The sequence below is a fragment of the Providencia sp. 2024EL-00732 genome, from assembly GCF_044006275.1.
GTDB classification, from domain to species: domain Bacteria; phylum Pseudomonadota; class Gammaproteobacteria; order Enterobacterales; family Enterobacteriaceae; genus Providencia; species Providencia huashanensis.
This window is the reverse complement of sequence record NZ_JBIPDG010000005.1, coordinates 1-230,686: the sequence shown is the minus strand read 5'-3', so window position 1 is coordinate 230,686 and position 230,686 is coordinate 1. Positions and strand designations below refer to the sequence as shown.

Annotated in this window: 193 protein-coding genes, 12 tRNA genes and 1 pseudogene (1 of these 206 cut by a window edge); 127 read left to right on the top strand and 79 right to left on the bottom strand. The window is 39.8% G+C overall.

Annotated elements, in window-relative coordinates; all coding sequences use genetic code 11:
- Both ACHB7C_RS11105 and hemF read right to left on the bottom strand, forming a co-directional pair.
- Positions 1 to 212: the start of a M4 family metallopeptidase gene (locus ACHB7C_RS11105; protein ID WP_071548205.1), read on the bottom strand. The gene continues 925 nt to the left of window position 1, outside the view; only the first 212 of its 1,137 coding nucleotides appear in the window; the start codon lies at positions 210 to 212; its stop codon lies beyond the left edge, outside the window.
- A gap of 158 nt (positions 213 to 370) precedes the next feature.
- Positions 371 to 1,288 carry an oxygen-dependent coproporphyrinogen oxidase gene (hemF, locus tag ACHB7C_RS11100; RefSeq protein ID WP_042844613.1) on the bottom strand — a complete coding sequence of 306 codons (918 nt, stop codon included), beginning with the start codon at positions 1,286 to 1,288 and terminating at the stop codon, positions 371 to 373.
- A gap of 136 nt (positions 1,289 to 1,424) precedes the next feature.
- Between hemF and ACHB7C_RS11095 the strand changes: the two genes are divergently transcribed.
- From ACHB7C_RS11095 to cysM, 8 genes are all read left to right on the top strand, one after another.
- Entirely contained in the window at positions 1,425 to 1,856 is a 432-nt protein-coding gene (locus ACHB7C_RS11095) for a GNAT family acetyltransferase (protein ID WP_042844611.1), read from the top strand.
- A gap of 91 nt (positions 1,857 to 1,947) precedes the next feature.
- Entirely contained in the window at positions 1,948 to 2,553 is a 606-nt protein-coding gene (locus ACHB7C_RS11090) for an RpoE-regulated lipoprotein (protein WP_129466124.1), read from the top strand.
- A 240-nt stretch (positions 2,554 to 2,793) separates the two neighbouring features.
- Positions 2,794 to 3,693 (top strand): Dyp-type peroxidase, encoded by a 900-nt coding sequence (locus ACHB7C_RS11085; protein WP_042844608.1) that lies wholly within the window; start codon positions 2,794 to 2,796, stop codon positions 3,691 to 3,693.
- A gap of 334 nt (positions 3,694 to 4,027) precedes the next feature.
- Positions 4,028 to 5,050 carry a sulfate ABC transporter substrate-binding protein gene (locus ACHB7C_RS11080; RefSeq protein WP_042844607.1) on the top strand — a complete coding sequence of 341 codons (1,023 nt, stop codon included), beginning with the start codon at positions 4,028 to 4,030 and terminating at the stop codon, positions 5,048 to 5,050.
- Complete coding sequence (cysT, locus tag ACHB7C_RS11075) at positions 5,050 to 5,880, top strand: sulfate/thiosulfate ABC transporter permease CysT (protein ID WP_042844606.1); 831 nt, start codon at positions 5,050 to 5,052, stop codon at positions 5,878 to 5,880. The genes ACHB7C_RS11080 and cysT overlap by 1 nt, the downstream gene beginning before the upstream one ends.
- Positions 5,880 to 6,740, top strand: a complete 861-nt coding sequence (cysW, locus tag ACHB7C_RS11070) for a sulfate/thiosulfate ABC transporter permease CysW (RefSeq protein ID WP_042844605.1) — start codon at positions 5,880 to 5,882, stop codon at positions 6,738 to 6,740. The genes cysT and cysW overlap by 1 nt, the downstream gene beginning before the upstream one ends.
- A 2-nt stretch (positions 6,741 to 6,742) precedes the next feature.
- Positions 6,743 to 7,831: a sulfate/thiosulfate ABC transporter ATP-binding protein CysA gene (gene cysA / locus ACHB7C_RS11065; protein WP_042844604.1), complete on the top strand. Its 1,089-nt coding sequence runs from the start codon at positions 6,743 to 6,745 to the stop codon at positions 7,829 to 7,831.
- 378 nt (positions 7,832 to 8,209) lie between these two features.
- Complete coding sequence (gene cysM, locus ACHB7C_RS11060; RefSeq protein ID WP_042844602.1) at positions 8,210 to 9,094, top strand: cysteine synthase CysM; 885 nt, start codon at positions 8,210 to 8,212, stop codon at positions 9,092 to 9,094.
- An 81-nt stretch (positions 9,095 to 9,175) separates the two neighbouring features.
- On the opposite strand, the gene crr is transcribed toward cysM, so the two are convergent.
- The 5 genes from crr to cysZ form a co-directional block, all read right to left on the bottom strand.
- Positions 9,176 to 9,685: a PTS glucose transporter subunit IIA gene (gene crr, locus ACHB7C_RS11055; RefSeq protein WP_004264878.1), complete on the bottom strand. Its 510-nt coding sequence runs from the start codon at positions 9,683 to 9,685 to the stop codon at positions 9,176 to 9,178.
- A 48-nt stretch (positions 9,686 to 9,733) separates the two neighbouring features.
- The gene (ptsI, locus tag ACHB7C_RS11050; protein ID WP_042844601.1) at positions 9,734 to 11,461 is read right to left on the bottom strand and encodes a phosphoenolpyruvate-protein phosphotransferase PtsI; all 1,728 of its coding nucleotides are present in this window, start codon (positions 11,459 to 11,461) and stop codon (positions 9,734 to 9,736) included.
- 142 nt (positions 11,462 to 11,603) lie between these two features.
- The gene (gene ptsH, locus ACHB7C_RS11045; protein WP_004264876.1) at positions 11,604 to 11,861 is read right to left on the bottom strand and encodes a phosphocarrier protein Hpr; all 258 of its coding nucleotides are present in this window, start codon (positions 11,859 to 11,861) and stop codon (positions 11,604 to 11,606) included.
- Between the two features lie 353 nt (positions 11,862 to 12,214).
- Positions 12,215 to 13,168, bottom strand: coding sequence for a cysteine synthase A (gene cysK / locus ACHB7C_RS11040; protein WP_048607831.1), 954 nt, complete (start codon positions 13,166 to 13,168; stop codon positions 12,215 to 12,217).
- A gap of 244 nt (positions 13,169 to 13,412) precedes the next feature.
- Positions 13,413 to 14,177 carry a sulfate transporter CysZ gene (gene cysZ, locus ACHB7C_RS11035; RefSeq protein ID WP_042844599.1) on the bottom strand — a complete coding sequence of 255 codons (765 nt, stop codon included), beginning with the start codon at positions 14,175 to 14,177 and terminating at the stop codon, positions 13,413 to 13,415.
- A gap of 218 nt (positions 14,178 to 14,395) precedes the next feature.
- On the opposite strand from cysZ, the gene zipA reads away from it, so the two are divergent.
- The 4 genes from zipA to ACHB7C_RS11015 all read left to right on the top strand — a co-directional run bounded on the left by zipA (position 14,396) and on the right by ACHB7C_RS11015 (position 19,277).
- On the top strand, positions 14,396 to 15,391 hold the full coding sequence (gene zipA / locus ACHB7C_RS11030; protein ID WP_048607828.1) for a cell division protein ZipA: 996 nt from the start codon (positions 14,396 to 14,398) through the stop codon (positions 15,389 to 15,391).
- Positions 15,392 to 15,450: 59 nt separating this feature from the next.
- On the top strand, positions 15,451 to 17,466 hold the full coding sequence (gene ligA / locus ACHB7C_RS11025; RefSeq protein ID WP_048607826.1) for an NAD-dependent DNA ligase LigA: 2,016 nt from the start codon (positions 15,451 to 15,453) through the stop codon (positions 17,464 to 17,466).
- Positions 17,467 to 17,743: 277 nt separating this feature from the next.
- A complete protein-coding gene (locus ACHB7C_RS11020; protein WP_042844596.1) occupies positions 17,744 to 18,928 on the top strand; it encodes a NupC/NupG family nucleoside CNT transporter in 1,185 nt (394 codons plus the stop codon).
- Positions 18,929 to 19,061: 133 nt separating this feature from the next.
- A complete protein-coding gene (locus ACHB7C_RS11015) occupies positions 19,062 to 19,277 on the top strand; it encodes a DUF3820 family protein (protein WP_042844595.1) in 216 nt (71 codons plus the stop codon).
- Positions 19,278 to 19,287: 10 nt separating this feature from the next.
- Here the strand turns inward: ACHB7C_RS11015 and ACHB7C_RS11010 are convergent, their stop codons facing one another.
- The gene (locus ACHB7C_RS11010; RefSeq protein ID WP_042844593.1) at positions 19,288 to 19,704 is read right to left on the bottom strand and encodes a MarR family winged helix-turn-helix transcriptional regulator; all 417 of its coding nucleotides are present in this window, start codon (positions 19,702 to 19,704) and stop codon (positions 19,288 to 19,290) included.
- A 123-nt stretch (positions 19,705 to 19,827) separates the two neighbouring features.
- Here ACHB7C_RS11010 and ACHB7C_RS11005 point away from each other — a divergent pair, with 123 nt between their 5' ends.
- Entirely contained in the window at positions 19,828 to 20,580 is a 753-nt protein-coding gene (locus tag ACHB7C_RS11005; RefSeq protein ID WP_210831736.1) for an SDR family NAD(P)-dependent oxidoreductase, read from the top strand.
- Positions 20,581 to 20,700: 120 nt separating this feature from the next.
- Here ACHB7C_RS11005 and ACHB7C_RS11000 read toward each other — a convergent pair.
- From ACHB7C_RS11000 to gltX, 3 genes are all read right to left on the bottom strand, one after another.
- Positions 20,701 to 20,776, bottom strand: a tRNA-Ala gene (locus tag ACHB7C_RS11000).
- 49 nt (positions 20,777 to 20,825) lie between these two features.
- Positions 20,826 to 20,901: transfer RNA gene (locus ACHB7C_RS10995), tRNA-Ala, on the bottom strand.
- 364 nt (positions 20,902 to 21,265) lie between these two features.
- Positions 21,266 to 22,687 carry a glutamate--tRNA ligase gene (gltX, locus tag ACHB7C_RS10990; protein WP_166686145.1) on the bottom strand — a complete coding sequence of 474 codons (1,422 nt, stop codon included), beginning with the start codon at positions 22,685 to 22,687 and terminating at the stop codon, positions 21,266 to 21,268.
- A gap of 428 nt (positions 22,688 to 23,115) precedes the next feature.
- Between gltX and ACHB7C_RS10985 the strand changes: the two genes are divergently transcribed.
- The 7 genes from ACHB7C_RS10985 (at position 23,116) to ACHB7C_RS10955 (ending at position 25,461) form a co-directional block, all read left to right on the top strand.
- Positions 23,116 to 23,191: transfer RNA gene (locus ACHB7C_RS10985), tRNA-Val, on the top strand.
- A gap of 25 nt (positions 23,192 to 23,216) precedes the next feature.
- Positions 23,217 to 23,292 (top strand) — tRNA-Val (locus ACHB7C_RS10980).
- Positions 23,293 to 23,326: 34 nt separating this feature from the next.
- A tRNA-Val gene (locus ACHB7C_RS10975) sits at positions 23,327 to 23,402 on the top strand.
- A gap of 38 nt (positions 23,403 to 23,440) precedes the next feature.
- Positions 23,441 to 23,516, top strand: a tRNA-Lys gene (locus tag ACHB7C_RS10970).
- Between the two features lie 34 nt (positions 23,517 to 23,550).
- Positions 23,551 to 23,626: transfer RNA gene (locus tag ACHB7C_RS10965), tRNA-Lys, on the top strand.
- Positions 23,627 to 23,660: 34 nt separating this feature from the next.
- Positions 23,661 to 23,736 (top strand) — tRNA-Lys (locus tag ACHB7C_RS10960).
- A 1,431-nt stretch (positions 23,737 to 25,167) separates the two neighbouring features.
- The gene (locus ACHB7C_RS10955; RefSeq protein ID WP_042844586.1) at positions 25,168 to 25,461 is read left to right on the top strand and encodes a helix-turn-helix domain-containing protein; all 294 of its coding nucleotides are present in this window, start codon (positions 25,168 to 25,170) and stop codon (positions 25,459 to 25,461) included.
- Positions 25,462 to 25,785: 324 nt separating this feature from the next.
- Here ACHB7C_RS10955 and ACHB7C_RS10950 read toward each other — a convergent pair whose 3' ends face one another.
- Genes ACHB7C_RS10950 through ACHB7C_RS10935 form a run of 4 tightly spaced genes read right to left on the bottom strand, consistent with a single transcriptional unit; the run spans position 25,786 to position 30,057 of the window.
- Complete coding sequence (locus tag ACHB7C_RS10950) at positions 25,786 to 26,454, bottom strand: methionine ABC transporter permease (RefSeq protein WP_042844584.1); 669 nt, start codon at positions 26,452 to 26,454, stop codon at positions 25,786 to 25,788.
- Positions 26,451 to 27,464: a methionine ABC transporter ATP-binding protein gene (locus ACHB7C_RS10945; RefSeq protein ID WP_048607576.1), complete on the bottom strand. Its 1,014-nt coding sequence runs from the start codon at positions 27,462 to 27,464 to the stop codon at positions 26,451 to 26,453. Before ACHB7C_RS10945 ends, ACHB7C_RS10950 begins: the two co-directional genes overlap by 4 nt.
- A gap of 3 nt (positions 27,465 to 27,467) precedes the next feature.
- Positions 27,468 to 28,928 (bottom strand): FAD/NAD(P)-binding protein, encoded by a 1,461-nt coding sequence (locus tag ACHB7C_RS10940; RefSeq protein WP_166685210.1) that lies wholly within the window; start codon positions 28,926 to 28,928, stop codon positions 27,468 to 27,470.
- A 4-nt stretch (positions 28,929 to 28,932) separates the two neighbouring features.
- Positions 28,933 to 30,057: an alkylhydroperoxidase domain protein gene (locus ACHB7C_RS10935; protein ID WP_166685209.1), complete on the bottom strand. Its 1,125-nt coding sequence runs from the start codon at positions 30,055 to 30,057 to the stop codon at positions 28,933 to 28,935.
- 214 nt (positions 30,058 to 30,271) lie between these two features.
- Between ACHB7C_RS10935 and ACHB7C_RS10930 the strand changes: the two genes are divergently transcribed.
- Positions 30,272 to 31,114: a MetQ/NlpA family ABC transporter substrate-binding protein gene (locus tag ACHB7C_RS10930; protein WP_048607571.1), complete on the top strand. Its 843-nt coding sequence runs from the start codon at positions 30,272 to 30,274 to the stop codon at positions 31,112 to 31,114.
- A 208-nt stretch (positions 31,115 to 31,322) separates the two neighbouring features.
- A pseudogene (locus ACHB7C_RS10925) lies at positions 31,323 to 32,059 on the top strand (cyclase family protein).
- A 455-nt stretch (positions 32,060 to 32,514) separates the two neighbouring features.
- Here ACHB7C_RS10925 and ACHB7C_RS10920 read toward each other — a convergent pair.
- The 8 genes from ACHB7C_RS10920 to ACHB7C_RS10885 form a co-directional block, all read right to left on the bottom strand.
- Complete coding sequence (locus ACHB7C_RS10920) at positions 32,515 to 33,051, bottom strand: hypothetical protein (protein WP_048607569.1); 537 nt, start codon at positions 33,049 to 33,051, stop codon at positions 32,515 to 32,517.
- On the bottom strand, positions 33,048 to 33,890 hold the full coding sequence (locus ACHB7C_RS10915) for an SUMF1/EgtB/PvdO family nonheme iron enzyme (RefSeq protein WP_210787217.1): 843 nt from the start codon (positions 33,888 to 33,890) through the stop codon (positions 33,048 to 33,050). Before ACHB7C_RS10915 ends, ACHB7C_RS10920 begins: the two co-directional genes overlap by 4 nt.
- Before the next feature lie 122 nt (positions 33,891 to 34,012).
- Positions 34,013 to 34,561 carry a CpmK protein gene (locus ACHB7C_RS10910; protein WP_210856118.1) on the bottom strand — a complete coding sequence of 183 codons (549 nt, stop codon included), beginning with the start codon at positions 34,559 to 34,561 and terminating at the stop codon, positions 34,013 to 34,015.
- Positions 34,562 to 34,614: 53 nt separating this feature from the next.
- Positions 34,615 to 34,875 carry a 2Fe-2S iron-sulfur cluster binding domain-containing protein gene (locus tag ACHB7C_RS10905; protein WP_042844563.1) on the bottom strand — a complete coding sequence of 87 codons (261 nt, stop codon included), beginning with the start codon at positions 34,873 to 34,875 and terminating at the stop codon, positions 34,615 to 34,617.
- Positions 34,868 to 36,025, bottom strand: a complete 1,158-nt coding sequence (locus ACHB7C_RS10900; protein ID WP_210856117.1) for a proline dehydrogenase family protein — start codon at positions 36,023 to 36,025, stop codon at positions 34,868 to 34,870. Before ACHB7C_RS10900 ends, ACHB7C_RS10905 begins: the two co-directional genes overlap by 8 nt.
- Before the next feature lie 42 nt (positions 36,026 to 36,067).
- Positions 36,068 to 36,889 (bottom strand): TauD/TfdA family dioxygenase, encoded by an 822-nt coding sequence (locus ACHB7C_RS10895; protein ID WP_048607560.1) that lies wholly within the window; start codon positions 36,887 to 36,889, stop codon positions 36,068 to 36,070.
- Between the two features lie 15 nt (positions 36,890 to 36,904).
- Positions 36,905 to 37,657: an enoyl-CoA hydratase/isomerase family protein gene (locus tag ACHB7C_RS10890; protein ID WP_129466113.1), complete on the bottom strand. Its 753-nt coding sequence runs from the start codon at positions 37,655 to 37,657 to the stop codon at positions 36,905 to 36,907.
- Positions 37,658 to 37,659: 2 nt separating this feature from the next.
- The gene (locus tag ACHB7C_RS10885; RefSeq protein ID WP_272656421.1) at positions 37,660 to 39,165 is read right to left on the bottom strand and encodes an asparagine synthetase B family protein; all 1,506 of its coding nucleotides are present in this window, start codon (positions 39,163 to 39,165) and stop codon (positions 37,660 to 37,662) included.
- Positions 39,166 to 39,923: 758 nt separating this feature from the next.
- Between ACHB7C_RS10885 and ACHB7C_RS10880 the strand changes: the two genes are divergently transcribed.
- The 4 genes from ACHB7C_RS10880 (at position 39,924) to ACHB7C_RS10865 (ending at position 44,218) form a co-directional block, all read left to right on the top strand.
- A complete protein-coding gene (locus ACHB7C_RS10880) occupies positions 39,924 to 41,873 on the top strand; it encodes a PTS mannitol transporter subunit IICBA (RefSeq protein WP_198860747.1) in 1,950 nt (649 codons plus the stop codon).
- A 12-nt stretch (positions 41,874 to 41,885) separates the two neighbouring features.
- A complete protein-coding gene (locus ACHB7C_RS10875) occupies positions 41,886 to 43,046 on the top strand; it encodes a mannitol-1-phosphate 5-dehydrogenase (RefSeq protein ID WP_042844555.1) in 1,161 nt (386 codons plus the stop codon).
- Positions 43,047 to 43,141: 95 nt separating this feature from the next.
- Entirely contained in the window at positions 43,142 to 43,675 is a 534-nt protein-coding gene (locus ACHB7C_RS10870) for an MltR family transcriptional regulator (RefSeq protein ID WP_042844554.1), read from the top strand.
- Between the two features lie 117 nt (positions 43,676 to 43,792).
- Positions 43,793 to 44,218, top strand: a complete 426-nt coding sequence (locus tag ACHB7C_RS10865) for a GNAT family N-acetyltransferase (RefSeq protein ID WP_042844552.1) — start codon at positions 43,793 to 43,795, stop codon at positions 44,216 to 44,218.
- A gap of 131 nt (positions 44,219 to 44,349) precedes the next feature.
- Here ACHB7C_RS10865 and ACHB7C_RS10860 read toward each other — a convergent pair.
- A tRNA-Arg gene (locus tag ACHB7C_RS10860) sits at positions 44,350 to 44,424 on the bottom strand.
- Positions 44,425 to 45,201: 777 nt separating this feature from the next.
- Between ACHB7C_RS10860 and mlaA the strand changes: the two genes are divergently transcribed.
- The gene (gene mlaA, locus ACHB7C_RS10855; RefSeq protein WP_042844550.1) at positions 45,202 to 45,954 is read left to right on the top strand and encodes a phospholipid-binding lipoprotein MlaA; all 753 of its coding nucleotides are present in this window, start codon (positions 45,202 to 45,204) and stop codon (positions 45,952 to 45,954) included.
- A 565-nt stretch (positions 45,955 to 46,519) separates the two neighbouring features.
- On the opposite strand, the gene fadL is transcribed toward mlaA, so the two are convergent.
- A complete protein-coding gene (gene fadL, locus ACHB7C_RS10850) occupies positions 46,520 to 47,839 on the bottom strand; it encodes a long-chain fatty acid transporter FadL (protein ID WP_042844549.1) in 1,320 nt (439 codons plus the stop codon).
- 352 nt (positions 47,840 to 48,191) lie between these two features.
- Here fadL and ACHB7C_RS10845 point away from each other — a divergent pair, with 352 nt between their 5' ends.
- From ACHB7C_RS10845 to sixA, 4 genes are all read left to right on the top strand, one after another.
- Entirely contained in the window at positions 48,192 to 48,488 is a 297-nt protein-coding gene (locus tag ACHB7C_RS10845) for a YfcZ/YiiS family protein (protein WP_080750863.1), read from the top strand.
- A gap of 268 nt (positions 48,489 to 48,756) precedes the next feature.
- On the top strand, positions 48,757 to 50,076 hold the full coding sequence (fadI, locus tag ACHB7C_RS10840; protein WP_042844547.1) for an acetyl-CoA C-acyltransferase FadI: 1,320 nt from the start codon (positions 48,757 to 48,759) through the stop codon (positions 50,074 to 50,076).
- Positions 50,076 to 52,265 carry a fatty acid oxidation complex subunit alpha FadJ gene (gene fadJ, locus ACHB7C_RS10835; RefSeq protein WP_071548198.1) on the top strand — a complete coding sequence of 730 codons (2,190 nt, stop codon included), beginning with the start codon at positions 50,076 to 50,078 and terminating at the stop codon, positions 52,263 to 52,265. The genes fadI and fadJ overlap by 1 nt, the downstream gene beginning before the upstream one ends.
- Positions 52,266 to 52,734: 469 nt before the next feature.
- Positions 52,735 to 53,217, top strand: coding sequence for a phosphohistidine phosphatase SixA (gene sixA / locus ACHB7C_RS10830; RefSeq protein WP_395347301.1), 483 nt, complete (start codon positions 52,735 to 52,737; stop codon positions 53,215 to 53,217).
- A gap of 16 nt (positions 53,218 to 53,233) precedes the next feature.
- Here the strand turns inward: sixA and smrB are convergent, their stop codons facing one another.
- Positions 53,234 to 53,776, bottom strand: a complete 543-nt coding sequence (gene smrB, locus ACHB7C_RS10825) for an endonuclease SmrB (RefSeq protein WP_048607547.1) — start codon at positions 53,774 to 53,776, stop codon at positions 53,234 to 53,236.
- 224 nt (positions 53,777 to 54,000) lie between these two features.
- Here smrB and hutI point away from each other — a divergent pair, with 224 nt between their 5' ends.
- The 11 genes from hutI to ACHB7C_RS10770 all read left to right on the top strand — a co-directional run bounded on the left by hutI (position 54,001) and on the right by ACHB7C_RS10770 (position 66,094).
- Complete coding sequence (gene hutI / locus ACHB7C_RS10820; protein ID WP_042844541.1) at positions 54,001 to 55,239, top strand: imidazolonepropionase; 1,239 nt, start codon at positions 54,001 to 54,003, stop codon at positions 55,237 to 55,239.
- Between the two features lie 303 nt (positions 55,240 to 55,542).
- On the top strand, positions 55,543 to 56,274 hold the full coding sequence (gene hutC, locus ACHB7C_RS10815) for a histidine utilization repressor (RefSeq protein WP_370661201.1): 732 nt from the start codon (positions 55,543 to 55,545) through the stop codon (positions 56,272 to 56,274).
- 326 nt (positions 56,275 to 56,600) lie between these two features.
- A complete protein-coding gene (hutU, locus tag ACHB7C_RS10810; RefSeq protein WP_042844536.1) occupies positions 56,601 to 58,280 on the top strand; it encodes a urocanate hydratase in 1,680 nt (559 codons plus the stop codon).
- Positions 58,281 to 58,292: 12 nt separating this feature from the next.
- Positions 58,293 to 59,825 (top strand): histidine ammonia-lyase, encoded by a 1,533-nt coding sequence (gene hutH, locus ACHB7C_RS10805; RefSeq protein ID WP_042844535.1) that lies wholly within the window; start codon positions 58,293 to 58,295, stop codon positions 59,823 to 59,825.
- Between the two features lie 98 nt (positions 59,826 to 59,923).
- Positions 59,924 to 61,315, top strand: coding sequence for an amino acid permease (locus ACHB7C_RS10800; RefSeq protein ID WP_395347298.1), 1,392 nt, complete (start codon positions 59,924 to 59,926; stop codon positions 61,313 to 61,315).
- Positions 61,316 to 61,526: 211 nt separating this feature from the next.
- Positions 61,527 to 62,459, top strand: coding sequence for a 50S ribosomal protein L3 N(5)-glutamine methyltransferase (prmB, locus tag ACHB7C_RS10795; RefSeq protein ID WP_042844532.1), 933 nt, complete (start codon positions 61,527 to 61,529; stop codon positions 62,457 to 62,459).
- Between the two features lie 113 nt (positions 62,460 to 62,572).
- The gene (gene aroC / locus ACHB7C_RS10790) at positions 62,573 to 63,661 is read left to right on the top strand and encodes a chorismate synthase (protein WP_042844529.1); all 1,089 of its coding nucleotides are present in this window, start codon (positions 62,573 to 62,575) and stop codon (positions 63,659 to 63,661) included.
- Positions 63,662 to 63,812: 151 nt separating this feature from the next.
- Positions 63,813 to 64,616 carry a TSUP family transporter gene (locus ACHB7C_RS10785; RefSeq protein WP_042844527.1) on the top strand — a complete coding sequence of 268 codons (804 nt, stop codon included), beginning with the start codon at positions 63,813 to 63,815 and terminating at the stop codon, positions 64,614 to 64,616.
- Positions 64,617 to 64,635: 19 nt separating this feature from the next.
- Positions 64,636 to 65,184, top strand: a complete 549-nt coding sequence (locus ACHB7C_RS10780; protein WP_042844526.1) for an elongation factor P hydroxylase — start codon at positions 64,636 to 64,638, stop codon at positions 65,182 to 65,184.
- A 28-nt stretch (positions 65,185 to 65,212) separates the two neighbouring features.
- Positions 65,213 to 65,485 (top strand): YfcL family protein, encoded by a 273-nt coding sequence (locus ACHB7C_RS10775; protein WP_042844523.1) that lies wholly within the window; start codon positions 65,213 to 65,215, stop codon positions 65,483 to 65,485.
- Positions 65,486 to 65,569: 84 nt separating this feature from the next.
- Complete coding sequence (locus ACHB7C_RS10770; protein ID WP_226619157.1) at positions 65,570 to 66,094, top strand: GNAT family N-acetyltransferase; 525 nt, start codon at positions 65,570 to 65,572, stop codon at positions 66,092 to 66,094.
- A 27-nt stretch (positions 66,095 to 66,121) separates the two neighbouring features.
- On the opposite strand, the gene mnmC is transcribed toward ACHB7C_RS10770, so the two are convergent.
- The gene (gene mnmC, locus ACHB7C_RS10765; protein WP_395347294.1) at positions 66,122 to 68,158 is read right to left on the bottom strand and encodes a bifunctional tRNA (5-methylaminomethyl-2-thiouridine)(34)-methyltransferase MnmD/FAD-dependent 5-carboxymethylaminomethyl-2-thiouridine(34) oxidoreductase MnmC; all 2,037 of its coding nucleotides are present in this window, start codon (positions 68,156 to 68,158) and stop codon (positions 66,122 to 66,124) included.
- Between the two features lie 203 nt (positions 68,159 to 68,361).
- Here mnmC and fabB point away from each other — a divergent pair, with 203 nt between their 5' ends.
- Both fabB and ACHB7C_RS10755 read left to right on the top strand, forming a co-directional pair.
- Positions 68,362 to 69,576, top strand: a complete 1,215-nt coding sequence (gene fabB / locus ACHB7C_RS10760; RefSeq protein WP_042844516.1) for a beta-ketoacyl-ACP synthase I — start codon at positions 68,362 to 68,364, stop codon at positions 69,574 to 69,576.
- Between the two features lie 165 nt (positions 69,577 to 69,741).
- A complete protein-coding gene (locus tag ACHB7C_RS10755) occupies positions 69,742 to 70,542 on the top strand; it encodes a hypothetical protein (RefSeq protein WP_395347292.1) in 801 nt (266 codons plus the stop codon).
- Positions 70,543 to 70,555: 13 nt separating this feature from the next.
- Here ACHB7C_RS10755 and ACHB7C_RS10750 read toward each other — a convergent pair whose 3' ends face one another.
- From ACHB7C_RS10750 to ACHB7C_RS10735, 4 genes are all read right to left on the bottom strand, one after another.
- Positions 70,556 to 71,017: a hypothetical protein gene (locus ACHB7C_RS10750; protein WP_166687196.1), complete on the bottom strand. Its 462-nt coding sequence runs from the start codon at positions 71,015 to 71,017 to the stop codon at positions 70,556 to 70,558.
- Between the two features lie 509 nt (positions 71,018 to 71,526).
- The gene (locus tag ACHB7C_RS10745; protein WP_042844508.1) at positions 71,527 to 73,032 is read right to left on the bottom strand and encodes a tripartite tricarboxylate transporter permease; all 1,506 of its coding nucleotides are present in this window, start codon (positions 73,030 to 73,032) and stop codon (positions 71,527 to 71,529) included.
- An 11-nt stretch (positions 73,033 to 73,043) separates the two neighbouring features.
- The gene (locus tag ACHB7C_RS10740) at positions 73,044 to 73,475 is read right to left on the bottom strand and encodes a tripartite tricarboxylate transporter TctB family protein (RefSeq protein WP_042844505.1); all 432 of its coding nucleotides are present in this window, start codon (positions 73,473 to 73,475) and stop codon (positions 73,044 to 73,046) included.
- Between the two features lie 11 nt (positions 73,476 to 73,486).
- Positions 73,487 to 74,461: a tripartite tricarboxylate transporter substrate binding protein gene (locus tag ACHB7C_RS10735; RefSeq protein ID WP_048607533.1), complete on the bottom strand. Its 975-nt coding sequence runs from the start codon at positions 74,459 to 74,461 to the stop codon at positions 73,487 to 73,489.
- Positions 74,462 to 74,772: 311 nt separating this feature from the next.
- Between ACHB7C_RS10735 and tctD the strand changes: the two genes are divergently transcribed.
- Together tctD and ACHB7C_RS10725 are read left to right on the top strand one after the other, a co-directional pair.
- A complete protein-coding gene (gene tctD, locus ACHB7C_RS10730; RefSeq protein ID WP_042844502.1) occupies positions 74,773 to 75,441 on the top strand; it encodes a transcriptional regulator TctD in 669 nt (222 codons plus the stop codon).
- A complete protein-coding gene (locus ACHB7C_RS10725; protein ID WP_349483481.1) occupies positions 75,438 to 76,865 on the top strand; it encodes a sensor histidine kinase N-terminal domain-containing protein in 1,428 nt (475 codons plus the stop codon). The genes tctD and ACHB7C_RS10725 overlap by 4 nt, the downstream gene beginning before the upstream one ends.
- A 63-nt stretch (positions 76,866 to 76,928) precedes the next feature.
- Here ACHB7C_RS10725 and ACHB7C_RS10720 read toward each other — a convergent pair whose 3' ends face one another.
- From ACHB7C_RS10720 to ACHB7C_RS10710, 3 genes are all read right to left on the bottom strand, one after another.
- Positions 76,929 to 77,633, bottom strand: a complete 705-nt coding sequence (locus tag ACHB7C_RS10720) for a hypothetical protein (RefSeq protein WP_395347289.1) — start codon at positions 77,631 to 77,633, stop codon at positions 76,929 to 76,931.
- Positions 77,634 to 78,019: 386 nt separating this feature from the next.
- Positions 78,020 to 82,687: a sel1 repeat family protein gene (locus ACHB7C_RS10715; protein ID WP_395347287.1), complete on the bottom strand. Its 4,668-nt coding sequence runs from the start codon at positions 82,685 to 82,687 to the stop codon at positions 78,020 to 78,022.
- Positions 82,688 to 83,065: 378 nt separating this feature from the next.
- A complete protein-coding gene (locus ACHB7C_RS10710; protein WP_042844494.1) occupies positions 83,066 to 83,989 on the bottom strand; it encodes a DMT family transporter in 924 nt (307 codons plus the stop codon).
- A 101-nt stretch (positions 83,990 to 84,090) separates the two neighbouring features.
- Between ACHB7C_RS10710 and ACHB7C_RS10705 the strand changes: the two genes are divergently transcribed.
- From ACHB7C_RS10705 to ACHB7C_RS10650, 12 genes are all read left to right on the top strand, one after another.
- On the top strand, positions 84,091 to 84,894 hold the full coding sequence (locus ACHB7C_RS10705; RefSeq protein ID WP_042844491.1) for a helix-turn-helix transcriptional regulator: 804 nt from the start codon (positions 84,091 to 84,093) through the stop codon (positions 84,892 to 84,894).
- A 96-nt stretch (positions 84,895 to 84,990) separates the two neighbouring features.
- Positions 84,991 to 86,121, top strand: a complete 1,131-nt coding sequence (gene pdxB, locus ACHB7C_RS10700) for a 4-phosphoerythronate dehydrogenase PdxB (RefSeq protein ID WP_042844489.1) — start codon at positions 84,991 to 84,993, stop codon at positions 86,119 to 86,121.
- A gap of 72 nt (positions 86,122 to 86,193) precedes the next feature.
- Positions 86,194 to 87,204 (top strand): aspartate-semialdehyde dehydrogenase, encoded by a 1,011-nt coding sequence (locus tag ACHB7C_RS10695; RefSeq protein WP_042844487.1) that lies wholly within the window; start codon positions 86,194 to 86,196, stop codon positions 87,202 to 87,204.
- Positions 87,204 to 88,019, top strand: a complete 816-nt coding sequence (gene truA, locus ACHB7C_RS10690; RefSeq protein ID WP_042844485.1) for a tRNA pseudouridine(38-40) synthase TruA — start codon at positions 87,204 to 87,206, stop codon at positions 88,017 to 88,019. The genes ACHB7C_RS10695 and truA overlap by 1 nt, the downstream gene beginning before the upstream one ends.
- A 66-nt stretch (positions 88,020 to 88,085) precedes the next feature.
- Positions 88,086 to 88,772, top strand: a complete 687-nt coding sequence (locus tag ACHB7C_RS10685; protein ID WP_042845356.1) for a DedA family protein — start codon at positions 88,086 to 88,088, stop codon at positions 88,770 to 88,772.
- Between the two features lie 103 nt (positions 88,773 to 88,875).
- Positions 88,876 to 89,856, top strand: coding sequence for an acetyl-CoA carboxylase, carboxyltransferase subunit beta (gene accD, locus ACHB7C_RS10680; RefSeq protein ID WP_042844483.1), 981 nt, complete (start codon positions 88,876 to 88,878; stop codon positions 89,854 to 89,856).
- A complete protein-coding gene (folC, locus tag ACHB7C_RS10675; RefSeq protein ID WP_206227443.1) occupies positions 89,846 to 91,135 on the top strand; it encodes a bifunctional tetrahydrofolate synthase/dihydrofolate synthase in 1,290 nt (429 codons plus the stop codon). Before accD ends, folC begins: the two co-directional genes overlap by 11 nt.
- A gap of 5 nt (positions 91,136 to 91,140) precedes the next feature.
- Positions 91,141 to 91,791, top strand: coding sequence for a cell division protein DedD (dedD, locus tag ACHB7C_RS10670; protein ID WP_042844480.1), 651 nt, complete (start codon positions 91,141 to 91,143; stop codon positions 91,789 to 91,791).
- Between the two features lie 180 nt (positions 91,792 to 91,971).
- Positions 91,972 to 92,475 carry a colicin V production protein gene (gene cvpA / locus ACHB7C_RS10665; protein ID WP_042844479.1) on the top strand — a complete coding sequence of 168 codons (504 nt, stop codon included), beginning with the start codon at positions 91,972 to 91,974 and terminating at the stop codon, positions 92,473 to 92,475.
- A 14-nt stretch (positions 92,476 to 92,489) separates the two neighbouring features.
- Positions 92,490 to 94,007 carry an amidophosphoribosyltransferase gene (gene purF, locus ACHB7C_RS10660; protein ID WP_395347282.1) on the top strand — a complete coding sequence of 506 codons (1,518 nt, stop codon included), beginning with the start codon at positions 92,490 to 92,492 and terminating at the stop codon, positions 94,005 to 94,007.
- 324 nt (positions 94,008 to 94,331) lie between these two features.
- Entirely contained in the window at positions 94,332 to 95,156 is an 825-nt protein-coding gene (locus ACHB7C_RS10655) for a YwqG family protein (RefSeq protein ID WP_048607526.1), read from the top strand.
- 154 nt (positions 95,157 to 95,310) lie between these two features.
- A complete protein-coding gene (locus ACHB7C_RS10650; RefSeq protein WP_042844474.1) occupies positions 95,311 to 95,883 on the top strand; it encodes a UbiX family flavin prenyltransferase in 573 nt (190 codons plus the stop codon).
- A 137-nt stretch (positions 95,884 to 96,020) separates the two neighbouring features.
- On the opposite strand, the gene ACHB7C_RS10645 is transcribed toward ACHB7C_RS10650, so the two are convergent.
- Positions 96,021 to 96,929 (bottom strand): TIGR01777 family oxidoreductase, encoded by a 909-nt coding sequence (locus ACHB7C_RS10645; RefSeq protein WP_166685189.1) that lies wholly within the window; start codon positions 96,927 to 96,929, stop codon positions 96,021 to 96,023.
- 322 nt (positions 96,930 to 97,251) lie between these two features.
- Here ACHB7C_RS10645 and yfcD point away from each other — a divergent pair, with 322 nt between their 5' ends.
- From yfcD to ACHB7C_RS10620, 5 genes are all read left to right on the top strand, one after another.
- Positions 97,252 to 97,797 carry an NUDIX hydrolase YfcD gene (gene yfcD, locus ACHB7C_RS10640; RefSeq protein ID WP_042844471.1) on the top strand — a complete coding sequence of 182 codons (546 nt, stop codon included), beginning with the start codon at positions 97,252 to 97,254 and terminating at the stop codon, positions 97,795 to 97,797.
- A gap of 237 nt (positions 97,798 to 98,034) precedes the next feature.
- Positions 98,035 to 99,270, top strand: a complete 1,236-nt coding sequence (locus ACHB7C_RS10635; RefSeq protein ID WP_042844467.1) for a M24 family metallopeptidase — start codon at positions 98,035 to 98,037, stop codon at positions 99,268 to 99,270.
- 19 nt (positions 99,271 to 99,289) lie between these two features.
- Complete coding sequence (locus ACHB7C_RS10630) at positions 99,290 to 99,487, top strand: DUF3311 domain-containing protein (RefSeq protein ID WP_048607520.1); 198 nt, start codon at positions 99,290 to 99,292, stop codon at positions 99,485 to 99,487.
- Positions 99,484 to 100,929 carry a sodium:solute symporter gene (locus tag ACHB7C_RS10625; RefSeq protein ID WP_129466097.1) on the top strand — a complete coding sequence of 482 codons (1,446 nt, stop codon included), beginning with the start codon at positions 99,484 to 99,486 and terminating at the stop codon, positions 100,927 to 100,929. The genes ACHB7C_RS10630 and ACHB7C_RS10625 overlap by 4 nt, the downstream gene beginning before the upstream one ends.
- Positions 100,930 to 101,170: 241 nt before the next feature.
- The gene (locus ACHB7C_RS10620; RefSeq protein WP_395347278.1) at positions 101,171 to 102,529 is read left to right on the top strand and encodes a hypothetical protein; all 1,359 of its coding nucleotides are present in this window, start codon (positions 101,171 to 101,173) and stop codon (positions 102,527 to 102,529) included.
- 222 nt (positions 102,530 to 102,751) lie between these two features.
- Here ACHB7C_RS10620 and pta read toward each other — a convergent pair whose 3' ends face one another.
- Both pta and ackA read right to left on the bottom strand, forming a co-directional pair.
- Entirely contained in the window at positions 102,752 to 104,896 is a 2,145-nt protein-coding gene (gene pta, locus ACHB7C_RS10615) for a phosphate acetyltransferase (RefSeq protein WP_048607517.1), read from the bottom strand.
- A 72-nt stretch (positions 104,897 to 104,968) separates the two neighbouring features.
- Positions 104,969 to 106,171, bottom strand: a complete 1,203-nt coding sequence (gene ackA / locus ACHB7C_RS10610; RefSeq protein WP_042844458.1) for an acetate kinase — start codon at positions 106,169 to 106,171, stop codon at positions 104,969 to 104,971.
- 595 nt (positions 106,172 to 106,766) lie between these two features.
- Between ackA and yfbV the strand changes: the two genes are divergently transcribed.
- The 5 genes from yfbV (at position 106,767) to ACHB7C_RS10585 (ending at position 111,172) form a co-directional block, all read left to right on the top strand.
- Positions 106,767 to 107,222 (top strand): terminus macrodomain insulation protein YfbV, encoded by a 456-nt coding sequence (gene yfbV, locus ACHB7C_RS10605; RefSeq protein WP_042844455.1) that lies wholly within the window; start codon positions 106,767 to 106,769, stop codon positions 107,220 to 107,222.
- A 139-nt stretch (positions 107,223 to 107,361) separates the two neighbouring features.
- Complete coding sequence (locus tag ACHB7C_RS10600) at positions 107,362 to 107,856, top strand: YfbU family protein (protein ID WP_042845353.1); 495 nt, start codon at positions 107,362 to 107,364, stop codon at positions 107,854 to 107,856.
- 346 nt (positions 107,857 to 108,202) lie between these two features.
- On the top strand, positions 108,203 to 108,877 hold the full coding sequence (locus tag ACHB7C_RS10595) for a sugar phosphatase (RefSeq protein ID WP_042844454.1): 675 nt from the start codon (positions 108,203 to 108,205) through the stop codon (positions 108,875 to 108,877).
- 88 nt (positions 108,878 to 108,965) lie between these two features.
- Positions 108,966 to 110,795, top strand: a complete 1,830-nt coding sequence (locus tag ACHB7C_RS10590; RefSeq protein ID WP_048607515.1) for an SLC13 family permease — start codon at positions 108,966 to 108,968, stop codon at positions 110,793 to 110,795.
- Between the two features lie 155 nt (positions 110,796 to 110,950).
- Entirely contained in the window at positions 110,951 to 111,172 is a 222-nt protein-coding gene (locus tag ACHB7C_RS10585; protein ID WP_272678002.1) for a hypothetical protein, read from the top strand.
- Positions 111,173 to 111,464: 292 nt separating this feature from the next.
- On the opposite strand, the gene yfbR is transcribed toward ACHB7C_RS10585, so the two are convergent.
- The gene (gene yfbR, locus ACHB7C_RS10580) at positions 111,465 to 112,046 is read right to left on the bottom strand and encodes a 5'-deoxynucleotidase (protein ID WP_042844450.1); all 582 of its coding nucleotides are present in this window, start codon (positions 112,044 to 112,046) and stop codon (positions 111,465 to 111,467) included.
- A gap of 401 nt (positions 112,047 to 112,447) precedes the next feature.
- Positions 112,448 to 113,662: a pyridoxal phosphate-dependent aminotransferase gene (locus ACHB7C_RS10575; protein ID WP_042844448.1), complete on the bottom strand. Its 1,215-nt coding sequence runs from the start codon at positions 113,660 to 113,662 to the stop codon at positions 112,448 to 112,450.
- 807 nt (positions 113,663 to 114,469) lie between these two features.
- Here ACHB7C_RS10575 and ACHB7C_RS10570 point away from each other — a divergent pair.
- The 14 genes from ACHB7C_RS10570 to nuoN all read left to right on the top strand — a co-directional run bounded on the left by ACHB7C_RS10570 (position 114,470) and on the right by nuoN (position 131,484).
- Positions 114,470 to 115,393 carry a LysR family transcriptional regulator gene (locus tag ACHB7C_RS10570; RefSeq protein ID WP_042844447.1) on the top strand — a complete coding sequence of 308 codons (924 nt, stop codon included), beginning with the start codon at positions 114,470 to 114,472 and terminating at the stop codon, positions 115,391 to 115,393.
- A 1,110-nt stretch (positions 115,394 to 116,503) separates the two neighbouring features.
- Positions 116,504 to 116,947 carry an NADH-quinone oxidoreductase subunit A gene (locus ACHB7C_RS10565; RefSeq protein ID WP_004259806.1) on the top strand — a complete coding sequence of 148 codons (444 nt, stop codon included), beginning with the start codon at positions 116,504 to 116,506 and terminating at the stop codon, positions 116,945 to 116,947.
- 18 nt (positions 116,948 to 116,965) lie between these two features.
- Complete coding sequence (locus ACHB7C_RS10560; protein ID WP_004912254.1) at positions 116,966 to 117,640, top strand: NADH-quinone oxidoreductase subunit B family protein; 675 nt, start codon at positions 116,966 to 116,968, stop codon at positions 117,638 to 117,640.
- 74 nt (positions 117,641 to 117,714) lie between these two features.
- Positions 117,715 to 119,517: an NADH-quinone oxidoreductase subunit C/D gene (nuoC, locus tag ACHB7C_RS10555; protein WP_370661202.1), complete on the top strand. Its 1,803-nt coding sequence runs from the start codon at positions 117,715 to 117,717 to the stop codon at positions 119,515 to 119,517.
- 2 nt (positions 119,518 to 119,519) lie between these two features.
- Positions 119,520 to 120,059 (top strand): NADH-quinone oxidoreductase subunit NuoE, encoded by a 540-nt coding sequence (nuoE, locus tag ACHB7C_RS10550; protein ID WP_042844444.1) that lies wholly within the window; start codon positions 119,520 to 119,522, stop codon positions 120,057 to 120,059.
- Positions 120,056 to 121,414, top strand: coding sequence for an NADH-quinone oxidoreductase subunit NuoF (gene nuoF, locus ACHB7C_RS10545; RefSeq protein ID WP_042844442.1), 1,359 nt, complete (start codon positions 120,056 to 120,058; stop codon positions 121,412 to 121,414). Before nuoE ends, nuoF begins: the two co-directional genes overlap by 4 nt.
- Before the next feature lie 98 nt (positions 121,415 to 121,512).
- Positions 121,513 to 124,236 (top strand): NADH-quinone oxidoreductase subunit NuoG, encoded by a 2,724-nt coding sequence (gene nuoG / locus ACHB7C_RS10540; protein WP_173424803.1) that lies wholly within the window; start codon positions 121,513 to 121,515, stop codon positions 124,234 to 124,236.
- A complete protein-coding gene (gene nuoH / locus ACHB7C_RS10535) occupies positions 124,236 to 125,213 on the top strand; it encodes an NADH-quinone oxidoreductase subunit NuoH (RefSeq protein ID WP_042844440.1) in 978 nt (325 codons plus the stop codon). Before nuoG ends, nuoH begins: the two co-directional genes overlap by 1 nt.
- Positions 125,214 to 125,227: 14 nt before the next feature.
- Positions 125,228 to 125,770, top strand: coding sequence for an NADH-quinone oxidoreductase subunit NuoI (gene nuoI / locus ACHB7C_RS10530; RefSeq protein ID WP_042844439.1), 543 nt, complete (start codon positions 125,228 to 125,230; stop codon positions 125,768 to 125,770).
- A 12-nt stretch (positions 125,771 to 125,782) separates the two neighbouring features.
- Entirely contained in the window at positions 125,783 to 126,325 is a 543-nt protein-coding gene (gene nuoJ / locus ACHB7C_RS10525) for an NADH-quinone oxidoreductase subunit J (protein WP_048607509.1), read from the top strand.
- Complete coding sequence (nuoK, locus tag ACHB7C_RS10520; protein ID WP_008910727.1) at positions 126,322 to 126,624, top strand: NADH-quinone oxidoreductase subunit NuoK; 303 nt, start codon at positions 126,322 to 126,324, stop codon at positions 126,622 to 126,624. Before nuoJ ends, nuoK begins: the two co-directional genes overlap by 4 nt.
- The gene (gene nuoL, locus ACHB7C_RS10515; RefSeq protein WP_048607505.1) at positions 126,621 to 128,477 is read left to right on the top strand and encodes an NADH-quinone oxidoreductase subunit L; all 1,857 of its coding nucleotides are present in this window, start codon (positions 126,621 to 126,623) and stop codon (positions 128,475 to 128,477) included. Before nuoK ends, nuoL begins: the two co-directional genes overlap by 4 nt.
- A 19-nt stretch (positions 128,478 to 128,496) precedes the next feature.
- Positions 128,497 to 130,017, top strand: a complete 1,521-nt coding sequence (gene nuoM / locus ACHB7C_RS10510; RefSeq protein ID WP_042844434.1) for an NADH-quinone oxidoreductase subunit M — start codon at positions 128,497 to 128,499, stop codon at positions 130,015 to 130,017.
- 6 nt (positions 130,018 to 130,023) lie between these two features.
- Entirely contained in the window at positions 130,024 to 131,484 is a 1,461-nt protein-coding gene (gene nuoN / locus ACHB7C_RS10505) for an NADH-quinone oxidoreductase subunit NuoN (RefSeq protein ID WP_042844432.1), read from the top strand.
- Positions 131,485 to 131,540: 56 nt separating this feature from the next.
- Here nuoN and ACHB7C_RS10500 read toward each other — a convergent pair whose 3' ends face one another.
- On the bottom strand, positions 131,541 to 132,551 hold the full coding sequence (locus ACHB7C_RS10500) for an alpha-xenorhabdolysin family binary toxin subunit B (RefSeq protein WP_272678007.1): 1,011 nt from the start codon (positions 132,549 to 132,551) through the stop codon (positions 131,541 to 131,543).
- Between the two features lie 11 nt (positions 132,552 to 132,562).
- Positions 132,563 to 133,771, bottom strand: coding sequence for an alpha-xenorhabdolysin family binary toxin subunit A (locus ACHB7C_RS10495; protein WP_042844430.1), 1,209 nt, complete (start codon positions 133,769 to 133,771; stop codon positions 132,563 to 132,565).
- Positions 133,772 to 134,426: 655 nt separating this feature from the next.
- Between ACHB7C_RS10495 and ACHB7C_RS10490 the strand changes: the two genes are divergently transcribed.
- From ACHB7C_RS10490 to menE, 6 genes are all read left to right on the top strand, one after another.
- Positions 134,427 to 135,761, top strand: coding sequence for an isochorismate synthase (locus tag ACHB7C_RS10490; protein ID WP_198860730.1), 1,335 nt, complete (start codon positions 134,427 to 134,429; stop codon positions 135,759 to 135,761).
- A 119-nt stretch (positions 135,762 to 135,880) separates the two neighbouring features.
- Entirely contained in the window at positions 135,881 to 137,554 is a 1,674-nt protein-coding gene (gene menD, locus ACHB7C_RS10485) for a 2-succinyl-5-enolpyruvyl-6-hydroxy-3-cyclohexene-1-carboxylic-acid synthase (protein ID WP_166685183.1), read from the top strand.
- On the top strand, positions 137,554 to 138,318 hold the full coding sequence (menH, locus tag ACHB7C_RS10480; protein WP_166685182.1) for a 2-succinyl-6-hydroxy-2,4-cyclohexadiene-1-carboxylate synthase: 765 nt from the start codon (positions 137,554 to 137,556) through the stop codon (positions 138,316 to 138,318). Before menD ends, menH begins: the two co-directional genes overlap by 1 nt.
- A 12-nt stretch (positions 138,319 to 138,330) precedes the next feature.
- Positions 138,331 to 139,188: a 1,4-dihydroxy-2-naphthoyl-CoA synthase gene (gene menB / locus ACHB7C_RS10475; RefSeq protein ID WP_042844425.1), complete on the top strand. Its 858-nt coding sequence runs from the start codon at positions 138,331 to 138,333 to the stop codon at positions 139,186 to 139,188.
- Positions 139,188 to 140,159, top strand: a complete 972-nt coding sequence (gene menC / locus ACHB7C_RS10470) for an o-succinylbenzoate synthase (protein WP_042844424.1) — start codon at positions 139,188 to 139,190, stop codon at positions 140,157 to 140,159. The genes menB and menC overlap by 1 nt, the downstream gene beginning before the upstream one ends.
- Positions 140,147 to 141,562: an o-succinylbenzoate--CoA ligase gene (gene menE, locus ACHB7C_RS10465; RefSeq protein ID WP_395347267.1), complete on the top strand. Its 1,416-nt coding sequence runs from the start codon at positions 140,147 to 140,149 to the stop codon at positions 141,560 to 141,562. Before menC ends, menE begins: the two co-directional genes overlap by 13 nt.
- Before the next feature lie 34 nt (positions 141,563 to 141,596).
- Here menE and ACHB7C_RS10460 read toward each other — a convergent pair whose 3' ends face one another.
- A complete protein-coding gene (locus ACHB7C_RS10460) occupies positions 141,597 to 143,039 on the bottom strand; it encodes a catalase (protein ID WP_042844421.1) in 1,443 nt (480 codons plus the stop codon).
- A gap of 334 nt (positions 143,040 to 143,373) precedes the next feature.
- On the opposite strand from ACHB7C_RS10460, the gene ACHB7C_RS10455 reads away from it, so the two are divergent.
- Positions 143,374 to 143,916 (top strand): YfaZ family outer membrane protein, encoded by a 543-nt coding sequence (locus tag ACHB7C_RS10455; protein ID WP_042844420.1) that lies wholly within the window; start codon positions 143,374 to 143,376, stop codon positions 143,914 to 143,916.
- Between the two features lie 186 nt (positions 143,917 to 144,102).
- Here ACHB7C_RS10455 and ACHB7C_RS10450 read toward each other — a convergent pair whose 3' ends face one another.
- A complete protein-coding gene (locus ACHB7C_RS10450) occupies positions 144,103 to 145,017 on the bottom strand; it encodes an Rpn family recombination-promoting nuclease/putative transposase (protein WP_131680531.1) in 915 nt (304 codons plus the stop codon).
- Positions 145,018 to 145,284: 267 nt separating this feature from the next.
- Positions 145,285 to 146,493: a tyrosine transporter TyrP gene (gene tyrP, locus ACHB7C_RS10445; protein ID WP_042844418.1), complete on the bottom strand. Its 1,209-nt coding sequence runs from the start codon at positions 146,491 to 146,493 to the stop codon at positions 145,285 to 145,287.
- A 412-nt stretch (positions 146,494 to 146,905) separates the two neighbouring features.
- Here tyrP and ACHB7C_RS10440 point away from each other — a divergent pair, with 412 nt between their 5' ends.
- Positions 146,906 to 148,246, top strand: coding sequence for an anaerobic C4-dicarboxylate transporter (locus ACHB7C_RS10440; protein ID WP_048607497.1), 1,341 nt, complete (start codon positions 146,906 to 146,908; stop codon positions 148,244 to 148,246).
- Between the two features lie 78 nt (positions 148,247 to 148,324).
- Here ACHB7C_RS10440 and yfaE read toward each other — a convergent pair whose 3' ends face one another.
- The 4 genes from yfaE to ubiG all read right to left on the bottom strand — a co-directional run bounded on the left by yfaE (position 148,325) and on the right by ubiG (position 153,111).
- The gene (yfaE, locus tag ACHB7C_RS10435) at positions 148,325 to 148,588 is read right to left on the bottom strand and encodes a class I ribonucleotide reductase maintenance protein YfaE (RefSeq protein ID WP_042844415.1); all 264 of its coding nucleotides are present in this window, start codon (positions 148,586 to 148,588) and stop codon (positions 148,325 to 148,327) included.
- Between the two features lie 2 nt (positions 148,589 to 148,590).
- Entirely contained in the window at positions 148,591 to 149,727 is a 1,137-nt protein-coding gene (gene nrdB / locus ACHB7C_RS10430; protein ID WP_042844414.1) for a class Ia ribonucleoside-diphosphate reductase subunit beta, read from the bottom strand.
- A gap of 11 nt (positions 149,728 to 149,738) precedes the next feature.
- The gene (gene nrdA / locus ACHB7C_RS10425) at positions 149,739 to 152,030 is read right to left on the bottom strand and encodes a class 1a ribonucleoside-diphosphate reductase subunit alpha (protein WP_042844413.1); all 2,292 of its coding nucleotides are present in this window, start codon (positions 152,028 to 152,030) and stop codon (positions 149,739 to 149,741) included.
- Positions 152,031 to 152,388: 358 nt separating this feature from the next.
- Positions 152,389 to 153,111, bottom strand: coding sequence for a bifunctional 2-polyprenyl-6-hydroxyphenol methylase/3-demethylubiquinol 3-O-methyltransferase UbiG (gene ubiG / locus ACHB7C_RS10420; RefSeq protein ID WP_042844412.1), 723 nt, complete (start codon positions 153,109 to 153,111; stop codon positions 152,389 to 152,391).
- 289 nt (positions 153,112 to 153,400) lie between these two features.
- Here ubiG and gyrA point away from each other — a divergent pair, with 289 nt between their 5' ends.
- Both gyrA and rcsC read left to right on the top strand, forming a co-directional pair.
- On the top strand, positions 153,401 to 156,016 hold the full coding sequence (gene gyrA / locus ACHB7C_RS10415; RefSeq protein WP_105881096.1) for a DNA topoisomerase (ATP-hydrolyzing) subunit A: 2,616 nt from the start codon (positions 153,401 to 153,403) through the stop codon (positions 156,014 to 156,016).
- 161 nt (positions 156,017 to 156,177) lie between these two features.
- On the top strand, positions 156,178 to 159,021 hold the full coding sequence (gene rcsC, locus ACHB7C_RS10410) for a two-component system sensor histidine kinase RcsC (RefSeq protein ID WP_395347262.1): 2,844 nt from the start codon (positions 156,178 to 156,180) through the stop codon (positions 159,019 to 159,021).
- A gap of 68 nt (positions 159,022 to 159,089) precedes the next feature.
- On the opposite strand, the gene rcsB is transcribed toward rcsC, so the two are convergent.
- Positions 159,090 to 159,740 carry a response regulator transcription factor RcsB gene (gene rcsB, locus ACHB7C_RS10405; RefSeq protein ID WP_004259923.1) on the bottom strand — a complete coding sequence of 217 codons (651 nt, stop codon included), beginning with the start codon at positions 159,738 to 159,740 and terminating at the stop codon, positions 159,090 to 159,092.
- Position 159,741: 1 nt separating this feature from the next.
- Complete coding sequence (gene rcsD / locus ACHB7C_RS10400) at positions 159,742 to 162,441, bottom strand: phosphotransferase RcsD (protein WP_042844408.1); 2,700 nt, start codon at positions 162,439 to 162,441, stop codon at positions 159,742 to 159,744.
- Positions 162,442 to 162,653: 212 nt separating this feature from the next.
- Here rcsD and ACHB7C_RS10395 point away from each other — a divergent pair.
- The 3 genes from ACHB7C_RS10395 (at position 162,654) to lpxL (ending at position 164,223) form a co-directional block, all read left to right on the top strand.
- Positions 162,654 to 162,741: transfer RNA gene (locus ACHB7C_RS10395), tRNA-Ser, on the top strand.
- Between the two features lie 5 nt (positions 162,742 to 162,746).
- Positions 162,747 to 162,822, top strand: a tRNA-Thr gene (locus ACHB7C_RS10390).
- A gap of 477 nt (positions 162,823 to 163,299) precedes the next feature.
- Positions 163,300 to 164,223: an LpxL/LpxP family Kdo(2)-lipid IV(A) lauroyl/palmitoleoyl acyltransferase gene (lpxL, locus tag ACHB7C_RS10385; RefSeq protein ID WP_048607488.1), complete on the top strand. Its 924-nt coding sequence runs from the start codon at positions 163,300 to 163,302 to the stop codon at positions 164,221 to 164,223.
- Positions 164,224 to 164,745: 522 nt separating this feature from the next.
- Here lpxL and gltP read toward each other — a convergent pair.
- Positions 164,746 to 166,053 (bottom strand): glutamate/aspartate:proton symporter GltP, encoded by a 1,308-nt coding sequence (gltP, locus tag ACHB7C_RS10380; RefSeq protein WP_048607486.1) that lies wholly within the window; start codon positions 166,051 to 166,053, stop codon positions 164,746 to 164,748.
- 484 nt (positions 166,054 to 166,537) lie between these two features.
- Positions 166,538 to 167,203, bottom strand: coding sequence for a GntR family transcriptional regulator (locus ACHB7C_RS10375; protein ID WP_042844405.1), 666 nt, complete (start codon positions 167,201 to 167,203; stop codon positions 166,538 to 166,540).
- Between the two features lie 403 nt (positions 167,204 to 167,606).
- Here ACHB7C_RS10375 and ACHB7C_RS10370 point away from each other — a divergent pair, with 403 nt between their 5' ends.
- Genes ACHB7C_RS10370 through ACHB7C_RS10350 form a run of 5 tightly spaced genes read left to right on the top strand, consistent with a single transcriptional unit; the run spans position 167,607 to position 173,797 of the window.
- The gene (locus tag ACHB7C_RS10370; RefSeq protein WP_042844404.1) at positions 167,607 to 168,848 is read left to right on the top strand and encodes an NRAMP family divalent metal transporter; all 1,242 of its coding nucleotides are present in this window, start codon (positions 167,607 to 167,609) and stop codon (positions 168,846 to 168,848) included.
- Between the two features lie 14 nt (positions 168,849 to 168,862).
- On the top strand, positions 168,863 to 169,639 hold the full coding sequence (locus tag ACHB7C_RS10365) for a LamB/YcsF family protein (protein WP_042844402.1): 777 nt from the start codon (positions 168,863 to 168,865) through the stop codon (positions 169,637 to 169,639).
- Positions 169,639 to 170,445: a putative hydro-lyase gene (locus ACHB7C_RS10360; RefSeq protein WP_166685178.1), complete on the top strand. Its 807-nt coding sequence runs from the start codon at positions 169,639 to 169,641 to the stop codon at positions 170,443 to 170,445. Before ACHB7C_RS10365 ends, ACHB7C_RS10360 begins: the two co-directional genes overlap by 1 nt.
- Positions 170,446 to 170,454: 9 nt before the next feature.
- Positions 170,455 to 172,059 carry a 5-oxoprolinase/urea amidolyase family protein gene (locus tag ACHB7C_RS10355; RefSeq protein ID WP_210855106.1) on the top strand — a complete coding sequence of 535 codons (1,605 nt, stop codon included), beginning with the start codon at positions 170,455 to 170,457 and terminating at the stop codon, positions 172,057 to 172,059.
- Entirely contained in the window at positions 172,037 to 173,797 is a 1,761-nt protein-coding gene (locus tag ACHB7C_RS10350) for an acetyl/propionyl/methylcrotonyl-CoA carboxylase subunit alpha (protein ID WP_395347330.1), read from the top strand. Before ACHB7C_RS10355 ends, ACHB7C_RS10350 begins: the two co-directional genes overlap by 23 nt.
- Positions 173,798 to 173,838: 41 nt before the next feature.
- Here the strand turns inward: ACHB7C_RS10350 and ACHB7C_RS10345 are convergent, their stop codons facing one another.
- Positions 173,839 to 174,108 (bottom strand): hypothetical protein, encoded by a 270-nt coding sequence (locus ACHB7C_RS10345; protein ID WP_048607480.1) that lies wholly within the window; start codon positions 174,106 to 174,108, stop codon positions 173,839 to 173,841.
- A gap of 362 nt (positions 174,109 to 174,470) precedes the next feature.
- Between ACHB7C_RS10345 and ACHB7C_RS10340 the strand changes: the two genes are divergently transcribed.
- Positions 174,471 to 175,013, top strand: a complete 543-nt coding sequence (locus ACHB7C_RS10340; protein ID WP_042844397.1) for a DUF924 family protein — start codon at positions 174,471 to 174,473, stop codon at positions 175,011 to 175,013.
- A 75-nt stretch (positions 175,014 to 175,088) separates the two neighbouring features.
- Here the strand turns inward: ACHB7C_RS10340 and ACHB7C_RS10335 are convergent, their stop codons facing one another.
- From ACHB7C_RS10335 to ACHB7C_RS10315, 5 genes are all read right to left on the bottom strand, one after another.
- Complete coding sequence (locus ACHB7C_RS10335) at positions 175,089 to 175,682, bottom strand: molecular chaperone (RefSeq protein WP_042844396.1); 594 nt, start codon at positions 175,680 to 175,682, stop codon at positions 175,089 to 175,091.
- Positions 175,683 to 175,939: 257 nt separating this feature from the next.
- Complete coding sequence (locus tag ACHB7C_RS10330; protein ID WP_042844395.1) at positions 175,940 to 176,716, bottom strand: DmsC/YnfH family molybdoenzyme membrane anchor subunit; 777 nt, start codon at positions 176,714 to 176,716, stop codon at positions 175,940 to 175,942.
- Position 176,717: 1 nt separating this feature from the next.
- Positions 176,718 to 177,335 carry a DMSO/selenate family reductase complex B subunit gene (locus ACHB7C_RS10325; RefSeq protein WP_042844394.1) on the bottom strand — a complete coding sequence of 206 codons (618 nt, stop codon included), beginning with the start codon at positions 177,333 to 177,335 and terminating at the stop codon, positions 176,718 to 176,720.
- Between the two features lie 11 nt (positions 177,336 to 177,346).
- A complete protein-coding gene (locus ACHB7C_RS10320) occupies positions 177,347 to 179,776 on the bottom strand; it encodes a DMSO/selenate family reductase complex A subunit (RefSeq protein ID WP_395347256.1) in 2,430 nt (809 codons plus the stop codon).
- A gap of 300 nt (positions 179,777 to 180,076) precedes the next feature.
- Complete coding sequence (locus ACHB7C_RS10315) at positions 180,077 to 181,327, bottom strand: mechanosensitive ion channel family protein (protein ID WP_042844392.1); 1,251 nt, start codon at positions 181,325 to 181,327, stop codon at positions 180,077 to 180,079.
- 331 nt (positions 181,328 to 181,658) lie between these two features.
- Here ACHB7C_RS10315 and ACHB7C_RS10310 point away from each other — a divergent pair, with 331 nt between their 5' ends.
- Both ACHB7C_RS10310 and ACHB7C_RS10305 read left to right on the top strand, forming a co-directional pair.
- Positions 181,659 to 182,183 carry an anti-virulence regulator CigR family protein gene (locus tag ACHB7C_RS10310; protein WP_048607476.1) on the top strand — a complete coding sequence of 175 codons (525 nt, stop codon included), beginning with the start codon at positions 181,659 to 181,661 and terminating at the stop codon, positions 182,181 to 182,183.
- Between the two features lie 451 nt (positions 182,184 to 182,634).
- Positions 182,635 to 183,483 carry a D-amino-acid transaminase gene (locus ACHB7C_RS10305; protein ID WP_129466357.1) on the top strand — a complete coding sequence of 283 codons (849 nt, stop codon included), beginning with the start codon at positions 182,635 to 182,637 and terminating at the stop codon, positions 183,481 to 183,483.
- Between the two features lie 26 nt (positions 183,484 to 183,509).
- Here the strand turns inward: ACHB7C_RS10305 and ACHB7C_RS10300 are convergent, their stop codons facing one another.
- The 3 genes from ACHB7C_RS10300 to ACHB7C_RS10290 all read right to left on the bottom strand — a co-directional run bounded on the left by ACHB7C_RS10300 (position 183,510) and on the right by ACHB7C_RS10290 (position 186,202).
- Positions 183,510 to 184,085 (bottom strand): cysteine hydrolase family protein, encoded by a 576-nt coding sequence (locus ACHB7C_RS10300; RefSeq protein ID WP_042844391.1) that lies wholly within the window; start codon positions 184,083 to 184,085, stop codon positions 183,510 to 183,512.
- 94 nt (positions 184,086 to 184,179) lie between these two features.
- Complete coding sequence (locus tag ACHB7C_RS10295) at positions 184,180 to 185,541, bottom strand: HAMP domain-containing sensor histidine kinase (protein ID WP_181468572.1); 1,362 nt, start codon at positions 185,539 to 185,541, stop codon at positions 184,180 to 184,182.
- Complete coding sequence (locus tag ACHB7C_RS10290; RefSeq protein WP_042844387.1) at positions 185,531 to 186,202, bottom strand: response regulator; 672 nt, start codon at positions 186,200 to 186,202, stop codon at positions 185,531 to 185,533. Before ACHB7C_RS10290 ends, ACHB7C_RS10295 begins: the two co-directional genes overlap by 11 nt.
- 170 nt (positions 186,203 to 186,372) lie before the next feature.
- Between ACHB7C_RS10290 and ACHB7C_RS10285 the strand changes: the two genes are divergently transcribed.
- Entirely contained in the window at positions 186,373 to 186,615 is a 243-nt protein-coding gene (locus ACHB7C_RS10285) for a hypothetical protein (protein ID WP_129466086.1), read from the top strand.
- A 207-nt stretch (positions 186,616 to 186,822) separates the two neighbouring features.
- Here ACHB7C_RS10285 and ACHB7C_RS10280 read toward each other — a convergent pair whose 3' ends face one another.
- Positions 186,823 to 187,080, bottom strand: a complete 258-nt coding sequence (locus tag ACHB7C_RS10280) for a DinI-like family protein (protein ID WP_042844385.1) — start codon at positions 187,078 to 187,080, stop codon at positions 186,823 to 186,825.
- A 236-nt stretch (positions 187,081 to 187,316) separates the two neighbouring features.
- Between ACHB7C_RS10280 and ACHB7C_RS10275 the strand changes: the two genes are divergently transcribed.
- Positions 187,317 to 187,850: a GNAT family N-acetyltransferase gene (locus ACHB7C_RS10275; protein WP_129466085.1), complete on the top strand. Its 534-nt coding sequence runs from the start codon at positions 187,317 to 187,319 to the stop codon at positions 187,848 to 187,850.
- 9 nt (positions 187,851 to 187,859) lie between these two features.
- On the opposite strand, the gene ACHB7C_RS10270 is transcribed toward ACHB7C_RS10275, so the two are convergent.
- Complete coding sequence (locus ACHB7C_RS10270; RefSeq protein ID WP_042844383.1) at positions 187,860 to 188,288, bottom strand: GNAT family N-acetyltransferase; 429 nt, start codon at positions 188,286 to 188,288, stop codon at positions 187,860 to 187,862.
- A 519-nt stretch (positions 188,289 to 188,807) separates the two neighbouring features.
- Positions 188,808 to 189,332, bottom strand: a complete 525-nt coding sequence (locus ACHB7C_RS10265; protein WP_042844382.1) for a hypothetical protein — start codon at positions 189,330 to 189,332, stop codon at positions 188,808 to 188,810.
- 397 nt (positions 189,333 to 189,729) lie between these two features.
- On the opposite strand from ACHB7C_RS10265, the gene ACHB7C_RS10260 reads away from it, so the two are divergent.
- Positions 189,730 to 190,062, top strand: a complete 333-nt coding sequence (locus ACHB7C_RS10260) for an MliC family protein (protein ID WP_166685173.1) — start codon at positions 189,730 to 189,732, stop codon at positions 190,060 to 190,062.
- Positions 190,063 to 190,285: 223 nt separating this feature from the next.
- Here ACHB7C_RS10260 and ACHB7C_RS10255 read toward each other — a convergent pair whose 3' ends face one another.
- On the bottom strand, positions 190,286 to 190,840 hold the full coding sequence (locus ACHB7C_RS10255) for a sulfatase-like hydrolase/transferase (protein ID WP_272678021.1): 555 nt from the start codon (positions 190,838 to 190,840) through the stop codon (positions 190,286 to 190,288).
- Positions 190,841 to 191,254: 414 nt separating this feature from the next.
- Between ACHB7C_RS10255 and ACHB7C_RS10250 the strand changes: the two genes are divergently transcribed.
- Positions 191,255 to 191,560, top strand: coding sequence for a hypothetical protein (locus ACHB7C_RS10250; RefSeq protein ID WP_166685172.1), 306 nt, complete (start codon positions 191,255 to 191,257; stop codon positions 191,558 to 191,560).
- 412 nt (positions 191,561 to 191,972) lie between these two features.
- On the opposite strand, the gene ACHB7C_RS10245 is transcribed toward ACHB7C_RS10250, so the two are convergent.
- The 3 genes from ACHB7C_RS10245 to ACHB7C_RS10235 all read right to left on the bottom strand — a co-directional run bounded on the left by ACHB7C_RS10245 (position 191,973) and on the right by ACHB7C_RS10235 (position 194,087).
- Positions 191,973 to 192,049, bottom strand: a tRNA-Pro gene (locus tag ACHB7C_RS10245).
- Between the two features lie 73 nt (positions 192,050 to 192,122).
- Positions 192,123 to 193,838 (bottom strand): LPS biosynthesis-modulating metalloenzyme YejM, encoded by a 1,716-nt coding sequence (gene yejM / locus ACHB7C_RS10240; RefSeq protein ID WP_042843396.1) that lies wholly within the window; start codon positions 193,836 to 193,838, stop codon positions 192,123 to 192,125.
- A gap of 21 nt (positions 193,839 to 193,859) precedes the next feature.
- Entirely contained in the window at positions 193,860 to 194,087 is a 228-nt protein-coding gene (locus ACHB7C_RS10235; RefSeq protein ID WP_004911940.1) for a YejL family protein, read from the bottom strand.
- 242 nt (positions 194,088 to 194,329) lie between these two features.
- Between ACHB7C_RS10235 and yejK the strand changes: the two genes are divergently transcribed.
- Complete coding sequence (gene yejK, locus ACHB7C_RS10230) at positions 194,330 to 195,331, top strand: nucleoid-associated protein YejK (RefSeq protein WP_042843397.1); 1,002 nt, start codon at positions 194,330 to 194,332, stop codon at positions 195,329 to 195,331.
- A gap of 136 nt (positions 195,332 to 195,467) precedes the next feature.
- Here yejK and rplY read toward each other — a convergent pair whose 3' ends face one another.
- Both rplY and ACHB7C_RS10220 read right to left on the bottom strand, forming a co-directional pair.
- The gene (gene rplY, locus ACHB7C_RS10225) at positions 195,468 to 195,749 is read right to left on the bottom strand and encodes a 50S ribosomal protein L25 (RefSeq protein ID WP_042843399.1); all 282 of its coding nucleotides are present in this window, start codon (positions 195,747 to 195,749) and stop codon (positions 195,468 to 195,470) included.
- 165 nt (positions 195,750 to 195,914) lie between these two features.
- On the bottom strand, positions 195,915 to 197,672 hold the full coding sequence (locus tag ACHB7C_RS10220; RefSeq protein WP_206227080.1) for a DEAD/DEAH box helicase: 1,758 nt from the start codon (positions 197,670 to 197,672) through the stop codon (positions 195,915 to 195,917).
- Between the two features lie 223 nt (positions 197,673 to 197,895).
- Between ACHB7C_RS10220 and rsuA the strand changes: the two genes are divergently transcribed.
- The 3 genes from rsuA to ACHB7C_RS10205 all read left to right on the top strand — a co-directional run bounded on the left by rsuA (position 197,896) and on the right by ACHB7C_RS10205 (position 200,829).
- Positions 197,896 to 198,603 carry a 16S rRNA pseudouridine(516) synthase RsuA gene (gene rsuA / locus ACHB7C_RS10215; RefSeq protein ID WP_129466080.1) on the top strand — a complete coding sequence of 236 codons (708 nt, stop codon included), beginning with the start codon at positions 197,896 to 197,898 and terminating at the stop codon, positions 198,601 to 198,603.
- An 18-nt stretch (positions 198,604 to 198,621) separates the two neighbouring features.
- A complete protein-coding gene (locus tag ACHB7C_RS10210; RefSeq protein ID WP_042843402.1) occupies positions 198,622 to 199,806 on the top strand; it encodes a Bcr/CflA family multidrug efflux MFS transporter in 1,185 nt (394 codons plus the stop codon).
- A gap of 681 nt (positions 199,807 to 200,487) precedes the next feature.
- The gene (locus tag ACHB7C_RS10205) at positions 200,488 to 200,829 is read left to right on the top strand and encodes a hypothetical protein (RefSeq protein WP_042843404.1); all 342 of its coding nucleotides are present in this window, start codon (positions 200,488 to 200,490) and stop codon (positions 200,827 to 200,829) included.
- A 280-nt stretch (positions 200,830 to 201,109) separates the two neighbouring features.
- Here the strand turns inward: ACHB7C_RS10205 and mepS are convergent, their stop codons facing one another.
- Together mepS and ACHB7C_RS10195 are read right to left on the bottom strand one after the other, a co-directional pair.
- Complete coding sequence (mepS, locus tag ACHB7C_RS10200) at positions 201,110 to 201,694, bottom strand: bifunctional murein DD-endopeptidase/murein LD-carboxypeptidase (RefSeq protein ID WP_166685170.1); 585 nt, start codon at positions 201,692 to 201,694, stop codon at positions 201,110 to 201,112.
- 704 nt (positions 201,695 to 202,398) lie between these two features.
- The gene (locus tag ACHB7C_RS10195; RefSeq protein WP_042843407.1) at positions 202,399 to 202,998 is read right to left on the bottom strand and encodes a YrbL family protein; all 600 of its coding nucleotides are present in this window, start codon (positions 202,996 to 202,998) and stop codon (positions 202,399 to 202,401) included.
- A gap of 326 nt (positions 202,999 to 203,324) precedes the next feature.
- Between ACHB7C_RS10195 and ACHB7C_RS10190 the strand changes: the two genes are divergently transcribed.
- The gene (locus ACHB7C_RS10190; RefSeq protein ID WP_042843408.1) at positions 203,325 to 203,669 is read left to right on the top strand and encodes a hypothetical protein; all 345 of its coding nucleotides are present in this window, start codon (positions 203,325 to 203,327) and stop codon (positions 203,667 to 203,669) included.
- Positions 203,670 to 203,789: 120 nt separating this feature from the next.
- On the opposite strand, the gene yeiP is transcribed toward ACHB7C_RS10190, so the two are convergent.
- From yeiP to ACHB7C_RS10175, 3 genes are all read right to left on the bottom strand, one after another.
- Positions 203,790 to 204,362 carry an elongation factor P-like protein YeiP gene (yeiP, locus tag ACHB7C_RS10185; RefSeq protein WP_042843409.1) on the bottom strand — a complete coding sequence of 191 codons (573 nt, stop codon included), beginning with the start codon at positions 204,360 to 204,362 and terminating at the stop codon, positions 203,790 to 203,792.
- A gap of 151 nt (positions 204,363 to 204,513) precedes the next feature.
- Entirely contained in the window at positions 204,514 to 205,758 is a 1,245-nt protein-coding gene (gene mtr, locus ACHB7C_RS10180; RefSeq protein WP_042843410.1) for a tryptophan permease, read from the bottom strand.
- A 161-nt stretch (positions 205,759 to 205,919) separates the two neighbouring features.
- Positions 205,920 to 206,357, bottom strand: a complete 438-nt coding sequence (locus tag ACHB7C_RS10175) for an NUDIX hydrolase (RefSeq protein WP_129466077.1) — start codon at positions 206,355 to 206,357, stop codon at positions 205,920 to 205,922.
- A gap of 164 nt (positions 206,358 to 206,521) precedes the next feature.
- On the opposite strand from ACHB7C_RS10175, the gene fruK reads away from it, so the two are divergent.
- The gene (fruK, locus tag ACHB7C_RS10170) at positions 206,522 to 207,457 is read left to right on the top strand and encodes a 1-phosphofructokinase (protein ID WP_042844300.1); all 936 of its coding nucleotides are present in this window, start codon (positions 206,522 to 206,524) and stop codon (positions 207,455 to 207,457) included.
- Between the two features lie 95 nt (positions 207,458 to 207,552).
- On the opposite strand, the gene nfo is transcribed toward fruK, so the two are convergent.
- Both nfo and ACHB7C_RS10160 read right to left on the bottom strand, forming a co-directional pair.
- Positions 207,553 to 208,398 (bottom strand): deoxyribonuclease IV, encoded by an 846-nt coding sequence (nfo, locus tag ACHB7C_RS10165; protein ID WP_042843412.1) that lies wholly within the window; start codon positions 208,396 to 208,398, stop codon positions 207,553 to 207,555.
- A 100-nt stretch (positions 208,399 to 208,498) separates the two neighbouring features.
- Positions 208,499 to 209,578: a YeiH family protein gene (locus ACHB7C_RS10160; RefSeq protein ID WP_395347243.1), complete on the bottom strand. Its 1,080-nt coding sequence runs from the start codon at positions 209,576 to 209,578 to the stop codon at positions 208,499 to 208,501.
- A 193-nt stretch (positions 209,579 to 209,771) separates the two neighbouring features.
- Between ACHB7C_RS10160 and yieE the strand changes: the two genes are divergently transcribed.
- The 9 genes from yieE (at position 209,772) to dld (ending at position 222,153) form a co-directional block, all read left to right on the top strand.
- The gene (gene yieE, locus ACHB7C_RS10155) at positions 209,772 to 210,635 is read left to right on the top strand and encodes a DNA-binding transcriptional regulator YeiE (protein WP_042843414.1); all 864 of its coding nucleotides are present in this window, start codon (positions 209,772 to 209,774) and stop codon (positions 210,633 to 210,635) included.
- 282 nt (positions 210,636 to 210,917) lie between these two features.
- Positions 210,918 to 212,408 (top strand): amino acid permease, encoded by a 1,491-nt coding sequence (locus ACHB7C_RS10150; RefSeq protein WP_071548173.1) that lies wholly within the window; start codon positions 210,918 to 210,920, stop codon positions 212,406 to 212,408.
- 253 nt (positions 212,409 to 212,661) lie between these two features.
- Positions 212,662 to 213,801: an ABC transporter substrate-binding protein gene (locus ACHB7C_RS10145; protein ID WP_042843416.1), complete on the top strand. Its 1,140-nt coding sequence runs from the start codon at positions 212,662 to 212,664 to the stop codon at positions 213,799 to 213,801.
- Positions 213,802 to 213,901: 100 nt separating this feature from the next.
- Positions 213,902 to 214,912, top strand: coding sequence for a FecCD family ABC transporter permease (locus tag ACHB7C_RS10140; RefSeq protein ID WP_370661204.1), 1,011 nt, complete (start codon positions 213,902 to 213,904; stop codon positions 214,910 to 214,912).
- On the top strand, positions 214,906 to 215,694 hold the full coding sequence (locus ACHB7C_RS10135; RefSeq protein WP_094301210.1) for an ABC transporter ATP-binding protein: 789 nt from the start codon (positions 214,906 to 214,908) through the stop codon (positions 215,692 to 215,694). Before ACHB7C_RS10140 ends, ACHB7C_RS10135 begins: the two co-directional genes overlap by 7 nt.
- A 261-nt stretch (positions 215,695 to 215,955) precedes the next feature.
- Positions 215,956 to 217,977, top strand: coding sequence for a ligand-gated channel protein (locus ACHB7C_RS10130; protein WP_048607446.1), 2,022 nt, complete (start codon positions 215,956 to 215,958; stop codon positions 217,975 to 217,977).
- Positions 217,978 to 218,337: 360 nt separating this feature from the next.
- Positions 218,338 to 218,550 (top strand): hypothetical protein, encoded by a 213-nt coding sequence (locus ACHB7C_RS10125; protein ID WP_042843419.1) that lies wholly within the window; start codon positions 218,338 to 218,340, stop codon positions 218,548 to 218,550.
- Positions 218,540 to 219,925 (top strand): APC family permease, encoded by a 1,386-nt coding sequence (locus ACHB7C_RS10120; protein ID WP_166685169.1) that lies wholly within the window; start codon positions 218,540 to 218,542, stop codon positions 219,923 to 219,925. The genes ACHB7C_RS10125 and ACHB7C_RS10120 overlap by 11 nt, the downstream gene beginning before the upstream one ends.
- A 488-nt stretch (positions 219,926 to 220,413) precedes the next feature.
- The gene (gene dld, locus ACHB7C_RS10115; protein WP_048607443.1) at positions 220,414 to 222,153 is read left to right on the top strand and encodes a D-lactate dehydrogenase; all 1,740 of its coding nucleotides are present in this window, start codon (positions 220,414 to 220,416) and stop codon (positions 222,151 to 222,153) included.
- 55 nt (positions 222,154 to 222,208) lie between these two features.
- Here dld and sbcB read toward each other — a convergent pair whose 3' ends face one another.
- The gene (sbcB, locus tag ACHB7C_RS10110; RefSeq protein WP_395347238.1) at positions 222,209 to 223,636 is read right to left on the bottom strand and encodes an exodeoxyribonuclease I; all 1,428 of its coding nucleotides are present in this window, start codon (positions 223,634 to 223,636) and stop codon (positions 222,209 to 222,211) included.
- Positions 223,637 to 223,969: 333 nt separating this feature from the next.
- On the opposite strand from sbcB, the gene ACHB7C_RS10105 reads away from it, so the two are divergent.
- Both ACHB7C_RS10105 and tmaR read left to right on the top strand, forming a co-directional pair.
- Positions 223,970 to 225,253, top strand: coding sequence for an MFS transporter (locus ACHB7C_RS10105; protein WP_395347236.1), 1,284 nt, complete (start codon positions 223,970 to 223,972; stop codon positions 225,251 to 225,253).
- A 123-nt stretch (positions 225,254 to 225,376) separates the two neighbouring features.
- Entirely contained in the window at positions 225,377 to 225,709 is a 333-nt protein-coding gene (gene tmaR, locus ACHB7C_RS10100; RefSeq protein WP_042843427.1) for a PTS system regulator TmaR, read from the top strand.
- A gap of 138 nt (positions 225,710 to 225,847) precedes the next feature.
- Here the strand turns inward: tmaR and ACHB7C_RS10095 are convergent, their stop codons facing one another.
- Entirely contained in the window at positions 225,848 to 226,540 is a 693-nt protein-coding gene (locus ACHB7C_RS10095) for a helix-turn-helix domain-containing protein (RefSeq protein ID WP_042843428.1), read from the bottom strand.
- Positions 226,541 to 226,747: 207 nt separating this feature from the next.
- Between ACHB7C_RS10095 and ACHB7C_RS10090 the strand changes: the two genes are divergently transcribed.
- The 3 genes from ACHB7C_RS10090 to ACHB7C_RS10080 are packed head-to-tail and all read left to right on the top strand — an operon-like array spanning position 226,748 to position 230,447.
- Positions 226,748 to 229,078, top strand: a complete 2,331-nt coding sequence (locus ACHB7C_RS10090; protein WP_042843429.1) for a molybdopterin-dependent oxidoreductase — start codon at positions 226,748 to 226,750, stop codon at positions 229,076 to 229,078.
- Between the two features lie 2 nt (positions 229,079 to 229,080).
- Positions 229,081 to 229,629, top strand: a complete 549-nt coding sequence (locus ACHB7C_RS10085) for a 4Fe-4S dicluster domain-containing protein (RefSeq protein ID WP_173424793.1) — start codon at positions 229,081 to 229,083, stop codon at positions 229,627 to 229,629.
- Positions 229,630 to 229,631: 2 nt separating this feature from the next.
- The gene (locus ACHB7C_RS10080) at positions 229,632 to 230,447 is read left to right on the top strand and encodes a dimethyl sulfoxide reductase anchor subunit family protein (RefSeq protein ID WP_395347231.1); all 816 of its coding nucleotides are present in this window, start codon (positions 229,632 to 229,634) and stop codon (positions 230,445 to 230,447) included.
- Positions 230,448 to 230,686 lie beyond the last annotated feature (239 nt).

Genomic DNA, 230,686 nt, shown 5'->3' with positions numbered 1-230,686 from the left:
TCTCGAATAAAGCGGCTGTAATTTTTAACAGGATCAATAGAACAAGCAGATAGGCTATTACGATGTAATTGTGCATCTTCATCTGAATAGATTCTGCTCATGACATCATTGATATGAATGAGTGTAGGGTTGAGCTTAGTCACTCCAGTTTCGGAGATTAAACTTGATATTAGACAAGGCGATAATAAGGAACGACCTAAAATTTGACTCATATTATAACTCCATTCTATTGGATGAAATGGAATCATAATTGTTTTTTTGTTTTGTGTAACCTTTTGATATTTAACGAATTTAGTTAGATTTTGTTATATTTTATTAGAAAGGTAGAAATGGAATATTTCTACCTTAATGAATAAGCTTGTAACAGTAATTATTGGGTTAACCAGTCTTTACCGGGGATTAAAAATTCACTATAGAGAGTCGCTTCTGGGCTATTAGGCTCAGGATGATAGTCATATTCCCAACGCACCAGTGGTGGCATTGACATTAAAATAGACTCAGTTCGTCCACCGCTTTGTAAACCAAATAAGGTGCCTCTATCCCAAACTAAGTTAAACTCGACATAGCGACCACGACGATATAATTGAAACTGTCGTTCGCGTTCTCCCCACGAATGGCCACAGCGTTTTTCAACAATGGGTACATAAGCGTGTAAAAAACCATGTCCAACGGCTTGTGTGAAGTTAAAACAGTTATCGAAACCCCATTGATTGAGGTCATCAAAGAACAGGCCACCGACACCCCGAGGCTCATTACGATGTTTTAAAAAGAAGTATTCGTCACACCAATGTTTATATTTAGGATAAACATCATCGCCATAAGGTAAGCATAAATCGCGAGCTACAGTATGCCAGTGAATGACGTCTTCGTTAAAGGCATAAAAGGGGGTTAGATCAAACCCACCACCAAACCACCAAACAGGGGCTTCTCCCTCTTTTTCGGCGATAAAAAAGCGCACATTCGCGTGGGTAGTTGGGATATATGGGTTGAGTGGATGAATAACCAGAGAGACGCCCATAGCTTGGTAGCTACGACCTGCGAGTTCAGGGCGGTGTGCTGTGGCAGATGCAGGTAATTTTTCCCCCTGAATATGGGAGAAGTTGACCCCTGCTTGTTCGAATATAGCCCCATTAGTTAATACTCGGCTACGGCCCCCACCACCTTCAGAACGTTCCCATGTTTGTTCTAGAAAAGTTTCCTTACCATCTAGCTCAGTGATTTTTTGACAAATAGTATCTTGTAAGCTTTGCAAGAAAGCTTTTACACGACCGATATCTGGGTAATTCATTGTTTTCTAATAGAACCATAGATGAAAAATAATAACCAAAGTATACCCTTTTGTCGTAAAAAAGGCATATTGAATATTGATTGTGTGGCAAAAGCAGTGATAATGACAGAAAGATTAGTTTAAACGGGCAAATGTTATGGAAATACGCATCTTTCGCCAAAGTGATTATGAAGATGTACTGACGTTATGGGAACGTTGTTCTCTCAATGAGTTTTCGGGGGACCCTGAACTCGACATCGAACGTAAATTACAATGCGGTGCAGACTTATTCTTAGTCGCTGAGGTCGCAGGTGAGGTTGTTGGTACCATTATGGGCGGGTACGATGGTATCCGCGGCACAGCCGTTTACCTTGCTGTACATCCTGAATATCGTGCGCGCGGTATAGCAAATGCTTTAGTCAGCCGGCTAGAGAAAAAACTAATTGCCAGAGGGTGTGGCAGAATTGAACTTTTAGTGAGCGAAGAATCAGATGCCGCTATTTGTATGTTTGAAAAAATGCTTTATGAAGAAGAACAGTCTGAACGTTTGATTTATTCGAAAAAATTAACTCACGAAACGGATTTTTAGGTTAATTGACTATTTGTTTAATCATTCATGTGAATGTTTTGGCAAATAGGTTGTCACAATATGCATTATGCGACGGATTAAAGAGGATGATATGTCCCAACATGCAACTTTTAATAACAATAGCGGCTTAACGCCATTGTTGAAAATTACTCTGCTATGCGGAATAACACTATTGTCAGGTTGTGCTGGCACGAAAATTTTTTCGCCATCGACTTGGTTTAGTAGCCCACTAGTGATCTCTAGCTCAGGGGTTGGTCAAGTAACCAATTTTACCCCGATGCAAGCTGATACTATTAAAACGCAGCTTAATGACCGGTATAACATCCGTAGCGGAATGCAAATGGACAATGGTGATGTGGTCGCTATTTTCCAAGGCATTAATGATGACGAGGTAAAATTAGAGATAATGGGGCCTGAGCATGGCTATGTGTCGCGCATTACAGTCAATGACCCTGATATTGTTACCGAGTGGGGGCCAAAAGTTGGCACTGAATTTAGTGAAATATACCAAAAAGCATTTGGTGTATGTAGCCTTGGTGAGCGAATCAATGATGTACCAAGCATTGAATGTAATTCGCCACAATCAACAAAAGTTATTTACCGTTTTACGGGTAAATGGCAAGGGCCAGAAGGGATGATGCCTTCGGATAATGACCTTCAATCATGGACAATATCGCAGATAATTTGGCATAAGTAAGCTGATTTTAAGGTATATCGTCAGGTTTAGTTATACTGGCGATCCCCTCTTTTATCGAACCTCGTTATTGTACACAAATAAATTTCCCCTTTCTTAAATTTTCTTTCCTATAATAGGCATCGAAACCTATAAACCCTTGCGTTAAAACAAGGTGAAAAACATCACGATAAGATAGGATAATCATATCGTTTTATATAAAAAATAGGTTATATAACATACTCATTTTACGAGGTTTACCGTATGTCTCATTCTCAAAGTGGTATTTTGAAAGAACATAGCCGTTTTGGTATTTTTATTGAAGCACAAGTGCAAGAAGGATCTCTGGATGAAGTTAAATCTGGATGTAAAGGCTTTGTCGATGCTTTGACCAAATTACAGGCGCAATATCCTGATGACCGTCTTGGGGCAGTAATTGCGTTTGGCTCTGATATTTGGCAGCAATTGGGGCATGCTCAGTGCGCACCTGAATTGAAACCATTCCATACATTAGGTAAGGGGCTTGCGCCTGCCACACAAAGAGATATGTTTATTCATATTCAATCTCTTCGCCACGATATTAATTTCTCTTTAGCGCAAGCGGCACTAAAAGTGTTTGGTAAATCTATTCATGTTGTTGAGGAAATTCATGGTTTCCGCTGGGTAGATGATAGGGACTTAAGCGGTTTTATTGATGGTACAGAAAATCCGCAAGGTGAAGAAATTGCGGAAGTGACATTAGTCGAACAAGGCGATGACAAGGGTGGTAGTTATGTTTTAGTTCAACGCTATGAACACGACTTAAGGAAATGGGATCGTTTTACTGAACATGAACAGGAAAAAATGATTGGCCGTACTAAACATGATAGCGTTGAGCTTGATGAAGATGTGCGTAATGTGACTTCGCATGTTTCACGAGTCGTGGTAGAAGAAGAGGGTGAAGAGCTATCCATCATGCGTCACAGCCTGCCGTATGGCACAGCAAGTGGTAAACATGGTTTATTCTTTGTCGCCTATTGTGCAAGGCTACACAATATTGAACAACAATTGCTTAGTATGTTTGGTGAAAAAGACGGTAAATACGATGATTTACTGCGTATGACGAAAGCCGTTTCAGGTAGTTATTACTATGCGCCTTCTCTTGAAAAACTACTCGCATTATAAATGACTGTTTGCCGCATGGATGCGGCGCTCTTTTGTTATCATGAATATGCTGATGCCCTGCCTAAGTGAATATCAATCTTTTCTCACCCCAAACGAATTAAGCCATCAACAACCGTAAATACGGTATATAGATTTGTCGATTTGGTTTATTCATGAAAACTATTCATTTCTTAACTCATTAAAATAAAACAGTATTTTTACTCTTATGTCGATATTTTCTTTGTTATTCTAATTTGATATATCAAAAGGTGATTGATAACTACACAGTTATAACCAAAACAGATACAGTGTTTTTAATCTTAGTCGTTTTGGTTTAGTTATGAATGGGTGTGGAATGAAAAAATCATTTTTGAAAAAAACAGCATTAGCAAGCTTAGCGACGGCATCGTTATTCGGCAGCACGCCATTAATTGCCGCAGAACTCCTTAATAGCTCTTATGACATTGCCCGTGAGTTATTTGTGGCATTAAACCCTTCATTTGAAAAACAGTGGAATGAAGCACATCCAGACGACAAATTAACGATTAAACAATCCCACGCGGGCTCATCGAAGCAAGCGCTAGCAATATTGCAGGGGTTGAAAGCCGATGTTGTCACTTATAATCAAGTTACAGATGTGCAAATTTTGCACGATAAAGGCAAATTGATCCCTGCTGACTGGCAAGCTCGATTACCAAATAATAGTTCACCTTATTACTCCACAATGGCGTTTTTAGTGCGTAAAGGAAACCCTAAGGGAATTAAGACGTGGGATGATTTGGTACGTGAAGACGTAAAATTAATATTTCCAAACCCAAAAACATCTGGAAATGGCCGCTATACCTACCTTGCTGCATGGGGGGCTTTTAACCAAGAAAACAATGGTGACCAAGCAAAAACACGTGAGCAAATGAAGCAATTCCTAAAAAATGTCGAAGTATTCGACACTGGTGGCCGTGGTGCAACTACCTCTTTTATTGAAAGAGAGCTAGGTGATGTATTGATTAGCTTCGAATCAGAAGTGAACAACATTCGTAGTCAATATGGTGAGTCTGATTATGAAGTGATTGTACCACCAGTTGATATTTTGGCTGAATTTCCAGTGACTTGGGTTGATAAAAATGTACAAAAAAATGGTTCAGAAGATGTCGCTAAAGCTTATTTGAATTATTTATATAGCCCTCAAGCCCAAGAAATTATTACTAGCTTTAATTATCGCGTGAATGATAAAGCCGTAATGGAAGCGAATAAGGCTAAATTCCCAGAGACAAAACTTTTTACAGTTGAGTCTCAATTTGAAAGCTGGCCAAAAGTGATGGATGTGCATTTTGCAACAGGTGGCGAGTTTGACGAACTAATGGCTCAAGGGCGCCGTTAATGAGCCGTTCAGGAAAGCGCTTTCTACCAGGCTTTGGGCTGACATTAGGGAGCAGCTTATTTTATACCTGTTTGATTTTGCTGCTACCCATGAGTGCATTGGTAATACAACTGTCAGATATGACATGGCAGCAATATTGGGCGGTGATTAGTTACCCGCAAGTGGTTGCCGCCTACAAAGTAACTTTGTTGTCAGCTCTGGTTGCCAGTCTATTTAATGCCGTCTTTGGCCTATTATTAGCTTGGATTTTGACTCGCTATCGCTTTCCTGGACGTCTGTTTTTAGATGGTTTAGTTGATTTGCCTTTTGCATTACCTACCGCCGTCGCTGGTTTGACACTCGCGACATTGTTTGCAACTTCTGGTTGGTATGGTCAATACCTTCACCAGTTCGACATTAAAGTTGTGAATACATGGTTAGGAATTGCGGTAGCAATGGCGTTTACCAGTATCCCATTTGTAGTGCGTACCGTGCAGCCTGTTTTAGAAGAGTTAGGGCCTGAATATGAAGAAGCGGCGCAAACGCTCGGTGCTAGCCGCTGGCAAACATTTAGACGAGTCGTATTACCTGAACTTTCCCCAGCTCTTTTAGCGGGTACAGTGTTGTCTTTTACTCGTAGTTTGGGGGAATTTGGTGCCATTATCTTTATTGCAGGTAACATTGCTTGGCAAACAGAAGTAGTTTCATTAATGATTTTCAGTCAATTACAGCAATTTGATTACCCTGCGGCGAGTGCTGTCGCATCCGTTATTTTGGCGGTTTCATTGCTGCTTTTATTTAGTGTTAACTTAGTACAAAGCCGTTTTGGTAAACGATTAGGGGGTAAGTAATGGCACAAGTTACACCTATTCATGCTGCTAATCGTTCCCAAATCAACTGGGGGAAATGGTTATTAATAGCCATTGGTATTCTGTTCTCAGTTTTGCTATTGGTTATCCCAATTATTTGGATTTTTATTACAGCATTTCAAAAAGGCTTAGATACCGTTTTACTGAATTTAGCAGACCCTGACATGTTACATGCGATTGGGCTAACTGTGTTAATTGCCTTAATTACCGTACCTGTAAATTTGGTTTTTGGCACAATGATGGCATGGCTCGTCACGCGTTTTCATTTTCCAGGTCGGCAGTTACTGCTTACATTAGTTGATATCCCATTTGCGGTTTCCCCCGTCGTCGCAGGTTTATTGTATTTGCTGTTTTATGGTTCTAATAGCTGGTTTGGTGGTTGGCTTGAAGGGTTTGATATTCAAGTTATGTTTTCATGGCCAGGAATGGCTTTAGTGACGATTTTTGTGACTTGCCCATTTGTTGTGCGTGAATTGGTACCATTGATGTTAAGCCAAGGCAGCCAAGAAGATGAAGCCGCGGTATTGCTGGGGGCTTCAGGGTGGAAAATGTTTTGGCGAGTGACATTACCGAATATCCGTTGGGCGTTGCTATACGGTGTTGTACTGACCAATGCTCGGGCGATTGGGGAATTTGGTGCGGTATCCGTGGTTTCCGGTGCTATTCGTGGTGAGACCTATACCTTACCGTTACAAGTTGAATTATTACATCAGGATTATAACACTGTCGGTGCATTTACTGCCGCAGGGGTCCTCGCTGTAATGGCCATCATTACATTAATCCTTAAAAGCGCATTGCAATGGCATTTAAATCGTCAGCAGTCTGAATCAGGAGTCCATTGATCATGAGTATTGAAATTGAAAAAATCGGTAAGTTATTTGGGAAAACCCAAGTACTCAACGGTATTTCACTGGATATTGCATCGGGTGAGATGGTGGCACTATTGGGGCCTTCTGGTTCAGGTAAAACAACGCTATTAAGGATAATCGCAGGGCTTGAGCAACAAAGTTACGGTACTTTGCGTTTCCACGGCCAAGATGTCAGTAAAATACATGCAAAGGATAGGCATGTAGGTTTTGTTTTTCAGCATTATGCATTATTTCGTCATATGACGGTATTTGATAATGTCGCTTTTGGCTTAACAGTTCTACCGCGTAAGCAGCGACCATCCACACAAGCTATCAAACAAAAAGCTATGCAACTATTGGAGATGGTGCAATTATCTCACTTGGCTTCCCGTTATCCTGCACAGCTCTCTGGTGGGCAAAAGCAACGTGTAGCTTTAGCACGTGCACTGGCGGTTGACCCGCAAATTTTATTGCTTGATGAGCCTTTTGGAGCTCTTGATGCGCAAGTTCGTGTTGAGCTACGCCGCTGGCTACGTCAATTACATGACGAGTTAAAATTTACTAGTGTGTTTGTCACTCATGATCAGGAAGAAGCCATGGAAGTGGCAGATAGGGTCGTCGTTATGAGTGAAGGGCATATTGAGCAGGTTGGGACGCCAAGTGCTATTTGGCAGAGCCCTGAGACTCGCTTTGTTCTTGAGTTTATGGGGGAAGTTAACCAAATCTCAGCACAAATCAGGGGGTCAATGCTCAATATCGGCGGTTATGAATTTTCGCTTAATCATAGCAGTGCTCATCAAGGAGAGGTCGATGTATTTCTTAGGCCTTGGGAAATATCATTACAACCTGAAGTGGATGAACAACACCGTTTACCTGTTAGGGTAACAGAATCTGGTCCAAGAGGTCATTTTTGGCAATTAACAGTTCAACCATTAGGGTGGGGAAATGACCCAATATCTGTTGTTTGGCAGTCCGCAGCAACAATACCGACACGGGGTGAACGTTACTTTTTAGGTAGCAAGCAGGTTAAAATTTACCAAGGAAACACGGAGTTATTATTTCCTCAATTAGCGGAAAGTGCATGAATATAAATTGTTATTGTTGATAGCATTTATATAAATAGATAATAAATGCTATTTATTTTTATGACATCTTAAGTATCTCTCTTTTCTGTTGTTGGGCTATTTATGAATAGTATTTAGCCCAACAATCACGTCGCTTTTTCCTGTAATTTATTGATATTTATATGTATTATTTTGTTTTTTTTCTGTTAAATATAACTGGTAATCATATAAACTTATAGTAATATATTATATCAATTAGCTATATCAATAATGGTAATAAAGATAATCTATTTTTCTAATATTAATGTGAATAGATTTCATTTTTCACGCGCTAATATTGGAGTAATATCTTATTTCTATTTGCTCCTATCTATAAATAAAAATTATAAGGATGGTAAAGTGTCAACTCTGGAACAGTTTATCGGTAATACACCTTTAGTAAAACTTCAGCGCTTGGTTCAAGGGGTTAATGCTGAAATTTGGGTTAAGCTAGAAGGTAATAACCCTGCGGGTTCAGTGAAAGATAGGGCTGCCTATTCGATGATCAAAGAAGCTGAAGAACGAGGGGAAATTAAACCTGGGGATACGCTTATTGAAGCGACGAGCGGCAATACAGGGATAGCACTAGCGATGATAGCTGCACTAAAAGGCTATAAACTAAAATTACTGATGCCAGATAACATGAGTAAAGAGCGCCAAGCATCTATGCAAGCGTATGGTGCGGAGCTTATTTTAGTGAGTACCGCAGTGGGAATGGAAGGTGCTCGAGATCTCGCTAAAGAAATGGCGCTCAGGGGGGAAGGGACTGTATTAGACCAATTTAATAACCCAGATAACCCATTAGCTCATTTTAAAACAACCGGCCCAGAAATTTGGCGGCAGACACAGGGGAGGGTCACCCATTTTGTCTCTAGCATGGGAACAACAGGGACTATCACAGGGGTCAGCCGTTATTTAAAATCCCAATCAACCGATGTACAGATTGTTGGGTTGCAGCCCGCAGAAAAAAGCCAAATCCCAGGGATCAGACGTTGGTCGCCGGGGTATCTTCCCGGTATTTTTGATGATTCATTAGTTGACAGTGTATTAGATATCAACCAACAAGAAGCCGAAGAAACCATGAGGGCTTTGGCAAAAATTGAGGGGATATTCTGTGGTGTCAGTTCTGGTGGAGCAGTAGCAGGGGCTTTAAAAGTAGCAAAAGAGAACCCAGGTGCGGTGATTGTTGCGGTAATTTGTGACCGAGGAGACCGTTATTTATCGACTGGGGTATTTAACCAGTAAGGTTAACTCAGGCTAAGAACGAGTAAAGCCATCAGGCAAGGGCCTGACGGCTTTGTCTAGCGAATAGAGCGGATAGCTAGGCTATTTCTTTATACGCATGATAACTGTTTCACCAACGGTCACTGAACCCGTTAGTTTATTCAGTTCTTTAATTTCATCCATGTTAGAAATAACAACAGGAGTGAGAACCGATTTGGCTTTTTCTTCTAGCAGTGCTAAATCGAATTCGATGATTAAATCACCTTTCTTGACGGTTTGGCCTTCTTCAGCGATACGTTTGAAACCTTCGCCTTTGAGTTCAACTGTATCAATTCCGAAGTGAACAAATAGCTCTATACCATCATCTGATTCAATAGAAAATGCATGGTTAGTTTCAAAGATTTTACCAATTGTACCATCTACAGGAGCGACAATTTTATTCCCTGCTGGTTTAATCGCAATACCATCACCAACAATCTTTTCTGCGAATACAACATCTGGAACATCTTCAATATTGACAATCTCACCAGATAAAGGGGCGATAATTTCAATACTACCACTGCTACTTTTGTCTTCCGAAACGAGTGATTTCAGTTTGTCAAACAGACCCATGGACCTTCTCCTAATCGTTTTATATGGGACCGAACTAATGTGCTGTTCCTAGCATAACGTTTTTTCTTGGATAAAGGTATCTACAAGTTTCATCAATTCATCTGCTGTTGGTTGAGCAAGTGCTTGTTCAGCCAGAGCCTGAGTATCAACAAAGTTCGCATTGCGAATTAATTTTTTGATACGTGGAATTGATATTGCGCTCATACTAAATTCATCCAGCCCCATGCCAAGTAGCAATAAGGTTGCACGCTCATCTCCTGCGAGTTCCCCGCACATCCCTGTCCATTTACCTTCTGCATGTGATGCATCAATCACTTGCTTAATTAAGTTTAGGACAGCTGGTGACATTGGGTTGTAAAGATGAGAAATCAGTTCATTACCACGGTCAACCGCTAAAGTGTATTGAGTTAGATCGTTCGTCCCAATACTAAAGAAATCAACTTCTTTTGCCAAATGACGAGCAATAACTGCTGCTGCTGGTGTTTCCACCATAACACCAACTTCAATTGCTTCATCAAAGGCTTTGCCTTCTTCGCGTAATTGAGCTTTTAGTATCTCAAGTTCTGCTTTTAGTTCACGAACTTCTTCAACGGAAATGACCATTGGGAACATAATACGCAGTTTACCAAATTTAGACGCTCTTAAAATAGCTCTTAATTGTGAGTGTAGAATTTCTTTGCGGTCAAGACAAATACGAATTGCACGCCAACCAAGGAAAGGGTTTTCTTCTTTTGGCAAATTCATATACGGCAGGTCTTTATCACCACCAATATCCATTGTACGAACAATAACAGCTTGGCTGCCCATTGACTCTGCAACGGCTTTATATGCTTGGAATTGTTCTTCTTCGCTTGGGAATGAATCCCTATCCATAAATAAAAATTCGGTACGATAGAGGCCAACACCTTCTGCACCATTACGTTCAGCCCCTGCGACATCACGTACAGTACCAATATTTGCACAGACTTCAACTTGATGTCCATCAAGTGTGATTGCTGGCAAATCTTTTAATTTTGCGAGCTCTTCTTTTTCTTGCAGATATTCATCACGGAAAGCTTTTAACTTATCAACTTCAGCTTCTGATGGGTTTAAGTAGATAGTGTTATTTACACCATCTAATACGATAAAATCACCATTTTTAATTTTACTGGTTGCATCACTTGTGCCGACAATAGCAGGCAACTCAAGAGAACGAGCCATAATTGAGGTGTGTGATGTACGACCACCTAAATCGGTGATAAAACCCAGAACTTTATCTAAGTTCAGTTGTGCGGTTTCGGAAGGCGTTAAATCAGCAGCAACCAAAATCACTTCTTTGTCGATAGCGCTTAAATCAACAATTGGAATATTTAAAATATTTTTTAGTAGGCGCTTACCGATATCGCGTACATCGGCAGCACGTTCTTTCAGATACTCATCATCTAGGGACTCAAGTGCTTGGGCTTGGTCTTCAATAACGGAATAGGCGGCAGCATCAGCCGTTTTTTTGTCGCCTTTAATCAAAGAGATTATTTCTTGTTCAAGCTCTTCATCTTCTAGCAGCATAATATGACCTTCAAAAATCTCAGCTTTTTCGGCTCCAAGATTTTTTTCGGCTTTCTCTTTAATTAAAGTGAGTTGTTCGGCTGATTTGTTACGACCCTCAATAAAGCGTGCAATTTCTTTATCTGCCTGATCGTCAGCAATCTTTTTTGTGCTAACAACGATAGGATCTTCTTTGAGGATTAAAGCCTGACCAAAAGCAAAACCCGGGGATACTAAAATTCCTGAAATCATAATATTACCTTACTGCTGCTAGTGCTAGGAGTTCTGATATTGCAGAGACCGCTATGGTTATACCGATTATATAAATATCCCCGAATGATATCATTCAGGGACAGCGAATGAGATCGGTAAGACGTTTCTCTTGCGTGCGAAATTATTCTAATTCGCCCATCAGTTTAACTAAATGTTCAACGGCTTCTTTCTCATCTTCACCTTCAGCGGAAATGGTGACCACTGTACCTTGAGTTAAACCCAAAGTTTGTAATTTGAACAGGCTTTTTGCGCTAGCGGATTTGCCGCCAGAAATCAAAGAAATATCAGAAGAGAATGCTTTTGCTTCTTTCACAAATTGAGCTGCAGGACGAGTATGTAGACCATTTGGTGCCGTAATAGTGACTTCTTGCTGGAACATAGTATTTCCTCAATAACTTTAGTTTTTTTAATTACCCAGCCTATTGTAGATGAAATAGACTAGGTTTGCGTATAGTTAGATTATTAACTTGCAAAAAGGTTTCCTACTTTGTGCGGTATCAACCCTTTTTCAGTTTTTGCCTCTGAAGTTATGTTTTTTTAGCCACTTTGCAACTACCAGATGTTTGCGGTGGAGGTGACTAAAAAGTGATTAATTTCGAGGTGCAAAATAATTACTATGTTTAATACTAAACCCCGAATTAGAAATCATCTCCATCCGTGCTAAACTTTGATCTGCACCACAAAAAAAGCACCTTTAAGGTGCTTTTTTAACGAATTTGCAACGAAATTATGTTAGTCAGCAGAAATGTCAGCAAACAGAACAGTTGATAAATAACGCTCACCTGATGAAGGTAAAATTACGACTATATTTTTGCCTTTATATGCAGGGTCTGCAGCAATTTTTGTTGCGGCTGCGATGGCAGCGCCTGATGAAATACCCGCAAGGATACCTTCTTTTTCCATTAATTCACGGGCTGTTTTAACTGCCTCATCATCACTGATTTGAATGACTTTATCGAGTAGTTTTAGGTCTAAGTTACCGGGGATGAAACCAGCACCAATACCTTGAATTTTATGAGGCCCTGGCTTAATTTCTTCACCTGCCAATGCTTGGGTGATAACTGGGGAAGTTTCAGGCTCAACAGCAACGATGGTAACTTCTTTGCCTTTGGTATTTTTTAGATACTTTGCAATCCCTGTGATAGTACCGCCTGTTCCGACGCCCGCAACGACGACATCAACATTACCGTCGGTATCTTCCCAAATTTCAGGGCCGGTTGTTTTTTCGTGAATTTCAGGGTTGGCAGGGTTGTTAAATTGCTGAAGTAAAAGGTACTTTTTAGGGTTACTATTGACAATTTCTTCAGCTTTAGCAATGGCGCCTTTCATGCCTTTTGCACCCTCAGTAAGGACAAGGTTAGCCCCTAAGGCTTTGAGCAATTTACGGCGCTCGATACTCATGGTTTCTGGCATTGTAAGGGTCAATTTATACCCCCTAGCCGCGGCAACATAAGCAAGAGCAATCCCAGTATTACCACTCGTTGGTTCCACTAACTCTTTATCTTTATTTAGGATACCTTTTTTCTCCGCATCCCAAATCATGTTAGCGCCAATACGGCACTTTACACTGAAACTTGGGTTGCGTGATTCCACTTTTGCTAAAATATTACCATTACCAAAATGCTTTAAACGCACAAGAGGAGTGTGTCCAATGGTCAACGAATTATCTTCATAGATTTTGCTCATGGGATATCCTTAAAAATCGGTTAGCGAGTAAAATTGTGTCACTCAGTCAAGACAAAAAATAATATGAATTCAACATACGTGAACAACGAATTAATGCAAATATGATTTGAATATAAGCTTATAACAAAATGCTATTTTAGATCTAATTGTTCTAAGAATGAAATTAAAGCAAAAAATTGATGGTGTGAATGTGTGTGTTGGCATGCGCAGGCGATGAAGCCTGCGCTTATCGGTTAGAAAATACTTAGTAACGGGCGTAACGTCCGCGATACCTATCAACCCACATGAGTGTCGCGCCGCAGACAGCAACAGGCATGATGACTAAATTTACGAAAGGTAGCATCATGAGTAAACTGATGACGCCACCAAATTGAATATTTCTCATGCGTTCTTTCGCAAGCGCTTGTTTCATTTCACTAAAGCCAACGCGATGGTTATCAAATGGGTAATCACAATATTGAATTGACATCATCCAAGCCCCAAATAGGAACCACAAAACAGGTGCTATGGTTTGGCCAATACCCGGAATAAAAAATAAAATCAATAAACCAAGTGCGCGGGGTAAATAATAACCAATACGCACAAACTCACGTTTTATCATGCGTGGAACATCTTTTAGTAGTTCCGCCATTCCTGTGTCAGGAGCGGGTTTCCCTGTCAGTTCGGCTTCTAGTTTTTCAGATAACCAACCATTAAATGGGGCTGCAATAATATTTGCAATGGTACTGAAAAAATAGGTAAAAACTAATAAGATAGAAATCACCGCTAATGGAAAAAACACATAATCAAGCCATTGTAGCCAACTCGGAATATAACTCATCACTTGGTCTATCCAGCCGCCAAGCTTAGTGTATAACCACCAAAAAGCACCTCCTAAGAAAATAATATTTGCTAATAAGGGCAAAATGACAAAGCGTTTAATACCAGGACGTGTAACTAGTCGCCACCCTTGTGTAAAATAATAAAAGCCAGAATGGTCTTTTTGTGGCGAAAATGTCGATTGGGTCATACTTCTTGTTCTCTCCTTTTCGGTTGACTATGTATCATATAGGTATGAAACTAGGCTGACTAGCCATTATTTGCTTAAAAAAGCAGCAAACGAAAGCGGAATATTCTCTTTCTTGTAAGAAAATCGTTCTGAGGGTTGCACTTAGAGCAATTGAGAAATAATCTTAAGGTAGTTTCCGCCGTGTTGGCATAATCATTCATCAACTAGAGATAACAGCGATGCAGGATTTGCGTCTGATATTAGTGGTCGTAGGTGCGATAGCCATTGTCGCTTTATTACTGCATGGTTTATGGACCAGCCGTAAAGAGCGGTCAACGTTATTTCGCGACAGACCGGTAAAACGTCGAAAAAGCGAAACGCAGGATAAATCATCTGAGTATGATGATTCTGTATTATTTACTGAGGACAAACCCACTCAGCAGGGGGCGATTCAACCCGCAGTAGCAGACCCACTTGATTCAGCAAAAAATGAATCTCAAGTTGAGCCAAACATACGGCCAGTAGCTCCGGTTGAGCCTGAACCTAAATTGGCGGCGGCTTCTGAACATCTGGCTAATGAAGAACCTGTGGTGGCTGTACGCACTGAACCCTCTCATGCTCCAGAGCAATTGACTATCAATATGAATGATGAGTCAGTTACTGAGCCACAAGTTAGCACCCAACCTGTGCGGCCTACTGCGATTGAGCCACACATTGATTCAAATAACCTGAAAGAAGAGCCACAGTCGATACAACATGAACAAACAACGGCGAACACTGAAACGAAAGCTGAGCCGCAGGAAGATTCTGCTACAACAAATAGCAAGGAGACAGTTTTGGTACTTCATGTAGCAGCTCATCATGGGCAAGAGCTACAAGGTGAAGTATTATTGCAAAGCATCCTTCAAGCAGGGTTCCAGTTTGGTGAAATGAAAATATTCCACCGTCATGTCAACCCGTCGGGTACTGGGCCTGTATTATTTAGTTTAGCCAATATGGTTAAACCAGGTTCCTTTGATCCTGAAACGATGTCTGATTTCACAACTCCGGGTGTTTCCATGTTTATGATGGTGCCATCTTATGGTGATGCAGGGCAGAATTTCAAATTGATGTTACAAGCCGCTCAGCGTATCGCATCCGATGCGGGTGGTGTTGTGCTTGATGATGAGCGCAAGATGCTCACACCTCAAAAAATAGAGGTGTACCACGCGCGGATCAGAAGCACGTTAAACTAAATAATCGTTTTATAAAGGCCCCCTTAACTGGGGGTTTTTTATCTTTAATGAGTGTGATCATGACTACCAAGCAAGAAATAGACCAATTAAAAAAACAGTTACGTCATCATGAATATCAGTACCATGTATTAGACGCACCCGAAATTCCAGATGTTGAATACGATAAACTTATGCAACGTCTGAAAAGTATAGAAGAGGCACATCCAGAGCTTATTACGAGTGATTCGCCAACTCAGCGGGTTGGTGCTGCGCCTTTATCGGCGTTTGAAACGGTTCGCCATGAAATTCCAATGCTGTCATTAGATAATGTTTTTGATGAAGCGAGTTATTTAGCTTTTGATAAACGTGTTAGAGACCGCTTAAAAAACCATGAAGAGCTTACATTCTGTTGCGAATTAAAGCTTGATGGGCTAGCAGTTAGTTTATTGTATGAAAATGGTGAGCTAGTACAGGCTGCGACGCGTGGAGATGGGACGGTTGGTGAAAATATTACTGCCAACGTACGGACCATCCGAGCTATCCCCTTGCGTTTGACTGGGGATAATATCCCAGATCGAGTGGAGATCCGTGGTGAAGTCTTTATGCCACAAAAAGGGTTTGAAGCATTGAATGAAGAAGCGCGTAGGACAGATGGCAAAGTATTCGCAAATCCGCGTAATGCCGCAGCGGGCTCTTTACGTCAACTTGACCCACGCATTACAGCGAAAAGGCCATTAACTTTCTATTGCTATGGTGTTGGGGTTGTTGAGGGAGAAACATTACCTGATACCCATTATGGGCGTTTGATGCAGTTTAAAGCGTGGGGTTTGCCTGTTAGTGACTATGTTCAATTGTGTGTTGGCTCGCAAGCTGTATTAGATTTTTATCGCGAAATAGAACAAGCTCGACCAAGCCTTGGTTTTGACATCGATGGCGTTGTTATCAAGGTCAACTCAATTGCTATTCAAGAGGAATTAGGCTTTGTTTCACGAGCGCCACGTTGGGCTACGGCATTTAAATTTCCAGCTCAGGAACAAATAACTCAATTGAAAGACGTTGAGTTCCAAGTCGGGCGTACTGGGGCTATTACGCCCGTTGCGCGTCTTGAACCTGTGCAAGTTGCCGGGGTGATCGTGAGCAATGCGACGCTACATAATGCCGATGAAATTGAACGTCTTGGGGTTCACATTGGTGATACCGTTATTATCCGCCGTGCAGGGGATGTGATCCCGCAAATTGTCAGTGTCGTGGTTGAAAAACGTCCTGTTAATAGCCGTGAAATCGTGTTTCCAACCCATTGCCCTGTTTGTGGCTCTGATATTGAACGCATTGAAGGCGAAGCCGTAGCGCGTTGTACTGGGGGGTTGATTTGTGGCGCACAGCGCAAAGAGGCTTTAAAACACTTTGTTTCTCGTCGTGCCATGGATGTTGATGGCATGGGGGATAAAATTATCGATCAACTGGTTGAAAAAGAATATGTCAAAACGCCAGCTGACCTTTATCAATTGAGTGCAGGTATTTTAACTGGTTTAGACCGTATGGGGCCTAAATCAGCTCAAAACTTAGTCACTGCACTAGAAAAATCGAAACAAACAACACTGGCACGTTTTATTTATGCATTAGGTATTCGCGAAGTTGGAGAAGCTACTGCGGCTAATCTTGCAGCGCATTATGCAACATTAGAAGCGGTAATGTGTGCAGACGAAGAGTCACTGAAAACTGTTCAAGATATCGGTCATGTGGTGGCGAAACATGTCGTGAATTTCTTCCGCGAAGAACATAACCAAGCCGTTATTAACGACCTGATTACTAAGGCTAATATTCACTGGCCAGAAGTGAAGGTCGTGAACAGTGCTGAAATTGATAGTCCATTTGCTGGCAAAACAGTGGTATTAACTGGGTCAATGAGTGTATTAACCCGCGATGAAGCAAAAGACAAGCTGGTCGCTTTAGGTGCAAAGGTGGCTGGAAGTGTTTCTAAGAAAACGGATATGGTGATTGCAGGGGAAGCGGCAGGTTCTAAATTAGTGAAAGCGAATGAATTGGGTATTCAGGTTATAGATGAAAATGAGTTAATACGTTTGCTGAATATTTAATGGTGAACTATATTCAATCTAATTTTGTTGCTTACAAGGTGGTAAGCAACAAAATAATACTTAGGTCGTTGTAAGCCTTAACTTAAATTTTCATTAAGATTTCTGTGCAAAAAAAGTGATTACAGGGTTTTGTTATAGTTGAAACGTGACCGCCTTCTTCTTTTTGCAAAATACACCTAGTAAGCTTTCATATTAATGTGACCACCGTCTCATTTAAATGTTGTCTATTACATAGAATATGCACATAGACTGATTCTTAAATTTGTTGGAGTCGCATATGACCTCGATCCTGCATTTCGTTTTATCCTTAGTAGTAATTGCTGCTCTTGCAATTTTAGCAAGTAGTAACCGTAGCGCGATTCGCCCCCGCTATGTTATTCAACTCCTTGTTATTCAAATTGCGTTGGCTTACCTTTTCTTAAAATCTAATATCGGCGAATCTTTTGTAATGGGTGTAGCAGGGGTGTTTACTCACTTGCTAGGCTATGCAGCGGAAGGGACGAAATTTATTTTTGGCGGCATGATTGAGGGCAATTTAGCGTTCTTTTTCTTACAAGTCTTGTGTCCAATCATCTTTATTTCTGCATTAATTGGTATTTTACAACACGTCAAAATTTTACCTATCGTGATCCGCATTATCGGTACTGTATTATCGAAAGTGAACGGTATGGGGAAATTAGAGTCATTTAACGCAGTAAGCTCATTATTGTTAGGGCAGTCAGAGAACTTTATCGCGTATAAAGACCAACTCAATAGAATGTCAGAGCGCAGAATGTACACCATGGCGGCAACCGCAATGTCTACTGTATCAATGTCTATCGTTGGTGCTTATATGACCATGTTGGAACCTCGCTTTGTGGTCGCGGCATTAGTGCTTAATATGTTTGGTACTTTCGTTGTTTTATCATTAATTAACCCGTACCCACCAGAAGGTGAAGAAGACATCCAAATGAGCAATTTGCATGAAGGGCAAAGCTTTTTTGAAATGTTAGGCGAATATATCCTTGCTGGGTTTAAAGTCGCAATTATAGTATCAGCTATGTTGATTGGTTTTATTGCCCTAATTGCGATGGTTAATGGTATTTTCTCTGCAGTATTCGGCGTTGATTTCCAAACGATGTTAGGTTACGTGTTTTATCCATTTGCTTGGGTCCTTGGTATTCCTGCGGATGAAGCTTTACAAGTTGGCGGCATCATGGCAGTTAAGATGGTCACGAATGAGTTTGTCGCAATGGATGGCTTACAAGCGATTGCTGGTGGCTTATCAGAACGTTCTGTCGGTATCTTATCGGTGTTCTTAGTCTCTTTTGCTAACTTTTCATCTATCGGTATTATTGCTGGTGCAATTAAAGGGTTAGATGAAAAACAAGGTAATACAGTAGCACGCTTTGGTTTGAAACTATTATACGGTTCAACATTAGTGAGCTTCCTATCGGCAGCTGTTGTTGGCTTAGTTTTGTAATCAATAAAAAAGTGTTAAATTGGCAAAACGGCGTTCAAATGAGCGCCGTTTTGCTTTCATATAAAAAAGAAAACTGTTAAAAGAACAGATAAAACGCAGTCAAAGACACAACACTAAAAATGTAAGAGAACAAATGGAAAAACAAGATCTCATCGACATAGCAAATACCTATATGCCGTTTGGTAAGTACAAGGGGCGTGTGCTAATAGATTTGCCAGAGGAATATTTACTTTGGTTCTATAAGAAAGGAGAGTTCCCTGCGGGGCGTTTAGGGCAATTAATGGAAATGACCTTAGGGTTAAAAATTGAAGGGCTTGAAGGCCTTGTGAAGCCACTTAAACGCAGTTAAGCAGCTAAGGCTATTTGTGGCTTAGGGAATCAGTAATTTTCTTACTCAAATTAATAAACAGTTCTTGCTCTTGTTGAGTTAATACTGTTTTAACCTTTAAGGCATTTTCAGCACGGCCAGTGGCTGCACGTTGTAAGAAATCATGCCCTTTTCTTGTTAAGTGGGTGATCAGTTCCCGCTTATCTTCTTCAGATTGATACTGTTCAACAAAATCATAGGATTTTAGGACTCGAAGAAATTTCGATAAATTTTGGCGGGAAAGTCCAAGGGATTGGCTTAATTGGCTCGGCGTCAAATCACCTTTAAGCCTTAATATTTCTAGTACATCATATTGGCCCCAAGTTATTTGCTCGGGGGTAAAACTCGCTCTGCGAGCCACTAATGTACATTGTAATAATGAAAGCGCATCTTCAAGAGCATCTGACATAAAAAATGTTCCTTAATATTCAATCACTCAAGTATACATTGACTTTTTAGATAAAACGATACATTGATTAACTAAAGTTAATTGTTTATAGTTAACTTTGGTTAATCATAATTGAGGTGCATCATGGGGAAATTTAACGACCGAATAGCGCTTATTACGGGCGCATCAACAGGCGTTGGCTTTGGTATTGCTCAGAAATTACATTTCCTCGGAGCGACTGTTGTTATAACAGGGCGCAATCAGCTTACATTAACACAAGCTGCGAAAGAAATAGATCCAACGGGTCAACGCATCAGCACTATCAAAATGGATGTTGCAAATGCGCAAGATTTCAAAGCAACGATTGAAAAAATTGAGCAGCAGTACGGTGCTTTGCATTATCTGGTGAATAATGCGGGTATCACTGGCCCACATGGTGTCAATGTAGAGGATTACCCATTAAAGGCTTGGCATGATGTGGTTGCAACAGATATCACGGGGACGTTCCATGGTTTAAAATATAGCATCCCTAGTATTTTGCGTAGTGGAGGCGGAGCGATTGTCAATTTATCTGCTTGTAATGGGGTGACAGGGATCGCAGGGATTGCACCTTATACGGCGGCAAAACATGCAGTGTTAGGGCTTACGCGCTCTGTGGCGTTAGAGAATGCGCAAAAAGGTATTCGTATTAATGCTGTTGGCCCAGGTTATGTACAAACGCCTAATATTGAGAGGTTACCGCAAGCAACTCAGGAATGGATGTCTTCAACACACCCAATGGGTAGGATGGCGACAAGGGAAGAAATTGCTAATGTGGTCGCCTTTTTATTATCAGATGAAAGCAGCTTTATGACAGGCGCATTTATTCCTATTGATGGCGGTTATACAGCACAATAATGTAGTAAGTATTAAATATAGTGGAGTGCAAATGAGGTAAAAAGTAAATTGATGTTTTACGACATTAATGAAAAAACAAGCGATGTTAGTAAGAAGAAACGAGTAATCAGAGGAAATTATTGGTGGAGCTAAGCGGGATCGAACCGCTGACCTCTTGCATGCCATGCAAGCGCTCTCCCAGCTGAGCTATAGCCCCAATAGAATAATTTTGATGTTGTATTAATGCCACCTAACAGGGAATTAGATGGTGGAGCTAAGCGGGATCGAACCGCTGACCTCTTGCATGCCATGCAAGCGCTCTCCCAGCTGAGCTATAGCCCCAAATACAATTCTTTTGGACGTTGGGATGATATTCAAGGCTAGGGGGAGTGTCAATCAAATAATGGTGTTTTGACACTGACTGCTTAAATATAAAGCAAACATCAGTTAATTCAAATGATTGAAGTGGCTAATTGGCACGGTTAGGTTGCAGTTATGATTTAAAGCGCTTGATGAGATAGGCGGCTTTTCCTTATTTCCGCTAGGCTAATTTTTTATTTAAGAGCTTTGAGCGTAATGGTAGAGCACCTAGATTAAATTGATTGGTATGGGTGGGTTAAGTCATTTTTTATATGACATGAATACATATCTAAATAAAAGCCCCATGCCTAATAAATAACATGGAGCTTTTAAACTTTAGTTTTTATTATTGTGCGCTTGCTTCGCGTTCACTAATAAAGGAGAGTGCTTTGTCAATACGAGCGATAGAGCGTGCTTGGCCAATTGCATGAACAGTAACATCAAGGCCTGGTGATTGGCCTGCACCTGTTACAGCGACACGTAAAGGCATTCCCACTTTCCCCATACCGACTTCAAGTTGCTCAGCGGTAGCTTCAATCGCTTTATGGACATTTTCAGCATTCCAGTCGGTGATTGCAGCCAGTTTGTCTTTAACTACTTCTAATGGTTGACGAGCGACAGGGCGTAGGTGTTTTTTCGCCGCATCGGCATCAAACTCTTCAAAATCTTGATAGAAATAATGACAAGATTCGGCTATTTCTTTTAGGGTCTTGCAACGTTCACCCAATAGCTTAATTAAATCAACTAACTGAGGACCTGTACTCGTGTCGATATTTTGCTGTTCAATATGCCATGCAAGGTAAGTCGCTACTTCTTCAGCAGGTAGTGTGTTGATATAGTGATGGTTTAACCACAGCAGTTTATCTGTATTAAACGCACTTGCTGATTTGCTGATCGCATCTAGAGTAAAATACTCTTTCATTTCATCAACAGTAAAAATTTCTTGATCCCCATGGGACCAACCTAGGCGAACTAAGTAATTTAATAGTGCTTGAGGTAAATAACCATCATCACGATATTGCATAACACTTACTGCACCATGGCGTTTTGATAATTTTTTACCGTCATCACCTAAAATCATTGAAACGTGTGCATATTCTGGAACTGGTGCACCTAATGCTTTTAGGATGTTGATTTGGCGAGGCGTGTTATTGATATGGTCTTCACCGCGGATCACGTGAGTGATTTCCATATCCCAGTCATCAATAACTACACAGAAGTTATAAGTTGGTGAACCATCTGTACGGCGAATGATTAAATCATCGAGTTCTTGGTTGCTAAATTCAATTGGCCCACGAATCCTATCATCAAAAATTACAGAACCCTCTTGTGGGTTACGGAAACGAACAACGTGAGGTTCATCAGGAGTGTGGTTATGAGCGTGATCACGGCAGCAACCGTCATAGCGAGGTTTTTCATTGTTTGCCATTTGCTGTTCACGTAACGCTTCTAAACGCTCTTTTGAGCAGTAACAGCGATATGCAGTACCTGCATCTAACATTTGGTCAATGACAGCATTGTATCGGTCGAAACGCTTAGTTTGATAATAAGGACCCTCATCCCAATTTAAATTCAACCAGTTCATACCGTCCATAATGGCATCGATAGCTTCCTGAGTTGAGCGTTCTAAGTCGGTGTCTTCAATACGCAGGACAAATTCGCCCTGATTGTGGCGACTAAATAACCAGGAATACAGAGCAGTACGAGCACCACCAACGTGTAAATAGCCAGTTGGGCTAGGTGCAAAACGGGTTTTGATTTTACTCATCGAGATTGCCTTAATTGCAAAACATTGTTTTTGAATTGCTTATTTGCTCGCTAGCCAATCGAAGAACTGAAACAAGACATCATTAAATAGGGTTTGTGCAGGACGTTCTGGCTAGTGATATTTATAAGCATTGCTAAAATGTGACTCTATTCTATCATCCTGTAGTGATTCCTCAATCAAGTTATCAAAATAGAAGGAAAGAAAATGATTATTTTGCCGATAAAAATAAAAATAAATGTGGAGGAAAACAATTTTCACTTTTTTGAGCGATAAAATAAGGGTGAAATATATAGGTAATTGATTAAAAAGGCAGCTTTTATGGCGAATATTGAAACATCTTGATTATTTTTGCAACGAACGAAAAAAATCTATTGAAAAATCGTTGACTCAGAACTCAGTATCCCTATAATGCACCTCCATCGACGACGGGGCGATTAGCTCAGTTGGTAGAGCACCTCCCTTACAAGGAGGGGGTCAGTGGTTCGAGCCCGCTATCGCCCACCACCGTTGACGATGAAAATAAATAATTGGGCGATTAGCTCAGTTGGTAGAGCACCTCCCTTACAAGGAGGGGGTCAGTGGTTCGAGCCCGCTATCGCCCACCAATTATTTATGAAAATGTGGAATAAGTCATGAAGTGGGCGATTAGCTCAGTTGGTAGAGCACCTCCCTTACAAGGAGGGGGTCAGTGGTTCGAGCCCGCTATCGCCCACCACTTCATTTGTTACTCGCATTAAAAATACGAAATTAGATGGGTCGTTAGCTCAGTCGGTAGAGCAGTTGACTTTTAATCAATTGGTCGCAGGTTCGAATCCTGCACGACCCACCATCTAAAAGAAACAAACAATTCAAGCAGTTCAGATGGGTCGTTAGCTCAGTCGGTAGAGCAGTTGACTTTTAATCAATTGGTCGCAGGTTCGAATCCTGCACGACCCACCATCTAAAAGAAACAAACAATTCAAGCAATTCAGATGGGTCGTTAGCTCAGTCGGTAGAGCAGTTGACTTTTAATCAATTGGTCGCAGGTTCGAATCCTGCACGACCCACCATCTCAACAGCAGCGCAAGCCAATTCACCGCCCCGTAAATACTCAGTCGCCAATTCATACCTCGGCAAGCTGGTTGCAGGTTCAGGCCGCAGGCTAAATTCGTAGAATTTAAATCCTGCACGACCCACCATCTTAACAGCAATTCAAGCCAATTCACCGCCCCGTAAATACTCAGTCGCCAATTCATACCTCGGCAAGCTGGTTGTAGGTTCAGGCCGTAGGCTAAATTCGTAGAATTTAAATCCTGCACGACCCACCATCTCAACAGCAATTCAAGCCAATTCACCGCCCCGTAAATACTCAGTCGCTAAGCAGTACTTTGATCTTGAAGATAGCGGTTATGGAATAAAACCGGCATCTGCAATGTTTATTCACCATACATAAGATAAACTTGTTGAAATGTAGGTGAACATTGAAACAGTATTTTTGCATGGTTAGAGACAATATCTTAAAAATTACATAACCATTTGATGTAAAGTCATAATTGTATTTTTTATCTGGAGAGGTTGGCAATAATGATAGATAATCTGATAGGCTTAAATAAGCATTGGTTAATTAAAATAATAGTATTGTAGTAACATAAGGTGGGATATCGAGTTTCACTATCTGTCTTAATTATGCAATAATGCAATGATATTATCATCTGAAGTTAAACTCTGTTTGAGTGTTATTTTTTGATATTTAATTCCAACCATGCTCTTGAGACGATAAAAATAACAATATTAAATTTAGATTATCAATTAGCATTATTTATTCATAATTTTGTGATGTTCATCAAGTAAAGTGAATAATAAACTTTTTTAACGTTAAGGTTTTGTTATCTTGATAGTTATGATTTGGTAGATATTTACCTTGCTGCTTTAAAAATTTAGCATTTTGGTTAATTGTAACAGAATGGTGCTTTTTGTAACTCATTGATGTTTAATATTACCAAATAGTTTTAGAGGTAAAATTTATTGTTTTTACTATTTTTTACATAAAACTAGCAAATATGCTCATATTTTCACTTCCAAGTGCCTGTACTACTTTAATATCATTAATAATGTTACAGTGTTAAATTATTCTGTTTATTTCCTTTATTTTCAGGTTATACATCGGTGTGAAGGGTTTTTTTTAGATTAATATTCTGATATCAGCCAAGTGACTGAAGGGGATAGGCATAAACCGACGAGTCCTGATCATTATAATTGATTGATATTACAATATTTTATTGTTACTTTAAGAGTGTGAAATGATTTGTTACATAGTTGCAATGTCATTTTAAGACTAGTTGAAAGTAATTAGAAGGCTAGTATATCATTCTTTCCGATATTGGCTGAGTCGTCTTTAGCTTTATCAAAGTTACACAAATTAAATAAAGATAAAAATAAAAAATGCAGTTAACTATCTGCAGACTTTTATTTCATTAATATAAATTGAAGCGAGAATGTTTATGAATACAAAATATCCTGTCGCTTGTGCAGTTGGACAAAAAATTAAAGCACTAAGAAAAGCTCAAGGTTATACGGTTTTTCAGTTAGCCAAAGAGATAGATATCAGTGAGCAGCAATTATTTCGTTACGAGCGTGGCGTTAATCGTATTGACATAGATTGTCTTGTTCGCGTACTAAAAATATTAGACGTCAATATGGGTGAATTCTTTAGTGAAATACTACAAGATGACGAACATATAGATGAGAGAAGGGACACAAAAGGATTTGATGATTCAATCTATACTCTTGTATGATACAAATAATTATTTTGTCTCAAAATGAAACTTAATTTAATTTTTATTCTTAATTGTTTCAATTAAGAACATAAATTAATGCACTGATGTGCGTATTTCAAAAAGAGTATAATTATATTATTTATCTCTCATATCGAATGATATTAAAAATAAAAGCCCGAGTTGGGCTTTTATTTTATTATTATATAAATACGGGACTAAACTATTTAACTTAATAATAGATAAATAATAAATAACACTGATTCATAGATAATGCTGGATGAGTTAATTACTAACTGACCGGTAATATATACTTGCTTCCAGTGTTATCTGTATTATCTATAGTTAATGATATCGTGCTTTTTTAGCTAAATAATCACCAATAAATTGCATACTTTGTACAATGATTATCAATGTAACAACCGTTATGGCCATTGCTACATTATCAAATCTTTGATAACCATAATTTAGCGCTAAGTCACCCACACCACCGCCACCGACGGCCCCTGCCATTGCAGTTGCTCCAACTAAAGTAATGCTTGCAGCTGTTAGACTAAGGATCAGCGATGATTTTGCTTCAGGTAAAATAAAATGCCAAACAATTTGCCAATTAGTTGCTCCCATAGAGTCTGCTGCTTCAATAATTCCTGAATGTACACTTAGCAATGAATTTTCGACTAAGCGAGCGGTATAGGGGGCGATAAAAATGACTAAAGGTACTATTGCTGCTGTTGTCCCTATTGATGTGCCTACCATAAAACGCGTTAATGGGATCATTGCGACCAATAAAATAATAAAAGGTAATGAGCGAATGACATTGATAATTGGGTTTACAATCCGATAAATGGATTTATTTTCCCAAATACCTCCAGGCCGAGTCACTACGAGCAATATTCCTAACAAAATACCGAATACGGCTCCTAAAATGAGGGCAACACTGACCATAGTAAATGTTTCGGACATGGCGAGTAGAAACTGTTTACTTGTTAAAGCTGTTTCGAATAATGGTGTCATAATGCCCCCTTATTGACTGCGACCCCTCGATGACGAAGAAACAAAATTGCGTCATTGATTTTTTCTTTGTCACCAATAATTTGTACAAACATACTCCCTAGTACTACACCGCTGATTTCTTTCATGTTGGCAAACAGGATATTGATTTTGACGATATTTTTCAGTATCAACTCATTCACAACAGGCTCTTGAGCGGAAGCCCCTAAAAACTCTAATCGGTAGACATCTTGTTGATGTTCTAAATTATGGAGAACACGTTCGGGGATCTCCTGATTCAAAACGGTTCCAACAAATTTTTGTGTTGTCAGATGTTGTGGGTTTGCAAAAATATCGAGCACTGTACCTTCTTCGACAATTTTGCCTGATTCCATAACCGCAACGCGGTTACAAACTTGTTCGATAACCTCCATTTCATGGGTGACAAGCAAAATTGTAATATTTTGCTCTTGGTTAATTTTCTTTAGTAATTGAAGAATTGAACGGGTTGTTTGTGGGTCGAGTGCTGAGGTCGCTTCATCACATAATAAGATTTGTGGGTTATTGATGAGTGCTCGGGCAATACCAACGCGTTGTTTTTGCCCGCCAGATAACTGCCCCGGGTATTGGTTTTTCTTATCGCTAAGCTCTACAAATTCAAGAATATTATCAATTCGACGATTGATTTCTTGTTTATCGACGCCTGAGAGTAACAGAGGCATAGCAATATTTTGTGCGACAGTTTTAGTTTCTAATAAATTGAAATGCTGAAAAATCATACCAATACTTTTTTTATGCGCACGTATCTCAGCAGGGGTATGGTGCGCAATATTTTGCTCATTAATAATGATGGCGCCATTAGTAGGTTTTTCTAATTGATTAACTAAGCGGATAAGGGAGCTTTTACCTGCGCCGCTATAACCAATAAAACCAAAGATGTCCCCTTGATTGATATGCAAATTAATACCTTGCAATGCAACTAAAGATTGCCCATCTTTTTCATATATCTTCTGTACATCTTGAAAGGTAATCATAATTTACTCCACATTATCAGTTAGTTGTATACGCTCTGATTGAGGAGAGGAAGCTCGCCATTCATCACCTAATAATTCAGCCTCTTGGCTCATTTTGACTAATTCAAGATGTTGTTCGCGATGCGCAAGATATAATTTTGCGGCAATATGCCCAGCCAATCGCTCAGCGCCGACATTAGTACCAGGAATTAAACCAATAACAGGTCCCATACTGAGTGACGCTGATAAATTAAAGCAATATAACTGATTGATTTTATGGTTATCATTACTATTTTTAGCGACTAATTCAAAGTGATTGCCTAAATAAGGGTGTGATGCTAACTCTGAATTTTGCTCATTAGCAGGGGGAATGAAAACATCTCCCCATGTTTTAATCAGAGGAGTGAGTCGGTTGAAAGCGCTATTTTTAGACCAATTTATACGATAGCCAGTTGCTAAAATTAGATAATCTACGGTGTATTTGCCACTCGTTGTGGTGATATCTAACTTTTTATTATTCAACTCAACAAAGTTAACTTCAGTATTAAAGTTGAAATAAGCATTTTTATGGCGAGATACGCGTAGTGTACTACCATGTGGAGCGGGCGTTTTTGCTTTAGCGACATAGTCAGCATAGTGCCATTTTTGTGCATCGGTAAAATAGCTATAGGCGTTAGTAAAACCTGGACTACCAGCTACTTTACCTCGGTTTACGCGTGGCATATCACTTGCTCGAATTAAAATCTCGACCGAGTTAGCGCCATTTTCCAATGCGGTCGCAGAGCTGTCCATTGCGCCTGCGCTATAGCCGACAACACCAATATCTAGCCCCTTAAAACGGCGATAATCGGAGCCTGCGTATGAATGCTCCCAATAAGCGGTAGGAATATTATCCATAAAACTGGGGATATTAGCTTCGCTAAATGATTCCATTCCTGTCGCCAAGATGACATGTAACGCTTGATAAGTGACTTTGCCCTCAGGCGTATCAAATATTAATTCGCGGTAATCATTAGTTGGTAAAATATCAATTAATTGATACTGATTTAGGACATAAGGTTCTGTCATGGTTCTAAACCATTGTAGATATTCCCCCCATTGTAAACGAGGGATCTTATCGAGTTCTTCCCATTTTTGGACACCGAATTGCGCTTTAAACCAAGCTTGAAAGGTTAAAGATGGAGAAGCTAAGGCTGGGCCAACAACATGTTTTGGAGAGCGTAGTGTTTCCATCAACGCAGGTGTTTGCCATGGGCCTTCTTTTCTAATGGGAGCCTGATCAAAAACGATAGCTTCAATACCCTGTAACTTAAGTGCAAACGCCGCGGTAATCCCTGACATACCAGCACCAATAATAGCCACATCAACTTGTGTTTTATGTTTATTATTTCCTGATAACGACCAGGAGTTAATAGGTAAATTTAGATATTGCAGATCTTGTTTTACTTGTGCCTCTAATGCATCTAAGCCGATAGGTAATGCCATTTAATTACTCCTTACCTTCTGTAATTTCAAATGGTTCACCTAAGGACAGCATGAGACGGTTTGCCCACGAAAAGAAAGCACTAGATTGAATCAGATCAAGCAATTCAAGTTCGGATAAACCGAGTTTTCGTAGGGTTTCAATTTGCTGCGTATCTGCTTGAATTGGTGTTGCAGACAAAAATGCGGCTAAATCCGTGATCGCGGTTAATCTTTCATCAAAACCTTCGGCAAGTATTGAGCCTGGCGCTGTCGATAATAGTTTTTCAACGTCGGGACGGCGTGCCTTAGCATATTGGCTTGCTTTTCGTGCATGAACGGAAGCACAGTAAATGCAGCCATTGACTTTACTCACAACAGCGGCAGCAAATTCCCGCTCCCAACGAGGAAGGCCATCCGTTGTGTAAAATACTCCGCGGTCAACTAATGTGCGTAATTCTAAAATTTTGCTTTGGTGAGCAAGTAGTAAAAAATATTCTGAATTTAATTGGCCGAATTTTTTCATGGTTTGTGCTTCTTCGGCGGATAAAGAGTCTGGCAGCCTTGCCGATAGCCATGGTTCCCAACCTAAATTGTCTTGAGTAAAAGCTGTTGGTGATGGCCGGCCTTGCTGAGTTATTGGTTGTTGATTCCATTTACCAGCCACAACTTTATTTGGGTGAGTTGTACTATCGCTATTACCAGAAAGTAACAATATGCCCTCAATGAGGCGGGCTTGGTAAGTGACATAAGTCACTAACTGCGCCAGTAAAATAATGTCATGCTCGCCCCAACCATGTTCAATTAATGGTTCAATTAAATGGTAATTTGTCTCTTTAGGTGATTGAGTTAATATTTGTAGATATTCTTTAGCGGCCTGAAAAGGGAGGGAATGAGTTATTTCTGGCACAGACCCAGCTAACTTAAAATAGAATTTCGCAAGGCGTGGGCTGCCCGTTAGTTCAGCGACTTGATAAGCAAAATAATATTTCACATCATTTGAAAGCAAAGTAGATGGCACAGAAAAAATAGCATTGAAACAAGCTTGAGTATTATCTGTTGCTGCTGCGCGCTCTTCGCGAATTTTAGCTAAATTGGAGTCTGGTGTTAAATCAGTCAGGTAATTAATTAAATCATCATTGAAAACAGTCATAAAGTAACTCACTTTTTTTAAACGTTTTTTTATCTCCTTTATTACATATCAAGCTCATCATTAACCGAACGATCTATTTGTTATATCCTTATAGCTAAAAAGAATTAAAATAGATTGTTATATTACTTTTGTATTAAGGTATAACGATATGATCTAAGTAGAACTTACAAATTATGATTATACTGCCCAAAATATCTTTACAGGGTTGTTATCTATGTTAAAACAAAAAATAATAAATTTATCGTTAATGGCTACAGCGGTAATCGTACTTGCTGGGTGTGGTGATAATAATGAAAAAAATAATCCAAATAAAAAACACATTACGATAGGCTTTGGCGTGGGAAATTATATTGACCAAGTTGAGAAAGGTATTGTCCCTATTCTAGAAAAGAAAGGCTATACCGTTAATTTGCGTCAGTTTTCACAAAATAGGCAAATAAACCCTGCTTTTGAAGAGGGATCAATAGATGCATCTGTTAACCAAAGTCGCGCTTATATGGATGCTTATAATAAAAAAAATAATATTAATATGGTAGCGCTGACCGACTCTCCTAGTGCACCACAAAGTTTGCGGTCAAATAAACATAAATCACTCGATGAAGTCAGAGATGGCATGATTGTTGCGTTATCGAACGACCCTGTTAATGCAGAACGAGGGGCTAGGATTTTAGAGCAACTGGGCTGGGTTAAAATTAAACCTGATGTAAGTACGTTAAGTTTTAGTGTGAATGATATTTCACCAGCGAAATATCAGCTTGATATTAGAGAAACAGATGCAGCACAAGGTTTACGTTTATTAGATGATGTTGATTTTGTTGTGGTAAATGGAAACTATGTTGCGAGTGCAGGGCAGAGAATAGCGGATGGATTGGTGGTAGAAGATTCACCTTTGGAACACCGTGTTATTGTTACTGTGATGCAGGAAAACCTTGATTCTCAATGGGCTAAAGATTTAAAAGATGCTTTTGAATCAAAAGAATATGCAGATTATATTCGCTCACAGCGTATTTATGATGGTTTTATTGAACCAGAAAGCTGGAGTAAGTATCCAAAATAAAAACCTAGTCTATTTTATTTATTGTTCAACATCTTTTAGCCACTTATTAGTGGCTTTTTTATATTATTTTACTGATTTAGTATGAAAATTATTCGTGTTGAATTGCTAGACAACGTTATGTTTTTTAGATATTTAATAGGAAACAAAAGTACGATAAGAACCGCGTAGAGTTAACTCAGTTTAAAAAGTCAATCAGGCAGGGGAACATATGAATAATGAATTAATAAATGCATTTAATGTGATAAAGGCAAAAAAATGGGTTGATTTGACTCATAGCTTTGATAAGGATTCACCCCATTTTTTATGTTTGATTCAGCTGAATTTAAAACATTATTTGGCTACCCTGAGGGTTTTTTTGCACAGCAATTTACTTTCCCTGGGCAATATGGAACACATATTGATGCTCCATGTCACTTTGTAGAAGGAAAGCGCTACTTACACGAATTAGAATTGAAAGAGCTTGTTTTACCTTTAATCGTAATTGATCAGTCACAAAGAGCAAAGAAAGACCCAAATTTTGCATTTAATCTTGATGATGTTTTAGCGTTTGAACAACAACACGGTCAAATTGAGTCAGGCAGCTTTGTTGCATTACGTACAGATTGGAGCAAGCGATGGCCATCGCAAGAACTTATGGATAACAAAGACGAAGAAGGTAATAACCAAATACCTGGCTGGGGAATGGATGCACTTAAGTTTTTATTTGAAGTGAGAGGCATTAAAGCGATTGGTCATGAAACCTTTGACACTGACGCAGCGAAAGATTTTCGGAAAAATAATGCATTATTGGGGGAATATTACGTATTAGAACAGGATACTTACCAAGTTGAGTTACTGGCTAACCTAGACCAAGTGCCTACTCGGGGCGCTGTTATTTTTAATATCGTAGCTAAACCAAACAATGCAAGCGGTTTTCCGGTACGCTCTTTTGCAATTCTACCCTAGAATATGTTGATAACATTCCCCATCTATAGCCATTTAGTTTGATGGGGAGCGTTAAATGGCAAATAGTTATAAAATAATTAAAAAACCTATATTTTAAACTCGGAGAGTTTCCTAAAGCCGATGGCAATATAAACAAAAAAATTATTGTTAAAGTCATTGCATTTATATTTTAATTAATTTTAGAAATGTTTTTCCACGGAAACCCCTTGTAGTAAATCAAAATAGTGTCTTAATAATAAAGTGAGTTAAATACCATTTTTGATAATCGCAATAATATTTGACAGATTTTATAGAGAGGGGTAATAAGGATTCGGGGACTTTAACCAGTAAGCAATAATAAAATGATTGATATCGTGAAATTATGATACTCACGATATGCGTTAAGCTAAGCTTACAGCCTAAAACTATTACGACGCAGAAAATAATTAATTTAAGTACGCCGTAATATGATGGTCTTATTTAAATAGCGCCATATCTAAAAATTTGAAAGCATCATCTACATTAAGGTATTTCTCAGTTGTAATGTAGCTGCCAGTTGGTTGCCAATATAAATTAGAGACTCCAGGGTCTACCTCATTATTTGCTATTTTATAACGAATAAATTTTATTTGAGTATTATCACTTAAATCTCCACTGTTGTTATTATCTATAAATTTTGTTCCTTTAACCATATAATAATGGTTTTTATACTGATGTAATTCAAAATCAGAGATTTTAACCATAGATGCAGATAGGCTAAAATCGCTCCAAATAAACCCATTATCATCTGGAGTGGGAATGATTGACCATTTTTTGTTATCTTTCATAAAAATAGTCGCAGTGCGATTAGGGTGTGATGTATTATTGTCAAAGCTAGCTAAAAAAATGATGTCAGTAATACCATTATTATTAAGGTCTATATTATTTTGCCCATCTTTTAACATGACTAATGTGCTACTGTTGCTCATAAAGCTAGCTAATAATAATAAATAGATGAGTTTCTTAAGTTTCATTTGGTCGCACTCCGAACTAGTCTAAAACCAATGTCGGGCATAACAAAACCCGCGCTGTGAATATCACAACTTGATAAGCCTGCTGGTTGTAAATAGCTTCCACCACAGAAATAATACATTTCTGTGCCTAACACGGTTTCGCTATCATAGACCCATTCATATACGTTACCACTCATATCATAAATTCCTAGAGCATTCGCTTTTAATTTACCAACAGGACTGGTGCCGAATAGCTCTGTATTAGGTTCGGGAAACCAGGCAACTTCCTTTGCATTATTACTTCCGGAATAATAATGCCCATATGTACCATCAATTAGGCCATTATTTCCTCCTCTCGCTGCGACCATCCACTCTGCAATTGTTGGTAATCTATAACCATTGGCATTATTATTTATTGAAAAACTATATTGTGAGCTATCTCGCAAAATAGAATTATCTGCAATTATATAGGCAGGTTCTAGCCCCATTTTTTCACTCAATGCATTAGCAAACACAATCGCATCAGACCATTCAATATTAGTAATTGGATGTTCTTTATTATTTAAGTCAGATGTACGGCAGTCATCATAAAAGGAACCATTACAACCCTCATTTATCTTATAACCTTGTCCGTGTGCCCAATTAATAACCTCATCGTAAAGGTTGTAGGTTACTTCAGTATTCATAATAAAATAGCCATTAAGCTTGACATTTGAATTTGATTTATAATCATGATCACCAAAAACAGCACCTACGTAATAATCTCCTTGGTCAATATATACTTCTTGGAATAAAGAGGAGGATGCATGGGTACTCCAGATTGGTAAGATAAATAGAATTAGTGAAGCCAAGTATTTCATACTGTATTAAAATCCTATATGTTTAATTTAAAGGGCACTCTATTGAGAGATATTTAAACTAAAAAGTGAATACTTTTACGAAATTAGCTATTCTTGAAAACTTTAGAATAGTATGAGTAGATCTAATAAAATAGATCTAATTGATAAGGCTCACCTATAACTTTTATTGAACCTGCTGGGGTAGTCATAAAGTCTGCTTGATAACGTGCGTTATTAACCCCGGTAACAAGGTTGTCTAAATCTGTATGTGCCACTCTGATAGATTTATGTTTAGCCCATAGAGGGAGTTTGTCTATATAATAGTAGAAAATGACAGAAGTTTTACCGTTACCATCATCAATGATATTCTCAATTTTGTTAATGCGTACACGACCATAGCAGAAATCTCCATGCTTATTAAATTCAGTTTGTCCTTTCGTGGTTAGCTGCCAAATTTTTTGATTTGATATCCATTGCGATTTAGCTAGGCCTGCATCAACGAGTGCTTCCATTTGCGCATTTACCCACATCGACCCTCCTTTATTCATAGATACTGGCCATTGAGTTTCCCCTAAACATAAAGGTGGTTGCTTATCTAAAGCTTGCTGAATTAACATCATATATTTATCTGTGCTAGCAGCTTGGCTGAAGGTTGAAAAAATTAGACAACAGGCAAGCAAAAAATATTTCATGTTTAAATTCCTATCTTTAAAGTTTAATAAAAAATACTTAATAGCAAGCGCGGTTAAATCTGAATATCACCTTTTGCAAAGGAGCAACAAGTTAAAATAAAGCCGTTGGCAATATCTTCTTTGGATATACCACCAGAATGATCAAGCTTTACTTCACCTGAAATTAATTTAACTTTACATTTACCACAATGCCCAGCAGCACAATGATATTTTATTTTCACTCCATTTTTATAAGCACATTCTAGAATGGTTTCATTAGGCATAATAGTAAAGTTATTATTACCAATAATTAAGTGATAAGGTGCTTTACTCATGGTTTCTACCTACAATTCTGGATATTATTTCTTTTCGAATAAGTTTATTTTCATGACGAAAAGTCGTTATAGACACGGCATTTTCTTCTATTCGTCTAAGTAAGTAAGGTAAAGATTTTTCAAATGGCCCATATGGCAAATACTTACATACTCTAGCGCCATGTTTAACGGCATTGAGTGAAATGTGATCGCCTACGCCATACAATTGCCCTAACCAGTAATGGTGGTTTGTTAGCCGCGTATTCTCTAATATTTTGGAGATACTTGCTTTGTTATGGGTTGCAAAGAAGGGGGTGAAATTTTCAATATTAATCGCAATAAACTCAATGATAGCATTGTAGTTGTCGTCTGTAGCCGGTTTTGAGGTGAAGAAATGGTTGCTTGCAGAATCGTTTCGTTGGAGTTCTTCTTCTAAATAGGCGCCACGGACCAATTTTATACCTATTTTTATGTTGTGTTTTATTGCCAACTTATTCATTAGTTGGATGAACTCATAAGATGATTTTTTATAGCATTGTAATGTTAGTGTAATAACAGCTTTTTCCTTATTGTATTTGAGCATATTTTCTATAGCGATTTTATCGATAATAGGTTGGAACCATGATTGCTCAGCATCAATCATGACACATACTGACATTTGTTTTGCATAAGCAAAAATTTGGTTGTATCTGCTGAGTACTTTTTCCCAAGCAGGTTGATATATTAGAAAATCATGGTCGTTTTTAATTTTAGCCTGATATACGGTGATTGACCCCAGCGATGATGGTTTTACTACAACGTAGGGCATATGGCCAGTACTACTGGCGAGTTCGATTAACCTAAGTGTAGAATTGACGGCCTCATCAAAAAATGAAGCATCCTCTTCACCTTCGACAGCATAGTCTAGGACACTTGATATATTGTTTTTTGCTAACATACCAGTGACATCCTTGGCTTGCTCGAGTGTTTCACCACAAAAATAGATCCCATTTAATTTATTGGTAATTATTTTTATATTTCTTTTGACCATTAGCTTTAGTATATAGATAGAAAGGCGTTTAGTTATTTTGTAGGTTAAAAGTAGTGTTACTATATATTTTAAGCAAAGTGTCGTAGTGGTATAGCGAAAATAAATTGATAATGTCTTTGAGTTCATTTCATTAATTTCCATATTGGCTAGCCAGTTATTCACCTAGCTAGCGTTTAAATAAACTTAAAGATCTGCCGTTTGTCCACGGTAGAGGCGGCGAATAATTTTATCGTCATTAAATTCTTCACGTTCATGAATAACTCTTCGGTTATCCATAATGAGCAAATCACCATTTTCCCAATAGTGCTTGTAGTAGTAACGTGGTAACTTCATAAATGCGCTTAACTCAGTAAAAAACCTTTGAGTTTCATCCTTAGTAAACCCAACGATTCGGGGTTCCCAGCTAGCGGGTTGGTCGGTATCAAATGGGAAGTAAATTAGCATTTTTCTCACCCATCCCAAATCGGTAAAGACAGGGACTTTAAACCATCCCGCAGGTGAAACATCAACATAGTAGCCATGTTCCAATACTCTGACTTCGAAAGTTTCATTTTCGAGTACTTGACGTAAATGGTTCGGCATTTCATTGCAGGCAAGGACGTGATCACAAATTGTTGTTGAGCCACGAAACTTCATATTTTTAATTTCTACCGCATATAAGAATACTTGATCTACTTGTGAGAGTAACAAGCCTCCGTCAGCGTGGAAGGGTAACTGCCCACGACCGGTAACTATTTTTCCTTTTTCACCATCTAGTTTTAGGGTGTCGCGGTAGCCAAATCCGACATCTATTTTTTCATCTGCATACTCAACAATCGTGCCATATTTGCTATATATATCACGAAATTCATTAGCATCGATATTCAGTTTATTTACAATTAAGAAGCCTTGGCGCATTAACAGATGTTTAATACTGTTGGTATCCGAATTAATAAAATGACTTGCCGACATTTTTGCACCGAAGCCAGTTGGCATAGCAGGTAACCATTGCAGATTATTATTCATAAAATCCCTTATAAATTAATAGTTTTTACCGAGTATTTTTTGGAAATGTTCTTGAGCATCTTTCGTAGCAAAGGCGTTTTTATGTACTAACTTAGATTGCTCTCTGGTTTTTTCTAATACTTTAATAAAGCTCTTATTCATCAATTTCTTAGTATTGCCGAAAGCTGCTGATGGGTATTTCGATAATGCATTAGCCTGCAATAAGGCAGTTTTTAAAAGATGCGAGCTTGGTGTTACTTGATTGGCAATGTGATATTGATGACATTGGGTCGCGGAAAGTTTTTCGCATTCAAAAACAATTTTTTTCATCAAAGAGTGACCATGTGTAAACTCAAGTATTGCTGCACCAACAGAACAGCCAATACCATGTTTTAACTCCGGCATGATAAATTGCGCTTGGTCAGACATAACACGATAGTCAAACATCATTGCGAACTGGAACCCCATACCGATGGCATAACCATCAATAGCTGCAATTGTTGGTTTGCTAACATTTAAAACAGCTTGATACAGATCGATTACGCGGTCTATCCAGCGTTCGACTTCAACTCCTCCAGAAAGTGCTTTGACTTCATTGAAGTCACCTCCTGATGAGAAGGAGCGACCTACACCACCGTAGACGACAATAGATTTAATGCGGCTATCTTCTTCGGCTTTAACCAGCGCATGTTTAATTGCATTTTCTAGCTCTTCACTGAATGGATTATGTTTATTTGTATGATCCAATGTTAATAAACGAGTCGATTCAAAATCTTGCTCAATAATCATCTTTAAATCCTCTTCATTATTTCACGTAGTTTCGTTGGCGTGGCTTCATCAATGGTGAGTCTCCCAGTCAAAAACTCCTTATAAACCGCATAGCTAAATCGAGTTTTTGCTTGGTAGTTGGTGGCGCTGGTACCAATGATATTGGCAAAGGATTGGTTGACAGAGGAGCCCTCGTGAATACCTATTTTTTTACGCCAAACAATTTCTTTTGGAATAAGATGCAGATTGTCGGTATATTCGCGGAGGATATTTTTAACCTCCTGATCTCTGATTTTAAAATCAGGGTTTAAATTTTCACATAGGGATATTAGGCCGTTATTCCAAAATGGATGATATACGTTTAGCCCATAACTATTGGCTCCATGAGTAGAGAATTCCCCCGTCCATTTGGTTCTATAAACTTGTTCAGCAAGGATATTATTGGGGTTTTGATAATCTTTTAATGGGTTTAATATTCCCCCAAAAAGTAAATCGGAGCCATATCCAGTTAAGAGTGAGTTAACTTTACCTTGTGCCAATTTATAAACGTTAAATAACCCTGATTGGATTTCTGATGATAAACCATCAAAAATTTCATTATGATAAATAGCGTTAATTACACCATTAATTATCTCATCGTCACTCAATATTTTAACTTCATGTTCCGTTCCTAAGGCGTTAGAAACAATTTGAGCAAATTCAAACTCATTACTTAATTCGCTACCAATAGACCAAGTTTTTACTTTTTTAAAGTATTGGCAGGCTAAAGCAGTGACAAGACTAGAATCTAGCCCGCCAGATAGTGGAATACCAATAGATTCATTATTATCAACAAGTCTAGAGATGGAATACCTCATTTCCATATCAATTAAATGGTATAGAACATCTTTTTTCAGTGTTATGATATTTTTATTTGTTGGAGTAGCAAGTTGTCTACTTTCAATATAAGGGTAATTTTGTTCATCATGGGTGATTGTGTTTATCGTTCCTGGTTTTAACCGAATAACATTTCTAATTGGCGAGAATGTATCTGTTTTGAATGTATTTTCGATGATTTCATGTTCAGGAGAAAAATCAAAAATTTTTTCTCCTTCTAAGTTACCTACAATTTTTAAGCAATTAGTAATCCAAAATTGTTCAGCTTTTACTACATTAATAAGGTTTAAGCCGCGTGATTCGGTAATCACTTCAATCGTACCGTTATGATATTCGATAAATAAACAAAAATCTCCTTCAGCTAGATAAATAGCGGTATCCCCTAGCTTTTCTCTTAATAAGCAAAGTATTTCAATTTCGTTAAGTGCCCAAGTACTTCCTTCTATTTTACCGAGAATTGATTTTAGCACTGATATATTATAAATATTACCGAACAAATATGCAGTGTAATAAGCTGTCTCATATTGAATGATGGTAGTGTTATTTTTAGATATTAAAATGCCAGTTGATATATTTGTAATATGGAATTCATTACTTAAACGACTTAATTTATTTTCTGAACAGGTGCGGGTAAAACAAAACTCAGTGCTCAAAGTCTAATCCCTCATAATGTATTATTATCAGAAAAAACAAAATTGATATATTTTTGACCATATAAACCTGATTAATAAATGGCGTTAAGATTTTTAACAAACAAAAAATAAATTTGCAATGATAAATAGTGGTTTCATTAATTTAAGTTAGGGTTAACTCACATTTTTTTTTACTTAATTTAATATTTTATATGTTTCATATATGTATTTTTTCGATAGAATTTTAAATAATTTGATAATTGAAATTTACGGGTTAAATAATGGAAATATATTTGTGGTAAGAGTTATTGTTAGAGTTTATGGTGAGATAATAAACTTTGATAGAAAATGAGTTTTAGTACCTATTAGCTCATTGCTAATTTTTAGCCTAAGGAATAAGGACAGTAGTTTGTAATTTTATTACAAACTGGAGAGTTATCAGATTGAAAAAATGATGGGTGTACCACAATCTAGTTATATTTAGTGATAGTGATCACTAATTTAAAATAAACACGCTTTCTTGTTGTGTGATGTGAGTCACAAATTTCCGGTTTTTAGCGTTAAAAATAGCCAGTGTAATTAAGCTACATGTGATTTGCGTGATCAATATCACTATAAAGGTGGGGGAGGTGGGGGTATAAGCGTGATCGGGGTCACAGAGGGCCCGCGTGGTACGCATCTGATAAACGGCATGCTAGAGTGAAAGTGTTGAAAAAATCACTGACGTTATTTGGCGATAACGTTATGACCTTATCATTCTCGTACCACGGGGTTCTATCATGGTAACATCAAATATCAAATTAAAGGTACAGAATTTTGGGCGTTTCCTGAGTAATATGGTTATGCCTAATATTGGTGCTTTTATCGCTTGGGGTTTAATTACAGCGTTATTTATCCCTACAGGCTGGTGGCCTAATGAAACACTAGCTCAACTTGTTGGCCCAATGATCACTTATTTATTGCCACTTTTAATCGGTTATACCGGGGGGCGTTTAGTGGGTGGTGAGCGGGGTGGGATTGTCGGTGCAATCACTACCATGGGAGTGGTGGTTGGGGCGGATATGCCAATGTTCATGGGGGCAATGATTGCGGGGCCATTAGGTGGTTTCGCAATTAAGCGTTTTGACCGCTGGGTTGATGGAAAAGTCAAAACAGGTTTTGAAATGCTGGTGAATAACTTTTCCTCTGGCATCATCGGTATGTTGCTAGCTATATTAGCCTATCTTGCTATTGGCCCATTAGTGGCTGGTTTGTCGAAAATATTAGCTGCGGGTGTGAATGTAATGGTAGAAAACAATTTACTACCACTTACGTCAATATTTGTTGAGCCTGCAAAAATATTGTTTCTAAACAATGCAATCAACCATGGTATTTTCTCTCCGCTCGGTATCCAACAAGCGGCCGAAACGGGCTCATCGATTTTCTTTTTAATTGAAGCAAACCCAGGGCCCGGGCTAGGTGTTTTATTAGCTTACATGTTTTTTGGTAAGGGAAATGCCAAACAATCAGCACCTGGGGCAGCAATAATCCACTTTTTTGGTGGAATTCATGAGATCTACTTCCCATATGTATTAATGAATCCTCGGTTAATTCTTGCTGTTATTCTAGGTGGAATGACAGGGGTATTTGTTATGAACCTTTTTAATGCTGGTTTAGTTTCTCCTGCTTCACCAGGGTCTATATTTGCAGTTCTACTGATGACACCGAAATCATCATTAGTTGGGGTTATTCTATCGGTTACAAGTGCTACGGTAGTTTCTTTCCTAGTTTCAGCCATTTTATTGAAAAGAACCCGAGTTGGTGATGAAGATGAACTTGATAACGCAACCAAAAAGATACGTGATATGAAAACGCAATCAAAATCACCAGTAAAGGTTTCTAGTCACCAAAACGCACCACTTAATTTTATGGGAGTGCGTAATATCGTCGTAGCATGTGATGCAGGGATGGGGTCCAGTGCTATGGGAGCTGGTGTATTAGCTAAAAAAGTACAGGATGCAGGTTTATTGGATATCTCAGTCACGAATATGGCTATTAATGATTTACCCGATAATGTTGATATTGTTGTGACTCATAAAGACTTAACAGAAAGGGCTAAATTATTTGCACCCAATGCGATGCACATTTCTTTAACAAACTTTTTAGATAGCCAAACATATAATAATTTAGTCACGAATTTAATTGCTAAAAAAAATCCTAAGGCAGCCAATGATGGGCGTTTAATTAAACAGACTATTATGGCAGCAAATGATGAATCTTATGAAATTGCTGAACATGAAGATGCTTTATTTACTTTAAGTGCTAAACATATTCATTTAAACCTAACAGCAGAAAATAAAACGCAAGCCATTCGCTTTGCGGGGCAAAAGTTAGTTGAAGGTGGATATGTTGAGCCTGATTATATTGATGCCATGTTAGCAAGAGAGAAATTAACTTCAACGTACCTTGGTGAATCTATTGCGGTGCCACATGGCACTATAGAAGCTAAAGATCGTGTTTTAAAAACCGGTATTGTGATTTGCCAATACCCTGAAGGGGTCCAATTTGGTGAAGAACCTGATGAGGTTGCTCGTTTAGTCATTGGTATTGCCGCGCAAAATAATGAGCATATTGAAGTGATCACGCGAATCACTTCCGCACTTGATGAAGAGGGTGTTATTGAACGTTTATGTGAAACGCAAGATGTTCAAGAAGTGCTCGAAATTTTAGCATCTCAAAGTGCAGCGTAAGGGGGAATAGCAATGAAAGTCATTCATTTTGGAGCAGGAAATATAGGTCGTGGCTTTATAGGCAAACTACTAGCGGATGCGAATTCACAAGTGACTTTTACCGATGTTAACCAGCCGCTAATTGACCAATTAGCCCACAGACAATCTTATCAAGTTCATATTGTTGGGCAAGAAAATCGTATTGAAAAAGTTCAGCATGTCCATGCTGTTAATAGTAATGATCCAAAAACCATTGAATTTATTGCTATGGCTGACATGGTGACAACGGCAGTAGGCCCCCAAGTTCTTGAAAAAATAGCCTCGACATTAGCGAAAGGTATTATTTATCGTGAAGAATTAGGGAACACCCAACCACTCAACATTATTGCTTGTGAAAATATGGTTAGGGGAAGTAGTCAATTAAAACAGCATGTGTTGGCACAATTACCAGAGAAACTACACCAATGGGTTGAACGACATATTGGTTTTGTGGATTCAGCTGTTGACCGTATTGTGCCACCCATGGAGGCGGCTAATGATGACCCCCTTGATGTTACTGTTGAGTCTTTTAGTGAGTGGATTGTCGATCAAACTCAGTTTATTGGCGAGATCCCTACCATTAATGGAATGGAGCTAACTGATAATTTGATGGCGTTTATCGAACGTAAGTTATTTACATTAAATACAGGGCACGCCATTACCGCATATTTGGGGCAGTTATATGGTTGTCAAACAATTAGCGATGCGATTGCTGAACCAAAGATTTATACTGTGGTTAAATCTGCGATGGAAGAAAGTGGGCAAGTATTAATTCAACGTTATGGCTTTAATGAAGAAACCCATTGCCAATATATTGATAAAATATTAACTCGTTTCGCAAACCCTTATTTAAAAGATGATGTTAACCGTGTGGGGCGTCAACCAATACGTAAGCTGAGTCCAAATGATAGGCTAGTTAAGCCACTATTAGGTACACTTGAGTACCAATTACCTAATAAAAATCTGATTATAGGTATTGCTGCTGCATTACATTTTAGGTGTGATAGTGACCCGCAAGCGAATGAGATGGCAAAACGTATCAATGAAAACGGGGTTTACCAAGCAGTTATTGAATTTTGTGCATTAGCGCAATATCCACAGGTTGTTGAAAAAATTTGTTCTCAATACCAATTAATGATGTTGAGTAACCAGTAATATTACGGATAATAAATTAATTATTGAGGTTCGTTCACTTTATAGCTATCAGTAAATTAGTAACGAGCTGTATAGCTGTAAAGTGACAAAAAATTATTATGGAAAATAAACAAAACATTGAAAATCAAATTCTTGAGCGATTAAATGGGCGCCCTGAAGTACATCTTTTTTTTCAAGAGGTTGTTTCGTTAATTACACAAGCTATTGATAAATTAATGTTAAAAGTGTTTAGAAAGGATGATTATGCAGTAAAATATGCAGTTGAGCCTCTTTTAACAGGGAGTGGGCCATTAGGTGAACTATCTGTTCGTTTAAAGTTATTATTTGCTTTAGGCGCAATTACTCGAGAAACCTATGAGGATATTGAGTTATTTCTTGCTTTAAATCAGTCATTATTATCAAGTGATTTAAATTTAGATTATATTGATGATGAAATTTTAGGCAGTATTAAAATGCTTCATTGCATGGGGCCTTTACCTGAAATGATGCGCTTTGATCAACCAGAAGATATGGTTGATACACAGCTTATAGAATTACAAAAGCAACGTTTTCAGCAAATGATTAAATCATCACTTGTGTTATCAGTGACGGCACTTATTACTCAAATAATAGAAACGGATGTATTTTAAGCTAATGAATCAATATCCGCATATTTATTTAGTTACTATGCTACATTTTATTATTTATCAATTGAAATTAATATGATTATATAATCCTTTTATTAAATGGTTATTAGGATGTATTAAATGAATATTGTTGTTACGCATGACGTCACTCCTGCAGATAAAGATGAACTTCTTAATGGTTTACGCAGCTTTAATGTCCAATTTTTAAACCCAGAACGTTTTAGTTCATTAGGCGTTTTTTTTAAAGATAATGATGGTGTAATGGTTGGCGGTTTGCTTGCTGAGGTTAAAGCTAACTGGCTTTGTATAGATTTTTTATGGGTTAGTGAAAAGGCAAGAAATGAAGGGTTAGGCCGAAAGTTGATGTGCGCTGCTGAGCAAGAGGCTGTAAAAGTAGGTTGTCTTCATGGTTTAGTTGATACATTCAGTTTCCAAGCCTTGCCATTTTACGAAAAACTTGGCTATGTAAAACAAATGTCACTCCCCGATTTCCCAGAAGCAGGTATGCAGAGGCATTATCTTACTAAAGCTAAATTGAGTAGTTAGTGCCCTTATAATGGCTATCTGATGTAACTATGCAAACTCACTTTACCCTTTCTATATTTCACTGAGGTTAGTGTTAACTTGCTGTAAATATAGATTTTTTATGGTTGCGGTAAGGAGGGAGCTCTTGTTTATGGTGTCCCCTGCAGGAATCGAACCTGCAACTAGCCCTTAGGAGGGGCTCGTTATATCCATTTAACTAAGGGGACTTTCGACGTGTCACTGGATGAGTTTGGCATTTTACTGTTCACTTCTAATTGAATCAAGTCGTTACGTATAATAAATTGAATTAATTGCACACAATGGCGTTTTTGTACAATTTTCATGCTAAATTTTATCTGTTTATGATTACGGATTAGCCTTTTCTATATATCAGCATACAAGCAAAATTTCTTTCGATGCTTCTAATGAATTAATTGAATGTTTTTCAATAAAGATACAAGCTCTAATATCGTGGCTATGGTTAGTGTTCAACATAGATTGAATGTATTGTAGTTAGTTATAATTGCGGTCTTATAAATCAAGATGATATGGTTTAACTCAAATAGTTATTGTCTGAATAAAAAATGCACTAATCACTGTCCCATTGGTATAATATTGATATAGTAATTGTCTTAGGTGCATTAATTATACTAATGAATATTGGTTTGGTTGGTCGTAAAAAGACGATTAAATATAATGGGGTCAGAAGCTAAATATTGAGTATGTTTTTTAACTTATAATGCGATTGATAGGCGTAATAAATCGTATTTCTATATATAATAATTTGATTACCCTATAAAATATAATAATGCTTATCTGTAGTTTGGACTAATTGTTCAATATTCTTATAATAACAAGATGATTAAATAAGGTATAATTTATATTTAAGTAATCAAATCACTCAAAAAGGTTAACAAAATCCCTTTTTTAGCCTTACTATAATCGTATTCATTATTACAGTGGAAAGTGCCGTAGCAGGACGGTGCAGGGAATGGAGAAGTGTTATGAAGTTTCGCATGACGGGCGTCTTTCTGGCTGGAGTGTTAATTGCAGGTTGTGCAAGTAACATTGATCCAGAAACTCATGAGCGTTCAGACCCATTAGAAGGTTTTAACCGAGCGATGTTTAATTTCAACTATAACGTCTTAGACCCTTATGTCTTAAGGCCGGTTGCTGTTGCTTGGAATGATTATGTACCAATGCCTGCTCGTAATGGATTAACTAACTTTTTTGTCAACCTTGAAGAACCCGCAAGTATGTTGAATAGTTTCTTGCGTGGTGAAGTCACCCAAGGTTTTAAACATTTTAACCGGTTTTTCCTTAACACCGTGTTTGGGATGGGGGGCTTAATTGACGTTGCGTCGATGGCTAACCCGCAATTAGCAAAAGAAGAGCCTAAACGCTTTGGTAATACATTAGGTTATTATGATGTAGGTTATGGGCCATATGTAGTTCTGCCTGGCTATGGTAGTGCTACACCGAGAGAACAAGGTGGTGACCTTGCTGATAGTTTATACCCAATGTTAAGTTATCTGACATTTTGGATGTCGGCGGGTAAGTGGGCACTTGAAGGTATTGAAACTCGAGCGAGATTGTTGGATTCTGATGGGCTGTTGAAAAATTCTTCAGACCCGTACTTGATGTTACGTGAAGCGTATTTCCAACGGAACGATTTCTTATCGAGTGGTGGGGCATTGAATGCGACAGAAAACCCAAATGCAGCCGCAATTGAGGACCAGCTCGATTCTATAGACTAATAGATTGATATGCTCATGGAAGGTTTATCACTCTCTTGTATACGTTTGATACTAGAGAGTGATAAATAAAAAACTAATCATTGTCTTGCTTTCCTCGTTGAGAGACGGTGTCAATCAAGGCGATTACCCCTAATACACCAATAAAGCCTATAGTAAATAGTGTTCCCATAAAAACCCCCTACGTTTTTGTCATTGTTGCCTCTTTGTATTTTCACAGCTATTACTAGCGTTAAGATATAGCATTATTAATACAGTTTGATGAAACAGCTCATATTTTGTGTGTATGAGTAAGTATAAGATACATACTTAAGTTGTGCTTGCAAATAAGAACATTCAGAGAGTAACTGTTAATTTTATGATATATAAAGCGATTTATCTTAAACTTGTAAAGTTTTGAAAGCTAATTGTAGATGACGAAATGAATAGAATGAAACTAACCTATTTAACAATTAATTTACATGTAATGACAGCTGAGGTCAAGATGAAATTTTAATTAGGGAGTGAAGGTGTGGGAGGTAAGTGAGTATCAGGGATGTTTCCGCTGATACTCACTAAAATTAATAAATTAGAAAGCGTAGTTAAAGTTTACACCATATAACCAAGCGGAACCTTCAGATTTGAAGTTATAAACAGGGGAACCAGGTCGTTCCAGCAATTTTTCACTGATATTGACTTTCTTACCATGCATATAAGAAATCCCCACATCGACAGAGGCATTTTCATTGAATGCATAAGTTGTACCAGCACTTAACCAGTAGCGGTCTTGGTCTGGGATAGAAATTGAACGGTATTCTGAACGTACAGGTGTCTGGTCATAGGCGATACCGGTACGGAATGTCCAGTTATCATCATAGAAATAAGTAGTACCTAATGCTAAACGCCATGCATCTTTAAAATGCTCTGGTTTATGGAATAACTCTCTACCATCACTTTTTTGGTAGGCGGTTAATTCTTTAAATTCACTCCAGCCTGTATAAGCTACACTATAGTGTAGAGCCCATTTAGGTGCGACTTTGTGGTAACCTGAGAATTCCCAAACGTCAGGTAGATTAAGGTCTAATTTACCTTTAACTTTTTCGCCGCCCGTACCGTATAGGTCTGGTATTCCTTTAGGAATATCATTTGAGAATTTTCCATCTTCAAACTTAACTTTAACTTTAGAACGGTAGCTTAAACTTAAGCGGTTATCATCATTAATTTCGTATAAGATACCCGCATTCCAACCATAACCCCAATCATCACCTGTCAATTTTGCCATAGTGGTGCTGCCAGGAAAGGCCGGTAATTGCCCTTGACTAATAATTGGTGCTAGAGCACCTAAATCACCCGCATGCCGAGTGATTTCTGCATCAGCATAGACTGCATTAACACCTAAGCCAAAACTGAAATTGTTATTAACACGGTATGCGCCACTTAAATTTAAGTTAACAGTTTTTAGATCTGTTTTACCGCCAATAGGGCCCGCAGCATAGTTTTTATTAAAATCAGTTGCTAAACCAAAGTTAGTGGTCATTGAAGTCCCAACTGCCCATTTATCATTAACTGGAAAAATAAAGTGAGCATTCGGTACAACAGCACTCGGTGCGATATCGTTTGCTGTCGTATTGCTACCCAATGGTGAGCCGCCTTTACCTTTAATATCAACACTTGGGTCAATATATACAGCACCGACAGACAGAGAAGGGCGATCAAACAACATCATGGCTGCAGGGTTACGGCTTCCCTCACTTGCGTTGTCGCCCATTGCACCAGCCCCAGAAAACGCGCGCCCCAGTGCAGATGTGGAATATTCATTAAGCAAAAAACCAGCTGCACCTGCGTTGGAGGAGACGATTGCCACTGCTATTGCTAAAGCTGATCTAGAAAACAGGTTTTTCTGGCTCATGACCAAAACCCTCTTATGTTTTATTTGAATAAAGCGACTTCTATCGCAAGAAGCGCAGAATTGTAGGGTCCCTTGCCGCTATGACAAATCAGACCAGTTACTAGAGTATAGGTCTGACCACCTGATATGTAGCAAGCTTGTTTTGTGTTTATTTCGATTCTGTTTGCAAAAATGCGACACATTTAACAAAATGGCAACATAAAATGACCAATTAAGAGTAATAAACAAGCAAGCGCGGGGTAAGATCAAACTTATGTTTAATTTTTAGTGATATATTTTGATACACACTAGTTTTTAGCACTTTTTAAGCGTTATGATAGCAACTTAACAGTTTGTTTATTTGGAGAGTAAAATGACTGATGCGATTAACCGTTGTAGCGCGGATGAGACAGCAGCATGCTGTTGTGTGGATGTAGGAACAGTGTTAGATAACAAAGACTGTACCGCATCGTATCAGCATGTTTTCGCCACACAGGGAGAAGCGGAGTCCATGTTGAAAACACTCACAGACAAAGCAAAATCTGTTGAGTCAGACCCTTGTGTTATTACCCATTCTATCAATGCGGTAGAGGGTGGCGTTGAATTGAATGCTGAATTTACTTTTAGTTGCGAAGCAGAAAGTCTGATTTTTCAGTTAGGCCTTCGTTAATCAAACGTTTGAATCTATCCTAATTGACCTTTTATCACCAAGAATATAGCCTTTAGGCAGATTCAGTGTGGTAAAAGGTTTATCTTGTCTTTTTTTATCACATCTTTTCCATCCTATTTTTACTCTAAGTTGCGTGTTTGCTCGCATTTTTTATCAATAGCCATTGATAAATGTGAATATTATGTTAACAATCATTACAGGTCAGACCTCTTTGGGTCGGTAGTGAATAATCTAACTATATTTCATTTTGCTTTTAGCAGGAGCGACCATGAATCAACATTCCCACCATGGTGAAAAAACATATCCAACAAAAGAAAGGATCGCCATTGTGAGTGGTTTACGCTTACCATTTGCAAAGCAGTCTACCGCATATCAAGGGATTGCAGCTGTTGACTTAGGCAAAGCGGTTGTTGCCGAGTTATTAGCGCGTAGTGACTTAGATAAAAACCTAATTGAACAACTTGTTTTTGGGCAAGTTGTTCAAATGCCAGAAGCCCCTAATATTGCGAGGGAAATAGTCCTTGGAACGGGAATGAGTGTCTCAACAGATGCTTATAGTGTATCTCGTGCCTGCGCAACAAGCTTTCAAGCGATCGTTAATGTAGCTCAAAGTATGATGGTAGGGGATATCTCTGTTGGGGTTGCTGGTGGTGCTGACTCATCCTCTGTTCTTCCTATCGGGGTATCGAAAAAATTAGCAGCGACCTTATTAGCATTAAGCAAAGCTAAATCTGTTGGGCAAAAACTGTCACTAATAGCAAAATTACGCTTAAAAGACCTACTGCCTGTTGCGCCGGGAGTTGCAGAGTACTCCACAGGGCTTCGCATGGGGGATACTGCTGAACAAATGGCTAAAAGCTATCATATCAGTCGGGAACAACAGGATGAACTTGCGCATCGTTCGCATTTATTAGCGGCAAAAGCATGGGAAAATGGTGCTTTAAATGATGAGGTTATGACGGCATATATGCCGCCTTTTAAACAAGCCTACTCACAAGATAATAATGTTCGCGCTAATTCAGTTCTATCATCATACGCTAAGCTAAAACCTGCGTTTGACCGTAAGCATGGCAGTGTCACTGCGGCTAATAGTACACCACTGACTGATGGTGCAGCAGCAGTATTAATGATGACAGAGTCACGAGCAAAAGCACTAGGTTACACCCCTTTAGGTTACATTCGCAGTTATGCCTTTGCTGCAATTGATGTATGGGAAGACATGCTATTAGGCCCATCTTATGCCACACCCATTGCATTGAAACGGGCAGGGCTGTCTTTACAAGATTTATCTTTGATTGATATGCATGAAGCTTTTGCTGCACAAACGCTGGCGAATATACAAATGTTTGGTAGCCGTAAGTTTGCACAAGAAAAACTAGCAATGAGCAATGCAATTGGTGAAATTGATATGGATAAATTTAATGTGTTGGGCGGCTCTATTGCTTATGGGCATCCTTTTGCGGCAACAGGGGCGCGGATGGTTACGCAAACTTTAAATGAGCTGCGTAGACGGGGTGGTGGTTTTGGGTTGACCACTGCATGTGCGGCTGGTGGTTTAGGTACTGCAATGATCTTAGAGGTGGAATAATGACACAAAATTCTACTACTGAATTGGCGATAGGGGCTATTCAACCCGCGTTTAAATTAGAAATTTACAATGAAAATGTTGGGGTTATTTTCATTGATGTGCCTGAAGAAAAGGTCAATACATTAAAAGCTGAATTTGCTGAACAATTCCTTGCCATTTTACAAAAAGCACAATCCACTTCGGGGTTAAAAGGTTTAGTCATTACCTCAGGGAAAAAAGACAATTTTATTGCTGGTGCGGACATCAGCATGATTGCGAATTGTGAAACTAAAGCGCAAGCAAGCGAGTTGTCAAAGGAAGGCCATACATTATTTGATAAAATTGATAATTACCCTTTACCTATTATTGCCGCTATTCATGGTGCATGTTTAGGTGGTGGGTTAGAGCTTGCATTGGCTTGCCATGCTAGGGTTTGTTCGAATGATAGTAAAACCAAGCTAGGGGTGCCTGAAGTACAATTAGGGCTATTGCCTGGCTCAGGTGGAACCCAACGATTACCCCGGTTAATCGGTATCCCACATGCTTTGGATTTAATGCTAACAGGTCGGCAATTAGGTGCAAAACAAGCACTAAAAATGGGATTAGTGGATGACGTTGTGCCGCAATCCATATTGTTAGATGTCGCGGTTAACATGGTTAAAAAAGGGGGAATTAAACGTCCTGCTATTCATTGGCAACAACGGTTATTAAGCAGCCGATTACTGCGTAATAAAGTGTTTCAAAATGCCAAGCAAAAAGTATTAAGTAAAACAAAAGGCCATTATCCTGCACCTGAAAAAATAATTCATGTTGTGAAAACAGGGATGAATAAAGGCTTGAAAGCTGGGTATGCAGAAGAGGCGAAAGCTTTCGGCGAACTGGTGATGACACCAGAGTCGGCTGCATTGCGTAGTTTATTTTTTGCCGTCACTTCATTGAAAAATGAATCCGGTGCACAAGCCAACCCATTGCCAATTAATAAAGTGGGGGTATTGGGTGGTGGCCTCATGGGGGGAGGGATAGCTTACGTTAGTGCATTTCAGGGGAAATTACCTGTCCGTATTAAAGATATTTCAGAGAAAGGTGTTGCCCAAGCACTACGTTATAGCTGGGATCTACTCACTCAGAGGGTAGTTAAGCGGCGGTTATTAGCACGAGAACGAGCGGCTGTAATGGCTAAAATATCAGGGACGTTAAGTTATCAAGGGCTTGAAAACTCAGATATCATTATTGAAGCTGTTTTCGAAGATTTAGCATTAAAGCGAAAAATGGTTACTGATGTTGAAAAAATGTCGGCCAAACAAACAATTTTTGCATCTAATACATCATCATTACCTATTCATCAAATTGCGGCTAATGCAGCACACCCTGAAAAGGTTATTGGTTTACATTATTTTAGCCCAGTCGATAAAATGCCGCTGGTGGAAGTGATCCCTCACCAGCAGACGGATGAAACAACCATAGCGACAGTGGTTGCCTTTGCGAAACGCCAAGGTAAAACAGCGATTGTTGTCGGGGACGATGCCGGTTTTTATGTGAACCGGATTTTAGCGCCTTATTTATGTGAGGCAGCTCAATGTCTTGTTGAAGGTGAGTCTATTGAACAAATCGACCGCGCTTTGGTTGAGTTCGGTTTCCCTTTGGGGCCTTTTAATTTGCTGGATGAGGTCGGTATTGATGTCGGAACCAAAATTTTACCTATTTTAGTCGAGCGCTTTGGTGAGCGTTTTAATGCACCTGATTTACTTGATAAAGTTGTCAAAGACGGGCGTAAAGGTAAGAAAAACAGCAAAGGGTTTTATGAATACGGTCATTCTTCAAGCAAACTGTTGTTTTGGAAAAAAAACAGCAAACGGCAAGTGGATAAAACCATTTATTCACTAATAGGGGTAACGCCAAACAGCCGATTGAGTAAAGCGGATATTGCACAGCGTTGTGTTATGATGATGCTCAATGAGGCGGCCCGTTGCTTAGATGAAAATATCATTCGAAATGCACGTGACGGTGATGTAGGGGCTGTATTTGGTATTGGTTTCCCACCTTTTTTTGGTGGCCCATTTAGGTATATGGATAGCTTAGGTATCGCTAAAACGGTAGAAACATTACGTTCTCTCGCCGCGCGTCATGGTGAGAAGTTTCAACCTTGTGAGCTATTGTGTGAGATGGCTGAAAAAAACCATACTTTTTTCTCAGTTAACACTGACAAGTAGCTTCGCTTACATGATGGGATAACGATTACTGAATTATGGTTTTCCCCGTGGTGTAAAAATATTTTAACAATTAATAAGATAATAATATAAACCTGATACTAATACGTTTTGCTTGGTGTCAGGTTTTTTATTATGCGTGTCATACCCTTTATTTTCCAATGGGCTTTATCGCAAAAGTTAGGCTAAAAGAGGCAAGTTTATTTTTGGGGCATAAGGTGAGAGGTGTTAATTACCTAATGGGCGGTAGAGATAGTATAAGGTGATTTATAACCGATTGTTTTTAAGATATAACTTTTTTTTATGCATATTTTTCAGATAAAACATCAACAAAAATCTACCCAAATCATTTTCTTTGCTGGCCATTTCATGCAGAATCACACTTTACCCCAACTGATGGTTATTTTTACAACAATTACCTTAACAAAAAGAATAGTCACTTTAATTAAGTAGGCTACTCAGATGGTGGATTATGCAAGTTTATATTATGCGTCATGGCGATGCAGCGATACAGGCAGCAAGCGACGCTGCTCGCCCATTAACACAAAAGGGAAAAGATGAGTCAGTTTTAATGGCTCAGTGGTTACAAAATCAAGGGGTCAAAATTGATTGTGTATTGGTGAGCCCTTATTTAAGGGCTGAGCAAACACGTGAAGTGGTTAGCCAACATCTTAACATACCAAGCAAATTTGAAGTGTTAGAGCAATTGACACCAGGAGGGAATGCCGTTTTTGTTGCTGATCATATCCGTGACCTTGCGGTGATCGGTTCCAATGCTATATTAGTTGTTTCTCACTTGCCATTGGTGGGTTATTTGGTGTCTGAATTGTGCCCACACAAAGAACCACCAATGTTTACCACATCAACTATTGCTTGTATTGAAATTGATGTGGCACACCAGAAAAGCCACGTTGAATGGATGTTGAGCCCATCGCAATTATTATTTGCAAAGTAAAATATAATATGAGCGCTTAACGACGAGCGCTCTCCATCGTTTCTATAAGTAATAATAGAGCAGCATTTCCCCCCCATTCTTTAGGGGCTTGGTGAAAAGCAATAATATCAGGGTGCTGTGCAAGCCATAATGGTGTTTGTTGTTTTAAAACGTGTTTCCCATGACCATGCATGATACAAGCACAATAAACATTTTCACGTTTACAGGCGGCAATCAAAGCGCCAATTTCTTGTTTCGCTTCCATTTGTGTTAGGCCATGCAAGTCTAAAAATAATTCAGGGACGTAGTCACCACGCCGCAATTTTTTTAGTTCATAAGGGTTAGAATCTGGCCTTAAATAACGGGTTGGGCCTTCCTCTTGTAGCTGAGGCTGAAATTCATCCGAAAAATAAAATGAAGCATCAACTTGCTCTTGGATAACCTTCTTACTTGAGGGTTGGGTTACTTTTGCTCGAATAGGCGCGTGTAGGACTTGGTCCTGACGAATTTTTTTTGCGCCATTAATGGCTTCTTTAAAGAGACGAATATCTTCATCTTCAAGTCCAAATTTGTTTTTCATAATTTTAATAACATTTTGGCGATTAATCTTTCTGGTCGTTAGTGTAACCCATTTTTTCGGTCAATGGAGACAATTGCAAATTATTGGTGTTATGTAACAAATTTATAACCTTTTATCGAGTAAGCATTGACAACAGGGGGGTAGCTAGTCTAATTGTATATACATATCTATACTTTCATTAATGAAATGAATAAAACCGACGTTGGCAACAATAGGAAAAGCTAATGGTATTTAAAACTCTCCCGCAAGATATAGTTTGGCGTAATGGCCGCATTGCAACAATGAGTACAGGATCAGCAGCACCGTATGGGCTAGTCGAAAATCATGATTTAATTGTTCGTGATAAGCAAATTATTGCCATTGTCCCTACTAAAGATACTGAAATTAACGACTGCCAAATTATTGATGTTAAGGGTAGGTTAATTACCCCTGGTTTAATTGATTGCCACACTCATTTAGTTTTTGGTGGTGACCGTGCCGCGGAATGGGAACAAAGAATGAATGGCGTTTCCTATGAAACCATTAGTGCTCAAGGAGGTGGAATAAACTCCACTGTCCGTGAGACACGAAAAATGAGTGAGGACGCGTTGTTTTGCCGTGCTAAACCGAGGCTAGAAGCATTAATTCGCGAGGGTGTGACGGCAATTGAAATGAAGTCAGGCTATGGCCTTGATTATGAAAATGAAGAGAAACAATTAAAAGTTGCTAAGCGCTTAGCCGCGGAATATCCAATTTCAGTGAGTTCAACATTGTTATCTGCGCATACTGTGCCTGAAGAATACAAAGGCCAGTCTGATCAATACATTGAATTAATTTGTCAAAAAATCATGCCCGAGCTGTGGAAAAAAGGTCTATTTGATGCCGTTGATGTATTCTGTGAAAGCGTTGGTTTTTCTCTTAAGCAAAGTGAAAAGTTATTTGCCGCCGCTCAGCAGTTGGGTATCCCAGTAAAAGGCCATGTTGAACAACTATCAAATTTAGGTGGCAGCGAATTGGTTGCTCGCTACCATGGTCTATCTGTTGATCATATTGAATATTTAGATCTTGAAGGAATACGTGCGCTAAAAGCGAGCGGGACAGTTGCAGTATTATTGCCAGGTGCTTTTTATTTTCTAAGAGAAACTAAACTGCCACCTATTGAATTATTACGCGAACACCAAGTTCCGATGGCTGTTTCAACCGATTTTAACCCAGGAACAAGCCCATTTGCATCATTACGTATGATTATGAATATGGCGGCTGTGTTATTTAAGTTAACACCAGAAGAAATTTGGGCAGGCGTGACCCGCCATGCTGCAAAAGCGTTAGGGCGAGAAGATACTCATGGGCAATTAGCGCCGGGGTTTATTGCCAATTTTGTGGTGTGGAATGCGCAAGAACCTGTGGAAATGATATATGAGCAAGGCAGTAACCCCTTGTATTTACGAGTATATGAAGGGGAAATTACCCACCGTAATCCATAATCTTGGTCAGTATTAATATAAAAAATCATTTAAATTGAGCTAATAATAGCCATAATTAATAATATATTGGTTGCTGTATGTAATGTATGTATTCATTATGTATAGCAACTCTATGATTATTTTTGTTTGTTGTTATTAAAATCTCATCGCGTATTTATACCGTTAATGGGGTATTAAATGTGATGCTTTTATTCACGACTGTCAGGATAAAAAATGCCCGATAGTACTAAGCTAAAGTTACATTTTGTGACGTAAAATAGCCTATACATCCTTCAGATTTTAATGATTAAATTGGAAAACACTGTGACAGCCAATAAAAAAGATAAATCAGGAACGCCAGTTCCCTTATATTTGCAAGTTAAGCAGTCTATTATTGAGAAAATTCACACTGCACAATGGCAGGCAAATGACCGTATTCCATCTGAAGCTGAGCTAGTCTCCCAATTTCAATGTAGCCGAATGACAGCAAACCGTGCTGTCCGTGAATTAACAGCTGAAGGGTTATTAGTTCGCTTGCAAGGCGTTGGGACTTTTGTTGCAGAGCCTAAGGGGCAATCCGCATTATTCGAAATACACAGCATAGAAGCGGAGATCCTTGCGAGGGATCATAAATATAGTTGCCGTATAATTAAGCTTGAAGAAATACAAGCGTCATCAGCATTGGCGAGTGAACTTAATATTAGTCTAGGAGCCCCTGTTTTTCATTCTATCATTGTACATTTAGAAAATGATGTCCCTGTTCAAATCGAAGATAGGTATGTTAATGCTCTAGCGGCGCCTGATTACTTACAGCAAAACTTTTTATCTATTACTCCCCATGATTATTTATCTCAGGTCGCACCATTGACCCAAGGTGAGCACATTGTGGAAGCGATCGAGGCAGATGAACGGGCTGCAAGGTTATTGCAAATTAATGTAGGTGCATCCTGCTTGCTGATTACTCGTCGTACTTGGTCTCAGTCATTTATAGTCACCAGTACAAAATTATTGTTCCCCGGTCATCGTTATAAACTCAAAGGCAGTTTTTCCTCTTAGTTTTCATTAAAAAATAGGCGGGGTTGTATTAATACAAATTTCCGCTTTGTGCCTTACACACTCTCTCCATCACGTTTTTTTTGTTTTTTCATGTAAAATTATTGTGAATTTAATGTGATCTCACAGGCAAATTTAGAATAAAAAAGTATAGAACAATAAATACATAAGATAATTATCTTGTTGTTTTTTAATGAAAACCCTCTTTTTTATATAAAAATAATTTAATTTTTATGTTAAAAAATTGATTGATCGTACATGTATATACAACTATATCTATAGAAAGATAGAGTGAGTATCCAATGAATCGATAAATAGAGGGTATACAAGTGACAGCACTTAATAATAAATATAGAAATATCGAAATTAGGGCGCCGCGTGGTAATTCATTGAGTGCAAAAAGCTGGCTGACGGAAGCGCCACTACGTATGTTAATGAATAATCTTGACCCCGATGTTGCAGAAAATCCCCATGAATTAGTTGTATATGGTGGTATTGGTCGTGCGGCACGTAATTGGCAATGTTATGACCAAATCATTGAATCTTTGAAACAACTCGAAAACGATGAAACTTTACTTGTTCAGTCCGGTAAACCTGTCGGGGTGTTTAAAACTCACGCTAATGCTCCACGCGTTTTAATTGCTAATTCGAATCTTGTGCCTCATTGGGCCAATTGGGAGCATTTCAACGAACTGGATGCCAAAGGTTTGGCGATGTATGGGCAAATGACCGCAGGAAGTTGGATTTATATCGGCAGCCAAGGGATTGTCCAAGGTACTTATGAAACATTCGTTGAAGCTGCTCGTCAGCATTTTAATGGTGACTTAACTGGTCGTTGGGTATTAACGGCGGGGTTAGGTGGAATGGGGGGCGCTCAGCCATTAGCCGCAACACTTGCAGGGGCTTGTTCACTGAATATTGAATGTCAACAAAGCCGCATTGATTTTCGCCTAAGAACGCATTATGTCGACGAACAAGCCACTGATCTCGATGATGCATTAGCACGTCTTAAAAAATACACCTCAGAAGGCAAAGCCATTTCTATTGCACTGTGTGCAAATGCTGCTGAAATTTTACCTGAATTAGTTAAACGTGGTGTGAAGCCAGACATGGTTACCGACCAAACCAGTGCCCATGACCCACTCAATGGTTATTTACCTATTGGCATGAGTTGGGAAAAATACCGAGAACTCAGTGTCAAAGAGCCACAAGCCACTGCCTTAGCGGCAAAGAAATCCATGGCAGAACACGTTAAAGCCATGTTGGCATTCAAGAAACAAGGTATACCCACATTTGATTATGGCAATAATATTCGCCAAATGGCGCTGGAAATGGGGGTGAAAGATGCCTTTGATTTCCCTGGTTTTGTTCCTGCCTATATTCGCCCTCTATTTTGTCGTGGCGTTGGCCCATTCCGTTGGGTTGCGTTATCAGGAGATCCCGAAGATATCTACAAAACTGATGCTAAAGTTAAACAATTATTACCTGATGATAAGCACTTACATCGTTGGTTGGATATGGCACGTGAGCGGATCAGCTTTCAAGGGTTACCGGCGCGTATTTGTTGGGTTGGTTTAGGGGACAGAGCTAAATTAGGCTTAGCCTTTAATGAGATGGTCAGAAGTGGTGAGGTTTCCGCCCCAATTGTTATTGGTCGTGATCATTTAGATTCTGGCTCAGTTGCTAGCCCAAACCGTGAAACAGAAGCGATGAAAGACGGCTCTGATGCGGTATCAGATTGGCCGCTACTCAATGCTTTATTAAATACGGCCAGTGGCGCGACATGGGTTTCTTTGCATCATGGCGGTGGTGTGGGAATGGGGTTCTCACAACATTCGGGAGTGGTGATTGTTTGTGATGGAACCGACGAAGCGGCTGAGCGTATTGCTCGAGTACTGCACAATGACCCCGCAACAGGGGTGATGCGCCATGCTGACGCAGGGTATGACATCGCGATTGCTTGTGCAGAAGAAAAAAATCTCAATTTACCTATGATTAAAACACGTTAAGGAGTGCCATTAATGACTAAACTAACTATCCACCCAGGAAAAATGACACTCGAAGATTTGCGCATCGTTTTTGAACAGCCAGTGACTGTCACATTAGATAAACGTGCTCATGCCGTGATTGAAAAAAGTGTAGCAACAGTTAATAAAATTATTGCTGAAGATAGAACTGCTTATGGTATTAACACTGGGTTTGGTTTGCTAGCCAATACGCGTATTGCTACGCAGGACTTGCAGTCATTACAGCGTTCTATCGTGATGTCACATGCGGCTGGTGTGGGTGACCCTTTAGATGACGAACTAGTACGCTTGATCATGGTGTTAAAAATTAATAGCTTAGCGCGTGGCTTTTCAGGAATTCGCCTCGAAGTAATCAATGCTTTAATTGCCTTAGTCAACGCACAGGTTTACCCGTTTATTCCTGCTAAAGGTTCAGTCGGTGCATCAGGTGATTTGGCACCTTTAGCCCATATGAGCTTGATTTTACTCGGTGAAGGAAAGGCTCGTTTTGAAGGTAAATGGATATCAGCCAAAAAAGCGTTAGAAAAAGCAGGGCTGAAGCCTTTAACGCTTGAAGCAAAAGAAGGCTTGGCTTTATTAAACGGAACCCAAACCTCCACTGCTTTTGCCCTTAAAGGGTTATTTGAAGCTGAAAAACTACTACTTTCAGGGATTATTTGTGGGGCATTGAGTGTAGAAGCGACATTAGGTTCGCGTAAACCTTTTGATGCTCGAGTACAAGAAGTGCGAGGGCAAAAAGGGCAAATTGATGTCGCAGCCATGTTCCGAGAGGTATTATCATCAAGCAGTGAGTTGGCAAAGTCGCATGAAAACTGCGTGAAAGTACAAGACCCTTATTCACTGCGTTGCCAGCCACAAGTGATGGGAGCTTGCTTAACTCAAATTCGCCAAGCGGCTGAGGTGATTTTAATCGAATCAAATGCGGTATCAGATAACCCTCTGGTGTTTACGGATAACGGCGATATCATTTCTGGGGGCAATTTCCACGCTGAGCCAGTTGCGATGGCGTCAGACAACCTTGCTTTGGCATTAGCCGAAATCGGGGCTCTATCCGAGCGTCGTATAGCGTTATTAATGGATACCCATATGTCACAGCTTCCTCCATTCCTCGTGAATAATGGCGGCGTGAATTCTGGCTTTATGATTGCTCAAGTCACTGCAGCTGCATTGGCAAGTGAAAATAAAGCATTAGCACACCCTTCGAGTGTCGATAGCTTACCGACTTCAGCAAACCAAGAGGACCATGTTTCTATGGCACCTGCTGCGGGGCGTCGTTTGTGGGAGATGGCGAAAAACGTCACTGGTATTCTTGCGATAGAATGGCTTTCTGCATGCCAAGGAATAGATTTTCGTGAAGGGTTAAAATCTAGCGAAGCACTCGAAAAAGCGCGTAAAACGTTACGTGAACAGGTCGCTTATTATGATAAAGACCGTTATTTTGCGCCGGATATTGAAGCTGCCATTGATTTAATTAATCAACATAAACTTTCAAAATTATTTACGAAAGGTGCTGTTTTCCCTAAATAGCACTGGTAGTACATCAAGCCAATAAAGGTGGCCGGCAACGTATCGGCCGCCTGAAGTATTTATCTACACGACTAATAAAATAATACGAAGGATAAATCATGCAAAGCACATCACAACTTGCGCGAGGGCTTTCTGCGCGTCACATCCGATTTATGGCTTTAGGTTCAGCGATTGGTACAGGTTTATTTTATGGTTCAGCAAAAGCAATAGAAACAGCAGGCCCGGCGGTACTGCTCGCTTATATAATAGGGGGCGCCGCGGTGTTTATGGTCATGCGCGCATTGGGCGAGATGGCGGTACATCGTCCGCTTGCGGGGTCGTTCTCACAATATGCTAGCCATTATTTAGGTGCTCGAGCTGGTTTTTTTGCTGGATGGACATATATATTTGAAATGATTATTGTTTGTCTGGCTGATGTCACCGCATTTGGCGTATATATGAAACTCTGGTTTCCTGATGTCGCTCAATGGATATGGGTGCTAAGTATCATATTCTTTATTGGTGCTATTAATTTGTGTCACGTGAAAACGTTTGGTGAAATGGAGTTTTGGCTTTCCATCATTAAAGTGGTCGCCATTATTGCGATGATAGTGGGTGGGGCTGCCATCATGATGTTTGGTTTTGGCCAAGCGGCTGACCATGCGGTTGGGGTGTCTAATTTATTTATCCATGATGGGTTTATGCCTAATGGGGTTGGAGGGGTGATAGCCTCTTTTGCGGTAGTGATGTTTGCATTCGGTGGAATTGAAGTGATTGGGATCACCGCCAGTGAAGCAAAAAACCCTGAAGTGACTATTCCACGCGCCATCAATGCTGTTCCTATCCGTATTTTGTTATTCTATGTTTTAACGCTCTTCGTTTTAATGTGTATTTATCCGTGGAATCAAATTGGCCAGCAAGGTAGCCCATTTGTACAAATATTTGACAGTTTAGGTATCCAATCTGCTGCCAATATCTTAAATGTTGTGGTGATCACCGCAGCGATTTCTGCGATCAACAGTGATATTTTCGGCGCAGGGCGCATGATGTATGGTATGGCACATGAGGGACAAGCACCGAAAGCCTTTACCAAACTGACAAAAAACGGTGTGCCTTGGATGACGGTATTAGTCATGGTGCTGGTGTTATTGGTCGGAGTTGTATTGAATTATGTTATTCCTGAGGATGTTTTTGTTATCATTGCATCAATAGCAACGTTTGCAACCATCTGGGTGTGGCTAATGATTTTACTAGCTCAGTTTGCGATGCGTAAAAAAATGACGCCAGAAGAAGTGAGTAAATTAAAATTCCCTGTTCCTATGTGGCCTGTGGCGCCTATTTTGGCGATAGCTTTCATGGTCTTTATTTTTGGTGTGCTCGGGTATTTTGAATCCACGCGTATTGCCTTATATGTAGGGGTTGTGTGGTTGGTACTTTTGGCTATTGCTTATGCGGTTTGGGTAAAGAAACCGGCTAAAGACGTTGAGAAGCTTGTGCAAAATGAAGGCTAGAGATATCACTTTTCTCATCTAAAAGACTAGGTTACTTAACGCCCTTTAATTAAAAAGGGCGTTTTTATTTTTAATTTATAGCGAAAATGGTGTGCTAGCTAAAGGTTGTTGGTGATTTTATTGCATTAATCTGCTGATTTGTCTTTCACTTCGTGGCAAACTTTAGTTATTCAAATATTCCCTTTCAAAAAACAGGCTGGAGAAACCCTTCTTGGAAAAGATCTTCGTTGATGAAGCTGTTGCAGAACTTCATACCATTCAGGATATTTTACGTTGGACGATGAGTCGTTTTAATGCCGCCAATGTGTATTATGGTCACGGTACAGATAATCCGTGGGATGAGGCGTTGCAATTAGTGTTACCGACACTTTATTTGCCTCTAGACCTACCAGATGAACTCCTGACATCTCGCCTGACACCAACAGAACGCCATCGGATTATTGAGCGTGTTCTGCGCCGTATTAATGAACGCATTCCTGTTGCCTATTTAACTAACCGTTCGTGGTTCTGTGGGCACGAATTTTATGTTGATGAGCGGGTATTGATCCCTCGTTCACCTATTGGGGAGCTTATCAATAACCATTTTGTTGGCCTATTAACTGATGAACCTCAAGCGATATTAGACTTATGTACGGGTAGTGGCTGTATTGCAATTGCTTGTGCATATGAATTCCCCGAAGCAGAAATTGATGCCGTTGATATTTCGGCGGATGTGCTCGCGGTCACTGAGCAAAATATCGCTAGCCATGGTTTGGAGCATCAGGTTGTGCCTATTCGCTCCGATTTATTCCGCGATATGCCTGAAGTTAAGTATGATTTGATTGTTACTAATCCACCTTATGTGGATGCAGAAGATATGGATGACCTACCTGAAGAGTTTCGTGTAGAGCCGGAACTTGCCTTAGCAGCTGGCAGTGATGGGCTAAAGTTAGTGCGCCGTATTTTAGCTAATGCCCCACGGTTCTTAACGAAAGAAGGGGTATTAGTGTGTGAGGTTGGCAACAGTATGGTGCATTTAATTGAACAGTACCCTGATATTCCATTTATTTGGCTGGACTTTGAATACGGTGGTGACGGGGTGTTTATGTTAACGCGTGAACAGCTTGTTGAGCATCATGAGCACTTTGCGCTTTATATTGATTAATCAAGGGTTGCGTGATTTCTCATAATCATGTAATCAATAACAATTACATAACGATTAACAGCAAACAACACACGTCTTGGTAATACAAGAGCGGCTTAGAATAGGAAACTTCGATGGCAGGAAATTCAATTGGGCAACTGTTTCGCGTAACGACCTTTGGTGAGTCACACGGGGTGGCATTAGGTTGTATTATCGATGGTGTTCCCCCTGGTTTAGCTCTAACAGAAGCTGATTTACAAAAAGATTTAGACCGGCGTCGTCCTGGGACATCTCGTTATACAACGGCACGTCGTGAACCTGACCAAGTGAAAATTTTATCAGGTGTATTTAATGGGGTAACGACGGGGACAAGTATTGGTTTATTGATTGAAAATACGGATCAACGTTCCCAAGATTATGGGGCAATTAAAGATGTTTTTCGACCCGGCCATGCGGATTACACCTATGAGCAAAAATATGGCCAACGCGATTACCGCGGTGGTGGTCGCTCGTCTGCAAGGGAAACGGCAATGCGCGTTGCTGCGGGGGCTATTGCTAAAAAGTATCTACAAGAAAAGCTAGGGGTTCAAATTCGTGGTTGTTTAACACAAATGGGCCCGATTGCATGTGAAATTAAAGATTGGTCCATCGTTGAGGAAAACCCGTTCTTTTGCCCTGATCCAAACCAGTTAGATTCACTTGATGAATTATTGCGTGGTTTAAAGAAAGAGGGGGATTCAATCGGCGCTAAAGTGACTGTGGTTGCTGAACATGTTCCTGCGGGGTTGGGGGAACCGGTATTCGACCGTTTAGATGCAGATTTAGCCCATGCTCTCATGAGTATTAATGCGGTTAAAGGCGTAGAAATTGGTGACGGTTTTGGTGTTATTGCGTTAAAAGGCAGTGAAAATCGCGATGAAATTACCCGTAATGGTTTTACCTCTAATCATGCTGGCGGTATTTTAGGCGGCATCAGCAGTAGCCAACCGATTGTTGCCCATATTGCGATGAAACCAACATCGAGCATCACGGTATCAGGTAAGACGTTGAACCGTTCTGGTGAAGAAGTTGAAATGATCACCAAAGGGCGTCATGACCCTTGTGTCGGTATCCGTGCTGTACCTATTGCAGAAGCGATGATGGCCATTGTTTTAATGGATCACTACTTACGCCATCGTGGGCAATGTGCTGATGTTACTCCTACGATGCAAGCATTTGATTAATTAGTAAAGGTTGATGCTATAACCCGTGAGCGGGGCGGTCTAGTCGCTTACGGGTGAGAAAGGTTTGGATGAAGCCTACTTAAAATACCTCATCTGGGTTGTGATATACTACATATCAACATCATGATATTTCTCATCTTTGGATTGTAAAATGGATTGGCTAACCGCCGTTGCGCCTGAAGTTTATGCGTTACTCTTCTTTGTTGCACTTTTCGCTGGTTTTATTGATTCAATAGCAGGGGGCGGGGGCTTGTTAACCATTCCAGCCCTGTTATCTGTCGGGATCACTCCTGTTGAAGCATTAGCAACCAACAAATTACAAGCCGTTGGTGGGTCATTCTCTTCAACCCTTTATTTTGTTAGACGTAAAGCGATAGATTTACGAGAGCAAATATTTCCGTTCATTATGACGATGATTGGTGCGATGTTAGGCGCCATCGTTATTCAAATGATTGATACTGCGTTTTTAAAGCAACTGCTACCGGTTCTTGTCATTTGTGTCGGTTTATACTTCTTATTAACGCCATCGATTGGGGTACAAGACCGTCAACAGCGTATTAGTATGCCTTTTTTTGGTGTTGCCATCGGTATGACGCTAGGTTTTTATGATGGTGCATTTGGGCCCGGTACGGGGTCATTTTTAGCATTGGGTTACGTGTTATTACTTGGTTATAACCTCGCTAAAGCAACGGCTCATGCTAAGTTACTGAACTTTGCTTCCAACTTTGGGTCTTTAGTCTTCTTTATTATCGGAGGTCATGTTCTTTGGGTACTCGGCTTTGTTATGCTTATTGGCCAAATGGTGGGTGCACGCTTAGGTGCACGGTTAGTATTGACCAAAGGACAAAAACTGATCAGGCCAATGATTGTGGTTATTTCGTTATTAATGAGTATTAAGTTACTCCATGATAGCCATGGCGATGTGATAAAAGCTTGGTTTCTCTCATTATTTTAAGATGATTTAAATTATATTCATGAGTAAATATAACTATCAAGATCTAATTGATATTTTTGATAAATGTTTTGGTGAAAGTTATAACACCAAATTGGTAAAAGGGGATGATGAACCCATTTACTTACCTGCGGATGAGTCTGTTCCTTATCATCGTATTGTTTTTGCGCATGGTTTCTTTACTAGTGGGCTACATGAAATATCACACTGGTGCATCGCAGGGGAAGCCAGACGCCAGCAAGTCGATTATGGCTACTGGTATTGCCCAGATGGACGAGATGAAAAAACGCAGAGTGAGTTTGAAGTGGTTGAAATTAAACCCCAAGCTTTAGATTGGTTATTCTGTGTTGCGGTTGGTATTCCATTTAATGTCAGTTGCGATAACTTGGAAGGGGATTTTGAGCCCGATCGTATTGCCTTTATGCGTAAAGTGCATGCACAAGTGATGGTTTATTTAGAAAATGGTATCCCTGAACGACCATTATGCTTTATTAATGCGTTACAATCGTTTTACAATACGCCACCTATTTGTGCAGAAGACTTCCCTTATCCGGAAGATATTTTTGCCTAATGAAAATACATTACAGTAAGGATTAAGCATGCTTGCGGATTTAGAAACACGCATACTGACAAAAATTGATGATATGGTTGAACACGCTAACGATGATGAATTGTTCGCTGGTGGTTATTTGCGTGGTCACTTAACCCTTGCTGTGGCAGAGCTGGAGGAAGAAAATCAAACTGGCTCTGACGCTTTATTCCAACGCGTTGAAGAAAGTATTCACACTGCAATCAAAGCGGGTGAATTGACACCACCGGACCAAGTGCTGGTCTTGGACATGTGGAAAAAATTACTGAATAACGCAATATAACCCATCGATTTATGCTCACAAGCGGGGGAACCCGCTTTTGGTTCACACTTTAATACTATCACTTTCCTCATTTATAATATGTATATGACCCGCTTAGCTGTACCAGACGATGCCAAATATCTCCCCGCAGTGGAATTATCCGCAGGGCAAACATTCGCTAACCATGAAAAATACCGTTGGGTTGCTGAGGGGGAAGGGCAAACGGAACAAGAACACCTTGCTTTTATTCATCAGCAGCTTGAATGGGTTGCTGTCAATAACGATGGTGAAGTAGTGGGGTTTATCAATGCAGAAAAACGCAGAAATAGTTTACATATTTGTGAGTTATCTGTTTGCCAAAACTGGCAAGGTCAGGGAATTGGTCGGCAATTAATCAAACGGGTATTTGAAGCCACATTGTCTTTACAGCTACAGTTTGTGACATTGACAACCTTTCGTGACGTACCTTGGAATGCCCCTTATTATCAACGCTTAGGTTTTGATATCATTGATAATGACAAGCTAACCATTGAGTTGAAAGCGATTTTACAGAGTGAAGTTGATATGGGGTTTGCACGGGAAGATCGCTGTGCAATGGTTATCTCATTAAATGAACTCGCAGCTAGCTAATGAATGGCAGGCTGCAAGGTATTGGTTTCAATAAGGGGTTTTTACTTTACGCCCTAATAATAACTTTCTAACCCAAAAACGGTTCGGATGAAGCTCTGCGAGGGTTTCGTCATCCAAAGGTAGAGGTTCAGCAAAAATTTGTGCGGCGAGAAGTTCAGCACAAAGTGGGGCAGTTGATAAGCCTCGGGAGCCTAGGGCACCAAAAATAAATAAATTTGGGTGCATAGGTGCAGGGCAAATTGTCTGATTTTTGGCTATCTGAGAGGGTAAATCTTGGTAGACTTCCATATGTTTTTCAAAATCAGGCACATTCCCTAATAGCGGGAAGTGGTCACGGATAACACAACGTACCCCTTGACGCGAATGTTTGTGTGAAATATCAATATCGTTAGGCCAAGTAACATCCGGCAGGTTATCAATCAGTTTTTGGCGGTTCCCCTGTTGTTCTTCTTCGCTATAGTTTAAATCCAGATGCTCCCTTTGGTAACTTGCACCTAAACAATGTTGCTGCCCAGAAGCATCAGCAGGGGTTAAATAACCTTCAAAACACAACACATTTTTTAATTGTTGTAGTGTTTCATTGGTTGGGATGTGGCTAACTTGCCCTCTAACAGGGGAAATAGGTAAATTAACAGTTTGCGAAAATTGGCGCAGTTTGTGCCCATTGGCAATAATAACGGTGGAATGAGTAGATATTAACGTCTGTTGGGGGGTGTTTATCAGCAACTGCCAGTTATCACCATCAGGTTTAAGTTCGTTAACATCGTGTTCAAAATGGAATGTGACACCCTGTTGGTGTAAATATTGTTGTAAGCTTTCACAGAGTTGAGCAGGGCACAACCAACCACCGGTAGCATAGTGAATTCCACCATGGTTGACATCAATACCACAAAGGTCACTCAGTTGCTGGCGGTTTCTACCAATAGCAAAATCGGTGGGCCAGTCGGTTTCTAGCATGCCCGCTATTTTATTAGCAACTTTATCGTTATAAGCTAATTGGCTGACTCCACACCATTGCCCGTCAAACTTAACCCCCTGTTTTGCCAATTGGTGATAAAAGCGTGAAGCAAAAGGAAAGGCACTAATAAAAAAACGCTCAAGTGGGTCATTATTACCTGTTAGTAATGGGTAAATTGCGCCTTGGCGGTTGCCTGAAGCATTTTGTGCGACTTGCGAGTCTTTACAGTATAAGGTGACTTTTGCGCCACGTTTTAGCAAGGTGTAAGCTGCGGTGAGGCTTGCAAGGCCACCACCAATGATTGCAATGTCTGTTGGGTTATTGGCTTTTTCTCTTGCAAACCAAGGTGTTAAGTTTTCAGTTTCTTTTTCTATCATTATGCCAGTTAGCATTTCACGTTTTTTACCAAAGCCTTTGACTTTTTGAAGAGTAAAACCTGCTTGCTGTAACCCTCTTTTGACAAAACCTGCGACGGTAAAGGTCGCAAATGTACCATTAATACGGGCTAGTTTAGCCATTGTAGCGAACAAGTGTTCGCTCCACATTTGTGGGTTTTTTGAGGGGGCAAAACCATCTAAAAACCATGAATCTATCTTATTGTTTAGATTGTTTTTTAGCTTAGATATTTGCTCATTAACATCACCAAACCATAAGTCCAGTACAACATCGCCATTTTGTAAGGTCAGACGGTGGTTTCCGGGTAATGCTTGAGGCCAGTTGTCACACAGTGATTGTGATAGGTCGTTAAGTTCAGGCCAGCATTGGTGAGCTGTGATTAAATCGGGCTTTGATAAGGGGTACTTTTCAAAGCTAATAAAGTGTAAACGCTGCAATTTTGCGTGTGGATGCTCGGCTTTAAATTGGTTAAAGGATTGCCATAATGCTAAAAAATTCAACCCTGTACCAAAGCCTGTTTCGGCAATAACACAGGTTTTGAATGGGTGAGTATTGAAACGTTCAGGAAAAAGATTTCCTTGCAAAAAGACATGACGAGACTCTTCTAAGCCATCTTGGTTAGAAAAATAGATGTCTTCAAATTGTTCGGACATCGGTGTGCCTTCTTCATTCCAGCTAAGGCGAGCAGTTTGTACAGCACGTTTGTTCACGATAAAGCCTACTATGACCTAATAATCAGTAAATTTTAACGCTGTTATGAGTGTAAGGCTACCTTCATAAAAAAGTCTTATTACAGTCACAAAGAAAAAAAATACAAATATTTACCCTGATCGGACTTGTTCAGCGTACAAGTGTAAGCTAAAGTGACAACCTGTAATCCCGCAATCATATAATTATAGACATGAGGTAACGAATGAAGCGTGCAGTCATCACTGGTCTAGGTATTGTTTCCAGCCTTGGTAATAACCAGGAAGAAGTACTGGCTTCTCTGAAGGAAGGTCGTTCCGGGATCACTTTCTCAGAAGAATTCAAAGAGGCAGGGCTACGTAGCCATGTCTGGGGTAATGTCAAAAACTTAGAGCTGAAAGACCTGATTGACCGTAAAATCTTTCGTTTTATGAGTGATTGCTCTGCGTATGCTTATTTATCTATGGAACAAGCAATTGCTGATTCGGGTTTAGCAGAAGAACAAGTTTCAAATTTACGTACGGGTATTGTGGTCGGTTCTGGCGGCGGTTCTCCGCGTAACCAAGTTGCTGGCTCTGATGGTATGCGTGCGAAAGGTTTACGTGGTGTTGGTCCTTATATGGTGACCCGTGCAATGGCATCAGGTATTTCAGCTTGCTTAGCCACACCATTTAAAATTAAAGGTGTTAACTATTCAATTAGTTCAGCGTGCTCAACATCTGCACATTGTATTGGTCATGCAGTTGAATTGATCCAACTAGGCAAACAAGATGTAGTTTTTGCTGGTGGTGGTGAAGAGCTGAGCTGGGAAATGACCTGTGAATTCGATGCAATGGGCGCATTGTCAACTAAGTTCAATGAAACGCCAGACAAAGCATCAAGAACTTACGACCAAGACCGCGATGGTTTTGTTATTGCCGGCGGCGGCGGTATTGTAGTAGTTGAAGAACTCGAGCACGCTTTAGCGCGTGGTGCACATATCTATGCTGAAATTGTCGGTTATGGTGCAACATCTGATGGTGCAGACATGGTAGCACCTTCAGGTGAAGGCGCGGTACGTTGTATGCAAATGGCGATGCAGGGTGTCGATAAAATTGATTACATCAATACACACGGTACATCGACACCAGTCGGCGACACCAAAGAGCTGGAAGCTATCCAAGAAGTTTTTGGTAGTAATTCCCCTGCGATTTCTGCGACAAAAGCGATGAGTGGCCACTCATTAGGGGCGGCAGGTGTTCACGAAGCAATTTACAGTTTATTAATGCTAGAGCATGGCTTTATTGCACCAAGCATCAATGTCGAAAATTTAGATGAAAAAGCCCATGGCCTGAATATCGTCACGAAACCAACAGAACAAGTGTTGGATACAGTGATGTCAAACAGTTTCGGCTTTGGTGGTACTAATGCCACATTGGTGATGAGCAAATACAAAGCGTAATTTGTTTTAGGCTAAACAATTAGAAAAAAGCGAGAACTCTGGTTCTCGCTTTTTTTATAAATATAAAAAGGAGAATAGCTGTGTCATTTTATTAAATTATAGAAATGATTAACATGAGATACTCTAGCCAATTTCTGAAAACAAATAGCCTAGAGGTGTGTAAATATGAATGTTAAATCTTTTTTCTTAACGTTAAGTAATAGCTCGACTAAAATAAGTAAGGAGTATGAAAAAAACAACAGTGATGCAAATAAGAAACTTTTATTAAAGACAGTAATTTCAAAAGTGAAAAATGTTTATAAGAAATGTGCTTTGGATGTCGAGATAAAAGATAAGTTAAAAATCAATAAACAGATTAATATATTGAATGATGTGCTTAATATAGGGCCTGTTAAATCTAAAATAAGCGGTAATAATATTATTAACTCTATGGAAGTTAAGTCTCATAGTATGTCGGATAGTATAGCATTACATTATGACTCTTCAGATTGTCAATTGGAGAAAACAGATATAAATAATATTATTTTTAATTGGGAGGATAAAAAAACCTTCAAACCTAGCAGTATTAACGCAGACTTTTCTAACTCTACATTATCAGACATGAGAATTGCATCAAGTGAACAAACTCCACTAATTAGAGCGGATTTTTCTAATGCAACGCTTAATAATGTAGATATTAAGCTACCTATTAAATTAGATGTTAATTATAATTTCGATAAAGCAAAACTGAATAATACAAGGATTGAATTAGATATCCCTAGTGGGGAGTTAAGTCAACTTAATTTATTGGCGTTATTTGGTGATGATAATCACTATTCTAATAATGTATTCCAGTCAGTATTAACAATTAATGATAAAAAAATTAAAAATGATTTATTGAGTAAATTAAAAAAATCCTTTGATTCAAATATTAGATATTTTGACAATAAGCATGATATAAAAGATAAGTTTTTAAGCAGTATCTAAAAGGTATTGTTACTTAATCGCCACTAGCGCCATCACTTCCCCCTGAATCGGATGATGAGCAATCAGTACTGGAATTATCATTTGAACAAAAATGATTGCTAGCACGATGGGAATTGTCGCTAGTGGTACTTTCATAAACTGGGGGGACATAACGGGTATTTGATGAGGATGACGTTCTGTGGGAAGTAATGTCTTGGTAGTTTTTTTTCACTTCAAATATTTGGCTTTTCCCTTTCGACCAACCAATAGTCACAAGCGTCGTATTTTTCTTGACGCTGATATGCAGCATTTTTCCACAAAAAATATGCATTTTACCCAGTGCTTTTATTTGGATATAACCGCTGTCTTTTTCTGTGATAGTCACGGGTTTCTGGCTATGGATGGTGTAACGGTCACCATGAATATCGATGGTGACTGTATACGCTAATGGTTTCGGCTGGATATTAAAAAGGACAAAAAGTAATCTATCGAACATTGTGTTTTATATCTTAATAAGTCAGGTGAGTACCATAATTGATTGGCATTATTTAATATATCATCATTGTCTGATTCAGTGGTTTATTAACAACTGAATAAATATACATCATTGTATTAAATGTTTTGTCCAAAATAGTGACATGATATTGACTTGATTTTTAGTCGAATAGAGGTAGTCATATGTGTGTAACCAGATTTCATGAGGCTATTTGGAAACAGGATTTTAAAATTTTAGGTAAGGCGTTATCTCGCTCTATCCACGATAAACTTTGTGGGAGGATGAGTAAAATACATAATATTGAAAAACCATTTCCACTGTATAAGTATGACCAAAAGAGAACAAATATAGTCCCTAATTTACAATCAAAATATGTCTATTATGGCGAAGGAGTCCATGATAACTCTGTGGTTTTGTTAAGTTATATAAAGCTCCCTATTTTTTAATAAAAAAATGCCCCAAAATCACATTGGGGCAAATTCTACAGAGATGGCTTAACAATTTGAAAATTATAACGTTGTAGCCTGTTTGCGTTTACGGAGTAATTTCACAATAGGCGGCAGGATTAAAACAACAACGGCGAGGATCAATAAGCTTTGTGAAATAGTACTGCTCCAAAGAATATCGAAATTACCATTGCTGATAGATAATGAACGGCGTAAGTTTTGTTCTAACATCTCACCTAATACAAAACCTAATATAAGTGGGGAAAGCGGGAAATTCATTTTCCGTAGAATAAACCCAAAAACACCTAACCCCATCATCAACAGCAAGTCAAAAGTAGTGCTATGAACTGCATATACACCAACAGCGGAAACACTGGCAATTGCGGGAACTAAAAACCACAAAGGGACAGTCAACATACGTGTGAATAGGCCAATTAATGGAATATTCATGATTAACAACACGACGTTAGCAATAAGTAATGCAGCAATTAGCCCCCAGACAATTTCCGGTTGTTCGGTAAACATTCCCGGTCCAGGGGTGATATTATAGAGCGTTAGCGCCCCCATCATCACCGCAGTTGTCCCTGAGCCTGGAACGCCAAGTGTTAACATAGGGATAAATGAGCCACATGCTGAGGCATTATTTGCGGCTTCAGGTGCAGCGACACCACGTACATCACCATTACCAAAATCGCCTTTTTCACCACTGATTTTCTTTTCAGTCATATAAGTGATAGCGCTGGCGATAGTGGCACCTGCACCGGGTAAAACTCCAACAAAGAAACCGACGAAAGACGAACGCAGTGCGGGCCCTGCGCAAGCTTTGGCTTCTTTGCGGTTAAATAGCATTCTACCCGTTTTGCGGATCAAACCTTGGCCTGTAGCGGTACCTTCAAGCATCAATAAAATTTCACTGACTGAAAATAAACCAATCACAACGACAATAAATTGCACTCCATCAGAAAGATGGACACTATCAAATGTAAAACGATATTCCCCTGAGTTGGCATCGACACCGACGGTGGCGAGTGACAAACCAATTAATGCGGCAAGTAATGATTTAATAGGGTTTTGGCTCATCATACTGCCCAAACAGGCAATAGCAAAAACCATTAAAGCGAAATATTCAGCAGGCCCGAAAGCTAACGACCATTGAGCAAGCAAAGGTGCGAATAAAATAATACCCACAATGGCGATTGTTGAGCCAATGAATGAACTGACCGCTGAAATAGAAAGAGCAACACCGCCTTTTCCTTGTTTTGCCATCGGATAACCATCTAATGTGGTCATTATAGCCGCAGCATCACCCGGAACATTAAGTAGTATCGATGAGATCCGTCCTCCATATTCACAACCTAAATAAACAGTAGCGAGTAAAATTAAGGCAGATTCTGCTGGTAATTTGAGCGCAAATGCGAGTGGCAATAATATAGCGACCCCATTGATAGGACCAAGACCGGGCAACATGCCAACTACGGTTCCGATAAAACAGCCAATTAAGGCAATCAAGATATTTTGAGGGACGAGCGCAACCTCAAAACCTTGCGATAGATACATCCAAGTTTCCATGAGCTTGCTCCTTAATTAAACAGGCTGCCAATAGGCAAAGTGACATCCAGCAATTTATCAAAGGCATAAAATAAGAAGATGCCAAGGATAGGGCCTGAAATAATGGCTGCCGTTGGTGTCGCACCAAATAGTAGGGCCATGCTGATAGTCAATAAACTGGTAGCAATAGGAAACCCTAACCACTCAAATGCCCATGCATAGATAACTAGTGCGATGACTAAGAGTATTAAGCGGCGCAATACATAAGGTTTCGGCCATTCAACAGCTTCTTGTTTGCCAAATAATAAGGCAAGGGCACAAATAGCCATTAAAGATAGTATGGCGACCGGAAAAGGGCGGGGGCCCAGTGGTTCGTATGAAAATTCACTTTGGATCCCCCAGCCGATATAGATCCCGATAGCACACAGTATTAGCCAGACTATGGCGAATATGCGTTGACTCATCGTTTTCTCCGTTATTTGGCTAAACCAAATGCACGGGCTTGCTCACGATACTGTTCGATTTCTTTTTTTACGTAGCTATCGAGTTCTTGCCCAGTTAAGTTATATTCAAACAAGCCACGAAGTTCACGTTGCTTTTTGAAATCTTCGGTTTGTTGGAGTTTTTGGAATGCCTCGACCCATTGGTTGTAGTCCTCATCGGACACTTTGGGCCCCATATAGAAACCACGAATAATTGGCCAAACAATGTCATAGCCTTGTTCTTTCGCCGTAGGGATTTCGGATAAGCCATCACCGAGGCGTTTATCGGCATAGACCGCTAGGATACGAATTTTGCCTTCATTGATATACGGGGTCATCTCGCTAATATCCCCTGATAACACCTGTATATGGTTTCCAAGTAGAGCTGTTAGGGTTTCACCACCACCTTCAAAAGCAACGTAACGCATTTTTCTTGGATCTATATCGATAGCTTTAGCGAGTAGTGCGGTTTTCATCCAGTCTTGACTGCCAATAGAACCACCGGCTCCAAACACGATGCTATTCGGGTCTTTTTTAAAGGTATCCATTAAATCATTAAGGGTTTTATAAGGGGAATCTGCACGTACAGCAATCATCCCATAGTCGCTGCCCACACTGGCTAGCCAACGGACATCATTCTCGTTATAGCGACCAAACTTACCTTGCGCTAGGTTGAGTAATGAGCCACCTGAGAAGGCAACAATCGTTCCTGGTTCAGCAGGGCGCTGCGCCACGATGGCATTATAGGCTACCGCACCAATGCCTCCGGGCATGTAAGTAACACGCATTGGTTTTTCAATTTCTTTAGTTTCAAGCATGGAAACCTGGACTAATTTACAGGTTAAGTCGAACCCCCCTCCAGGTTTGGCTGGGGCGATACATTCAGTACGCTCTGGTAGAGCACTTGCTTGGTTAACGCCAACTAAAAATATTGCTGTTGCTAAGGCCTTGATTGTATATTTTTTCATTTTTCTTTCCTTACTAAGACAATAATTAAAGAACTATGTTATTTACTTCTTGTTGTGTAGATGTTGCATCATTGTCTGACAAAGCTTTCATTTACCTTTCATTAACAAATATTATTATTTTTATGTGATATATATCAGATTGTTTTGTATTTCTGCTTTTTTGTTATGTTAATTTAATGTTAAATTTAAATTATTGATTCCATTTAACCGTAATAGTTGTGATGGATACAGTAAAAACGATGACAATTGCTTTTCAATCACGATAGGTAATGCCAACGTATACAGATAAGTAATTATAATGAGTATGCGGAATGAGAATTTTATTGGTTGAAGACCATGACGAGTTGTCATTGTGGTTACAAAAGGCATTATCGTCATCAGGGTTTGCGGTTGACATTGCCAGTGATGGCGCCATCGCAGATCAATTATTACAAACAGAACAATATGCCCTTGTTGTGCTTGATGTATCTCTTCCACGAATGAGTGGGTTGGAAGTATTGGCGCAAATGCGAAAACGTCATCAAGAGATCCCTGTTTTGCTGTTGACGGCAAACTCGGATGTGGCTGACCGTGTCCAAGGCTTAAATGCAGGTGCGGATGATTATTTAACAAAACCTTTTGATATCGCTGAGTTAGAAGCTAGGATTCGTGCCTTACTAAGGCGTAGCCAAGGGCAAGTCAATGAACCGCAGCGTTTTGGTGCGCTGTGTTATCACGAAGAAGGTTATTTTTTACTTGGTCAAGAACCATTAGGGTTAACCCCAAGGGAATATGCGGTATTAAATACCTTGTTTCACCGACGAGGACGCCCAGTTTCAAAGATGCAATTATTTGAACAAGTGTTTTCTTTGTCCGATGAAGCCAGTTTACAAAGTATTGAATTATATGTTCACCGAGTGAGAAAAAAACTCGCAGGTTCGGATGTTAACATCAATACGTTACGCGGATTGGGATACCGATTAGAGCAGTGTAGTGTATGAAATTAGTCTCTCATCCACGCTCTCTCTTTCATCAGTTGCTGCTCTTTTTCGGTATCCCCCTCATTTTATTGGGGGGATTTTCGGTTTATACCCATTATTATAGTGCTAAGAACGCTGCAAATTTAGCTTATGATAGAACGCTACTCGCCTCTGCTCGTACTGTGGCAGAAAGGCTACAAGTGGTAAATGGGCATCTATCTGTTAGCGTACCTTATGTGGTATTGGATAGTTTCGAACTGAATAATAATGACCGAATTTTTTATCAAGTTATTTCCCCTGACGGTGAGACTATCTCTGGTTATGATGACTTACCGCCAATTCCCTCTTATTGGATGCGCTCACAGCACTATACTGCGCTAGTTTATTTTTATGATGCACAGTATAAGGGCTTACCTATTCGCATTGCAGCGTTTTATCAACCCATTAATGAAGGTGGCATCACTGGAATGGTTGAGATCCGTGTTGCAGAAACCGTTTATTCACGACAAGATCTCGCTAATCAATTATTAATCTCCGCGCTGATGAGCCAAGGTACGGTGGTGCTTTTAACCTTAGTTCTTGCCTATATTTTACTTAGTAAGTTATTGGCGCCATTGAAAAAATTGTCCAACTTAATGTTAAGCCGTTCCGCTAATGATTTAACACCATTGCCAGATTTACTGCCATGGTCTGATTTATCGCCATTAATTGATGCATTGAACCGCTATATTTCCCGTTTAAAGCGGATGGTGAGGCGACAAGAGCGTTTCAGTGCGGATGCATCCCATCAATTGAAAACACCATTAACGGTGTTGAAAACACAGGTTTCAGTCGCGATTAACAGTCAAGATGCTAATCAGCGGCAACAGAGTTTACAAGCTATCGATAAAACCCTCGATAATACGATTATTCTCACTGATAGGCTTTTGCAACTATCTCGGTTAAAAGCGCATGAAAAAGAAGCCGTCACGCAGTACCGTGCTGTTAATCTAGTCGAAATTGTTCATCAAACCTGTTTTACGCGGCTGACTCGTGCAGAAAGTCAATGTGTGGATTTGGGCTATGAAGGGCTCGATGTGGCTTGGATCAAAGGTGAACCCATTTTATTGGCAGAAATGTGCGCAAATCTAATCGATAACGCAATAAAATATACGCCAGCAAATGGCGTGGTGACAGTGCGTGTTGTAAATAGTGATGACAAGGCGCATTTTGTTCTGGAAGTCGAGGACTCAGGGCCAGGGATCCCAGATGCAAAGATTAACCGTTCTATGGAAGCGTTTACTCGTTTAAATAATGCCTTAGGGAAGGAAGGGGCTGGTTTAGGTTTGGCTTTGGTTAAAGATATTGCTAGTTACCATGGCTCTGAACCACAACTATTAAAAAGTAAATTACTCAATGGATTGTTAGTTCGAATCGCATTTAAAGCTAGCCAAGCACCACGGTAAGAGAAGCGCCCTTATTTGGGCGCTTTGGTGCCAAAGTTTAAACGTAGTAAAAACTGGATGTGTTTAGTCTCGCATTGGTATTAGTATATTTAGTTGTTTGTTATTTGAAGAACTGTGTTTAAAATCACTAGCCATTGTGTTTTGTTTGAGACTTGCCATTGAGGATGATAATAATGATTCCGTATCTAACTGGTTTTTGTTATTGAAAGGTGTATTAGTCAACTTCTCATTATTTTCTTTTTCATTTAAGGATGCCTCGAATGATTTTATTTTTACATCTGTATTGTATATTTCGTCAAGTAAAGTCGATAAATCTTGTGAAATTAAATTGTTTTCTTTATTTTCTGAATGGTCGTAAAGGTATTTTGCAAGGTTGTTTTTTGAATTAGTTATTTTTTCTTCCCGTAAATAGATCTCATCAATAGATTCTAATTTCTTTTTTTCGTTTAATTGATGGCGTTGTTCAGTAATCTCTAACAATGCATTTTCAATTGTTTTATAATAAGTTTTCTCGCTAACATTAGATATGGCAGATTTTAATGGAACATAATTATGAATGTTAGAAATAAAATCATTCTTCACTGCTGTTAAGTATTCTTTTTCTCGCCGCATCTCCGATATATTGATATTTTTTTTATCAGATTGTCGAGGAGTTAATAGATGGGGCTTATTAATTTCATTTTGTTCGTTTTTTGTGTTTTTAGTGATTGATTTTTCTCTGTTTACTATAGATGTGTTTGATGCATTATTTTTTAGATTTGAATTCACAATAAATACTCCATATTAATTAGGGGCTTTCTAACGTTTGTAATCCGTAATCAATAAAATATAAACCAACTAAACAAAGATAACTAATTTTTATTTAAAATGAGTTCTAAATAGTTATTATTGGAATAATTATATGACTAATTTTTTAATAATTAGATGATTTTAAGCGGAATTCTATATTTATCAGGAATATATTATTAGATATATTGATAAGCTTTTGTGTTTTATTGAAAATCAACTAGGAAAAGACTAAATGTTATATCCATAAATGGTAATCGGAACTAAACAATATAACCGACTGATATATTGAAGTATCCAAATAATAACTGATAATAATAAAAATGATTCAATAAAGGCGCTAAAGAAATTAGCGCCTTTATCGTTAATTATTTATTAATGAGTTTAAAATCCCACTCTTTTAGTGCTTTAATTGAGTCCTCGTCTTGGTATTTAGCACCGAGTTCAAGGTAATCATGGGCTTTTTGTAGGTCTGCTTTGCTCTTTGTTCCGACCCAACCATTGTAATACATGTAGGCCAGCTTGTATTTTGCCATTCCATGATGAGTCCCTTGCTCTAGGTTTGTCATATCATAATATTTGGCTGCACCAACATAATCTTTTGGTACTCCTTGGCCAAAATACAGCATATCACCGGCTTGGTGCGCGGTATTACTGTCATTTTGTTGTGCGCCTAAGTCAAAGTAATAAAGCGCTTTAGGAAAGTCTTTCTCAATACCGCGCTCATTGTCTTTGCGGTAAAGGTTACCTAAAATATTATAAGCACGAGGATAGCCATTTTTACCTGCTAATTCATAGTAGTAGATCATCTTTTGCGTGTCTTGCGGTACTCTTTCACCCCGAGCATAAGCGATACCTAAGGAGAAAGCTGCCATTTTATCACCCGCTTCAGCCTTCACACGTTGTTCTTCAATTTGTTTAGCAAAGCGACCATATTTTTGGAATGTTTGCTCATCATTGAAACGTTGTTCAATCGCTTGTCGCTCCTGTGGTGATAACTGCTCTAATAATTCAATATTTTTAGGGTCTTTTTTCAGACGCAATGCCGTGTAATAGGCTTGTTTCGCATCCCCTTTTTCCACATAGGCTTTGTACAGGCTACTTAGCGCATGACTCTCATGATAGTTCAATGAAATTAGATACCATTCAATAGCCTTATCGATATCTTTTTTCATATCACATTCACCAGCTAAGTAAGTATCCCCCATTTTTTTACTTAAACTTTCAGCTGAACGAATATAATTCCGCTCAGTATTCTTCTCGAAATTCTTCTTTTGTAGCCACTCTTTTAAGTAAGTGCTTGCCTTATCCAGATCGGCATTATCGCTATTACTGCAATATTCACCAGGGTAATTTATTTCATACAGTTTCTCAATGGCATCTAAGTCGCCTTTTTCATAAGCACGCTGTAAGTAACCCAAAGCTTTCGGCGCATCGGTTCTTGCGTAATAGCTATAAAGATTAAGCAATGCATCTGTACGGTTATTTTCTTCGCTTTGCAGCAATTCTAAATATTTTTTATCATCTTTAGGGCGGTTAAGGTTTTTCTTGTTATTACGAATACCTTTTTGATACAAATTGGCTAATGTATTGAATGCCATACTAGAAATTTCATCATCAGCTGACTTGATACCTTCTTGTAGGTATTGAATGGCTGAATTATAGTCCGTTGAACTGGTTAGAACGTCGCTGTCATACAGGTAGTCTTTGGCTAGTTGGACCTTGGAAAATAAGTCACCTTTTGCTGCACCTTCAAGGTAATTTTGGTGTTTTACTTGTTTATCGCTGGTGACTTGGTCAAGAGCTTGATAAGCGGCTAAATTGCCTGCTTCAATGCTCTTTTTATACCAAGTTTGGGCGGCTAATGCGCGACTGTAATCCTTATACCAATCTCCGAGTTTCATATAGGCTGAAGTATCACCATTTTGCGCAGGAACAACGATGGAGTTATAGGTTTCGATATAATTATCAACACGTTTAGGGTTTGAGTGTTTTTTTAAATAAACAATAGCTTGATCCCAGTCTGGTTCTTTCAACCAAGACATTTTGTCTTCGTTGAGTATCCCCATATACAGGGTTTTTGTATAAAGGCTAATTGCGTTATCATTTCCTTCATCGCTAGCAAGCTTTAAGTATTTTAAGGCTTCTAATTTGTCTTCTTTGATCCCTTTACCATAATAATAGGCTCGGCCTACTTTATATTTAGCCTCTGAACTTTCATTGAGCATTTTCATGCTGATGTCATAGTCATTCATATACTTAATGAACTCGTTCCCCCAACTTCCTGCTTTAATGTAATATTCACGGGCTTTTTGGCGATTTGGTGCAACAAGGCGACTACCGTTTAGATATTGATGTGCTAATTTGCGGGTGTAGTCTTTGCTACCGATAGCGGCTAATTGGTCGTAATAACCAAGAATCTTCGCTTTATTAGCATCAATGAGTGTGTCTTGGCTGTAATAATCCACTAATTCTTTTAAAGCGCTTTTATTATTCAACTTTGCACTAGCGGTCAAGTATTGTAGCCATTTTTTCTCATCGACTTTTTGCCCATAGTTACCGAATTTATAAGCATTGGCGAGGGTACGAATGGCATCAGAGTCATTATTTTTTGCCTTTTCCTGAATAGTAATAAACGAGGCTCTTGCTTTTTCAATTTCTCTTTTACGTGATTTTAAAAAACTGAAATCTGGGTCAGAGATTTTGTTGTAATATTCCATTGCGAGATCATAGTCAGAATCTTCCCCATAATTACCTTTTTGGTAAATTTCCCCCAGCTCATATAAACAGCGGTTGCTGCCTAATGCTGCACACTTTTTATATTGTGGGACGAGGTCTTTCGGTGTTAACCCTGTGATTTTCTGAAAACGCTGCTTATAGTAGGGCTTGTCATTATAATAATTAACGCCATCCAAATTTTGAGCAATATATAAAGACGCGGTGGTATTGCCTAATTCTGCGGCTTTTATAATGGTATCGTAATAAGGTTTTAGCTCTGCATCACTTAGGGTATCAACTTGGGTCAACTGGGTAAGTTGCTTGATGCCATAAAAGTAAGTGATATCCGCATCAACCCCAATTTGTGGTTCGATACGCTTTAAGGCTTCAGTGTTATTTTCGGATAGGGCTAAATCGACTAATAAACGTTTAGCGTGTATGGTAGCCAAACCAAGTTTTAATAAAATGTCATTGGCGGTATTAAAGTCTTCTTTTGACAATCGTGACTTGCTATCAGGTGAAGCGAGTACGTCAACAACTAAGTTCACAGCACGTTTGTTTTCTTCCGGCTTATATTTTAATAATGAGGCTGCATAATGAATACGGCTGCTATCATTATTTTTACTGGATTCTTCATACAGTTCAAAAGCTAGATTGCTATTTTTCTCCGCATCTTCGCGTAATAAATAATCCGCATAGAAATGCGCTAATGTATAGTTTTTTCTTTCAATGACATCATTTTTGAGAATATCAATGATCGTTTTCTCGTCGACATAGTCTTTTATATCATATTGATAATAGAGTTGAACTAACAGGCGGTCAGCTGTCGACTTGTAGCTATTTTTACTTAAACCTTTTTTCAGTATCTCTACGGCTTCTGGCAAATTCTGCTTAGTACCAAACCCATTGATATAGTAACGAGCTAACTGCATTTGTGATTCATAATCGGGTGCAATTCGGTTAGCTTTTGCGAGTGTTTCAAAGGATTTTTCTGGTGAATAGAATGAGCTATTTTTATTGCGGTATACTTGGCTTACAACGATCAAAGCTTCTGGAGAATTAGGGTATTTCTCGATTAATATCGGAGTATATTTTTTTATAGTATCTACTAATTGTTTATTTGGAAAACGGTAACTGTAAATAGCTTTTTCGATAATAGTAATTAACGATTTTTGATGGCCTAAATCTGCGGCGTTAATTAAATATTTATTCGCTAATTCATCATCGCGTTTTACATCATAATTAAAGGTATTACCTGAATAGACCTGATAGGCTTGGTATAATGCATCGGGATATTGCCCCTCAGCGGCCTCTGTCAAATCTTTAATATTATCTCTATCTGCGAGGTAATTAAAATATAGCGCTTTGGGAGCCCGTTGTTGTATTAAAGGCCGCAAATACATTACAGCTTTATTTTTATTCTTACGGACATCTTCGCCTGTCATGTATTTTTGATATAAAATATACATAGCAGTTTCATCACCTTGACTGGCTCGGGTTTCAAGGTTAGCGATTATTTGTTGTTTTTCTTCTGGCGTTAGTGAGCCATAAATTGATAATGGCGCAGGTTCAAATCTCTCAGCATCGGCAATAAATTCGAAAGCTGATGCCATTGACATACTTTCATATTTTTTTGCAAAAATCTTATTTGGCGTAATACCATTGCCGCCTTCTTTATAAATAGATGCTAATAACATAGCCGGTAATGGGAAGTCTTTACTGACTAAGGGGGTTAAGATTTCGACTGCCTTTTTATTATCTTTATCAACCTTATGGGCAATATAACCGAGTGCAAATTTAGCTAGACGTGAATCTTGTTCCGCAGCCAGTGTAAAGTATTTCCGAGCTAGTTCGGTATTCTGCGGAATATCTTCATATTTAGCTTCCATATAAATACCGCCAACCATCACTTGAGCCTCAATTACACCGAGATCTGCAGCTTTAGTTAAAGAGGTTACGCCATATTTATCGTCAGGGGTATCCTCTATTTGTTGATCATAACGGTAAAAGCCCAGATTATAGAGCGCATTTTTATTGTTCTGTGCTGCAGATTTAACCAACCAACTTAGTGCTTTACTCTCATCAGGTTGAGTACCTATCCCATCTTTATACATTGTGGCTAATGCATAAGCGGATTGGGAGTCAACATCAGCCGTATTTTCAAATTGCTTAAAAGCGGCTTCGGTATCGCCTTGTTGATATAAATCGTAACCAGCTTGTGCGGAATTGGAATGGCCTAATGCATTGATAAAGTAAATGCCAACTGCAATAGCAATTACTATAAATATGCAAAGCCAAACTTTAAGTTGTTTAGTCATTGTTATTCCTTATTAAAGGTCATGTATGACATGACGTGTTCCATCAGTGCACATCGAGTCAATATTTGGTTTTGAGTGAAAATACTACTTAATGGGTAGAATGATTTTAGTTAAGTCTAATTGCTTAAGAAGAAGATTCAATCAGAATTTCCCTTTATTGCTTGCTCAGATTAGCTTTGCACAAGCTTATCAGCGAATGACAGACAAAGGGTGACTGAGACGTTTTAGAGCGTTACAAAATATAAATGACGAAAAACCGTGCAGGAATGTGGGAAGAAATATATTGAGGAAAATAGATAAAACATAGCCCCACAGAGTGGGGCATATGAGTCCACGACATTGCTTTTATTGCTTTAAGTTATAAGTTGTAGCGGCAGGTTACTGACAAGTATCTTCTTGCTGTGCCACTTTTTTATTACGGCTAAATACTTGCGTCAGTGGGGTACGTAATTGTTGCGCTAACATTACCCCTAATAATACAACACCTCCACCAATTAAATGATAGCTTTTTAATTCTTCGCCAAGAGCAAAAACGGCAATAATGGCGGTAAAGACCGGAGCAAGGTTCATAAAGATAGACGTGGTATTTGCCCCTAACCGCATTACGCCTTGGATCCATAGCGCAGGCGCAATGATGGAGGCGGCGATCCCTGCAAATACGACTAGCCCAATATTGTGGCTGTTGAGTGACACATCATCAGCTAACAAAAAGTTAGGCAATAGCAGAATAACCCCAAAGAACACCTGCACATAGAGTGAATCCCAGCTAGATAATTGGATTGACCAACGCTTAGTTAATACACCGTAGAGGGCATAAGCTGCTGATGCTATTAGCATCATGATTTCGCCTTGGCCTAAGCCATGAGAAAATAATGAGATAGGGTTACCTTGGCTAACGAGCCACGACAGGCCCAATAATGACAGGGCGGAGCCCAATACAATACCGACAGTTGGGATAACACGTAATACGAAAATACTGATCACAACGGTTAATAATGGGATCAGTGAGTTCATTATCCCCATAAAGGTCGCACTGACACTATGGGCAGCGTAATAGGCTAAGCTTTGGTATAGCATCATGCCCAGAGCCCCTAAAATGGCTAATTGCCACCAGTGTTTCATGACGACTTTGTGGTTTCGTAGCACCGAACGTAATACAAATGGGGTCATGACGATTAGCGCCAACGCCCAGCGGTAAAAAGAAATTGCAGCAGGGTCAATAGCCGTGGATGCTGCTTTGTTAACAATCGCATTGATAGACCATAATAAAACCGCAATTAGCGGAAAAAGAAGACTTTTCATTAAAACACTCTCCCGTATCGAATGCGCAGTAGTATACATCTGTCTGGTTTTTTATATATACTGATATTCAGACAATCGATAACGCTTTTCAGACAGGTATCATGGAAACTTCAAAATCAGATATTTGGCAAGTCAGTGAATGCAATATTATTGAGCCTGAACTTATTGCTTTTCGCCACGAGCAAACTGCCGCGCTGACGGAATACAAATCCCATTCACACCCATTTGGGCAAATGTTATATGTGGTTTGCGGTATTATGGAAATGGAAGTTGCGGGTAAGCACTATTTAGCGCCACCTGAGTTTTGTATTTGGATACCTGCAAATATTTCCCATGCTAGCTTTAATAAAGAAAGTGTCAAATTTCGTATTATTGATTTCTCACATCAATACAATCAAATATTAGCTCAACGGCCGTGCGTGATTAAATTAAGCCCTATATTTCAATCCATCATGAGCGATATGTATCAAAGAGGCATTGTACAACCAGAAACTGAACAAGATCTACGGTTAGCTCATGTACTCATTGACCAGTTTTCATTATCGCCTTGCCAAGATACTTATTTGCCTAACACTAAAGACAAGTTTTTAGCGCCAATCTTACTGGAATTGCAAAATGACCCTGCGGATAATACGACCTTGGCTGGGTGGGCAAAACGTTTTTATACCTCAGAGCGTACATTGTCACGACGCTGCCAACAGGAACTCGGTATGTCATTTAGTGAATGGCGTCAGCGCTTGCGCTATCTTCATGCGGTAGCGGGTCTTGAATGTGGTAAAAGTGTACACGAAGTGGCACTTGATGTTGGATATAGCTCTGCGTCGGCATTTATTGCGATGTTCCAACAAATTTCAGGAGTAACCCCCGACCGTTTTCGAGCGAAAGAGTTTGTGACAGAAGATTAGTTTACATTGGAACGTTAACTCTCATAGGCATCTGGGGCAAAGCGTGGCAAAATATTGCGATGCAAAGCCGTATCGTCAATAGATTGGGACAAAACAGTGAAAATTTTAGTTGATGAAAACATGCCTTATGCTCAGGCATTATTTAGTGAACTGGGCGAAGTTAAAGCTGTACCGGGGCGTCCAATACCCGAACACGAATTAATAAACGCGGACGCATTAATGGTACGGTCGATCACCAAGGTGAATGAATCTCTATTGAAAAATACGCCGGTTAAATTCGTTGGAACGGCAACAGCAGGTTTTGACCATGTAGATACTGCATGGTTGGCAACGGCAAATATCGGTTTTTCTTCTGCACCCGGTTGTAATGCTATTGCGGTAGTGGAGTACGTTATTTCATCGTTATTATTCCTTGCGGAACGTGATAACTTTGATTTACGTGATAAAACAGTAGGGGTCATTGGTGTAGGGAATGTCGGTGGGCGTTTAGCTGAGCGGTTAAACGCTTGGGGCGTAAAAACCTTATTATGTGATCCTCCACGTGCCGCTATGGGCCAACAAGAAGATTTTGTGTCTTTTGAAACCGTATTAGCGCAGGCGGATGTGTTAACTTTCCATACGCCATTGAATCTTTCTGGGGAATATCAAACTTTTCATTTAATGAACCAAACCCACTTAGAAAACCTACGTGATGGCACCATTTTAATTAATGCTAGCCGGGGTGAGGTGGTTGATAACCAAGCATTATTAAAAACATTGCAACAGGGGAAACCGTTGAGTGTGGTACTGGATGTTTGGGAGCCGGAACCTGACTTGTCTACTGAGCTATTAGCTTTGGTCGATATTGGTACACCGCATATAGCAGGTTACACCCTAGAAGGTAAAGCAAGGGGAACGACGCAAGTTTATGAAGCTTACTGTCAATTTATCGGTAAATCCGTGCAAATTTCCCTTTCATCATTGTTGCCAAAACCGGATATTAGCGAGTTAACCTTCAATGGTAAATTAACGCAAAGCCAACTCAAAAGATTAGCCCATCTTGTGTATGATGTACGCCGTGACGATGCCAAGCTGCGCAAGGTAGCAGGTATTAAAGGGGAATTTGATAAGCTGCGTAAAAACTACCAAGAACGTCGCGAATGGTCATCACTCAATGTGGCTTGTGATAACGCCGATGTTGTCGCGCAGCTTAATGCATTAGGGTTCAGTGCTTATTTAGCAAATTAATTGGTATAATTTTTTATCATTAAACGATCTCATTAATGGGGTCGTTTAGTTTTTATTACTAGAGGAATAGCCATGACTGAAGGTTGGAATATTGCAGTATTAGGCGCAACTGGGGCTGTAGGTGAGGCCATTATCTCACTGCTAGAAGAAAGGGAGTTTCCAGTTGGCGAACTGTATTTACTAGCCAGTGAGCGTAGTGCGGGGGAGAGCGTACGTTTTAGTGGCAAAAGTATTCAAGTTGAAGAGGTGAATGGTTTTGATTGGTCGCAAGCGCAAATTGCTTTTTTTGCGGCTAATGAAGCGGTTAGCATGCAATATGCAGAATTAGCGGCACAGGAAGGTTGTATTGTTATTGATACAAGTGGCGTATTTGCTCAAGAACCTGATGTGCCATTAGTGGTACCAAATGTGAATCCTCAAGTTTTAGCTGATTACCGCAATCGTAATATTATTTCTTTGGCAGATAGCTCCGTGAGTCAATTGGTCACAGCGATTAAACCGCTGGTGGACGCAGCAGGCTTAGGGCGAATTACCTTAACGAATATGTTATCCATGTCGAGTTATGGTAAAGCAGCCGTCGATGAACTTGCAGGGCAAAGTGCACGTTTATTAAATGGTATTCCTGCGGAAGAAGGGCGTTTTAGTAAGCAACTTGCTTTCAATATGTTGCCTTTATTGTCAGACATGGAGGGCAGTGTTGTTCAAGAACGCCGTCTTGTTGAACAAGTGCGCAAAGTACTCCAAGATGAAGGTTTACCTGTTGCTGTTAGTTTTATTCAGTCGCCTGTTTTTTATGGAAATGCTCAAGTTGTCTACTTGGAAACGTTACGCCCTTTGAGTGCAGAAGAAGCGAATGAAGAACTTGAACGTTTTGCGGATATTCAGGTCTCAGAAGAAGGGGATTATCCAACTCAGGTAACGGATGCTTCTGGCAATGACCAACTAAGTGTCGGCTGCGTTCGTAATGATTATGGCGTTCCTGAAATATTACAGTTTTGGTCGGTGGCGGATAATGTGCGCTTCGGTGGGGCACTGATGGCAGTAGAAACCGCTGAAAAATTAGCTCAGGAGCTATTCTACTGATGTCAGAACCAACAAAGTTGTATCGGGTTGCGTTAGGGGTCGAATACAACGGTAGTCGCTATTTTGGTTGGCAACGCCAACAAGAAGTGAAAAGTGTGCAAGGGTGCTTAGAAATCGCCTTGTCAAAGATTGCCGCAGAGCCGATCAACGTATTTTGCGCGGGTCGTACGGATGCAGGTGTTCATGCCACTGGGCAGGTGGTGCATTTTGAAACCTCAGCCAATCGCAAAGAAGCGGCTTGGACTATGGGGGCAAATACACATTTGCCTGCGGATATTGCAGTTCGTTGGTGTAAACCTGTGAATGATGAGTTTCATGCACGGTTTAGTGCCACCGCTCGCCGCTACCGTTATGTGATTTTCAATCATCGCTATCGGCCTGCAATTTTATCTAATGGTGTAACTCATTTTCACTACCCATTAGATGAAAAAAGAATGCATCAAGCGGCTCAGTCACTTTTAGGTGAGCGTGATTTTACCTCATTCAGAGCAGTCCAGTGCCAATCAAAGTCTCCATGGCGTAATGTAATGCACGTGAATGTGAGTCGCCATGGTCATTATGTGGTGGTGGATATTAAAGCCAATGCCTTTGTTCACCACATGGTTAGGAATATTGTTGGTAGTCTGTTGGAGATAGGGTGTGGCAATCAAGGTGTTGATTGGATACAACATCTTCTTGAGCTAAAAGATCGCACCAAAGCAGCGGCAACGGCAAAAGCTGAAGGCTTGTATTTGGTGAGCGTCGATTACCCTGAACAATTTGCATTGCCGCAGAATGTTATGGGGCCTCTTTTTCTTGCAGATGAACTGATATAAAGCAAACTTTTTATTTGTCCCATCATTGTTGGGAATGGCATGGACGCTATCATTAATGAGGATTATATGGAATTCATCACTTTTATTATCGACTTTATTTTACACATAGATGTGCACCTTGCTGAACTCGTTAGAGACTACGGTACATGGGTATACGGGATCTTATTCCTGATCCTTTTTTGTGAAACAGGTCTAGTGGTCACACCATTTTTACCTGGGGATTCGTTATTATTTGTTGCGGGTGCAATTTCAGCATTAGACAGCAATGATTTAAATGTTCACTTAATGGTCGCATTAATGATTACTGCTGCGATTATTGGTGATGCAGTGAATTACACCATTGGACGTGTTTTTGGCGAAAGGTTATTTAAAAACCCGGACTCAAAAATTTTTCGTCGCGTATATTTAGAAAAAACCCATGAATTTTATGAAAAACATGGTGGTAAAGCGATTATACTGGCTCGTTTCGTGCCGATAGTAAGAACATTTGCGCCTTTCGTTGCAGGAATGGGGAAAATGTCTTATCGTCATTTTGCCTTTTATAATGTCGCAGGTGCATTTATATGGGTATTATTATTTACCTATGCAGGTTATTTATTCGGTGATTTACCGATTGTACAAAAGAATTTGAAATTATTGATAGTCGCGATTATCTTTGTTTCAATTTTGCCGGGTGTGGTTGAAATTATTCGCCATCGCCGTAAGGCCGCGAAAGAAAAGCGTGCTACAGCGCAAAAAATCGATAACCGTTAAGCGGTTTAAAAAGTTTTTATCTACAGTGAGATATCATTGTGGTTTAATGGCAAAAAATACCTACTGGTGATAACCAGAGTGAATCAGACAAAAAGGTCCATTAATGAGCTGGATTGAAAAAATATTAAAGAAAGGTAACTTGACCCAATCACACAAAGCCAATATCCCAGAAGGGGTTTGGACGAAATGCGATAGCTGTGGGCAGGTGTTATACGGTGCTGAATTAGAGCGTAACTTATCAGTGTGTCCTAAATGTGACCACCATATGCGTATTCATGCACGCCAACGTTTAGAAACCTTCCTTGATGAAGACTCAACGTCCGAATTAGGTAGTGAACTTGAGCCAAAAGACCTCCTCAAGTTTAAAGACTCAAAAAAATATAAAGACCGACTTTCAGCCGCACAGAAAGAAACGGGCGAAAAAGATGCCATTATTGTCATGAAAGGGACCCTAAAAGGGATGCCGGTTGTCGCTGCGGCATTTGAATTCGCCTTTATGGGGGGGTCAATGGCATCGGTTGTTGGTGCTCGTTTTGTCCGCGCAGTGGAACAGGCTTTGGAAGATAACTGTCCATTGGTGTGTTTTTCATCAAGTGGTGGCGCTCGTATGCAAGAAGCGTTGTTATCATTGATGCAAATGGCAAAAACCAGTGCAGCGTTGGCAAAAATGCAAGAACGCGGCTTACCGTATATTTCAGTACTAACTGACCCAACTATGGGTGGCGTTTCTGCTAGTCTTGCAATGTTAGGGGATATTAATGTTGCTGAGCCTAAAGCCCTGATTGGTTTTGCTGGCCCGCGTGTTATTGAACAAACGGTACGTGAAAAACTGCCACAAGGTTTTCAACGCAGTGAGTTTTTACTCGAAAAAGGCGCTATCGATATGATAGTCCGCCGCCCTGAAATGCGTGACCGCTTGGCTGAAGTCTTGGCAATGTTAACGAATAAGCCTAGTTTTACTGAGGCGCCAATTATTGTTGCAGAAAATGTAGAAGTTGACATTGATATTACTGATGAGACTGATGGCTTTGAGGTAGACGTACAAGAAAAGGAACCTGCAAAGCATAAAAAAGATGATGAGTAATTTAATCATTCCTAATGCCAAGTCTCCATTGGAGACTTGGCTTTCTTACCTCACCGACTTACATAGCCAAAATATTGATATGGGGTTGGAACGAGTCGGTCAAGTCGCTAGGCAAATGAACCTCACACAGCCTGCACCTCGAGTTATCACTGTCACTGGAACTAACGGTAAAGGGACAACGTGCCATACGTTAGAGTCTATTCTGATGGCATCAGGGCTCAAGGTTGGGGTCTATAGCTCACCACATCTTGTTCGTTATACAGAGCGTGTGCGTATTCAAGGCCAAGAACTTGCAGAGTCAGAGTTTTGCGCAGCGTTTGCGACCATTGAATCACAACGTGAAAACATTTCGCTTACCTACTTTGAATACGGTACCTTGGCTGCATTACAGTTATTTAAGCAAGCTGAGCTGGATGTGGTTATTTTAGAAGTGGGGCTAGGCGGCCGCTTGGATGCAACAAATGTTGTGGATGCCGATATTGCAGCGATCACCAGTATTGCGTTAGATCATACAGACTGGCTTGGGGCTGATAGAGAACATATTGGCTATGAAAAAGCGGGTATTTTCCGTTCTGGTCACTATGGTGTAGTCGGTGAACCTGATATGCCAGCGTCTATTGCTCAAGTGGCGGATAAACTAAGTACGGTGCTTTTTCGTCGTGGTGCGGATTGGCAATATAGTGAACAAGCGGGAAGTTGGTCATGGAAAAGTGCTCAACATGAGTGGCATAATTTACCATTACCGAATGTCCCATTAGCGAATGCAGCAACCGCGCTTGGTGTTATTAGCTGCTTATTATTGATTGATGTTGATATCGCCCAAAAAGTTACAGAAAGCGCAATTCATCAAGGGTTAAAATCGGCTCAATTGCCAGGGCGTTTTCAGGTTATCGGTGAAAAACCATTGATGATTTTAGACGTGGCACATAACCCGCATGCTGCAGGCTATTTAGTCAGTAAATTAGCCGAACTTCCTGTTATGGAAGGGCGTCATATTCGTGCGGTTGTCGGTATGTTAGGTGACAAAGATATTAAAGGCACTCTTGATTGCCTGTCACAGCAAGTTACTGATTGGTATATTGCGCCATTAACTGAATTTAGAGGGGCTGATGTCGCTACGCTTAGCCAACATTTAGCGCAAGCGAATGAATTTGATTCCGTAGAAAAAGCATGGCAACAAGCTTGTCTCGATGCAAAAGAGCAAGATGTGGTTGTTGTGTGTGGGTCATTTCATACTGTCGCCCATGTTATGATGTTATTAGAAAACCAAAAAGGATAGTGCCGGTGGCTAGTAAATTTCAGAATCGTCTTGCTGGCGCCATTGTTCTTGTTGCTGTAGGGGTTATCGTTCTCCCTGCACTGCTTGATGGCGATAAGAAATATAATGAAAATGAATTTGCGGCCATTCCTATTATCCCTAAACCGGGTGATGAAGAAGATATTGAAGCGATAGCGCCTATCGCCAGTACGACATCAACAGCTTCTTCTGAAGGGGCTTCTGAAGCGATGCTGTCAGAAGCGATAACACAGCAGCAAAATGAACAAGTTGAAGCGGCAACATCGGCTGAAAATAATCCACCTGCTGTTGTTGAGCCAGTAAAACCAATCAAGCCAGAAGTTAAACCAGAGCCTAAGCCACAACCGAAAGTTGAACCAAAACCGGAGCCTAAACCCGAAGTGAAACCAGCTCCGCAAGGTAAAGCGTTTGTTGTGCAAGTTATTGCCTTAAACAATGCAGCTAAGGTAGAAGAAATTGTGGCAAAACTCAGGTTGTCTGGTTACCAAGTGTATACGGTTCCCGCTAAGCCAGTGAATAATAAACTCACACGTATTTACGTGGGGCCAGAAGCCTCTAGGCAAAGGCTAGAGGCCGCGTTACCAGAGCTAAATTCGATTACAGGGACTAAAGGGATAATTCAAACCTATAAACCTTAAAATTAAAGATCCAATAATCCCTAAAAGGTAAGGGGATTTAGTAACTTACTGCGGCGATTATGATTTTTTCTTTTCGCCGCTATTTTTTTAAATTTGATAGAAAAATGGTTACGCAAACGTTTTCGTTTTCTGTTAGAATGCACTTCGCTGATGTCGTGAGTGCGAATTTTGGAATGGAATATGGTCTGGATAGATTACGCAATTATCGCCATTATTGGCTTCTCGGCACTGGTTAGCTTGATCCGTGGTTTTGTACGTGAGGCATTATCACTAGTGACATGGGGTTGTGCTTTTTTTGTTGCAAGTACCTTTTATCCTTATTTAGCCAGCTACTTTACGCGCTTTGAGGATATACTTGTTAGAAATGGCATTGCTATCGCTGCATTATTTATTGCCACCCTTATTGTGGGGGCAGTAGTGAACTATGTGATTAGCTCATTAGTACAAAAAACGGGGTTATCAGGCACAGATCGGGTTCTGGGGATCTGCTTCGGTGCGCTGCGTGGTGTGTTAATTGTTTCGGCCTTATTGTTTTTTCTCGATACATTTACACCACTTCCTCAAAGTGAGGATTGGCAGCGTTCGGAACTTATTCCGCAGTTCAGTCATATCATCAGGTGGTTTTTTGACTACCTGCAAAATGCGTCAAGTTTCCTACCGGAGAATATTTCTCCGTCTGGCTGATGAGGAAAGACTAAATGTGCGGTATTGTCGGTATCGCCGGTGTAACACCGGTAAACCAATCGATTTATGATGCTTTAACGGTGTTACAACACCGTGGGCAAGATGCAGCAGGTATTGCCACTATTGATGGCAAAAATAATATTCGTTTACGCAAAGCGAATGGCCTGGTTAAGGATGTGTTTGAAACACGTCACATGCTCAGGTTACAAGGCTGTATGGGGTTAGGGCATGTTCGTTACCCAACTGCGGGGAGTTCAAGTGCTTCTGAAGCTCAACCTTTCTACGTAAACTCACCTTTTGGTATCACCCTTGCTCATAATGGTAATCTGACAAATGCTCATGAACTCACTCGGAGTTTATTTGAAACAGCACGCCGCCATGTCAATACCACATCGGATTCTGAAATATTACTCAACGTATTAGCTTATGAGCTAGATAGGTTTGACCATTTCCCTCTTGAGCCAGATAACGTGTTTAGTGCTGTCTCAGCGATGCACAAAAAACTACGCGGCGCCTATGCTTGTGTGGCACTTATTATTGGCCATGGGATGTTAGCATTCCGTGACCCTAATGGTATTCGTCCCCTAGTATTAGGGCGTCGGGTCACAGAGAAGGGTGAGCACGAATATATGGTGGCTTCTGAAAGTGTTGCACTTGATACACTAGGTTTTGAGTTTTTACGGGATGTCGCCCCCGGTGAAGCGGTCTATGTCACTGAGAAAGGCCAATTATTTACCCGTCAATGCGCAGAAAACCCACAATTGACGCCATGTATTTTTGAATACGTTTATTTTGCTCGCCAAGATTCCTTTATCGATAAAGTCTCGGTCTACAATGCAAGGTTGCGCATGGGGCAAAAACTTGGCGCTAAAATTGCCCGTGAATGGGAAGATTTACACATCGATGTTGTGATCCCTATTCCTGAGACTTCGTGTGATATTGCTCTGGAAATAGCACATATCCTTGATAAACCGTATCGCCAAGGGTTTGTAAAAAACCGTTATGTGGGTCGGACGTTTATCATGCCTGGTCAACAAGAGCGTCGTAAATCGGTGCGCCGTAAATTGAATGCAAACCGAGCAGAGTTCCGTGACAAAAATGTCTTATTGATTGATGACTCAATAGTGCGTGGCACCACATCTGAGCAAATCGTTGAATTAGCGCGTGAAGCGGGAGCAAAAAATGTTTACTTTGCTTCAGCGGCACCGGAAGTGCGTTTTCCGAATGTCTATGGCATTGATATGCCAAATGCTAATGAGCTAATTGCTCATGGTAGGGAAGTGGATGAAATTCGTAAATTAATTGGTGCAGATGGGTTAATTTTCCAAGATTTAGCTGATTTGGTGGATGCGGTTCGTGAGGAAAATCCAGAAATTAATGAGTTCGAATGTTCTGTGTTTGATGGTATTTACGTCACCAAGGATATCGACCAAAGTTATTTAGATTATCTGGAAAACTTACGTAAAGATGACGAGCTAAAATTGAAAGATAAGAGTGAGGTTGAAGACCTCGAAATTTATAACGAAGGCTAAATTTTCGTCATAGTTTCGGTTACAGCGTTGTTGGCTTCATTCAGCTACCCAAGTCACATACTTTTGTATGCTCCTTGGGATAGCTTCATTCAGTTACCCAAGTTACCTACTTTTGTATGCTCCTTGGGATAGCTTCATTCAGTTACCCAAGTTACCTACTTTTGTAGGCTCCTTGGGATAACTTCATTTGCCGTCTAGCTGTAACCGAAACTATTTAGAAAATTATAACGTTAAATGAAGGCGTAAGTTACAGTTATATCTGATTTAAAATGCGCAAAATTCGAGTAAACTAGAGGGACATTAACTGCCTATCTGGAGCTATATATGGCTGATTTCAACTCCCTTCCTGATGTGATTAAACCTTTCGTAGATAAAATCAAAGCCACTAAAAAATCCCTTGTTGAAATGACCTTAACCCCCGTTGAAGAATATGTGTGGTGGGAAAGCCGTGTGGGCGGAATGCCTTATTTGCCGCTTGGTGAAAAATACCCAACAAATAGTGAAGGGACACCACTAAAACTGCTTGCGCAAATTAACTTTGCACAAATGCCTAAGTTAGAAAATTACCCAGAAAAAGGGCTGTTACAGTTTTTTATTGGTGGAGATGATTTGTATGGGGCTGATTTTGAAGATAAGCAAAAACAAGAGGATTTTAGAGTTATCTATTGGGAAAATATTATTGAAGATATTAGCCAGTTAACACAAGATTTTTCCTCAGTAATTGCCGCACATACTGATGACTATTACACGCCCATCGACCATCAATATAGTATTGAATACACACCTGCAGAACAATACATTAGTATCGATGATTTCCAGTTCGGGCAGAAAATCCTTGGGGTTGATAACCTCTATGATTATGAAGAACAGTTTGAAGGTGAAGACTTCTATGATGAATGGGTTGAACCTTACAGTGATTCATTTGAATCGGGTGCGCACTGTATTGGAGGCTACCCATTTTTTACTCAATCTGATCCAAGAGAATATGAAGAAAATATCCAGCAATACGAACTATTACTGCAAATAAATACGGATTATGAAATCGGTATTATGTGGGGAGATATGGGCGTCGGTAATTTCTTTATTCACCCAGATGATTTGAAAAAAAGAGATTTTAGTCGAGTAGTGTATAACTGGGACTGTGGCTGATCACCAAAATCCTTAATATCCTATAGGCTTTTGTCGTGTTGGCAGCGCTTTTCTAACCAAGTTGTATATTCTTGGGATGGCTTCATTTGCCGCCAAGCGACAACTGGAAGCCTTTGGTATATAATCGCAAAAAAATCGCGAATTGGGCTGCTAAATGAAAAAACTGATCATCGGGTTAACTGGGGCAAGTGGTGCTATTTATGGCATTAGGCTGCTTGAAGTATTAAAACCTGTCAAAGGGATAGAAACCCATTTGGTGATGAGTGCAGCCGCACGGCAAACATTGGCGTTAGAAACCAAGTTTAGCGTAAAAGAAGTACAACAATTAGCTGACCATTATTATGATAGCCGTGATATTGCAGCGGCAATTTCATCAGGTTCTTTTCGTACTGAAGGGATGGTCATAATGCCTTGCACAATGAAAACCCTTTCTGGGATTGTGCACAGCTATACTGATACTTTGGTGACCCGAGCTGCGGATGTTGTACTCAAAGAAGGGAAAAAACTCGTCCTAGGGGTACGGGAAACGCCATTACATGTCGGCCACCTGCGTTTAATGGTGCAAGCGGCTGAAATGGGAGCCGTGATCATGCCCCCCATGCCTGCATTTTACCATCAGCCTGAAACTATTTTAGATATTGTTGACCAAACCGTTAACCGCGTTATCGACCAGTTTGATATTACCCTTGAACACGATTTATTTCATCGTTGGCAAGGAGCTAAATAATTTAGTACGGTAGTTATGCTTGGTTATTAAGTATTCTTGAGCCAAACATAACACTAGGGTCAGTATTAAGGTTAAAATTTTCCATCGAAATAGGTAAAAACCATTTCGTCTAGAGATATGAGTAGCGTTAAGAAGGGTTACCTTTCTTTGGAAACCAATAAGTCTTCTAATGCAATTTTTAATTCGATAAATTCGAACTGAAACCCCGCTTCTTCTAAACGTTTAGGTATGGCTTGCTGCCCACCTAATACTAAAGCCGCGGATTCGCCTAAAATAGTTTTGATCACAAAAGCAGGCGTGCGGACAAAAGAAGGGCGGTTAAGTACATCCCCTAAAACAGCAGTGAATTGGTCATTATGCACAGGATAAGGTGCAGTCATATTGAAAGGGCCTGAAAGTGTTGGAGTCGTCAGCAAAAAGTAAATCGCATTGACCATATCGTTGATATGTATCCATGGCATGTATTGTTTGCCGTGACCGATTGGGCCACCAGCCCCCATTTTGAAAATGGGCAGAATTTTACCTAGAACCCCACCATTGGGGGATAATACGAGGCCTGTACGTAATAAACACACGCGTGTTTTGTCGGACGCGGCATTTTCAGCAAGGGCTTCCCAATGTTGCGTGAGTTGATGGGTAAATTCGTCGTGGGGTTGTTCATCTTCTGTGACGACAGATTGGCCTTGATCGCCATAGTAACCCACGGCTGAGCCCGATAAAAAGACGCAAGGCGGTGTTTCACTAGCAGCAATCAGTTCAGCGAGTCGCTGGGTGATTTTCCAACGGCTATCACAAAGGCGTTTTTTCTGCTCATCAGTCCAGCGTTTTTCAGCAATAGGTTCGCCAGCTAAGTTAATGACGGCATCAAAGTCATTGAGATGATTGACGTCATTTAACGTTGTCCAACATTCAACAGCCTTACAAAAATGGCTATACACTTTTTGTGGCGAACGGCTCAATACTGTGACCTGATGACCAAGGGAAATGAGTTTTTGGACAAGAGGCGTACCAATGAGCCCCGTACCACCAGTGATGAGTATATTCATTTTTTGCACCCCTTAAAGCCTCGCCAATGATGAATGTTTACATTATCAATTTTATCGCTGTAATTCAGTGATTGTATGGTTTTTATTTTCTAACTATAGCATTTATAAACTAAGTTTGTGTATTCCGGCGACACGAATGTAAAAATATTGTTACCAATACACATCTTCTCGTCCGATGATCTTTTTTGTGATAGCAACTCAATGCAAATTCAGCTAGGATCGAAAACCGAATGTTAGTTAAAGCATATCTTGTATTGCCTTTTATTGCGGCAATCAATCTATGGCATAAGCTGTTTCAGGCAATTTTGAAAAGGTTTACAGGATGGAACAACAAACCGAAGTCGTTGAGTGGGTAGATATTGTTGATGAAGATAATATCGTGATTGCTCAGGCAACCCGTAGCCAAATGCGAGCTGAGAACTTACGCCACCGTGCAACTTACATTGTGGTGCATGATGGCATGGGGAAAATATTGGTGCAACGACGTACTGAAATTAAAGATTTTCACCCTGGTTTTTTAGATGCAACGGCGGGTGGCGTTGTTACACAAGGTGAGAATATTCTTGATTCTGCTAAACGTGAAGCCGAAGAAGAGCTGGGTATAGCAGGCGTGCCTTTTGCCGAGCATGGCCATTTTTATTTTGAAGATGAGCACTGCCGTGTATGGGGTGGGTTATTCAGTTGTGTGAGCCATGGCCCTTTTGCATTGCAAGAATCAGAAGTGGCTGAAGTGAGTTGGTTAACGGCTAAAGAAATCAGTGCCCGTTGTGATGAATTTACCCCTGATTCTTTAAAAGCACTTTCTTTATGGTTAACTCGTAATAACGAGTCTGAAAAAGCCATTACTTGTGCTGAAAACTCTCAATAAATAAGTTTTAAATTTTAAAAGGGCTATTTTATTTAGCTCTTTTAATTATTTCTATCATATTCAAATCGTTAGCAAGGTATATTTCTGACTAGTATATAATTATTAGTTATATAAAACTTGCACGTTACACGATGTATTCATTTCAACTCTAGATATAATATGATTGAGCTTCGCATTTATCGCTTGCGATATTATGTAATTGCTTGATGTATAAAATAACGCTTCGAGAGAATAAAAATGACAATTCATAAAGCAGACCTCCTTTTGAAACACCAACACCTTGAGAATGTAACAAACAAAGCACGTGAAATTATGGAGCGTGAAGGTATTGAAGCTTTAATTGCAACGGTAGGGGATAATTTTTATCACTTAACCGGTTTTGCCAGCTTCTTTATGTATACCTTTAGGCAGACTGGCTCTGCAATTGCTGTTATTTTTCGTGACCCTTCAATTGAATCTTTGGTGATCATGAATGAATTTGAAGCCGCAAATTTATCGCTTCAAATGCCAAATGCTAAAATTAAAACATTCCCAATATGGGTCGATGTTGACGATCCTTATAATCCTGATAACGGTAAAGTGGTAAAAGCACGGCCGATAAATAGCCCGATAGAAACCATTTTTACGCTCTTAAAAGAGGCGTTATCTGAAGCTGATGTTTATGGTAAACCGGTTGCGATTGAACTAAACCAAATAACCCATATGGGAAAAACATGGTTAGATAAAGTTATCCCAAGCTTAAACTTAGTAGATTCATCCGCTTTATTTAATGAGTTGCGGATGATTAAAAGTGAGTGGGAAATTGCTCACCTAAGAAAATCTGCACAAATTACAGAGGCGGGGATCGCAGCAGCAAGCCAATTAATTAAAGTGGGATGCACCTCTGCGCAATTGACTGCGGCATTTAAAGCTAAAGTGATGGAATATCCAGAGACTAATTATAGTCGTTTTCACCTTATTTCAGTTGGCAGCGATTTCTCCCCGAAAATGTTACCCGATGACGTGCCAGCCAAAGAGGGTGATCTCATTAAATTTGATTGCGGGGTAGATGTTGCAGGCTATGGTGCTGACATAGCACGCACATTTGTCGTCGGTAAGCCGGATGAAAAAGTGAGCCGTATTTATCAAACTATTTTAAAAGGTCATCAATATATGCTAAGTCGCATAGCACCCGGCGTGGCATTAAGTGACGTTTTTAATGAGACGATGGCACTGATCCGTTCTTCAGGGTTACCGTATTATAACCGTGGGCACCTAGGTCATGGTGATGGGGTATTCGTTGGGTTAGAAGAAGCCCCTTTTGTGAGTGCAGCAACGACAGAAGTCTTTCGTGCTGGCATGGTAATGAGTTTAGAAACACCATATTACGGGATTGGTGTTGGCGGTATTATGATTGAGGATATGCTGCTAATTACTGAAGATGGTGTTGAGATGTTAAGCCATTTGCCTCGCGAATTGGTTTCATTAGGGTAAATGGAATAAGGAATTTTCTATGAAATGGTACCATTATTTAGTGATTTTCCCGATCCTAGCATTAACGGTGGGCATTTATTATGCTAACCAAGTAGAACCTTTTGTGATGGGGCTACCCTTTTTAATGTTTTGGATTGTTGTATGGGTGATTATTACCGCCTTAGTGATGTTACTGATAAATGTATTAGATAATAAAAATACTAAGGAAACATCATGAGCTCTGCGTTAATTATTATTACCGTTTTTTTCCTTTTTAGTATCTATCTTGCTATTCGGGCTAAAAAAGGGAAAACGATGGATCACGAAGGTTGGTCTGTCGGTGGGCGTAGTTATGGCGCTCTATTGGTTTTTTTACTGAGTGCAGGGGAAATCTACACAACATTTACTTTCCTTGGTGGGAGTGGTTGGGCATATGGCAAAGGCCCTGCTATTTTATACACATTAGCCGTCAATGCATTTATGGGGATCTTTTTATATTGGGTACACCCGAGAGTTTGGCGTTTTGCAAAAGATAATGATGTTAGGACAATTTCTGAATTATTTGCTAAAAAATACCAAAGTGCAGGCTTAGGGCTACTGATTAGCTTAATTTCTATTGCTGCAATGGTGCCTTTATTCGTTTTACAACTTAAAGGATTAGGCATTATAGTTTCTCAAGCATCTTATGGTGCTATCCCCGCAGATATGGCGATTTGGATTGGTATTATTGCTGTCACCTTATTTGTAATGATTTCAGGTATTCATGGCTCAGCTTGGACATCGGCACTTAAAGATTTAATGATCTTAATTGTAGTTGTGTTTATTGGTATTTATATTCCATTACATTACTACGGTAGTTTTGGTGAGATGTTTAAAGCCATTGATACTGCAATGCCAAGCTTCTTAACTTTCTCAGATACAGGGCTCAATATTCCTTGGTATATTTCGACTGTATTTCTGTCAGTGGTTGCTTATTTTTGCTGGCCTCATTATATGGCGGCGGTATTTACTGCAAAAGATGAAAAATCTCTGAAGCGAAATAGTATTTTAATTCCAGCGTACAGCTTGATTATGTTATTTGCTTTTTTTGTGGGTTACGCATCAATTCTACAAATTCCGCATCTTGAAGGGGCCGCTGTAGATTTATCCCTGTTTGAAATATCGAAAGAAACGTTTTCACCTGTTGTCGTTGGGTTTATTGGCGCAGCAGGGATGTTGACCGCTTTAGTGCCGGGCTCAATGTTGTTACTCACAACGTCTAACATGCTTGCAGGTGTGGTGCAAAAAGCACTAGGGGTGAGTGAGGAAAAACAACAATCAGGGATGTATGCACGTTTTATGGTGCCATTTGTTGCATTAGTGAGTCTGTATTTTATATTCCACAGTAATGACACGCTGGTCGCAATCATGCTATTAGGGGTTAATATTGTGGCACAGTTCTTCCCTGCGCTACTGATGAGCTTTAAACAACATAATCCAATGACCCCTGCGGGTGCAATTTGTGGGATTATGGCAGGGGTGTTATTCCTTGCAGTGACGTATATTGAAAAAATTTCGTTAGCTCAATTGTTCCCATGGTTAGGGGAAGGCTTAAGCTATATGAATATTGGTATTGCTGCATTTATTCTGAATATTATTATTGCGTGTGCTGTGTCGGTATTTACGCGTAAAAAATTATAATTATTTTCATTGCTACAATTAAATGCCAGTTAAATAATTAACTGGCATTTAACATCTAAATTATTAATTGAGTTTTAATTTAAGTTTGGCATCAGTTTTAAACCTATTTTAAATAATGGTGCGATATTAAATCTGATGGTTTTATTTTGTTGTATAAACAAGGCTTAGCTTTATTATTAATTATGTCATCTGACAGTTTCTTATTTCCTTAATAGTAAACATTAATATGGAAGATATAATTATGCCAAATAATAAATCAGTTGAGTTATTAAAGAATCAGAAAGGAAAAGATAAGTGCCCACCTAATAAGCTAGCTTTATACACTAATATTAATTATAACAATTCAGAACTTGGCGATATTCTTCTTATCTCTCCCAACATTCAACTTGATCAACAAGAGTTAGCATCGTATGGGTTTGATGTTGGTCATCATGATGGGGTTTCTTGTGTTGTTAATAATATGGGTCAGTCAGCCACTCTCGTTGCTGGGCTTAATCTTGATGGGGAAATACTCAAAGTCCTTGCGATGACATCAATCCCTTCTCTTGTTGATTACGGTTGGAATGATGCGACCCGCTCAGTGGTTTCTGCTCCCGTTGAACTAGTGGAGCTTGTGATATCGTCTCAAAATCCAGCTGAATTAAAATTAGGCCAACAAGAGCACTTTGAATTTAAAATAGAAAATAAAAGCGGTGTCGATGTCCCTGATGTAACGTTGGATATTACGTCTAAGAATAGTGGTGTAGTTGAAATTATTTCCTATCCTAATACGGTTAATCTCCCTGCAGGAGCCATAACGACAGTTGAGGTATTAGTCGATGGAAAGGGGCTGGGTAATACTGAGTTAAGCGTACGAATTAATACGCCAATCGGTTTTATTAATCAAAACAATAATACTTATAGTGTGACAGCAAAAGTGAATGGCGTTGTGAATTTAACACTGATGGTTGATAGGCAAGTTACTTTACTGAGGGGGATCACAAAGCGCATACCATTAAAGATCACTAATAAAAGTGAAATACCAGTTAATGGTGCTGTCATTGAAGCTGAATCAGAGAATGAATTACTTATGAGAGTGAGTGACATTGACCCGATAGTCAATATTGATGCAAATGATTCGACAGTGATTGATATCCCAATCAATACAAGTGCATCACGAGTGGGAAGCACACGGTTAATTTGCAGTATAACGCCTCCTGCCGGCTATGAAAATGAAGGCGACCATAATGTTAGTTCTAATATCATAGTCACTGCAGAAAAAGATTTAGAGGTCTTACAGAAATATCAGGCAAGTTGGGCTGGGGAAGGTGGTTATCTTTATAGTTATATGCTGACATTAATATCAGAAAATACACGGGTCACTTTATGGGAGTTATCCTTCCAATTACCTCCTGGAGCGAAAGTCTCCGGAAATTGGTATGAAAGCCAGAAAAATTGGTTAAATAAGAGGGAGTCTGGTGGGAATGTGATACTGAGTAATACTAGTGGGCATACAATTGACCCTGGTGTTGAACTCCCATTACAAATTCAGTTAGTTTATCCTAACCAAGCTGAAGCCTATGAATATATCTACAGCCTTCATCTTCGACAAATCAGATAAGGTGCTTCTCATTCAGTTAATACATGAGTATTGAGTGAGGGAATTTTCATTTGGTAGCTGTTTGTTATCTTGGTGAAAAACGGAATGTGTTGCACACATGTCATCATCAAGAATATATTTGCAAGCCGTATTGCGCTGCTATTAGAGATTAAATTTTTTTTATAAAAAAGCCAGTCAGTTGAAAGTAACCTGACTGGCTTTTTAACATCAATTATTTATTGATTAGGCATTTTCGTTTTGTACTGCTTGGATAGCAGTTAACGCAACGGTATAAACGATATCATCAACTAATGCACCACGAGACAAGTCATTAACTGGTTTACGCATACCTTGCAGCATTGGACCAATAGAGACTAAGTCAGCAGAACGTTGTACGGCTTTATACGTGGTATTACCGGTATTTAAGTCTGGGAAGATAAATACGGTCGCTTTACCTGCAACTGGTGAATTAGGCGCTTTGGATTTAGCAACATCAGCCATTACTGCGGCATCGTACTGCAATGGGCCATCAATCATCAGGTCTGGGCGTTTTTCTTGTGCTAAACGTGTTGCTTCACGTACTTTCTCAACATCACTACCAGCACCTGAATCACCTGTAGAGTAAGAAATCATCGCAACGCGTGGGTCAATACCGAACGCTTTTGCAGAATCAGCAGATTGAATAGCGATTTCTGATAATTGCTCTGCAGTTGGGTCTGGGTTGATAGCACAGTCACCATAAACAAATACTTGTTCAGGTAATAGCATAAAGAAGACGGAAGAAACTAATGAACTGCCCGGTGCTGTTTTAATTAATTGCAGCGGTGGACGGATAGTGTTGGCAGTGGTATGGACCGCGCCTGAAACGAGGCCATCAACTTCACCTTTTTCAAGCATCAGTGTCCCTAGGACGACATTATCTTCGAGTTGTTCACGAGCAACAACTTCAGTCATACCCTTGTTCTTACGTAGCTCAACCAAACGAGCGACATATTCTTCACGTACTTTGACAGGGTCAACAATTTCAATTCCTGTACCTAACTCAATACCCTGCGCTGCAGCAACACGACGAATATCATCAGGGTTACCTAATAAAATACATGTTGCGATCCCGCGCTCTGCACAGATAGAAGCCGCTTTGACTGTACGTGGCTCATCACCTTCAGGAAGAACGATTCGTTTACCTGCTTTGCGCGCTAATTCCGTTAATTGGTAGCGGAATGCAGGTGGTGATAAGCGATTAGGGCGCTCAGAATCTGCAACCAATGATTCAATCCAATCACTGCTAATATGACGAGCAACGTAGTTTTGAATTTTTTCAATGCGTTCATGGTCATCTGCGGGAACTTCTAAGCTAAAACTTTGCAGATTCAAGGATGTTTGCCATGTGTTGCTTTTTACCATGAAAACCGGCAGGCCCGTCTCAAACGCTTGTTCACACAGTTGACGGATTGGTGCATCGATATTGTAACCACCAGTGAGTAGTACAGCACCAATTTCAACACCATTCATCGCGGCAAGCGAAGCAGATACCAGTACATCAGGGCGGTCTGCTGAGGTCACTAATAAAGAGCCCGGGCGGAAGTGCTCAAGCATGTGCGGGATACTGCGCGCACAGAACGTGACTGATTTAACGCGACGAGTTTTAATTTCACCTTCGTTAACAATTTCAGCGCCTAAGTGTTTTGCCATATCAATTGCACGAGTGGCAATTAAATCAAAATTCCATGGAATTGAAGCGAGCACAGGTAAATTTAATGACGCTAACTGTTTCGTATCAAGATTAGCAACAGTTGCTTTGGTGGAGTCATCAAAAATTTCAGACAAATCAGGACGCGTGCGACCTTGCTCATCAACAGGTGCATTTACCTTATTAATGATAACACCGATAATATTTTTATTACGTTGACCACCAAACTCATTACGGACAAGTTCTAAACGCTCTTGCATTTGTGTAATGTTACTATTACCAGTAGCAGTAACGAAAACAATTTCAGCACCCAATGTTTTTGCAATTTCATAGTTTAATGATTGAGCAAATGAGTGCTTACGGGTAGGAACAAGACCTTCAATAAGAATAACTTCTGCATTTTTTGTGTGCTCATGATAACGAGCAACAATTTCTTCCATTAAGACGTCTTTTTTCGACGAGGTTAGCAGCGATTCAACGTATTCCATGTTTAATGGTTCAACAATGGTAGTAATACTTGAATGCGAACGAAGTACTTCGGTAGTTTGGTCTTTATTGCCAGAGACGCGTGGCTGTGCGATAGGTTTGAAAACGCTTAATTGAACACCTTTTTGTTCCATTGAGCGAACGACACCTAGGCTAACGCTAGTTAAGCCAACGCTGGTGCCAGTAGGTATTAACATAATTGTACGGGACACGGGAACCTCTTTATTTCGGTTACTCTAATGACAAAACGATACCGCCAGCAGGTTGCTGGCGGTAGAAGTTGCTTATGCGGTTAAACGCGCAGTATCTTGGGCAATAACCAATTCTTCATTGGTTGCGATAACCAGCGCTGGGCGGCTTTGATCGGTAGTGATTAAACCTTCTTTACCGAAGCGTGCCGCTAAGTTGCGTTCGTGATCATATTCGAAACCAAGGATTGCCAGTTTCTTCAAGGTGATTTCACGAACTTGTGCTGAGTTTTCACCAATACCACCTGTGAAGATGATAGCATCAAGGCGGCCTTCCATCAGTGCACTATATGCACCCACGTATTTCGCTAAACGATGGCAGAAAACATCCATTGCGCGAGTTGCGTCTTCTTGAGTGCCATAGTTGTCTTCAACATAACGGCAGTCGCTGGTCACGCCTGTTAAGCCAAGTAAACCTGATTCTTTAGTCAGCATTTTATTGATTTGTTCAACGCTCATACCTAAAGAATCATGTAAATGGAAAATGATTGCAGGGTCGATATCACCACTACGTGTTCCCATTACCAGACCTTCTAATGGCGTTAAGCCCATGGAGGTATCAACACATTTACCGTTAACAATCGCAGTCACAGAACCACCGTTGCCTAAGTGGCAAGTGATAACATTGAGCTCATCAACAGGCTTATTCAGTTTTTTTGCAGCTTCACGGGAAACATAGTAATGGCTTGTACCGTGCGCGCCATAACGGCGGATACTATGCTCTGAATAGAGTTCGTATGGCAATGCATACAGATAGGATTCTTGCGGCATGGTCTGGTGGAATGCGGTGTCAAAGACAGCAACATTTTTATTGACCAAGTGCGGGAATGATTTTCTTGCTTCTTCAATACCAATAAGGTGAGCAGGGTTGTGCAGTGGTGCGAATGGGATAGCCGCTTCAATACCGGCAATAACGTCATCAGTAATTAAAACCGAAGACGTGAATTTTTCACCACCGTGAACAATACGGTGACCGATAGAAGTGATCTGCTCTGACAACTCTGGTTTTTCAGCAAGAATGGTGTTAACAATGAAATCCAATGCTTCGCTATGCGCCGCACCAGCACCTAAAGGAGCTTCCTTTTTAGCACCGTCCATTTTCCACTTAATACGAGCTTCAGGGAGGTTGAAGCACTCCGCTAAACCGGATAAAAATTCATCTCCATTAGTCGGATCGATGATGGCGAATTTCAGTGAGGAGCTACCGCAGTTTAAAACCAGTACCAGCTTACTTGACATGGAAATACCTATCGTTAATTGTTGTTGTGAAGCCTTTCGAAAAACATGAAAAGACTCAGATTAAAAATATATTGCTAGAGCCTAGCGTATTTATGACCTGAAACATCATGATTGATATCATGTTAAAGGCGAAAAAGTTAAAGATCGTGAGACCTTTAGGGGTTGATAAAGCAGGCGCTATCCTTTTTTGCAAAGGCATATAAAAGTAAACCTCTGCACCTAGTGTTGAAATAACGACCAAAAACCCCAATATATATAACTGTTGTCTATCTTCAGTTTCGAAGATGGATAAAGCTACAAAGTAACAAATGCAACAGCAATTCTAAATGTGGCAGATTCTACTAAAATTATTTTATATTTTATACGTTTTTTTTAAAAATAGAGACTTTGATTGATTAAAATCATAAGTGACGTATAAAGTGGTGTTATAGCACAGGGTTATATTGCTATTAGAATAGCTGATATTTAGTAAAGTGACTTAACTTAAGGTAAATGTAATGAAATAATTTCGTTATCTTAAATGTGCTATCATTTTACCATGGTGCAATCTACAAATTATTGCCTCAGTTTTTCAGAAGTCGATAGGAAACGTTTCATGAGTACATTACAAAGTACACCGCCCGGTTTTTTTAAACGCTTTAGATTAGGTAACCGCTATCTGAAGACCTTTCCTATGGAGAAAAAACTGTCGCCAATTTTCCCCGAAATTCGTATCAACAAAGCAGTTCGCTTTGGTATTCGTTTTATGCCGCCCATTGCCATTTTTACATTAGCATGGCAAATCGCGTTAGGTGGGCAATTGGGGCCCGCCATTGCTACGGCTCTTTTTGCCTGTAGTTTGCCAATGCAAGGCCTATGGTGGTTAGGTAAACGTGCTGCGACGCCTCTACCATCTAGCTTGCTGAGCTGGTTTCATGAGATCCGTGATAAATTTACTGAAGCAGGAATTGCCATGGCACCGATTGAGCAGCAACCTGATTATATGGCGTTAGCTGACTTGCTAAAGCGCGCATTTAACCAATTAGATCGTTCCTTTATGGAAGATATTTAAGAGATGATTTCTATTAAAAGGTAGATTTAACAATAAGTAATGTAAAAATGGTGTTTAGATCAATAAAAGTTGTGTTTTCACTGTCTATGATTAATGTTGAATGCGAAGATAAGCCATACTTTTTAGTGGGAGAACCATGATGGAAATGACTAACGCACAACGCTTGATCTTATCGAATCAATATAAAATGATGACCATGCTTGACCCTGATAATGCAGAACGTTATCGTCGTCTACAAACCATTATTGAACGTGGTTATGGGTTACAAATGCGTGAGTTAGACAGAGACTTCGGCCATTTAAGTGAAGACACCTGCCGTACTGTTATTGATATCATGGAAATGTACCATGCACTGCAAGTTTCTTATAGCAACATGGCTAACAAGGAAGAGATTGATGGCCGCCGTGTGCAGTTTTTGGGCTTTGATGCCGCAACAGAAGCACGTTATTTGAGCTACGTCCGCTTTATGGTAAATACAGAAGGGCGTTATACCCACTTCGACAGCGGGACGCATGGGTTTAACTCACAAACGCCAATGTGGGATAAATATGTACGGATGTTAGCGATTTGGCATGCCTGTCCACGCCAGTATCATCTTTCAGCGGTAGAGATTTCCCAGATCTTCAATGCTTAGTGCTCGTTGTATTTTGCGCTGTAGCGTTGTTGACTGCGTTCGGCTACTCGTCTCTGGTCGCTTAGCTACAGCACAAACTTCTTAGAGTAAATTTGTTCGTCATACTTCTACTTGGCGTCAAGGCGAATAATTTAGAGCAAATGAAATTAATAAGTATAAAAATTTCAAACTCAAACTCAAACTCAAACTTAAATTAACATTTCTTTTCTGTTTTAACTCTCCAGTGCACTCAAATCTAAGTCATTAACGCAAATCTTGATTATTTTTGTTATTGAGGTTGCGCATTGGCGTCTATTTAGCGTTAACTAAGAGATAGAATCGATTCAAGAACAAGAAAGGGGTAGACGTGAAATTAAAGGCAAAAGGGTTTCTATTTGATTTAGATGGCACATTAGCAGATTCGCTCGCAGTGGTTGAGCGTTGTTGGTGTAAGTTTGGTGAGCGTATCGGTAAAAGTGCTGAGGAAATTATTAGCTATATTCATGGGAAGCCAGCATTAACCAGTTTACGTCATTTTTTACCCGATGCGACTGAAGAAGAGGTCATGGATTATTTCCGCTGGTTAGAGAAAATGGAAAGTGAAGATATGGAAGGGGTGGTTGCCTTGCCGGGGGCTGTAGCGCTATTAACGCGTTTAAATGAAATAGGTGCACCTTGGGCAATCGTGACTTCAGGAACAGTGCCAATCGCTCATGGTCGTCAGCAAGCAGCGGGTTTACCGGAACCAAAACACTGGGTAACCTTTGAAAAGGTAACTAAAGGTAAGCCAGATCCAGAGCCATTTTTATTAGGTGCAAATGTACTTTCTTTATCGCCAAAATCCTGTATTGCTTTCGAAGATGCTACGGCAGGCATTCATTCTGCACTTAGTGCTGGCTGCCAAGTCGTTGCAGTCCATGCGCCAGAAGAAATGGCCCGTCGTGATGAAATTAATGTAATCATCAATTCATTGGCACAAATTTCAGTTATGGGCCCCGACAATAATGGGGATTATGAACTTTTAGTGTCTAATTCGGATTAATGATGATCTAATCAAAGAAATTCTCCGTAAAACATGGTTAACTAAAGAAAAACTTTAGCAATGTATTTTTTCGTCGAAAGGGGATATTTTGAACGGAGAATTGCTGTGGGTATTAACCTTACTGTTGATCGCGATAGTTTTATTTACCACAAATAAAATCCGTATGGATGTGGTTGCGCTATTAGTGATTGTCGCTTTTGTTCTGAGTGATACTTTAACACTTGAGCAAGCAACGGCAGGGTTTGCTGACCCTAACGTACTATTGATTGCGGCTTTATTCGTTATAGGTGACGGTCTTGTCCGAACTGGCATCGCATATCAAATGGGGGATTGGCTTGTTCGTGTAGCAGGAAGCAGCGAAAGCAAGATGCTGGTTTTTTTAATGCTCACCGTTGCGGGGCTGGGTGCATTTATGAGTTCAACAGGGGTGGTTGCTATCTTCATTCCAGTCGTTCTCAGTGTTTCTGCCCGGATGAAAACTTCCCCAAGCCGTCTGATGATGCCACTTGGTTTTGCAGGGCTAATGAGCGGCATGATGACATTGGTTGCAACGCCTCCGAATATGGTTGTTAACAGTGAATTGGTTCGTGAGGGGATTGAAGGCTTTAAGTTTTTCTCAATTACACCTATCGGTATTCTGATTTTATTGGCGGGTATAGCCTATATGTGGGTTACACGTCGCTGGTTAGGAAGCAACGAGCCAGACAAACTCCCTGAACGCTATCAGCGTAGTTTTCGTGATTTAATTCGTGATTATAAATTGACTGGTAGAGCACGCCGCCTCGCTATTCGCAAAGGCTCGCCATTAATAGGCCATACCCTTGATGAATTACACCTACGTTCTCGCTATGAAGCAAACGTAGTGGGCATTGAGCGCTGGCGTAAATTCCGTCGTGTTATGGTCAGTGCGACAGGGGGGACGGAACTGCGCGAACGTGATGTTTTATTGGTTGATATTTCGGTCAGTGATGATGAGTTGCGGCAGTTTTGCAGTGAGCAATTACTCGAACCAATGATTTTACGTGGTGATTACTTTTCTGACCAATCCCGCGATGTAGGAATGGCTGAAGTTTCCATGAACCCTGATTCAGAACTGCTTGGTAAAACGTTAAGGGACATTAAATTTCGTACTCGTTATGGGCTTAACGTCGTCGGGATCCGTCGTGATGGTAAAGCATTGGATGGAAAGTTGGTTGATGAACCACTAAGACTTGGCGATATCTTGCTGGTAATTGGTGATTGGAAGTTAATCCGTATTTTATCCACTAAACCACGTAATTTTATTGTATTAAACCTTGCTGCGGAAGTAGAAGCAGTTGCGCCAGCGTCATCACAAGCTCCCCATGCGCTATTTTGCCTAGCCCTAATGGTGGCAATGATGGTGACTAATGAAATTCCAAACTTTATCGCTGCGCTGATTGCGTGTTTGTTAATGGGTAAATTCCGTTGTATTGATATGGAAAGTGCTTATAAGTCTATCCATTGGCCAAGTATTATTTTAATCGTAGGGATGATGCCGTTTGCTATAGCTTTACAGGAAACAGGGGGGATTGCCCTTGCGGTTGACGCGTTGATGAAAGTTGCAGGGGGGTTAGGCCCTCATGTGATGCTGTTATGTCTCTTTATCTTATGCGCTACTATTGGTTTGTTTATCTCAAATACTGCAACTGCGGTGTTAATGGCCCCTATTGCGATTGCTGCCGCACGTCAAATGGAAGTTTCACCGTTGCCATTTGCTATGGTAATTGGGATTGCGGCTTCAGCTGCCTTTATGACGCCAGTTTCATCTCCTGTTAATACATTAGTTCTTGGCCCCGGCGGATATAAATTTGCTGACTTTTTGAAAATGGGAGTGCCATTTACTATTATTGTTATGTTAATTAGTGTGGCAGTTATTCCGATACTATTTCCTTTTTAAGCTCATAGAAAATAATTTTAGCAAAAAGCTCTAATCTATATTAGCGCTTTTTGCTATTAAAATTAATGATATTTTTAATATTTAATATATTCTAAAAGAAATTTTTTTGTTGATATTCTCTGTAATTCAATACATTTCAATTATAGGTGAATAAAATGAGTCAAAATGAATCATGGGGAGATGATAAATTCAATTATGGTTATTGTGACTTTGAAAATTATTGGGGGGAGACATTGTCACATGTTGAACTAACTCACTTCGTTGCAGGTTATTTTGATGTGACTAAAAAACTTGCTACGTCAATAAAACTATATGATATTCCAGATAAATCTGAGCTAAAAAAATATTTACCATATTATTTGAACGAAATAAAATAGATTCATATGATTTTTGGTTAATAAAATTTGTGACGAAGAAAGGGGAAGTACATAAAACTAAAGAGCCTTTACGTTGTACTATCTCTATTGATGACTCTGAATATGTAATACTAGGTATTAATGGGGATAAAAAAATATTTTATATTGCATTTTCTACTATGATAGGTTGCAATAAAAAGCTAGTGAAGGTTGAATAACCTTTTTTATAGAATAAACTCAAATCTAATTTGCTATTATTAGATTGGTAAATCAACAGATATATAAGTAGATATAAAATACTACTACTTATATATTAATTGCTGATTTCATCTAAAGATAAAGTAAAACTGGGTACGAAGGTTTTCATAAAATATTCCATCTCTGGGCTATTTCGCTCAGCTAACATTTTCTCTAGACGCCTTTTGGCTAATTTAAACTCACTATTCCCTGCGGACAGCTCTTCTAGACATTTTAAATAGGCACATAATGTATCTGCTTGTTTTACGATAAAATGCTCTTCTTCCGATTGTAAATCTTCAATAATTAATTCTTTAAAGTCGTCTTGTAATTCTTCAGGTAGCATGTCGATAAGCTTTTGTTGCGCAAATTTCTCTATTTTTTTATATTCATGGGCTATTTGTTGATTATGATACTTGATAGGAGTAGGGAGGTCACCGGTAATGACTTCACTGGCATCATGGTACATGGCAAGTAGTGCGATTTTCTCTGCGTTTACATTACCTGCAAACTTACGGTTTTTAATGATGGCAAGTGCGTGAGCGACCATAGCAACCTGTAAACTATGCTCAGAGACATTTTCAGTGCGTACATTGCGCATAAGTGGCCAGCGGTGGATCAGTTTCATTCTAGCGAGATGGGCAAAAAAGTAGCTCATAATTCCTCTTCATATTGTTTGTAGACCATAGAAATTATATCGAAAATAGAAGTAAAGTGATATGAGTTTATTGTTTTTTTAATTAGTTATTCCTAAAATATAAAATAAATAACATTCAATTATCAGTCGCAATCCGAATATCTATTTTGGAACTTTTTAATTAATATAGTAATTATATTGAATTATAATATTAAAAAAATATAATGGGCTTTTAAATAAGAAATAAAGGGGCAATATGAAATACTTTCCATTTATATTATTGGGGTTTTTCCTTGTGGCAATCTATTTTATTTCTATTATTTGATAATCAAAATAATACAGTCAATAAAAGATGATGAAATGTAAAATTTAACAAGCCTCCAAATAGGAGGCTTTATTTTTGGAATAACTAAAATACCATATTACTGGCGATAACCTTCTAAGAAACGGCCAAATTTATTAATCGCCATTTCTAAATCATCTGCATAGGGTAGCGTGACAATTCTAAAATGATCAGGTTCAGGCCAGTTAAATGCAGTGCCTTGAACTAATAGCACTTTTTCTTGTAATAATAAGTCTAAGATCATTTTTTGGTCGTCATGAATATTAAAGCGTTTAATATCAATTTTTGGGAACATATACAGCGCCCCCTGAGGTTTAACACAAGAAACCCCTGGAATTTGGTTAATCAGTTCCCAAGCGCGTTCGCGCTGTTCATATAGGCGACCACCTGGCTGAATAAATTCGCTAATGCTTTGATAACCACCGAGAGCCGTTTGAATGGCATGTTGCATAGGGACGTTGGCGCATAAACGCATTGAGGCTAACATTTCTAACCCTTCAATATAGCCTTTAGCATGCTTTTTAGGACCATTTAGTACCATCCAACCTTGACGGAAACCAGCAACGCGGTAGGTTTTTGATAAACCATTAAACGTGATGGTTAATAAATCCGGTGCTAATGCTGCGATTGAATGGTGGACTGCACCATCATATAGAATTTTATCGTAAATCTCGTCCGCATAAATGATGAGATTATGTTGTCGAGCAATTTCGACGATTTCCATCAACAGGTCTTTGCTATATACAGCACCTGTTGGGTTATTGGGGTTGATAACAACGATACCACGGGTTCTTGGTGTAATTTTTTTGCGGATATCTTCGATATCTGGCATCCACCCTTGTTGTTCATCACACATATAATGAACGGCTTTCCCACCAGAGAGGGAGACGGCGGCGGTCCACAGAGGGTAGTCAGGCGCAGGGACAAGCATTTCATCCCCATTATTAAGTAACGCTTGCATTGCTTGCACAATGAGTTCTGATACCCCATTACCAATATAGACATCTTCAACGGTCATTTCATGAATACCGCGAGCTTGGTAATGTTGAACGATAGCTTTACGGGCAGAATAGAGCCCTTTTGAATCACAGTAACCTTGTGAACTAGGCAAATTGCGTAGAACATCAACGAGAATTTCATCAGGCGCTTCAAAGCCAAATGGTGCCGGGTTACCAATATTCAGTTTGAGAACTTTGTTCCCTTCTTCTTCTAAGCGCTTAGCTTCTTTTAACACAGGCCCGCGAATGTCATAGCATACATTATCGAGTTTATTAGATTTGGTTAGATTATTCATTGTTCTCTCATTACCCTAACGGGGTTACTTTGGTAGGGACCGGCATTATTACCTTACTGTACTCTTCTGTCAGAAGCTTTTGAAGATGCTAGGTAATCTTTGGTGTAAAAGGTTGATTTGAGCATAAATGTAATACTTGGGCTCTGAATATATTCATTAAGTTAGCCTTACAGTCTAATTGTATGTTTTAAGTTGGAGTTTAATTTCGATAATCTTTAGGGTTTTAGTATAGAAATGGTAAAAATGAGGAAATCCTAGCTCTTAAAAGAAAAATTGTATCGAAATGTAATATTGATAATGGAATCATGAATACTGTCATAATTTATACGCTATAACGGCCTTTTTTTGTAATTTTTAGTGGGGTTTTGTTAGTAATATTGATTGTTTCGGCTGGTTTTTTTTAACTTAAAGTGCTGCATTTTATTGTAATTTATTGATTTTTAATGATATTAAAAAATAGTGAAATGATTTTTATAATGTGCTTACATTAAAATAATTGTGATTACATTAAATATGTTACTATTTAGGTGTACTAAACGAAGGGATTTTAATTAGCTTTTAAGAAGTATATTCCTTTTTTTAAATACATTTTTGATTTTTTGGAAGTATTCTATTTATCTCAGCTATTTTGTCGCTAATAAGCGCTATATTTGTGTTAAATAGGTAAAATAAAGAAAAGTAGAAGAGAAGTTATTGCAGATCTATGGATTAGAAATGCACTCACTTAGTAGTCGCACAAAACTCGCTGATTCTCATGGAGGAGAGCAGAAACACCAGGTTACATAATATTATATAAGAGAATGAACGATGATAAATTCCAATCGTCCCATTATGAACTTAGATCTTGATTTGCTACGAACTTTCGTTGCTGTCGCTGATCTAAATACATTTGCAGCCGCAGCGGCTGCGGTGTGTAGAACGCAGTCTGCGGTAAGCCAGCAGATGCAACGTTTAGAGCAATTAGTCGGTCGTGAGCTTTTCGCTCGTCATGGGCGGAATAAACTGCTTACAGCACATGGATTGCAATTACTCGGTTACGCGAGGCAAATTCTTCGTGCAAATGATGATGCAACTGCATCATTGACTTATAACGATGCAGAAGGTGAACTTCGTATCGGAGCATCAGACGACACTGTTGATATTTTGCTGCCATTTTTACTTAACCGGATAGCATCAGTATACCCACGAGTTGCTGTTGAAGTTCGCATCAAGCGAGCGCAATTTATTGAGTCAATGTTAGATAATCACGAAGTGGATTTAGCATTAACGACAACAAGGATTAGTCATCATCCTAAGACGGCATTAAGGACAGTACCTGTGTTATGGCACAGTGCTCCTGATTTCCAATTGCGCCCTAATGAGCCAATACCGTTAGTTGTTATGGATGAAACTAACCCTTATCGTAAACTGTGTACTAATGCGTTAGATGAAGCAGGGTTGCCATGGCATGTAGCCTATGAGGCTGCTTCTTTACCAGCTGTTCGTGCTGCTGTGAATGCAGAGGTTGGGGTAACTGCCAGACCAATGGAAATGCAAAATGCGGATTTACGTATTTTAAATGAATCAGATGGGTTACCTCGTTTACCTGATATTCAGTATTGGTTGTATAAAAATGCAGATGAACAGAAAGATTTTGTTTTAACGGTGTTTAGTGCCATCGAAAACAAAAAAATACCTTATGTTGCATCGTCAGCGAGTGAATTGGCTGATAGCAATGATGGGGAGAATTAAGTTAATCGTTTCGTCTAATTTAGCTTAATCATAATATATAATTTATTTATTTATTTCGACGGTACTTCCAACCTGCTTGGAAGTACCGTTTTTTATATCATTTTATTAACTTACAAGTGATTCACTTGTTTGTGATCAATGCGTTACTGCTTATAGACAGATATTATTTTAACGGCGCATCAGGTGGAAAGGGCACAACTTACACAATCAAATTACAACGCGATAAAAAGTGGCAAGATAATCCTATTTGTGACTTGTTGCTGCTGAGCACAAACAAAATAATGCTTACTGACTGAAACGATTATTTCACGTTACCGTGTTTAATGTTCAATATTGGGAAACGGTATCAAGTAATCCTATTGAGTCAGTGTTTAAATAGTCAAAATGCTTTTTATCGTTATCAAGTTCAAATTTATCATTTTATTTCCGATTTTAGCTTATAAAAAAGTCAATTAACCACTTAATAAGTATGGTTAAATATTGAAGAGCATGAAATAATTGTGATGTAGCTGGCATAACCTGAATTTCATTAGTTAGTTAATGATTTGTTATGTTATTAACAATTTTTTTTAGCAGAATTGGTAAAATAGCGCTGGTATGTCAGTTAGTTACTTAAATTAAACAATAAAAATGCGTTAAGGCTTCTTAAAGTTAAATTGAATGTGATGTAAACAAATTGAGTACTTTTTCAATAAAACTGTGCGTTAGATCAAATAAAAAGAGCAATTTTTCATCTGTTAAGACAGGTTTTTCCTGAGATAATGGTGTAGTAAAAACGAATAATCAGTTAAACTAGTTTGCGTCTTTACTTGTGTATCATTACACTGACACGTTTTAGCAGATTATGAGTACTTTTTGTTATTTTAGTGTTTTTAGTCTGTGAGGTTTTTGTAACAAATACGGGTTATTTTACCTAATTTGGGTAAAGTAAATTGTAATGAGAGAGGACAAACCAAACGCGGTCAACAGACTGATTTAAGTTTGGTGATCTTTTAGTTGGTGACCAATGTTTGGTCTTTCTTCTCGATTAACTGGGCAATTGTGGTGCAATACTGCCGTGTTGTAAAAAAGAGCAGTTTACGCACCATAAGTAATGAGTAAGCAACGAGTATGTCTACATCAATCCTAGCGTTAGCCCATAACTGGGCGTTTGCGATATTCCTTATCGGCACTATCGGTCTGTGTGCTTTCATGCTGGTCGCAGGTCACTTCTTGGGTAGCCGCGCCAAAGCCAGAACAAAACATGTCCCTTACGAATCAGGTATTGATTCGGTCGGTAGTGCACGTCTTCGTATGTCAGCTAAGTTTTACTTAGTCGCCATGTTCTTCGTTATCTTCGATGTTGAAGCCATGTTCCTATTTGCATGGTCAGTCGCCATCCGCGAAGCTGGCTGGGTAGGCTTTATCGAAGCCGCTATCTTTATTTTGGTATTGTTGGCGGGATTGTTTTATTTAGTTCGCGTTGGAGCATTGGATTGGACACCAGTCCGTTCTCGCGGAAAAGTAAAGCATCCTAGTGAAGTTATTAAAATCAGCAATCGTCATCCGCAGTAAAAAGCGAGGCATTATACAATGGATTATACGCTCACCCGCATAGATCCGAACGGTGAGAACGACCGTTACCCACTGCAAACTCAGGAGATCGTAACTGATCCACTGGAGCAGCAAGTTGAAAACAGTGTGTACATGGGGAAACTTTCTCATGCACTTCACGATGTTGTTAACTGGGGGCGCAAAAACTCTCTATGGCCCTATAACTTTGGCCTTTCATGTTGCTATGTAGAAATGGTGACTTCGTTCACGGCTGTTCATGACGTAGCCCGCTTTGGTGCGGAAGTACTACGTGCTTCTCCTCGCCAAGCCGACTTCATGGTCGTTGCAGGCACATGTTTCACTAAAATGGCGCCTGTTATTCAACGTCTGTATGACCAAATGCTTGAACCAAAATGGGTTATTTCCATGGGTTCATGTGCTAACTCTGGTGGTATGTATGACATTTATTCTGTTGTACAAGGCGTCGATAAATTTATCCCTGTAGATGTGTATATCCCAGGTTGCCCACCGCGCCCAGAAGCCTATATGCAGGCTCTGCTTCTGTTGCAAGAATCTATCGGTAAAGAGCGTCGTCCGCTGTCTTGGGTCGTTGGTGACCAAGGGGTTTACCGTGCCAACATGCAATCAGAAAGAGAAAGAAAGCACGGTGAACGTATTGCAGTGACGAACCTGCGTACACCAGACGAAATTTAAGGCTTAAAGCCATACAGCGTAACAGAGCAATGTTGTTGCGAAATAATAAACCTGATCAAGCGTTATGGTGAAGAATGATGACAGATCAGATAGCGCAAGCGAGTAGTACCCAGCCAGGATGGCAGACACAGGAACATTTAAATGACCCTGTGCTTCTGGAACTGCGCAATCAATTTGGGCCGGATGCCTTTTCTGTTCAAGCAACCCGCACTGGTATGCCAGTGGTTTGGGTTCGTCGTGAACAATTACTGGAAGTTGTAGATTTTCTAAAGAAACTACCAAAACCGTATGTCATGCTATTTGACTTACACGGGGTAGATGAACGCCAAAGAATCCACCGTCAAGGCCTGCCTGAAGCAGACTTTAGTGTTTTCTATCACATTATTTCTATTGACCGTAACCGCGATATTATGTTGAAAGTCGCTCTTAATGAGAAAGACCTCAACGTACCTTCTATGGTTTCGCTGTTCCCAAATGCAAATTGGCATGAACGTGAAGTGTGGGATATGTTTGGGATCACTTTCCAAGGTCACCCAAATTTACGTCGCTTACTGATGTCGCCAAGCTGGGAAGGTCACCCACTGCGTAAGGATTATCCTGCGCGTGCAACTGAGTTCGACCCCTTTGTTCTGACTAAACAGAAACAAGATCTGGAAATGGAAGCTTTAACTTTCAAACCAGAAGAGTGGGGCATGGCACGTGGAAATGAAAATGAAGATTTCATGTTCCTGAACTTAGGGCCAAACCACCCATCATCACACGGTGCATTCCGTATTGTACTGCAACTTGATGGTGAAGAAATTATCGACTGTGTGCCTGATATCGGTTACCACCACCGTGGTGCTGAGAAAATGGGCGAGCGCCAGTCATGGCACAGTTACATTCCTTACACTGACCGTATTGAGTACCTCGGTGGGTGTGTGAATGAAATGCCATACGTGTTAGCCGTTGAAAAATTGGCTGGCATTGAAGTGCCTGACCGCGTAAAGACCATTCGCGTCATGCTGTCTGAATTATTCCGTATTAATAGCCACTTGCTATACATCAGTACTTATATTCAAGACGTCGGCGCAATGACACCTGTATTCTTTGCGTTTACTGACCGTCAAAAAGTGTACAACGTGATTGAAGCTATCACTGGGTTCCGTATGCATCCAGCTTGGTTCCGTATTGGTGGTGTTGCACACGACTTACCGCGCGGTTGGGAAAAGTTGCTGCGTGAGTTACTTGATTGGCTGCCGAAACGTTTAGAGTCTTATGTCACGTCTGCACTGAAAAACTCCATCTTAAAAGGCCGTTCTATTGGTACAGCAATGTACAACAAAGAAGAGGCATTGGCATGGGGTGTGACAGGTGCGGGTTTACGTGCTACAGGCGTTGATTTTGACGTGCGTAAATGGCGTCCATATTCAGGTTATGAAAACTTTGAATTCGATATTCCTATCGCTCACAACGGTGACTGCTATGACCGTGTGATGATCAAAGTTGAAGAGATGCGCCAGAGTATCCGTATTCTTGAGCAATGCTACAAGAATATGCCAGAAGGCCCATTCAAAGCCGACCATCCATTGACGACGCCGCCACCAAAAGAGCGTACGTTACAGCACATTGAAACCCTGATTAACCACTTCTTGCAAGTGTCTTGGGGGCCAGTGATGCCTGCGAATGAATCATTCCAGATGGTTGAAGCCACGAAGGGGATCAACAGCTACTACCTGACCAGTGATGGCAGCACGATGAGCTACCGTACACGTATTCGTACGCCAAGCTATGCTCACTTGCAGCAAATCCCTGCGGTTATTCGCGGTAGTTTAGTTTCAGACTTAATCGTCTATCTGGGTAGTATCGATTTTGTAATGTCGGATGTGGATCGCTAACCATGCATAATGAACATGATAAACACAATCAACTCGATGTGGTGAATGTATTCGAACCTCAAGCTCATCATGGCTTTGTTTTAACTGACGAAGAGCGTGCAGAAATAGAAGGTGAGAAACATCACTATGAAGATGCGCGAGCAGCATCTATCGAGGCACTGAAAATTGTGCAAAAAAACCGTGGCTGGGTTGAGGACGGTGCGATCTATGCTATCGCTGACGTCTTAGGTATCCCCGCTAGTGATGTTGAAGGTGTGGCAACATTCTATAGCCAAATCTTCCGTCAACCTGTTGGACGCCACATTATTCGCTATTGCGACAGTGTTGTTTGCCATATTACTGGTTATCAGGGTTTAGAAGCTGAAATCATTAAACAGCTGAATATTCGCCCTGGCCAAACAACAGCCGATGGTCGCTTTACATTGCTGCCAACCTGTTGCTTGGGTAACTGTGATAAGGGTCCGACGATGATGATCGATGAAGATACTCACAGTTATGTGCAGCCTGAAAATATTCAAAAATTACTGGAGCAGTATCCATGACAAATTCTGTTAATCCAGTGATCCGTACTGCTGAAACTCATCCCCTAACATGGCGTTTGCGTGATGACAATCAGCCTGTTTGGTTAGATGAGTACCGCAGTAAAAACGGATACAAAGGTCTTGAGCGTGCGCTCAAAGGCATGGCACCGGATGAAGTTGTTAACCTTGTCAAAGACGCTGGCCTGAAAGGGCGTGGTGGTGCGGGGTTCTCAACAGGCCTGAAATGGAGCCTGATGCCAAAAGACGAAAACATGAAACTGCGTTATTTCTTATGTAATGCGGATGAAATGGAACCGGGCACCTACAAAGACCGCTTATTGATGGAGCAACTGCCTCATTTGTTAGTTGAAGGGATGATCACGGGAGCATATGCACTAAAAGCTTATCGTGGTTATATCTTCCTACGTGGTGAGTATGTTGAGGCAGCTCAACACTTGCGCCGTGCCATCGAAGAAGCGAAAGCTGCGGGCCTGTTAGGAAAAAATATCCTCGGTTCGGGGTTTGATTTCGAGCTATTTGTGCACACCGGTGCTGGGCGTTATATCTGCGGTGAAGAAACTGCACTGATTAACTCTTTAGAAGGTCGTCGTGCTAACCCGCGTTCTAAACCACCATTCCCTGCAACATCAGGTGCTTGGGGTAAACCAACTTGCGTAAATAACGTTGAAACTATCTGTAACGTGCCGGCTATTTTAGAGCATGGTGACCAGTGGTACATCGATTTAAGCGCAGGTAAGAGTAAAGACGCGGGCACTAAATTAATGGGCTTCTCTGGGCGTGTGAAAAATCCGGGTCTATGGGAATTACCATTTGGTACAACGGCACGTGAAGTATTAGAAGATTACGCAGGTGGTATGCGTGATGGTTTAAAACTTAAAGCATGGCAGCCGGGTGGGGCAGGGACAGACTTCCTGACCAATGACCACCTCGACTTACCAATGGATTTTGAAAATATTGCCAAAGCCGGTAGCCGTCTTGGTACTGCATTAGCAATGGCGGTTGATCATGAAATCAACATGGTTTCGTTAGTTCGTAACTTAGAAACCTTCTTTGCACGTGAATCCTGTGGTTGGTGTACGCCATGTCGTGATGGATTGCCGTGGAGCGTGAAAATTTTACAAGCACTGGAAAAAGGCGAAGGCCAACCGGGTGACATCGAAACATTAGAGCAACTTTGCCGTTTCTTAGGTCCGGGTAAAACATTCTGTGCTCACGCACCGGGAGCAGTCGAACCGCTGCAAAGTGCCATCAAATATTTCCGTGATGAATTTGAAGCGGGTATCTCGCAAAAAGATCTGCGTAACATCGTGCAGATTGCGGGTATCCAACCAAACCTGCTCAAGCAGCGTTGGTAATTATTTAGCGATTGAGCAACCGCTAAAGAGATTTTTCACGAAGAACGTATTTTTGATTAACGCCTGCTTTATGCGGGCCTTTGGGAAGCATGCTGACTATGGCTACAATATATGTAGACGGCAAAGAATATGACGTAAACGGGTCTGAAAACCTGTTACAAGCCTGTCTTTCTCTCGGGCTAGATATTCCTTATTTTTGCTGGCATCCGGCGCTGGGAAGCGTTGGCGCTTGCCGCCAGTGTGCGGTTAAGCAATATCAGAACGCGGATGATACTCGCGGTCGCCTAGTAATGTCTTGTATGACACCGGCAACGGAAGGTACCTACATCTCAATTGATGATGAAGAAGCCAAACAATTCCGTGAAAGTGTTGTGGAATGGCTGATGACCAACCACCCTCACGACTGCCCAGTCTGTGAGGAAGGCGGTAATTGCCACCTACAAGATATGACGGTGATGACCGGTCATAATATGCGTAAATATCGTTTTACGAAACGTACACACATCAACCAAGACTTAGGGCCGTTCATTAGTCATGAAATGAACCGCTGTATCGCTTGTTACCGCTGTGTGCGTTATTACAAAGATTACGCAGATGGCACGGACTTGGGGGTTTATGGGGCACATAACTATGTGTATTTCGGTCGTACAGAAGACGGTACGCTAGAAAGTGAATTCTCAGGTAACCTAGTTGAAGTCTGTCCGACAGGGGTCTTTACCGATAAAACGCACTCTGAGCGCTATAACCGTAAATGGGACATGCAATTTGCCCCGGGTATCTGCCAACAGTGCAGTATCGGTTGTAATACTAGCCCAGGTGAGCGCTATGGTGAAATCCGCCGCATTGAGAACCGTTATAATGGTTCAGTAAACCACTATTTCCTATGTGACCGCGGTCGTTTTGGTTATGGCTATGTCAACCGTAAAGACCGTCCACGTCAAGCTGTGCTAAATAAAAATGGTGTAAAACAGGTTATATCGGCTATTGAGGCAATGCAAAGCGGTGCGCAAATTATCAATCAAGCGAAGAAAGTGATTGGTATTGGTTCACCACGTGCAAGCATCGAAAGTAACTATGCGTTACGAGCACTTGTCGGTGCAGAAAACTTCTATTCAGGTGTTTCTTCGAGTGAGCAACGCCGTTTAGCGCTGATGCAAAATATCCTGCAAAATGGCGGTATCTATACGCCAACACTGCGTGAAGTGGAGGGTTACGATGCGGTGCTGGTACTGGGTGAAGATTTAACTCAGACAGGTGCGCGTATGGCGTTATCTGTACGTCAAGCGGTGAAAGGTAAAGCACGTGAAATGGCGGCAGCACAAAAAGTCGCTGACTGGCAAATCGCGGCAATCATGAACATTGGTCAACATGCGAAATACCCACTGTTTATCACCAATGTGGATGATACCCGCTTAGATGATGTCGCCGCATTTAATTACCGTGCTCCTGTGGCTGACCAAGCACGTTTTGGTTTTGCTATTGCCAACATGATTAATGGCGATGCACCAGCAGTGAATGACTTACCTGCAGACCTCAAAGCGAAAGTTGAAACCATCGCACAAGCGCTTTCAAGCGCGAAAAAACCACTGATTATCAGTGGTAGTCATAGTGCTAGTGAGGCGATGATCCAAGCCGCGGCTAACGTGGCATTTGCACTAAAAGCGAAAGGTGCGCAGGTGGGCTTATCTTACTTAGCCTCTCATGCAAACAGTTTTGGTTTAGCAATGATGGACGCACAGCCATTAGACAGCGCATTAGCTCGCATTGAAGCGAACGAAGCGGATGTGGCTATCGTTATCGAAAACGACCTGTACCGTCATAGCAATGTAGATGCGGTTAATAGCGCATTAGCGAAGCTGAAGCATTTGATTGTTGCTGACCATCAGCAAACCGACATCATGGATAAAGCAACATTAGTTCTGCCAGCAGCAAGCTTTGCTGAAGCAGACGGTACGTTGATTAACCAAGAAGGTCGGGCACAACGTTTCTTCCAAGTCTTCGACCCAACTTATTACGACAAAGCTATCGTGATGAACGAAAGCTGGCGCTGGATGCATTCATTGCAAACTGAAGCACAGGAACGTGATGCAGACTGGTCGCAACTTGACCATGTGATTGCTGATTGTGTTGCTACACTGCCACAATTTGCAGGCATTGTTGATTCTGCACCAAAAGCCTCTTTCCGTATCCGTGGTCAAAAACTGGCACGTGAACCTCATCGTTACAGTGGTCGAACAGCGATGCTGGCTAACCAATCTGTTCATGAGCCTCGTCAACCGCAAGATATTGATTCTCCATTTGCTTTCTCAATGGAAGGGAACAACAGCCCAACGGCACCACGTCAGCAAATTCCATTTGCTTGGGCGCCGGGTTGGAACTCACCACAAGCGTGGAATAAATTCCAAGCAGAAGTGGGGGGCCATTTGTTATTTGGTGACCCAGGTGTGCGTTTGTTCAATTCAACAGAAAGTAAATTGGCTTACTTCACTGATATTCCAGCAGCTTATCAAGCGACTGAAGCTCAGTGGGTGGTGGCGCCGTATTACCATCTGTTCGGCAGTGACGAAATGTCACAGCGTTCAGACGTGATCCAACAGCGTATGCCTGAGCCTTATATCATGCTGAATGCGCAAGATGCAGAGTCACTTGGTTTGACAGCAGGAACAAAAGCTGAATTTAGCCATGCAGGTCAAGCATTTAACTTAACTGTACGCCTCAGTAATCACCTATCGACTGGTCAAATTGGTTTACCATTAGGGATGCCGGGTATCGCACCTGTTCTGGCTGGCGTGTCAGTCAATAATCTGCGGAGGGGAGCATGATGGATTGGATTTCTCCTGAAGTAATGGAAGTCCTTATTTCCATACTTAAATCTGTCGTCATTTTATTGGTTGTTGTGACTTGTGGAGCCTACATGAGTCTGGGAGAGCGCCGTATTCTCGGTCTGTTCCAGAACCGTTACGGCCCTAACCGTGTTGGTCCGTTTGGGATGGGCCAGTTAATCGCGGATATGTTCAAAATGCTGTTTAAAGAAGACTGGATCCCACAGTTCGCGGATAAGAAAATCTTTACGCTAGCGCCAGTTATCGCATTTTGCTCATTATTCCTTGCATTCGCCATCGTACCTGTTAGCCCAACTTGGCACGTGGCAGACCTGAATATTGGGATTTTATTCTTCCTGATGATGGCGGGTCTAGCGGTGTATGCGGTGTTATTCGCTGGTTGGTCAAGTAACAACAAATACTCTTTATTGGGGGCGATGCGTGCGTCAGCACAAACCGTGAGTTACGAAGTGTTCTTAGGCCTTTCTTTAATGGGCGTGGTTGCACAAGCAGGTTCATTCAACCTGATTGATATTGTTAACTCCCAAGAAGGCATGTGGAACATCATTCCTCAGTTCTTTGGCTTTGTAACTTTTGCGATTGCAGGTGTTGCGGTATGTCACCGTCACCCGTTTGACCAACCAGAAGCAGAGCAAGAGATTGCGGATGGTTATCACGTTGAATACTCAGGGATGAAGTTCGGTCTGTTCTTCGTTGGTGAGTATATCGGTATCGTAACGGTCTCTGCTCTGATTGTGACGCTGTTCTTTGGTGGCTGGCATGGACCATTCTTGCCGTCATTCTTGTGGTTTGCGATTAAAACTGCGTTCTTCATGATGATGTTTATCTTGATCCGCGCTTCTTTGCCGCGTCCTCGTTATGACCAAGTGATGTCTTTCGGTTGGAAAATTTGTCTGCCGTTGACACTGCTTAATCTGCTGGGTACCGCAGCAGTGATTTTATACAACGCTCAGTAAGGGGTGATTGAACCATGACATTAAAAGAGTTATTGGTCGGTTTCGCCACCCAAGTACGTAGTATTTGGATGGTCGGCCTACATGCGTTCGATAAACGCGAAACGCAAATGTACCCAGAAGAGCCGGTTTATCTACCACCCCGTTACCGTGGGCGTATCGTATTAACACGCGACCCTGACGGTGAAGAGCGTTGTGTAGCCTGTAACTTATGTGCGGTGGCTTGCCCTGTGGGTTGTATCTCACTGCAAAAAGCTGAACATGAAGACGGCCGTTGGTACCCCGAGTTTTTCCGCGTGAACTTTTCGCGCTGCATTTTCTGTGGCTTGTGTGAAGAGGCTTGCCCAACTACGGCAATCCAATTAACACCTGACTTTGAAATGGCCGATTGGAGACGTCAGGATCTGGTTTACGAAAAAGATGACCTACTCATTTCAGGTCCGGGTAAATATCCTGATTATAACTTTTACCGTAAATCGGGTATGGCGATTGCAGGTAAAGACAAAGGTGAAGCGGATAACGAAGCGAAACCGATTAACGTCAAAGACCTGTTGCCATAAGGAGCGATATTCATGGAATTTACATTTTATATCGCCGGCCTAGTTGCCATATTAGCAACTTTGAGGGTGATAACTAATACCAACCCGGTGCATGCACTGTTGTATCTGGTTGTTTCTCTGCTGGCTCTGTCGATGGTGTTTTTCTCTCTCGGTGCGTATTTTGCTGGGGCTTTGGAAATCATCGTTTATGCAGGAGCCATCATGGTCTTGTTCGTATTCGTCGTCATGATGCTTAACTTAGGTCGCTCAGTGCAAGAACAAGAGCGGGCTTGGTTAACACCAAAAAACTGGATTGGTCCCGCGGTGTTGTCTGCCGTATTACTGGCCATCTTAGTTTACGGTATTACCTCTTTGTCTTACGAAGATGGGATTAAAGGTACCGTGATTGGGGCGAAAGAAGTGGGTATAAGCCTATTCGGGCCTTATGTTCTAGCTGTTGAGTTGGCTTCATTGCTATTACTGGCCGGTTTAGTTGTCGCATTCCACGTTGGGCGTGACCGTAAAGAAAACGGCGCTGACCTTGTCAGTGTACGTAATGCGGAGGAGCAAAAATGATACCTCTTCAACATGGTCTGATTTTAGCAGCGATTTTATTTGTAATGGGACTGAGTTGTCTCGTTATTCGCCGCAATTTGCTTTTCATGCTGATCGGACTGGAAATCATGATTAACTCTACTGCTCTGGCATTTGTTGTTGCAGGGAGTTTTTGGGGGCAGCCAGACGGCCAAATTATGTATATTTTGGCGATTACATTGGCTGCAGCGGAGGCGAGTATTGGATTGGCGTTGTTACTGCAACTCCATCGTCATCGTCAGAACCTGAATATTGATAAAGTCAGTGAGATGCGCGGATGAACCTACTCTATTTAACTATTCTGTTGCCTCTACTTGGGTCGGTGTTACTTGCCTTCTCTCGTGGACGCTGGTCAGAAAACGTTTCTGCCATTATAGGTGCGGGGTCGGTCGGCTTAGCGGCGCTCGTAGCACTTTATGTTGGCAATGAATTTTTAGCTCAACCTGTTTTATCAAATGGTGGATATGAACCATATTCACAACAACTTTGGACTTGGATGTCGGTTGGTACTTTCAACATTCCATTTACCTTAGTTCTTGATGGTCTGTCTCTTACCATGCTGGGTGTGGTAACGGGGGTGGGCTTCCTTATTCATGTGTATGCCTCTTGGTATATGCGTGGCGAGGAGGGTTACTCACGTTTCTTTGCCTACACTAACCTGTTTATCGCGAGTATGGTGGTTTTAGTTCTCGCCGATAACATGATGCTGATGTATCTCGGTTGGGAAGGGGTAGGGCTGTGCAGTTATCTGCTGATTGGTTTTTACTATACCAATCCAGACAACGGTAAAGCTGCGATGAAAGCCTTCTTCGTGACCCGTATTGGTGATGTGTTCCTTGCCATCGGTATGTTTATTCTGTGGAATGAACTGGGCACGCTGAATTTCAGCGAAATGGCAGTATTAGCACCTCAGAAATTTGCTGAAGGTTCGAGTGCTATCAACTGGGCTACCTTAATGTTATTAGGTGGTGCAGTCGGTAAATCAGCACAGTTACCATTGCAAACATGGTTGGCTGATGCGATGGCAGGCCCAACGCCTGTTTCTGCATTGATCCACGCCGCAACCATGGTGACCGCGGGTGTTTACTTAATTGCACGTACACATGTTCTGTTCCTGTTAGCACCTGAGGTTTTACATTTAGTGGGTGTCGTTGGTGCGGTCACATTAGTACTAGCTGGTTTTGCCGCATTGGTACAAACGGATATCAAACGTGTTCTTGCTTACTCAACCATGAGCCAGATCGGTTATATGTTCTTGGCTCTGGGAGTACAAGCTTGGGATGCGGCGATTTTCCACCTGATGACACACGCTTTCTTTAAAGCGCTATTGTTCCTCTCAGCAGGTTCGGTGATCCTCGCATGTCACCACGAACAAAACATCTTCAAAATGGGTGGGCTACGTAAGCAAATCCCATTCATTTATGCTGTGATGTTAATCGGCGGAAGCGCACTGGCTGCATTGCCATTGTTTACCGCAGGTTTCTACAGTAAAGATGCAATTTTGTGGGGTGCGCAGCTTGATGGGCAAACGGTGTTGTTATGGGCAGGTATCCTTGGTGCATTAATGACTGCAATTTATACCTTCCGTATGATTTTCATCGTGTTCCACGGTGAAGCAAAAATCAAAGCGCACAAGGTTAAAGGCATCACTCATACATTGCCACTTGGCATTCTGGCTATCCTTGCAACGTTTGTTGGTGCATTAATTCACCAACCATTAGAAGGAGTATTCCCTGCTGAAGCCGTAGGAAGTGAAGACGGTAAAGTCTTACTTGAAGCGATTTCTGGCGGGTTTGCAATCGCGGGTCTGTTGATTGCTATATTCCTCTATCTATTCAGACGTTCCATTGTTGATGCTATCGCGAAAACAGCAGTTGGCCGCTTTTTCAGTGCATGGTGGTACCAAGCATGGGGATTCGACTGGCTGTATGACGTAGTCTTTGTGAAACCTTTTAAAGGTATTGCATGGCTATTGGAGAGCGATCCGATTAACTCACTGATGAATATCCCTGCACGCTTATCAAGTTTAGCGAATAAAGGGCTTGCGGTGAGTCAAAACGGCCAGATCCGTTGGTATGTTGCCTCATTGGGGCTGGGTGCAGTGCTGATTCTTGCTCTGCTGCTTTTGGTTTAATTAAGGGACACATTGCGCCATGCTATTACCTTGGCTAATACTTATTCCCTTTATCGGAGGCCTGCTAAGTTGGCAGGCTGACCGGTTCAGTCACCGCGCTCCACGCTGGATTGCGCTGGCGACAATGGGATTAACACTTATTCTTTCCGTGCAATTGTGGTTACAAGGGAACTATTCTCTGGTTAATCCACAAGGCGTTCCACAATGGCAGTCTATTTTCTTTATGCCGTGGATCCCAGCACTGGGAATCAACATTCACTTAGCGATTGATGGTTTGTCACTATTAATGGTCGTATTGACGGCTATTATGGGCGCGTTTTCGATTCTGAGCTCATGGAGTGAAAACCAAAAGAACCAAGGTGCATATCACTTTAACCTGCTGTGGATTATCACAGGGGTGATGGGGATTTTCACTGCGGTTGACTTGTTCTTATTCTTCTTCTTCTGGGAGATGATGCTGATCCCGATGTATTTCCTAATTGCCAATTGGGGGCACAAAGGGTCAGAGAGTAGAAAACATATCAACGCAGCTACCAAGTTCTTTATTTATACGCAGGCGAGTGGTTTGATTATGTTAGTGTCCATCATTGGATTGGCACTGGCACACTTCAACTCAACAGGCACATTAACATTCAATTACGACCAACTGTTAGGCACACAAATGTCTAGTAGCGTCGCATTTATGTTGATGTTAGGTTTCTTTATTGCTTTTGCCGTTAAAATGCCATTAGTGCCATTCCACGGTTGGATGGCGGATACGCAAGAACAATCCCCAACCGCAGGTTCGGTGGACATTTCTGGTATTATGCTAAAAACCGCGGCTTATGGTTTGTTACGTTTTACTTTACCACTGTTCCCAGAAGCTTCTATCCAGTTCACGCCAGTTGCGATGACACTGGGTGTGATCAGTATCTTCTACGGTGCATGGTTAGCGTTCAAACAAACCGACATTAAACGTCTGGCGGCATACAGTAGCTTATCCCATATGGGGTTTGTGACAGTAGCGATTTATGCAAGTTCAGTGTTAGCGTACCAAGGTGCTGTGATCCAAATGATCACCAACGGCCTGTCAGGTGCAGCGCTGATTATCATCAGTGGTCAACTGTATGAGCGTACACAAACGCGTGATATGCGCATGATGGGTGGGTTGTGGAAACGCATTAAATGGTTACCAGGAATGTCCCTGTTCTTTGCCGCGGCAACGTTAGGCATGCCAGGTACAGGTAACTTCATTGGTGAGTTCATGATCCTGTTCGGTAGCTTCAGCCAATTCACATTAGTGACCTGCATTATGGTATTTGGTGTGGTGTTTGCTTCTATCTACTCGTTGTGGATGATGCAACAAACTTACTATGGCACACCAAAATCAGAAAAAGAAATGAAAGGGTTAACTGCGCGTGAATTCGGTGTGCTGCTGGCTCTAGCTGCTTTACTGGTTATTATCGGTTTCTATCCACAACCAATTTTAGATACTTCAATTGGTTCAATGGAAACATTGCATAACCTGTATTCTGCTTCACTTACAACATTAGGGCTGTAATTCGCCATGACAATAACTCCTCAAGAACTGATCGCAATATTACCACTGATGATCGTCGGGTTGACGGCAGTGGTTGTGATGCTGTCCATTGCGTGGCGACGCGATCACCTGACCAGCGCCGCGCTGACAGTATCTGGTTTTATTATTGCGTTGCTTTCACTGATTTGGGTGGCTGATGGCTACCTGATGGATGTGACTTCGCTTATCCGTGTTGATAACTTTGCACTATTCTACAGTGCATTAGTCTTAGTTGCAGGTATCGGTACTAGTATCTTTGCTTACCATTGGCTAGAAGGCTTTGGTGACAATAGAGATGAGTTTCACCTTTTAGTCGCTATTGCTGTGGCGGGTGGTGTGCTGTTATCTATGTCAAACCATATGGCGTCAATGTTTATCGGTATTGAACTGATTTCATTACCATTGTTTGGCTTAGTTGCTTATACCTTCGAACGTCGACGCACCTTAGAAGCAGGGATTAAATACATGCTGTTATCCGCAGCAGCGTCTTCATTCCTGTTATTTGGTATTGCATTACTGTATGCAGAGTCAGGCAGTTTAAGCTTTGCCGCGGTCGGTCAAAGCTTATCTGACAGCCAAATCCATGCGCCATTAATTATGATTGGTTTTGGGATGCTGATTGTGGGCTTCGGTTTTAAATTATCGTTATTCCCATTCCAGTTATGGACACCAGATGTTTACCAAGGTGCTCCTGCGCCAGTATCGGCATTTTTGGCAACAGGCAGTAAGATTGCTATCTTTGCCGTGCTAGTGCGTATTTTTATGGAAGCGCCAGTGACCAATAGCGACACTTTATCGATTGTTATCTCTGTCATTGCCATTGCCTCTATTTTATTTGGTAACTTGTTGGCAATTAGCCAAAAAAGTGCAAAACGCTTACTAGGTTACTCATCTATCTCTCATATGGGGTATTTGTTGGTAGCACTTGTTGCTTTACGTACCGTACCGGAATACGCCCAAACAACCATCGCTATTTACCTTGTAGGTTATCTATTTGCAAGTTTGGGGGCCTTTGGGGTAATCAGTATCGTTTCCAGCCCTTACCGTGGTGATGACCAAGATGACTTCAGTGCGTTCCGTGGCCTATTCTGGCACAAACCTGTGTTAGCAACGGTCATGACTATTATGATGCTATCACTGGCAGGTATTCCAATCACATTAGGGTTTATTGGTAAATTTTATGTGATTGCATCCGCAGTGAAAGCTGAATTATGGTGGTTAACTGGAGCTGTGGTGGTGGGTAGTGCAATAGGTTTGTATTACTACCTACGCTTTATGGCAAGCCTATATAGCCGTGATGCAGAACACGCAGAACGTTATACAGGCCCTGAAAAAGCGACATTGGGTACTGTGGTTGCCGTTATTTGTGCCATTGCAGTTATTGCATTTGGGGTTTGGCCACAACCACTTATCGATATCACATCAACAGCTCTTGCTGTGATTAACTGACGGTTAAACACATCATGTTGATGAAAACCGGTTACCTCAACAGTAACCGGTTTTTTTTAATCTGGAAGTTGCAATTGGTATTGATATTCCACCTCATTTAAATAGGTCATAAATATCTTACTTGCGACATGAATATGCGGCACATTCAGCGTTTGTTCAGATACATGTTCATTAATAAAGTCGCACCAAGACTCTAAATAGTTCCTCAGCAGGTTAGCTTGAGTAATGACTGACTGTACATTTAGAACGATAGTGGAGATTTCTTCTGATAGACTGATGAGCTTAGACACCCTGAAAATATTCGTATCAATCGCATTCATTTCCCCTTTCAATTCGATTATTAGGTCACTTAAATAGAGCCTAACATCAACAAGTTGCAGAAATTCTAAACCGTCATCAACCACAGCTAAGAGGTTTTTAATATAGCGTAGAGCCATCTTTAAAATCTGTTTTTTGTTTTTCGGTATGTCAATAGAATCTATCGATTCTTGATTTAAAAAGTATTTTTCAAAGAAATCGGTAATTTTTGTTTTTAAAATAATATCTTCAGCGGCTTTAATAATAGAGTGTTGTTGATTAACCTCATTAATTTTCATTTGAATATTTTTTTTGGCGGAGATTAACAACCCTTTTTGGTTATTATATTCTTGAAGTTTATTCTTATTTGGCTTATCAATATTAAATGTTTGCAATGAATCGGTGGTGAATCGTATTTTATAAATGAATTTTTCTAATTCTAATTTTAGTTCAATGAGGTCTTCTATAAAACCAACCGTTAATATCTTATTCTTTAAATTCTCAATGTTATCAGGGTGATGGTTGTCATTATTGTTTTCGTTTAAATCATTAAATATTATATAATCTAATTTTATTTTTATAATTGGGATTGAATTTCTAATGAGTTGATTAAGACTTTCTGTTTTAATGGCGATTTTGTTTATTTTATCATAAATAACATAGTCATAATTTTTAATGTTCTTATTAAAATCAATGATGCTATTTGATATACATCTTAATTGGTATACATCAATGGAGGGCAATACAGGGATTTCGTTGTTATCATGCATATTCGTACCTTTTATTTAGAAGTGTTGTCATTTATTTGTAATTCATCAAATAATGTAATTAAATGAACTGAGTATTCTTGTATTTTATTCCAAGAGCTGATAACACGTTTAAATTGGGAGATAAACCTGATTAGTTTGTCTGCGTTATTAATTCTTTGAAAAACTTCAATTGATTGAGTAACTTCAGTTAAAATAACCAACCACATATAGTCTAAGTGGTCGATGGCTAGCCTCGCATCCTTGATAAACCCTTCAATTTTATGTAGGTTAATTTGCATATCAAACATCGTTTTTTGGATGAGTTTTTCTTGGTTAATTTTAGTGTTGATTTCTTCTATTTCTTTTAGGATGTTATTCCTTTTTATTCTTATGACTTCTGCTTTTGAACCAAAAATACTGCTTGTAATAATAAGACCGATCACCCCACCAGCAAGCCCTGTAAAACAGAGTTTCACAAAATGGTTATATTCCTGATCAAGTTGCTGAACCTCATTTTTTTTAATTTCAATCATTTCTTTTAAGAAAGGTTCTGAGCTTTCATTATTACTTGGGTCAAGTTGCTGATAGAGACCTTTAATATTGAACAGTAATGATTCAACATGCTCGAAATTAGAAAGGTACCCCCCTGTAATATATGCCCTAAAATCAGATACGATATTTTTTATTTTTATCGTTTTAATTGACTGGTTTTTTATATCACTTTTAATTAAATTTAAAATGCTTACAAGCTCAGTCGCAATTTGTTGGTCATCGCTTTGATAAATGATTTCATCAAGTTTATTTTCTGCTAGGTCATCCAAATTATCAGACACTCTTTGTAAAATTGGCATGTGATTAATATACTCAATGACCTCATTACCAGTCTGAATGATATTTCGGCTAGTGAGTGAAAGATTAACAGATTGTTCTTTAACATGTTGTTCAACATTATCCCATGAATTAGCATGGTCGCGAATATTTATAATTGCCGTGGCTATATCATTAGAGTTAATAGGTAATACGGTTGAATCGGTAATGCCAAACCATTTTAAAATATCAGGTTTTTTCAATGGTAAAGAAAGGGCAAATTGTACATGCTGATGGATGTTGAGTAAATCTTCTAAAGTAAAAATGCCTGCAGACCGAGTGGAAAGTGAATCTTGATTTGTTAATAATGCTAATGTTGCATTACCTATATTTTCTTTTTCGATAATTCGGTCGTAATTTTCATGTGTATTCATTATTAATTCCAATTTAATTAAGTTAAAGGAGAAAGTTGAATTTAGTATTAATAACTATAATTATGATTGTAATACCGGTTTATGATGGTCAAGTGATGAAGATTTTATAACCATTAACCTACAAGAAACTGGAAAAAAGGTTGATAATAAAAAATGAAAATCAGAGACAAAAAATAATTTATAGCTATAAACAATAATATTCTGTTAAACAAACTCCCATTAAATGGGAAAGAGAGGGTTGTTACCTAATACAAGGCAATATTCATTCAAAGGGGAATTCCTGATGGAATTGTTAATTTAATCCTGAAGGTAAATTTTGGGGTACAAGATGTTTCAAAATGAAATAGACAAAGGGGGAAAGTGCCAATGGTTTAACCATAGTCAGCAAAAGATAAAATGACTATTATCAATAGATTAAATTAATATGTAATCACCTAATATATATAATAAACTATACTCATAAACTGAGAGATTTAGCGGTCAACAAGTAACAACATGAATGTCTTAAATTCAACCCTTTTATACTGTCTGTGTGATCGCTGGTGGCTATTTGGTGACATGGTGCTTACTGTGGGTCATCAATGTATTAAAAAATTACATTGCGCTATATAATAATTCAAAGTGAATCTGTGTGATGTAGCTGTAGGGATCGAAAGTGACATATAAAAAAATTGATAAAGTGATAACGGAAATTTTGGATCATTTGTCTACATTGACACTCAAAACGAAAGAGCATACTCGTCTTACTTGGCAACTGGATGGGCAACTTACTTTTCCAGGGCTTCCATGGTTATCTGAGCAAAACTGTTATCCGCAGTTCTATTGGTATCAAAGAACTGGCGCACAGGAGTGCAGCGCGATTGGAATGGTGAAATCATTTCATTCGATTGATGATGCACAAGCTTTTTTATCGCAACACCCTGAAAACCCGGATATGCGTTTGTGGGGGCTAAATGGTTGGAATGCAGTCGGGGAAGGTATTCCCGAAACCTTAAAGCAACAGGCCACGTTTTGTTTTTTGCCTCGTCTTGAGATCCATCGATTTCGTTCAACCGTTCATATAAGCGTCAATATAGATGGGGAAGAAGACCGACTGAATGCACTCAGTTTTGTACAACAATTAACGTTAACGGCTAAAACGACATTAGCTCTTACAGCAGATATTATTGCGCAGGAACATATTCCTATGCGTGATGAATGGTGCCGTTTATTGAATTGTGCAATTGAGGATATGAAAGCAGGGAAAATGGAAAAAGTGGTGATGGCACGAGAGACTAAATTAACCCTGTCTGAACCGATTGCAGTCGCTGAACTTTTATCAAAAAGCCAGCAGGTTAATCATCATTGCTACCATTTTATGATGGCTTTTAATCAGCATTCAGGGTTTATTTCTTCTACGCCTGAACGTTTATACCTACGTCAAGGTGAGCAGCTTAATTCTGAAGCCTTAGCGGGAACGGTGGCAAATGACCCTGATGATGTCATTGCTGCTGAATATGCAAAATGGCTAATGGAAGACAAAAAAAATCAACATGAAAACCTCGTTGTAGTTGATGATATTTGCCAGCAGTTACAAGGTGCAGTGACAGGGGTCGACGTTTCTAGTGCGAAAGTCATTCGTTTAAGAAAAATTCAGCATCTTTACCGTTCGATAGTTGCAACTCTTGTCATGCCTTCTGATAGTGACTGTTTACAACGTTTACAGCCAACCGCTGCTGTTTGTGGGCTACCAAGAAATGTTGCGCGGCAATTTTTGGCTAAAAATGAACCTTTTTCACGTGGTTGGTATGCGGGAACAGGTGGGTTTATTAGCCTCAATAAAAGTGAGTTTGCGGTGTCTTTACGTTGCGCACAAATTGAAGGTGAGCATGTTTCTCTGTATTCAGGAGCCGGTATTGTGAGTGGTTCAGACCCTGAGCAAGAATGGATAGAAATAGAGAATAAAGCGGCTGGGTTAAAATCTTTATTTGGAAATAGCGAAAAACCATAAAGTAAAAGTGGTTATTTTCTTTTTATTTTCAATTAGTTCATCAAAAATTGTCCTGAGATCAAGAAATTTTTCTTAGTCAGTTTAAACTGATTGATAATTAATAATTTGCTGAGCATATTATGTCTAATTCTGCTTTTAATATCCGTTGGGCTGAAGTGATTATTGAAGCGCTTGCTCGTCACGGTATGAAACATATTTGTATTGCGCCAGGCTCACGCTCTACGCCTTTGACTCTTGCGGCAATTAATAATGCAAAATTACACTGCCATACGCATTTTGATGAGCGTGGTTTAGGGCATTTGGCCCTAGGTTTAGCGAAAGCGAGCAATGAACCCGTTGGTGTTATTGTCACTTCAGGCACTGCTGTCGCTAACCTTTATCCTTCATTAATTGAAGCGGGCTTAACGGGGGAGAAAGTTATCTTCCTGACCGCAGATAGGCCTCCAGAATTAATTGATTGTGGTGCTAACCAAGCTATTCGCCAAGCCCATATTTTTGCTTCACATCCCGCTCAGTCATTAATGTTACCGCGCCCAACGCGCGATATTTCAGCCAAATGGCTGGTGTCAGCGGTGGATAACGGTATGAATCAACTCCATCATGGCGCTTTTCATATTAATTGCCCATTTGCTGAGCCGCTTTACGGTGAAAGTGAAGGCGATTATGAATGGCAGCAGACATTGGGTGACTGGTGGAACTCAAATCATCCATGGCTAAGTGAACCCTTAACTAATTCTGTTGCGCTCGTAGCTGATTGGTATTTTTGGCGACAGAAAAAAGGGGTTGTTATTGTCGGGAGAATGAATGCAAATGAGGGTGAAAAGGTCACTAAATGGGCTGAACAATTGGGGTGGCCAGTATTAGGTGATGTATTATCACAAACAGGGCAACCTTACCCTTGCGCAGATTTATGGCTTCAACACCCCGATGCTATTCGTATTTTAAAGCAAGCAGAATTAGTCGTGCAGTTTGGCTCAAGCCTGACAGGAAAACGGTTATTGCAGTGGCAAGCGAGTTGTGAACCACAAGAATACTGGGTAATCGATACAATTCCACAGCGCTTAGACCCTGCAAATCATACTGGTCGCAAATTAACATGCTCAATTAAAGGTTGGTTAGAAAACCACCCCGCACAACCCCGCAGCTTATGGTGTGAGGAGCTTGTTACCTTAGCGCAGAAAGCACAACACTACGTGCATCAACAGTTAAGCGAGCAATTTTCAGAGGCCGCCATAGCGCATCAGTTGCCCGAATTATTGCCATCTCGCGGGCAGTTATTTGTTGGCAATAGCTTAATCGTACGCTTAGTCGATGCTCTAGCTCAATTACCGATGAACTACCCTGTGTATAGTAATCGTGGCGCAAGTGGCATTGATGGGCTGATTTCAACAATGGCGGGAGTGCAGCGAGCAACGGCAAGGCCAACGCTCGGGATTGTTGGGGACCTTTCTGCATTATATGATTTAAACAGCTTAGCATTATTACGTTCACCTTCAGCACCAACTGTTCTGATTATTGTGAACAATAATGGTGGGCAAATTTTTTCTATGTTGCCCACACCGGAAGAGGCAAGAACAAACTATTATTGTATGCCGCAAAACGTGAGTTTTGAACCTGCCGCAAAAATGTTTGGTTTACAGTACTGCGCCTCAACGGATTGGCATTCGTTGAAAGAGACTATCCAGCAATTTTGGCACAATCAGCACGGTACATTACTTGTGGAACTGGTGGTTGATAGCGATGAGGGTGCTCGTACTTTAAAACAATTAGTCAGCGATATCTCGGAGTTATAATGCTGTCAGCTCAATATTATCACACGAATGCTTCAGGCCCTTGGTTAGTGTGGTTACATGGGCTACTGGGCAGCGCAAATGATTGGCTTCCAGTGATTGAGCAATTCAATAACTACCCATCATTAGCGGTCAATTTGCCGGGTCACGGCGCGTCGAAATCGGAAACTAATCATGGTTTTTTGCATTTTGACCAACAACTTAGTGCTGTATTACAGTATTATCAAATCCATGAATATTACCTAGTTGGTTATTCATTAGGTGCCCGCCTTGCAATGCATTTTGCCTGTTATCATCAGCCAAAGGGGTTATTAGGCTTAGTGATAGAAGGGGGGAATGTTGGTTTGAACAGTGAGCAAGAACGGGTAGAGCGCAGAGCAAATGATGCTGCATGGGCACAGCGTTTTCGCTGCGAACCGATGAAGCAAGTTCTGGATAGCTGGTATCAACAAAACGTGTTTGCTGACTTATCACCACTGCAACGCCAACAGTTAGTTTTATTACGCCAACAAAATAGCCCACAAGGAATTGCTGATATGTTAGAAAATACATCATTAGCAAAGCAACCTTTTTTGGCTGACAAATTGCACCAACTGGATTGCCCTTATCGCTATTTCTGTGGCGATAGAGATCAAAAATTTCGAAGCGTTTCGCAACAATACGCTTTGCCGTTAACGCTGATTGAAAATGCAGGGCATAATGCTCATCGGGAAAACCCAATAGGTTATGCGGCTGCACTTCACCATTTTTTATCACAATGTGGTTAAAGGAATCTGATAATGATTTATCCAAGCGAAGAAAAATTATACGCGCCAATTGAATGGCAAGATTGTTCTACAGGGTTTGAAGATATTCGATATCATAAATCTCCTGAAGGGATTGCAAAAATTACGATTAACCGCCCTGAAGTGCGTAATGCTTTCCGCCCACAAACTGTGAAAGAGATGATCCAGGCATTATCTGATGCACGTTATGATGACCAAATAGGCACTATTATTTTAACTGGTGAGGGTGAAAAAGCTTTCTGTGCAGGGGGCGACCAAAAAATTCGTGGTGACTACGGTGGGTATCGCGATGAAAGTGGCACACACCATTTAAATGTCTTAGATTTCCAACGCCAAATACGTACCTGCCCAAAACCAGTTGTGGCGATGGTCGCCGGTTTCTCTATCGGCGGCGGTCATGTTTTACATATGATGTGTGACTTAACTATTGCGGCTGATAACGCCATATTTGGTCAAACGGGCCCTAAAGTTGGTTCATTTGACGGTGGCTGGGGCGCATCGTATATGGCACGTATTGTTGGGCAGAAAAAAGCACGTGAAATTTGGTTCCTATGCCGCCAATACAATGCACAGGAAGCATTGGAGATGGGGCTAGTCAATACTGTAGTTCCTTATGCCGATTTAGAAAAAGAAACGGTACGCTGGTGTCGTGAAATGCTAGAAAATAGCCCGATGGCATTACGTTGTTTGAAAGCTGCCTTGAATGCAGATTGTGATGGTCAAGCTGGCCTGCAAGAACTGGCGGGTAATGCAACAATGCTATTTTATATGACAGATGAAGGTCAGGAAGGGCGCAATGCTTTTAACGAAAAACGCGCGCCAGACTTTTCTAAATATAAGCGTAATCCATAATGCGTAAAGCCACACTCTATTCGTTCAGCCTGCCAATGGAGGCAGGCGTCATCCTTCGTTATCAGCGTTTAAAAACTCGTGATGGGTTATTAGTCTGCTTAAAAGAGGGCGATAACGAAGGTTGGGGGGAGATTTCCCCTCTACCAGAGTTCAGTTCAGAAACATTAGAACAAGCAACCGCCGAAACTATTGTTCGATTGAATGAATGGATAAAACACGGCAAAATTTCTGAAAGTCTATTGCCTTCTGTTGCATTTGGTTGCAGTTGTGCACTTGCAGAATTGACTGGTGAATTGCCTGAGTCAGCGGATTATCGCAAAGCTCCTTTATGCAGTGGTGACCCCGATGATTTAATTCTAAGCCTTGATGCGATGGATGGTGAAAAGGTGGCTAAGGTCAAGGTTGGGTTATATGAAGCGGTACGTGATGGGATGGTCGTTAACCTATTATTAGAGGCAGTACCCGAGCTTAAATTGCGTTTAGATGCTAATCGGAGCTGGACTCGTGCGAAAGCTGACGGTTTTGCGAAGTATGTTAATCCTGACTATCGAAGCCGTATTGCATTCTTGGAAGAGCCCTGTAAAACCCGTGAAGAATCGTTGAAATTTGCAATGGATACGGGGATTAACATTGCTTGGGATGAAAGCGTGCGTGAAGACGGCTTTAAAGTCGAAGCGCAGGAAGGGGTTGCGGCAATTGTGATTAAACCAACATTGACGGGTAGCCTTAATTATTGCCGCTCTTTAGTTGAGGATGCGCATCGTTTAGGCTTACAAGCTGTGATTAGCTCATCCATTGAAAGCAGTTTTGGTTTAACACAATTAGCGCGTGTTGCACAGTGGTTAACACCAAACACTATTCCTGGTTTGGACACCGTTTCATTGATCCAATCGCAATTGATCCGTCCTTGGCCCCAGTGCGAAATAGCTGTTCAGCAACTCGATGAATTAACGGTCGTATGGCAGAGTTAATCCATTTTAATGACTGGCCTTGGCAACATTGGGCCAATCTTTACCCCGATTCAATCGCATTATTGACGGATTCTGAGCGTATTACTTGGAAAGCCTTAAGCCAACAGGTCACCGACCTTGCCAATTACTTTTCAATGCAAGGGGTCAATCAAGGGCAATGTGTTGTCTTACGAGGTAAAAACTCTGTCGAATTGTTGCTAAGCCAGTTAGCTCTTATTGCTTGTGGTGCAAGGGTGTTGCCTCTTAACCCGCGTCTACCAGAAAGGTTATTAGGGGAACTATTGCCACACCTTGATGTGAGTGCTGCTATTGATTTTACTGGTGAATCAAGTGTCTTAGCTGAGTATCGAAACTTAGATTATCAGCAGTATTATCATTTTATTGATGATAATGCTTTTCAGACAGTTGATTTTTTGACCGCATTAGAACAACCCGCAACACTCATATTAACTTCCGGCTCAACCGGCTTACCAAAAGCCGTCGTTCACAGTGTATTTGCCCACTTATGTAGTGCAAAAGGGGTTGTCAGTGTGATGAGTTATCAACAAGCGGATTATTGGTTGCTTTCTTTGCCGCTATTTCATGTTTCAGGACAAGGTATTATTTGGCGCTGGCTACTCCAAGGGGGCAGTTTAGCGTTGAAAACCTCACCATTGGCAGAAGCCTTGCAGGATGTTACGCACGCATCCCTAGTTCCAACACAATTATGGCGTTTGTTAAACGAAGAAACTGCCAGTCAGCTTGTGTTAAAAGAAGTTTTGTTGGGGGGGGCGATGATACCTACGACACTCACAGATTTAGCAGAAAGCCGCGGAATTGCTTGCTGGAGTGGTTATGGGATGACTGAAATGGCATCCACTGTTTGTGCTAAACGTGCAAATGGTAAAAAAGGTGTCGGCTTACCATTAAAAGGTAAGCAAGTACGTATTATTAATGATGAAATCCAAATCAAGGCAGATAGCCAAGCAATAGGGTATTGGTTTGATGGTGAGGTCAAGCCGTTAAACTGTATTGACGGCTGGTTTAAAACCAATGATAAAGGCGCTTTTACTGAAGGTGAGTACCAGATACTCGGTCGATTAGACAATTTATTTATCAGTGGCGGTGAAAATATTCAACCAGAAGATATCGAATCCGTCATAAACTCTCACCCTGATGTCAGCCAAAGTTTTATTATTCCTGTTGATGATGAACAATTTGGTCAACGGCCAGTCGCAGTCATTGAAATTAATGAAACAACGGATTTAAATAAACTGGCAGATTGGTTGAAAGATAAACTCGCCTCCTATCAATATCCTACAGCGTTTTATTATTTAGCTCCTGAGCTGAAAGCTGGCGGGATCAAAGTTTCTCGCCAACAAGTAAAACACTGGCTATATACAAAGGCAGTGTTTAGTCATTAAAAAGTGGCAGGGATTCTCCTGCCACTCAAGCGAATTATTTTTTCAGAGCGTTTAATGCTTTTTCCACGCCTGCACCATACTCAGGGTGAACTTGTTTAAATAACCCAATTTGGCGTATTTGGGTTTCTTCTGTTGCGTCAATCAGTTCCCCCGCAATACGTTTAAACATTCTTTGATGTTCTGCATCATCCAGTAGTTCATACAAGGCGCGAGGCTGGCTGAAATAGTCTTGGTCTTCACGATGATCCCAATGGTCAGCAGCACCTTCGATAGATAATGGCGGCTCACTGAAATCCGGTTGTTCTTGGAATAAGCCTGCTTCATTTGGCTCATAAGTGACATTATTGCCACTATTGCCATCCACACGCATAGCTCCATCACGATGGTAATTGTGGAATGGGCAGCGAGGTGCGTTTACAGGGATTTGGTGGTGGTTGACGCCAAGGCGGTAACGGTGCGCATCGCCATAAGAGAATAAACGCCCTTGTAACATTCTATCTGGTGAGAAACCAATACCCGGGACGATATTTGCTGGGCTGAATGCTGCTTGTTCGACATCAGAAAAATAATTATCTGGGTTACGGTTAAGTTCAAAATAGCCAACATCAATTAATGGGTAATCCTTATGTGGCCAAACTTTAGTTAGGTCAAATGGGTTATAAGGAACTTGCGATGCTTCTTTCTCAGGCATGATTTGAACCTGTAAGTTCCAGCGAGGAAAGTCACCTTTTTCAATAGATTCAAATAAATCACGTTGTGAGCTTTCTCTATCTTTACCGACTAATTGTTCTGCTTGCTCATCAGAGAGGTTTTGGATGCCTTGTTGGCAGCGGAAATGGAATTTGACCCAAAATCGCTCGTTATCACTATTGATAAAGCTATAAGTATGGCTACCAAAACCGTGCATATGACGGTAACTTTGAGGGATGCCTCGATCACTCGCATCAATGGTCAATTGGTGCAAAGATTCAGGTAACTGAGAGAAAAATGCCCACTTATGTTCCATAGTACGTAAATTAGAGCGTGGGTCGCGCTTAACCACGTGGTTTAAATCAGGGAATTTCAAAGGGTCACGGAAGTAAAAAACTGGAGTATTGTTACCAACCATATCCCAGTTACCTTCTTCTGTATAAAATTTCAGTGCAAAACCTCGGATATCACGTTCTGCATCTGCGGCACCACGCTCACCTGCAACGGTAGAAAAACGGGCAAACATTTCGGTTTTTTTTCCAATTTGCGAGAAAATTTTTGCCCTTGTGTAACGGGTAATATCATGTGTCACCGTAAAGGTACCGAATGAGCCTGAACCTTTTGCATGCATGCGTCTTTCTGGGATCACTTCACGGTCAAAATGAGCCAGTTTTTCTAAAAACCAAACATCCTGTAATAACATAGGGCCGCGTTTACCCGCGGTCATGACATTATTATTATTGGCGACGGGAGCGCCAGAAGCGGTAGTAAGCCCTTTCTTTTTCATCAAAATACTCCTAATTCTGGATTAAATGACTACACAAACCTAACTAATAAGTTAATCTTTTGTAAAAAAATAAAATCATTACTACAATGAACCTATAAACCAGTATAATTACCATGGTATTAATAATCTAATTAATATGACCAATTACTGTGATTAACATGGCAATAGTGGTATTTATATTACTGTTATTGAATGATATACCTTTGATTTGATAAAATTATTTGAGAATTTGTCGTGTTTTATGTATAGCTTGAGTAAATCTGAGTAATAAAGACTGAGGATTACGTAAAATTCGCGTAGTATCCGCATGTAATAATTTGAAGAGGATAAGATAATGCGCAAAGTATTGTTATTAGCAGCGGCCATGTCGCCATTTTTTGTTGGTACTGCACAAGCAGTTTCAGTTAGTGCTCAAGCAGGTAAACATTTTACGGAATTGTCCGCTGGGTTGGGTAACCCAAATGCCGGTTTAGCGTTTAATGGTTCTTGGGCGCGCAGTGACCATGATGGTCAAATGGGGAGCCTCGGCGCTACATTTGGTTTGCCAATTGGGCCTTTTTCTGCTCATGTTGGTGGTAAAGGGTTATATTTATCGCCTGATAACAATAGTAATGGTGCTGCATTAGCTGTTGGTGGTGGGGTAAATTGGCAAGCTTTGCCTTCATTAAATATTTATGGTGAAGCTTATGGTGCTCCTGAGCAACTGACATCAGGCAGCAAATCGTACGTAGAAGCTAAAGCGGGCGCACGTTACACGGTATTCAAGCCGTTATCTATTGATGCTGGGTATCGGTTAATTGAAATGAAAGGTAGCCATGGCAACAACAGTGATAAAGTTGCAGATGGTTGGTATGTGGGAGCAGGGCTTTCATTTTAAAACTTTTCTCGTATTTTAATCAGTTCCTAATCCGGGATTAGCCCCTTAGATTGGGAACTGATAATTCCACCTTATTTTTTATTATCATAAATATTCTTTATTTAAAAGCCGCTTGAAACAAAATAATAACTAAGCTTATTTATTACGATGTTGCTCACATTGCACATACTAATAGCTGTTAGAGGGTTACTGTAATGAAACCAGTACTTCACGGCTTAACCCCGTGCTTTCCATAATAATTTCTAGGCTAACCCCTTGTTTAAGTAAATTACTCGCCAAAACAATTGTTGCCTCTTCTCGCCCTCGCTCAATGCCTTCAAGTAGACCTTCTTGGCGGCCTTTATCCTGTAACCGCTGTGCAATATTCATTATAGTTTCCTTATGTTTTTCGGTTTGCTCCCCCAATGCCTGCACAATATGTTCGAAATTAGTGGAGTCCAACGCAATGAACAAATAATTCAAGATAGTCACGATATCATTATCGCTATTATAGTGTTGATTAAGTGCCTGTGCCAAGAGCGGCAGAACTTGCTGAAATTCATCCCGTAAATACTTATGTTTCATCGCCAGCTCCATGACAGCGACTTTCCGATGATTAACCAATTGACTATCCTCTATTACCGTGACATCTACCAATGGGAATGGCTGTGTGTATAGCCCATTAGCGATATCTGGGAGTGTAAAACAATCCGTCCATAATTGCGTATAGGGGTATGGAGACCGCCCACCGTGATAAAAAAGAACTGGCACTACAAGAGGGGGCGTCTTATTACCTTGTTGCAGATGTTGGTTCATCGCTAAAAACGCATAATGCATTAAACGCCAAGCCATAAGTTTATCTGGGGTTGACTGGTGTTCGACTAAAAGATAAAGGTAACCTTTTCCGTGGGTTGTTTGCACTGAATATAAAACATCGGATAAACGTGAGCGCAGTTGTTTATCAATAAATGAAGAGTTAGTTAGGGCTAGCGTATTAAAATCACATAATGACTTAATATGATTAGGGAGGTGAATATCAAAAAAGTCTCGGGCATTCTCAATTTTCGTCATAAAGCCTTTAAAAGCGGCATCATGTGCAGTAGATATCCGTTTTTTCTGCATCCAATTATCCTTATTGGCAGCCAATGATAACAAGCAGTAACGTCACTACACCACAATAGAATAAGCAGACAAAGTTGTCTGCTCGGTATTATTTACTGATAAGGAGTGATATTTTGGAGGTGAATTTTAAGAGGTGTATTAACGTAGAGTAAAATATAGGAGTGATGAATGATTGGGTTAATGGATAAAGGTAATAACAATAAAACTCAATCCTGAGTAAAAGACTTCAAATGGCATGATATTGAAGTCTTTTACTTTATCGAGAGCTTACCCAACGTTTGGTAAAAAACCAGCAACAATAGCAAATTGGATAGCGATGACAGCGATACCGCAAAGTAGCACTAAACCTAATATTGGTGTGCCACCCTTAACTTGGTATTCACCTTGCGTTTCAACTTTACGCACCCGTAAGGTTAAGAGCGCAGGGATAATCAGTGCAAGAACAGACAGTGCAACAGCAGCATAAGTTAAGGCCTGCACGAAACTGCTAAAAAATAAGGCAGCTAACAGCGGCGGTATGAAGGTTAATAAACCTGTTTGAATGCGACCAAATAGGTGGTTACTGCGCTTAAATAGGTCGGCAAGATAATCAAATAGGCCAAGGGCAACACCTAAAAAGGAAGTCGCTAAGGCTAAATCCATAAATAAACTAACAGCGATATTTACACGGGGTGTAGCCACAACATCACGGATTGCAGTCAGTAGCCCGTTTAGGCCAGATTGTTGCGCAAGGATCCCGATAAACGTATGAGAGGGAATTGACCCAAGCGTTGCGATTTGCCACAGAATATAGGCGACTAGTGGGATAGCACTACCCGTAATAAAAATCATACGTAATTTACGCACATCACCATTCATATAGTTCACCAAGCTAGGCACGCTTCCATGGAACCCAAATGAAGTGAATATAACGGGCACGGCAGCAAGAAGTAGGCCTTTTTCAACTGGCATTGTGCTTAAGTTAATAGCTTCGGCATGGGGCATCATCACGACTAACATAATCACTAAAAAAACAGTTTTTGCAGTGAATAAAATTCGATTAATAAAGTCTACAGAGTGGGTGCCTATGCAGACAATCGCACCACCGATAATTGTGAACGCAATAATGGCAGTATCCGTCGAAATGTTAATACCCCACCATGAAGAAAAACTGTCTGAAATTAGAACACCGGCACCGCCAATATATGCAGTCGTTAAGGCGTACATTAATAACAGCATACTGAGGCCTGTTACTATTTGCCCTGTGGGACCTAGATATTTCTTAGCAACAGACCCTAATCCCATGTTGGCTGGGTTATGTTGATATACTTCAACTAATAGCAATGAGGTATAGCTCATTAACATCCACAAACCAACAAGCAAACAGACGATGCCTGTGAAACCGACACCTGCAGCAGCAAGTGGCATTGCCAGCATCCCAGCCCCTATTGTTGTTCCTGCAACGATTAACACACTGCCAAGCGTACGATTCTTCACAAGTTCCTCTAATTGAAATTAATTTATTAATAAGTGCAGCAGATTATGCGATTGCACGTGCGCTGTCAAATGTAAATTACAGGTGGTGTATATATATATTTACACCTTAAATTTAGTTGAGACTAAAAGAATGGCTAAATAAATACAGGTTAATTAAATGAAAAAATAATGAGAGATAAACGTAAATTCAAAGAGGAGGCATATGTTAAAAAATAGAGGGTAATTAATTGATTTTTCTATATAGACTAATTAACTGGGCAGTATGGCAGTTACTTAAGGTGAATTGTGTGATGGGGCTATAACAAAAGCATAAAAAATAAAATTAAATTGATTTTGAAATTATCATAAATCAAATTAATGAATATAAATCATCCGGATAATATAGGGAGACATATCTATAAAGGATGAAACTATGGACTTCATGATACAACTTGCCATTATCCTTGTTTGCTTGTTTTACGGAGCAAAAAAAGGTGGGATGGCGTTAGGGCTTTTGGGTGGTGTTGGTCTCGTAATTTTAGTTTTTGGGTTTGGCTTACCGCCAGGAAAACCGCCTGTTGATGTTATGCTTGTTATCATTGCTGTTGTTGCCGCATCAGCAACGTTACAAGCATCAGGCGGTTTAGATGTCATGCTGCAAATTGCAGAACGATTACTACGGAAAAACCCTAAATACATCTCTATTGTGGCACCATTTGTGACATGCATTTTAACCATTTTGTGTGGTACAGGGCATGTTGTTTATACTATTTTACCTATCATTTATGATGCAGCGATTAAAAACAATATTCGACCAGAAAGACCAATGGCTGCAAGTAGTATTGGTGCACAAATGGGGATTATAGCTAGCCCTGTATCAGTGGCTGTTGTTTCACTCGTTGCAATGTTAAATGGGGTGACGATAAACGGGCAATCTCTTGAATTTCTAGATTTATTGGCCATTACTATCCCATCAACATTATTAGGTATTTTAGCTATTGGTATCTTTAGTTGGTTTAGGGGGAAAGATCTTGATAAAGACCCCGTATTCCAAGAGTTTATTTCTGTCCCTGAAAACCATGATTATGTATATGGTGACAGTGTGACATTACTGGATAAAAAACTGCCTAAAATTAATTGGGTAGCGATGTGGATTTTCCTAGCATCTATTGCAGTCGTTGCATTATTAGGCGCTTTTTCTGAATTAAGACCACTAGTGAATGGTAAACCACTTTCTATGGTATTAGTGATCCAGATGTTTATGTTATTGGCAGGAGCGCTAATTATTATCATCTGTAAAACTAATCCAGGGCAAATATCGAAGAATGAAGTTTTCCGCTCAGGGATGATTGCTATTGTTGCGGTATATGGTATCGCATGGATGGCTGAAACCATGTTTGGTGCACACATGGATGAGATCAAAGGAACACTTGGTTCTTTAGTTAAGGATTTCCCATGGGCATATGCGGTTATTTTACTATTGGTGTCTAAATTCGTTAATTCACAAGCAGCGGCATTGGCAGCGGTTGTGCCTATCGCATTAGGAATTGGTGTTGACCCTGCTTATATTATTGCTTCTGCACCAGCTTGTTATGGTTATTATATTTTACCAACTTATCCTAGTGACCTTGCAGCGATTCAATTTGACCGCTCAGGAACAACACGTATCGGTAAATTTGTTATCAACCACAGTTTTATCTTGCCGGGGTTAATTGGGGTGGGCGTCTCTTGCGTATTTGGCTGGGTATTTGCCGCTTTATATGGTTACCTATAAACCGATAGCAATCTCATAAGATGAAAAGCGATTGCATGGAAAGTCAATTACCATGCAATCGCTAACGATATTAAACTATCAACCAATTTCAATGTCAGAAAGCGGGTGGCAACAACAAGGTAATATTTCACCTTCTTGAACAAATGCCAAAGGTTTACGCTTATAGCCGACTTTTCCACGTAATAACATCACACGACATGAACCACAGTAGCCTTCACGGCATTGATATTCGACAGGAACACGACTATCTTCGAGAGCTTCCAATAAACACGAATGGATTTCAGTATGGAAGGGGACTTGAACACCCTGCGTTAATCGCAGGGTGATTTTATGGCTAGCCATAATTACAGTTCGAAGTCGCTCAGGTCGTCGGTATCGACTTGAGAGTCAATTTGACCAACTAGGTAAGAACTAACTTCAACTTCTTGAGGTGCGACCTGTACGTTATCTGAAACTAACCATGCGTTAATCCATGGTATCGGGTTGGAGCGCCCTTCGAAAGGTAATTTCAAACCTACCGCTTGCATACGGATATTAGTAATGTATTCAACGTATTGGCATAAAATATCTTTATTTAAACCAATCATTGAACCTTCACTAAATAGGTAATCAGCCCACTCTTTTTCTTGTTCCGCTGCTTGTACGAACAAGTCGTAGCATTCTTGTTCACATTCCGCTGCAATTTCTGCCATTTCAGGGTCATCTTGACCTGAACGCAATAGGTTAAGCATGTGTTGAGTACCGGTTAGGTGCAACGCTTCATCACGCGCAATTAGCTTGATGATTTTTGCATTCCCTTCCATCAGTTCACGCTCAGCAAAAGCAAATGAACAAGCAAAACTAACATAAAAACGGATGGCTTCTAGGGCATTGACACTCATTAAGCACAGGTAAAGTTGCTTTTTAAGTTGGCGTAGAGAAACGGTGACTTGCTTGCCATTACAATTATGAGTGCCTTCACCAAACATATGGTAGTAGTTAGTCATTTCGATTAGGTCATCATAAAAACCAGAAATGTCTTTTGCACGCTTTAAAATTTCTTCATTTTCAACAATATCATCAAAAATGATGGCAGGGTCATTTACGATATTACGAATAATATGCGTATAAGAACGTGAGTGAATAGTTTCAGAAAATGCCCACGTTTCTACCCAAGTCTCTAACTCAGGAATTGAAATTAATGGCAACAGAGCCACATTTGGGCTGCGACCCTGAATAGAGTCAAGCAGCGTTTGGTATTTCAGATTACTGATGAAAATATGCTTTTCGTGTTCTGGCAATGCATTATAGTCAATGCGGTCGCGCGACACGTCAACTTCTTCTGGTCGCCAGAAAAATGACAGTTGTTTTTCAATCAGTTTTTCAAAAATAGGGTATTTTTGCTGATCATAGCGTGCCACGTTAACCGGCTGGCCGAAAAACATCGGTTCCAGCATTTGGTCATTTTTCTTCTGTGAAAACGTTGTATATGTATGTGACATAACCATTCCTATTAAATTTTACACGCGCCGCCTTCGCAATCGGAATCTGCTGACTCAACAACTTCTTCCAGATCACCTTGCACATCTTCCGCGCCATCGCGGGTGTTGTGATAGTAAAGTGTTTTCACACCAAACTTATAGGCGAGCAATAAATCTTTTAGCAATTGGTTCATTGGTACTTTACCGCTCTCGAAACGAGTTGGGTCATAGTTTGTGTTTGCAGATATCGACTGGTCGATAAATTTCTGCATGATACCAACGAGTTGTAAATAACCGCTATTTGAAGGCATTTGCCATAACAGTTCATAAGCACTTTTAAGATTTTCGTAATCAGGGACGACCTGACGTAAGATGCCATCTTTAGATGCTTTAATACTGATGTAACCACGTGGCGGCTCAATACCATTAGTTGCGTTTGAAATCTGGGATGATGTTTCAGAAGGCATCAAAGCAGATAATGTAGAGTTACGCAGACCATGTTGTTTAATGTCTTGGCGAAGTGCTTCCCAATCATAATGTAAAGGCTCATTAGTTAACTTATCGAGTTCTTTTTTATAAGTATCGATCGGTAACACACCTTGTGCATAAGTGGTTTCATTGAACCATGGGCAAGCGCCTTGCTCTTTTGCTAGTTCATTTGAGGCTTTCAACAGGTAATATTGAATTGCTTCAAAGGTTTTATGCGTTAGATTATTTGCACTGCCATCGGAGTAACGAACACCATGTTTTGCCAAATAATAAGCATAGTTGATCACGCCAATACCTAAGGTACGACGGCCCATAGACCCTTGCTTCGCTGCAATAATTGGGTAATCTTGATAATCGAGTAGGGCATCTAACGCACGGACAGCTAACGTGGCTAATTCTTCTAACTCATCAAGGCTTTCAATTGCACCTAAGTTGAAAGCAGAAAGTGTACATAGCGCGATTTCACCATTTTCATCATTAATGTTATTTAATGGTTTTGTCGGTAATGCAATTTCTAAACACAGGTTCGATTGACGAACGGGTGCAACTTGTGGGTCAAATGGGCTATGTGTATTACAGTGGTCAACGTTTTGAATATAAATACGACCAGTAGATGCACGCTCTTGCATCATTAATGAAAATAGCTCAACGGCTTTTACGGCGGTCTTGCGAATATTTTCATCTTGTTCATATTTCACATACAAGCGTTCGAATTCTTCTTGATCGGCAAAGAAAGCGTCATAAAGACCCGGCACATCAGATGGGCTGAACAACGTGATATCTTGGTTTTTAATCAAGCGTTCGTACATCAATTTATTTAACTGAACGCCGTAGTCCATATGACGAACACGGTTACCTTCAACACCACGGTTATTTTTTAGAACCAATAAGCTTTCAACTTCTAAGTGCCAGATTGGGTAGAATAATGTTGCTGCACCACCGCGGACGCCACCTTGAGAACAAGATTTAACCGCTGTTTGGAAGTGCTTATAAAATGGTATACAGCCAGTATGGAATGCTTCACCACCACGAATAGGGCTACCTAATGCACGGATACGCCCTGCATTTACACCAATTCCTGCACGTTGTGAAACATATTTGACAATGGCACTTGATGTGGCGTTGATAGAATCAAGGCTGTCTCCACATTCAATTAGAACACAAGAACTAAATTGACGCGTAGGTGTACGTACCCCAGCCATAATTGGCGTAGGTAGTGAAATTTTGAAGGTAGATACGGCATCGTAGAAACGGCGAATGTAATCAAGACGTGTTTCTTTTGGGTAATGTGAAAATAGACAAGCCGCAACTAATATATATAAAAATTGCGCACTTTCGTATATTTCACCAGTTACGCGGTTTTGTACTAAATATTTGCCTTCGAGCTGTTTAACCGCAGCATAGGAAAAATTCATATCACGCCAATGGTCAATAAAACTATCCATTTGCTCGAACTCTGCTTCGGAGTAGTCTTCCAGCAAATGCTTATCATATTTCCCCATTTCAACGAGGTGTTTTACATGTGCATACAGTGCTGGTGGCTCAAATTGGCCATAGGCTTTCTTGCGTAGGTTAAATATCGCAAGACGTGCGGCAAGATATTGATAATCTGGTGTTTCACCAGTAATCAAATCGGCTGCTGCTTTGATCATCGTTTCGTGAATATCAGAAGTTCTGATCCCATCATAAAACTGAATCTGTGAACGTAACTCCACCTGAGAAACAGATACGTTACTGAGGCCTTCAGCAGCCCAGGTTATTACCTTGTGGATTTTATCGAGATTAATGCGTTCTTTATGTCCATCACGTTTTGTGACTAACAGACTCTGGTTCATGAGCAAATGCACCTTGGTTGAACAACAAATAGTGTAATGCAAACATAAAAAAGCCCATGGTTAAATGCCATGAGACTAGTTGTGTTATGTTTTGCCTTACTACTATATGTAGTAGTTTGTTGAGAATACCATAACAAGATAATGTTAATATGCGATTTTATCAAGTGAACAAATTGCGGGGTTCTTGTGGATAACTGGTTGGATAAGAAAATAGATCATGTCGGTAAGCTGCATGGTAAAAGGAACTAATAAAAAAAAAGCTTCCGACATGAGGACTAAAATAAATTTTGTAAATTGCGATCGTTTGCTGCTTTCTTAAACGTACTGCTTGCGATTTATGCTTTTCGCGACTAACAGGCTATTCGCTGATCGTGTGTAGCATATAATTGACATCCACATTTGGGCCAAGCCAAAATTTATCAGTCATAGGGTTATAGTGCAACCCTATGATATGTTTATCTTTTAACTGTGTTCCATCGACCCAGCTAATCAATTCTGATGGGCGAATAAATTTATTCGCATCATGAGTCCCTTTGGGGACCATTTTCATCACATACTCTGCAGCAACAACTGCCATCAACCAAGCTTTTTTATTACGATTAATAGTAGAAAAAATAACATGGCCACCTGGTTTAACTAATTTTGCGCAGGCTCTGACGACAGATTGTGGGTCTGGCACATGCTCTAGCATTTCCATGCAAGTTACAACATCATAGGCTTGAGGGTGTTTATCTGCATGTTGTTCAACCGTTTCTTGAACATATTCAACAGGAATACCTGACTCAAGCGAATGCAAACGTGCAACCATTAAAGGTTCCGCGCCCATATCTAGGCCAGTAACCTCCGCACCTTCACGCGCCATACTTTCTGATAAAATGCCGCCACCACAGCCTACATCAAGAATTTTTTTACCGAAAATCCCCTCTACACGTTGCATGATGTACCCTAAACGTAATGGGTTAATACGGTGTAAAGGGGCGAACTCGCCTTCTAAATCCCACCAGCGGGATGCGATGGATTCAAATTTTTCAATTTCTTGTTTATCGACATTAAGATACGCTGGGGTTTGGGTATCACTCATTAAAGAAGCTCCTATTTTGATCCTATTACCCGATAGACCTATTATTGATAGCCTGATTTTAATAGGGAGGTGATAGGCGCCCGTTTATTATTGAAGGTTAAAATGCAGACAATAACTGAGTTATCGCAGCTATTCATTGCAGAACCTTCAAGTTTCGGACACATAAACTTAATTTTCCGCTATTATACATAGCTTGAAAGACAAATACCCGTCTCTTATTTTTATTAAATTGGCGAATTGTGGTATAGTTCTACTCTTTGAATCCGAAGTTATGAGGGACAGTGGTTCCATGAGCGAGATTGCCAGAGAAATCACACCAGTTAATATCGAAGAAGAGCTTAAAAGTTCGTATTTGGATTATGCAATGTCCGTTATTGTCGGCCGTGCACTTCCGGATGTTCGAGATGGACTGAAGCCAGTACACCGCAGAGTACTATTTGCGATGAATGTATTGGGAAATGATTGGAATAAACCCTATAAAAAATCTGCCCGTATAGTCGGGGACGTCATCGGTAAATACCATCCACATGGTGATAGCGCTGTTTATGAGACTATCGTTCGTCTTGCACAGCCTTTCTCTATGCGTTACATGCTGGTGGATGGTCAAGGAAACTTCGGTTCAGTTGATGGAGACTCAGCTGCGGCAATGCGTTATACGGAAATCCGTATGGCGAAAATTGCTCATGAGCTACTGGCTGATCTTGAAAAAGAAACCGTTGATTTCGTTCCAAACTATGATGGAACAGAGCAAATTCCTGAAGTAATGCCAACGAAAATCCCTAACCTTTTAGTTAATGGGTCGTCAGGTATTGCTGTTGGGATGGCAACTAATATTCCTCCTCACAATTTAGGGGAAGTTATAAATGGTTGTCTTGCCTATATAGAAGATGAAGATATCAGTATTGAAGGTTTGATGGAGCACATACCGGGCCCAGATTTCCCGACTGCTGCCATCATCAACGGTCGTCGTGGTATCATCGATGCTTATCGTACAGGGCGTGGTAAGGTTTATATCCGTGCTAGTGCAGAAGTCGAAGTCGATGAGAAAAGTGGCCGTGAAACCATCATTGTCAGCGAAATACCTTATCAAGTGAATAAAGCTCGCTTGATTGAAAAAATTGCTGAACTAGTCAAAGACAAACGTGTTGACGGTATCAGTGCATTACGTGATGAGTCAGATAAAGACGGCATGCGTATTGTCATTGAGGTAAAACGTGATGCGGTGGGTGAGGTTGTCCTAAACAACTTGTATTCATTAACTCAGCTGCAAGTTTCTTTTGGCATTAATATGGTGGCTTTACATCAAGGCCAACCAAAAATACTGAATCTAAAAGATATTATTGCTGCTTTCGTTCGTCATCGTCGTGAGGTTGTTACACGCCGTACCATTTTTGAACTGCGTAAAGCACGCGATAGAGCTCATATACTTGAAGCGTTAGCGATTGCATTAGCGAATATTGACCCAATTATCGAGCTGATCCGTAAGGCACCAACGCCAGCAGAAGCCAAAGCAGGGCTGATAGCAAGGTCTTGGGACCTTGGTAATGTGGCTGCGATGCTAGAGCGTGCAGGTGATGACGCGGCTCGTCCAGAATGGTTAGAAGAACAGTTCGGTGTTCATGATGGTCAATATTTCCTTACTGAACAACAAGCACAAGCTATTCTTGATTTGCGTTTGCAAAAGTTAACGGGTCTTGAGCATGAAAAATTACTCGAAGAATACCGTGAACTTTTAATTCAAATTGAAGCTCTGTTATTTATTTTGCGCAGCCCTGAACGTTTGATGGAAGTTATTCGCGAAGAATTAGAAATTATTCGTGATACATATAATGACCCTCGACGTACTGAAATTACCGAGAATACCGCGGACATCAATATTGAAGATTTAATCAATCAAGAAGATGTGGTCGTTACGTTATCTCACCAAGGTTATGTGAAGTATCAGCCTCTGTCTGATTACGAAGCACAGCGTCGTGGAGGGAAAGGTAAATCGGCAGCGCGGACGAAAGACGAAGACTTTATTGAACGCCTCTTGGTTGCCAATACGCACGATACCATCTTGTGTTTCTCAAGTCGTGGTCGCTTATACTGGATGAAGGTTTACCAATTACCAGAGGCCAGCCGTGGTGCTCGTGGTCGTCCAATCGTTAACTTATTACCACTTGAACAAAACGAACGCATTACAGCTATCTTACCTGTACGAGAGTACGAAGAGGGCTACAACGTGTTTATGGCGACTGCAAGCGGTACGGTGAAGAAAACGCCTTTACAAGAATTCAGCCGTCCAAGAAGCGCAGGTATTATTGCGGTTAACCTAAATGAAGGTGATGAACTCATTGGTGTTAATTTGACCGATGGCTCAAATGAAGTCATGTTGTTCTCTGCGCAAGGTAAAGTGGTTCGCTTTGCTGAAGATGCAGTAAGACCGATGGGGCGCACTGCAACAGGTGTTCGTGGTATAAAATTAATGGATAACGATAAAGTTGTCTCTTTAATTATTCCTCGAGGGGAAGGCCATATCTTGACTGTAACAGAGAATGGTTACGGTAAACGTACTGAAGCAGCAGAATATCCAACAAAATCACGTGCAACTCAAGGGGTTATCTCCATTAAAGTGAGTGAACGTAACGGGAATGTAGTTGGCGCCATTCAAGTCGATGACACTGACCAAATCATGATGATCACTGATGCAGGGACGTTAGTTCGTACTCGAGTGTCAGAAGTCAGTATTGTTGGTCGAAATACTCAAGGTGTTACTCTGATTAGAACTGCCGAAGACGAAAAAGTTGTTGGCTTACAGCGCGTTGCTGAAACGGAAGATGATGAAGGTTTAGATGATGAAAATGTAGACGAAAACACCATGGAAAATGGTGTGGATGATGCAGACATCAATGAACAAGATTAATCATTTCGTTTAATCTACTCAACGGGCAGCCGATCACGCTGCCCGTTTTACTTTTCTAATTGATATCTCTCATGGTTTTTATTACTTTTCATGTTTATCGCTTTTTTATCATGTGATCGAGTATAATTAACGGTCATGGTATCGAATATACAGGAAGGCGCTTGAGATATTTACCCTCGTTTAAAACATCACTTAGACTCTCTCGAGATTTATTTCGTATCCTCGGCTTGATGTTGTGGGGGATGGGCGTTTTTATTACTTTATTTTTTCTTTATTCACAATTCAATGAGTATAAATCTGACATACGTCAGCAATTTTATTCAGGGCATGAGAATCTTCAGGCTTATATTCAACAAACCGGTGCGACCTTAAATTCTATTCAGTCAATGACTGAACAATATAAAACTAAATTACAAGAATCTGGGAATGGAAAGGCTACATCTACAAGTTTTATGGATTTGCCTAGTGCATCAAACTATTCTTTTTATAAATTAACCGCCGATACAGATTGTGATTATTTTAGGAATAGAGCTGAAAATTATTTACATGCTTTCGAACAATTAAATTATTTCTGGAAGGATAGTATTGCGGCTCCACAAGCCTTAAATCATGTATTTTTAGTCGGTTCAAGAAGTTATTGTATGGTGGATTATCCGATCCGTTCTACAATATCCGATATTGAGATATTGAAAAAAGTGAGTTATGAGAGTGTACGCACCTATCAGGGACTAAGGCTGAGAGGCAAAGAGCGTAATTTGTTCACTATTGTGCATGGCGCCCAACCCGATAACGGCCAAGTCTATCTAATTCAACCTGTTAATCATAAAGAGATGTTGCTTGCTTTTATTGGTCTAGAACGCTCAATCAATTTGAATCAATTTAATATAAGTAAAAATAAAGCAGTTGAAATATTGATGGTGAATAATTATAACCAACCTGTTTTATATTCACCGGTAGATATGAATCCTAAAAGTTCAGCACTGTTGAATATCGCAGAGCCTTCTTTTTTTGGCTTTAATTCTGATTATTCAAAATTAATTTTTAAGAAGCGTTTAGCCCCTTCTCAAGTAACGGTTATTTTCTCAATAGCAACATCTCAAATACTCGCGAGCTTAGAAGATACTATCTTCTACGGGATAGTACTTAATATTTTTACTGGTGGGCTTATTTTCTTTCTAATCTGGTTGTTAGAAAGAAAAATGTTGGAGCCAGCTGCGAATACCGCTATTCGCCTCGAAGAACATGAACAATTTAATCATAAAATTGTGGCCTCCGCGCCTGTGGGGATCATTATCTTACGGTTAACGGATGGTGGCAATATTCTAAGTAATGAGCTGGCTCATGATTATTTTCGCTTATTAAGTGATGATGATAAGCAGCGGATTTTGACAATTATTCGCCAGAAAGCGAGTAATTATATTGATGTTGTGACAACAAATGGTACACATTTACAGATCAGCTTTGTGAATTCTCGTTATCAAAATGAAGATGTCGCGATTTGTGTTTTAATTGATATCAGTATCCGTGTGCAAATGGAGAAATCATTGCAAGATATTGCTGATGCTGCAGAGCAAGCAAACCATGCAAAATCGATGTTCTTAGCAACGGTAAGTCATGAATTAAGAACACCGCTATATGGGATCATCGGTAATATTGAATTATTGCAACGTTATGAGTTATCCGAAAAAGCAACGCGTTTAGTGTCCACAATGGATAATTCTTCTTCATTACTGTTGCAAATCATCAGTGATATTTTGGATTTTTCTAAAATTGAATCTAAACAATTGAAAATAGAAAATAAACTTTTTAATTGTCGGGAAGTATTTGCATTTGTATTAGCTAACTATTTGCCATTAGTGACCAAGAAAAAAATATCGTTGTATTCTTATATTGAGCCTGACATTCCTGATTTAATTCTCAATGATTCAGTACGGCTACAGCAAGTGGTTTCTAATATTGTTAATAACAGTATTAAGTTTACGGAATCCGGTTTTGTACTGTTGTATGTTTGGAAAGATGAGAATTATTTGAAGGTCGAAATCCGAGATTCAGGGATAGGCATGACTCAAGCAGTGGTGATGCAATTATTTGACCCATTCTTTCAAGTACATGACCAAAACAATACCGGACATAAAGGAACAGGTTTAGGTTTAGCTATATGTGAAAAACTAATCAACCTAATGGATGGTGATATAGAAGTTAGTTCCCAAATAGGTCTTGGAAGTTCATTCACAATACGTATCCCACTTTATGGGCAAGAGTACATTAAAAAAACGGTTCCCGATTATCGTACAGGCTATCGTATTGCTATTTCGTGCCAAAACGAATTCTTAATGAATTTCCTATCACGGCTATTAGCACATGAAAAATTTATAGTAGTAACTAATAACTCTATCGACAAAACAATCGATTATGACCTGTTGATAACCGATTGTGAGCATAAAGGGGAAGTGAGAAGCACTCATCATATTCAGTTGTCGAGCTTCTACGCAGGTGATCTTTATGAAGCAAAATCAAATGAATGGGTTTATAACACATATCAATTAGATAAGTTACCCGTATTAATTGATAAAGTTATTATGAAAACCGTTGAGAATTCACAGAAAAATGTTAGCTCGAATGAGCAACTAATGGCAGATTTTTCTTTGGGTGAATACCATGTACTTATTGTTGATGACCACCCAATCAACCGGATGCTTTTGAGTGAACAATTAGCCAGCATCGGCTTTACAACGGGTACTGCAGTGGATGGGTTAGATGCACTGAAATACTTAGATAGCCATCATGCTGATATTATTTTAACGGACGTTAACATGCCAAATATGGATGGTTATCAGTTGGCAAGAGAGTTACGCCGCTTAGAATGTAATTTACCTATTGTTGCACTAACAGCGAATGCGATGGCTGAGGAAAAACAACGCTGTATCGATGCGGGTATGAATGATTGTTTATCAAAACCAACCACTATTGCTATTTTGCGCGAGACATTGACCCGTTTTTGCTGAGAAATGAATGGAGTAAAAAATAAAAACCCGTAACCGGGTTTTTATCGTGTAGTAAAAGAACTTAAATATTACTCTGAAGGCGAGTTATCAATGCTGACAGAAGAAAGATAGTTCAGTAAGGCAATATCATTTTCAACGCCTAATTTCAACATTGCTGATTTTTTCTGGCTACTAATTGTTTTGATACTACGATTAAGCTTCTTAGCAATTTCAGTGACTAAGAAACCTTCAGCAAATAAACGCAGAACTTCACTTTCTTTTGGCGATAAGCGTTTATCACCGTAACCACTCGCATTGACTTTTTCTAACAATTTACTCACACTTTCAGGGGTAAACTTTTTACCTTTCTGTAAGGCCGCTAATGCTTTAGGTAAATCTGCTGGTGCGCCTTGTTTTAACACTATACCTTCGATATCCAGTTCTAGAATTGCACTTAGAATGGCTGGATTATTGTTCATGGTGAGAACAATAATTGAAAGGTCAGGATAATGGCGTTTAATGTATTTGATTAACGTAATACCATCGCCGTATTTATCACCTGGCATAGATAAATCAGTAACTAGAACATCAGCGTTTAAGCGTGCTAAGTTATTAATTAAAGAGGTTGAGTCCTCAAATTCACCTACGATATTCACCCATTCGATTTGTTCAAGTGATTTTCTGATACCGAAAAGAACAATAGGGTGATCATCGGCAACAATGACATTTAGGTTATTCATCTTATTGGTTACCTTCTGGCATTAGTTTTTTGACTGAATTATCCAGCATGCTAATGCATTTTCTTATTTCCAATCCGTTTTCATCTGCTATATAACGCTCTAAATCTTCACAAATTTTATGAAGAACTGTGAATTCGAGCATAGCAAAAACTCCTTTTAAACGATGTGCAGTGTTTTTCAATTCGGTCAAATCCTCAACACTTTCACTATTATACAGTTTATTAATATCTATCGGTACTGTTGTTATGAACAAATCTCGATATCCACTGTTAGCTAAAACTAATTGATAACTTTTAATTGCATTTTCCATTTCTCCATCAGGGTTAGATAATGAAGTTTGAGATTCAACCTCGTTAGGTTCTGGTAAGCGTGAACATTCATCTTCGCTATCCGAATTTTCGATAAGTAATGAAATTGCACTAATAAGCTCATCAGCAAAGTTATAATTAACCTCTATGTAGTGAGGTTGCAACTCGTGCATTCCAGAAAGATTACCATTAATTTTGATAATGTGTTCAAAACATTCTTCATTATTATCAGTGATCAACAGATCCCAATCCGTATGCGGAGAACTTTCATTTAAATCAAGAAATTCTGCGCCATAATTGGCTAAGGTATTTCTGATAATACGCGAAATATCTGCATTATGAATATTTAACCGCACGTAGACATCCTCTAATAAAGCAGGATAATCCTTAACAAGGAGTTCATTGGTCGCTGGAAGTGTAATCTCATAATGTGTGCCTATCGCATCGCTAGTACGAATCGAAAATGTCCCATTCATCCTCTTTACCAATAACTTACATAAATAAAATGTCATACCAGAACGAGTGAAGTGAGATGAATTTAGTATTTTCCCAAGAAAAGGACTTTGCAAGTTATTAAGTTCTTGGTTACTAAGCCCTGAACCACTATCTCTAATGTTAAGTAAAACGACTCTTTTTTCTGAATCATAAGATAGCGTGAAAGATATCTTCCCAAAAGAGGTTGTTGCAATAGAATAATCCCAAATGAGTTGTATTAGATGCTGTAAATAAGCCAAATTGGTTTCAATTAATGAATCAGGATTGATATTGTTATGAAAATAAAGGGCTAACCCTTTATTATTAAGACGCGATAGGTTTTGTTTCAAAAACTGATTAACGACATTTGCAATCGAAATTTTTTCACTTTTTAGTGGAGTTGTTTCTGATTCTAGCTGATTTAGCAACCCTATATTTTCAAACCAACGGTTAATATAAAATAGCTGACTTTCTATTTCTAAAACAAATTTTTGGTTATTTTCACCTGAAATTTTAGCTAATTTAGTTAATTGGTCGTCAATTTGGATAAGGGCAGGAAGTATTTCACTACACATATTTTCAAATACAACCTTGCGCATTTGGATATTCTTTTTATATTCACGGTTGGCTAGTTCTTGGCGTTTTTGAGTGAGAGCTTCCTTGTCTTTATCTACAATAATAAACATGACAGTATTTGCTTTGGTTGCACTTTCAACAAGTACGATCTCATAAACAATATTTTCAATCGAAACCTGAATAACATCATGATTTTCGATTGCCATCTCTTTTATATGAACCAAATCCATTGAAGGTAGTAATTGATTTGCAATGTTATTGCTAAGGATTTTTTTGTTGGCATTAAAGTCGTAGACTAAAATACCATAGGCAATATGGTTAATCAGGGCATTGTTTAGCGCTTCGTTAAAATGGAGTTCTTGTAGCATGTTGGTATTGGGAGAAATAAGCCGTTTACGAATAAAAGCCATGATCAACAAAGCAAGGAAAATCATGATGAGCATGCCTGTCATTAACCAAAGGTTAAAGCTCACCATATTAAAAATAATGTTTTTTAATGAAGTATGATAATAAAGCTGATAGCTAGTCCCTTCAATAGGTTGCGAAAATATTAGGTTTGTTCCAACCCAAGAGGTATGAGACTCATTACTGCCAGTACTTGATGGGCGTGTATTAATGGTGAAAAAATCCCCATTAAGGCTTGCTGGGATCAGCGAATTAATGGAAATATCAAACGAAATAACACTGGTTAGCTGCCCTGGAGAGTTGAACATCAAGCGATATGTATAATAGAAGAGGTTATCTGGAGAATACTTTTGTATATTAGATATAATTTCTCGTCTATCTAACAGTGTCGACTGAGTCAACATATCCGCACGCTTTTCTTCAGCAGTTAGAGTCAGATAGCTTTCCTTAAAACGTAGTTCAGGCTTAAGTATTGAATGAGTAGTTACTAAAACTAAAGTATTATCTAGCCCATTAAGATAATACATTGAGTTATATTCATTGCGTGCACCCCAGACAATCTCCATATAATCAGCTAGCTTAGTGGCTAATACATTATTCGCTTTTTTATTATTCCCAAATACAATCGCATCAATAGTTTGGTTTGCACTACTTAACCAAAAAATATCATGGCGCATTTCTGTCACGGAAAGTTTATCTATAGCAGTGGGAGTTGTTTTATCATTGGCAAGCTTATAAATGTGGCTAGCTTGGTAGCGGTAGTCTTCGATTTGATACGCTAACCTAGTGGCCATACTACTTAATGAGGTCTGGCGGTTTTGCACCCATGCTTGATAGTAGTTAAATAGTGATAAAAACAGCATCACAATTAACAACAGAATAAACGCAGCAAAAATACGTGAAAGAGTGCTTGGTTTTAATGATGATTGTTTGTACATACTGTAGCGTGCGTTCCCATAGGCTAAAAATTATTAGGTTAAAAATCATACGCCTAGAGAAATGATAGACACCGATTTTGCACAGATATTACCATTATTTTTCGCAAATAGAGAGTAATTGAGTGAAGATTAGCCAAACGAAGTAAAAAAATCAATTTTTTTACTTTCAGGGGTAGACAAGGCGTCGGGATTCCTCCATAATCGCGCCCCATGGAGAGATGGCCGAGCGGTCGAAGGCAGCGGTCTTGAAAACCGCCGATGGGAAACCATCCTAGAGTTCGAATCTCTATCTCTCCGCCATATTCGCCGGCTTAGCTCAGTTGGTAGAGCAACTGACTTGTAATCAGTAGGTCACCAGTTCGACTCCGGTAGCCGGCACCAAATAAGAACCCGTTATCTCATAGAGATAACGGGTTTTTTCTTGCTTGTCATTCAGGTCATTCTACTGCTTTAAATAGTCGATGGGACATATTTGAGCTATCACAGAACATTAGCTTGTCGACCTTCATTGCATACTCAGTTAGATGATTTAGTACTAAATAGGTATCGCTTCCCACTCTCATTTTTCCAACGTTAGCCGTTGGTGCCTCATATTCCCTCTAATCACTGCGATGCTTTAACATGAGTAGGTAAAAACTATTAGTGTTTATCTGGTAAAAGTATAACGTGAGAAAATATTTGGTTGCTTATTCATAGCTGAGGGTAGTGTTTATACGGATTATTGATATAATACTCACTGTTTAAGTCAGCTTATATTGTTGTGGCATTCATTCGTTATGGCATTCATGTTGAATTTAACAGACGAAATGCAGTCTAAAATAGCGTGCATTCTGCAAAGGCGAAGTATTGGGAGATATAATGTACGCCACAAACCCGTTTTCACTGAAGTTGTTCCATCCAAAATATGCAGTAACATGGTTAGGGGTATCTCTTTTATATTTATTGGTACAGTTACCTTATACATGGCAAGTTTGGTTAGGGGCCTTCTTGGGGAAAAACTCAAGGTATTTTATTAAGCGAAGAGTCTCAATTATAAAGCGAAATTTAGAATTATGTTTTCCAAATAAAAGTAAAAAAGAAATTGATGATCTAGTCACCGAAAATTTAAAATCATTAGGTATTGCTCTATTCGAAACTGGAATAGCATGGTTCTGGAGTGATACAAAAGTTAAAAAACTGTTCCAAGTTAAGGGAATGTCAAATTATTTGGATGCAGTGGCCAAAAATAAAGGTGTGATTATTGTTGGTGTGCATTTTATGTCGCTAGAGCTAGGTGGTAGGATCATGGGGCTCTGTTTTCCTGTTAATGCGATGTACAGGCCACATAACAATAAAGCAATGGAATACATCCAGACTAGAGGCCGCTGTCGCTCCGGCAAAGGAATGATTGACCGGAAAAATCTCAGATTCATGGTTCAAGAATTAAAAAGCGGTAAAGCAATATGGTTTGCTCCAGACCAAGATTTTGGTAGAAAAGGAACTATCTTTGCCCCATTTTTCTCGGTTAAACATAGTTCCACATCAAAAGGGACATCAACCCTTGCTCAACTGTCACATTCGCCAACTCTTACTGTTACGTTATTAAGAAATAAAAGCGGCGTTAAATATGACTTAATACTGGGAAAGGAAATACTTGGATATCCGACAACAGATGCTTTGCTGGATGCTACAACGATTAACTCAGTGTTAGAAGCTGAAATAAGAAAGGCTCCTGAGCAGTATCTTTGGGCTCATAGGCGTTTTAAAACTAGACCTGAAGGGGAGGCTTCACTGTATTTATAAATTTGCTATTCAGTAAATTTAAATCAAACAGTGAGATAACCTGTTTAAATATTATGATTAGTAAGTGGTGAGTATTTTTTGATGCTATTAAAGCAAACCCACCAAATATATGATTAATGATTTTATTGTAAGAAAGCCTCGTATTATACGAGGCTTTCTTATTAGAACCAGTTGTGTAGTAATAAAAATGATAATGAAAATATAAAAAGTACCATAAGATGCTGGAGTAATTTTAAAAATAAAAGGAATCTTCTTAATTGGTTCATTCTTTCCTGCTTGTACTAATTAAAAATGACTTATTTAGCGTAGTAAAGAAATGAACAAAAAACGAATATAAAATAATTTTTTTGAAAAAGTGTGATGTAAATTAAATTTTATTAAGTAAGAGGTAAGTATAAATAACTAAATTAAGTGAGTTTTATAAGGGATTTATATTAGTTGATTAATGGTGATATAAAAATAATAAAAATGCTCTCTATAAATTAATATAAAGAGCATTATCCTTTTTATATATTGAAATGGCTAAAAGGATTGTTCATATTCAAGTGCTTTTTTCTTATCATATTTGTGTTCCCATTTTGCAACTACTAGTGCAGCAAGGGCATTACCTACCACATTAAGGGCTGTCCGGGCCATATCAAGAATACGGTCGACACCAGCGATGAATGCAAGACCTTCTAATGGGATACCCACACTGCCTAAGGTGGCGAGAAGAACAACAAATGATACACCAGGAACCCCTGCAATCCCTTTAGAAGTGATCATTAATGTGAATACAAGTATTAATTCTTGCCCGATAGAAAGCTCAATACCATAGAGTTGGGCAATAAATATCGCAGCAATACTTTGATATAATGTTGAACCATCTAAATTGAATGAATAACCAATTGGAATGACAAAACTGGTAATCGATTTTGGTGCCCCGTATTTTTCCATTTTATCCATAATACGAGGGAGTACTGTTTCAGAGCTTGCTGTTGAATAAGCAAGCAATAATTCGTCTTTTAATATTTTCATTAAGGTGAAAATATTTATTCGACAGTAACGAGCGACTAAGCCCAATACAACTACCGCAAAAAATATAATTGCGCAGTGGACAAGTATGACTAATTTTAATAGTGGGACTAATGATGAAAAGCCGAAATTAGCGACAGTAACTGAAATTAAGGCAAATACACCGATAGGGGCATACATCATGATCATGTTAGTTACACGAAACATGGTTTCAGAAAAAGTCTGTAGCACATCAAGTAATGGTTGTTTTTTCTCTAAAGGCAAAGAAGAAAGCCCTAAGCCAAATAAAACAGCAAAGAAAATGACTGGAAGCATATCACCACTTGCCATTGCTGAAAAAATATTACTAGGAACTAAAGTCAGGATAGTATTAATAATCCCTGAAGGGTGGCTTGCAACTTCTTGGGTTGTTTTTTCATACTGGGATATATCGACTTGTGTTAATTGTGACATATCAATACCAACACCGGGTTGGAATATATTGGCGAAAGAGATCCCGACAATAATAGCAATGGTAGTAATAACCTCAAAGTAAACGATAGTTTTAAACCCAAGGGACCCTAGCTGCTTTGTATTTCCAACCCCGGCTATCCCTACTATTAGAGTAGAAATAACAATAGGAACAACGATCATTTTAATTAATTGAATAAAAATCTTACCAGCTGGAGACAGAATATTCAGAATAAGCCAATCTTTGTATTCAGTATTATCATGTAAAAGCGCCCCAGCAATAACGCCTAAAATGAGAGCTACCAATATTTGCCACCCTAGGCCAAATTTAAATGGTTTCTTTTTAGTTACTTGGTTTAATGTCATAGTGGAATCTCATTATATAAATAATATTTATGTATATGCTTTTTTATTATCATAAATTTTATAACCAATATTCGATAAAACTACAACTATTAACTCGAAAAAATAGAGTGATTACATTGGGTGATTTATTTCATTATGTATATTTTGTTATTATGTTATGTATAAACAAGTAATTATGTAAAAATATATGACTAAATGTATCTTTTAAGGAAGGGGAGATGTTAGAGACGTGTGTTGTGTTTAAGTAACTATTGGTTATTATTTTTTTAATTAATTATGTTATTAATGTTAATTAATTTGTCATAAGACTTAATTATGGGAAGGTAATGACTTAAAGTGTTTGATTTGTTGCAGGGAATAGAAAATATAATATAAAAAATAAATTTGAGGATATTATTAATTAACAATTAGTTTTTGGCGATTATCTAACTGCCGAAAAATTAATCGAATCTATGTTGTATTATCCCGTAAAAAATATTCTGCATTAATTTGTTGAGGATTGGCTGCGCTTATATGCTGCAAGTAATGTGCGCTCTGATAAATCAAGGTAGCTACGTAGGGCACTGGCTGCTTCTACATTACGACCAGAGTCTAATAATTCAAGAATAGATTGGTTTTTATCAATATAAGGGGCATAGAGAATTTTGGGGTCATTAAGGTGACCAAATGCTAAGCGTAATTCTGCTGAAACATTACGATACAGCTTAATTAGGCGTTCGCTATCTGATAACTCGACAATCGCGGTATGAAACTGCATATTTGCGGTTCCTACACCAACCCAATCTTCTATTTTTTCATGCTCACGTGCACAGCTGACTGCCTCTTTCATTTTTTGAACCGCGGGGTGTAAAGCATATGCATGAGTGAGTGCATCACACTCGATTAAGCGGCGTACTTGATAGATGTCAATAATAGCAGCCATATCAGGCACAGAAACAAATACGCCCCTATTTGGTGCGTAGGTAAGTAAGCCTTCTTGAGTGAGAACCCTAAACACTTCCCGCAAGGTGTTGCGTGAAATATCTAACACTTCACTTAATGTTGCTTCAGATAAGCGCTGACCTGGAGTGATTTCTCCCGCCGTAATTTTATAGCGAATAGTTTCTGCAATAGTCACGGATAAGGTTTGTGCAACAGGTTGTTTTTTCATAAAAAGAATAGTTTTAATTTAGCGATTAAATGAGTCGCTATATTCACATATTCGAGTTAGAGCGGCAAGTTTCCTTGCACAATGAGCACACTAGACTCATTTTTTGCACTGATATAGTGAAATTAAATAATTTTGCATCATTTTGGTGCTGATTATTTTGTAAGAAAGTAGACCGACTTCAATAATTTGTTAAAAAAGTGATCACGTCTTGGTTTTTAAATCATCAATAACGATTTTTATTGATTGTTTATTCAGCATCTCATATTAATTGTTCAACAATCTATTAAAGATAGATTAACAATATCTATAACAAGTAGAACAATGGCACGATAATTGCCTCAATGATCATGACATCAACAATCACATCAATAATTAAAACAATAACTATTAGAGGAGTATGCATATGGCCGCTCAAGAAAGCGCATCAACGACCGCAGAGTATGTGAAAAGCCGCCGTTCTTCATTAATAAGTGCAATTTTTTTGATGGCAACTTCTGCCATAGGTCCTGGATTTATTACACAAACAGCAACCTTTACTGTCACATTAGGTGCGGCATTTGCGTTCGGTATTTTAGCGTCTATCGTGATTGATTTTGTTGTTCAGCAAAATATATGGCGAGTCGTGACATTAACGAAAATGCATTCATCAGAAATTGCTAATGCCACAATCCCAGGAAGTGGCTATTTACTTGCCATATTGGTTATTTTTGGTGGGCTTATTTTCAATATTGGTAATATTGCTGGTGCAGGTTTAGGGCTAAATGCACTTGTTGGTCTCGACCCAAAATGGGGAGGGTTAATCAGTGCATTGCTGGCGATTTATATTTTCTCATCCCGTAAAGCAAGCACATTTATTGACAGGCTCATTATTGGGTTAGGTGTAGTGATGATTGGCCTAACGTTATTTGTGGCTATTGCATCAAACCCACCTGTTGGCGAGGCTCTACGTCAAAGTGTATTACCGGATACGGTTGATTTTGCCATGATAACCACCATTGTCGGGGGAACCGTTGGGGGATATATCTGCTATGCAGGCGCGCACCGCTTATTAGATAAAGGTGCAGTAGGGATTGAAAATATAAATATTGTGTCGAGTGCAGCAACCAAAGGCATCTTAGTTGTTGGTTTGATGCGCTACATTTTATTCCTTGCGATCTTAGGTGTGGTTGCAAGTGGTGTAACGATTGATATTTCAGGGCATGCGGCTAACCCTGCATCTCAAGCATTTCAGGCAGCAGCAGGTAACTTTGGTTTACGTATTTTTGGCTTAATTTTATGGGCTGCGGCACTGACCAGCGTGATTGGTGCAGCTTATACATCAATGAGTTTTTTAACGGCATTTAAATCATCAATTACCGAAAGGCAGCGTAATGTCGCGACCATCCTATTTATTGCTATTTCATTAATTGTTTATTTATTTATGGGAACAGCGCCTGCCGCATTATTAGTATTTGCAGGTGGTTTCAATGGGTTAATCTTGCCTATTGGATTGACCTTGTTTGTTTATATTGGTTGGAAAAGAACTGATTTGATGTCGGGATACCACTATCCACGTTGGTTATTATGGTCTGGGGTTATTACCTGTGCCTTAACTTGGTATATGGGTGTTATGTCTGTCAGTACAATCTTTAATTATCTGAAGTAACCCAAGGGGCGATGATGAAAAAACAAATCGATTTAAACAGTGACCTCGGGGAAAGTTTTGGTCAATGGAGTATGGGGAATGATGCAGCGATCCTTCCCGTGGTTAGCAGTGCTAATGTTGCTTGTGGGTTCCATGCGGGGTCACCAGAAGGCATATTAAAAACACTGCAAGCGGCTCAAGATAATGGGGTTGTGGTCGGTGCTCATGTTGGTTATCCCGACTTAGTTGGTTTTGGTCGTCGTAATATGGATATTGCTACTGATGAATTAATGGCGGATGTTATTTACCAGATTGGCGCTCTGCAAGGGCTAGCTACCGCCGTTGGGACTCAAGTACGTTATGTTAAGCCCCATGGGGCACTGTATAACACGATTGCTCACGATAAGCGCCAAGCGATGGCTGTGATTAATGCAATGTTAGCTGTTGATAATCAATTGATATTAGTCGCATTAGCGGGCTCGCCATTGATTGAATGGGCAAGAGAAAGTGGGTTGAATGTGGTGGCTGAAGCCTTTGCGGATAGGGCTTATAACAGCGATGGCACGTTAGTTTCACGTCGATTAGAAGGCGCAGTTTTACATGACCCGCAATTAGTTGCACAACGCATGTTGCAACTGGTTAACGAAGGCGGGGTGATGTCAATTGATGGCCAATTTACTCCGATTGAAGCTGGGTCGATTTGTGTACATGGGGATAGCCCCGGTGCGTTAGAAATGGCACAGGAAGTACGTAATGTATTAGAAAATCAAGGCATTGAAATTCAGGGTTTTGTGCATAGAAGGGATAGCTAATGACGCAACTTATGAAGGCATCGCAACAAGCGATTGATGCGGCACGCGCCGCCAGAGAAGCTATTCGTAGTGGTTATGATAAACCAACAGCAGGGCTTGCCAGCGGAATGACACAAGCCAATATGATAGCCTTGCCCCGTGACTGGGCGTTCGATTTTTTATTATACGCACAGCGTAACCCTAAGAGTTGCCCAGTGCTAGATGTATGCGAAGCAGGGAGTTGGCAAACAAGCCTTGCAGACGGAGCTGATTTACGGACAGATATTCCACGTTACCGTGTTTGGGAAAATGGGCAGTTAGCTGCTGAAATTACAGATGCGACAGAGATTTATCAACAACATCCAGATTTAGTCACCTTTCTTATTGGTTGTAGCTTTACATTTGAAACGCCAATGATTGAGGCGGGTATTGATATACGGCATATCACTGATCAATCGAATGTCCCCATGTTTAAAACGAATCGATTATGTCGCCCCGCGGGGCGTTTGCAGGGGGAATTAGTTGTTTCAATGCGCCCAATCCCCGCTGACCGCATCGCGGATGCCGTGAGTATTACTGGGCGCTTTCCCGCGGTTCATGGAACGCCTGTTCATGTTGGTGCACCTGAGCAGCTTGGTATTCAGGATATTATGCGCCCTGATTTCGGTGATGCCGTCAGAATTGAAAAAGGGGAAATTCCGGTATTTTGGGCATGCGGAGTGACGCCACAAGCGGCAGTAATGAAGTCCGGTGTTCCTTTTGCTTTGAGTCATGCACCCGGTTATATGTTTATTACTGATGTTCCTGATGCTGCATATCATATATAGAGGTGCCCATTGCGATTTTTACCCGTCAATTTAAGTGCTTTCATGGTTGAATTGGATAGCCTTGAACAAACAATGGCACTGACAGACTCTTTAACAGAGATACCAATTCATGGGGTTGAAGAAATAATCCCCGCAGCGCGAACCATTTTAGTCCGCTATAACCCGTTTATTGCGGAAGAAGACAACTTGGTTAAATTGATTTCCTTGAGGGATATCACCAAAGCTAAAGCGAAGGCTAGCAAGCTTGTGACAATTCCTGTCCATTATAATGGGCAGGATTTACCTGATGTTGCCCAGTTCCTCGGTGTTTCTGTTGATGAGGTGATCCGGCGACACACACAAAATGAGTATCAAGTTGCTTTTAGTGGTTTTGCGCCGGGTTTTGGGTACATGGTTTCTAAGCATGCTCAGTTAAATGTCCCAAGGCGCCAATCACCTCGAGTGCGGATACCCGCAGGTTCAGTGGCTTTGGCTGGGGAGTTTAGTAGTGTTTATCCGCAAGCAAGCCCCGGGGGCTGGCAGTTAATTGGTGTAACCGAGTTATCAATGTGGGATATCAACCGCCCTGAACCAGCCTTAGTGCAGGCAGGGACCCGGGTCAACTTTGTTGATGCACAGAAAAGTCAGGTTAGTTATAGCTTACCCACAAAGAACCTAAGCATAGAGCAACCTGAAAATACGAAAGCAGACATAATCGTGTTGGCTACGGGTTTACAGACGTTATTCCAAGATTTAGGCCGAGTAGGCCAGTCGGCATTAGGGATTTCAGAATCCGGTGGTATGGACAAATCAGCACTACGTAGTGCTAATCGTATTGTGGGGAATTTATCTGACGCAGCGGTATTAGAAATTACTCAAGGTGGCTTTAAAGCTCAAATAAATAGAAATTTAGTTGTTGCTGTTACAGGCGCCTCCTGTGTGATTGAGGTGACAACCGCTAGCAATCAACAATATCAAGTTAATCCTTATCAACCTGTACATTTAATCAAAGGGGATGTGATTAAACTTGGGAGTCCAAATAAAGGTGTACGCAGTTATTTAGCTGTACGGGGTGGGTTTAATGTTAAACCTATTTTATCCAGTTGTTCATTCGACACTTTGGCACAGGTTGGTCCTGCGCCTCTTAGGGTTAATCAGGCACTAAGCATTAAGACAAGCTCACCGATATCAGCAGTTTCTTTATCAGAAACCCCTGCATTTGATTACCCAGATGCAGATGATGTTGTTGTGCTTGATGTGGTTTTAGGCCCTAGAACTGATTGGTTTACAGAGCAAGCCATTGATAAGCTAACAAATCAATTGTGGCAGGTAACAGCCGCATCAAATCGTATAGGTTTGCGTTTGTCAGGTGAGAAACCTTTTGAGCGTAAAAAATTACAAGAATTGCCGAGTGAGGGGACTTGTATAGGCGCTATCCAAGTTCCTGCGAATGGCCAGCCAGTTTTATTTTTAAATGACCATCCATTAACCGGGGGTTACCCAGTTATTGGGGCCGTATGTGAATATCATTTAGATTTAGCAGGGCAAATTCCTGTCAATGCAAGAATACGCTTTAATCCACTTGGTGAATTTAAAAAATTACATGGGAGTGATGGTACTGATGAACAAGAATAAAAAGACACACAAAGTATTGATTGCAAACCGAGGTGAAATCGCTGTGCGTATTATTCGTGCTTGCCGTGATTATGGTTTCCAGTCTGTTGCGGTGTATGCAGACAGCGATATTGATGCATTACACGTTAAAATGGCAGATGAGGCATATGGGCTAAACGGGAACTCACCTGCACAAAGTTACTTAAATATTGAAAAGTTAATTGAAGTCGCTCAGAAGTCAGGTGCGACGATGGTGCACCCAGGTTATGGCTTTTTGTCTGAGCGTGCGGAATTTGCCCGTGCGGTGAATGATGCGGGTTTAATATGGATAGGACCAAGTGCGGAGAGTATTGATATCTTAGGTGATAAGGTTCAGGCTCGCCATATTGCTATGCAAGTAGGAGCCCCACTGGTTGTGGGGACGAAAGACCCGGTTATTGATGCGCAGGAGGTAGTTAAATTTGCTCATCAACACGGTTTGCCTATCGCAATAAAAGCTGCATTTGGTGGAGGTGGTCGAGGTCTCAAAGTCGCGTGGCAATTACATGAAGTTGAAGAACTTTATCATTCTGCTGTACGCGAAGCGGTTGCCGCTTTTGGGCGTGGTGAGTGTTTTATTGAACAGTTTTTGCATAACCCGCGCCACATTGAAGCACAGGTGATTGCAGATACACATGGTAATGTGCTGGTGGTGGGGACAAGGGATTGTTCATTGCAGCGTCGTAATCAAAAATTGGTCGAGGAATCACCCGCGCCATTTTTATCTGAGGAACAACAGCAACAAATTATTAAATCCTCAACAGATATTTGCCGTAAAGCTGGCTATGTTGGCGCAGGCACCGTTGAGTTTTTACTGAGTCAGGACGGGACGTTATCATTCTTAGAGGTGAATACTCGGCTACAAGTTGAGCATCCGGTAACTGAGGAAACGGCAGGGATTGATTTAGTGATTGAGCAATTACGTATTGCCGAAGGTTTACCTTTAAGTATTAATGAGACTCCGAAGCCTCGCGGTCATGCTTTTGAGTTCCGAATTAATGCGGAAGATGCAGGTAATGGTTTTTTGCCAACACCAGGGACAATTACAACTTTTGATGTTCCAACAGGGCCTGGAGTTCGTATTGATAGTGGTGTTGCTGCTGGTACGACGATCCCAGGGACATTTGATTCGTTAATGGCAAAACTGATAGTGGTGGGAAATACGCGAGAACAAGCTATTTCACGCGCCCGTCGCGCTTTAGCAGAGTTTAAGATTGAGGGGGTCGCATCGGTATTACCGTTCCACCGTGCGGTCATGGAACAAGCCGACTTTTGTGACCATTTTAATGTGCATACACGTTGGATTGAAACAGAATTTAGTGTGGAGATCCCCCCTGCAAAGCGCCAAATTCCATCTGCAAACCATCAATTGACTCGCACCTTTATTGAAATTGATGGCAAACGTTGTGAATTAGGCTTACCGGCGCAGTTAATGTCCGGCCTTACCGCAAATAGTGTGTCTCCAACTAATATGATACCACCTAACGGTGAGCTTCAAGCTGCTAGCAACCCTGATGCGGTGAATGCGCCTATCTCCGGTGTGTTGTTTAACTGGTTGATCCCTCAGGGGGACAATGTCGTAGAAGGGGATGTTATTGGCGTAATGGAAGCGATGAAAATGGAAGTGCAAATTATTGCTCATCGTACTGGAACGCTGAAATACCATGCAAATAAAGGTGAGTTTATTGAAGCGGAATCTCCAATTGCTGAAATTATCTAACATGTAATAGTTGTATGGCTTGGGCTGGAAAACGGCTCAAGCTAACGAGACTGGCGCTTAGGTAACGACCTTAATGGTGGGTGTGGTGCAGGAACCGCATGTTGTTCTTCAACGGCCATCTCTTCACTATCACGATAAACTTCACCGCAGAGAAAATAAAGGTTTGGTCGTTTTGATTCTAAGTATTTTTTTCGGCTGACACATTGCTCTTGTGTGAAAATGGTTTCAGTCACGGGCAATGCATCACATGAATCTGTGCCGCAAGGACTAACCCATAATGCCCAACCAATAAGTACCATATGTCCTGCCATTTACATTGCCTTCCTTAAATAAAACCAATATGAAACGCTGATGAGTTATTACGACTATTGAGTATCGGCGGCACCTGATTTACTCACACATTATAAGTGGAATTCTAACATTGAGTTAAATAAATGTATGTATTTAGACATGAAGAATGGCCATATTGACACTAAACAACAAATAGCCAGTGGTAAAAAATAACGGTTACAAAATTCACGAGTAGTCAGTGCATGATTTTTTAGTGATAGCACGCAAAGAAACAAAATAATTATCTGCAAATAGCCATTTTTAGAGCTCAAGCCTATTAATTAAAGTGATTTTTAACTAGGATTTAAATAACCTCTATTAAGAAAAGTGATAGGAATAAATTATGAATACCATGGAAGACGTGCTTTCCTTTTGGTTTGAGGAATCTACGCCCAAACAGTGGTTTGAGAAAAGTGCTAAATTTGATTTGGCGATAGCACAGCGTTTTTCGCAAATCTGTGAGCGTGCAGCTAAAGGTGAGTTGGCTTATTGGCGAGCGTCTATACGGGGGCGGTTAGCGGAAATCATTGTGTTGGACCAATTTTCACGTAATTTATGGCGCGATACGCCAAGGTCTTTTGCTCAAGATGGTATGGCATTAGCTTTAGCTCAAGAGGCGATTAAACAGCATGATTATAATTTGCTGACCTTATCACAACGTAAGTTTATTTTGATGCCTTATATGCATTCGGAATCTAGCTTTATTCATTTGCAGGCTGTTGAACTATTTCGCATGTTAGGTGATGACGCGACTCTGGATTATGAAATGCGCCACAAGGCTATTGTTGATAAATTCGGGCGTTACCCGCATCGCAATAACATTTTAGGCCGGGTATCAACACCAGAAGAAGTTGCATTTTTACAAGAACCTAACTCTTCATTTTAGAGGCACTTGAATAAATGCATTGCTAAATGGGCCCTCAGCTATCTATTGAGAAGCTCATTTAGCAACATTAATCATTTAGCGAAATAATTCAACTTTCGCGGGGGATAACCCTAATTCTTGTTGTAGTGATTTTAAATATATCTCAGTGATTTGGGCTAGGCATGGATAGAACAGTGTTTCTGTTTTGGACTGCTGAACGAGAGCTAAGTAACGGTACGCCCAAGGTAATAAATGTTGCTCAAATAATACCGTGATTGCGGCTTCTTGCCCTTGTTCTGCTAAAGCTGAAATTGCCATCATCATTAAACCAAATTGGTCTTCAGGCTCACGGACCCCAGTATCTGTAACTAACCCTTTGCTTTGTAAGAAATTACGATATTCTGCCGTTGATTCACCCATGACAGTATTGTCATGCTCTAAGTATACTGACCCCCATGGTGGAGCTGGCATACTACCTTGTCCTTCAAATAGGATTGAATAATCATAGCTAATTTCATCTGCTTGTATTGCTGATAATTTGGTGCAAAGTTCTTGTATTTGTTCTGCGTCTTGCCATGAATATAGGGTCGGGATTTCAGGTAACACGGGGAATAAGTTTTTTAAAGTTTCGGATTGGGGTGAATAATAGAAGCAAGCACCCAAAATGCGCAGTAATGTCGTATCAATCATTTTATATCCGTTAATTTATCCGTCATATTTTGAGCTACAGCAGTGTTGACTGCGCTCGTCTATTCAGGCCGCATACTAATGTATGCTTTCTCAGTTATATTCATTTGCCTCCTAGCTGTCATTCAAACTATTTAGGGTAAACGAGTTAAAGCACAATATATCTGGCAGCTTGAATTTAGTCAGGGCAATGAAATTAAAGTAAAGAACCCCAAATGGGGTTCTTTGATAAACAACTATAACATAGTAACAACAATAGGTTACATGGTGATTTGCCACAAGTTGTAGAACGCAATACGACCGGCAAGTTCAGCTAGTAATACTGCTGCTGCACAGGTGGCTAAAGTCGCTTTTGGTGCGCGTTGCTTTAAGGCCATACCAACGAAAGCCGCTAAGGCGATTGCCAGTACAACAACTTGAAATCCCCAAAAACCAGTTTGTTCACTACTCAGTGCCGGACCTGTTTCGGTTAAGAAAGCTTGGTAACTAGCTCGGCTTGCAAAAATAGCAAATGTACCGACCAGAAACGATGCAATACCTAAACCTCGAGCACCAATAACAATAGCTAACGCACCGCCACCGACTAACATGGTCATCCACATTTGTAAGGTGGTGTAGCCCGTATTCCAGTTAGCAATAGTTGCGATATTGTAGACTTGCGGGATTGACCAAACAAAAGCAAGCCCTGAGATCACCGCAGCAATATTTGCCAGCTCACGCAATAGCGTGTGCTTGAAAAATAAGGTGAAAAACAGTGTTGCGGCAGCACAACCAACAAAAACGCCACTTAAGAAGGCTTCATTACTCATTGGTGAGCGGCCAACGCCAAGCAGCATATTGAAGAAACGTAGGGGTTGCCCTACGTGTAACCCACCGATACCTAAGCCGATGATCATGATGATAAAGGCAATAATATTGGCTGTTTTTAATTGGTTATCGTCAATCGAACCCATTTTACGGCTTAAATAAGCAAGCAAGAAAAGCCCAGCGGCTGATTGTCCTAAGACAGTGAAAAAAACCAGTGGTAATTCATGCATTTTACACCTCCGCAGGGTTTTTTAGTTCGCCACTTTTATCGCCAAATGGCTTCGCATCTTTATGTGGCTTAATGACAATATTTGGGTTTGTTAGGCTAGGATCTGGCATTGGAGCAATACCACATTCAGTGCCATGTAGTTCACGTAGAACATTAATATCATCAAAATCTAAAGCACGCTGTGGGCAAGACTCAACACAAACGGGTTTCATTCCTTGTGCCACTCGTTCATAACATCCGTCACACTTGCTCATCAATTTTTTCTTTTCATCAAATTGCGGTGCACCATATGGACATCGCAATTCACAGTAGCGGCAACCAACACAAATTGATTGGTCAACAACGACTAAACCATCTTCTTCCCGTTTATGCATGGCGCCTGTTGGGCAACCCGCGACACACGTTGGGTTTGAGCAATGGTTACATGAAATAGAAAGATAGTAATTGAAAACGTTTTGCTGCCATATACCATCTTGTTTTTGCCAACTACCACCACCAAACTCATAAACACGACGGAATTTGGGGCCTAAATCTAAATCTTTTTCATCCTTACAACTGACTTGGCAAGTTTTACAGCCAGTGCATTTTGTGGAGTCAAAGTAAAAGCCATATTGTTTCATCATTTAACTCCTTAAGCGCGTTTAACTTCAACAAGGTTGGTATGTTGTGGCGTTCCTTTTGCAAGTGGCGAAGGAACATGTGAGGTTAGCGTGTTGATACAACCGCCTATATCTAACCCCTCATTATTGAGAGCTCGCCATGCACCTTGTGGAACAGCGATAACACCGGGTAATACACGCTCTGTAACTTTCACTTTGATTTGAATACGACCACGGTCATTAAAAATTTCAGCAATATCACCATTGTTCAATCCACGTTGTTGTGCATCGATTGGGTTAAGCCAAAATTGGTGAGGAATCGCTTCACGCAGCATGGCAACGTTATAATAAGACGAATGCACATGGCCTTTATCGTGGAAGCCAGTCATTAATAACGTATGTTTTTGTTGCGCTGCTTGTGCTTCAACGCCTTCTTTATTCACACAATATTCTGGAATTGCAGGAATACGCTGACCTTCTGGTAATTCCCAGTTTTTCACACGTTCAGCTAATTGTTCCGAGTAGATTTCGACTTTACCTGACGGTGTTTTCAACGGGTTGTTTATTGGGTCTTCACGGAATTTCTGTAATGCGACATTTTCTGCACTATTCAGGAATTTACGGTCGATGATACCCGCACCATCGGTTTCACTGAACTCAGGTAAATGCGGCATTTTTTCACGCGTTTTGTTATAGCAGAACTCAATCCACTGTGCGTATGTACGCCCTTCGGTAAATTGTTCTTTAACGCCCATTTTTTCAGCGATTTCAGCTAGGACATCATAGTTAGGGCGGTTTTCCCATAGTGGCTCAATCGCATTTTGTAGGCGAACTAAGTAATGGTAGGCCCCACTTGCATAGGAGTTATTAATCAAATCGTTAGTTTCAACGGTTGTTACATCCGGTAATAGCAAGTCTGCATATTTTGCTGATGGGGTGTCATGGTTATCCCAAACTAAAATGAATTCACATTTTGATTCATCTGCAAGAATTTCATGGGTTTTGTTTAAATCACCATGTTGGTTACCAATCACATTACTTGAGTAACACCACATAAACTTGATGTCGTTATTTAATTTATCGACACCTTTGATACCTGCGTTTTCAGCCGTAAGCTCTTTACCCCTTACAATGGCTTCAGACCACATATAAGTTGGGATCAGTGCCTTGACTGGGTTAGGTAAGCCAAAACCCGCTACAGGATATGCATAGCTATTACCCCATAAACCAGTATTGGTACCTGCACGACCGATATTGCCAGACATTAGCGGTAACATCATAATTGAGCGACAGGCTTGCTCACCATTTTCGGTGCGTTGTAAGCCCCAACCTTGTGAAATCCATGCGTGATTAGCATTACCAATTTCGCGAGCAAGTTGTTTTATCCGCGCGACTGAAATTCCAGTCAGTTTGCTCGCCCATTCTGGCGTTTTAGCTATTCCGTCAGGGCCATTACCTAAAATATAATCTTTGTAAGATGCATTGCGTGGCGCAGAAGCGGGTAATGTAGATTCATCCCAGCCAACACAGTATTTATTTAGGAACTCTTCATCCGTTAGCCCTTCTTGGATCATTACATAGCCCAATGAAGCAACTAATGCCGCATCAGTCCCCGGGTAAATAGGGACCCACTCAGCGCCAAGTGTTGTCACACTATCGGTGCGGCGAGGGTCAATAATAATCACTTTTGCTTTGCTTTTGTCCAAGGCATTTAGCGTTTCATAGAATTGACCACCACCTGACATACGAGTTTCTGCAAGGTTATGACCAAACATGACAACTAAATCTGAGTTTTGGATCTCAGATAAATAAGACTCTTCAATGCCGCCATACACATAAGGAGTAATTTCCATTAATTGAGCGTATGAATAAGTCCCATAGTCACCTAAGAAGCCACCCGTTAAACTTAATAAACGTTTACACGCTGCACGCCCGTGCAAGTTCGCCCCTGTAGAGCCGGAGCCATACTGATAATAGATGGCATCACTACCATACTTATCAATGGTATATTTCAACTTCTCAGCGATGATGGTAGTGGCTTCATCCCATGTGATTTTTTTGAATTTCCCTTCACCACGTTTACCAACGCGTACCATTGGGTATTTTAAACGATCAGGGTTATAGGTTTTCCAACGAACTGAGCGACCGCGTAAGCATGGACGAATTTGGTGTTCGCCTAAGGTAGAGTCGTCATACATGGTCTCATTTGAGATACGGCTGATAACACCATCTTTAACATGAACCTTTAATGGACAACGGCTACCACAGTTAACTAAGCATGCGCTATAGCTGATTTTTTCGCTGACTTCGTCAGGCATAATTGCTGGTGCTTTTGCTTGTGCAGCAAAGGGAAGGGGGATTGAGCCAGCAACTGCGGCGACACCCGCAACTGTTGCAGAGGTTTGTATAAACTCCCTCCTGCTCAGTTCTCCAAATTGAGTATTTTTTTTAATTTTATGCATTGACATTGCCTATATGTAAATAACAACATTACTATCTTGTTTTATATGTTAAAAAAAGTTTCTGCTGAGTTACATGACTTACATCAATGTTACCCCTGATAAGTAAAATGTATTTATATAATTTATAAGGCTTTTTTCTGTCAAGAAGAGGGGGGTAGTTCTGTTTTAATTAACTATCGCTATATTTGATTTTATATAATGGTAGGAGGGGAAAGCAGGCAAAAGAGGGATTTCTCCCTCTTTAAATTACTACTTTAGTTGTAGATAAATAAGAAATATTAACTAATCACTAAGTGTTAACTATTTTTCTGTAGATTTACCTATCATTCTAACATCATTTCCGGTAGGTGATTGATGTACCGCTAAATTAAATTGTGGCAGGATAGAAAATATATGGTCAAAGATATCGGACTGAATTCGTTCATACTCGACCCATACCGTTGTATTAGTAAATGCATATATTTCTATTGGTACACCATTTGAATCTGACTCAAGTTGCCTAACCATAATCGTCATATTTTTATGAATATTCGGATGGGATTTCAAATAGGCTTCAATATAAGCACGGAAAGTCCCAATATTGGTTAACTTACGTTGGTTCAATGGGATAGCTTTATCATCAGGAATATTAGAATTATAAATTTGAATTTCTGATATCTTTTTATCGAGATAAGGCTCAAGTAAATTGGCTTTAATGAACAGCTCTGTTTCATCAGGTTGTAAAAAATGCACGCTGTTGGCATCTAATCGGACACTACGCTTAATACGGCGGCCACCTGAATCTGTCATTCCTTTCCAGTTTTTGAACGAATCGGAAATGAGAGCATAAGTTGGGATTGTTGTAACGGTATTATCCCAGTTTTGTACTTTCACAGTCGTTAAACCAATATCGATGACTGCACCATCAGCGCCATATTTAGGCATTTCTAACCAATCACCAATGTTCACCATATTATTGGCTGAAAGTTGTATCCCTGCGACTAAACCCATTATAGGGTCTTTAAAGACTAACATCATGACCGCAGTCATTGCCCCAAGGCCACTTAAAATAATTAGCGGAGATTTGCCAATTAATAGGGCGATGATCATGATACCAATTAGAATAGAAGCAATTAGCTTAATACTTTGGAATATGCCCCGAAGTGGCAGGTGGGCTGTTCTTGCAGCCCGCTGCAATACACCGAGGATAATATCAAGAATAGAGTAAAGCGTTAATAAACCAAATAATAAACACCACGCCTGTGAACCGACTTTAAGAACAGCTTGTGCCGTTGAACCAGGATGCAACCATAAAGTTGCTTGGATATTGACGACCACCCCTTGAATAACAAACGCAAAGCGATTGAAAAGGTTATGTTGAGTAATTAAGTGAGGCCAACTACCTGCAAATTTTTGCCCACGCTTTTCTAACCGTGGAAGTAATAGCTTATGCAAGATAAGGTGTAATACACAGGCAACTATGAGAATTAACCCGAGCACCATGAGTAAAGAGGCGAGGTTAGCATAATCTTGGTTGAATTGACGTACCCAGTCTAGCAGTTGCTGCTGCATGTTTTCTCCTTCTATGTCGTTCTGTGATATGTTCCGCTATAAATTCTTTTTTAATCGATAAACCTTATCATATGTATAGTAAAATTTCATCATTGGTAATATTAAACACTGTCCTAATTTTCATAAGTAGTATTAAGTATGAGTAAATGTATTACTGAATATAAGGGATAAAGGGCATCAATTATAAATGAAGGTATTCTGTAAGTTAGGTGAATGGATAACATTTACATAACATTACTTACGATAAGCATTATCTGATTGTGGTGGTTCATTACTAAGCATAATGTTCTATAAATTACACGGCGTAGGTCTAATTCTGTAGGAGCTTGTTATGAACACATTTAAATTGAAAAAATCGGCATGTTTGTTTCTCTTGCAGTTCATCTTATTGCCTGCGGTCTTTATTACGCCATTAGCAGCTAACTCATCCCCGAATGGTAATCAGGGACAAGGGAATGGTAATCATGGCGCCGGAAATGGCAAGGGACATCAGAAAATCCATGGTAATAATAAAGGGGCTCATGTCCAAGCAAAAAATAATGCTAAATCCAATAAATATTATGACAAGCAAAGAAATGCTAATGTTAATTTTACCGTGAGTTTTGGTAACGTTAGGCCTTTAGCAATTGAATATGGTTTAACCGGATATCAAGGTTTACCACCGGGTATTGCTAAACAAGTTAGTCGGGGGAAACCACTTCCTCCAGGTATTGCTAAGAAATCACTACCAGCGGGTTTCACCTCTCAATTACCAGTGTATGTAGGTTATGAATGGAAAATAAGTGGAAGAGACTTGCTTCTTGTTGCGGTCGGAACAGCAATAGTCGCGGAAGTTATTGAAAATGTTTTTGAATAAAAAAAACGACCTTGATTTCAAGGTCGTTATGCAAAAACTATGCAAATTAACGCTAATGATGAGGTAAATAAACGGTTCGGTTGATTAAAAAATAAGTTACATAAAACGTTTTGACAGCAATTCAACAACTTCTTGTACACTACTGATAAATTCTTTAATGCTATTCATCATTGACTCCGAATATGAAAATGTGATCCAGATCACTTAAGGCTATTTTAGCTTTCAGCGTGTTAATGTCAAGGTGATATATAAAATATATTTTAATTTTTAAACATATTTTTAAACATATTTTTAAGCTGAAATGGCGTAAATGGGTTCAAGTGTATTTGCCTGCAAACCTACGAGAAATAATCATACAAAAATGAAATATGTGAAGGGATAAAAAGCATTAATTTCAATATGGTGTATGGTTAATCTTATAAAAGATAAAAGTTGATTGATAAAGGAATCTATCTCAATGATTACTTATGTTAACGGTCAGTTCTTACCTGAAGAACAAGCGTCTGTATCGGTTTTTGACCGGGGGTTTCTCTTCGCAGATGCCGTGTATGAAGTGACGGCCATTATCAATGGTAAGCTAATTGATTTTGAACATCACATGGCTCGTTTACAGCGCTCATGCAAGGAGCTACAACTTTTAATGCCTTGTAGCGTAGCGGAGTTAAAACAGATTCATTTGCAGTTAATTCAACAAAATAGCTTACAAGAAGGGCTTATTTATTTACAACTGACTCGTGGTAATGCAAAAGTACGTGATTTTTTATATCCAGAGACAGGTACTAAGCCAACCTTAGTATTATTCGCACAACAGATGAATATTATTGATAGCGTAAAAGCTAAGACTGGAATTAAAGTGGTCACAGTGGAAGATATTCGTTGGCAACGTTGTGATATTAAAACGGTTTCATTGCTTGCGGCGTCAATGGCAAAAGAATTTGCTAGGCAGCAAGGCGCTGATGATGCTGTTTTTATTAAAGATGGTTATATTACAGAAGGAAGTTCTAGTAATTGTTTTATTGTGAATCGTGATAATCAACTACAAACTCGAGGCTTGAGTAATATAATTTTACCTGGAATTACTCGCCGGGCTGTTATTGAACTTGCTGGGGAGCAGGGAATAGAGCTTATTGAAAAGGCTTTTACACTAGATGATATGTTAGCAGCAAAAGAGGTATTTATTACTTCAGCGACAACATTAGTTTGGCCTATTGTAAAAGTAAACAATCAAGTTATTGGTAAAGGTGAGCCGGGAGAAATTGCAATCCGGCTACGTGAAATTTACCTACAAAAAACCCAATAAAATAAGCAGATATGGAGGTGGATTGATTATTTTATTTGCATAAATTCTTTAACAGAAGAAATCGATATCAATCCTTCTAATGCCTCAAGACTTTGCTCATGAAGCTCAGGTGTTGGGGCTGCGCATAAGTCTTCTAAAACTGTGACATAGTAACCTAAGTCATGAGCTTGTCTGGCACTACTTTGAATCGCTTTTACTGTACTGACTCCGCCAATAAATAGCTGTGTAATGTTATTATCCGTTAGCCATTTATTTAGCTGGTTACCAGCAAATGCGGATACACCTTTTTTAATCATTACTAGGTCGCGAAAATGAACTTCTAAGTCATTTACCCAATTACAGCCATTTTCACTTAATTTTAGAGCGCCTATGTTTTTAGCGTGCTGAAACATGGGGGAGCCGGCAGGTATATCATGGTAATTATCCGCAAAGCCAACTTTAACCCAAATAATCGGGATATTATGATTACGTGCATGGTTTGCTGCTTGGTTTGCTTTTTCGACTATTTTACGAGATTGAGTTTGTTGATAACTTGAGTTAGATAAGCCATTTTTACCAATTATTTCTTCGATAAGATCAATAATTATTAATGCATTGGACATTATTGCCTCTTTATATTGTAAGTATATTAACTTAAAGAGGCTATTGTAAAGGTTAAGTAGAAGCTATGCTGTTAAGTCAATAACATAATTGGATTTAGGGTAAGTCAATAATAAACCCGATACCCTTATCTTCTAATCCATCCGTCACTCTAATCACTGCGCCTATTTTTGTTGCTAAATTATGGGCTATGGATAAGCCTAACCCACTCCCAGTTTCCATTGTTCCCGGTACTCGATAGAAACGGGAAAAAATAAGCTGTCGACTTTCTTCGGGAATGCCGCGTCCATTATCTTGAACTAAAATAGTGGCACCAAAAGGAGTAAGGTCTTTTAGGGTAACTTTTATTTTCCCATCTTTAGGACAATATTTAATCGCATTTTCAATCAGGTTAGTAAAAATATTACTCAAAGCAAGCTTGTCGGTGAGTATATTAAAGGAATCAGAGCTTTGAAGCTCGACATCAATATTTTTGTTAATAGCATAAGGTACATGAGTGGCAATTAAGTTACTGATGAGCATAGGTAGGTCGATATTTTCTTTATTTAATAAGAAATCCTCAGTCTCTAAACGGGCAAGGTCAATTAATTGATGGGAAAGTGACGCTGCACGATTTAATGTTTCTTGCATGTCATTAATAATTTCTTCTTTTTCTTTCGGATGGTCGATCTGCATTAATAAGTGTAATTGGGCGATAACGGCTGCAATCGGAGTACGCAATTCATGAGCAGCATCTGCCATAAAGCGTTTTTCTCGTTGGTTTGCGGCATCAACACGTGCCATTAAATTATTAATAGCAGCAATAATAGGGCGAATTTCTTTGTATTGTTCTTTGGTTTCTATCGGCGTTAAATTACCGGGCTGACGGCTAGAAATAAGTTTTGCGGATTGCCTTAAAGGACGCAGGCTAAAATATGCGGTAATTAACATAGCAAGTAGCATGATCCCTAAAATAAAAGCGAGTGGAATAGCCGTGCCTTCAGCAGGAGTACCTAACAAAGATTTTCTATCACTATAAGATTCAGCAATGACGATTTCAAACGTGTTATTTTTATTCCATGCAGAGGTAAAATGCCAATCTTTATGTAAAGCCGTTAGTTCGGCTACTGATTTAAGAGATGGGACAAGCAGTTTATCGTTATTGCGATAATAAACATTTCCTTGTTTATCCCTTACTAACATGAATGGGCGATAGCTTATATCATCCCCATTTTCCATGGCTTCCATATATAAGGCTTGTAAGCTATCAGCTATTTCATTGAATTGTTCAGGGTCATCGGAAACCACGCTGAGTGTTCTAGCGAAACCTTGTGTAATTATATTTTGTTGTTCATTTAATTCGTCATGAATAGCTGGCCAATAATAAAATTGTAACCAGCCAACTAATAACAACCATAAAAAAATGACAGAGGTAATTTGTAAACCGAATGTATAAATAAAAAATGATTTAACCTTCATGGCTGTACTTCTTTTTTAATAAGTAACCAATACCTCGGATAGTAATAATACGCTCTTTTCCTATTTTACGGCGCAGATTATGAATATGAACCTCTAAGGAGTTGCTTTCTATATCATCTACACCAAATAGACGTTGCTCTAAGTCGACTTTTCTAACAACGTTATCGGCATTTCTTATTAATTCATACAATAGTAAATATTCTTTACCAGATAGAAAAAGTAATTGACCGTTAAGTGAAACTTGGTGATTAACTGGATTTAATTGTAGGTTATCTAATTGCCATATTTCAGACGAAAACCCAGCCATACGGCGGCTAACTGCTTTAACTCGAGAAATAAGCTCTGGCATTGCAAATGGTTTCGTCAAAAAATCGTCCGCCCCTGAATCTAAACTGGAAACCAAATTATCCATTTGATTTCTAGCCGTTAGAATAATAATTGGGATAGATTCCCCCGCATTACGCCATGCAATTAACTCCTGATGACCATCACCATCTGGCAAGCCTAAATCTAATAACATCAAATCAAAATTCCGAGAAGCGAGTTGTTGCTTTGCATCAGCCAGTAGTCGTACCCAACATGGATTGAATCCAGCAAGTTCCAGCCCTCGGCAAAGCGCCTTCCCCAGTTGGAGATCGTCTTCTACTAAAAGGATATTCATTTTATCACCTCTGCTTACAAGTATAAGCATTCAAACACTGACAAACAACATATCTAACTCTTGGCTTAACTAGATTTAAGCTTATCTTAAGGATAGTTTAACCGCTCTTTAAGGTATAAAAAAATAGTCTGTTTATGATTATCCTACATACTAAGAATAAGGGCATTAAAATGAAAAAAACCTTATATGGAGTAGCAATATTCATTGTAATTATCCTGATAACATTGACTTTTATTACTAAAGATTATAATAAAATGCCAGTTGTAAGTATTTCAAATCTAGCGATAAGTGAGATCTCAACTTGTACAGAACTAAAAAAATGTATTTCTCAAATTAAGATTGCAGATAATAAAAAAGATAAAACAAGTTTATTAAAAGTTATTAAGGATTTTTTAAGGAAAAAAATTTACTAATAATAAATGAATGTGATTACGGTATGAATGGGGCTCATGCTAAATACTGGGATAGGGCGTTATAACTTAATTGGAATATAGGCAAAAAGTAGGTTAACAGGCCAATGATTGGGATAAATAGCTTAACAAACTTTAGTACGAATTTTAGCTTTATAAAAATAAAGGAATGAGTTAGTAGTAAACAGCATTCCTTTATTTAGGTACCGATTATTCTGTAATTTCTTCGGGAACCCAGCCGTCATCCATCCAAATTTCCTCCAATATTTCTTCAATACGAGTTTTATCCTCCGATATTTTTGTACCTGAAATATTTACACGTTGTTGAGAGCTAAAGCCAACTCGAGTGACCATATCTGGATACTGATTCTGTAGTTTACGTAAGATCTCAGACTCAAGAGCATGTAAAACAGTTGAACTTGGTTTCTGTGGTGCATTTTTATCAAATAACACTTCAATCCGTAACATAATGACCTCTAGTAAGGACTGTATTAATATACAGTATTTTTAAATGTATCAGTGTGAAAAGTCAATATCGATAAGTAAATATTTTATTGGTAAAAATAGAGTCAGAATAATATTAATATAAAACAAAAAGTTAATGTTACTTCTTTCGCTGCTTAGGGCAATAAACGGGTTGTCAGGCAACAAAAAATCCGTATTCTTAAGAAAAAACAGGGTTTATTAAAGTGAGTTTAGTCTAAATGTTACGATCTAGCCGTATGTCGAGGGAAAATATTGAGGAAATAAATGCCATTAATCAACTTTATGATAAGGCATTTCCTTTGTACGAACAGAGAAGTTATCAAGGGCGTAAAGCAGTATTAGGCCAAGATGACTATTACTTATATTACTTTGCTAATAGCTCTATTTTTGTTGGTTTTATAGGTTGCTGGAAAATTAATGATTATTTCTATATTGAGCACTTTGCTATTTCCGCAGAATTAAGAGGGCAAGGATATGGTCAAAAAGTATTGAAACAATTTTGCGGGAATGTAGGTAAAGTTATTCTTGAAATTGACCCTGTAATTGATGAGATAAGCAAAAAAAGGCTCAATTTTTATCAACATTGCGGGTTTCAACGAAATCGATACTCGCATACTCATCCAAGCTATTACCCAGAAAATAAGCCTCATCAGCTCGAAGTATTAAGTTATCCTAGCGCCATTAGTGATGACGCATATCGGCTTTTTGCTCATCAGTTACAACAGACGATTATGGATAATTCGTTGTTATAATAAGGGTACCTAGATAGTTTTAACTCGGTTATAGTAGTAAATGAGTTCTGGGTCATTATCGTCTAGGTTATCAATATAGCCGCTAGGAACAAAGCCAGTTTTCTCAAGGAGCTTTTGTGTAGCCAGATTTGACTGATTAGTCGATGTGAAAATTTTATCCGTTTTGCTTTGCTCTTTTAATTTATTAATCAGTATGTGACCAAAGCCTTGACGCCGATATTTGTTATTTACCATTAATAATTCAATAAAACCATGTGAATAAAAATGATGGGTTAATACACCATAAGCCAATATTTCATCATTTGCTTCTAATACAAAACACGCATTTTGCTTTACCCACTGCGTGATTTCCAGCAGTCTTTCTGGTGTTGCTACAGTATCAATAAGAAAAATAGCGCTCACATCATGAGATGTGGTTAATCTGAAATTTATATTCATTAGCTATTGTGAGCCTGCCTTTGTGTAAATGGAATCACAGTTTAGTCTTTAGTCGCATGAAATCAATAGGTTGTTATCAATCTATAGAATTATTGTTTTTGGTGACAAGACCGATTATATGATTAAAATAGCAAATAAACACGGCTATAACTATGAGTATTGAAAGCTATAGCGGGTATTAATATCCCCTGATTAACTCACCAACAGATGAATCAATAGCGGATTCGATACGCCAACGCTTTATGGATATGTTCCCAAAATATCTATCGATAAGATTGATTTTTAACATTTTTCTCTCACCTTGATCTTGTTTTTAGTACTGTTCTAATTATTTTCACTGTATCGGCTATTGTTAAGTTTAAATACTCACTGTATTAATAAAATCTAATATAGTTAAAAACAATATTACAAGATAAGGGGGCTGACAGATGATTAAACTGGAAATAAAACAATAAAAACGCGCCTTACACAATGTAGCCCGTTTTTATTGTGAGAGTAAAAAAACAAGGAATAAATCAGTTATTTTACAGGTGGTACTTTTACATCTAGGTCATATAGTCTTAGTATTGAAGGAGCATCATCTACTTCTGAAAATTTAAGCTTCACTTTAGATGCCGCTCTTTTGGGAATACTAATATCACTTTGAACCCCATTTAAATAAGATGTAAACCCATCTTGGTCTAAGATATAAATGTTATTTTTATCATCAAAATTTGTTAAGCGAATAGCTGACTCTGATTTATTTTTTATAGCTAATGTCAGCAGATACTCAGTATCAGCAGTTTTTTCAGATTTTAATACTTTTATCTCAGTGTATTTATTCAGGTTTTCCAAGTCGTAAATGATAATAGCACCATCAACGCTGCTCCCAGAAGCTCTCCCTTCATCAATACCTTCCTTGAATCCGGATAGTGCATCTTTACTTGAACTTGTTATTGATGATGTTATTGATTTCATGCCATCTTTAATGAGGCTAGTGTCATTGTTACTATCAGAGAGAGCGTATGTGGATATAAGTAAAAACATATATGCTAATTTTTTCATTGGTACCCCAAAAAGTTTTTTCAAATTATAGCAATAGCATATGATAAATATATTATGTAATGAGTAGTCTTATTCTTAGATTAATCAGTTGAACAGTCAGCTGTTTTTGAAATGCTCGCATTTTTTCGACACATTGGTTTATTATGTTGGATAATCAACCCCCTACACCTAGTCACATTTAAATAAGCGGAGCTATGTAGAATTTAAAAAGATGCTCACCTAACTAATTAGTCTGGACTTACTAAACCACTAAGGTATTTTTTGTTCTCTTAGGGGCTTGTTTCTGAATATCGAATATAATGCAGATCTTTGGTTACGGAATTGTCTTATTATTTTACTCAATATGGGAGTTTAAAATCATTAACGGATTTAATACTTTTATATGATGGAGCATTACATGAGTAAAATTAAATTTATCCCTGCTATTATTTTAGCTTCTATTTTCATGGCACAGCCTGCACTGGCTGCTAAAACAGATACTTATAACTGTGAAGGTCAGAAAATTAAAGCGTCATTCCCAAATGATAAAATCGCAGTAATCTTATATTCCGATGAAATTATAGTCCTGAATGAGGCACCAAGTGCAAGTGGTGCAAGATATACGGGTGAAAGCTTTCAATTGTGGTCTAAAGGTAAGAATGAATTTAATTTAGCAACCATATCAGAGGATGATATTGTAAACGGAAAGACCTCTGACGATAAAGGCCGTACGTGTAAATTGGTTAAATAAATTCAATTACTTTATCAATAATCTTAGTAATAAGGACTACTCTATTAAGAGCCCCCAATTACTGGGGGCTTTATTCGGTCGTGTAAAATCTTACCTGTCTATAGACCTAATTGAAAAGTATTCTAAGCTAGCCTAGTCAAGGCGAAAAATTCACGTTTTGAAGCACTAGGGTTACCCAGCCGACTAGGCGTTGAACTCATCGACTAAAAACATAAACTAATGGCTACGAATATTTTAGTGATACTGATATAGGTATTTTATATTCATTTGGTAGTTTATTAAAATCAATAATGTGTTGATCAAAATCGGTCACATTACTTTGCCCTTTGCAATCATTATTGGATAGCATTTTACATGTGGGTTTTATATTATTAGCATTAATACCCAACCACTCTGCAAATAATTGAAATAAATTAAGCCCATTTCTTTGTGCTGATATTATTTTACGGCCAACAGAATTAGAAGATGTAATAAATAAAGGGTCTTCAAAATTTTGTTTACGTTTATCACCATGAATTAAATCTTGTTGATTATCAATAAAAGACAGACCGTGATCTGCAAAATAGAGCATAGACCACGAGTTTTTACTCTTTAATAATTCTGAATATATCTGAGACAGTAGTAGATCAGTGTTTTTTATACTTTGTACGTAGCAAGATAAATCTTTGCCTTTATAAAACTGCTGATATGAATTTGAAATTCTTGCACAAAATGGTGAATGGCTACCAATCAAATGGATCACAATCAGTTGTTTCTGGAAAGTTCTTAGTACTGCCACTGAACTAGGACAAGAAGAATCTGAACATGTGAAGGAAATAGTAAAAAAGCCATAGAAGCTCAAAAGTGGTTTACTGAGTTTGGGCGCTACAAGGCGGTAAAGCCAAGTGGAAGAGAATATAATTAGAGCTTCCCGATATCTCGGTCCTTAAATTTAATGGTGCTACTAACGAGCTTTTAATTACCTACAGTGTTATTAGTCGCAACTGTCGACATGCTGTAATGACCGCCTGCCTATACCTTTATCCCTCTGAGATATCGACTATTATTTGTTGTTGATACATGTAAAGTATCCGCAATAACAAACACGAAGATTGATTTCGGGGTACAGTTAGCGTGGACTTATCCAAGTCCTAAGAATTTAGCTAATGCTCTTGCTCAGGTTAATGTTAATTGTCCAGATACTGGTAAGTATTTGATCTCTATTAAGCCAAACAATGCTCTAGTGGATGGAAATTATACTGGAATGGTGCTGGACCCGTTAGATGGAAATTCAGATGATTTGCCTTATATAGCCACATCGATTGATGCGACTGCTAAAGGTGATGAAGTTTGTATTGCTGACTCTTCTCAAGCCATTAATTATACAAAAAGTAAGCAGATTTATAGCTCCGTTGGGGGAAATTTTATTCAAGGGTTAAACTTTGCTTTATGCGTTAATGGAAAAATAGCTCCAGGAAAATACCGCGGTAGCTTAGATGTCAATTTTCTGGTTGGATAATACAGTTTCTGTATAGCTTATATTCCGTATTAGGTCGCTTATGCGGCCTTTTTGTTCACTTCAATTTATACTCTTGCTAACCTAATACTCAGTGGGAATCTATCACTTCTAGGCTTGTAATCTTAATACGCTTCTTAATTGGGGATTTTGGCTTTATTTTGGTCTTTACGGTTAGTTACCATGAATTAAAACCAGCAGGGGAACGTGAAGCAAATCTTATTAAGTACTTTTTTGTATTAGGTTCATTCCTATCAATGTCTGCAAATAAACACTAATACGCCAGCTTGAGTGGTTGGGGCACTTTGATATTGAAATAGAAACTATTGCGATGGAGTTTTACCCCCATTTTACCCCGCTTAAAATTTAGGCATAAAAAAACCAACCTTAAGCGGTTGGTTTCTCTATAAAAAGTTGGTCGGCATGATAGGATTTGAACCTACGACCCCCGACACCCCATGACGGTGCGCTACCAAGCTGCGCTACATGCCGAACTTTGTTTTATACTACTCAATTTGTCTCTAAAAGCAATAGACTAATGATACGACTGGTTGATATTTAAGCATTAATTCTCATTAAAACGCTTTAATTCTGTGAAAATTTTCAACAGCTCAGCCAAATCTGGTTTTTCGTCTTTTTCGATAGCCCCTTGCTTATCGTAGATATTAAACTGACCATTATGATCCATATAGAGCGTGGCGGTATCGGTAGTAATAACGACATCATCATTGTCACCAGTGATCACCCATGGATAAACGCGTTGATTACTAAACAAATCCTCACCCTGACTATAATCATCAGGCGGGTTGTTTACATGTAATAAACGCTGCATTAACGTGGTCATGACATCTTGATGGCTTGTAAGCTTATCAATCTGTTGAGCGGGTGTATTTGGCCAATAAATAAATAATGGCACTTGCATTTTGTCACGATTGAAGCGTTTATTATTCAACCATTCATTTTCTGCTTTTCCATTGTTATTGTAATTTGCAGTCACGATAACAATGGTATTTTGTAAGCGACCATCACGTTTTAATGTAGCCATCACACTGTTAATTTGTTCATTGGTTTTTGCGCTACCAGGGGCCCCTTTAATATTAAGGAAAGAGAACCAAGGGGAATCGTGTTTCAAATTACTTAGCCAGTGATTCCATTGTGAGATGGTTAAATTGTCGTTATCTGCAGTTTTTGCAGGTAACGAGTAGTCAGATAAAATAGCTTGCCTAAATAAAGGTGAATTGAATCCATCGGTCGAGAATAAACCAAATTGATAACCTTGGTGTTGCAGAGCCGAAATTAAAGCGGATGGATGCCTACCGTTTAAAATGTTATCAAAATAAGTTGATGATATTCCATAGAATAAGCCAAATAATGCGGTATCGTTACGCAAACCCGTTGTATAGTGGTTGGTAAATTGCGTACTAATCTCTTTAAACGCATTAAGTGAATTCATTGAATCCTGCTGGGACTTGTCCCCGAGGTCATCAATCACTAACAACAATAAGTTATAGCCAGCACCTTGGTCATAGTAACTTAACGGTTTTAGTGGGTAGTTTAGTTTCAATGCCGTAGGGCTACCTTGTTGGAATACGCGGTTTTGATGTTCGGTTAAGTTTAATAAACCATACTTATCAAGTAGCTTACGTGCCGTCATTGGTTGCGATAATGGGTAATTATAGCGTTGCATAGTAATAGGGCGATAAAAGTTGGCATCAGCCCAAGCATACATAAGGTGTGACATAATAAAAGTCACAATAAAAATACTCGCAAGCGGCTTACCAAAAGTTTGCCGGTTTAGGCTACGAAGTTTTTGCCAGCTCCAAGTGGCAAATAGCATCTCAAGTAGAAAGATAATAGGGATGCTAATAAACATTAACTGCCATTCACGGGCCATCTCCCCCTTGGTTGGGTTGATGACGAGATCCCAAACTTGTGGTGTTAGGTGAAGGCCGAACTGACTAAAAACACGTATATCAAAAATTAACAGTGTCATCCCTGCTGTCGCAAGGGCAACACAAAGTAGCCTCAGTAGCCTCTGAGACATCACAATAAAGGTCAGTGGAAAAATAATGAGTAGGTAAGCGGCAAAGACCACAAAACTAAAATGACCTAACCAACTGACGAAAGCATAAACACGACCAGTTAAGGTATCTGGCCAATCAAAAATAAACAGATAGCTACTGCTTAGTACAAGACTAAGCAGTATATTGAATAGTGCAAACCAGTGTCCCCAACCAATCATGGCAGAGACTTTGTCACGGTAGCGCAGGTGGGTGACCATACTGTTTATTTCATTAATCAATTAGTGTGATTGATCTTCTTTAACAGAAGAAAGTAATGCGTTTGCAAAGGATTCTGCAATCATTTTACGTTGCGCTGGCGCAACAGAAGTATTGAGCAGATTCGTTACCATATTACCTAACACCATAAGGGAAAGGTCAACAGGTGTATGGTTTTTTTCTAACACACTCACGAGGTCAGAAAGTAAACCTTCAACTTTTTCATCACTATAGCGAGATGATTGTGGCATAAATTGAGACATCCTAAATTAATGAAAGCTCCATATCATAGCGTATAGCTGCTGTTTTTTCTTCTTTCTTCGCAACAAATTTTCGTTTAAGTGATAATAATGTTTATTCAGATTCGTAAAGTGCGTATTAGTTCAGCATTTTGAGGTTGAAAAAAGAACAAATGATAGTTTCTATTGCAGAGTGATAATATCAGTGTTTGAATACGCGCGACAATATTTCTGCTATAAAAAAGGAGCCAACAATGAGTCTGGAAATTACCCAGATAGCTTTACATCAGTTGATTAAGCGGGATGAACAAACCCTTGAGGTGATGTTACGGGATTCTTTATTAACAGCGGATGATGTCGTACAGGACATGATGGCAGAATTACACCGAGTCTATAGTGCAAAAAGTAAAGCATTCGGTGAGTTTAATGAAGAAAGTGAACTGGCTGATGCTTTAAAGTTACTGCGTAAAGGTGAAGAAGAGTTTTTAGGTTTCAGCCGTGCGATGACGGTACGTTTAAAGGATGAACTCGCTAAATACCCCTTTGCTGAAGGGGGGATCGTTCTTTTCTGTCAGTATCGCTACCTTGCTGTTGAATATCTTTTGATTTCAGTTTTGAGTAGTTGCGATAGCATGTTTGTCACGGACACTTTAGATTTAGGAACGACACATTATTTAGATATACCTCATGCGGATATTGTCGCTCGTATTGATTTAACCGAGTGGGAAACAAACCCTGAATCAAAACGTTATTTAACCTTTTTAAAAGGGCGGGTAGGGCGTAAAGTCTCTGATTTCTTTATGGATTTCTTGGCGGCTTCTGAAGGGTTAAACGCAAAAGTACAAAATAAGGGGTTAGTTCAAGCGTTAGATGATTTTTGTGACAATGCTCAAATGGATAAAAATACGCGCCAAGCGTACCGCCAGCAAGTCCATAGTTATTGTACTGAACAACTTCAATCAGGCGAGGAAATTGAATTGCAGGCATTGGCAAAAGAGTTGCCAATGGTGGAAGAGCAAAGCTTTGATGATTTCGCACGTCAAAATGATTATCAACTAGAAGAAAGTTTTCCTGCTGATAGAGGAACACTAAAGCAACTGACCAAATTTTCAGGAAGTGGAGGGGGGATCACTATCAGTTTCGATGCTATGTTGATGGGGGAGCGTATTTTTTGGGACCCAGTAACTGATACATTAACTATTCGTGGTACCCCACCTAATTTGCGTGACCAGTTACAACGACGTGGTAGTAAGTAAAATTACTGAAGTAAAATTAGTTCTTTGCCAGAATAGCGAAGGCTAAAAATAAATACCCTAGAAATAAATAACGCCGCAATTGCGGCGTTATTTACTCGGCGTCCCGAAATTTCTAAAGCTCGGCTGTGGGCTTTAATTAAGCGCGCAGGAAGTCAATGTGCGTCACTTTTGGCTTAAATGGGTGACGTTGAACAGCCTGAACTTTTACTTTAGTTTCTTTACCATCGATAACCAGATTCAGAACTTCGTAAAATTCTGCTTTGCTTTCTTGGTTAATGATTTCATCGTGGTTTAAAGTCACAGAGATAGGCTCTTGGTTGCCACCGTAAACGATAGCTGGAAGTTGGTTATCTCTGCGCAGGCGGCGGCTCGCACCCTTACCCTGCTCTTTACGTTCAATTGCATTGATAGTTAACATTACTATTTCTCTATAAAAAGAAAAGATAAATCCTGCTACAGGCGACCCAGCAGCAGGTTCGAGATTTGGCCTAAGAATATTTCATTCAGAGAATGTGATATATGAAGGCGGGCGGCATTTTAACGAAAAATCCGCCATCCAGCAATCATTAAGATCGCCTTAGCTTTAAGATAGGCTGTCAGCAACGCGAAAACGCCCTTGATAATCGAAGATTTTTTCACGTATTTCCCAATAGCGTTCTTTTTTCCGAGCCACGATAAATTGTGGATAACGTAATAATGATTGTTGTAATAAAATATCATTAGCATTATTCCACTTAAATGGAACCCCAGGCGCACGTTGATGTTCGCGTAAAAATCGAAATTCAAAGGCTTGTCGCTGAGCTGGTGTTGTTAAACGAAACCTTTCAGAAACGCTGGTTCCGTCCTCATCATAATAATTAATCTTAAGCCATTCACCTTTTGCATCATGCCCTGTCAACAGTTGCATCCCACCGCAACGTAAAATTAGGGCATCCTTTAATTTAAGTGCAGCTTTTAGCATATCATCAGGGTCAGTGAGGACTTCTTGGCATTGTTGGCAACGACGTGCGGCAATATCATTTTCTGCGCCACAATGGGGGCACTGTTTAAATCGAAAACGGAATTCACATTGTTGTTTTTGTCCGTGTTGATTTTCTTCCCAACCTTGGCAGCGACGACCATAGTGTTCGATAATTTGCCCATCAGAAGTGCATTTCCCCCAAAAAGTATTGGCAAATTGGCATAATGGGCAAAAAACTTGCACGGGTACACTCGTTGAATTGGGTTTACTTGAGCCGACTTCCGGTCGAAATAGGTCATGAGGGTTGCCTGCATAATCTAAAATGAGGCATTTTGTTTTCCCGGTGGCAAGTCGCAGGCCTCTGCCGACAATTTGTTGATACAAGCTTACGGATTCGGTAGGGCGTAAAATAGCTATTACATCAACATGGGGGGCATCGAAGCCCGTGGTTAATACAGAAACATTGACTAAATAATGTAATTGCTTGTTTTTGAAACGTTGAATGATGTCTTGCCTATCAGCAGCGGGGGTATCTGCCGTCACAAGCGCAGCCGTATTTTTAGGTAGATAACCCAGTATTTCCTTTGCATGTTCTACTGTTGCCGCAAAAATCATACAGCCTTGTAATGGCGTTGCATACTCAACAATTTGAGAAACGATTTTTGGCGTGATCCTTTGTTGCTTTTTAAGTGATAAATTGAGCTCTTGTTCATTAAAAATACCAGATGAGCTCAGTGAAACCTGACTAAAGTCATATTGCAAAACGGGCATATCCAACCGTTCAGGAGGGACGAGAAACTTATTTTTAATCATATAATGTAGTGGCAATTCATAAATACATTCACGGAAAAAACAGTTTTCATCGCCCCGCACCATACCATGATAGTGGTATTGGTAAATCCAGCCACTGGCAAGCCTATAAGGCGTCGCTGTTAACCCCAAAATACGTAACGTAGGGTTATGAATTTGTAAGGCTTGAATAATTTGCTGGTATTGGCTTTTGTCATTCAGGCTGATACGGTGGCATTCATCAATGATAATTAAAGAAAAGTGAGTATTGAAAGCATCAAGGTTCCGGGCAACCGATTGTACACTCCCAAATACGACCTTACTTTGTGAATCTTTTTGATTCAGTCCAGCGGCAAAAATATCAGCCTGTAAGCCATAAGCGAGGTATTTTCCATGGTTTTGCTCAACGAGTTCTTTAACATGGGCTAACACAAGAACACGACCACGCGCAAGGCGAGCTAACTCTGCGATGACTAAGCTTTTCCCCGCGCCAGTAGGTAGAACAATAACCGCAGGTTGGGTGTGCTTGCGGAAATAATGCACTGTTGCATCAACGGCTTCTTGTTGATAAGGACGTAAAACAAAAGACATATTATTCAGTATAGAGTTAATAAGTTGGGAAAAAGGCGTTAAATTTAATTTAAAACCATGGCTCTGTCTAAAGATCTGAGTTGCTGCTAGGAAACTATCCCTTCACTAGGGTTATTGATATAATGAATTATGTGATAATAATCACAGCAACCTTTCATTCTATATTCTGACAGTTGAGTGCTATTGTACGCCTCACTGGCATTCCATCAAGTTAAGAGAATCTATGCGACTGGATAAATTTTTGTCCCAGCAATTAGGGATAAGCCGCAGTTTGGTAGCGCGTGAATTGCGCTCAGGGCTGGTGACAGTTGATGATGTAATCGTCAAATCGGGAGCCTTTCAAGTTACGACCGACCATGAAGTCGCTTATGATGGCAATGTTCTTGTGCAAGTAACGGGGCCTCGTTACTTTATGTTGCATAAACCCCAAGGGTATATTTGCTCGACAGATGACCCAACGCATCCCACTATACTTTATTTTATCGATGAGCCGCTCGCTCAAAAACTTCATTCAGCAGGGCGCTTAGATATTGATACGACAGGGTTAGTATTGCTAACTGATGATGGGCAATGGTCTCATCGGATTACATCACCAAAACATCATTGTGAGAAAACCTATCGTGTGCAATTAAGTGACGATATCGCAAATGGTGTGGCTGCACAGTTTGAGCAAGGTGTAATGCTTAACGGTGAAAAAACCGTCACTAAGCCAGCCAAACTTGAAATCATTAGTCCACGTGATGTTAGATTGACGATTAGCGAAGGGCGCTACCATCAGGTAAAACGTATGTTTGCAGCGGTGGGTAACCATGTTTGCGGCTTGCATCGGGAACGAGTCGGGGAAATATGGCTCGATGATTCGCTTGAGCCCGGTGAGTATCGGCCGTTAACTGAAGCTGAAATTAACAGTATTAATGTATCACGTAAATAAAATGCAGGAGTTTAAAGAGTGCAACAGCAGCGTTCATCCTATTTGGGGCTGATATTAATTTTAGGTTTATTATCGATGTTAATGCCATTGGCTATCGATATGTACCTACCTAGCTTTCCGACGATGATGCATTATTTTAATGTAGATGAAGGGCGTATTCAGATGACGCTTAACAGCTACATTTTTGGTTTTGCTATTGGGCAACTATTCTATGGTCCGATGGCGGATAGCATTGGGCGTAAGCCAGTAATTTTAGGTGGTGTAATTGTCTTTGCTATTGCATCTGCTGCCTGTGCAATCACGGAATCCATTGAATCATTGATCTGGTTACGGTTCTTACATGGGTTTGCTGCTGCGGCTGCGAGTGTGGTGATTAACGCATTAATGCGCGATATGTTCACTCGTGACGAATTTTCAAGAAGCATGTCATTTGTGGTGTTAGTCATGACGATTGCACCATTATTAGCCCCGATCCTTGGGGGAGAACTAATGCGTTGGTTCTCATGGCATGCGATTTTTTGGAGCATTGCAATCGCAGCAGTGATAGCGGTTATTTTAGTGAGTTGTTTTGTGCGAGAGACACTACCTGCCGCTAAACGGCAGAAATTCCATGTCGGCACTACACTCAGGCAGTTTGCGACGTTATTTAGAGCTAAACAGGTTTTGTTCTATATATTAGCTAGCTCATTTTCTTTCGCTGGTATGTTCTCGTTCTTAAATGCGGGCGCATTTGTTTATATTGATTTAAATGGCGTGTCACCGCAGCATTTTGGCTACTATTTTGGTATCAATATTATTTTTCTATTTATTATGACCACAATAAATAGCCGCTACGTTAGGCATTTTGGCGCGGAAAAAATGCTGTACTTTGGCATTATTATCCAATTTGTGATGGGGTTATGGTTGTTAGCGACGACTGCTTTTGCGCTGGATTTTTGGACTCTAGTCATTGGTGTGGCCATTTATGTTAGTGGGATAGCGATGATCACATCAAACGCAATGGCTGTTATCTTGGATAATTACCCACATATAGCAGGGACTGTCTCCTCCTTAGCTGGAACCATTCGTTTTTCAATTGGGGCTCTGGTCGGAACATTGTTATCTTTGATACCCGCTAAAAATGCATGGCCAATGGTTGGGTCAATGGTGGCTTGTGTTGCATTATCCATGCTATTTGTTTTATTGGCGAAAAGAACAAAGTAATTTCATTAATTTTTCAGTTTCACGGATGAAACTGAAAATGTCATAGATGTCTATCCTTCCTTTTGTCCGATTATTCCGAATTGATTCAGTTCATCCCATAAGATACAGCTATTCTCAATGTTTATAGCCACCTTTAATTCGTTAAATACGAATAGTAAAGTAGGGGGATTAAAATATTTGGTGAAAAATGATCTAAATCAATTACCGTTAGTAGGTAATTTGTTAAATTTATGTTTTTTATCACACCGTATTCTTTGCTGTAACAAGTTGGCAAAAATTTGTGCGTACTTCAAAAAATAGCTTAGTTATTGCGGTTTTTATGTCAAAGATGTAAAAAAAAGTTAGGTGTTTTGTGGTGAATGTTGAGTTCAAATATCAAAAAAAATTTAATATTTAATTAATTTACCATAAAAATTGATGTGCAATGATTTGTGTCACAAAAATTTAACGACATGTTGTATTTTTAATGTTATATTTAGGTTTTAGAATTTAACATTACTGTTACTTTTGTGGTTGTTAAAAACTCGGTTTGAACGATGAGTTAGTTTAAAGAGGGTTTTATTCACGTTTAAATAGTATATAAGCGTAATAGGGTTGGTTCGATCCTCGTGTTAGGTCTAGTGGGGCGGTAACCCCCGGGTCACTTGGCTAAATACTAAAATGTTTTAATAGGATATCTTTGTGGAAAAATCAGGTCTTTCGGTGGTGCACAGGCTACCGCAAAGCTACCGCTGGTTATCAGGCAAAATAGGGACTGATGTTGAAGTCGTACCTATGAATGATGTCGATAGCGATAAGCTTGTGGGGCTAAAATTACTTAGTCATGACTGTGCAACAGATTGTATTGCGATGCAGCAGTTATCTGAGTCGTTATCGGATATGCAAATTGCTAATGCTATTTTGGAGTGGCAGAAAGAAGTGTGCTTGTTCATTCACGCAAATGATGAATTAGCAGCTATGTGTCGTTTGAAAGCCTCTGGTGTGGCTATTGCAGAGCTATCATCTGGTTTTTATTGTGCTTAATTTGAGTGCAAATAAATATATATGGGTTATTTATTGATTTACGTTATTGCTAATGTATCGGTGATAGACGGTGGCGATTTGCTCTGCTGCTAAGTTGCTTTACTAAAATACAGACTGATATTATTAGGCACTTTTGCGTACAGCGTCTCTCATTTTTTTGATGGCGTTAAATAACAACCGCTAGGCTCAGAAATTAAATATGAATTACCAATAAAAAAGCTTCCAGTATCTGTTACTTGGAAGCTTTTTTATTGGTAAGGGGATAAGGTATGGCAGAAAGTTAGGACCCGTTAATGATCCGACGGCTAGCGTAGTACCTTTTGCTCCAGTAGGAATTCGTCATTTCAGAAACAATAACGCCACTGCTTGTGGAGGCGTGAACAAATTTTTCATCGCCGATATAGATCCCAACATGCTTCATTGTGCGACCTGTTTTAAATAAAACGATATCGCCAACTTTTAAATTATTACGTTTTACGCTTTTACCCGAGTACTCTTGTTCTGAGGTTGTGCGAGGGAGTTCCACACCAAACTGTTCAAAAAATGTGCGCTGAACAAAGCTTGAACAATCCACACCTTTTTTGGTTGTGCCACCGAGGCGATAAGCAACACCTTTCCAGCTTGCATATTGGTTCATGATTTTGGATTTAGTATCAACACTTTGTACTAGCTCTTCGAATTCATCTTGAGATGCCATAGTTAAAGAGTCCCCCGCGGAACCATTTAACATACGTACATCTGATTTAGCAGTATTTTGTGTATTCTTAGCTGACTTAGGATTGGTACATGCTGTGAGTGTCACGGCGATAGCAATTGCCGGTACAATGCGCCAAGCATAGCGCTTAAGTTTTTCAGATGTTAACATTCTTATATATATCCCTTACCATTCTTTTATCGCATTATCGTGTAAATAGACACGACAAAATTAAACCTATCCTTGTGAAAAACGCATTTGGCGATAAGAGTGTGTTTTTCGCAAGAAATGTTTATGACAACAATTTATAGCAAACAACCCAAACTAGGTGTTGTACGCTTTAGCCATTTTCAATGACTTATTGAGTATAGAACAGATACCAATATTTACTAAAATAATTTTACGTGAATTGGTAGCCTAACAAGCCTGAAAATAAACCTTAAAGAGCATACATAAACAAAGCCGAAATGGCGAGGCAATAGGTCTATAATTTACAAAACATTAGATAGAACTGCCTATTCACTATTGGTTTATGTGATTTCTATCATATGTAAGGGCATTTTGCGCGGTATTGCACCGTTTTGAGTAAATAAAGTATGAACTTGTTCACATTTTCTTACGTCTTGTTTCAGTCTATTTACGAAGTAAATGCCTAACATCTACCTCTAATGTAAAGAAGTTTAAATTTATCTAAGTTAGAAAGGTTTTTAGTCATCAAGTCATGCACTAATTATAGGTGGCCGTTAGGTGATTGACTTTAAAAAATCATAGCTACTGTTTATTTATCAGTATTCTGATAACAAAAAATACTTATATTGAAGTTTTGATTAATTTTAAATCTAAAAAATGAATGGTAGTAAGACAGGTATTGAAAACTATATTTTGATTTGAAATTCTCTATAAAGCCGATTTTCAAAATCTGCGAAACGACGATTTAATGTTGAACGCGCAATAGTGGTTGAAAAATAATCTAGGGGGATCAAATTGGCTGAACCAAGGTTATCAATAATAAAAAATTGTCCGTGAGGTTTATAGCCTAATTGATAAACAATATTATAAGTTTTTAGTGCCATTGTTGCTATGGCTTCTTCATAGATTGTTTTTTTAAATTGTTCATAGGCAATTCTCATATTTTTTTTATGTTTTAAAAGTATGTTTTTATTTTTTAGGTAATACTCTAATGTATGTGAAACATTCCCTGTTTTATCTTTAATGAGTTGGAAAACATACCCTAAGCCGAAATTAGTTTCTTGGGTTCCATAATAATGAGAAATAGTGTTGGTACTTAAACTTTTTTTATATAACCGCTTGTAATAGCGTATTTCTCGTAGCGTTTCTTTATCACTTCTCCCATTTAAATGCACTTTGATGCATAAATCATCATACTCTGGATGTTGATAGCAAGCACGTTGCCGACCCGCAGCTATCAACTGTTTGGGGGATAGGTAAATTTTAGTAGCAAGGTTTTTTTTCATATTAATAAATACTTATTTTATAAGTTAAATACAAAAATGATTTGTAAACAATAAATATGACGTTTTTTACAATATATAGGGCTGATTTTAATAGATAAAATTCTAAAGATGTTGCATTTCGTGTGGTAATAAAAAAGTCATTTAAATAGGTGATTTTATTTTGAGTAATAACGATTCAAAAAAATAAAAAACTACGACTATAAATGAAATCACTAATATTTCGTTGAGATTAGTATGTCGTCCTCAGTCACGCAGAGTGAAAAATATTTTAAGTATAAATAAATCACGAAAAGTGACGATAACTTAACTTTAAGAGGGCGATTCTTATGGATAACTCAGTAAAAAAAATTGTAGCGACTATTTTTACAGTAACAGTATTGGTTTCAAGTTTTTCGGCAGTAGCATCAAAAAATAGTGGGATGAAACGTGCTAGCTCTGGTGTCATTTTATTTACAGGAGCGATTGTCGCGCCACCTTGCATGATAGAAGCAACGCCTAAAAGTGTGATAACCAAATGTTGGAGTGATACTGGAGATGAAAAAACGACGTCTGTTGATATTCGAAAACTCAGAGGGCAAACAACACTACTTCCTAATTCAAAGGGAACTCAAGAGTTTAATTGGATAAACAAAGACCATACATTGGGAATCTATACGATTAAATATGATTAAACATGAGTGAAGCCGAAGAGCAGGTCGTTAGGAGGGGATAATGCTAAGTGATTGTGGCATATGCCTATGAACAATTAATTCATAGGCATATAAGGTCATAGGTTAGATAACATATTGTAATTAATCACAACGCCCCATATAACGGCGTTCAGGGATATGGATACGAATTTTTTCGCCACTCGATAAATACTCAGGAACTTGGATAGTAAGCCCTGTAGCCATAGTCGCAGGCTTAGTTCTGGCACTCGCTGATGCACCTTTAATGCTAGGTGTTGTTTCCATTATGACCATATCAACGGTTTGAGGAAGTTCTAAAGCCAAGACTTGACCTTCTATGGTAAGCACTTGCATTCCGGGCAAACCCTCTTCAGGGATGAACAATAGGTCTTCTTCAATATCTGATTTTTTGAACATGTAAGGAGTGTAGTCTTCATTATCCATAAAAACATATTCATCACCGTCAATATAAGAAAAAGTCACTCCACGGCGTGTTAACGAAATCGTTTCTAAAATATCATCTCCTTTGAAACGTTCCTCAACTTTTTGGCCAGTTTTGATATCTGTAAAACGCATTTTATACAAGGTACTTGCGCCACGAGCACTAGGTGCTTGAATATCAATATCTTTTACAAGTAGTAATTTGCCATTATAGTTAACTGCTAAACCGCGTTTAATTTCATTGGCCTTGGCCATAAATAACCTTCTTTGGGGTTGTCAAAAAGAGTGCGACAAAATTACTCGCAGATAAGCGATTAGGCAAGATGTTGCGGTTAATTTTCGGTGAAAAATTTTATGGGGGAGGGAATGGTGAATATTGCGTAAAAGCGATATTCACCAAAGGCCGTTAATAAATAGGGAGTAAACCAGCTAAAGATAGCAAATGTGCTACAGCATTAATCACACCAAATAAGATAACGAAAACAATAATAAATGTTCCACCAGGTGCTTTATAACTATTATTTGGATAGCGTACACGGCTCGCTTTTGCCATTAGAGCAGGGACAATTACCGCCCAGATGGTTGCTGCTAGCCCTGCAAAACCAATGGCATAAATAAAACCATTTGGAAAAATTAACGCAAGGATGGTAGGCGGTACAAAGGTGACTAAAACAGATTTGAAACGCCCTTGTTGATTGTCCTTAAATTTAAAGAAGTCTGCAATAAAATCAAATAAGCCAAGAGAGACACCTAAGAATGAGCTGGCTAACGCCATATAAGAAAACAGGTTTAGGAATTGTGAAATAAAACTGTTTTTCGTTGAGATATTCATTTGAGTCAACAGGGCATCAATATTATTGCCACTTTCTCTTATCTCAATAAAGGCAGAGCGTGGGATATTGCCTTGGATGGCATACTGCCACAAGATATAGATAACAACCGTAATGGTTGCTCCAAACACTAAACTCATGACTACACTGCGACTGTCTTTATTATAATATTTAACTAGCCCAGGTACATTGCCATGATAACCAAAAGAGGTTAATAAATAAGGTAATGCGGCGAGAGCGTAAGGTAAATACTGATGATCACTTTGTTCAACTTGGTTAAATAAAATGGCAGGAGAAGCCGTTGAGATCATCCCACCAATTGACATGATAAATGTGATAACCATACCACCGATTAAAATGGTACTTAACCTATCTACAGCACGAGTAGAAAGCCAAACAATAAAAGCGACGATGAAAGCAAAAATAAAGCCTGCACCCGCTTGTGGAATTTGTATATGACCTGACAAGTTTGCGGTAATGATAGAACTACCCGCGGAAATGTAGGCGTAAGTCAGTATGTAGAGAACAAAGGTGACGGATAAGCTATTAATTGAATTCCAAGTTGTTCCCAACAGGTCTTTGACCATAGTGTGAAAACTGGCTCCAGCAGGGTAATTCATATTTGCTTCTAGGATCATTAACCCCGAAAGTAACATACAAATAAATGTATAGATTAATAGCACGACTGAGCCTGAAAACCATACACCTGAAGTCACCATTGGAATTGAAAACATACCCGCACCGACTGCAGTCCCTGCGATAATCATTGCACCACCCAAGATGGAAGGGCGTTTGTGTTGTGTTGTAGTATCAACGGCCATGGTGGCTCCTAATAGAATGTTTCACTGTACTAGCTAAATGATACGGTAAGCACATGACGTTGTAAATATGGTAAAGGCAATTAAATAGGAAAAAGCGAGTAATAAGAAAGAGATGAATAAAAAACGTACAAACAAAATCGTTTATACGTTAAAGGTTAATATTAGGCTTTATGGTGATAAAGATTCTGGTTTAGCCAAAGGTCAATGGCATTGCGGCTGGCTTCAAAGTGAGGCTCAGGTAATGCATCAGGTGAAACCCACATTAGGCTTTCACATTTGTCTGTTTCCATTATTTGAGGTGCAACTTCACCATTGTATTCAACATGCATACAGATAGAGACCGTATGCTTCCCTTCTTGTTGATAAGTTTGCAAGTTATTACTGATACCAAATACGGTTGGTGCTTGAATATCAATACCGATTTCTTCTTTTATTTCACGAATAGCGCAATGTTCGAAAGTTTCCCCAGGGTCAACATGACCCCCAAAAATTGACCAGTAAGGGGCATGTTTACTGCTGCGTTTACCCATGAGTATTTGCCCGTGCGAATTGGTGATGATCACACCGACACCGACGACGACGTTAACAGGCTCAGACATATTTTCTCCTGATTATTTTATTTTTTAGCGCGCTGATTTTGCCATGGTACAACAGAAAAACAAGCAGGGAAAAATACAAATATCACTGAAAACAATATGCTTTAATGTTATAACTATGATTATATTTTAAGATACGATAATCATGATAAGGGAGATTAGTGGTTATGACTCGCCGGGTTGCTACAATTACATTAAATCCTGCTTACGACCTTGTAGGGCTGTGTTCTACAATCGAAGTTGGTGAAGTCAATTTAGTCAAAACCGCTAGCCTCAATGCGGGTGGTAAAGGTGTAAACGTAGCGAAAGTGCTGCGTGATTTAGGCATTGATATCACAGTTAGTGGTTTTATGGGGAAGGATAACCAAGAAGAATTCCAACATTTTTTCAGTGAAAATGGGATGGCTAATCGCTTTAGTATGGTACCGGGACGTACACGTATTAATGTAAAACTTACTGAAAATAATGGGGAATCAACAGATTTTAATTTTTCAGGTTTTGATGTAAGTAAAGAGGATTGGAACCGCTTTTCTACAGAGTCATTAAATTGGCTAGGCCATTTTGATATGGTTGTCGTTAGCGGCAGTTTACCAAATGGTATTGACCCTGAAGAATTTACTCGTTGGATGACCAGACTTCGGCAATTATGCCCATGTATTATTTTTGATAGTAGCCGGGAGGCCTTGAAAGCCGGTCTTAAAGCATCACCTTGGTTAGTAAAACCGAATAGACATGAATTAGAGAGCTGGGTTGGTAGAAAACTTCCTGATTTAAAAGATGTTATTGCAGCAGCCCATGAATTACGTGATAAGGGCATTTCTCATGTTGTCATTTCATTAGGAGAAGAAGGGGCTTTGTGGGTAAATGCCTCAGGGTCTTGGTTGGCCAAACCACCTCATTGTGATGTGATAAGTACGGTAGGGGCTGGGGACTCAATGGTTGCTGGGCTTGCTTATGGTTTACTCAATGGGGAGTCGAGTGAGCATACATTACGTATGGCGACGGCTATTTCCGCGTTATCAGTTTCTCAGCCCGATGTTGGGCTAAAAAATCGTAATAAATTAGCGGATATGATGGCTAAAATTGAGATGAAATCATTGTAATTGGTGAAAAATAGCCAGTTCGCGGCATTAACAATGTGGTGTTTTCGATATTATAGTCAAGCTCTAGGGTTAACCTAGAGCTTAACAATAAAGTATTAGTTTTGTTGCTGAGATTTCAACCATGCAATTTCTTGCGGCCAAATATCTGGGTTGATCGTTTCTAAAATCAAAGGGATACCATCAAAACGCTTATCTTGCATAATGTAGGTGAATGGTGTGAAGCCAATATTTCCCTCACCTAAACTGTGATGGCGGTCAACACGGCTGGCGAATTCGCTTTTTGCATCATTAAGGTGCATTCCTTTCAGAAATTCAAAACCGACAATGTCAGAAAATTGTGTAAAGGTGTTATCGCAATCTTCAATCGTGCGTAAATCGTAACCTGCTGCGAACGCGTGGCAAGTGTCAATACAAACGCCAACACGGCTTTTATCTTTTACACCTTCAATAATTTTAGCTAAGTGAGTGAAGTCAAACCCCAAGTTAGTACCTTGCCCTGCCGTATTTTCAATAACAGCAGTGACACCTTCTGTTTCAGCAAGAGCAATATTAATCGACTCGGCAATTCGAGCTAAGCAGTCATCAACCTCAATTTTTTTTAAGTGGCTTCCAGGATGAAAGTTAAGTAAACCGATGCCTAATTGTTCACAACGTTGCATTTCATCAATAAATGCAACCCGTGATTTTTCCAAAGCTTCAAACTCTGGGTGACCTAAGTTTATTAAGTAACTGTCATGGGGGAGAATTTGCTGTTTGCCATAACCGTATTTTGTACAGTTATCTTTAAACTTGCGGATCACTTCTTCACTTAGTGGTGCGGCTTTCCACTGGCGTTGGTTTTTAGTGAATAACGCGAAAGCCGTTGCTTCGAGTTCATGGGCGCGAATAACAGCCTGATCAACGCCACCAGATGCGCTGACGTGTGCTCCAATATATTTCATTTTTGACTCCTTTTTGTGGGAGTATGCCATTAATAAGCTAATAAATGAAATCAACAAAAAAGCCACCGGTTAAGGTGGCTAATAATAAGAATATAAATCGTTAAAAGATATTTTGGATCATCACATTAATTAATAACCCACCCACAATTAACCAAACAAATAAAATCAATGCCATCAGTAACGGCTTAATACCTGCTTGGCGAATGGCACTAACATGGGTGGTTAAGCCTAATGCGACCATCGCCATTGCGAGTAAAATAGTATCTAATGCGATGATTTGTTGAACTAATACACTAGGCAATAAGTGTAATGAATTAAAACCTGCTACAACGATAAAGAATACAGCAAACCAAGGAATAGTAATTTTGCTTTTTTGGTTGCTTGCCGTTTGATTGTGGCTTGCTTTTCGACTCAAAAAGGCAGATAAAATAATTAAGAACGGTGCAAGCATCATGACACGGATCATTTTAGCGATCACGGATGCATTTTCTGCGTCAGTACCTATGGTGTGACCAGCAGCAACAACTTGTGCAACTTCATGAACCGTTGAGCCAATATAAATACCAAATGTTTCTTCAGTCGCAGGGAACCAACCAAAGTGGGCATTTAATTGGTACATCCAAGGGTAGACAAATATACAGATTGTCCCGAATATGACGACAGTTGAAACGGCAACCGCGACTTTACTTGCGGAGGCTTTTACCACCGGTTCAGTTGCCATGACTGCTGCAGCACCACAAATACTGCTTCCTGCACCAATCAGCAATGTTGTTTCTTCATCAAGACCGAATACTTTTTTACCCAGCCAATAAGCTAATAAGAATGTCGATGTTAATGTTAAGGCATCAATGATGACGCCTGTTGCACCTACATCAGTAATTTGCTGAAAAGTAAGACGGAACCCGTACAGAATGATCCCCGCTCGAAGGAAATAGTGCTTAGCAAATTTAATACCACTGTCACAAGATTTGCTCGCAACAGGATAAAAAGTATTACCAACAACGATGCCTAATAAGATAGCAAGGGTTAATGCACCTAAACCGATATCCATAAACCAAGGCTGTTCGCCGAGGTAAATTGAGATAGCCGTTAAAATACCAGCTAAAATAATGCCAGGTATTAATTTAAAAATAGGATACAGGCTATTTTGCTCTAAGCTGTTAGCTTCACTTTTATTCATGACAATGCTCTTCATTACCGCTTATAAGATTTGGTAATAAGCATATAATAAAATCAATAATAATTTAAATTCATTATTTGTGTATAATCTATCGAAAAAATTGATTATAAGTTTCTTCTGGAATATTGCTAATAAATCATTAATATTAACAATATTATTACAAATACTAAAAATCACGTTGGGGCTTACCTTTATGCGAATTACACTTAGGCAACTTGAGGTCTTCACGGAAGTATTAAAAAGTGGCTCCACGACGCAAGCATCTCAATTATTAGCACTTTCTCAATCTGCAGTAAGTGCGTCGCTAACGGATTTAGAAGGTCAATTAGGTGTTCAGCTATTTGACCGCGTGGGTAAACGACTTGTTACAAACGAGCACGGAAGGCTTTTATACCCTAAAGCATTAGCATTATTAGAACAAGGGTTAGAAGTCGAGCAATTATTTAAGAAAGAGATGGGCGCCGTGCGTCTCGCAGCAAGTACGACGATTGGCAACTATATGCTACCGGAAATTTTAGCGGGTTATCGTCATGACCACCCTGATATTCCTTTGGAACTGTTTATTAGTAATACAGAAGAAGTTATCAAAGGTGTCATGGAGTTTAGAGCCGATGTCGGTTTAATCGAGGGGGTTTGCCATAGCCCTGAGTTGATTTCTAAACCGTGGTTAAAAGATGGATTGGTTGTTTTTGCTTCACCACAAAACCCACTAGCAAATAAAAAAGTATCACTAAAAGATTTACAAGATGCTCCATGGATTTTGCGGGAAAGGGGCTCAGGGACAAGAGACGTTCTTGACCAACTATTATTTGCTCACCTTCCCGGGTTTCATATTTTAATGGAGCTTGGAAATTCAGAAGCGATTAAACATGCTGTTCGTTTCGGTATGGGGATCAGTTGTTTATCAAGGCGTGTTATTGAAGAACAATTGGAAAATGGTTCATTAGTGGAATTAGAAATAGAAGAACTGCAATTAGAAAGAACCTTATATTTGATTTACCATCGTCAAAAGCACCTTTCGAACGCGATTACTAATTTGCTAGCCTACTGTAATTAAAAATCCTCGTCATCTTTTAACTTGTCGCGTTGTTGGCTGCAATCGACTATCCAAGTCACATACTGGTGTATGCTCCTTGGATAGTCTCATTTGCTGTCTAGCGGCAAGCCAAAATATTTAGAGGATTGCAATGAATGTGTTGTGATTGCGATAACGCGTTTTACTTATAATTTGCTACGGATTATGAAGGTATCTTATAACAGCAAAGAGTTGCTTAGTTCTGGCAGTCTATTTTGCTAGAATTCCTCCGATATTAGCTGAATAATAAAATACAGGGAACAAATGTCAGAACAACATACCAATACTATCTCGCAAGGCGGCCCACAAAAGCTACGCCGTGAATTAAAAGCACGCCACCTTGCGATGATTGCTATCGGGGGCTCAATCGGTACCGGTTTATTTGTCGCATCAGGTGCAACCGTTGCACAGGCAGGTCCTGGTGGGGCACTTCTTTCATACGCTATCATCGGTTTAATGGTTTACTTTTTAATGACCAGCTTAGGTGAGTTAGCTGCTTATATGCCAGTTTCAGGTTCATTTGCGACCTATGGTGCTAAGTATGTTGATGAAGGCTTTGGTTTCGCATTAGGTTGGAACTATTGGTATAACTGGGCGGTCACTATTGCGGTTGACCTTGTAGCAGCGCAATTAGTGATGACTTATTGGTTCCCAGATACCCCCGGCTGGATTTGGAGTGCAATATTCCTTGCTATTATTTTCTTGCTAAACTTTATTTCAGTTAAAGGGTTTGGTGAGGCTGAATATTGGTTCTCCTTAATTAAAGTCACTACCGTCATTATTTTTATTGTCGTGGGCGTGTTAATGATTTTCGGCATCATGAATGGTGCAGAAAATGCAGGATGGCATAATTGGGAAATCGGTGATGCACCTTTTGCTGGTGGCTTTTCAGCGATGATTGGTGTTGCAATGATTGTTGGTTTCTCCTTCCAAGGTACTGAACTAATCGGTATTGCTGCAGGGGAATCAAAAGATCCGGCAAAAAATATTCCAAAAGCGGTACGCAAGGTTTTCTGGCGTATTCTGTTATTTTACATTTTTGCAATTCTGATTATTAGTTTGATCATTCCTTATACCGACCCTAATTTATTGCGTAATGACGTTAAAGATATCAGTGTAAGTCCATTTACATTGGTATTTGAAAATGCAGGTTTACTCTCCGCAGCGGCAGTAATGAATGCCGTCATTTTAACCGCGGTTTTATCGGCGGGTAACTCAGGGATGTATGCATCCACCCGTATGTTGTATACCTTAGCGCGTGAAGGTAAAGCTCCGCGTATTTTTGCCCGCCTATCAAAAGGTGGCGTACCACGCTATGCTTTATTAGCTACAACAATTATTGCCGGTCTATGCTTTTTAAGTTCGATGTTCGGTAATCAAACCGTTTATTTATGGTTATTGAATACGTCGGGAATGACGGGTTTTATTGCATGGTTAGGAATTGCGATTAGCCATTATCGTTTCCGTAGAGGGTACATCGCACAAGGTAAAGATCTTAACGATTTACCATATCGCTCAGGCTTCTTCCCGGTCGGCCCTATTTTTGCATTTATTTTATGTTTAACGATTACGTTAGGTCAGAACTATCAAGCCTTCTTAGAAGATAGGATTGATTGGGTTGGGGTAACCGCGACTTATATCGGAATTCCGCTATTTTTAGCCATATGGTTTGGTTATAAAATTGCCAGGAAAACCACATTTATTCGCTATAAAGACATGAACTTTCCAAGTTACAAAGAAAATTTAGATAAATAAAATTCGTATCTTGTTTACTAAAATAGCACCTCCATTGAGGTGCTATTTTTTTATCACGCCAGAATAAAATGTTAGAAGTGCCAAATTAGCAGGTTAATTTGGCAAGATGCATAACTTTTCGATATGGCTCACACAATTTCATTGAGTTAAGTCATGTTAGATTCAATAATCGTATTGATAAGTATTCTTATTTGCTTTATTGTTACCGCAATAAAAAATTCAGTCAATGAGGTTGATGGTGGAGCTTAATACTATGTCGTCGGTAGCCAAGAAATCAGTAGCTAGGTCGGTAGTAAAAGGAATAAGTTTAGCATTATTAGTGAGTGCAAGTTTGAACTCGTGGGCCGCTACTGTAACTGATGTTGCAGGCCGTACTGTTGAAGTCCCTGATAATGTTAACCGTATTTTACTTGGCGAAGGGCGTTTATTTAGCGCTATAGCTCTCCTTGAAGGTGATAAACCCATTGAACGTATCGTAGGCTGGCAAGGGGATTTGCGTAAATTAGACCCGCAAACGTATGCGGTTTATAAAGCGAAATTTCCAGAGATTGATAATATTCCTCTAATTGGTAATACCAGTGCCGATAGTGTCAGTTCAGAAAAAGTATTAACACTAAATCCCGATATCGCCATTTTTGGTCTGTCAGGGCATGGTCCGGGCAAAAATAGTGAATTAGTGAACCAGTTAGAAAAAGCGGGTGTGCCTGTCATTTTTGTCGATTTCCGTGACAACCCATTGAAAAATACATTGCCGAGTATGCGTTTACTCGGTCAAGCGTTAAATCGGGAACAGGTAGCCAATAAATATATCGATTTTTATGAAAAAAACCAAAAGCTAGTCACCGATATTACCGCTAAAGTTCCGGAAGATAAAAAACCGACGGTGTTCATTGAATTAAGAGCCGGTGCTTTTGAAGATTGTTGTGGTACTGCAGGTGACGGTAACATGGGGAACTTTATTGACTTAGCGGGTGGGAAAAATATTGCTAAGGGGGTATTGCCCGGCGCATTAGGTACAATGAACCTTGAGAAGGTCATTGCATCAGACCCCAGTATTTATATCGCATCTGGTGTCAAAGCGCCGGGTAGCAAAGATGTTGGTGTTCAATTAGGCGCTCAAGGTACTTTAATTGATGCGAAAGAAAGTCTAAAAAGGGTCACAGAACGTAAAGGCATTAATTCATTATCAGCCATTAAAGATAAGCAAGATTACGCTATCTGGCATAACTACTATAACTCTCCATACAATGTGATTGCGACACAAGTATTTGCTAAATGGTTTTATCCTGAGCAATTTGCGGATTTAGACCCGCAAAAAACACTTGAACAGCTGCACAGTGAGTTTCTCGCAGTAGAACCAAGTGGTGTATATTGGGTCAGCGAAAAGCAATGAGAGTAGGTGGGAATTAATGAGTATTACAAGTGAACCGATAGCAGCTGCAGAGCAAGCCATCAAACAAGCTGATAATGGTGTGAAGCAGCATTATCAAAATATGTTACGCCGTAGGCTAACATGGATTGGGGTTATTGTTGCTGCAATTTTATTATCTTTAATTATTGATTTTACGTTGGGCCCTTCGGGCTTATCTCTTGAACGATTGTGGCAAACCTTGGTAACACCAGAAACGGTGGATGCAGGGACTCGGGTTATTGTTTGGGATATTCGGTTGCCATATGCATTGATGGCTGTTGTTATCGGTATGTCATTAGGGCTTGCTGGGGCAGAGATGCAAACGATTTTAAACAACCCGCTGGCGAGCCCATTTACTTTAGGTGTATCAAATGCGGCGGCTTTTGGTGCTGCTCTAGCCATTGTTTCAGGTATCGCAATTCCAGGGGTGCCTGACCAATGGGTAATATCGGCAAATGCCTTTATTTTTGCACTACTAGCAGCGTTGATGTTAGATGCGGTTACCCGCTGGACTCGAGTTGCTACTTCCGGTGTGGTTTTATTTGGTATAGCTTTGGTATTTACATTTAATGCATTGGTTTCCATGATGCAATTTATTGCGACGGAAGATACCTTACAAGGGCTTGTTTTCTGGACGATGGGGAGCCTTTCAAAAGCGACATGGGTAAAACTGGGCGTGATGGCGCTAGTTTTCGCCTTAGTTTTCCCAATTGCGATGATGAGTTCATGGAAGTTAACGGCCTTAAGGCTCGGTGAGGATAGGGCTATTAGCTTCGGTATTGATGTCCGGCGGCTAAGGCTGACAACGTTATTGCGGATCAGTATTTTGTCTGCATTGGCGGTTGCGTTTGTTGGGCCGATTGCCTTTATTGGGCTGGTTGCACCACATATTGCCCGTTTGATATTTGGTGAAGATCACCGCTTTTATCTGCCAGCAAGTGCATTAATTGGAGCATTAATTTTATCGATGGCATCTATTGCCTCGAAGAACATTATTCCAGGTGTGATTATTCCTGTGGGTATTGTGACATCGTTAGTGGGTGTTCCGTTCTTCTTAAGTATTATTTTACGTCATCGGGGTAATGTATCATGAGTGGCTTGATTATTAACCAATTTAATGCAGGCTACCCAAAACGTGCAGTGATTGAAAACTTATCGACCGATATTTTACCCCGAGGAAAGATCACGGTATTACTTGGGCCAAATGGGAGTGGTAAATCAACATTATTACGCTCTTTAGCTGGCTTAAATAAGGCAACGGGGCAGTTATTATTGGACGGCTTGGATCTCACGCAGCAGAATTTTGCTCAACGTGCGCAAAATGTGGTGTATTTACCGCAAACATTACCTGCGGGGGTTCACTTATATGTTTTAGAGTCTGTGATTGTTGCTCAGCGTGCCTCGGGTGGTTTGAGTAATCAAAATAATAAAGACGAAGTCATGCATTTATTACGCCAACTTGGTATTGAACATTTGGCATTAAGTTATTTAGATCAACTTTCAGGTGGCCAAAAACAATTAGTCGGTTTGGCACAATCATTAATTCGTCAACCAAATTTATTATTATTGGACGAACCTTTAAGCGCTTTAGATTTAAATTATCAATATCATGTGATGGATTTAGTGGCAAAGGAAACTAAACGTCGAAATATAATTACCGTTGTGGTTGTTCATGATATTAATATTGCGTTAAGGCATGCGGAACATGTATTAATGCTTAAGCAAGGGAAACTCATCGCACAGGGAGAGCCTGCTGAGGTTATCACGCCTGAAAGCCTTGCAGAGGTTTACGGTGTAAGAGGGCGTATTGAAAGGTGTTCGCAAGGGGTACCTCAAGTGTTAATTGATGGGCTAGTTGATAAATTAGCAAGTTAATACCGCACAATAAATGATGTGCTTGTGGCGTCGTGCGGCAAGCACATTAATAAAGAAAAAGGGGCAATATAAAAAAACAAACGAATTAAATATTAAGATTAATTACCCACAGGAAATTTAATTGATTTATAAATGGTTTTTTACCATGAATTTCTTATGGGTATTTAAATATCCAAATAATAAAAAGCGTTTTAAAATTTAATGCAATCAATGTGAGCAAATCAATTCATATATAAAAAAATATCTCTTGGAGAGTTGGGAATGGTTGTTTTTAATAAAAGAAAAGTTGCAATTAGCATAATTGCCGCTATCGCTGCGACACCTGCATTTGCTGATGACAGTAAAGATAAAATCTATGTAACGACTGCATCAGGTTATCAGCAAAAAATTGAAGATGCCCCAGCATCCATTTCAGTAGTAACGCGCGAACAACTTGAAACTAAAGCTTACCGTGATGTGACTGACGCTTTAAAAGATCTTCCTGGGGTACAAGTCACCGGAGGAGGAAGTAAAGCTGATATTAGTATTCGTGGTATGGATGCTAAATACACCATGATTATGGTTGATGGAAAACGAATTGACTCACGTAGTACCCGCCCAAATAGTGACGGTTCAGGTATTGAACAAGGCTGGTTACCGCCATTACCAGCTATAGAACGCATTGAAGTGGTGCGCGGACCAATGTCTTCACTATATGGCTCTGATGCGATGGGCGGTGTCATTAATATTATTACACGTAAAGTAGGAAAAAAATGGAACGGTAGCTTGCGTGCAGATACGACAATTAACTCTCATCGAGACTCAGGGAATGAAGGACAAGGCAGTTTTTATGCATCAGGTCCATTAGTTGATGGTTTGTTGGGAATGAAAGTGAATGGAATTTATTCAAAACGTTGGGAAGATAAATTTGTTGGTGGATATAATGAGCAAAAGATAGGAGCTATTGGAACAACTCTGACATTAACGCCGGATGAATTTAACACCTTTGATTTTGATTTCAAACATGATGAACAAGAAAGAAATACAACAGCTGGAAAGTCAGGCAATTTAATTTGTACTAAAAAAGTAAATGAAATTCCAACAAAGTACCGTTGTGAAGATTCAAATGTAACATATCGTAAAAATAATTACGCATTAACACATAATGGTATTTATGATTGGGGGGCAATGGAAACATTTGTTCAACGTGACGAAACCAAAAACCCAAGCCGTAAAATGGAATATAACGATACATTGGTTAAAAACCAGACAGTCTTTAATCTTGGTGACCACACCTTAAGTATTGGTGGCCAATATCGTTATGAAGATTTGCGTGATAAAGGTAACAAATTAGCTTCGGCAGGGGGAATTGATTCGTTAACTCGTTATAGCTGGGCATTATTTGCTGAAGATGAGTGGATGATGACCAATGATTTAGCGTTAACAGGCGGCATCCGTATGGATAAGGATGAAAACTTTGGGTCACATTGGACTCCTAGATTATATGGAGTCTGGCATGCTACTGATGAGTGGATTATAAAAGGAGGGGTTTCTACGGGCTATCGCTCTCCAGAATTAAGGCAAGTCGCTCCTAATTGGGGACAAGGTACAGGTGGTGGCGGTGACCCCGCTGTTATCATCGGTAATCCAGCCTTAAAACCAGAGAAAAGTGTTACTGAAGAAATTGGTTTTATCTGGAATAACCAAGATAATTTAAATGTTGGTGTGACATTCTTTAATACAGAATTTAAAGATAAAATAATGGAAATTCGCAAGTGTACTGATTCTACGGGGGATAAACCAGGGACAGTTGCAAGTGGCGAATGTATGTATGATGGTGAAGCTTATAAATTTATTAGCAGCCGTGAAAACGTCGATAAAGCTAATCTAAGAGGGGCAGAACTGACTTTTAATTGGGATATTACCAGTGACCTCATTTTTGCCGCTAACTATACCTATTCTGATTCTGAGCAAAAAAGCGGAACATTTAAAGGAAAGCCACTGAGTCGGACACCAAAACATATGGCGAATGGTTCGTTAACTTGGCAAGCAACTGAAGACCTTCAATTGTGGAACCGTGTCAACTTTAACGGAAAAAGTAGCTCTTATCTTTCTAGAACAAGTATGAGTGAAGAAAGACCTTCTTATACGTTTGTTGACATAGGCGCTAGCTATAATATCGATAAAAATATTAATTTAGTGGCGGGTATGTACAATATCTTTGATAAGCGCTTGACTGTTGAATCAAATGATAAAGTTCTTGATGGTCGTCGTTACAACTTTGGTATCAACTACAACTTCTAATCGTATAATTAATCTCGATTAATCCAAACCCTTTGGCTTCTACCAAAGGGTTTTTTGCTGATTAAAACCTGATTAAAACCATAAGAAAAAAAAGTTATAAGCAGATAGGACAAAAAGTCAGAAATAATCAAAATTTCTCATCGAAAATAGGGTGATTTGTTAACAATTTAACTTGCTATTTGTGGTTATGGCGTGCAAAATGCGCGAACTAAAAAATAACTGATGCTTAATCAAATGAAGCATCGGTTTTTTTGTTTTTAGGAACGTTCATTCTAGCGGGGCCGGACATAGAGCCGGAGAGATAATTTTAATATTTACGTGTAGCAAACATTTTACGCTACCGATTTGAGGAATGCTTTTATGGCTTACTTTTTCGCATTCGCAGCAGGGCCAGGCGCTGGCGGCTGCCGTATCGATGACTACGGGGCTCTCGGTGGCTTCGCTCACACGCCTTTCTCCCTTTCTTCGTTTTTCTCTGCCTATAGGCAGATGCAAAGTCTTCCCAGTAACTGTCGATTAAGCCGAAGTAGTATGCAATCGAAAGTTATGGGAGGGCTTGATAATGTCAAATAATACTCCAATTCCATTAGACATTGGTCACAACCAAACCGGTGCGAATAATCGCGTACAACTTGCAAAAACGTTAACGCTTGTACAAGTGGTCATGATAGGTATCGCCTATATCCAACCGATGACCATCTTCGATACTTTCGGTATGGTATCAGATAAGACCGGTGGACACGTTCCAACTTCATACATTATTGCATTAGCGGCGATACTGTTTACGGCTCTGAGCTACGGTAAGCTGGTGAAACGCTTCCCATCTGCTGGCTCAGCGTATACTTATGCTCAAAAATCAATGAGCCCGCATATCGGCTTCTTGGTGGGCTGGACATCTTTGTTGTCCTACATTTTTATGCCAATGATTAACATATTATTGGCTAAAATTTATTTGCAAGACATTTTCCCCAATGTGGAGCCAGCGATATTTGTCGTTGGGCTGGTTATTTTAATGACCGCGGCTAACTTACGTGGTATCAACGTAATCGCCAACCTAAGTACAGTCATTGCGATTATCCAAATTGGGGTAATGGCCGTGTTTACAGGCTTAGTGATCCACGGTGTTTCAAATGGCGAGGGGTCGGGAGAAATTTGGACCTTTAACCCATTTGGTAATGAAAAAACTGAAATGATCCCATTGATAGCTGGGGCTACCATTTTGTGTTTTTCATTCTTAGGCTTTGACGGTTTAAGTTCATTGTCAGAAGAAACGCCAAACGCAGGTAAAGTGATCCCTCGTGCTATTTTCTTAACGGCACTTATTGGGGGGGTTATCTTTATTACGGTTTCCTTCTTCTTACAACAATATTTTCCAGACGTATCACGCTTTAAGAATATCAATGAAACTCAGCCAGATATTATGCGCTTTGTTGCTGGTGCATTCTTCCAGTCAATTATTTTGGTATTCTCATGCGTGACAGTATTAGCTTCAGGAATGGCAGCCCACGCAGGTAGTGCTCGTTTAATGTATGTAATGGGCCGCGATGGGGTATTCCCAGAAAAAGTTTTTGGCTATGTTAGTCCAACATGGCGTACACCGGCATATAACGTATTGATGGTCGGTTTCTTAGCGTTAGGGGCAATTTGGTTTGAAATGGATTTTGCGACCGCATTAATCAATTTCGGGGCATTAATTGCATTTACCTTTGTTAATATTTCTGTGATTAGCCAATTCTTTATCCGTGAACGTCGGATGACAGGTTTCAAAAATATTTTGAATTACTTAATTTTACCTGTTATAGGTACACTAACAGTGTGCGTTTTATGGTTAAATATTGAAGAAGATTCAATGGTTTATGGACTGATTTGGACAGCAGTTGGTTTAGTTTATATGGCTATACTGACTCGCATGTTTAAGCGGCCTATGCCGCAGATGAGTGACGTGTAACTCTATTCTTCATATTTCGCGCTGTAGCTGCGTTGCGTTCTCAAAACGACATGGGTCACATACTTATGTATGCTCCCCATGATCGTTTGGCTCCGCGCCTTGCTACAACGCGAACTATTTTGAATATACAGATTCAAGAAAAAGACAATCTATTCTTCATACTTCATACTTCATACTTCATACTTCACACTGTAGCGGCGTTGCGTTCTCAAAACGACATGGGTCACATACTTATGTATACTCCCCATGATTCGTTTGGCTCCGCGCCTTGCTACAACGCGAACTATTTTGAATATAGAGCTGCTAGGAAGTCGTTCAAATCAGTACGAAATTAAAAATAGCGCCTTGGGCGCTATTTTTTTGCCTGTTAAGAATTATTTAAGATAAAACGTGTAGCCTATCAACATCATAATATTATGTGATACTGTTGTTACAATGAATAGTTCACAAATCATCATAAACATGAATTCGATTAAGAAGGCACACAAATGAATGATGTAAAAAAACCTGAGAATCAACGATTATTACTCACCCTCAGGAATATTGTTGGTAAGAAAAACATTCTAACAGAACCTCATAAGACAGAACGTTATCGCAAAGGTTTTCGATCAGGCGTTGGGGATGCAATAGCGGTTGTATTCCCTACAACACTGCTTGAGCAATGGCATGTATTTAAAGCGTGTGTTGAAGCCGATAAAATTGTTTTAATGCAGGCGGCAAATACCGGGCTGACAGAAGGCTCAACACCAAGCGGTTATGACTATGATCGCGATATTGTGATCATCAGTACACTACGTTTGAACCAAATACAAGTCCTTCCTGAATTCAATCAAGTGGTTGCGATGCCGGGAAGTACGTTATATGACTTAGAGAAGATTCTTAAACCCTTGGGGCGTGAACCACATTCGTTGATTGGCTCATCTTGTATTGGTGCATCTGTTGTGGGCGGGATTTGTAATAGTTCTGGTGGCTCCTTAGTGCGTAGAGGCCCCGCTTATACCGAGCTTGCGTTGTATGGCCGAGTAAATGATGATGGTAAAGTGGAGCTTGTGAACCATTTAGGTATTGATTTAGGGAATACCCCAGAAGAAATACTGACTAACTTACAAAACCGGGGTTATAGCAGCGAAGATGTCCATGTTAGCGAAAAACTAGCTTCTGATCATGAATATGCACAGCGTGTTCGTGATGTTGATGCAGATACGCCGTCTCGCTTTAATGCTGATGAACGCCGTTTATTTGAAGCATCCGGTTGTGCCGGCAAATTAGCAGTATTTGCAGTTCGTTTGGATACTTTTCCAGCGGATAAAAAAACACAAGTATTTTATATTGGCTCAAATAACCCCGATGTTCTAGAAGATATTCGTCGCTATATTTTGAGTGAGTTTAAAAATTTACCCGTAGCGGGTGAATATATGCACCGTGGTTGTTTCGATATTGCAGAAATTTACGGTAAAGATACCTTTTTAATGATAGATAAATTTGGCACGGATAAAATGCCAATGTTTTTCACGATAAAAGGCCGTATTGATGCGGTATTAAATAAAGTCCCATTTTTACCCTCTAATTTAATTGACCGTACTATGCAAGTACTGAGTAAATTATGGCCATCCCATTTGCCGCCGCGAATGAAAGAGTTTCGTGACCGTTATGAACATCATCTAATGCTAAAAATGGCAGGTGATGGGATTGATGAAGCTAAAGTTTGGTTAAAGTCATATTTCGCAACCGCGGATGGTGGTTATTTTGAATGTACCCCAGAAGAAGGTGCGAAAGCTTTCTTACATCGTTTTGCAGCTGCGGGGTCAGCAGTACGATACCATGCGGTACATAATAAAGACGTAGAAGATGTTTTGCCGTTAGATATTGCGTTACGACGCAATGATAGAAACTGGTTTGAAACGTTACCACCGGAAATTGAAAAGTTATTAGTCCATAAACTGTATTGTGGTCATTTTATGTGCCATGTTATGCACCAAGATTATGTGTTGAAAAAAGGTGTGGACCCAAAAGAATTAAAAGAAAAAATGTTAGCGCTATTAGATGAACGAGGGGCGCAATACCCAGCAGAACATAATGTTGGTCACTTATATAAAGCGGCACCACAGTTAAAATCATTCTATAAGCAAGCGGACCCAACGAATACGATGAATCCAGGTTTAGGGAAAACAACGAAACGGAAAAATTGGGAAGGGGATTGCGGTTGTAGCCATTCTAATGAACATTAAAACCACATTAATCTAAAATAAAAATGGGCAACGATTTTGCCCATTTTTTTACAGTTTAGCTAGCCAACTCCATTGCATAATTCACCAGTGCTTTTAATTGCTGGCAACGCTTTTCATCGTGCTGATGTTCAGCAAGTAACATCTGTATTTGTTGCATATATTCTGTTAAGCGTGCTTCACTAAAGTAATCTCTGCGATGTTGTAACCAGCGTTGTTGCTCATCATAGGATAAGGTCGCTGGGAAATTACGTGCTTTATAACGAAAAAATAATTCCTTCATTCGCTTATCTTGAAAACTTAAATCTAAAGCAGGTAATTTTTGTGGAGGTGTTTCACGAATAATATCCATGGTTGACCTGTCCGACGGGCTAAAGAAACCATTATATATTTGTGCATCGACATCAGTGACTTCGTCATAGATTTGTGGCTCACTAAATAGCTCTATTAGTTTATTACGAATATCAGGGTTTTTACGCAGAGTTTCTAAATTACGCATGCAGAGGTCACGGTCTATCCCTGTGCGTAGTGCATCATTGGGTCGAAGCGTTTTTTCTGGTGCTAATATTGGGCACTTATTAATATGCACAAGTTTGACTGGGACAGGAGACGCTCCCGCAAGTTCGGCCTTAGGCGTATACAGGCGGGTACGTAATTGCTGCACATCTAATTCGAGTAATGGGGAGATATCCGCAGATAAGTCACACATAATCACGGCATTGCGGTTGTCTGGGTGCCATGCGAGAGGAGCAACTAGGCTTATATAAGAGCGTAATGCACCGAACATTCCAGAAACATGAACAAGCGGGGCAATATCAACAATATCAATTAGTTGGCTTATTTTGTTTTTGTTTCTCATCTGATAAAAATAATCAAACATCCGAGGCTGAGCGGCTTTCAATAACTTGGCCATATTGATTGTAGCCAGTACATCAGACATCGCATCGTGAGCATTTTCATGGGCAACCCCATTGGCTTTGGTTAGGTGCTCCAAGCGCATGCTTGGTAGGCCATCTTCATTTTCTGGCCATTCAATTCCTTCAGGGCGAAGTGCAAAGCAAGCTCGCAAGGCATCAAGTAAGTCCCAGCGAGAGTTTCCTTGCTGCCAACTATAAGCGTATGGGTCATAAAAATTACGGTAGAAAATATTACGAGTCACTTCATCATCGAAACGAATATTGTTATAGCCCATAATACAGGTATTCGGCACACTGAAAGCATGGTGGATACGCTTAGCAAATTCAGCTTCATTAACCCCTTCGGATAATGCAAGTTGTGGCGTGATACCTGTGATCATGACGGCTTCTGGTTGTGGCAGATAGTCATCAGCAGGTGCACAATAGAAAACCTCAGGTTCTTCAATGATATTAAACTCTAAATCGGTACGAACACCCGCAAATTGGGCCGGCCTATCTAATGCAGGCCGTTTACCAAAGGTTTCATAGTCATGAATAAAAAAAGTGGGCTGTTTTTTATTATCTTGCAACGTTTTCACCGTTTTGATGGGTTATAAGTTGGTTCTGATAGTGATGATTTTGTTGGTATTCACTATGCTTTGTGAGTTAATGATACCTTATCTGCTGTGAAAGCTAAACTCAGACCGCCTGATTTAGTGTGGGACAATGAGGTCATGCCACAATGGGATAATGCTATTTAGTACTCGAACTTCATTCTATTTTTATTGTGAGTTTAGTCACGAATATTTATTGTTAACGTTAACAAAAGTGAGTAACATCACAAATGGCAAGGTTTTTTGTAGTTTCATGAAAATGTTAACCTTAACATTGCGGCAATAAAAATTATTGATAGGTGATTAGATATGAATAGTGGCTCAAAAAAGTATTATGCCTCTTTGAGTGCATTATTGTTTTTTTTCTTTTTTACATGGTCATCTACATTTTCGGTGGTTGCAATATGGCTACGTAAATATGTGGGCTTAGAGGGGTCAGATACGGGGTTTATTTTTTCTTGTATCTCGCTTGTCGCTCTCTGCGCTCAACCTTTATACGGTTTTATACAGGACAAACTAGGGCTACGGAAAAACCTACTATTATTTATTGCTATATTATTAATCGCTTCTGGGCCATTTTTTATGGTTTTTGGGTCGTTATTAAAATGGAACCTAGTGCTTGGTAGTATTCTTGGCGGGCTATTTATTGGGATGACATTCCATGCAGGGATCGGCGTTCTTGAGTCATACACTGAAAGAGTGGGGCGCTTACGAAATTTTGAATACGGTAAGGCAAGAATGTGGGGGTCTTTAGGGTGGGCTGCTGCGACCTTTTTTGCGGGGCGTAATATTAATATTGACCCTGACTATAATTTCATTATGGCGACCATTTCTGGGTTAATATTTTTAGCCATATTACTTAATTTAAAGACAGCTAATGCGGATGCATATAATAGCCTTGAACATGGGAAACCTTCAGCAATAACGATAGGTGACGCATTGCAATTATTGGCTTTACCCCGTTTTTGGGCATTGATACTGTTTGTCTTGGGGACCTGTATTTATAGTGTTTATGACCAGCAATTTATGGTGTATTTTGCCCATCAATTTCCAGATGAGCAATTTGGCAATGAGATGTACGGTTATCTAAATTCGTTGCAAGTTTTCCTAGAGGCTGGGGGGATGTTTTTAGCGCCGTTTATTGTTAACCGTATTGGTGCTAAAAATGGCTTGTTATTTGCGAGTTCAGTGATGGCTTTGCGGATCATAGGTTCTGGCTTAGTTGACGGACCAATCATGATATCAGCAATGAAGCTATTACATGCGGTTGAGCTTCCCATCTTGTTAATCGCTATTTTTAAATATAACAGCCGCCATTTTGATAAACGTTTATCATCAACATTGTATTTAGTTGGGTTCAGTTGTGTAACTTCGATTGTTGCAAGCATTTTATCGCCATTAGCAGGATGGGGCTATGACAAAATTGGCTTTGCGGATACTTATCTTGTGATGGGGGCTTTTGTGGTGGTGACAACGATATTGTCTGCTTTTTGTCTTAGAAGTGACGATATTGGCGATCAACCCATAGATAATGCGCAACAATTAAACGCCCAAGATAAAAGCGATGACGAAAATTTAGTGCTAAAAGTATAAATCAAGGTACTTTTCGAACGAATAATTAGATAAATATGCGAAACGTACTTGTAACGCGGTAGGATTAGAATGTATTGTGTTAATAGATAATAGGTTTTAAATATTGACTAGAGGGTTTTAAACATGGACAACGCTAGCAAGCCGTCTTTCCAAAATGTACTGGAATTTGTGCGTATGTTTCGTCGTAAAAACAAGATCCGTCGTGAAATTACTGACAATGAGAAAAAAATTCGTGATAACCAGAAACGAGTTTTGTTACTGGATAACTTAAGCGAATATATTAAGCCTGGGATGTCAATTGAAGAGATCCAAGCAATTATTGCAAATATGCGTAGCGACTATGATGACCGTGTTGATGATTATATCATCAAAAATGCAGAGCTCTCCAAAGAACGCCGTGAAATCTCTAAAAAGCTAAAAGAGATGGGGGAGTTACCGAGGATTGATGTTAAGTAAGTGATATTATAAGTGATAAGCCGAGGCAACCTCGGCTTATCAAAGTAACATATTGAATATAAATAATATGTTACAGTATGGTCACTTTAGCATGGGGGCGAGTCAAAAACTAAGTAGCCCCAAGTATTTATCGTTGAACTACTGTAAAATCAAAGTATTAACTTGTTTAATCAATTCTTGAGCTAATCGCTCCATTTCATTTTTATCGATAAAACCCATCGTTACCGCAGCTGCAATCAACTGACCTTCACTATTAAAGACAGGGCATGCGATTGATTGCGCCCCAGGGATCCCCTCTGTTGGTTGATAGCGCACGGCATAGCCTTGCTTGATGATTTTCTCCAACTCTTGCGGGGAGTAATAATTTGATTGAAATTGGTTGTCGAAAGCAGAGTAAATCAGCCCTGCCGCGCTTTTTTCTATCGGTAATGGGGTGTTGGGTAAAAAATCAATCTCAACATTTTTAAAGCTACGGTTGTACGTCACTAATGAGAGTGCTTTTCCTAAACGTGTGGCGACACCAGTCGAAACGTTTTGCTCATCACGAAATTGAATCAAGCTTTTATTGATGGTTTCTAGATAAGAACTCTCAGGTTTAACAAAATTAGCTAAAAAAGTTAAGTTACGCCCTAAACCATACCGGCTTGTTTGTGTGTCTTGATATAACATTTGTGTGCGACACAATGAAACCAAGTATTTATGTAAACGGCTTTTCGATATGTCACAGCCTTTTGATATATCAGCTGCGCGCGCAATGCCCCCATTTTGAGCAATATAATTTAAAATGCTCACCGCTATATCAACAGAATTAACACCTTGCAGAGAATACATAGATAAACCTCAGTTTAACAAGTCCTCATATTTTACCATGAGTTGCCCTAAGCCGCTAACAACCATCACGCATAGAATACTAATACTAAAGAAGTAGTTAATTTTTACTCATAAATAATGAGTGTATTTGATATTACTCAAGTTCACCATTTGTGAATGAGGTATATATATAGTGAACTTTAAAAAGCAATGTCGAGGTTTACTATAATGAAAACAATAAATGAATTACGAATAAAACGCCGAACTCTATTAAAAGGGCTCGGCGTGGTTGGTTTAGCTACCATAGCTCCTTGTTCTTTCGCTGAGGCGAATAATAATCAACCTTTACCTAGGGTGAGATTAAAACTATCTGACTACAAAACCTTTCGATCAACTTGTGCTATGGAATGTTTGCACTGCAACCTTACAGCGTATACATACCAAGGTAAGTTGATGAAAATACAAGCAACTGAAGGGTTTAATGTTAAATGTTGTTTAAGAGGAATGAGCCGGACTAAATGGGTTTATCATGACCAACGCATAACAACACCACTATTAAGGGTCGGTGAAAAAGGGAAAGCTGAGTTCAAACCAATAAGTTGGGATGAAGCTCTCGACCTTATCGAAAAAAATATCAGAGAAACGATTACCAAATATGGAAATGAAGGGCTATTCATATCGACCCATGCCGGAAATATGGATTCTATTAAAAATGATATGGGTAAAGCGTTTTTTGATTATTTAGGTGGCTCAACAAAGCAAGCGGGCTCTTTATGTTGCTCGGCAGTCACTGCTGCGATGATACCGATGCTAGGGCTACGTTATGCCGATACGCGGGATACCATCGCGGATAGTCGTTATATTTTGTGTTGGGGGAATAACCCAGCAGTGACGATGCAAGCCTATTTTAAAAACTATAACCAAGCCCGAAAAAATGGAGCTCGGCTGGTGGTGATTGACCCTCGTTTTAATGAAACCGCAGCAAAAGCAGATGAGTGGATACCGATTATACCGGGTACTGACACCGCACTTGCTTTGGGGATGATCAAAATTATCATTGAAGAAAACCGTATCGATGAGGATTTTCTCAGGGCTCATACTGGAGCCGTGTACTTAGTTGATGATAAACAACAGCAAGTTAGGCAAGATAATAACGATAAAGACAGTTACTTAGTGTTTGACCTGTTAAGTGGGCAATTGGCTCGCCATGACACACCGAATATCAAACCCGCATTATTCCAAAATGAATTACCGGATAACCTGGGTTACACCACGGTCTTTGAGCAAATTTACCAGCAGGCAAAAGGTTGGGATGTCAAACGTGTTAGTGAAGAAACCGATGTTCCCGTTGAAACTATCGTACGCCTTGCTCGTGATTATTCATCGATTACACCTTCAATGATTGTACAAAATATGTCCGGTGCTCAGCGCACAGAACATGGGGCTTATGTGGCTGCTAGCCAGTTTTATCTTGCACTACTGACAGGGAATATAGGTAAGCGCGGGGCAGGTGTTTGTGATGCGGGTGGTGCTCGTCAAATGGCGAATTTTAGCCCGATAGTGCCACCTGCACCGAATGCCAAAAAAATTACCCCTATTCCTGTTGCTAAAGTCGGCGACTATATTGTGAATGATAAACCTCATCCGATTAATTTTTGGTGGATTATGACCATGGGGGTAATGACGCAATTACCTAACACGAATAAGGTTCGAGAAGCATTGAAGAAAGTCCCATTTGTTGTGGTAGCGGATAATCTAATGAGCTCCACGGCACTGTATGCAGACCTTGTATTACCCGTCACTACAATCTTCGAAGATACCAGCCTAATGGCCGGAGTTCGCAGCCAATATGTACAATTAATGGAAAAAGCCGTTGAACCAGCTGGGGAAGCAAAACCTGATTATTGGATTTTTGCCCGCTTAGCAGAACGATTTGGTTTTGGTGAGGTATTTAATCAACCGATTGAACATTATATCGATGCTTGTTTAGCTGGTTCTGGGATCACTCGTCAGATGCTGGAAAAAGGTCCTGTACGGCCTGTTGAAGGGGATTGGATACCGTTCAAAGATGGTGTTTTTAGAACATCAACCAAGAAAGCACATTTGTTTATTGAAGATTGGCAAAAGAAAAATTTCTCACCTGTCGTTGCTTACTACCAAGTGACTGAATCGGTGAAAGGTTCCCCTGAGTTAGCTAAAAAATACCCTTTAATGGCGGTGCAACGTAAGTTGGCGCGGAGTGTACACTCAAGCCATGGCATGAATGAATGGATACTTGAGGTTCAGCGCAACCAGCCTAATGTGTTAATCCACCCAGAAGATGCAAAACAACGAGGTATTAAGAATGGTGAATGGGCAATTACATTCAATGACCGAGGCGAGCATCGCGCTATCGCGGTAGTGACTACTCATATTAAAAAAGGGGTTATTTCTCTCGATAATGGTTGGTGGGAGCAGCAAGGGGGAAGTAGTAGTCATGTCACGAATGACCAAGTGGAACATTTAGGAACCGGGCATTGCTGCAATAGTACGTTGGTTGATGTGAGAAGGGAGGCTTAGTCATGGCTAAACAATATGGTTTTTTAATCAATACTAAAGATTGTTACGGTTGCCGTACTTGTTCAATGGCGTGTAAGTCGGAAAATGTGACACCACCAGGAGTACTTTGGCGCCGAGTTCGTGAGTTTAATAGTGATGCTCCAAATACCCAAGCATTTATTACGATGTCTTGTAATCACTGCGATGACCCTCAATGCTTAAAGGTTTGCCCTGCGGATACCTATACAAAACGAGCAGATGGCATAGTCGTCCAAGACCATGAAAAGTGCATAGGTTGCCAGATGTGTATTATGGCATGCCCATATCACGCGCCTGTATTTGACCCAGTAGAAGGTAAAACCAGTAAATGTAATATGTGTGCGGAACGGTTAGATGAAGGGTTATTACCAAGGTGTGTGGAATCTTGTCCAACAGGGGCTATCGAATTCGGTGAAATTACAGAACTACGTAAAAAACACACAACAAATTGGACGCTGTTAGAACAACGTTACAATATGCCAGACCACACTATCAGCAATCCAAATATTGTGATTATTGGTATGGAGGATTAATCATGGATATTAAATATATGGAACTTCCTCTGGTATTTTTTACGGTAATGAGCCAGTGGGGAATTGGCGCTATTCTTGCATTAACTATTTATCAAATGAATGCTAGCAAGGAAAATATTTTATCAGGCGGAGTGCTACGCAGAGCAGTATTAGCGATTTGGTTAATCGAGGTGATCGGCTCTTCTATGTCAATGGGGCATTTGGGAGTACCACTAGAAGCGTATCGCTCCATACTTGGGTTAAGCCATTCATGGTTGAGCCGTGAAGCGGTGACATTTATTTTATTAAATGGTCTTGTCACGTTATGGGCACTCTCGTGTTGGGTATCACCCCAAGTGAATGTGCGAAATCAGTTACTTGGCTGGTTAAGCGCTCTTGGTGGTATGGCGGCTATTTTTGTAACTGCACAAGTGTATTATCAAATGGTTGCGCATCCATTATGGCACACGCCAGCGACGCAAATCGCGTTCATTGGTAGTGCGATTGTCCTTGGTTTTAGTCTAGTTGCCTTATTCGTTATTGGACAAGGGAAACCATTACTATCCATTATCAAAGTAGGGGTGCTGATAGGTGTTATGTTGGTATTAGCTGCGCAAATCATTCGCTTGCAATTACCCGCTAGCCAAGGAGGAAGCTATTTACTATGGTGGCAAGTTGTAATGAGTATGCTATTGCCATGTATTGTGGCAATGAAAGCATATAAGGAACGACCATCGGTTATGGTAATGGCTTTGGTGATGTTGGCGATTTTTAGCGGAGAATTGGCCGGCCGTGCGCTGTTCTATGGTTCGGTGATGATCCAAGCACCTTGGTTCTAAAAATCCTCGTCATATTTCACCTTGTAGCGTTGTTGGCTTCACACACTCGCCCTAGTCACATACTGATGTATGCTCCTAGGGCCTCGTTTAGTTTGCCGCCTAGCTACAAGTTGAACTATATAGAGGATTAATTTACTTGAAATTTATTTAGGTATTCTACTTGTACTTTATTTAGGGATGTAGCGTTGTTGGCTTCACACACTCGCCCTAGTCACATACTGATGTATGCTCCTAGGGCC

What these genes read in the sequence shown, in the direction of transcription:
- hemF (WP_042844613.1), bottom strand. Translation starts at nt 1,288, where the DNA reads ATGAATTACCCAGATATCGGTCGTGTAAAAGCTTTCTTGCAAAGCTTA.
- ACHB7C_RS11095 (WP_042844611.1), top strand. Translation starts at nt 1,425, where the DNA reads ATGGAAATACGCATCTTTCGCCAAAGTGATTATGAAGATGTACTGACG.
- ACHB7C_RS11090 (WP_129466124.1), top strand. Translation starts at nt 1,948, where the DNA reads ATGTCCCAACATGCAACTTTTAATAACAATAGCGGCTTAACGCCATTG.
- ACHB7C_RS11085 (WP_042844608.1), top strand. Translation starts at nt 2,794, where the DNA reads ATGTCTCATTCTCAAAGTGGTATTTTGAAAGAACATAGCCGTTTTGGT.
- ACHB7C_RS11080 (WP_042844607.1), top strand. Translation starts at nt 4,028, where the DNA reads ATGAAAAAATCATTTTTGAAAAAAACAGCATTAGCAAGCTTAGCGACG.
- cysT (WP_042844606.1), top strand. Translation starts at nt 5,050, where the DNA reads ATGAGCCGTTCAGGAAAGCGCTTTCTACCAGGCTTTGGGCTGACATTA.
- cysW (WP_042844605.1), top strand. Translation starts at nt 5,880, where the DNA reads ATGGCACAAGTTACACCTATTCATGCTGCTAATCGTTCCCAAATCAAC.
- cysA (WP_042844604.1), top strand. Translation starts at nt 6,743, where the DNA reads ATGAGTATTGAAATTGAAAAAATCGGTAAGTTATTTGGGAAAACCCAA.
- crr (WP_004264878.1), bottom strand. Translation starts at nt 9,685, where the DNA reads ATGGGTCTGTTTGACAAACTGAAATCACTCGTTTCGGAAGACAAAAGT.
- ptsI (WP_042844601.1), bottom strand. Translation starts at nt 11,461, where the DNA reads ATGATTTCAGGAATTTTAGTATCCCCGGGTTTTGCTTTTGGTCAGGCT.
- ptsH (WP_004264876.1), bottom strand. Translation starts at nt 11,861, where the DNA reads ATGTTCCAGCAAGAAGTCACTATTACGGCACCAAATGGTCTACATACT.
- cysK (WP_048607831.1), bottom strand. Translation starts at nt 13,168, where the DNA reads ATGAGCAAAATCTATGAAGATAATTCGTTGACCATTGGACACACTCCT.
- cysZ (WP_042844599.1), bottom strand. Translation starts at nt 14,177, where the DNA reads ATGACCCAATCGACATTTTCGCCACAAAAAGACCATTCTGGCTTTTAT.
- zipA (WP_048607828.1), top strand. Translation starts at nt 14,396, where the DNA reads ATGCAGGATTTGCGTCTGATATTAGTGGTCGTAGGTGCGATAGCCATT.
- ligA (WP_048607826.1), top strand. Translation starts at nt 15,451, where the DNA reads ATGACTACCAAGCAAGAAATAGACCAATTAAAAAAACAGTTACGTCAT.
- ACHB7C_RS11020 (WP_042844596.1), top strand. Translation starts at nt 17,744, where the DNA reads ATGACCTCGATCCTGCATTTCGTTTTATCCTTAGTAGTAATTGCTGCT.
- ACHB7C_RS11015 (WP_042844595.1), top strand. Translation starts at nt 19,062, where the DNA reads ATGGAAAAACAAGATCTCATCGACATAGCAAATACCTATATGCCGTTT.
- ACHB7C_RS11010 (WP_042844593.1), bottom strand. Translation starts at nt 19,704, where the DNA reads ATGTCAGATGCTCTTGAAGATGCGCTTTCATTATTACAATGTACATTA.
- ACHB7C_RS11005 (WP_210831736.1), top strand. Translation starts at nt 19,828, where the DNA reads ATGGGGAAATTTAACGACCGAATAGCGCTTATTACGGGCGCATCAACA.
- gltX (WP_166686145.1), bottom strand. Translation starts at nt 22,687, where the DNA reads ATGAGTAAAATCAAAACCCGTTTTGCACCTAGCCCAACTGGCTATTTA.
- ACHB7C_RS10955 (WP_042844586.1), top strand. Translation starts at nt 25,168, where the DNA reads ATGAATACAAAATATCCTGTCGCTTGTGCAGTTGGACAAAAAATTAAA.
- ACHB7C_RS10950 (WP_042844584.1), bottom strand. Translation starts at nt 26,454, where the DNA reads ATGACACCATTATTCGAAACAGCTTTAACAAGTAAACAGTTTCTACTC.
- ACHB7C_RS10945 (WP_048607576.1), bottom strand. Translation starts at nt 27,464, where the DNA reads ATGATTACCTTTCAAGATGTACAGAAGATATATGAAAAAGATGGGCAA.
- ACHB7C_RS10940 (WP_166685210.1), bottom strand. Translation starts at nt 28,928, where the DNA reads ATGGCATTACCTATCGGCTTAGATGCATTAGAGGCACAAGTAAAACAA.
- ACHB7C_RS10935 (WP_166685209.1), bottom strand. Translation starts at nt 30,057, where the DNA reads ATGACTGTTTTCAATGATGATTTAATTAATTACCTGACTGATTTAACA.
- ACHB7C_RS10930 (WP_048607571.1), top strand. Translation starts at nt 30,272, where the DNA reads ATGTTAAAACAAAAAATAATAAATTTATCGTTAATGGCTACAGCGGTA.
- ACHB7C_RS10920 (WP_048607569.1), bottom strand. Translation starts at nt 33,051, where the DNA reads ATGAAACTTAAGAAACTCATCTATTTATTATTATTAGCTAGCTTTATG.
- ACHB7C_RS10915 (WP_210787217.1), bottom strand. Translation starts at nt 33,890, where the DNA reads ATGAAATACTTGGCTTCACTAATTCTATTTATCTTACCAATCTGGAGT.
- ACHB7C_RS10910 (WP_210856118.1), bottom strand. Translation starts at nt 34,561, where the DNA reads ATGAAATATTTTTTGCTTGCCTGTTGTCTAATTTTTTCAACCTTCAGC.
- ACHB7C_RS10905 (WP_042844563.1), bottom strand. Translation starts at nt 34,875, where the DNA reads ATGAGTAAAGCACCTTATCACTTAATTATTGGTAATAATAACTTTACT.
- ACHB7C_RS10900 (WP_210856117.1), bottom strand. Translation starts at nt 36,025, where the DNA reads ATGGAAATTAATGAAATGAACTCAAAGACATTATCAATTTATTTTCGC.
- ACHB7C_RS10895 (WP_048607560.1), bottom strand. Translation starts at nt 36,889, where the DNA reads ATGAATAATAATCTGCAATGGTTACCTGCTATGCCAACTGGCTTCGGT.
- ACHB7C_RS10890 (WP_129466113.1), bottom strand. Translation starts at nt 37,657, where the DNA reads ATGATTATTGAGCAAGATTTTGAATCGACTCGTTTATTAACATTGGAT.
- ACHB7C_RS10880 (WP_198860747.1), top strand. Translation starts at nt 39,924, where the DNA reads ATGGTAACATCAAATATCAAATTAAAGGTACAGAATTTTGGGCGTTTC.
- ACHB7C_RS10875 (WP_042844555.1), top strand. Translation starts at nt 41,886, where the DNA reads ATGAAAGTCATTCATTTTGGAGCAGGAAATATAGGTCGTGGCTTTATA.
- ACHB7C_RS10865 (WP_042844552.1), top strand. Translation starts at nt 43,793, where the DNA reads ATGAATATTGTTGTTACGCATGACGTCACTCCTGCAGATAAAGATGAA.
- mlaA (WP_042844550.1), top strand. Translation starts at nt 45,202, where the DNA reads ATGAAGTTTCGCATGACGGGCGTCTTTCTGGCTGGAGTGTTAATTGCA.
- fadL (WP_042844549.1), bottom strand. Translation starts at nt 47,839, where the DNA reads ATGAGCCAGAAAAACCTGTTTTCTAGATCAGCTTTAGCAATAGCAGTG.
- ACHB7C_RS10845 (WP_080750863.1), top strand. Translation starts at nt 48,192, where the DNA reads ATGACTGATGCGATTAACCGTTGTAGCGCGGATGAGACAGCAGCATGC.
- fadI (WP_042844547.1), top strand. Translation starts at nt 48,757, where the DNA reads ATGAATCAACATTCCCACCATGGTGAAAAAACATATCCAACAAAAGAA.
- fadJ (WP_071548198.1), top strand. Translation starts at nt 50,076, where the DNA reads ATGACACAAAATTCTACTACTGAATTGGCGATAGGGGCTATTCAACCC.
- sixA (WP_395347301.1), top strand. Translation starts at nt 52,735, where the DNA reads ATGCAAGTTTATATTATGCGTCATGGCGATGCAGCGATACAGGCAGCA.
- smrB (WP_048607547.1), bottom strand. Translation starts at nt 53,776, where the DNA reads ATGAAAAACAAATTTGGACTTGAAGATGAAGATATTCGTCTCTTTAAA.
- hutI (WP_042844541.1), top strand. Translation starts at nt 54,001, where the DNA reads ATGGTATTTAAAACTCTCCCGCAAGATATAGTTTGGCGTAATGGCCGC.
- hutH (WP_042844535.1), top strand. Translation starts at nt 58,293, where the DNA reads ATGACTAAACTAACTATCCACCCAGGAAAAATGACACTCGAAGATTTG.
- ACHB7C_RS10800 (WP_395347298.1), top strand. Translation starts at nt 59,924, where the DNA reads ATGCAAAGCACATCACAACTTGCGCGAGGGCTTTCTGCGCGTCACATC.
- aroC (WP_042844529.1), top strand. Translation starts at nt 62,573, where the DNA reads ATGGCAGGAAATTCAATTGGGCAACTGTTTCGCGTAACGACCTTTGGT.
- ACHB7C_RS10785 (WP_042844527.1), top strand. Translation starts at nt 63,813, where the DNA reads ATGGATTGGCTAACCGCCGTTGCGCCTGAAGTTTATGCGTTACTCTTC.
- ACHB7C_RS10780 (WP_042844526.1), top strand. Translation starts at nt 64,636, where the DNA reads ATGAGTAAATATAACTATCAAGATCTAATTGATATTTTTGATAAATGT.
- ACHB7C_RS10775 (WP_042844523.1), top strand. Translation starts at nt 65,213, where the DNA reads ATGCTTGCGGATTTAGAAACACGCATACTGACAAAAATTGATGATATG.
- ACHB7C_RS10770 (WP_226619157.1), top strand. Translation starts at nt 65,570, where the DNA reads ATGACCCGCTTAGCTGTACCAGACGATGCCAAATATCTCCCCGCAGTG.
- fabB (WP_042844516.1), top strand. Translation starts at nt 68,362, where the DNA reads ATGAAGCGTGCAGTCATCACTGGTCTAGGTATTGTTTCCAGCCTTGGT.
- ACHB7C_RS10755 (WP_395347292.1), top strand. Translation starts at nt 69,742, where the DNA reads ATGAATGTTAAATCTTTTTTCTTAACGTTAAGTAATAGCTCGACTAAA.
- ACHB7C_RS10750 (WP_166687196.1), bottom strand. Translation starts at nt 71,017, where the DNA reads ATGTTCGATAGATTACTTTTTGTCCTTTTTAATATCCAGCCGAAACCA.
- ACHB7C_RS10745 (WP_042844508.1), bottom strand. Translation starts at nt 73,032, where the DNA reads ATGGAAACTTGGATGTATCTATCGCAAGGTTTTGAGGTTGCGCTCGTC.
- ACHB7C_RS10740 (WP_042844505.1), bottom strand. Translation starts at nt 73,475, where the DNA reads ATGAGTCAACGCATATTCGCCATAGTCTGGCTAATACTGTGTGCTATC.
- ACHB7C_RS10735 (WP_048607533.1), bottom strand. Translation starts at nt 74,461, where the DNA reads ATGAAAAAATATACAATCAAGGCCTTAGCAACAGCAATATTTTTAGTT.
- tctD (WP_042844502.1), top strand. Translation starts at nt 74,773, where the DNA reads ATGAGAATTTTATTGGTTGAAGACCATGACGAGTTGTCATTGTGGTTA.
- ACHB7C_RS10725 (WP_349483481.1), top strand. Translation starts at nt 75,438, where the DNA reads ATGAAATTAGTCTCTCATCCACGCTCTCTCTTTCATCAGTTGCTGCTC.
- ACHB7C_RS10715 (WP_395347287.1), bottom strand. Translation starts at nt 82,687, where the DNA reads ATGACTAAACAACTTAAAGTTTGGCTTTGCATATTTATAGTAATTGCT.
- ACHB7C_RS10710 (WP_042844494.1), bottom strand. Translation starts at nt 83,989, where the DNA reads ATGAAAAGTCTTCTTTTTCCGCTAATTGCGGTTTTATTATGGTCTATC.
- ACHB7C_RS10705 (WP_042844491.1), top strand. Translation starts at nt 84,091, where the DNA reads ATGGAAACTTCAAAATCAGATATTTGGCAAGTCAGTGAATGCAATATT.
- ACHB7C_RS10695 (WP_042844487.1), top strand. Translation starts at nt 86,194, where the DNA reads ATGACTGAAGGTTGGAATATTGCAGTATTAGGCGCAACTGGGGCTGTA.
- truA (WP_042844485.1), top strand. Translation starts at nt 87,204, where the DNA reads ATGTCAGAACCAACAAAGTTGTATCGGGTTGCGTTAGGGGTCGAATAC.
- ACHB7C_RS10685 (WP_042845356.1), top strand. Translation starts at nt 88,086, where the DNA reads ATGGAATTCATCACTTTTATTATCGACTTTATTTTACACATAGATGTG.
- accD (WP_042844483.1), top strand. Translation starts at nt 88,876, where the DNA reads ATGAGCTGGATTGAAAAAATATTAAAGAAAGGTAACTTGACCCAATCA.
- folC (WP_206227443.1), top strand. Translation starts at nt 89,846, where the DNA reads ATGATGAGTAATTTAATCATTCCTAATGCCAAGTCTCCATTGGAGACT.
- cvpA (WP_042844479.1), top strand. Translation starts at nt 91,972, where the DNA reads ATGGTCTGGATAGATTACGCAATTATCGCCATTATTGGCTTCTCGGCA.
- purF (WP_395347282.1), top strand. Translation starts at nt 92,490, where the DNA reads ATGTGCGGTATTGTCGGTATCGCCGGTGTAACACCGGTAAACCAATCG.
- ACHB7C_RS10655 (WP_048607526.1), top strand. Translation starts at nt 94,332, where the DNA reads ATGGCTGATTTCAACTCCCTTCCTGATGTGATTAAACCTTTCGTAGAT.
- ACHB7C_RS10650 (WP_042844474.1), top strand. Translation starts at nt 95,311, where the DNA reads ATGAAAAAACTGATCATCGGGTTAACTGGGGCAAGTGGTGCTATTTAT.
- ACHB7C_RS10645 (WP_166685189.1), bottom strand. Translation starts at nt 96,929, where the DNA reads ATGAATATACTCATCACTGGTGGTACGGGGCTCATTGGTACGCCTCTT.
- yfcD (WP_042844471.1), top strand. Translation starts at nt 97,252, where the DNA reads ATGGAACAACAAACCGAAGTCGTTGAGTGGGTAGATATTGTTGATGAA.
- ACHB7C_RS10635 (WP_042844467.1), top strand. Translation starts at nt 98,035, where the DNA reads ATGACAATTCATAAAGCAGACCTCCTTTTGAAACACCAACACCTTGAG.
- ACHB7C_RS10630 (WP_048607520.1), top strand. Translation starts at nt 99,290, where the DNA reads ATGAAATGGTACCATTATTTAGTGATTTTCCCGATCCTAGCATTAACG.
- ACHB7C_RS10625 (WP_129466097.1), top strand. Translation starts at nt 99,484, where the DNA reads ATGAGCTCTGCGTTAATTATTATTACCGTTTTTTTCCTTTTTAGTATC.
- ACHB7C_RS10620 (WP_395347278.1), top strand. Translation starts at nt 101,171, where the DNA reads ATGCCAAATAATAAATCAGTTGAGTTATTAAAGAATCAGAAAGGAAAA.
- ackA (WP_042844458.1), bottom strand. Translation starts at nt 106,171, where the DNA reads ATGTCAAGTAAGCTGGTACTGGTTTTAAACTGCGGTAGCTCCTCACTG.
- yfbV (WP_042844455.1), top strand. Translation starts at nt 106,767, where the DNA reads ATGAGTACATTACAAAGTACACCGCCCGGTTTTTTTAAACGCTTTAGA.
- ACHB7C_RS10600 (WP_042845353.1), top strand. Translation starts at nt 107,362, where the DNA reads ATGGAAATGACTAACGCACAACGCTTGATCTTATCGAATCAATATAAA.
- ACHB7C_RS10585 (WP_272678002.1), top strand. Translation starts at nt 110,951, where the DNA reads ATGAGTCAAAATGAATCATGGGGAGATGATAAATTCAATTATGGTTAT.
- yfbR (WP_042844450.1), bottom strand. Translation starts at nt 112,046, where the DNA reads ATGAGCTACTTTTTTGCCCATCTCGCTAGAATGAAACTGATCCACCGC.
- ACHB7C_RS10575 (WP_042844448.1), bottom strand. Translation starts at nt 113,662, where the DNA reads ATGAATAATCTAACCAAATCTAATAAACTCGATAATGTATGCTATGAC.
- ACHB7C_RS10570 (WP_042844447.1), top strand. Translation starts at nt 114,470, where the DNA reads ATGATAAATTCCAATCGTCCCATTATGAACTTAGATCTTGATTTGCTA.
- ACHB7C_RS10565 (WP_004259806.1), top strand. Translation starts at nt 116,504, where the DNA reads ATGTCTACATCAATCCTAGCGTTAGCCCATAACTGGGCGTTTGCGATA.
- ACHB7C_RS10560 (WP_004912254.1), top strand. Translation starts at nt 116,966, where the DNA reads ATGGATTATACGCTCACCCGCATAGATCCGAACGGTGAGAACGACCGT.
- nuoC (WP_370661202.1), top strand. Translation starts at nt 117,715, where the DNA reads ATGATGACAGATCAGATAGCGCAAGCGAGTAGTACCCAGCCAGGATGG.
- nuoE (WP_042844444.1), top strand. Translation starts at nt 119,520, where the DNA reads ATGCATAATGAACATGATAAACACAATCAACTCGATGTGGTGAATGTA.
- nuoF (WP_042844442.1), top strand. Translation starts at nt 120,056, where the DNA reads ATGACAAATTCTGTTAATCCAGTGATCCGTACTGCTGAAACTCATCCC.
- nuoG (WP_173424803.1), top strand. Translation starts at nt 121,513, where the DNA reads ATGGCTACAATATATGTAGACGGCAAAGAATATGACGTAAACGGGTCT.
- nuoH (WP_042844440.1), top strand. Translation starts at nt 124,236, where the DNA reads ATGGATTGGATTTCTCCTGAAGTAATGGAAGTCCTTATTTCCATACTT.
- nuoI (WP_042844439.1), top strand. Translation starts at nt 125,228, where the DNA reads ATGACATTAAAAGAGTTATTGGTCGGTTTCGCCACCCAAGTACGTAGT.
- nuoJ (WP_048607509.1), top strand. Translation starts at nt 125,783, where the DNA reads ATGGAATTTACATTTTATATCGCCGGCCTAGTTGCCATATTAGCAACT.
- nuoK (WP_008910727.1), top strand. Translation starts at nt 126,322, where the DNA reads ATGATACCTCTTCAACATGGTCTGATTTTAGCAGCGATTTTATTTGTA.
- nuoL (WP_048607505.1), top strand. Translation starts at nt 126,621, where the DNA reads ATGAACCTACTCTATTTAACTATTCTGTTGCCTCTACTTGGGTCGGTG.
- nuoM (WP_042844434.1), top strand. Translation starts at nt 128,497, where the DNA reads ATGCTATTACCTTGGCTAATACTTATTCCCTTTATCGGAGGCCTGCTA.
- nuoN (WP_042844432.1), top strand. Translation starts at nt 130,024, where the DNA reads ATGACAATAACTCCTCAAGAACTGATCGCAATATTACCACTGATGATC.
- ACHB7C_RS10500 (WP_272678007.1), bottom strand. Translation starts at nt 132,551, where the DNA reads ATGCATGATAACAACGAAATCCCTGTATTGCCCTCCATTGATGTATAC.
- ACHB7C_RS10495 (WP_042844430.1), bottom strand. Translation starts at nt 133,771, where the DNA reads ATGAATACACATGAAAATTACGACCGAATTATCGAAAAAGAAAATATA.
- menD (WP_166685183.1), top strand. Translation starts at nt 135,881, where the DNA reads ATGTCTAATTCTGCTTTTAATATCCGTTGGGCTGAAGTGATTATTGAA.
- menH (WP_166685182.1), top strand. Translation starts at nt 137,554, where the DNA reads ATGCTGTCAGCTCAATATTATCACACGAATGCTTCAGGCCCTTGGTTA.
- menB (WP_042844425.1), top strand. Translation starts at nt 138,331, where the DNA reads ATGATTTATCCAAGCGAAGAAAAATTATACGCGCCAATTGAATGGCAA.
- menC (WP_042844424.1), top strand. Translation starts at nt 139,188, where the DNA reads ATGCGTAAAGCCACACTCTATTCGTTCAGCCTGCCAATGGAGGCAGGC.
- menE (WP_395347267.1), top strand. Translation starts at nt 140,147, where the DNA reads ATGGCAGAGTTAATCCATTTTAATGACTGGCCTTGGCAACATTGGGCC.
- ACHB7C_RS10460 (WP_042844421.1), bottom strand. Translation starts at nt 143,039, where the DNA reads ATGAAAAAGAAAGGGCTTACTACCGCTTCTGGCGCTCCCGTCGCCAAT.
- ACHB7C_RS10455 (WP_042844420.1), top strand. Translation starts at nt 143,374, where the DNA reads ATGCGCAAAGTATTGTTATTAGCAGCGGCCATGTCGCCATTTTTTGTT.
- ACHB7C_RS10450 (WP_131680531.1), bottom strand. Translation starts at nt 145,017, where the DNA reads ATGCAGAAAAAACGGATATCTACTGCACATGATGCCGCTTTTAAAGGC.
- ACHB7C_RS10440 (WP_048607497.1), top strand. Translation starts at nt 146,906, where the DNA reads ATGGACTTCATGATACAACTTGCCATTATCCTTGTTTGCTTGTTTTAC.
- yfaE (WP_042844415.1), bottom strand. Translation starts at nt 148,588, where the DNA reads ATGGCTAGCCATAAAATCACCCTGCGATTAACGCAGGGTGTTCAAGTC.
- nrdB (WP_042844414.1), bottom strand. Translation starts at nt 149,727, where the DNA reads ATGTCACATACATATACAACGTTTTCACAGAAGAAAAATGACCAAATG.
- nrdA (WP_042844413.1), bottom strand. Translation starts at nt 152,030, where the DNA reads ATGAACCAGAGTCTGTTAGTCACAAAACGTGATGGACATAAAGAACGC.
- ubiG (WP_042844412.1), bottom strand. Translation starts at nt 153,111, where the DNA reads ATGAGTGATACCCAAACCCCAGCGTATCTTAATGTCGATAAACAAGAA.
- gyrA (WP_105881096.1), top strand. Translation starts at nt 153,401, where the DNA reads ATGAGCGAGATTGCCAGAGAAATCACACCAGTTAATATCGAAGAAGAG.
- rcsB (WP_004259923.1), bottom strand. Translation starts at nt 159,740, where the DNA reads ATGAATAACCTAAATGTCATTGTTGCCGATGATCACCCTATTGTTCTT.
- rcsD (WP_042844408.1), bottom strand. Translation starts at nt 162,441, where the DNA reads ATGTACAAACAATCATCATTAAAACCAAGCACTCTTTCACGTATTTTT.
- lpxL (WP_048607488.1), top strand. Translation starts at nt 163,300, where the DNA reads ATGTACGCCACAAACCCGTTTTCACTGAAGTTGTTCCATCCAAAATAT.
- gltP (WP_048607486.1), bottom strand. Translation starts at nt 166,053, where the DNA reads ATGACATTAAACCAAGTAACTAAAAAGAAACCATTTAAATTTGGCCTA.
- ACHB7C_RS10375 (WP_042844405.1), bottom strand. Translation starts at nt 167,203, where the DNA reads ATGAAAAAACAACCTGTTGCACAAACCTTATCCGTGACTATTGCAGAA.
- ACHB7C_RS10370 (WP_042844404.1), top strand. Translation starts at nt 167,607, where the DNA reads ATGGCCGCTCAAGAAAGCGCATCAACGACCGCAGAGTATGTGAAAAGC.
- ACHB7C_RS10365 (WP_042844402.1), top strand. Translation starts at nt 168,863, where the DNA reads ATGAAAAAACAAATCGATTTAAACAGTGACCTCGGGGAAAGTTTTGGT.
- ACHB7C_RS10360 (WP_166685178.1), top strand. Translation starts at nt 169,639, where the DNA reads ATGACGCAACTTATGAAGGCATCGCAACAAGCGATTGATGCGGCACGC.
- ACHB7C_RS10350 (WP_395347330.1), top strand. Translation starts at nt 172,037, where the DNA reads ATGGTACTGATGAACAAGAATAAAAAGACACACAAAGTATTGATTGCA.
- ACHB7C_RS10345 (WP_048607480.1), bottom strand. Translation starts at nt 174,108, where the DNA reads ATGGCAGGACATATGGTACTTATTGGTTGGGCATTATGGGTTAGTCCT.
- ACHB7C_RS10340 (WP_042844397.1), top strand. Translation starts at nt 174,471, where the DNA reads ATGAATACCATGGAAGACGTGCTTTCCTTTTGGTTTGAGGAATCTACG.
- ACHB7C_RS10335 (WP_042844396.1), bottom strand. Translation starts at nt 175,682, where the DNA reads ATGATTGATACGACATTACTGCGCATTTTGGGTGCTTGCTTCTATTAT.
- ACHB7C_RS10330 (WP_042844395.1), bottom strand. Translation starts at nt 176,716, where the DNA reads ATGCATGAATTACCACTGGTTTTTTTCACTGTCTTAGGACAATCAGCC.
- ACHB7C_RS10325 (WP_042844394.1), bottom strand. Translation starts at nt 177,335, where the DNA reads ATGAAACAATATGGCTTTTACTTTGACTCCACAAAATGCACTGGCTGT.
- ACHB7C_RS10320 (WP_395347256.1), bottom strand. Translation starts at nt 179,776, where the DNA reads ATGCATAAAATTAAAAAAAATACTCAATTTGGAGAACTGAGCAGGAGG.
- ACHB7C_RS10315 (WP_042844392.1), bottom strand. Translation starts at nt 181,327, where the DNA reads ATGCAGCAGCAACTGCTAGACTGGGTACGTCAATTCAACCAAGATTAT.
- ACHB7C_RS10310 (WP_048607476.1), top strand. Translation starts at nt 181,659, where the DNA reads ATGAACACATTTAAATTGAAAAAATCGGCATGTTTGTTTCTCTTGCAG.
- ACHB7C_RS10300 (WP_042844391.1), bottom strand. Translation starts at nt 184,085, where the DNA reads ATGTCCAATGCATTAATAATTATTGATCTTATCGAAGAAATAATTGGT.
- ACHB7C_RS10295 (WP_181468572.1), bottom strand. Translation starts at nt 185,541, where the DNA reads ATGAAGGTTAAATCATTTTTTATTTATACATTCGGTTTACAAATTACC.
- ACHB7C_RS10290 (WP_042844387.1), bottom strand. Translation starts at nt 186,202, where the DNA reads ATGAATATCCTTTTAGTAGAAGACGATCTCCAACTGGGGAAGGCGCTT.
- ACHB7C_RS10285 (WP_129466086.1), top strand. Translation starts at nt 186,373, where the DNA reads ATGAAAAAAACCTTATATGGAGTAGCAATATTCATTGTAATTATCCTG.
- ACHB7C_RS10280 (WP_042844385.1), bottom strand. Translation starts at nt 187,080, where the DNA reads ATGTTACGGATTGAAGTGTTATTTGATAAAAATGCACCACAGAAACCA.
- ACHB7C_RS10275 (WP_129466085.1), top strand. Translation starts at nt 187,317, where the DNA reads ATGTTACGATCTAGCCGTATGTCGAGGGAAAATATTGAGGAAATAAAT.
- ACHB7C_RS10270 (WP_042844383.1), bottom strand. Translation starts at nt 188,288, where the DNA reads ATGAATATAAATTTCAGATTAACCACATCTCATGATGTGAGCGCTATT.
- ACHB7C_RS10265 (WP_042844382.1), bottom strand. Translation starts at nt 189,332, where the DNA reads ATGAAAAAATTAGCATATATGTTTTTACTTATATCCACATACGCTCTC.
- ACHB7C_RS10260 (WP_166685173.1), top strand. Translation starts at nt 189,730, where the DNA reads ATGAGTAAAATTAAATTTATCCCTGCTATTATTTTAGCTTCTATTTTC.
- yejM (WP_042843396.1), bottom strand. Translation starts at nt 193,838, where the DNA reads ATGGTCACCCACCTGCGCTACCGTGACAAAGTCTCTGCCATGATTGGT.
- ACHB7C_RS10235 (WP_004911940.1), bottom strand. Translation starts at nt 194,087, where the DNA reads ATGCCACAATCATCTCGCTATAGTGATGAAAAAGTTGAAGGTTTACTT.
- yejK (WP_042843397.1), top strand. Translation starts at nt 194,330, where the DNA reads ATGAGTCTGGAAATTACCCAGATAGCTTTACATCAGTTGATTAAGCGG.
- rplY (WP_042843399.1), bottom strand. Translation starts at nt 195,749, where the DNA reads ATGTTAACTATCAATGCAATTGAACGTAAAGAGCAGGGTAAGGGTGCG.
- ACHB7C_RS10220 (WP_206227080.1), bottom strand. Translation starts at nt 197,672, where the DNA reads ATGTCTTTTGTTTTACGTCCTTATCAACAAGAAGCCGTTGATGCAACA.
- rsuA (WP_129466080.1), top strand. Translation starts at nt 197,896, where the DNA reads ATGCGACTGGATAAATTTTTGTCCCAGCAATTAGGGATAAGCCGCAGT.
- mepS (WP_166685170.1), bottom strand. Translation starts at nt 201,694, where the DNA reads ATGTTAACATCTGAAAAACTTAAGCGCTATGCTTGGCGCATTGTACCG.
- ACHB7C_RS10195 (WP_042843407.1), bottom strand. Translation starts at nt 202,998, where the DNA reads ATGAAAAAAAACCTTGCTACTAAAATTTACCTATCCCCCAAACAGTTG.
- ACHB7C_RS10190 (WP_042843408.1), top strand. Translation starts at nt 203,325, where the DNA reads ATGGATAACTCAGTAAAAAAAATTGTAGCGACTATTTTTACAGTAACA.
- yeiP (WP_042843409.1), bottom strand. Translation starts at nt 204,362, where the DNA reads ATGGCCAAGGCCAATGAAATTAAACGCGGTTTAGCAGTTAACTATAAT.
- mtr (WP_042843410.1), bottom strand. Translation starts at nt 205,758, where the DNA reads ATGGCCGTTGATACTACAACACAACACAAACGCCCTTCCATCTTGGGT.
- ACHB7C_RS10175 (WP_129466077.1), bottom strand. Translation starts at nt 206,357, where the DNA reads ATGTCTGAGCCTGTTAACGTCGTCGTCGGTGTCGGTGTGATCATCACC.
- fruK (WP_042844300.1), top strand. Translation starts at nt 206,522, where the DNA reads ATGACTCGCCGGGTTGCTACAATTACATTAAATCCTGCTTACGACCTT.
- nfo (WP_042843412.1), bottom strand. Translation starts at nt 208,398, where the DNA reads ATGAAATATATTGGAGCACACGTCAGCGCATCTGGTGGCGTTGATCAG.
- ACHB7C_RS10160 (WP_395347243.1), bottom strand. Translation starts at nt 209,578, where the DNA reads ATGAATAAAAGTGAAGCTAACAGCTTAGAGCAAAATAGCCTGTATCCT.
- yieE (WP_042843414.1), top strand. Translation starts at nt 209,772, where the DNA reads ATGCGAATTACACTTAGGCAACTTGAGGTCTTCACGGAAGTATTAAAA.
- ACHB7C_RS10150 (WP_071548173.1), top strand. Translation starts at nt 210,918, where the DNA reads ATGTCAGAACAACATACCAATACTATCTCGCAAGGCGGCCCACAAAAG.
- ACHB7C_RS10145 (WP_042843416.1), top strand. Translation starts at nt 212,662, where the DNA reads ATGTCGTCGGTAGCCAAGAAATCAGTAGCTAGGTCGGTAGTAAAAGGA.
- ACHB7C_RS10140 (WP_370661204.1), top strand. Translation starts at nt 213,902, where the DNA reads ATGTTACGCCGTAGGCTAACATGGATTGGGGTTATTGTTGCTGCAATT.
- ACHB7C_RS10130 (WP_048607446.1), top strand. Translation starts at nt 215,956, where the DNA reads ATGGTTGTTTTTAATAAAAGAAAAGTTGCAATTAGCATAATTGCCGCT.
- ACHB7C_RS10125 (WP_042843419.1), top strand. Translation starts at nt 218,338, where the DNA reads ATGGCTTACTTTTTCGCATTCGCAGCAGGGCCAGGCGCTGGCGGCTGC.
- ACHB7C_RS10120 (WP_166685169.1), top strand. Translation starts at nt 218,540, where the DNA reads ATGTCAAATAATACTCCAATTCCATTAGACATTGGTCACAACCAAACC.
- dld (WP_048607443.1), top strand. Translation starts at nt 220,414, where the DNA reads ATGAATGATGTAAAAAAACCTGAGAATCAACGATTATTACTCACCCTC.
- ACHB7C_RS10105 (WP_395347236.1), top strand. Translation starts at nt 223,970, where the DNA reads ATGAATAGTGGCTCAAAAAAGTATTATGCCTCTTTGAGTGCATTATTG.
- tmaR (WP_042843427.1), top strand. Translation starts at nt 225,377, where the DNA reads ATGGACAACGCTAGCAAGCCGTCTTTCCAAAATGTACTGGAATTTGTG.
- ACHB7C_RS10095 (WP_042843428.1), bottom strand. Translation starts at nt 226,540, where the DNA reads ATGTATTCTCTGCAAGGTGTTAATTCTGTTGATATAGCGGTGAGCATT.
- ACHB7C_RS10090 (WP_042843429.1), top strand. Translation starts at nt 226,748, where the DNA reads ATGAAAACAATAAATGAATTACGAATAAAACGCCGAACTCTATTAAAA.
- ACHB7C_RS10085 (WP_173424793.1), top strand. Translation starts at nt 229,081, where the DNA reads ATGGCTAAACAATATGGTTTTTTAATCAATACTAAAGATTGTTACGGT.
- ACHB7C_RS10080 (WP_395347231.1), top strand. Translation starts at nt 229,632, where the DNA reads ATGGATATTAAATATATGGAACTTCCTCTGGTATTTTTTACGGTAATG.